General features: G+C 54.9%; 209 protein-coding genes, 10 tRNA genes, 2 pseudogenes and 1 riboswitch (1 of these 222 cut by a window edge). Of the genes and pseudogenes, 121 read left to right on the forward strand and 100 right to left on the reverse strand.

The genetic code is table 11. The annotated features are described in order from the left end of the window. From CU041_RS04265 to CU041_RS04300, 8 genes are all read left to right on the forward strand, one after another. The coding region (locus CU041_RS04265) for an energy transducer TonB (protein ID WP_101245929.1) at positions 1–637 on the forward strand (637 nt) is incomplete at its 5' end. Positions 638–677: 40 nt separating this feature from the next. Beyond that, positions 678–2,048 carry a Tol-Pal system beta propeller repeat protein TolB gene (gene tolB / locus CU041_RS04270; protein ID WP_068518112.1) on the forward strand — a complete coding sequence of 457 codons (1,371 nt, stop codon included), beginning with the start codon at positions 678–680 and terminating at the stop codon, positions 2,046–2,048. Between the two features lie 129 nt (positions 2,049–2,177). Next, a complete protein-coding gene (gene pal / locus CU041_RS04275; protein ID WP_068518111.1) occupies positions 2,178–2,672 on the forward strand; it encodes a peptidoglycan-associated lipoprotein Pal in 495 nt (164 codons plus the stop codon). A gap of 294 nt (positions 2,673–2,966) precedes the next feature. Then, entirely contained in the window at positions 2,967–3,968 is a 1,002-nt protein-coding gene (ybgF, locus tag CU041_RS04280; RefSeq protein ID WP_233433002.1) for a tol-pal system protein YbgF, read from the forward strand. A 21-nt stretch (positions 3,969–3,989) separates the two neighbouring features. Further along, complete coding sequence (gene tilS / locus CU041_RS04285) at positions 3,990–5,456, forward strand: tRNA lysidine(34) synthetase TilS (protein ID WP_101245931.1); 1,467 nt, start codon at positions 3,990–3,992, stop codon at positions 5,454–5,456. Positions 5,457–5,540: 84 nt separating this feature from the next. Beyond that, the gene (gene ftsH, locus CU041_RS04290) at positions 5,541–7,484 is read left to right on the forward strand and encodes an ATP-dependent zinc metalloprotease FtsH (protein WP_068518109.1); all 1,944 of its coding nucleotides are present in this window, start codon (positions 5,541–5,543) and stop codon (positions 7,482–7,484) included. A gap of 12 nt (positions 7,485–7,496) precedes the next feature. Further along, positions 7,497–8,612 (forward strand): dihydropteroate synthase, encoded by a 1,116-nt coding sequence (gene folP / locus CU041_RS04295; protein ID WP_101245932.1) that lies wholly within the window; start codon positions 7,497–7,499, stop codon positions 8,610–8,612. Positions 8,613–8,943: 331 nt separating this feature from the next. Beyond that, on the forward strand, positions 8,944–9,669 hold the full coding sequence (locus CU041_RS04300) for a response regulator transcription factor (protein WP_228195907.1): 726 nt from the start codon (positions 8,944–8,946) through the stop codon (positions 9,667–9,669). A gap of 137 nt (positions 9,670–9,806) precedes the next feature. Here the strand turns inward: CU041_RS04300 and CU041_RS04305 are convergent, their stop codons facing one another. Both CU041_RS04305 and CU041_RS04310 read right to left on the reverse strand, forming a co-directional pair. Further along, positions 9,807–11,837: a sensor histidine kinase gene (locus CU041_RS04305; protein ID WP_101245933.1), complete on the reverse strand. Its 2,031-nt coding sequence runs from the start codon at positions 11,835–11,837 to the stop codon at positions 9,807–9,809. A 1-nt stretch (position 11,838) separates the two neighbouring features. Continuing rightward, positions 11,839–13,878: a sensor histidine kinase gene (locus CU041_RS04310; RefSeq protein ID WP_101245934.1), complete on the reverse strand. Its 2,040-nt coding sequence runs from the start codon at positions 13,876–13,878 to the stop codon at positions 11,839–11,841. Positions 13,879–14,123: 245 nt separating this feature from the next. On the opposite strand from CU041_RS04310, the gene glmM reads away from it, so the two are divergent. The 4 genes from glmM to CU041_RS04330 all read left to right on the forward strand — a co-directional run bounded on the left by glmM (position 14,124) and on the right by CU041_RS04330 (position 17,304). Beyond that, positions 14,124–15,473, forward strand: a complete 1,350-nt coding sequence (gene glmM, locus CU041_RS04315) for a phosphoglucosamine mutase (RefSeq protein ID WP_068518104.1) — start codon at positions 14,124–14,126, stop codon at positions 15,471–15,473. A 66-nt stretch (positions 15,474–15,539) separates the two neighbouring features. Further along, on the forward strand, positions 15,540–16,337 hold the full coding sequence (gene thiD, locus CU041_RS04320) for a bifunctional hydroxymethylpyrimidine kinase/phosphomethylpyrimidine kinase (RefSeq protein ID WP_101245935.1): 798 nt from the start codon (positions 15,540–15,542) through the stop codon (positions 16,335–16,337). 49 nt (positions 16,338–16,386) lie between these two features. Next, positions 16,387–16,935: a DinB family protein gene (locus tag CU041_RS04325; protein ID WP_101245936.1), complete on the forward strand. Its 549-nt coding sequence runs from the start codon at positions 16,387–16,389 to the stop codon at positions 16,933–16,935. Positions 16,936–16,956: 21 nt separating this feature from the next. Beyond that, positions 16,957–17,304, forward strand: a complete 348-nt coding sequence (locus tag CU041_RS04330) for a hypothetical protein (protein WP_170310128.1) — start codon at positions 16,957–16,959, stop codon at positions 17,302–17,304. Positions 17,305–17,352: 48 nt separating this feature from the next. On the opposite strand, the gene CU041_RS04335 is transcribed toward CU041_RS04330, so the two are convergent. Continuing rightward, on the reverse strand, positions 17,353–18,228 hold the full coding sequence (locus CU041_RS04335; protein WP_068518100.1) for an AEC family transporter: 876 nt from the start codon (positions 18,226–18,228) through the stop codon (positions 17,353–17,355). 250 nt (positions 18,229–18,478) lie between these two features. Here CU041_RS04335 and CU041_RS04340 point away from each other — a divergent pair, with 250 nt between their 5' ends. Further along, positions 18,479–19,120, forward strand: coding sequence for a D-glycero-alpha-D-manno-heptose-1,7-bisphosphate 7-phosphatase (locus CU041_RS04340; protein WP_101245938.1), 642 nt, complete (start codon positions 18,479–18,481; stop codon positions 19,118–19,120). A gap of 61 nt (positions 19,121–19,181) precedes the next feature. On the opposite strand, the gene CU041_RS04345 is transcribed toward CU041_RS04340, so the two are convergent. Then, positions 19,182–21,251 (reverse strand): tetratricopeptide repeat protein, encoded by a 2,070-nt coding sequence (locus CU041_RS04345; protein ID WP_101245939.1) that lies wholly within the window; start codon positions 21,249–21,251, stop codon positions 19,182–19,184. A gap of 531 nt (positions 21,252–21,782) precedes the next feature. On the opposite strand from CU041_RS04345, the gene ilvD reads away from it, so the two are divergent. Then, on the forward strand, positions 21,783–23,636 hold the full coding sequence (gene ilvD, locus CU041_RS04350; protein WP_068518097.1) for a dihydroxy-acid dehydratase: 1,854 nt from the start codon (positions 21,783–21,785) through the stop codon (positions 23,634–23,636). A 70-nt stretch (positions 23,637–23,706) separates the two neighbouring features. On the opposite strand, the gene ald is transcribed toward ilvD, so the two are convergent. Beyond that, positions 23,707–24,822, reverse strand: a complete 1,116-nt coding sequence (gene ald, locus CU041_RS04355) for an alanine dehydrogenase (RefSeq protein WP_101245940.1) — start codon at positions 24,820–24,822, stop codon at positions 23,707–23,709. Between the two features lie 204 nt (positions 24,823–25,026). Here ald and CU041_RS04360 point away from each other — a divergent pair, with 204 nt between their 5' ends. Then, on the forward strand, positions 25,027–25,485 hold the full coding sequence (locus tag CU041_RS04360) for an Lrp/AsnC family transcriptional regulator (protein WP_068518095.1): 459 nt from the start codon (positions 25,027–25,029) through the stop codon (positions 25,483–25,485). Between the two features lie 9 nt (positions 25,486–25,494). Here the strand turns inward: CU041_RS04360 and CU041_RS04365 are convergent, their stop codons facing one another. Next, the gene (locus tag CU041_RS04365; RefSeq protein ID WP_170310129.1) at positions 25,495–26,418 is read right to left on the reverse strand and encodes a M48 family metallopeptidase; all 924 of its coding nucleotides are present in this window, start codon (positions 26,416–26,418) and stop codon (positions 25,495–25,497) included. A gap of 172 nt (positions 26,419–26,590) precedes the next feature. Next, positions 26,591–27,832, reverse strand: coding sequence for a YjgN family protein (locus tag CU041_RS04370; RefSeq protein WP_101245942.1), 1,242 nt, complete (start codon positions 27,830–27,832; stop codon positions 26,591–26,593). 390 nt (positions 27,833–28,222) lie between these two features. Between CU041_RS04370 and CU041_RS04375 the strand changes: the two genes are divergently transcribed. Next, entirely contained in the window at positions 28,223–28,933 is a 711-nt protein-coding gene (locus tag CU041_RS04375) for a TetR family transcriptional regulator (RefSeq protein WP_068518094.1), read from the forward strand. Between the two features lie 116 nt (positions 28,934–29,049). Here CU041_RS04375 and CU041_RS04380 read toward each other — a convergent pair whose 3' ends face one another. The 5 genes from CU041_RS04380 to CU041_RS04400 form a co-directional block, all read right to left on the reverse strand. Next, positions 29,050–29,889 (reverse strand): ABC transporter permease subunit, encoded by an 840-nt coding sequence (locus CU041_RS04380; RefSeq protein WP_101245943.1) that lies wholly within the window; start codon positions 29,887–29,889, stop codon positions 29,050–29,052. After that, positions 29,886–30,815 (reverse strand): ABC transporter permease subunit, encoded by a 930-nt coding sequence (locus tag CU041_RS04385; protein ID WP_068518092.1) that lies wholly within the window; start codon positions 30,813–30,815, stop codon positions 29,886–29,888. The genes CU041_RS04380 and CU041_RS04385 overlap by 4 nt, the downstream gene beginning before the upstream one ends. Next, positions 30,812–31,978 carry an ABC transporter ATP-binding protein gene (locus CU041_RS04390; protein ID WP_101245944.1) on the reverse strand — a complete coding sequence of 389 codons (1,167 nt, stop codon included), beginning with the start codon at positions 31,976–31,978 and terminating at the stop codon, positions 30,812–30,814. Before CU041_RS04390 ends, CU041_RS04385 begins: the two co-directional genes overlap by 4 nt. 448 nt (positions 31,979–32,426) lie before the next feature. Then, positions 32,427–33,527 carry a polyamine ABC transporter substrate-binding protein gene (locus CU041_RS04395; protein ID WP_101245945.1) on the reverse strand — a complete coding sequence of 367 codons (1,101 nt, stop codon included), beginning with the start codon at positions 33,525–33,527 and terminating at the stop codon, positions 32,427–32,429. A 225-nt stretch (positions 33,528–33,752) separates the two neighbouring features. Then, entirely contained in the window at positions 33,753–35,102 is a 1,350-nt protein-coding gene (locus CU041_RS04400; protein WP_068518283.1) for a glutamine synthetase family protein, read from the reverse strand. Between the two features lie 270 nt (positions 35,103–35,372). Here CU041_RS04400 and dgcN point away from each other — a divergent pair, with 270 nt between their 5' ends. The 3 genes from dgcN to CU041_RS04415 all read left to right on the forward strand — a co-directional run bounded on the left by dgcN (position 35,373) and on the right by CU041_RS04415 (position 38,931). Beyond that, entirely contained in the window at positions 35,373–36,377 is a 1,005-nt protein-coding gene (dgcN, locus tag CU041_RS04405) for an N-acetyltransferase DgcN (protein WP_068518089.1), read from the forward strand. 1 nt (position 36,378) lies between these two features. Continuing rightward, positions 36,379–37,359, forward strand: a complete 981-nt coding sequence (dgcA, locus tag CU041_RS04410; protein ID WP_101245946.1) for an N-acetyl-D-Glu racemase DgcA — start codon at positions 36,379–36,381, stop codon at positions 37,357–37,359. Between the two features lie 534 nt (positions 37,360–37,893). Further along, a complete protein-coding gene (locus tag CU041_RS04415) occupies positions 37,894–38,931 on the forward strand; it encodes a GGDEF domain-containing protein (RefSeq protein ID WP_233433003.1) in 1,038 nt (345 codons plus the stop codon). A gap of 1,149 nt (positions 38,932–40,080) precedes the next feature. Here the strand turns inward: CU041_RS04415 and CU041_RS04420 are convergent. The 3 genes from CU041_RS04420 to CU041_RS04430 all read right to left on the reverse strand — a co-directional run bounded on the left by CU041_RS04420 (position 40,081) and on the right by CU041_RS04430 (position 42,530). Then, on the reverse strand, positions 40,081–40,923 hold the full coding sequence (locus CU041_RS04420; RefSeq protein WP_101245947.1) for a hypothetical protein: 843 nt from the start codon (positions 40,921–40,923) through the stop codon (positions 40,081–40,083). A gap of 165 nt (positions 40,924–41,088) precedes the next feature. Further along, the gene (locus tag CU041_RS04425; RefSeq protein WP_101245948.1) at positions 41,089–41,664 is read right to left on the reverse strand and encodes a GNAT family N-acetyltransferase; all 576 of its coding nucleotides are present in this window, start codon (positions 41,662–41,664) and stop codon (positions 41,089–41,091) included. After that, positions 41,664–42,530 carry an N-formylglutamate amidohydrolase gene (locus CU041_RS04430; RefSeq protein ID WP_101245949.1) on the reverse strand — a complete coding sequence of 289 codons (867 nt, stop codon included), beginning with the start codon at positions 42,528–42,530 and terminating at the stop codon, positions 41,664–41,666. The genes CU041_RS04425 and CU041_RS04430 overlap by 1 nt, the downstream gene beginning before the upstream one ends. Before the next feature lie 260 nt (positions 42,531–42,790). On the opposite strand from CU041_RS04430, the gene CU041_RS04435 reads away from it, so the two are divergent. Together CU041_RS04435 and CU041_RS04440 are read left to right on the forward strand one after the other, a co-directional pair. Continuing rightward, positions 42,791–42,867 (forward strand) — tRNA-Val (locus CU041_RS04435). Positions 42,868–42,883: 16 nt separating this feature from the next. Further along, positions 42,884–42,960, forward strand: a tRNA-Val gene (locus CU041_RS04440). Between the two features lie 52 nt (positions 42,961–43,012). On the opposite strand, the gene CU041_RS04445 is transcribed toward CU041_RS04440, so the two are convergent. The 5 genes from CU041_RS04445 to CU041_RS04465 all read right to left on the reverse strand — a co-directional run bounded on the left by CU041_RS04445 (position 43,013) and on the right by CU041_RS04465 (position 49,845). Then, entirely contained in the window at positions 43,013–44,155 is a 1,143-nt protein-coding gene (locus tag CU041_RS04445; protein ID WP_101245950.1) for an ABC transporter permease, read from the reverse strand. Positions 44,156–44,158: 3 nt separating this feature from the next. Then, positions 44,159–46,966: a ribosome-associated ATPase/putative transporter RbbA gene (gene rbbA, locus CU041_RS04450; RefSeq protein WP_101245951.1), complete on the reverse strand. Its 2,808-nt coding sequence runs from the start codon at positions 46,964–46,966 to the stop codon at positions 44,159–44,161. Further along, the gene (locus CU041_RS04455; protein WP_101245952.1) at positions 46,966–47,976 is read right to left on the reverse strand and encodes an HlyD family secretion protein; all 1,011 of its coding nucleotides are present in this window, start codon (positions 47,974–47,976) and stop codon (positions 46,966–46,968) included. Before CU041_RS04455 ends, rbbA begins: the two co-directional genes overlap by 1 nt. Before the next feature lie 178 nt (positions 47,977–48,154). Continuing rightward, the gene (locus CU041_RS04460; protein WP_233433004.1) at positions 48,155–48,502 is read right to left on the reverse strand and encodes a Dabb family protein; all 348 of its coding nucleotides are present in this window, start codon (positions 48,500–48,502) and stop codon (positions 48,155–48,157) included. Between the two features lie 38 nt (positions 48,503–48,540). Further along, positions 48,541–49,845, reverse strand: coding sequence for an aspartate aminotransferase family protein (locus tag CU041_RS04465; protein WP_101245954.1), 1,305 nt, complete (start codon positions 49,843–49,845; stop codon positions 48,541–48,543). Positions 49,846–49,966: 121 nt separating this feature from the next. On the opposite strand from CU041_RS04465, the gene CU041_RS04470 reads away from it, so the two are divergent. Continuing rightward, a complete protein-coding gene (locus tag CU041_RS04470; protein ID WP_101245955.1) occupies positions 49,967–50,878 on the forward strand; it encodes a LysR family transcriptional regulator in 912 nt (303 codons plus the stop codon). Positions 50,879–50,947: 69 nt separating this feature from the next. Beyond that, positions 50,948–51,274: an amidohydrolase family protein gene (locus tag CU041_RS04475; RefSeq protein ID WP_267893500.1), complete on the forward strand. Its 327-nt coding sequence runs from the start codon at positions 50,948–50,950 to the stop codon at positions 51,272–51,274. 104 nt (positions 51,275–51,378) lie between these two features. Here CU041_RS04475 and CU041_RS20555 read toward each other — a convergent pair whose 3' ends face one another. Continuing rightward, positions 51,379–51,741: a hypothetical protein gene (locus tag CU041_RS20555; protein WP_170310130.1), complete on the reverse strand. Its 363-nt coding sequence runs from the start codon at positions 51,739–51,741 to the stop codon at positions 51,379–51,381. 21 nt (positions 51,742–51,762) lie between these two features. Beyond that, a complete protein-coding gene (locus CU041_RS04480; protein WP_101245956.1) occupies positions 51,763–53,781 on the reverse strand; it encodes an AAA family ATPase in 2,019 nt (672 codons plus the stop codon). 563 nt (positions 53,782–54,344) lie between these two features. On the opposite strand from CU041_RS04480, the gene CU041_RS04485 reads away from it, so the two are divergent. After that, entirely contained in the window at positions 54,345–54,758 is a 414-nt protein-coding gene (locus CU041_RS04485) for a hypothetical protein (protein WP_101245957.1), read from the forward strand. Between the two features lie 69 nt (positions 54,759–54,827). On the opposite strand, the gene CU041_RS04490 is transcribed toward CU041_RS04485, so the two are convergent. Next, the gene (locus CU041_RS04490; RefSeq protein ID WP_101246408.1) at positions 54,828–57,890 is read right to left on the reverse strand and encodes an FAD-binding and (Fe-S)-binding domain-containing protein; all 3,063 of its coding nucleotides are present in this window, start codon (positions 57,888–57,890) and stop codon (positions 54,828–54,830) included. A 1,108-nt stretch (positions 57,891–58,998) separates the two neighbouring features. On the opposite strand from CU041_RS04490, the gene CU041_RS04495 reads away from it, so the two are divergent. The 3 genes from CU041_RS04495 (at position 58,999) to CU041_RS04505 (ending at position 63,009) form a co-directional block, all read left to right on the forward strand. Beyond that, a complete protein-coding gene (locus CU041_RS04495; protein WP_101245958.1) occupies positions 58,999–60,156 on the forward strand; it encodes a LysR family transcriptional regulator in 1,158 nt (385 codons plus the stop codon). 237 nt (positions 60,157–60,393) lie between these two features. Continuing rightward, the gene (locus CU041_RS04500) at positions 60,394–62,382 is read left to right on the forward strand and encodes an acyltransferase family protein (protein ID WP_101245959.1); all 1,989 of its coding nucleotides are present in this window, start codon (positions 60,394–60,396) and stop codon (positions 62,380–62,382) included. Positions 62,383–62,556: 174 nt separating this feature from the next. Further along, positions 62,557–63,009: an Sbal_3080 family lipoprotein gene (locus tag CU041_RS04505; protein WP_170310131.1), complete on the forward strand. Its 453-nt coding sequence runs from the start codon at positions 62,557–62,559 to the stop codon at positions 63,007–63,009. A gap of 135 nt (positions 63,010–63,144) precedes the next feature. Here CU041_RS04505 and CU041_RS04510 read toward each other — a convergent pair whose 3' ends face one another. Then, positions 63,145–63,732, reverse strand: coding sequence for a TetR/AcrR family transcriptional regulator (locus CU041_RS04510; protein ID WP_068518073.1), 588 nt, complete (start codon positions 63,730–63,732; stop codon positions 63,145–63,147). Between the two features lie 227 nt (positions 63,733–63,959). Between CU041_RS04510 and CU041_RS04515 the strand changes: the two genes are divergently transcribed. From CU041_RS04515 to CU041_RS04555, 9 genes are all read left to right on the forward strand, one after another. Continuing rightward, positions 63,960–64,958, forward strand: coding sequence for an alpha/beta hydrolase family protein (locus CU041_RS04515; RefSeq protein ID WP_101245961.1), 999 nt, complete (start codon positions 63,960–63,962; stop codon positions 64,956–64,958). A gap of 379 nt (positions 64,959–65,337) precedes the next feature. Next, positions 65,338–66,366: a LacI family DNA-binding transcriptional regulator gene (locus CU041_RS04520; protein WP_101245962.1), complete on the forward strand. Its 1,029-nt coding sequence runs from the start codon at positions 65,338–65,340 to the stop codon at positions 66,364–66,366. A gap of 11 nt (positions 66,367–66,377) precedes the next feature. Further along, positions 66,378–67,382, forward strand: a complete 1,005-nt coding sequence (locus CU041_RS04525) for an ABC transporter substrate-binding protein (protein WP_101245963.1) — start codon at positions 66,378–66,380, stop codon at positions 67,380–67,382. A 61-nt stretch (positions 67,383–67,443) separates the two neighbouring features. Continuing rightward, positions 67,444–68,286 (forward strand): ABC transporter permease, encoded by an 843-nt coding sequence (locus CU041_RS04530; protein ID WP_101245964.1) that lies wholly within the window; start codon positions 67,444–67,446, stop codon positions 68,284–68,286. Continuing rightward, positions 68,283–69,098, forward strand: coding sequence for an ABC transporter permease (locus CU041_RS04535; protein WP_101245965.1), 816 nt, complete (start codon positions 68,283–68,285; stop codon positions 69,096–69,098). The genes CU041_RS04530 and CU041_RS04535 overlap by 4 nt, the downstream gene beginning before the upstream one ends. After that, positions 69,098–70,270 (forward strand): ABC transporter ATP-binding protein, encoded by a 1,173-nt coding sequence (locus CU041_RS04540; RefSeq protein WP_233433006.1) that lies wholly within the window; start codon positions 69,098–69,100, stop codon positions 70,268–70,270. Before CU041_RS04535 ends, CU041_RS04540 begins: the two co-directional genes overlap by 1 nt. A gap of 37 nt (positions 70,271–70,307) precedes the next feature. After that, positions 70,308–71,138, forward strand: a complete 831-nt coding sequence (locus CU041_RS04545; RefSeq protein WP_170310132.1) for a phosphodiesterase — start codon at positions 70,308–70,310, stop codon at positions 71,136–71,138. A 104-nt stretch (positions 71,139–71,242) separates the two neighbouring features. Further along, positions 71,243–72,406, forward strand: coding sequence for a patatin-like phospholipase family protein (locus tag CU041_RS04550; RefSeq protein WP_101245967.1), 1,164 nt, complete (start codon positions 71,243–71,245; stop codon positions 72,404–72,406). Between the two features lie 132 nt (positions 72,407–72,538). Then, positions 72,539–73,090: a sugar O-acetyltransferase gene (locus CU041_RS04555; RefSeq protein ID WP_101246410.1), complete on the forward strand. Its 552-nt coding sequence runs from the start codon at positions 72,539–72,541 to the stop codon at positions 73,088–73,090. A gap of 108 nt (positions 73,091–73,198) precedes the next feature. Here the strand turns inward: CU041_RS04555 and CU041_RS04560 are convergent. Further along, positions 73,199–73,732: pseudogene (locus CU041_RS04560) on the reverse strand (cytochrome b/b6 domain-containing protein). 99 nt (positions 73,733–73,831) lie between these two features. After that, positions 73,832–74,143: a PepSY domain-containing protein gene (locus CU041_RS04565; protein WP_068518068.1), complete on the reverse strand. Its 312-nt coding sequence runs from the start codon at positions 74,141–74,143 to the stop codon at positions 73,832–73,834. Positions 74,144–74,388: 245 nt separating this feature from the next. Between CU041_RS04565 and CU041_RS04570 the strand changes: the two genes are divergently transcribed. Together CU041_RS04570 and CU041_RS04575 are read left to right on the forward strand one after the other, a co-directional pair. Further along, positions 74,389–75,057 (forward strand): response regulator transcription factor, encoded by a 669-nt coding sequence (locus CU041_RS04570; protein WP_456154834.1) that lies wholly within the window; start codon positions 74,389–74,391, stop codon positions 75,055–75,057. A gap of 12 nt (positions 75,058–75,069) precedes the next feature. After that, a complete protein-coding gene (locus CU041_RS04575) occupies positions 75,070–76,461 on the forward strand; it encodes an ATP-binding protein (protein ID WP_233433007.1) in 1,392 nt (463 codons plus the stop codon). A gap of 87 nt (positions 76,462–76,548) precedes the next feature. On the opposite strand, the gene CU041_RS04580 is transcribed toward CU041_RS04575, so the two are convergent. Next, positions 76,549–77,739, reverse strand: a complete 1,191-nt coding sequence (locus CU041_RS04580; RefSeq protein WP_101245968.1) for an FAD-dependent oxidoreductase — start codon at positions 77,737–77,739, stop codon at positions 76,549–76,551. A gap of 807 nt (positions 77,740–78,546) precedes the next feature. Between CU041_RS04580 and CU041_RS04590 the strand changes: the two genes are divergently transcribed. Continuing rightward, positions 78,547–78,873, forward strand: a complete 327-nt coding sequence (locus tag CU041_RS04590) for a DMT family transporter (protein ID WP_101246413.1) — start codon at positions 78,547–78,549, stop codon at positions 78,871–78,873. Here the strand turns inward: CU041_RS04590 and CU041_RS04595 are convergent. After that, entirely contained in the window at positions 78,870–79,781 is a 912-nt protein-coding gene (locus CU041_RS04595; protein ID WP_101245970.1) for an NAD-dependent epimerase/dehydratase family protein, read from the reverse strand. The genes CU041_RS04590 and CU041_RS04595 overlap by 4 nt on opposite strands. 178 nt (positions 79,782–79,959) lie before the next feature. Continuing rightward, positions 79,960–80,424: a RidA family protein gene (locus tag CU041_RS04600; protein ID WP_068518275.1), complete on the reverse strand. Its 465-nt coding sequence runs from the start codon at positions 80,422–80,424 to the stop codon at positions 79,960–79,962. Positions 80,425–80,714: 290 nt separating this feature from the next. Between CU041_RS04600 and CU041_RS04610 the strand changes: the two genes are divergently transcribed. The 3 genes from CU041_RS04610 (at position 80,715) to CU041_RS04620 (ending at position 84,216) form a co-directional block, all read left to right on the forward strand. Beyond that, positions 80,715–81,614 carry a DMT family transporter gene (locus CU041_RS04610; RefSeq protein WP_101245971.1) on the forward strand — a complete coding sequence of 300 codons (900 nt, stop codon included), beginning with the start codon at positions 80,715–80,717 and terminating at the stop codon, positions 81,612–81,614. 157 nt (positions 81,615–81,771) lie between these two features. Next, on the forward strand, positions 81,772–83,499 hold the full coding sequence (locus CU041_RS04615; RefSeq protein ID WP_101245972.1) for a phosphoethanolamine transferase: 1,728 nt from the start codon (positions 81,772–81,774) through the stop codon (positions 83,497–83,499). A 96-nt stretch (positions 83,500–83,595) separates the two neighbouring features. Next, positions 83,596–84,216: a TetR/AcrR family transcriptional regulator gene (locus tag CU041_RS04620; RefSeq protein WP_101245973.1), complete on the forward strand. Its 621-nt coding sequence runs from the start codon at positions 83,596–83,598 to the stop codon at positions 84,214–84,216. Positions 84,217–84,222: 6 nt separating this feature from the next. On the opposite strand, the gene CU041_RS04625 is transcribed toward CU041_RS04620, so the two are convergent. Further along, on the reverse strand, positions 84,223–84,645 hold the full coding sequence (locus CU041_RS04625) for a secondary thiamine-phosphate synthase enzyme YjbQ (RefSeq protein WP_101246414.1): 423 nt from the start codon (positions 84,643–84,645) through the stop codon (positions 84,223–84,225). Positions 84,646–84,814: 169 nt separating this feature from the next. Between CU041_RS04625 and CU041_RS04630 the strand changes: the two genes are divergently transcribed. The 4 genes from CU041_RS04630 to CU041_RS04645 all read left to right on the forward strand — a co-directional run bounded on the left by CU041_RS04630 (position 84,815) and on the right by CU041_RS04645 (position 88,490). Further along, on the forward strand, positions 84,815–85,177 hold the full coding sequence (locus tag CU041_RS04630) for a hypothetical protein (RefSeq protein ID WP_068518059.1): 363 nt from the start codon (positions 84,815–84,817) through the stop codon (positions 85,175–85,177). A gap of 140 nt (positions 85,178–85,317) precedes the next feature. Further along, positions 85,318–85,884: a cupredoxin domain-containing protein gene (locus tag CU041_RS04635; RefSeq protein ID WP_101246415.1), complete on the forward strand. Its 567-nt coding sequence runs from the start codon at positions 85,318–85,320 to the stop codon at positions 85,882–85,884. 83 nt (positions 85,885–85,967) lie between these two features. Further along, positions 85,968–87,758 (forward strand): copper resistance system multicopper oxidase, encoded by a 1,791-nt coding sequence (locus tag CU041_RS04640; protein WP_101245975.1) that lies wholly within the window; start codon positions 85,968–85,970, stop codon positions 87,756–87,758. A gap of 6 nt (positions 87,759–87,764) precedes the next feature. After that, on the forward strand, positions 87,765–88,490 hold the full coding sequence (locus tag CU041_RS04645) for a copper resistance protein B (protein WP_101245976.1): 726 nt from the start codon (positions 87,765–87,767) through the stop codon (positions 88,488–88,490). Positions 88,491–88,573: 83 nt separating this feature from the next. Here the strand turns inward: CU041_RS04645 and CU041_RS04650 are convergent, their stop codons facing one another. The 6 genes from CU041_RS04650 to CU041_RS04675 form a co-directional block, all read right to left on the reverse strand. Further along, on the reverse strand, positions 88,574–89,422 hold the full coding sequence (locus tag CU041_RS04650; protein ID WP_101245977.1) for a DODA-type extradiol aromatic ring-opening family dioxygenase: 849 nt from the start codon (positions 89,420–89,422) through the stop codon (positions 88,574–88,576). A 157-nt stretch (positions 89,423–89,579) separates the two neighbouring features. After that, entirely contained in the window at positions 89,580–89,789 is a 210-nt protein-coding gene (locus CU041_RS04655) for a DUF3185 family protein (RefSeq protein WP_068518054.1), read from the reverse strand. 144 nt (positions 89,790–89,933) lie between these two features. After that, a complete protein-coding gene (locus CU041_RS04660) occupies positions 89,934–90,323 on the reverse strand; it encodes a type II toxin-antitoxin system death-on-curing family toxin (RefSeq protein WP_101245978.1) in 390 nt (129 codons plus the stop codon). Then, positions 90,320–90,556, reverse strand: a complete 237-nt coding sequence (locus CU041_RS20805) for a type II toxin-antitoxin system Phd/YefM family antitoxin (protein WP_212733765.1) — start codon at positions 90,554–90,556, stop codon at positions 90,320–90,322. The genes CU041_RS04660 and CU041_RS20805 overlap by 4 nt, the downstream gene beginning before the upstream one ends. A gap of 63 nt (positions 90,557–90,619) precedes the next feature. Then, on the reverse strand, positions 90,620–91,198 hold the full coding sequence (locus CU041_RS04670; protein WP_101245979.1) for an isochorismatase family protein: 579 nt from the start codon (positions 91,196–91,198) through the stop codon (positions 90,620–90,622). 102 nt (positions 91,199–91,300) lie between these two features. Next, complete coding sequence (locus CU041_RS04675) at positions 91,301–95,014, reverse strand: vitamin B12-dependent ribonucleotide reductase (RefSeq protein WP_101245980.1); 3,714 nt, start codon at positions 95,012–95,014, stop codon at positions 91,301–91,303. A gap of 938 nt (positions 95,015–95,952) precedes the next feature. Between CU041_RS04675 and CU041_RS04680 the strand changes: the two genes are divergently transcribed. The 4 genes from CU041_RS04680 (at position 95,953) to CU041_RS04695 (ending at position 97,794) form a co-directional block, all read left to right on the forward strand. Next, complete coding sequence (locus CU041_RS04680) at positions 95,953–96,315, forward strand: NADH:ubiquinone oxidoreductase subunit NDUFA12 (protein WP_068518051.1); 363 nt, start codon at positions 95,953–95,955, stop codon at positions 96,313–96,315. Positions 96,316–96,476: 161 nt separating this feature from the next. Further along, on the forward strand, positions 96,477–96,929 hold the full coding sequence (gene mlaD, locus CU041_RS04685; RefSeq protein ID WP_068518050.1) for an outer membrane lipid asymmetry maintenance protein MlaD: 453 nt from the start codon (positions 96,477–96,479) through the stop codon (positions 96,927–96,929). A 122-nt stretch (positions 96,930–97,051) separates the two neighbouring features. Continuing rightward, positions 97,052–97,339, forward strand: coding sequence for a hypothetical protein (locus CU041_RS04690; protein WP_231856686.1), 288 nt, complete (start codon positions 97,052–97,054; stop codon positions 97,337–97,339). Positions 97,340–97,347: 8 nt separating this feature from the next. Next, the gene (locus CU041_RS04695) at positions 97,348–97,794 is read left to right on the forward strand and encodes a DUF2155 domain-containing protein (RefSeq protein WP_068518048.1); all 447 of its coding nucleotides are present in this window, start codon (positions 97,348–97,350) and stop codon (positions 97,792–97,794) included. A 108-nt stretch (positions 97,795–97,902) separates the two neighbouring features. On the opposite strand, the gene CU041_RS20560 is transcribed toward CU041_RS04695, so the two are convergent. Continuing rightward, the gene (locus CU041_RS20560) at positions 97,903–98,217 is read right to left on the reverse strand and encodes a hypothetical protein (RefSeq protein WP_170310133.1); all 315 of its coding nucleotides are present in this window, start codon (positions 98,215–98,217) and stop codon (positions 97,903–97,905) included. Between the two features lie 35 nt (positions 98,218–98,252). Here CU041_RS20560 and CU041_RS04700 point away from each other — a divergent pair, with 35 nt between their 5' ends. The 3 genes from CU041_RS04700 to CU041_RS04710 all read left to right on the forward strand — a co-directional run bounded on the left by CU041_RS04700 (position 98,253) and on the right by CU041_RS04710 (position 100,110). Beyond that, positions 98,253–98,846 (forward strand): YceI family protein, encoded by a 594-nt coding sequence (locus CU041_RS04700; protein WP_101245981.1) that lies wholly within the window; start codon positions 98,253–98,255, stop codon positions 98,844–98,846. 83 nt (positions 98,847–98,929) lie between these two features. Continuing rightward, positions 98,930–99,526 (forward strand): cytochrome b, encoded by a 597-nt coding sequence (locus CU041_RS04705; protein ID WP_101246416.1) that lies wholly within the window; start codon positions 98,930–98,932, stop codon positions 99,524–99,526. Next, complete coding sequence (locus CU041_RS04710) at positions 99,526–100,110, forward strand: YceI family protein (RefSeq protein WP_233433008.1); 585 nt, start codon at positions 99,526–99,528, stop codon at positions 100,108–100,110. The genes CU041_RS04705 and CU041_RS04710 overlap by 1 nt, the downstream gene beginning before the upstream one ends. 267 nt (positions 100,111–100,377) lie before the next feature. Here the strand turns inward: CU041_RS04710 and CU041_RS04715 are convergent, their stop codons facing one another. The 5 genes from CU041_RS04715 to CU041_RS04735 all read right to left on the reverse strand — a co-directional run bounded on the left by CU041_RS04715 (position 100,378) and on the right by CU041_RS04735 (position 107,287). After that, positions 100,378–101,100 (reverse strand): glycoside hydrolase family 25 protein, encoded by a 723-nt coding sequence (locus tag CU041_RS04715; protein WP_170310134.1) that lies wholly within the window; start codon positions 101,098–101,100, stop codon positions 100,378–100,380. Between the two features lie 603 nt (positions 101,101–101,703). Next, positions 101,704–103,404 carry a methyl-accepting chemotaxis protein gene (locus CU041_RS04720; protein ID WP_101245983.1) on the reverse strand — a complete coding sequence of 567 codons (1,701 nt, stop codon included), beginning with the start codon at positions 103,402–103,404 and terminating at the stop codon, positions 101,704–101,706. 240 nt (positions 103,405–103,644) lie between these two features. Then, a complete protein-coding gene (locus CU041_RS04725) occupies positions 103,645–105,345 on the reverse strand; it encodes a methyl-accepting chemotaxis protein (RefSeq protein WP_101245984.1) in 1,701 nt (566 codons plus the stop codon). Between the two features lie 315 nt (positions 105,346–105,660). After that, a complete protein-coding gene (locus CU041_RS04730; protein ID WP_101245985.1) occupies positions 105,661–106,359 on the reverse strand; it encodes an alpha/beta hydrolase in 699 nt (232 codons plus the stop codon). 301 nt (positions 106,360–106,660) lie between these two features. Further along, complete coding sequence (locus CU041_RS04735; RefSeq protein WP_101245986.1) at positions 106,661–107,287, reverse strand: LysE family translocator; 627 nt, start codon at positions 107,285–107,287, stop codon at positions 106,661–106,663. 634 nt (positions 107,288–107,921) lie between these two features. On the opposite strand from CU041_RS04735, the gene CU041_RS04740 reads away from it, so the two are divergent. Then, complete coding sequence (locus CU041_RS04740) at positions 107,922–109,265, forward strand: MATE family efflux transporter (RefSeq protein ID WP_101246418.1); 1,344 nt, start codon at positions 107,922–107,924, stop codon at positions 109,263–109,265. 234 nt (positions 109,266–109,499) lie between these two features. Here the strand turns inward: CU041_RS04740 and CU041_RS04745 are convergent, their stop codons facing one another. Then, positions 109,500–109,979, reverse strand: coding sequence for an Lrp/AsnC family transcriptional regulator (locus CU041_RS04745; protein WP_068518426.1), 480 nt, complete (start codon positions 109,977–109,979; stop codon positions 109,500–109,502). Between the two features lie 422 nt (positions 109,980–110,401). Between CU041_RS04745 and CU041_RS04750 the strand changes: the two genes are divergently transcribed. Continuing rightward, positions 110,402–110,899, forward strand: coding sequence for a GNAT family N-acetyltransferase (locus CU041_RS04750; protein ID WP_082817773.1), 498 nt, complete (start codon positions 110,402–110,404; stop codon positions 110,897–110,899). Between the two features lie 3 nt (positions 110,900–110,902). Then, a complete protein-coding gene (locus CU041_RS04755; protein ID WP_068518425.1) occupies positions 110,903–111,349 on the forward strand; it encodes an Rrf2 family transcriptional regulator in 447 nt (148 codons plus the stop codon). Positions 111,350–111,432: 83 nt separating this feature from the next. On the opposite strand, the gene CU041_RS04760 is transcribed toward CU041_RS04755, so the two are convergent. Continuing rightward, complete coding sequence (locus CU041_RS04760) at positions 111,433–113,331, reverse strand: DEAD/DEAH box helicase (RefSeq protein WP_101245987.1); 1,899 nt, start codon at positions 113,329–113,331, stop codon at positions 111,433–111,435. 211 nt (positions 113,332–113,542) lie between these two features. Here CU041_RS04760 and CU041_RS04765 point away from each other — a divergent pair, with 211 nt between their 5' ends. Both CU041_RS04765 and CU041_RS04770 read left to right on the forward strand, forming a co-directional pair. Then, entirely contained in the window at positions 113,543–114,103 is a 561-nt protein-coding gene (locus CU041_RS04765) for a hydrolase (protein WP_068518423.1), read from the forward strand. Beyond that, on the forward strand, positions 114,100–114,861 hold the full coding sequence (locus tag CU041_RS04770) for an alpha/beta fold hydrolase (protein WP_101245988.1): 762 nt from the start codon (positions 114,100–114,102) through the stop codon (positions 114,859–114,861). Before CU041_RS04765 ends, CU041_RS04770 begins: the two co-directional genes overlap by 4 nt. Before the next feature lie 10 nt (positions 114,862–114,871). Here CU041_RS04770 and CU041_RS04775 read toward each other — a convergent pair whose 3' ends face one another. Beyond that, positions 114,872–115,429 (reverse strand): TetR/AcrR family transcriptional regulator, encoded by a 558-nt coding sequence (locus tag CU041_RS04775; RefSeq protein ID WP_101245989.1) that lies wholly within the window; start codon positions 115,427–115,429, stop codon positions 114,872–114,874. Positions 115,430–115,477: 48 nt separating this feature from the next. Here CU041_RS04775 and CU041_RS04780 point away from each other — a divergent pair. Beyond that, positions 115,478–115,948: pseudogene (locus CU041_RS04780) on the forward strand (dihydrofolate reductase family protein); the annotation flags it as partial. A gap of 95 nt (positions 115,949–116,043) precedes the next feature. On the opposite strand, the gene CU041_RS04785 reads toward CU041_RS04780, so the two are convergent. Both CU041_RS04785 and parE read right to left on the reverse strand, forming a co-directional pair. Then, positions 116,044–116,628: a hypothetical protein gene (locus CU041_RS04785; protein WP_101245991.1), complete on the reverse strand. Its 585-nt coding sequence runs from the start codon at positions 116,626–116,628 to the stop codon at positions 116,044–116,046. 171 nt (positions 116,629–116,799) lie between these two features. Continuing rightward, the gene (parE, locus tag CU041_RS04790) at positions 116,800–118,782 is read right to left on the reverse strand and encodes a DNA topoisomerase IV subunit B (RefSeq protein WP_101245992.1); all 1,983 of its coding nucleotides are present in this window, start codon (positions 118,780–118,782) and stop codon (positions 116,800–116,802) included. A 293-nt stretch (positions 118,783–119,075) separates the two neighbouring features. Between parE and CU041_RS04795 the strand changes: the two genes are divergently transcribed. After that, positions 119,076–119,501, forward strand: coding sequence for an acyl-CoA thioesterase (locus tag CU041_RS04795; RefSeq protein ID WP_068518417.1), 426 nt, complete (start codon positions 119,076–119,078; stop codon positions 119,499–119,501). Positions 119,502–119,594: 93 nt separating this feature from the next. Here the strand turns inward: CU041_RS04795 and CU041_RS04800 are convergent, their stop codons facing one another. The 8 genes from CU041_RS04800 to CU041_RS04835 all read right to left on the reverse strand — a co-directional run bounded on the left by CU041_RS04800 (position 119,595) and on the right by CU041_RS04835 (position 126,671). Beyond that, a complete protein-coding gene (locus CU041_RS04800) occupies positions 119,595–120,602 on the reverse strand; it encodes a dipeptidase (protein ID WP_101245993.1) in 1,008 nt (335 codons plus the stop codon). A 50-nt stretch (positions 120,603–120,652) separates the two neighbouring features. Beyond that, a complete protein-coding gene (locus tag CU041_RS04805; protein WP_068518415.1) occupies positions 120,653–121,417 on the reverse strand; it encodes an ABC transporter ATP-binding protein in 765 nt (254 codons plus the stop codon). An 8-nt stretch (positions 121,418–121,425) separates the two neighbouring features. Continuing rightward, positions 121,426–122,268, reverse strand: coding sequence for an ABC transporter ATP-binding protein (locus CU041_RS04810; RefSeq protein WP_101245994.1), 843 nt, complete (start codon positions 122,266–122,268; stop codon positions 121,426–121,428). A gap of 2 nt (positions 122,269–122,270) precedes the next feature. Beyond that, the gene (gene nikC / locus CU041_RS04815; RefSeq protein ID WP_068518413.1) at positions 122,271–123,194 is read right to left on the reverse strand and encodes a nickel transporter permease; all 924 of its coding nucleotides are present in this window, start codon (positions 123,192–123,194) and stop codon (positions 122,271–122,273) included. A 2-nt stretch (positions 123,195–123,196) separates the two neighbouring features. After that, positions 123,197–124,264, reverse strand: a complete 1,068-nt coding sequence (locus CU041_RS04820) for an ABC transporter permease (protein ID WP_101245995.1) — start codon at positions 124,262–124,264, stop codon at positions 123,197–123,199. Positions 124,265–124,280: 16 nt separating this feature from the next. Beyond that, positions 124,281–125,870, reverse strand: coding sequence for an ABC transporter substrate-binding protein (locus CU041_RS04825; RefSeq protein ID WP_101245996.1), 1,590 nt, complete (start codon positions 125,868–125,870; stop codon positions 124,281–124,283). Between the two features lie 464 nt (positions 125,871–126,334). Further along, positions 126,335–126,411: transfer RNA gene (locus CU041_RS04830), tRNA-Asp, on the reverse strand. Between the two features lie 183 nt (positions 126,412–126,594). After that, positions 126,595–126,671: transfer RNA gene (locus CU041_RS04835), tRNA-Asp, on the reverse strand. Positions 126,672–126,832: 161 nt separating this feature from the next. On the opposite strand from CU041_RS04835, the gene CU041_RS20565 reads away from it, so the two are divergent. After that, entirely contained in the window at positions 126,833–127,108 is a 276-nt protein-coding gene (locus CU041_RS20565) for a hypothetical protein (RefSeq protein ID WP_170310135.1), read from the forward strand. On the opposite strand, the gene CU041_RS04845 is transcribed toward CU041_RS20565, so the two are convergent. From CU041_RS04845 to CU041_RS04860, 4 genes are all read right to left on the reverse strand, one after another. Beyond that, positions 127,097–127,173 (reverse strand) — tRNA-Asp (locus CU041_RS04845). The two genes, CU041_RS20565 and CU041_RS04845, sit on opposite strands and share 12 nt — an antisense overlap. Positions 127,174–127,440: 267 nt before the next feature. Further along, positions 127,441–127,944 (reverse strand): transcriptional regulator, encoded by a 504-nt coding sequence (locus CU041_RS04850; RefSeq protein ID WP_228195980.1) that lies wholly within the window; start codon positions 127,942–127,944, stop codon positions 127,441–127,443. Positions 127,945–127,991: 47 nt separating this feature from the next. Further along, positions 127,992–128,486: a response regulator gene (locus CU041_RS04855; RefSeq protein WP_068519226.1), complete on the reverse strand. Its 495-nt coding sequence runs from the start codon at positions 128,484–128,486 to the stop codon at positions 127,992–127,994. 282 nt (positions 128,487–128,768) lie between these two features. Then, positions 128,769–129,242: a deoxycytidylate deaminase gene (locus CU041_RS04860; RefSeq protein WP_068519227.1), complete on the reverse strand. Its 474-nt coding sequence runs from the start codon at positions 129,240–129,242 to the stop codon at positions 128,769–128,771. A 287-nt stretch (positions 129,243–129,529) separates the two neighbouring features. On the opposite strand from CU041_RS04860, the gene pyk reads away from it, so the two are divergent. The 3 genes from pyk to CU041_RS04875 all read left to right on the forward strand — a co-directional run bounded on the left by pyk (position 129,530) and on the right by CU041_RS04875 (position 133,902). After that, complete coding sequence (pyk, locus tag CU041_RS04865; RefSeq protein WP_068519228.1) at positions 129,530–130,948, forward strand: pyruvate kinase; 1,419 nt, start codon at positions 129,530–129,532, stop codon at positions 130,946–130,948. 477 nt (positions 130,949–131,425) lie between these two features. Beyond that, entirely contained in the window at positions 131,426–132,943 is a 1,518-nt protein-coding gene (locus CU041_RS04870) for a hypothetical protein (RefSeq protein ID WP_068519229.1), read from the forward strand. A 5-nt stretch (positions 132,944–132,948) separates the two neighbouring features. Further along, entirely contained in the window at positions 132,949–133,902 is a 954-nt protein-coding gene (locus CU041_RS04875) for a hypothetical protein (protein ID WP_068519230.1), read from the forward strand. 125 nt (positions 133,903–134,027) lie between these two features. On the opposite strand, the gene CU041_RS04880 is transcribed toward CU041_RS04875, so the two are convergent. The 3 genes from CU041_RS04880 to CU041_RS04890 form a co-directional block, all read right to left on the reverse strand. After that, on the reverse strand, positions 134,028–134,342 hold the full coding sequence (locus tag CU041_RS04880) for a ribbon-helix-helix domain-containing protein (protein WP_068519399.1): 315 nt from the start codon (positions 134,340–134,342) through the stop codon (positions 134,028–134,030). A gap of 157 nt (positions 134,343–134,499) precedes the next feature. Continuing rightward, positions 134,500–135,081 carry a DJ-1/PfpI family protein gene (locus CU041_RS04885; protein ID WP_068519231.1) on the reverse strand — a complete coding sequence of 194 codons (582 nt, stop codon included), beginning with the start codon at positions 135,079–135,081 and terminating at the stop codon, positions 134,500–134,502. Positions 135,082–135,498: 417 nt separating this feature from the next. Then, entirely contained in the window at positions 135,499–136,485 is a 987-nt protein-coding gene (locus CU041_RS04890; RefSeq protein ID WP_068519232.1) for a mechanosensitive ion channel family protein, read from the reverse strand. Between the two features lie 225 nt (positions 136,486–136,710). Here CU041_RS04890 and CU041_RS04895 point away from each other — a divergent pair, with 225 nt between their 5' ends. Both CU041_RS04895 and CU041_RS04900 read left to right on the forward strand, forming a co-directional pair. Then, positions 136,711–137,613: an OmpA family protein gene (locus CU041_RS04895; RefSeq protein WP_101245998.1), complete on the forward strand. Its 903-nt coding sequence runs from the start codon at positions 136,711–136,713 to the stop codon at positions 137,611–137,613. 173 nt (positions 137,614–137,786) lie between these two features. Further along, positions 137,787–138,431, forward strand: coding sequence for a hypothetical protein (locus CU041_RS04900; protein ID WP_068519234.1), 645 nt, complete (start codon positions 137,787–137,789; stop codon positions 138,429–138,431). A gap of 95 nt (positions 138,432–138,526) precedes the next feature. On the opposite strand, the gene CU041_RS04905 is transcribed toward CU041_RS04900, so the two are convergent. Further along, a complete protein-coding gene (locus CU041_RS04905) occupies positions 138,527–138,949 on the reverse strand; it encodes a CoA-binding protein (RefSeq protein ID WP_101245999.1) in 423 nt (140 codons plus the stop codon). 237 nt (positions 138,950–139,186) lie between these two features. Here CU041_RS04905 and CU041_RS04910 point away from each other — a divergent pair, with 237 nt between their 5' ends. Then, positions 139,187–140,065 carry a protein-methionine-sulfoxide reductase heme-binding subunit MsrQ gene (locus tag CU041_RS04910; RefSeq protein ID WP_101246000.1) on the forward strand — a complete coding sequence of 293 codons (879 nt, stop codon included), beginning with the start codon at positions 139,187–139,189 and terminating at the stop codon, positions 140,063–140,065. On the opposite strand, the gene CU041_RS04915 is transcribed toward CU041_RS04910, so the two are convergent. Both CU041_RS04915 and CU041_RS04920 read right to left on the reverse strand, forming a co-directional pair. Next, positions 140,037–140,672, reverse strand: coding sequence for a LysE family translocator (locus tag CU041_RS04915; protein ID WP_101246001.1), 636 nt, complete (start codon positions 140,670–140,672; stop codon positions 140,037–140,039). The two genes, CU041_RS04910 and CU041_RS04915, sit on opposite strands and share 29 nt — an antisense overlap. Positions 140,673–140,830: 158 nt before the next feature. Then, on the reverse strand, positions 140,831–141,625 hold the full coding sequence (locus tag CU041_RS04920; protein ID WP_101246002.1) for an enoyl-CoA hydratase: 795 nt from the start codon (positions 141,623–141,625) through the stop codon (positions 140,831–140,833). A gap of 163 nt (positions 141,626–141,788) precedes the next feature. On the opposite strand from CU041_RS04920, the gene CU041_RS04925 reads away from it, so the two are divergent. From CU041_RS04925 to rpsI, 5 genes are all read left to right on the forward strand, one after another. After that, entirely contained in the window at positions 141,789–142,700 is a 912-nt protein-coding gene (locus CU041_RS04925) for a hypothetical protein (RefSeq protein WP_101246003.1), read from the forward strand. Positions 142,701–143,067: 367 nt separating this feature from the next. Beyond that, a complete protein-coding gene (locus CU041_RS04930; RefSeq protein WP_068519240.1) occupies positions 143,068–143,355 on the forward strand; it encodes a hypothetical protein in 288 nt (95 codons plus the stop codon). Between the two features lie 269 nt (positions 143,356–143,624). After that, positions 143,625–144,065 carry a PaaI family thioesterase gene (locus CU041_RS04935; protein WP_068519241.1) on the forward strand — a complete coding sequence of 147 codons (441 nt, stop codon included), beginning with the start codon at positions 143,625–143,627 and terminating at the stop codon, positions 144,063–144,065. Positions 144,066–144,220: 155 nt separating this feature from the next. After that, positions 144,221–144,688, forward strand: coding sequence for a 50S ribosomal protein L13 (gene rplM / locus CU041_RS04940; RefSeq protein WP_008890948.1), 468 nt, complete (start codon positions 144,221–144,223; stop codon positions 144,686–144,688). After that, the gene (rpsI, locus tag CU041_RS04945; RefSeq protein WP_101246004.1) at positions 144,685–145,176 is read left to right on the forward strand and encodes a 30S ribosomal protein S9; all 492 of its coding nucleotides are present in this window, start codon (positions 144,685–144,687) and stop codon (positions 145,174–145,176) included. The genes rplM and rpsI overlap by 4 nt, the downstream gene beginning before the upstream one ends. A gap of 206 nt (positions 145,177–145,382) precedes the next feature. On the opposite strand, the gene CU041_RS04950 is transcribed toward rpsI, so the two are convergent. Beyond that, positions 145,383–146,546, reverse strand: a complete 1,164-nt coding sequence (locus tag CU041_RS04950) for an alpha-hydroxy acid oxidase (RefSeq protein WP_101246005.1) — start codon at positions 146,544–146,546, stop codon at positions 145,383–145,385. 382 nt (positions 146,547–146,928) lie between these two features. Here CU041_RS04950 and CU041_RS04955 point away from each other — a divergent pair, with 382 nt between their 5' ends. From CU041_RS04955 to argC, 4 genes are all read left to right on the forward strand, one after another. Further along, positions 146,929–147,822: a GNAT family N-acetyltransferase gene (locus CU041_RS04955; RefSeq protein ID WP_101246006.1), complete on the forward strand. Its 894-nt coding sequence runs from the start codon at positions 146,929–146,931 to the stop codon at positions 147,820–147,822. A gap of 221 nt (positions 147,823–148,043) precedes the next feature. After that, positions 148,044–148,817: a hypothetical protein gene (locus tag CU041_RS04960; RefSeq protein WP_101246007.1), complete on the forward strand. Its 774-nt coding sequence runs from the start codon at positions 148,044–148,046 to the stop codon at positions 148,815–148,817. Positions 148,818–149,088: 271 nt separating this feature from the next. Further along, positions 149,089–150,264, forward strand: coding sequence for a hypothetical protein (locus CU041_RS04965; RefSeq protein WP_233433009.1), 1,176 nt, complete (start codon positions 149,089–149,091; stop codon positions 150,262–150,264). Between the two features lie 188 nt (positions 150,265–150,452). Beyond that, the gene (argC, locus tag CU041_RS04970; RefSeq protein WP_101246008.1) at positions 150,453–151,511 is read left to right on the forward strand and encodes an N-acetyl-gamma-glutamyl-phosphate reductase; all 1,059 of its coding nucleotides are present in this window, start codon (positions 150,453–150,455) and stop codon (positions 151,509–151,511) included. Positions 151,512–151,585: 74 nt separating this feature from the next. On the opposite strand, the gene CU041_RS04975 is transcribed toward argC, so the two are convergent. Further along, entirely contained in the window at positions 151,586–153,001 is a 1,416-nt protein-coding gene (locus CU041_RS04975; RefSeq protein ID WP_443082679.1) for an aminotransferase class I/II-fold pyridoxal phosphate-dependent enzyme, read from the reverse strand. Between the two features lie 109 nt (positions 153,002–153,110). Between CU041_RS04975 and CU041_RS04980 the strand changes: the two genes are divergently transcribed. Beyond that, the gene (locus CU041_RS04980) at positions 153,111–153,995 is read left to right on the forward strand and encodes a DMT family transporter (protein WP_267893499.1); all 885 of its coding nucleotides are present in this window, start codon (positions 153,111–153,113) and stop codon (positions 153,993–153,995) included. A gap of 56 nt (positions 153,996–154,051) precedes the next feature. Here CU041_RS04980 and CU041_RS04985 read toward each other — a convergent pair whose 3' ends face one another. After that, positions 154,052–154,885, reverse strand: a complete 834-nt coding sequence (locus tag CU041_RS04985) for a substrate-binding periplasmic protein (protein ID WP_170310136.1) — start codon at positions 154,883–154,885, stop codon at positions 154,052–154,054. 203 nt (positions 154,886–155,088) lie between these two features. On the opposite strand from CU041_RS04985, the gene CU041_RS04990 reads away from it, so the two are divergent. The 6 genes from CU041_RS04990 (at position 155,089) to CU041_RS05015 (ending at position 160,832) form a co-directional block, all read left to right on the forward strand. Continuing rightward, complete coding sequence (locus CU041_RS04990; RefSeq protein ID WP_068519250.1) at positions 155,089–155,616, forward strand: gamma carbonic anhydrase family protein; 528 nt, start codon at positions 155,089–155,091, stop codon at positions 155,614–155,616. A gap of 191 nt (positions 155,617–155,807) precedes the next feature. Beyond that, the gene (locus CU041_RS04995; RefSeq protein ID WP_101246012.1) at positions 155,808–156,644 is read left to right on the forward strand and encodes a substrate-binding periplasmic protein; all 837 of its coding nucleotides are present in this window, start codon (positions 155,808–155,810) and stop codon (positions 156,642–156,644) included. A 159-nt stretch (positions 156,645–156,803) separates the two neighbouring features. Continuing rightward, on the forward strand, positions 156,804–157,703 hold the full coding sequence (locus CU041_RS05000) for a DMT family transporter (protein ID WP_101246013.1): 900 nt from the start codon (positions 156,804–156,806) through the stop codon (positions 157,701–157,703). 178 nt (positions 157,704–157,881) lie between these two features. Further along, on the forward strand, positions 157,882–159,165 hold the full coding sequence (locus CU041_RS05005; protein WP_233433010.1) for a cytochrome-c peroxidase: 1,284 nt from the start codon (positions 157,882–157,884) through the stop codon (positions 159,163–159,165). A gap of 106 nt (positions 159,166–159,271) precedes the next feature. Next, entirely contained in the window at positions 159,272–160,024 is a 753-nt protein-coding gene (locus tag CU041_RS05010) for a hypothetical protein (protein ID WP_170310137.1), read from the forward strand. Between the two features lie 127 nt (positions 160,025–160,151). Next, positions 160,152–160,832: a hypothetical protein gene (locus CU041_RS05015; RefSeq protein ID WP_170310138.1), complete on the forward strand. Its 681-nt coding sequence runs from the start codon at positions 160,152–160,154 to the stop codon at positions 160,830–160,832. A gap of 58 nt (positions 160,833–160,890) precedes the next feature. Here CU041_RS05015 and CU041_RS05020 read toward each other — a convergent pair whose 3' ends face one another. Both CU041_RS05020 and CU041_RS05025 read right to left on the reverse strand, forming a co-directional pair. Then, positions 160,891–161,766, reverse strand: coding sequence for an NAD(P)-dependent oxidoreductase (locus CU041_RS05020; protein WP_101246016.1), 876 nt, complete (start codon positions 161,764–161,766; stop codon positions 160,891–160,893). A 101-nt stretch (positions 161,767–161,867) separates the two neighbouring features. Beyond that, on the reverse strand, positions 161,868–163,670 hold the full coding sequence (locus tag CU041_RS05025; RefSeq protein ID WP_101246017.1) for a PHA/PHB synthase family protein: 1,803 nt from the start codon (positions 163,668–163,670) through the stop codon (positions 161,868–161,870). 327 nt (positions 163,671–163,997) lie between these two features. Between CU041_RS05025 and CU041_RS05030 the strand changes: the two genes are divergently transcribed. The 5 genes from CU041_RS05030 (at position 163,998) to CU041_RS05050 (ending at position 170,900) form a co-directional block, all read left to right on the forward strand. Next, positions 163,998–165,335, forward strand: coding sequence for an OmpA family protein (locus CU041_RS05030; RefSeq protein WP_233433011.1), 1,338 nt, complete (start codon positions 163,998–164,000; stop codon positions 165,333–165,335). A 351-nt stretch (positions 165,336–165,686) separates the two neighbouring features. After that, positions 165,687–166,928 (forward strand): LL-diaminopimelate aminotransferase, encoded by a 1,242-nt coding sequence (locus CU041_RS05035; protein WP_068519256.1) that lies wholly within the window; start codon positions 165,687–165,689, stop codon positions 166,926–166,928. A gap of 122 nt (positions 166,929–167,050) precedes the next feature. Continuing rightward, positions 167,051–168,355: a homoserine dehydrogenase gene (locus tag CU041_RS05040; protein ID WP_101246019.1), complete on the forward strand. Its 1,305-nt coding sequence runs from the start codon at positions 167,051–167,053 to the stop codon at positions 168,353–168,355. A gap of 147 nt (positions 168,356–168,502) precedes the next feature. Next, complete coding sequence (gene glpX, locus CU041_RS05045; RefSeq protein ID WP_068519258.1) at positions 168,503–169,462, forward strand: class II fructose-bisphosphatase; 960 nt, start codon at positions 168,503–168,505, stop codon at positions 169,460–169,462. 145 nt (positions 169,463–169,607) lie between these two features. Beyond that, complete coding sequence (locus CU041_RS05050; RefSeq protein ID WP_101246020.1) at positions 169,608–170,900, forward strand: Hsp70 family protein; 1,293 nt, start codon at positions 169,608–169,610, stop codon at positions 170,898–170,900. Here the strand turns inward: CU041_RS05050 and CU041_RS05055 are convergent, their stop codons facing one another. Beyond that, positions 170,901–171,218: a hypothetical protein gene (locus tag CU041_RS05055; RefSeq protein ID WP_228195999.1), complete on the reverse strand. Its 318-nt coding sequence runs from the start codon at positions 171,216–171,218 to the stop codon at positions 170,901–170,903. A 281-nt stretch (positions 171,219–171,499) separates the two neighbouring features. On the opposite strand from CU041_RS05055, the gene CU041_RS05060 reads away from it, so the two are divergent. The 4 genes from CU041_RS05060 (at position 171,500) to recJ (ending at position 176,481) form a co-directional block, all read left to right on the forward strand. Beyond that, positions 171,500–173,026 carry an MBOAT family O-acyltransferase gene (locus tag CU041_RS05060; protein ID WP_170310139.1) on the forward strand — a complete coding sequence of 509 codons (1,527 nt, stop codon included), beginning with the start codon at positions 171,500–171,502 and terminating at the stop codon, positions 173,024–173,026. Further along, positions 173,001–173,918 (forward strand): hypothetical protein, encoded by a 918-nt coding sequence (locus CU041_RS05065; RefSeq protein ID WP_170310140.1) that lies wholly within the window; start codon positions 173,001–173,003, stop codon positions 173,916–173,918. The genes CU041_RS05060 and CU041_RS05065 overlap by 26 nt, the downstream gene beginning before the upstream one ends. A 153-nt stretch (positions 173,919–174,071) precedes the next feature. Beyond that, entirely contained in the window at positions 174,072–174,605 is a 534-nt protein-coding gene (locus CU041_RS05070; protein ID WP_101246023.1) for a peroxiredoxin, read from the forward strand. 85 nt (positions 174,606–174,690) lie between these two features. After that, the gene (recJ, locus tag CU041_RS05075; RefSeq protein ID WP_233433012.1) at positions 174,691–176,481 is read left to right on the forward strand and encodes a single-stranded-DNA-specific exonuclease RecJ; all 1,791 of its coding nucleotides are present in this window, start codon (positions 174,691–174,693) and stop codon (positions 176,479–176,481) included. A gap of 78 nt (positions 176,482–176,559) precedes the next feature. On the opposite strand, the gene CU041_RS05080 is transcribed toward recJ, so the two are convergent. Next, entirely contained in the window at positions 176,560–177,039 is a 480-nt protein-coding gene (locus CU041_RS05080) for a hypothetical protein (protein ID WP_101246024.1), read from the reverse strand. Positions 177,040–177,446: 407 nt separating this feature from the next. On the opposite strand from CU041_RS05080, the gene CU041_RS20570 reads away from it, so the two are divergent. From CU041_RS20570 to CU041_RS05105, 6 genes are all read left to right on the forward strand, one after another. Continuing rightward, positions 177,447–177,653, forward strand: coding sequence for a hypothetical protein (locus CU041_RS20570; RefSeq protein ID WP_170310141.1), 207 nt, complete (start codon positions 177,447–177,449; stop codon positions 177,651–177,653). Next, on the forward strand, positions 177,650–178,426 hold the full coding sequence (locus CU041_RS05085) for a substrate-binding periplasmic protein (RefSeq protein ID WP_170310142.1): 777 nt from the start codon (positions 177,650–177,652) through the stop codon (positions 178,424–178,426). The genes CU041_RS20570 and CU041_RS05085 overlap by 4 nt, the downstream gene beginning before the upstream one ends. 139 nt (positions 178,427–178,565) lie before the next feature. Further along, on the forward strand, positions 178,566–179,816 hold the full coding sequence (locus CU041_RS05090) for an MFS transporter (RefSeq protein ID WP_101246423.1): 1,251 nt from the start codon (positions 178,566–178,568) through the stop codon (positions 179,814–179,816). A gap of 236 nt (positions 179,817–180,052) precedes the next feature. Next, positions 180,053–180,128: transfer RNA gene (locus tag CU041_RS05095), tRNA-Glu, on the forward strand. A gap of 35 nt (positions 180,129–180,163) precedes the next feature. Next, positions 180,164–180,239: transfer RNA gene (locus CU041_RS05100), tRNA-Glu, on the forward strand. Positions 180,240–180,278: 39 nt separating this feature from the next. Beyond that, positions 180,279–180,354, forward strand: a tRNA-Glu gene (locus CU041_RS05105). Between the two features lie 11 nt (positions 180,355–180,365). Here the strand turns inward: CU041_RS05105 and CU041_RS05110 are convergent. From CU041_RS05110 to CU041_RS05120, 3 genes are all read right to left on the reverse strand, one after another. Then, on the reverse strand, positions 180,366–181,781 hold the full coding sequence (locus tag CU041_RS05110) for a sensor histidine kinase (protein WP_170310143.1): 1,416 nt from the start codon (positions 181,779–181,781) through the stop codon (positions 180,366–180,368). A gap of 180 nt (positions 181,782–181,961) precedes the next feature. Further along, positions 181,962–183,329: a DNA polymerase IV gene (locus tag CU041_RS05115; protein WP_101246027.1), complete on the reverse strand. Its 1,368-nt coding sequence runs from the start codon at positions 183,327–183,329 to the stop codon at positions 181,962–181,964. Between the two features lie 152 nt (positions 183,330–183,481). After that, positions 183,482–184,744 (reverse strand): EAL domain-containing protein, encoded by a 1,263-nt coding sequence (locus tag CU041_RS05120; RefSeq protein WP_101246028.1) that lies wholly within the window; start codon positions 184,742–184,744, stop codon positions 183,482–183,484. Positions 184,745–185,110: 366 nt separating this feature from the next. Between CU041_RS05120 and CU041_RS05125 the strand changes: the two genes are divergently transcribed. The 3 genes from CU041_RS05125 to CU041_RS05135 all read left to right on the forward strand — a co-directional run bounded on the left by CU041_RS05125 (position 185,111) and on the right by CU041_RS05135 (position 188,281). Then, entirely contained in the window at positions 185,111–186,502 is a 1,392-nt protein-coding gene (locus CU041_RS05125) for an SPOR domain-containing protein (RefSeq protein ID WP_101246029.1), read from the forward strand. Positions 186,503–186,622: 120 nt separating this feature from the next. Beyond that, a complete protein-coding gene (locus CU041_RS05130; protein WP_101246030.1) occupies positions 186,623–187,369 on the forward strand; it encodes an SAM hydrolase/SAM-dependent halogenase family protein in 747 nt (248 codons plus the stop codon). Positions 187,370–187,456: 87 nt separating this feature from the next. After that, positions 187,457–188,281, forward strand: a complete 825-nt coding sequence (locus tag CU041_RS05135) for an MBL fold metallo-hydrolase (RefSeq protein ID WP_101246031.1) — start codon at positions 187,457–187,459, stop codon at positions 188,279–188,281. A gap of 84 nt (positions 188,282–188,365) precedes the next feature. Here CU041_RS05135 and CU041_RS05140 read toward each other — a convergent pair whose 3' ends face one another. From CU041_RS05140 to CU041_RS05155, 4 genes are all read right to left on the reverse strand, one after another. After that, complete coding sequence (locus tag CU041_RS05140) at positions 188,366–189,058, reverse strand: OmpA/MotB family protein (protein WP_101246032.1); 693 nt, start codon at positions 189,056–189,058, stop codon at positions 188,366–188,368. Positions 189,059–189,069: 11 nt separating this feature from the next. Next, complete coding sequence (locus tag CU041_RS05145; protein ID WP_068519272.1) at positions 189,070–189,864, reverse strand: motility protein A; 795 nt, start codon at positions 189,862–189,864, stop codon at positions 189,070–189,072. A gap of 292 nt (positions 189,865–190,156) precedes the next feature. Next, a complete protein-coding gene (locus CU041_RS05150; RefSeq protein ID WP_170310144.1) occupies positions 190,157–190,927 on the reverse strand; it encodes a substrate-binding periplasmic protein in 771 nt (256 codons plus the stop codon). Between the two features lie 184 nt (positions 190,928–191,111). Next, positions 191,112–192,824 (reverse strand): methyl-accepting chemotaxis protein, encoded by a 1,713-nt coding sequence (locus CU041_RS05155; protein WP_101246424.1) that lies wholly within the window; start codon positions 192,822–192,824, stop codon positions 191,112–191,114. 277 nt (positions 192,825–193,101) lie between these two features. Here CU041_RS05155 and CU041_RS05160 point away from each other — a divergent pair, with 277 nt between their 5' ends. The 5 genes from CU041_RS05160 (at position 193,102) to CU041_RS05180 (ending at position 195,795) form a co-directional block, all read left to right on the forward strand. Further along, positions 193,102–193,365, forward strand: a complete 264-nt coding sequence (locus CU041_RS05160) for a hypothetical protein (protein WP_101246034.1) — start codon at positions 193,102–193,104, stop codon at positions 193,363–193,365. A 245-nt stretch (positions 193,366–193,610) separates the two neighbouring features. After that, positions 193,611–193,868, forward strand: coding sequence for a hypothetical protein (locus tag CU041_RS05165; RefSeq protein WP_101246035.1), 258 nt, complete (start codon positions 193,611–193,613; stop codon positions 193,866–193,868). 161 nt (positions 193,869–194,029) lie between these two features. Continuing rightward, positions 194,030–194,557, forward strand: coding sequence for an adenine phosphoribosyltransferase (locus tag CU041_RS05170; protein ID WP_101246036.1), 528 nt, complete (start codon positions 194,030–194,032; stop codon positions 194,555–194,557). Between the two features lie 106 nt (positions 194,558–194,663). Further along, complete coding sequence (locus CU041_RS05175; protein ID WP_101246037.1) at positions 194,664–195,110, forward strand: hypothetical protein; 447 nt, start codon at positions 194,664–194,666, stop codon at positions 195,108–195,110. A 142-nt stretch (positions 195,111–195,252) separates the two neighbouring features. Further along, the gene (locus CU041_RS05180; protein ID WP_068519279.1) at positions 195,253–195,795 is read left to right on the forward strand and encodes a Panacea domain-containing protein; all 543 of its coding nucleotides are present in this window, start codon (positions 195,253–195,255) and stop codon (positions 195,793–195,795) included. A 58-nt stretch (positions 195,796–195,853) separates the two neighbouring features. Here CU041_RS05180 and CU041_RS05185 read toward each other — a convergent pair whose 3' ends face one another. Together CU041_RS05185 and CU041_RS05190 are read right to left on the reverse strand one after the other, a co-directional pair. Then, complete coding sequence (locus tag CU041_RS05185) at positions 195,854–196,915, reverse strand: ChaN family lipoprotein (RefSeq protein ID WP_101246038.1); 1,062 nt, start codon at positions 196,913–196,915, stop codon at positions 195,854–195,856. Between the two features lie 35 nt (positions 196,916–196,950). Further along, entirely contained in the window at positions 196,951–198,105 is a 1,155-nt protein-coding gene (locus tag CU041_RS05190) for a trans-sulfuration enzyme family protein (RefSeq protein ID WP_101246425.1), read from the reverse strand. 93 nt (positions 198,106–198,198) lie between these two features. Here CU041_RS05190 and CU041_RS05195 point away from each other — a divergent pair, with 93 nt between their 5' ends. After that, the gene (locus CU041_RS05195) at positions 198,199–199,512 is read left to right on the forward strand and encodes an NAD(P)/FAD-dependent oxidoreductase (protein WP_101246039.1); all 1,314 of its coding nucleotides are present in this window, start codon (positions 198,199–198,201) and stop codon (positions 199,510–199,512) included. Between the two features lie 227 nt (positions 199,513–199,739). On the opposite strand, the gene CU041_RS05200 is transcribed toward CU041_RS05195, so the two are convergent. From CU041_RS05200 to CU041_RS05215, 4 genes are all read right to left on the reverse strand, one after another. Beyond that, on the reverse strand, positions 199,740–200,786 hold the full coding sequence (locus CU041_RS05200) for an MBL fold metallo-hydrolase (protein WP_101246040.1): 1,047 nt from the start codon (positions 200,784–200,786) through the stop codon (positions 199,740–199,742). Between the two features lie 201 nt (positions 200,787–200,987). Continuing rightward, the gene (locus tag CU041_RS05205) at positions 200,988–201,941 is read right to left on the reverse strand and encodes an ABC transporter substrate-binding protein (RefSeq protein ID WP_101246041.1); all 954 of its coding nucleotides are present in this window, start codon (positions 201,939–201,941) and stop codon (positions 200,988–200,990) included. A gap of 78 nt (positions 201,942–202,019) precedes the next feature. Beyond that, positions 202,020–202,832, reverse strand: coding sequence for an ABC transporter permease (locus tag CU041_RS05210; RefSeq protein ID WP_101246042.1), 813 nt, complete (start codon positions 202,830–202,832; stop codon positions 202,020–202,022). Then, complete coding sequence (locus tag CU041_RS05215; RefSeq protein ID WP_101246043.1) at positions 202,829–203,626, reverse strand: ABC transporter ATP-binding protein; 798 nt, start codon at positions 203,624–203,626, stop codon at positions 202,829–202,831. Before CU041_RS05215 ends, CU041_RS05210 begins: the two co-directional genes overlap by 4 nt. Further along, positions 203,617–203,728: riboswitch (TPP riboswitch) on the reverse strand. (Overlaps the previous gene by 10 nt.) A gap of 175 nt (positions 203,729–203,903) precedes the next feature. Here CU041_RS05215 and CU041_RS05220 point away from each other — a divergent pair. From CU041_RS05220 to CU041_RS05240, 5 genes are all read left to right on the forward strand, one after another. Beyond that, complete coding sequence (locus tag CU041_RS05220; RefSeq protein WP_233433013.1) at positions 203,904–205,055, forward strand: acetoin utilization protein AcuC; 1,152 nt, start codon at positions 203,904–203,906, stop codon at positions 205,053–205,055. Next, positions 205,052–205,498, forward strand: a complete 447-nt coding sequence (locus tag CU041_RS05225) for a DUF192 domain-containing protein (RefSeq protein ID WP_068519285.1) — start codon at positions 205,052–205,054, stop codon at positions 205,496–205,498. Before CU041_RS05220 ends, CU041_RS05225 begins: the two co-directional genes overlap by 4 nt. Before the next feature lie 158 nt (positions 205,499–205,656). Next, positions 205,657–205,733 (forward strand) — tRNA-Pro (locus CU041_RS05230). Between the two features lie 144 nt (positions 205,734–205,877). Then, positions 205,878–206,171 carry an ETC complex I subunit gene (locus tag CU041_RS05235; protein ID WP_068519286.1) on the forward strand — a complete coding sequence of 98 codons (294 nt, stop codon included), beginning with the start codon at positions 205,878–205,880 and terminating at the stop codon, positions 206,169–206,171. 147 nt (positions 206,172–206,318) lie between these two features. Beyond that, positions 206,319–206,395: transfer RNA gene (locus tag CU041_RS05240), tRNA-Arg, on the forward strand. A gap of 89 nt (positions 206,396–206,484) precedes the next feature. Here CU041_RS05240 and CU041_RS05245 read toward each other — a convergent pair. The 5 genes from CU041_RS05245 to CU041_RS05265 all read right to left on the reverse strand — a co-directional run bounded on the left by CU041_RS05245 (position 206,485) and on the right by CU041_RS05265 (position 211,460). Beyond that, positions 206,485–207,363 (reverse strand): MurR/RpiR family transcriptional regulator, encoded by an 879-nt coding sequence (locus CU041_RS05245; RefSeq protein ID WP_212733766.1) that lies wholly within the window; start codon positions 207,361–207,363, stop codon positions 206,485–206,487. Between the two features lie 66 nt (positions 207,364–207,429). Then, entirely contained in the window at positions 207,430–208,368 is a 939-nt protein-coding gene (locus CU041_RS05250) for an ABC transporter substrate-binding protein (protein ID WP_101246044.1), read from the reverse strand. Between the two features lie 151 nt (positions 208,369–208,519). After that, positions 208,520–209,584: a FecCD family ABC transporter permease gene (locus CU041_RS05255; protein ID WP_101246045.1), complete on the reverse strand. Its 1,065-nt coding sequence runs from the start codon at positions 209,582–209,584 to the stop codon at positions 208,520–208,522. Continuing rightward, positions 209,581–210,594, reverse strand: coding sequence for a FecCD family ABC transporter permease (locus CU041_RS05260; RefSeq protein WP_212733767.1), 1,014 nt, complete (start codon positions 210,592–210,594; stop codon positions 209,581–209,583). The genes CU041_RS05255 and CU041_RS05260 overlap by 4 nt, the downstream gene beginning before the upstream one ends. Then, the gene (locus CU041_RS05265) at positions 210,591–211,460 is read right to left on the reverse strand and encodes an ABC transporter ATP-binding protein (protein ID WP_101246047.1); all 870 of its coding nucleotides are present in this window, start codon (positions 211,458–211,460) and stop codon (positions 210,591–210,593) included. The genes CU041_RS05260 and CU041_RS05265 overlap by 4 nt, the downstream gene beginning before the upstream one ends. 279 nt (positions 211,461–211,739) lie before the next feature. On the opposite strand from CU041_RS05265, the gene CU041_RS05270 reads away from it, so the two are divergent. Next, positions 211,740–213,965, forward strand: a complete 2,226-nt coding sequence (locus CU041_RS05270) for a TonB-dependent siderophore receptor (protein WP_212733768.1) — start codon at positions 211,740–211,742, stop codon at positions 213,963–213,965. A 185-nt stretch (positions 213,966–214,150) separates the two neighbouring features. Continuing rightward, on the forward strand, positions 214,151–215,554 hold the full coding sequence (locus CU041_RS05275) for a hypothetical protein (RefSeq protein ID WP_170310145.1): 1,404 nt from the start codon (positions 214,151–214,153) through the stop codon (positions 215,552–215,554). Positions 215,555–215,619: 65 nt separating this feature from the next. Here the strand turns inward: CU041_RS05275 and CU041_RS05280 are convergent, their stop codons facing one another. The 4 genes from CU041_RS05280 to hisI all read right to left on the reverse strand — a co-directional run bounded on the left by CU041_RS05280 (position 215,620) and on the right by hisI (position 219,245). Beyond that, positions 215,620–216,288: a YitT family protein gene (locus tag CU041_RS05280; protein WP_324788715.1), complete on the reverse strand. Its 669-nt coding sequence runs from the start codon at positions 216,286–216,288 to the stop codon at positions 215,620–215,622. 205 nt (positions 216,289–216,493) lie between these two features. Beyond that, positions 216,494–217,324: an aldo/keto reductase gene (locus CU041_RS05285; RefSeq protein WP_068519293.1), complete on the reverse strand. Its 831-nt coding sequence runs from the start codon at positions 217,322–217,324 to the stop codon at positions 216,494–216,496. Between the two features lie 337 nt (positions 217,325–217,661). Beyond that, the gene (locus CU041_RS05290; protein ID WP_101246049.1) at positions 217,662–218,822 is read right to left on the reverse strand and encodes a CobW family GTP-binding protein; all 1,161 of its coding nucleotides are present in this window, start codon (positions 218,820–218,822) and stop codon (positions 217,662–217,664) included. Positions 218,823–218,846: 24 nt separating this feature from the next. Beyond that, positions 218,847–219,245, reverse strand: coding sequence for a phosphoribosyl-AMP cyclohydrolase (gene hisI / locus CU041_RS05295; RefSeq protein WP_068519295.1), 399 nt, complete (start codon positions 219,243–219,245; stop codon positions 218,847–218,849). Between the two features lie 153 nt (positions 219,246–219,398). Between hisI and CU041_RS05300 the strand changes: the two genes are divergently transcribed. Genes CU041_RS05300 through CU041_RS05310 form a run of 3 tightly spaced genes read left to right on the forward strand, consistent with a single transcriptional unit; the run spans position 219,399 to position 221,498 of the window. Then, a complete protein-coding gene (locus CU041_RS05300; protein ID WP_068519296.1) occupies positions 219,399–219,875 on the forward strand; it encodes a Fur family transcriptional regulator in 477 nt (158 codons plus the stop codon). Next, positions 219,856–220,704, forward strand: a complete 849-nt coding sequence (gene znuC / locus CU041_RS05305) for a zinc ABC transporter ATP-binding protein ZnuC (protein WP_101246050.1) — start codon at positions 219,856–219,858, stop codon at positions 220,702–220,704. Before CU041_RS05300 ends, znuC begins: the two co-directional genes overlap by 20 nt. Beyond that, entirely contained in the window at positions 220,701–221,498 is a 798-nt protein-coding gene (locus CU041_RS05310) for a metal ABC transporter permease (protein WP_170310146.1), read from the forward strand. Before znuC ends, CU041_RS05310 begins: the two co-directional genes overlap by 4 nt. Positions 221,499–221,579: 81 nt before the next feature. Here CU041_RS05310 and metC read toward each other — a convergent pair whose 3' ends face one another. Beyond that, positions 221,580–222,764 carry a cystathionine beta-lyase gene (metC, locus tag CU041_RS05315; protein WP_101246051.1) on the reverse strand — a complete coding sequence of 395 codons (1,185 nt, stop codon included), beginning with the start codon at positions 222,762–222,764 and terminating at the stop codon, positions 221,580–221,582. A 210-nt stretch (positions 222,765–222,974) separates the two neighbouring features. Here metC and CU041_RS05320 point away from each other — a divergent pair, with 210 nt between their 5' ends. Then, positions 222,975–223,931, forward strand: a complete 957-nt coding sequence (locus tag CU041_RS05320) for a threonine ammonia-lyase (protein WP_101246430.1) — start codon at positions 222,975–222,977, stop codon at positions 223,929–223,931. Positions 223,932–224,127: 196 nt separating this feature from the next. Here the strand turns inward: CU041_RS05320 and rpmF are convergent, their stop codons facing one another. The 5 genes from rpmF to CU041_RS05345 form a co-directional block, all read right to left on the reverse strand. Further along, complete coding sequence (rpmF, locus tag CU041_RS05325) at positions 224,128–224,307, reverse strand: 50S ribosomal protein L32 (protein WP_007090029.1); 180 nt, start codon at positions 224,305–224,307, stop codon at positions 224,128–224,130. 41 nt (positions 224,308–224,348) lie between these two features. Next, positions 224,349–225,035 carry a GNAT family N-acetyltransferase gene (locus tag CU041_RS05330; protein WP_101246052.1) on the reverse strand — a complete coding sequence of 229 codons (687 nt, stop codon included), beginning with the start codon at positions 225,033–225,035 and terminating at the stop codon, positions 224,349–224,351. Then, positions 225,032–225,562, reverse strand: a complete 531-nt coding sequence (locus CU041_RS05335) for a GNAT family N-acetyltransferase (protein ID WP_101246053.1) — start codon at positions 225,560–225,562, stop codon at positions 225,032–225,034. Before CU041_RS05335 ends, CU041_RS05330 begins: the two co-directional genes overlap by 4 nt. Before the next feature lie 78 nt (positions 225,563–225,640). After that, positions 225,641–226,510, reverse strand: a complete 870-nt coding sequence (locus CU041_RS05340) for a sulfurtransferase (protein WP_101246054.1) — start codon at positions 226,508–226,510, stop codon at positions 225,641–225,643. A 226-nt stretch (positions 226,511–226,736) separates the two neighbouring features. After that, the gene (locus CU041_RS05345) at positions 226,737–227,447 is read right to left on the reverse strand and encodes an alanyl-tRNA editing protein (RefSeq protein WP_101246055.1); all 711 of its coding nucleotides are present in this window, start codon (positions 227,445–227,447) and stop codon (positions 226,737–226,739) included. A gap of 271 nt (positions 227,448–227,718) precedes the next feature. Between CU041_RS05345 and CU041_RS05355 the strand changes: the two genes are divergently transcribed. From CU041_RS05355 to tyrS, 3 genes are all read left to right on the forward strand, one after another. Next, the gene (locus CU041_RS05355; RefSeq protein ID WP_170310147.1) at positions 227,719–228,573 is read left to right on the forward strand and encodes a DUF4194 domain-containing protein; all 855 of its coding nucleotides are present in this window, start codon (positions 227,719–227,721) and stop codon (positions 228,571–228,573) included. 87 nt (positions 228,574–228,660) lie between these two features. Continuing rightward, the gene (locus CU041_RS05360) at positions 228,661–229,197 is read left to right on the forward strand and encodes a hypothetical protein (RefSeq protein WP_068519303.1); all 537 of its coding nucleotides are present in this window, start codon (positions 228,661–228,663) and stop codon (positions 229,195–229,197) included. Positions 229,198–229,513: 316 nt separating this feature from the next. Next, on the forward strand, positions 229,514–230,686 hold the 5' portion of the coding sequence (tyrS, locus tag CU041_RS05365; protein ID WP_101246058.1) for a tyrosine--tRNA ligase. Its footprint extends 147 nt past the window's final position; 1,173 of the gene's 1,320 nt are visible here — the first part of the coding sequence; its start codon is at positions 229,514–229,516; its stop codon lies beyond the right edge, outside the window.

Raw genomic sequence — 230,686 nt, forward strand, 5'->3', positions numbered from 1 at the left:
AAAACCGGCGCCAAAGCCGGAACCGGTGCCCACGCCCGAGGTTAAAAAGCAGCCTGAACCCAAACCGGAACCACAGCCGACCGAACTGGCTGCGGTAAAGCCCGACAGCAAGCCACAGCCGCCCAAACCCGAGCCGGTCAAAAAGCCGGAACCGAAAAAGGAAGAACCCAAGAAGGAAGAGCCGAAAAAGCGCGACCTGATGAGTGTTCTCAAGGATGTGAGCAAGCTGAAGGAAACGGCACAGGCAACCCCGGAACCGCAACCTGATCAGGTGCCCGAAGAAAACGCCAGCGAGGTCGTGGCAACCAGACTGGATGCGAATCTGACCATGAGCGAGCTTGATGCTGTAAAGCGCCAGATTGAAAAATGCTGGAGCCCGCCGGCCGGTGCCAAGGAAGCCGGGAGCTTTGCCGTTGAAATTCACGTCAGCGCAAACCCTGACGGAACCGTTCGACAGGCACGTATCAGTAATCTGAATGACATACAGGGCGATTCTTCTCGCCGTACGATTGCAGAAAGTGCTTTGCGAGCAGTGCTAAATCCGCAATGCAGTCCTCTAAAACTGCCGCTGGATAAATATGAAATGTGGCGCACATTCACGTTTAATTTCGACATGCGTGAAATGCTGGGCCTTTAATGATAAGTTCTTGAACACGCGTGGAAAATAGCGAGGCAGGATGACGATCAAGACCAACGCAGGAAAACGATTTTGGGTAAGAAGCAGTGTCGCGACACTGTGTGCCCTTGCCGTTGTCGCTGGCCTGAATGTCGGTTTCATGTCGCCGGCAAAGGCGGAACTCCGGATTGACATCACCCGGGGTGAACTCAAGCCAATGCCAATTGCCGTCACCCGCTTCCCGGGTGAAGGCGTTGCCGAAACCGAGATCGGCCAGAACCTGACACAGGTGATTGCTGCCGACCTCGAACGTTCGGGGCTGTTTGCACCGATCAATGAAAAGGCATTCATCCAGAGTGCCGCATCATTGGCGGTCAATCCGAACTTCGCCGAATGGCGCGCCATCAGTGCCCAGGCACTGGTCAATGGTCGTGTTGTTACGGAACCAAACGGATTGCTTCGTGTCGAATTCCGTCTTTGGGATGTGCTGGCAGAAACCCAGATGTCTGGTGTTGCCTACCGTACACAGCCCAATAACTGGCGCCGTATTGCGCACAAGATCGCTGACGAGATCTATAAGCGCATTACCGGCGAAACCGGATATTTCGACACCAGAATTGTGTATGTGTCTGAATCAGGCCCGGCCGACAAACGTGTAAAACGTTTGGCGATCATGGATCAGGATGGTGCAAACCACCGGTTCCTGTCGGACGGTCGGTTCCTTGTGCTGAACCCGCGTTTCTCGCCGACAGCACAGGAAGTGGTCTATATGTCGTATTTCAACGACAAGCCACGCGTCTATGTTTTGGATATCGATACCGGCGAGTTGGAATTGCTGGGCGATTTTCCGGGGATGACTTTTGCGCCCCGATTCGCGCCAGACGGGAACTCGGTTGTCATGTCGCAAGCGCTTGACGGGAACAGTGAAATTTATGAACTGGACCTGCGCACGCGCGAAAAGCATCAGCTGACGCGTCATGCCGCCGTGGATACCTCGCCTTCCTATTCGCCTGACGGTTCGCGCATTGCGTTCAACTCTGATCGCAGTGGGTCACAACAAATTTACGTGATGAATGCAGATGGTGGTGGCGTTCAGCGTATCAGTTTTGGTGGGGGTCTTTACGCCACACCAGTCTGGTCGCCACGCGGAGACCTGATTGCATTCACCAAATCACAAGGAGGTAGGTTCTATATCGGTGTCATGCGGCCAGACGGCAGTGGTGAAAGGCTGCTGGCCGAAGGGTTCCTCGTAGAGGGACCAACATGGGCTCCGAACGGAAGAGTGTTGATGTATCACCGCCAGCACCCGTCCAGGGACGGGACCAAGGATCGCTATCGTCTGTATTCGATAGATCTCACAGGTTATAACGAGCGAGAGATCGTTACACCTGCGGATGGGTCGGATCCAGCATGGTCACCCTTGATTCCCTGATATCTCAAGAGTATAGTCATCGCGAAGCACTGAATGCGATTCGCTTTTATCGCGGGCATTTTCGGTGTCGCGAGACATGGAAAACACCAACCTCGGGCGAATGCGTCCGGTGTTAAGGGGAAAACTTAAATGAAACTTCGTATTCTCAGCGTTTTTGCTGCTGCCGCTCTTCTGGCTGCATGTGAAACTGCACCTGATAGCTCTGCGACCACTGGTGGCGAGGGTGTATCGACTGTAAACCAGCCGTCCACCAGCACGTCGCTGTCGGAAAGCAGCCCAGAGTGGTTCGCTGTTAACGTTGGTGACCGCGTCTTCTTCGGCTTCGATAAATACGATCTGGCTGGCGAAGCACGTCGCACCCTCGAACTGCAGGCCGCTTGGCTGAAAAAATACCCGCAGTACAAAGTTGTTGTTGAAGGTCATGCCGACGAGCGCGGCACCCGTGAATACAACCTTGCACTCGGCGAACGTCGCGCGAACTCGGTTAAAGATTACCTGATCGCTCTGGGTATCGACCCGTCGCGCGTTGAAACCATTTCTTATGGTAAAGAACGTCCGGTCGCTCTTGGCCATGACGAAGAAAGCTGGGCGAAAAACCGCCGCGCTGTATCGGTTATCCGCTAAGCGCGTGCAGGTGAAAGCCTGACTTGAATACCAAGGCGCCTGTCCCGTCCGGGGCAGGCGCCTTATTTTTGCCGCCTGAAAATGTTGAAAATGTCATCGTGTCCTGTTCATAGTGACGCAACAAAGACAGCATTGACGACAAAGGACCTGATAATGATCCGAGTTCGACCCACCACTGAATCGCACCTTGCTGCCTGTGCCGCGATCCGATCCGATCGGGCCAGTGCCACGGGTTCACGCGCAACAGGGGCCGCAACTTCGCGTAAAGGCCGCCGGATTCTTGTGGCTTTGGCCATGGGTACCGTGTTTGCCATGACGTCACTTGGATCAGGAACGGTCCACGCCCAGGACGCCAACATGTCCCGCCAGGTCGAACAACTGCGCAAGGATCTCGATCTCTTGCAGCGTTATGTCTACCGCGAAGGGACCGGTGGCGCAGGTGCGGCTGCCGGTGCTGCCGCATCTGGTGCCGACAGCGCCTCAACCCCGGCAGCAGCCCGCCAGCAGGTTCAGATCAATGAACTTCAGCGCAATGCGTCGCAACTGACCGGGCAACTCGAACAGTTCGATTTCCGTATTCGCAAGATGGAAGAACGTCTGGAACGTCTGGTTGCCGATATCGATTTCCGTCTTGGCCAGCTTGAAAATGGCGGTGCCATGTCCGGTGCGGCCCCGTCCGGTGCTGCGCCGCTGGCTGCGGGGGCTGCTGATGGTCCGGCGCCGACCGGTGATGCGGTCGCATCAAGCGAATTGGGCGGATCGGCAAGTGGCGAACGTCTTAATGAACGTGGCACCAAGCTGTTTGGCGTGATCGAAAGCGAAGGTCAGCCGCCAAAAATTCCGTCCGGTCCGTCGGGCAATGTGTCTGCGGCATCGACCCAGTCCGCATCGGTATCGGCGTCAACCGGCACCCCCGAAGAACAATATCGCGAAGCCTTTGGCCTGCTGCGCAAACAGGATTTCCCGGCTGCCGAAAAGGCGCTTAGCAGCTTTGTCGCCCAGCACCCCAATGACCCGCTGGCGGGCAATGCGCAATACTGGCTGGGCGAAACCTATTATGTGCGCGGACAGTATGAAAATGCCGCCATCGCCTTTACCGAAGGTTTCCAGACCTATCCCGACAGCACCAAGGCACCGGATAATCTTCTGAAACTTGGCATGTCGCTGGCCAATCTTGGCAAAAACGAAGATGCCTGCACCGCATTTGGTCATCTGATTGATAACTTCCCGAATGCATCGAATGTTGTCCTTGATCGCGCCCGTCAGGAACGCAAAAGCCGCGGTTGCGCGCAATAGGCCATTGGCAACAGGCATGTCATGACCGACAGCGTCCCGAACAGATCCGAACATGCTGCGGCGTCCAGTGGAACTCCACTGGACGCCGTTGTCTTTGAAAAGCTGATGGCCGAATTTGCCCCGTTCGAAGCAGCCCCGGTTGTGGGTGTCGCGGTTTCGGGGGGCGCAGACAGCATGGCACTGGCGTTGCTGGCCGATGAATGGTGTCGGGCGCGGGGCGGGGCAATCCTGGCAATTACTGTCGATCACGGATTGCGCGCCGATTCCGCCCAGGAAGCGCAATGGGTCGGAAACCAGCTTTACGAACACGGGATTGAACATGTCATTTTGCGATGGCAGGGCACCAAACCGTCGCGCGCGGTGCAGGAACAGGCCAGACGGGCGCGCTATGATCTGATGGATCAGTTGTTGGCCGATCGCGGTATTTTCCATTTGCTGGTGGCCCACCATGCCGGTGATCAGGCCGAAACAATTGCCATGCGCGAAATGCGTGGCCCAACCCCGCTGGGGCAGGCGGGCATGTCGGCACGGCGCTTTATGAAACATGCCCGTGTGCTGCGCCCTTTTTTGGCCGTGGAAAAGGCCGATCTGGTCGCAACTCTTCAGAGCCGCCATCAAGCCTGGGTCGAAGACCCGTCAAATCGCAATGAAAAATTCGAACGCGTCCGGGTGCGCAACCGGCTTGCCGATAACTGCGGGCCATCATCATGCCGCGCGGATATTGCCGAGGAACGACGGACGCTTGAACAGTCGATCGGGCGCCTTCTGGCCGGGTGCGTAACCCTTCATGGCAATGGGGTTGCGCTTTGCGACCGGTCCCTGTTTATGACCGGGCATCACGACGATACCGCACGCATTTATGCCGTGGGGCAGGTGGTTCGAACGGCTGGCGGGGCGGGCTATATGCCGGCTTTTGATAGTCTCGCGGGTGCCTTGGCGCGGATTTCTGAAAATCCGTCCGCGCGCCTTAGTCTGGGCGGATGCGTTTTGCATGCGCGCCGCGATCAGGTTTGCGTGTATCGCGAACGGGGGCGGCTTGATGGTGCGGCAGTGCATCAGGTGGTGACGATGGATGTGCCTGCGGATGTCAAAACCGGATCGGTTTGTTGGGATAACCGGTTCGAATTGCTGCTAAATCGCGCCGATTTCGGGGGCTTGACCGATCCGTGGATCGGGCCGCTTGATCTTTGTGATGTGTTTCACACAAAGGCATTTCGGGCTGCATTGCGCGAAATCGTACCATTTATTGGCAATTTGCCGCGCGCGGCCCTTGCATCCATGCCTGCACTCTACGATAAAGAAGGCTTGCGATCCGTTGGCGGGCTTGAGGTTTCGGAGCTTTCCGACGTATTATCCGCCGCCGACTGTGAACCGCCTTCGGGCAGGGGAAAATTTGCATTTGGCGGGCGATGGCGGTTTGCACCACCAGTACCTTTGTGGGAAAGTGGTTTCAAATCGTCGCCGAAACCCGACAACCTACTTGCGTAAGCAGGGCTTGTGACTATCTGATGATCAAGCCTTGCGCAGGAAGTTTTGCGTCACGGCACACATAATTGCGACCAGTAGCTTGGAATGAATATGGGAAAAAATCTCGCACTGTGGGTTATCATTGCCATCCTTTTGGTGGCCTTGTTTAACCTGTTTCAGTCGCCCTCCGGACGGTCCGGCCAGTCGTCGCTGGCATTTTCGGACTTCCTTGCCGAAGTTGATACCGGCCAGATTTCGGAAGTCACCATCCAGGGCAATAATCTGACAGCAGAAACGCGCGACGGTCGCTCTGTTAATGTTTACACCCCCGATTATCCGAACCTTGTCGAAAAACTGAACGACAAGGGTGTTCGCATCATCGCACAGCCGGAAGAAAGCCTTTCGCCGCTGATGAGCGCACTGATCAGCTGGTTCCCGATGCTGCTGATCATCGGTGTCTGGATCTTCTTCATGCGCCAGATGCAGGGCGGCGGCGGCAAGGCCATGGGCTTTGGCAAGTCAAAGGCCAAGATGCTGACCGAAAAGTCCGGTCGCGTGACCTTTGAAGACGTTGCGGGCATCGAAGAAGCCAAGGGCGAACTTGAAGAAGTCGTCGACTTCCTGCGTGATCCCCAGAAATTCCAGCGTCTTGGCGGTAAAATCCCCAAAGGCATGCTGCTGGTTGGTCCTCCGGGTACCGGTAAAACGCTTCTGGCACGTGCAATCGCCGGCGAAGCAAACGTTCCGTTCTTCACCATTTCGGGTTCGGACTTCGTTGAAATGTTTGTTGGTGTTGGTGCATCGCGTGTCCGTGACATGTTCGAACAGGGCAAGAAAAACGCACCTTGCATCATCTTCATCGATGAAATCGACGCGGTTGGTCGCCATCGTGGCGCCGGTCTTGGCGGCGGTAACGATGAACGCGAACAGACCCTTAACCAGCTTCTGGTCGAGATGGATGGTTTCGAAGCCAACGAAGGCGTGATCCTGGTTGCGGCAACCAACCGTCCGGACGTTCTGGACCCGGCATTGCTGCGTCCGGGTCGTTTTGACCGTCAGATCGTTGTCCCGAACCCCGATCTTGAAGGCCGCGAACACATTCTTGGTGTTCATGCCCGCAAGGTTCCGCTGGGTCCGGATGTTGATCTGCGCACGGTTGCACGTGGTACACCGGGCTTCTCGGGTGCTGATCTGGCCAACCTTGTCAACGAAGCGGCCCTTCTTGCGGCCCGTCTTGGCAAGCGCGTCGTCACCATGGCCGATTTCGAAAACGCCAAGGACAAAGTCATGATGGGGGCGGAACGCCGTTCGATGATCATGACCGATGACGAGAAAAAGCTGACCGCCTATCACGAAGGTGGCCACGCACTGGTTGCCCTTCATACCCCGGCATCCGATCCGATCCACAAGGCAACCATCATCCCGCGCGGTCGCGCACTGGGGATGGTCATGCGCCTGCCGGAACGTGATCAGGTTTCCAAATCCTATGAACAGCTGATCTCGGATCTGGCTGTTGCCATGGGTGGCCGTGTTGCCGAAGAAATCATCTTTGGCAAGGACAAGGTCACCACGGGCGCATCTTCTGACATCAATATGGTGACTCAGTATGCCCGCAAGATGGTGACCGAATGGGGCTTCTCGGACAAACTGGGTAACGTCAAATACGTTGATAACCAGGAAGAAGTGTTTCTTGGTCACAGCGTCGCACAGCACAAAAACGTGTCCGAGAAAACGGCACAGCTGATCGATGACGAAGTCCGTCGTTATTCCGACGAGGCCTATGAATTCGCCAAGCGTGTTCTGACCGAACATCTTGATGACCTGCATGTTCTGGCCAAAGGTCTTCTGGAGTATGAAACCCTGTCGGGTGATGAAATCAATGCGCTGCTGCGCGGCGAGGAAATCAACCGTCCGGGCCATTCGACCGGCGGCGGCAAGGATGCAGGTGGTGGACGCCGTTCCACCGTGCCGAGCACCGGTGGTGCCCGCAAAGACAACCCTGGCGAAGGTGGCGGGGATCTGTCGCCGGAACCGCAACCGGGAAGCTAACGAAAGAGACTGATGGACGAGATCAAAAGATCGGTCCTGCGAAGCCCCGCCGATGTGCGGGGCTTTGCTGATTTTGATGGACCGCTTTACTACGCACCTACGGGTTTCATTGACCACGCCGATGACCCCAACACGCTTCCGCTGGCCGGATCGCGCCGCGGCTTTTCTGCGCTTGAGATCATCCGCCGCCGCGATGGTGGCGGGGCCGAAAGCATGATTCTGCCGCTGCTTGCCCTTGAAGGCTGGGTTCAGAACAGCGGACGTGTTGACGAAATCAACAATGTTCTGGATCGCCTGATGGCCAAACGGCCGGAATATGCCGGGCTTGATATGGCGACCTGCCATGTCATGGGCATCATCAATGTGACGCCCGACAGCTTTTCGGACGGTGGGGATTACAACACCACGTCCGATGCGGTTGCACGCGGTCGTGCCATGGCAAAGGCCGGGGCATCGATCCTTGATATCGGTGGCGAATCAACCCGCCCCGGTGCGGCTAATGTGTCCGAAGACGAGGAAATTAACCGTGTGGTTCCGGTCATTCGGGAACTCGCAGCCGACGGTCATGTGATTTCGATCGATACCCGTCATGCCTCGGTGATGGAGGCCGCACTCGACGCCGGGGCCGCAATCATCAATGACGTTACCGGGCTGGAAGGCGACGAACGGTCAATGGAAGTCGCCGCCGCATCGGGCAAACCCGTCATGCTGATGCATATGCAGGGCGAACCGGGCACCATGCAAGCCGATCCGCAATATGATTGCGCGGTTCTTGATGTCTATGACTATCTGCTGGATCGTATTGAAAGCTGCGAACGGGCAGGGATTGCGCGCGAACGCATCTGTGTTGATCCGGGTATCGGTTTTGGCAAAACGCTGTCGCACAATCTTGAACTGCTGTCGCGTCTGGCGATCTTCCATGGTTTGGGCTGCCCGATCCTGTTGGGGACGTCGCGCAAATCCTTCATTGGCAAGATCGACCCTGATGCAGATCCCAAGCAGCGCCTTGGCGGGTCTATTGCATCGGCGGTCAATGGCTGGCGCCACGGGGTTCAGATGATCCGCGTCCATGATGTTCAGGAAACGGTGCAGGCACTTTCAGTGTCCAGCTCTACCTCTATGGTATAGCCGATAAGACCTTTACACTCACTGGCTGTATAGCTTGTGATTTTTAACGTTTCGATTAAAAGGCAAGATCATTCAAAAGGTTGGGGACTTCTTACCCAACCTGATGTGGTCTTGCCTTTTTCTGTTTGGATTCTGGCATTTTCTGACCTTTGACGGTTGGGGCTTGCAGAATAGGGCACATCGTCACATACCAGATATTGAATGAATACAAGTGGCACAAAGCCACAACTCTTGGTTGGCACAAAAAAGCAAACGCGAAGGTCTTTGTATGAACGGAATTGGCGGCCTGACGCAGCCTGATTTCAGCAGCGTCACATCCGGCCGGGATGCTATGACACAGTGTGTATTTGTCGTTGAAGACAACACAGACCTGAACAAGGATCTGTGCGAGTATCTGGAAATGTGCGGGTTTGACGTCGTGGGATGTGAAACCGGCGCAGCCTTCTATCGTGCATTGGAAACCAAGCAACCCGACGCTGTTATTCTTGATATCATGCTGCCGGATGCGGATGGCTATGAACTGGCAAAACATGTCCGCAAGACGATTGATTGCGGGATCATGATGCTGACATCGCTTTCGGGCATGGATAATCATCTGACCGGTTACAAATCCGGCGCGGATGTCTACCTGACCAAAGACAGCCCGCTTTCCGTGATCGAGGCCGCCCTTAAACCGTTGATGCGCCGGACAACCCGCAGCGATGTCGACTCCGGTCCCGAACAGGCCGGACTTGAAGGCGGTTGGGTTCTCGACATGCTGAACTGGACTTTGCGCAATCCCAACGGGGATGAAGCAACCCTGACCGCGACCGAACGCACGATCATCAAATTGCTGATCGAAGCAAACGGTGCCTGGTTGACCCGCCCGGAAATCGTCATTGAACTTGGCAAGGCAGACACGGCGGAAAATTGCCGTAACCTTGATACCGCCATCCGTCGTGTCCGTCAGAAAATCCTCAAGGAAATCGGCGAAGAACTGCCGGTCAGAACGGCCTATGGTCGGGGTTATGCCTTTACCTCGACCGCAATTGTTCAGGGTGCGGCTGACGCGTCCTGACTTTTCGGGCATATCGCCCCGTTCCGGCGTCCGATACCTTGCACTGGATAGCTTGCGCCCGATGCCTGCATTTTGCTGTGCCGGACCTTTGGGCGTTGTTGGCGGCAGTGAGGGCGGGGGATTGTAAATGGCCCGTCTTACGGTTCGCCCGCGCCGGTTTCTTCACAGGGCAGCAACAGACAAAGCTCGATCCCCAAACGTCCCTGGTCACGCAATTTGATCGATCCGCCATGGGCATCGACGATGCGTTGGGAAATATGAAGGCCAAGGGCACTGCGCATGGATTTGGCTTCCATGTTCTGACGAAACAGCGCATCGCCGATCAATCTGATTTCGTCATCATTTAATTCCGGCCCGCTGCACGGAATGGCGATTTCAACCATCGCGCTGCTATGACGCACCACCTGGATGTGCAGTGGGCGACCATGGGCGAACCGGCGCGAAGTTTCGATCAGATTGGTAATCGCAAGCCCGATCAGGGTTTCATCAATAAAGGCCTCGAACCCGTCCGTATCGTGGCAGGTCACAAAGATTTCCGCCCCTTCGCGGGTGGTGTTGGCAACGAAATCTTCCATGAACCGGTTAATCGCGACCAGTTCGCGCGCCAGCGACAATTCCTGATTATCAATGCCATCCTTGCTCAGGAAAATGTCAACCAGACGGGCAAGCTTGCGGGCCTGTAACTGGATCCGTTCCAGACGATCCATCACGTCACGCGTCCCGCCCTTAAGGCGCAGCATCAGCATTTCGGCCGACCGCTGAATAACGGCAAGCGGGGTGCGGAATTCATGGGACAGCATGGAAATCAGTTTGCGCTGTTCTTCGACAAGCGTCGTGGTTTCCGATGCCTGCCGCGAAATTGACAGGCGTTCGCTGTTCATATGAAACAGCCGCACCGCCATCAAAATGCCCATGCCGACAAGATGCAGCACAAGGGTATATTGATGCAGCCCGATGCGCAGCGGTGTTGCATCAATCCAGCCGCTATGAACAAGCTGAAGCGTGATCCCCGCTGCGGTCGGAATGGCCAGAACAGCCAGATAGGCCCAGTTGAGCCAGGAATGGATATCCTCGATCAACCGTTTGACCAGAAACAGGCACATCATCGCCATGAACAGCGCATGACTGGGAACGACATAAGTCCCGAACCACGTGTAATAGCGCCCGCCACCGGTCAGGGTAAAGGCCAGGACAAACAGGGCATAACAGCATGACAGCTTGAAAATCAGTGGATGGCGTTTTCGAATGTCGGTGATGTAAAGCCATAAAAACGCAATTGCCGCATGCGACAATATGTTGGTTTCACTCAACAGGAAATCATTCAGCCACGGAATTTCCGGGCTGATTTCGCTTAGGACCAGCCCGTTGACAATCGCAACCACGGCCCCGACCGTGACAATCCAGCAGCCATAAAGCGACACCACATAGTCGCGCGCAATCAGACCGAACGTGAAATAGGCAATGCCAAGTGTCACCACCAGCCCGAAAAACACATTGGTCGTCAAATTCCGATAGGTCAGGGACGTGATCAGGGCGTTGCTGGGCCAAAGCTTCAACTGCATCATATTGGTGCTGTTGCTTTGCACCCGGATATACATCTCATACTGGCCCGATATCAGCGGCGGCAGGGCCGCAATATGGGTGCCGCCCTTGTACGGGCGGGCACTTGCCGGAATATTGTCACCAAGATTTACCGTCCAGACAGGCTGATCGTCGCCCTTGGCGAACAAAAACACATCAATGAAATCCAGGTAGGTTGGCGCAAATTCAAAAAGCGCCTGATTGCTAACCGGCGCATCGATGGAAAGCGCCATCCGGTACCAGATGATATCCTGCGTATAGCCAAATGACGGAATATGTTCGGATGGCGCGAAACTCTGATCGGGCAGGGCAAGGATCTCGCGCAATGAACGATGGCGCGATTTGTCGACATAGGACCGGATAAACGGTGTCAGGTCGATTGCTGTTTCAAGACGCCCCGAAAGAACCACCGCACCATTTTGGGATGCGGACCCGGTTTGCGCAAATGCGGATCCGGAACCGCCGATAAATCCGCCTCCGATCCCGAAGGGCAGGGCGCAAACAATCGCAAATATCACCGCACCAACCATCATCGCGATCTTGTGCAAACGGTCCGACAGGTGACCTGGCATCATGGTTTTGCGCATGTTACCGGTCCTCTCCGCGGGATTTGGGGCGAAACTTGCCGGGAACGCCAAGATATATTTCGTTGGTGCGCGCAATCGTTGCTTCGTGGTTATAGGGGATCTTTAGCAAAATGGTCGTGCCGCCGCGTTCACCGACACTGACCGATAATGTGCCCTCATGGGCTTCGACAATCTGGTTGGTGATATGAAGTCCCAGACCAACCCCCTGGGTGACCGAAGATTCCCGGCCACGATAAAACGCATTAAGAACATTGCTGAGATCTTCCGGGGGAATGCCCGGTCCTTCATCCAGAACCCGGATATAGACAAACCCGTTTGCCGCCCGGTTACACGCAATCCATACCGGTGATCCCGGTGCATATTTGCGGGCATTTTCAATCAGATTGACGATCGCCCGTTCCAGAAGAATGCGATCAACCTCGACAATTGCGAATTCCGAATTGATCAGATTGACGTTCTGTTCGGGGACTTCCCGGGTGCGCCGCGCGATCAGTTCGCTCAGGAAAAGGTCAATGGCGACCGGTTGGCGCGATGTCGTAAAGGTCGCGCTATCAAGTGTTTCCTTTGTCAGGAACGCATCGACCAGTCCCGATAACTGTCCGGCATTGCTGCGGATGGTGGCCAGTCGGGTGTGGACCGCTTCCTGTTCGTCACGAAGATGCAGGCCGAGAATTTCCGCCGACCGCTGAATGATGGCAAGCGGGGTGCGGAATTCATGCGACAGCATGGTAATAAAGGTGCGCTGTTCCCCGGCAAGCTGATTGGCGCGCTGGCTGTTCTGAAATGCATCCAGACGCCGGTTGGCAAGCGCATAGGTGCGATACCCCATGGCAAGGGCCACCATGACAAGATGCACCGTCGAACTTGCCGAATAGATATTGCCGGTAAAGGCATTGATCGGCACAAGCCCCATCAACATCAACAGATGCACAATCACCGCAAGTGTCGGCACGCCAAGCGCCACCAGAAGGAAACTCAACCGTGCCAGGCGCTTCTCGCGATAGCCGATCATCACAAAATAGACCAGCAACACAATCAGCAAAAAGATGTCGGGAACGAAGAACAGTTTGGCAAAATAGATATAAAGATCGGATGTCGACGTCAGGAACCCGCACATTGCCACACCGGCAAAACACATCATCACCCGGTACAGAAACCGGTTGTGACGGTTAAGCTCGACAATCGATGCCCACATCGCAAGACTGGTTCCAAGCGCAAGTGCCGTCCCCGTACCGGTAACGAAATCACTGGCAAGCGGCCAAAGATCTTTGAAAATCAGTTGCGCATAACCCGACGTGCCAAGATTGATCAAAAACAGCGAAAGAATATAGCCCGCATACCAGTTGATCGCGCGGTCACGTGTCAGAACCCCGAAGGTCAGATAAACCCCGAACGCCACCAGCAAAATGCCAAGATAACTGCCCTTGAGATAACTTTCAGAACCGGCATCGGCGATGACAACGGATTCCGGTGATAGCGTCACTTCAAAAACATGCGAACTGTTGGTTCTGACCGCCATCACCAGCCAGTAATGGCCCGGGCCCAATATGGGCCATTGCGCAATATGCTTTAACCCGGCAATCGCATCGGGCCCATTGGGGATGCGATCGCCAACGCGTCCCTCCCAGATGGTGCGACCGCTTTCTTCCGACAATACATACATCTGGATTTCATTCAGATAGGTCGCGCCAACTTCAAGATAGGATAACGCCTTGCTGTCGCTGTCATCGGCTTCGACAAGGAATGATGCCCGATACCAGATTGTCCTGTCGGTATAGCCGGGCCCCGGTGTGCCAAACACCTTTTCGAATTCGGAATCGGGAAGATTGACGACATCGGATGGAATGATGATCGACCGGTCGGTAACCATCCGTTCAAGAAACCGGTTCAGATTGACGGTGTTTTTCGGGCCATTGCCATCAAGAACAAAATGCTGGCGCAGTTCATGGGCATGGGATGGCGCTGTCCGGGAAACAAGCACACCGCAACCGATTGCCACGATCATCGCAAGCAATGCCAGATTTGTGCGGAAAACCCCCAAAATTCCCCCGGTTTCAAGCCTTTAAAACATGTCGCTTTGTGATAGCCGGTTTTTGCCGTCAGGTCATTGCTTTTATCGGCCGACAAAGTACCGGGCGCGTTAACGGATTGGTGGGTGAGTTGGGCTAAAATGCGCGCTTGCCGAACACATTGAACAGTAGCATTGAAACGTCACTTTGATATAACCGGCAATCAGAATTCATAGGACGGGCATGACCGCCCGTTGAAGAAACAGAGAAAAGAAGCATGAGCCGCAAATATTTTGGTACCGATGGAATTCGTGGAACGGCCAATACGGCCCCGATGACTGCCGAAGTGGCACTTAAGGTCGGGATGGCAGCAGGCCATTATTTCACGCGCGGCAACCATCGCCACAAGGTCGTCATTGGTAAGGATACCCGCCTGTCGGGCTATATGCTTGAACCTGCACTTGTAGCCGGTTTTACATCGATGGGGATGGATGTGATGCTGGTCGGGCCGATGCCGACGCCTGCGGTCGCCATGCTGACCAAATCCATGCGTGCCGATATCGGCGTCATGATCTCTGCTTCGCACAACCCGTTCCAGGATAACGGCATCAAGCTGTTCGGGCCGGATGGTTTCAAGCTGTCCGACGAGGTCGAACTCGAACTCGAACAACTGATGGAAAGCGACCTTTCAAGCAAACTGGTACCGGCCAATGCCCTTGGTCGTGCCAAGCGTATTGATGATGCGCCGGGCCGCTATATCGAGGCGGTCAAATCTTCCTTGCCCGGTTCGGTGACGCTCGAAGGTTTGCGTATCGTCCTTGATTGCGCCCATGGTGCGGGTTATTCCGTCGCCCCCAAGGTTCTGCGCGAACTCGGCGCTGATGTGATTGAAATCGGCACCAGCCCGAATGGCCTGAACATCAATGACAAATGCGGTTCGACCTATACCAAAACCATGTGCGACCGGGTTCTGGCGGAAAAGGCGGATGTCGGAATTGCGCTGGATGGTGATGCCGACCGTGTTCAGATGTGTGACGAAAAAGGCCAGCTGATTGACGGGGACCAGTTGATGGGCCTTGTCACCACCCATTGGAAACGCACCGGACAGTTGCGCGGCAATGCGCTGGTGGCGACCGTGATGTCCAACCTTGGTCTTGAACGCTATCTGGAACGCAATGACGTGCGTTTGATCCGCACCAAGGTCGGCGACCGCTATGTGGTTGAACAGATGCGCGCGCTTGATTGCAATGTCGGCGGCGAACAGTCCGGCCATATCGTGCTGTCTGATTTTGCATCGACCGGTGATGGCCTGCTTGCCGCCCTTCAGGTGCTTGCCGTTCTTGCCAGCCGCGAAGGCCGCGTTTCGGAAATGAGCCGCGTGTTCGAACCGCTGCCCCAGATCCTTAAAAATGTGCGCTATTCGGCCGGTTCCGATCCGCTGTCTGACAGCAGCGTGATCGAAGCCATTTCTTCGGCCGAAAAGGCCTTCAATGGCGATGGCCGTGTTCTTATCCGCAAATCGGGGACCGAACCGCTGATCCGTGTCATGGCCGAAGGCGACGACGCCGCCAAGGTCGAAAAAATCGTCGACGGGATTGTGGCCCAGATCACCGCCGTTGCCGGTTAAGCCGTGACCGGTTGCCGGTTTGGCGTTAAACAGAACATCGTTTTGCACGGATAAAGGAAGTCGATCATGAAAGGTCGCGTCTTGATTATTGCCGGGTCCGATTGCTCGGGCGGGGCTGGTATTCAGGCTGATATCAAGTCGGTCACAGCACTTGGCGGCTATGCTGCGACGGCCATTACCGCGCTTACGGTGCAAAATACGACCGGAGTCTTCGACGTTCTGGGCATCGCACCGGAAATGATCGTCCATCAGGCAACGGTAACGATTGATGATATCGGTGCCGATGCAATCAAGACCGGGATGCTGCATTCTGTGCCGGTGATCAATGCGGTGGCGGAATTCATCAAGGAAAAAGCAGACGGGATTCCTGTGGTTGTTGATCCGGTGATGGTTTCACAAAGCGGTTCAAAACTGCTCGAAGATGACGCGGTTTCGGCATTGATCGAACAAATGATCCCGCTTGCAACGGTTCTGACACCAAATATTCCCGAAGCAGAAGTACTGTCAGGCATGAAAATCGCCGACGAAGGTGATATGATTGCTGCGGCGCACAAAATTGGCGATCTGGGCGCGCAGGCTGTCCTGATCAAAGGTGGTCACGCCGAAGGGGATAAAATCGTCGATATCTTGTGGCGCCGGGACGGTGATGTCGAAGGCTTCGAAGGTTCTCGCATTCCGTCTGAAAATAATCATGGTACGGGCTGCTCGCTTGCAAGTTCGATTGCAACCGGGCTGGCACAGGGCATGGGATTGAGTGATTCTGTTGCTCGCGCACGGGCTTATGTCCGTGAAGCCATCCGAACCGCACCAAATTACGGCAAAGGAAACGGTCCGCTAAACCATGCGCACCCTGTGACCGGATAGACATTTCTGTCAAACGTCGCCGGGTGCCAAAAATTGGGACACTTGCGGTATGCCGGGAACTTCGTTTTTTCATCAGGCGCGAAACAATGCCTGGTCCAATCATCGTCTGTTTGGTGTGTGTCAAAAGCTCACATCGCGTGAACTCAACGCCAAACGGACACGTTTCACCCCTTCGATCCTCGAAGCCCTGAACCAGACCCTTACGGTCGACAGCTATTATCTTGATGCCTTGCTGGATGGCGGGCACGGGCAGGGGGACCTATATTCGGGCCGTATGACACCCTTTTCCGACATCGCCGGTCTGGCGGCGGCCCAACGCGATGCCGACCATAAACTGATGGCATTTTGTGATCAGCTCGGGGAAAAGGATGCGATGCGTGATGTTGAACTTGAACGTCGCAACAATGTGGTCACACATGAAACTGTTGCCGATATCCTGTCACATCTGTTTGTCTATCAAACCCATCAACGCGGGCAGGTTCACATCCTGCTTGCAACCACCACACAGTCGCCACCACCGATGGATGACTACCATCTTGAATATGATGCCCCGTTTCCGGCAATCGATTTCACATTGCTTCGCGGCAAAGGGGCCTGAAGGAAGAAGATGAATAAACGAATGCTACGTCGTGCGGTTCTTGCACTGGCGATTGCCGGTCTTGCTGTCGCAAGTTTTGGCAATCCCGAACGCCATATCGCCGACCTGTTCTGGTCTGATGATGCCGCACCTTGGGAAAATGTCACCGCGGTCTATACCCCCGATCGGGCCGAACCGCGTAAAATCCAGATTACCGAGGCCGTCTTTGCCGATGTTGCCGCCTGCCGGGATCACGTGATGGAACTGGCCGCCGAAAAAGGCGACCCTGATCTTCAGAAAGGAAGCTTTGAATGCGCTGTCGGATTTTATCCCGATAAAAGTGCCGCGGACGGCACTGTTTCGGGGGACTATCGCCTGATCATCCGCTAGTGCAAGTTCCGTTTGGATTGAAATGGAACCTGCTCAAGGGCGCGCGCCTTACAGCACATACCAAAGAAGGGCCGGCAGGGCGATGGCGGCAAGGAAGCTTGAACTGATGACCACGCCCGCGACTTCTTCGGGTTCGCGGTTGTAAAGCTGCGCAAACAGATAACAGAAAACAGCAACCGGCATCGAGCATTGCAAAATCACCACACCGCGCTCGATCCCGGTCAAACCCATAACTTCCGAAAGACCGACACCAACCCCGAACCCCATGCCAAGGCGCAACAGGCTAAGCGCTGTGCTGCGTGCAAGGCTGACCGGGCGCAGCTTGGCAAGCGATACGCCAAGGGTAAACAGCATCAATGGGATGGTCAGCTGCCCGATCAGGTTGGTGGTATTGTAAAGCCAGGCCGGAACGTCGGTATCGGTAGCAAGAAAGATGGTGGCGATCAGGGTTGCCGGAATGATCGGCATCTTTGCCAGCGATTTCAGTGAAAAGCTGCCGGAAACAAAGGCGACCCCGATGGTCAGCTGAAGCACCACATAGGTGGCAAAAAACGCCACCGAAAGCGCCAGTCCCTCCTTGCCATAGGCCAGCATGCAAAGCGGCAAGCCGACATTGCCGACATTCGGCCAGGTCAGCGACTGCAAATATGTCCGCGGCGACAGCTTGAAAACCTTCAGGATCGGCCACCCGATCAGGGCAAAAAGAATATTGGCCGCAAGTGCTGCCGTCCCCATCAGGATCAGCGTATCCCCACCCAGTTCGACCGTTGCGAGGGCGGCAAATGTCAAACACGGTGTCGCAAAATAGGTGACGATGGATGTCACAAGATTGGTGTCAAAATGCTTGCCTGCACGGGCCCAGAAATAGCCAAGTCCAGCGGTGATAAAGACGGGCGCCAGAATGGCTAGGATATCGGCAAACATTGGATACGCATTCCTGATCAGGTTCTTTTAACCAGAACCTGTCATGGCAGACGGCCTTCCTGCAAGTGAATAATGGTAATACCACTTTGTTTTTCGCGCTGCGGAATGCGGGGTGGCTTTTCCCGGCGATCTTGCCATATTGGCTTGGGGCTGAACCTGATTGACTGTTTAAAATGGGCTCAGGCCCCAAGCTTGCAGTATTGTTACTTGCGGTATTGTTGCCCCAGATTGATTGCGTAAAAGGTTCCTGATGCAAAACCCTTCCGATGATCCTGTCAAACGTCACCTGATTGATCCGGCGCCGCGGTTTCGTGACCGCCGCAATCTGCTGCCGGCGGTGTTTCTGGATCGGGACGGCGTGATCAATGAAGAAGTCCACTATCTGTCACGCATCGAAGATTTGTGCCTGATTGATGGTGTGGCTGACGCCATTCGCAAACTGAACAATGCCGGCATTCCGGTGATCGTTGTGACCAACCAGTCCGCCGTTGCGCGCGGCTATATTACCGAAGACCAGCTTTTTGATATTCACAAGGCGATGGTTGCGATGCTTGCCGAACAACATGCATCCCTTCAGGGGATTTTCTATTCCCCCTATCACGAAAAGGGCGAAGGCGATTACCGTCGCGAAACGACCTGTCGCAAACCCGAACCGGGCATGTTGCTGGCCGCGGCCGATGAATTTGCGATTTCACTGCCTCACAGCGTGCTGGTGGGCGATCGCATCAATGATATCCGCGCCGGTCATGCCGCGGGGGCACGTGCCATCATGGTGCGAACCGGGCACGGGGCCAAGGAAACCAAACAACCGGAATCATCAGAAGCCGACTTCATCGCCGATGATCTGGCGGCTGCTGTTGATGAAATTCTGCGCTCGATGATCGTCCGTTAGGCCGCGTGCGCCGTCTGAGTATCGGCAGGCGTGCGCATTGTGCGATTGCCGATCCGGCCTGCTATTTGGCCAGACACCAGTTTTGCCACATCTCGCGACAGGCTTCCTCGAACTCGCGGGCGACTGCCGGGCCGTGGAATGCCTTGCTGTTACGGATGCGCTCGCGCATGTTTTCCCGGATGCTGGCCAGTGCCTTAAGGTCGGAACTCAGCATGATGCATTTATCGACATAGCCCTTTTCGGTTTGGGCACATAATGCTTCAAGCCCGATATCACCCAGCAATGCCAGTCCCATGCGAGATCCCGGCAATTCGCTTGCAAGCGATACAAACGGCACCCCGGACCACAACATGTCGAAATAATTCTCGATCGAAATCGCCGGGAACGGCGCCAGTCCGATATCAATCTGGGCAAACAGGGCAGGGCGGTCTTCTTTGGCGACAACCCCGGCAAGATCAAGCCGATCGCGCTTGATCCCGGCCTGACGGGTACGGTCAAGAAACGTCTTGGCGGCATAACTGTCTTCAAGAACATCGTCCTGGATGACAATGCGGCTGTTTTTGACCTTGTTCAGGATACGCGCAAAGCAATTGAGTGTTTCATCACTGATATTGGCAACCCGGTCGATGCAGCCAAACCGGATAATATCATCGCCCACCGCGGCAGGAAGCGGACTGACAGGAAGCGCGTCATCATATTCATCAGGAAGATACGGCCCAAGTTCAAGCTTCTGCGGACGTTCGGAGAACAGCTTGTTGGCGGCAAGCTTGCCACTGAACATTTCCTTATGCCCGATCAGATAATCGATCTGGGCGATACCTGTCGTGATCGGCGACAGGCTGGCTTGAACCGGGGCGGCATAAAGCGCGAAAACCTCGATCGGTTGGGTCGGATGAATGCCGCAAACATCAATCAGGATATCGACCTTGTCCTTGCGGATGCGGTCGGCAATTTGCATCGGGTCCTGGCCGAAAACCTCGCGCCAGCCATCTGCCATGACCTGCCAGGACCGGGTGACATCATCGGGGCGCGGCGTTGCGCAATACAGGAACAGTTCGATCTCGTGGCGGTTCAGATGACGTGCGAGCGGCCGCAAAAGCCCATGGGTCGCGTGATCGCAAAAGAATGGCGACAGCCACCCGATGCGCAACCGCTTGTCGGCTTGTCTGATATTGGCAAAGCTGGGCTTGGCCGCAATCGGCATATGATGCTTTGCCCAGTTCTTGGCCGCCTTGGCGTGGTCTGTGCCGTCTGTTGATCCAAGTTTGGCTTTTGTTCGGACCAAAAGCGCATCTGCGGTCGCATGGTCCGGGTCCTTTGCCAGGATCCCTTCAAGAAGGGCGATGGTCTCAGTCAGATCACCGCATTTCAGGGTAATATCGGCCAGAACCAGATCAATATCCGATGTCCGGGTGGCAAGCTGGCGCGCCGTTTTCAAAAGGGCGATTGCCTTGGCATATTGGCCCTGATGGGCAAGTGCCTGTCCAAGTCCGCGCAAACCGGGAACAAATTTGGCATTGATGCTCAGGGCACGTTGATAAAGTTCCTGTGCCGGTTTCGGATAGCCCAGCCGCAAATAGGCCCCGCCAACCCGGCAAATCAGGTCCGGTGAAATTCCGGCGGCCTGCGCGGCATGTTCAAGGGACGTCAGAGCGGCTTCTTCCTGGCCGAGCGCATGCAATGCATCCCCGAACAGAAGCAACCCTTCATAATGGTCGGGTTTAAGACCCAGCAACCGCCCCAGAAGGTCGACCGCCTGTCCAAGATGGCCGCGCGGTATCTCAAGACGTGCCAGATGATAAAGGGCGGTGGGGAAATCCCCGTGATAGCTGATGGCCTGCTTGAATTGGTCGATGGCCTTTTCGATCTGTCCCGAACTTTCAAGCGCGATGGCATAATTGCACCGGGCGGCCGGATTGGCGCCAAAGCTCGACAAACAACTTTCAAACAGGTCAATCGCTTCGCCATGGCGGCCCTGTCCGGTCAGAAGGGTCGCCAGAAGATGCTCTGCTTCTGCATTGTTGGGCGCGATATCAAGAACCTGGCGATAGATCTTCTCGGCCTCGTCTGGCCGGTTCCCCTCATGCGCGCTAAGTCCGCGTCGCAACAATGTCTTGAGTTGGTCCGACATCTGGGTGCGCTTCTCCGCCTGATCTTCTCATTCCGAATGGATGACTGACCCCCGACATTAAAGGGTTACGGGACACCTTTAAAGTAGACAGTTCTGACACGCCATCAGTCGTTTGCCCAAAAGGCAAAAAAAGAACCCCGAACCGCTACAGGTCCGGGGTGAGAATGGGAGTGGGAGAATCGCCTGGCGGCGATAATCATCCACTAAGATATGGATTGTTCAGGTAAAGATCGCCTATCCAAGGGGATAGTATTCTTGGTATTTGGGATAGGTACTTCATAATAAGGTAATGTAAATTGTGAACTGGGTCACAAAATTGGCCCTGATGGACGCTCAAGGGGCCTCGGGCAGGTTCGGGGCATTCCCGATCGGACGTTTCGGCGGGTCTTTGCATTGTCCGATGTATCAATCGTACCAAATGTTCGGGTCTGGTGAAATTTTCAGGCAAAAAACTGTCAAAAAGCGCGAATACTGTGCTAGAACGCGAGTATATTAAAGAAACGTACCCCGCGAAAAAGAGAGGTTCCTTCCATGCCGGAATATCGGTCCCGTACAACAACCCATGGCCGCAACATGGCCGGTGCGCGCGGCCTTTGGCGCGCCACTGGTATGAAAGATGAAGACTTCGACAAGCCGATCATCGCGGTCGTCAACAGCTTCACCCAGTTCGTGCCCGGTCACGTCCATCTCAAGGATCTTGGCCAGATGGTCGCCCGCGAGATCGAGGCTGCCGGCGGTGTCGCCAAGGAATTCAACACCATTGCGGTCGATGATGGCATCGCGATGGGCCATGACGGCATGCTTTACAGCTTGCCGTCGCGCGAAATCATTGCCGATTCCGTTGAATATATGGTCAATGCCCATTGCGCCGATGCGATGGTGTGCATTTCCAACTGTGACAAGATCACGCCCGGGATGCTGATGGCTGCAATGCGCCTGAATATTCCGGCGGTCTTTGTTTCCGGTGGCCCGATGGAGGCCGGCAAGGTCGTCCTGAATGGCGAAGAACATCACCTTGATCTGGTTGATGCGATGGTTCAGGCCGCCGACCCGAAAATTTCCGATGAACAGGTCAAAACCGTTGAACGTTCTGCCTGCCCGACCTGCGGGTCGTGCTCGGGCATGTTCACGGCCAACTCGATGAACTGCCTGGCCGAGGCCCTTGGTCTTGCGCTTCCGGGTAACGGTTCGGTTCTGGCAACCCATGCCGCCCGTAAGGAGCTTTTCCTCGAAGCGGCCCGTACCTCGGTCAAGCTGGCACGTCGGTATTACGAAGAAGAAGACGTCACTGCGACCCCGCGCGGTATCGCCACGTTCGAGGCGTTTGAAAACGCCATGGCGCTTGATATTGCAATGGGTGGGTCGACCAACACGGTTCTCCACCTTCTGGCGATTGCCAAGGAAGCCGAAGTCAATTTCACCATGGCCGATATGGATCGCCTGTCGCGTAAGATCCCCTATCTGTCCAAGGTCGCACCGAACCATCCGAAATTCCACATGGAAGACGTCCATCGTGCGGGTGGCATCATGCGCATTCTTGGTGAACTTGATCGTGCCGGGTTGCTGCATACCGATGTTTCAACCGTCCATACCAAAACCATGGCCGATGCCCTTGCAAAGTGGGACATCAAACGCACCACAAACGAGGCGGTCCACAAATTCTATCGCGCCATGCCCGGCGGTATCCCGACCCAGACCGCGTTCAGTCAGGAACGCTACTGGGATGACCTTGATCTTGATGAAAAGGAAGGCTGCGTTCGTGACGTTGCCCATGCCTATAGTCAGGATGGCGGTCTTGCGGTTCTGTTTGGCAACCTTGCGGTCAATGGCTGCATCGTCAAGACCGGTGGCGTGGATGAAAGCATCCTGAAATTCACCGGCCCGGCCGTGATTTGCGAAAGTCAGGACGAAGCCGTCGCCAAGGTTCTCGGTGGCGAGGTCAAGGAAGGCGATGTTGTCGTCATCCGTTACGAAGGCCCCAAAGGCGGTCCGGGCATGCAGGAAATGCTCTATCCGACCAGCTACCTGAAATCGATGGGGCTGGGCAAGGCCTGTGCGCTGATTACCGATGGTCGTTTCTCGGGCGGGACCTCCGGTCTTTCGATTGGTCACGTCTCCCCCGAAGCTGCGGCTGGTGGCGATATCGCGCTGGTCGAACCGGGTGATATGATCGAAATCGACATCCCGAACCGCACGATCAAGATCGCTGTTGATGACGCAACCCTTGCCGCCCGCCGTCAGGCAATGGAAGCCAAGGGGCCAGAAGCATGGCGCCCGGCCAAACCGCGCAAACGCAAAGTCACAACCGCCCTTCGCGCCTATGCCGCCATGGCAACCAGTGCCGATCAGGGGGCTGTGCGCGACGTAACCCAGGTCGAATTCTGATTTTCGACCGGCATGAACCAAAACAAAAGGGCCCCAATTCGGGGCCCTTTTTTCATGGGATTGTGCGGGTTTACGACAATGCCTTATCAAGTGGCAAATTGTCATATCCCAGCGCATCGGCGACCGCCTGATAGGTGATCTTGCCGTTATGAACATTAAGGCCCGCGGCCAGATGCGGATCTTCCTTGCAGGCCTGTTTCCATCCCTTGTTGGCCAGTGCCAGGGCAAAGGGCAGGGTGGCGTTGTTCAGCGCAAAGGTTGATGTGCGCGCAACTGCACCGGGCATATTGGCAACGCAGTAATGCACCACGTCATCAACGATATAGGTCGGATCGGCATGGGTGGTGGCTTTGGATGTTTCAAAACATCCGCCCTGATCGATCGCGACGTCAACAATCACCGAACCCGGCTTCATTCTGGCAAGCTGTTCGCGGCGGATCAGTTTCGGGGCTGCCGCACCGGGAATAAGAACCGCACCGACCACCATATCGGCATCAAAGACAAGCGCCTCTGTGTCGTCGATGGTGGCATATTGGGTTTTGATACGCGGACCAAATACATCATCGATATAGGTCAGGCGTTTGACGTTTTTATCAAGAATGGTGACATCCGCCCCCATGCCCGCGGCAATGCGTGCAGCATTGGTGCCAACAACACCGCCGCCAATCACCACAACCTTGGCCGGGGCAACACCGGGTACACCGCCGAGCAGCATGCCCCGTCCGCCATTGGCCTTTTGCAGGGCGGCCGCGCCCACCTGCGGGGCCATGCGTCCTGCGACTTCCGACATCGGTGCCAAAAGCGGCAACCCGCCATTTCGATCGGTCACGGTTTCATAGGCAATCGCCGTGACACCCGATTTGATCAGGCCTGCGGTCTGATCCGGATCTGGCGCCAGATGCAAATAGGTGAACAGCAACTGTCCTTCGCGCAGCTGTTCATATTCGACTTTTTGTGGTTCCTTGACCTTGATGACCATTTCGGCGGTGGTAAATATCTCGGCGGCGGTACCGACAATTTCCGCACCGGCGGCGACATAATCCTCGTCGCTGCAACCGATACCGGCACCGGCCATGGTTTCGATCTTGACCGTATGGCCATGGGCGGTCAGTTCGCGGACTGAACTTGGCGTCAGTCCGACACGGTATTCGTGGTTTTTGATTTCCTTTGGAACACCAATCAGCATTTCGTTTTCTCCCGACGAAATAGGTGGCAATCGGGGTGTCTCACGGGATCGACCGGGGACGCCCGGGCGTTTTGCGCCCATTTTGTTATTGTTTGTGAATGATACCCTAAAAATAGGGCAATTAATCTTCATTTCTAGGGGGTGTTGGTGGTATCATTGCTAGATAATTTAAAAGAATGACCGAAATCTCGGAGGATTATTCAAATGCAGATGGATGAACGTGATCGCATGATCCTGCGTCTGTTGCAAAAAGACGGACGTATCAGCAATGCGGATCTGGCCGAAAAGGTAAACCTGTCCGCATCGGCCTGCCTGCGGCGCGTGCGCCTGCTTGAAGAAGCCGGTTTCATCGACCATTACACCATGCTTCTCAATCCGGCCCGTATTGGCAAACCGGGCAATGCGTTCGTCAATATCGCCATCACCCGCCAGACCCGCGAAGCCCTGGAAACCTTTGAAAAGGAAGTCCAGAAGGTGCCCGAGGTCGTCGAATGCTATCTTCTGGCCGGGCAAAGCGATTATCTGGTGCATGTCGTTTATAGCGACACCGCTGATTATGAACGCATCCACAGCGAAGTCCTGACCCAGCTTCCCGGTGTCGAACGTGTCCAGACGGTCATTACCCTTCGCGAAGTCAAACGCACAACCGAATTGCCGGTGTGATCGAATAGGCTAGAAACGGCAGATATTCTCGATGGCAAGCCAGTCGGCATAGGGAATGTCGACCTTGCCCGTCAACCGGGCTTCTTTGAACAGGGCAGATCGCCCGTCGGTATCGGGGTGGCTGCTTAAAAACTCCGGAATGGTGTTTTGCAAGCCATTTCTGGTGCGTTGACGGGACATCTTTTCCAGAAGCGCTGCCAGATCGTGGCTGGTGACCTTGGCCTTCCCCAAAAGATCAAGCGCATATAGATCGGCGTCATGTTCCATCTGGCGCGAATAACTGTGCTGAAACAGCAAATCAATCGGCGCGTCCAGCCCGCCACCAAACAGCCAGATCAGCTGACCTAGCCCGATCCCGTAGAACATTTTCCTAAGCCCGTGATGCATCTCGGTATGGCCGATCTCGTGGGCAAGGACGCCTGCCAATCCTTCGGGTGATGTCGCCATCTGCAGCAGGTCGGAAAAAAGGACAATCTGGCCACCGGGCAATGCGATTGCATTGGCCATATCGCTGCGTATCACTGTTATCTCGTAGGTATAGTCAAGATCGCCGGACTTGATCAGCTGATGCATGATCTGATCAAGACCGCGCATTGCATCGGCGTTTGGCACGCAAACAACTTCTTCGTCGTTCTCTTCGTTTTCAAGTGCGAAGGCTGAGATGATTTGATCGCGGGCGATCTCGCCAAGGCGGATTTCACTGTCGCGCGGATAAACGTTCGAAAGCAGTTCTGCCGTAATTGGCACCCCAAACCATACCAATAGTCCGATACAGGCAACCAGTGCAGAAATGCCTCCAATCAGAAGAGCCCGAAATTTTGATGACCCCTCGGCAACCGTTAATTTCGGGAACTGCCTGATCAGCGTGTCAGTGAACGGACCTTTATCAATAACGATCCGCGCACCATCATCCGTGTGCGGGCGAAGGCGCACGGGTTGCATTCCGGTCGGCTTTTCACAAAGGACCAGATTGTCGATTTGGTATGATCGTCGGCGATCATCATCAAGTTCAACGATCAGGTGACGGTCAGCAATTGTGACCGCCACATGATGCGACGTTATTGACAGACCGTCGAAGAAACGTGCCTGTCCTTGCATGGGGTCGTCAGATTCCGCCAAGATCAAATGCCTCGGCAAGTCCTTCACCGGTCTTTGGTTCGCTACGTGCGACCTGCTGAACCGTGAAGCGGTCAATTTCACCCGTCATTGTAATGGATGAAACCTTCGCGGCAATAAGCGGTTGCACAAACATCGGCAACAGGACGATTTGCTGAACCGGGCCAAGCAGGACCAGAAACAGGAACGTCATCGCAAAGACAAACGGCATGTTGGGGCCGGCATTGCCACTTGCAGCGATAGAAGCACCGATAACCATAGAAAAGATCATGACGATCAGTGCAAACAGGACCACCAAGGATATCAGCAAGACCGCATAGATCTTAAACAGCTTCTTTGGGGTAAGCTCCGACGAAAAGGCAAGGTTACCCAGTGATGTTTCACCGGTCGTATAGCGGAAGAACCAGGCCTGATACCGCGCGAATTGATAGGCTCCGAAACCAGCGCCGACAAGCCCGATCACAATGGCAAGTGGCAATAACACCTTCACCAGTGCCACAAATAACCCAAACGTGACCAGATAGGTCAGAAGTAAAATAAACCAGATAACAAGCCACTTCTTGAATGCGGGCGTGAACATGCCGCCAAAGGCCATCTTGGCATCGCCAAGCATCGTATGGTTGCGCTCATACTTCATTAGTTCGATGTCATAGTATGGTTTGCAGATACCGAGGGTAAGGCCGGTAAAGAAAAGGGAAACAAGCGCATTCCCTGCATACTTTAGCGATGATCCGCCAAGATGGCCGCGAATACCCCGCCACGATGTGCGCGACAGCCGGTATCTCTGTGCGCGGTACATGGCTATATGCATCAGGAAGATCAAAGGTATCCAGATTGCAAGATCAATCGCGAAATTGATCCCGACATTTCCAACCGGAACCTGCATGCGCGCATAAACGAAAAGGGCAATGAATGGGCCCGCACAGAGTGCGACAATCACAAAGCCCAGAAACAGTTCAAGCCCGCGTCCGGTATATTCAAGCCCATCACCGTCAATTCTGGTATGCGACCAGACATAACGACGTACCCGGGTCTTGGCCCAGAACCGAAAAATGCCCAGCGTCAAAATGGTCCAAAGGGCATTCCACATGGCAAGAGCCATGATCTTGTTCCATGTGCCGGTATATTCAAGTTTGTGATGTGTTTGATCCAAGGGTGTTTCAGAAAACACAACTTCGTTGTGATCTTCTGCTTCCGGAACATCACTTTGGTCATTGTCTCGATTCGTCATGAGCCCCTCGTGCCCTGTTTGCTTTTGCAAACGTGGTGAAGTGAAAAAGGCACCTGCTTGTGTCTCAGGTTGCTGGTCTCCCCCGCACTAAGCTTTAGCGTGTAGTGAGCTCATGATCACTCACTCAAAAGGTTAGGTGAGATCGGAAATTGGACAATACGACTCGCCCGAAAACTGTACAGATTCGCGGAAAATGTTCAGAATTGCCAAGGTCGGTTGATTTATATGACTGCAATTCATCTAGTGGAAGAAGCTTTGCACAAGCAAAATCCCTGCTATTTCAAGGCGTCATCAAAATTGTCAATTTATTCTGGTTCCACGGTTTGACTTTTAGGTGAATTACAATGCAATAATATGCGCGGGGAAAAACGCTGGGGGAAGTTAACCAACATGGAACAAGAGAATCTTGTTCGTGCGCGTAGCCACGAACAGAAACTGAAGCGCCGTGCAGATATTCTGGATGCTGCACGCGAGCTGTATCTGGAAGGCGATGGAACGTTGCCATCGGCTGCCGAGGTCGCCCGCAAGGCCAATCTGGCAAAAGGGACCCTCTATCTTTATTTCTCAAGCAAAGAAGCACTCTTCCTTGAAGTGCTGCGCCATTTCCAGAAAGGCTGGTTTGAGAACAATCTTGATGTCATCGATCAGGAAGCACTGCGACGGCCTGAGGAACGGGATTCAACCCGTGTGGCGCGCGAATTTGTGCAGTATCTCGTGAAAAACGAAAAGTTCCTGTATCTGGCGTCCTTGTCACAAGGTGTGCTGGAATCGGGGTCGGACGATGAAATGGTCGTTGGCCACCGCCGTTTTCTGGCATCAATGGTCAAACGTACGGCCGATGCCCTGGCTGAGCTTTACGAAATCACCCCGGACGATGCCAGCAAGCTGATGCGCTCATCCTATGCGCTGGTGATTGGCCTTTGGCAGATGTCGCAGTTGCCTGATCGCGTCAAAAAGCTGATGGAACAGAATGCGCTGACCAATCTGATCATTGATTTCGAAGAAGCTGCCGAAGAAGCCGTCGTGTCTTATTGGCAGGTGGCGGCACCTGGCATGAAATGCCGTGAAATGATGCGCCGTGCCGCATCTGGCGAGTGCTAGCACCGCGCACAGTGCGACACTGACCGGACAGATCAGATAAATTGGATCATAATGCAAAACAGCGCCGGAAGTGCTTCCGGCGCTGTTTTTGTTTGTAGCTTTGCAGGACCTGATGATCAGGTGGCCTCGGCACCGCCATTGGCGGCCCGGTTGCGCAGGCGTTCTGATCGCAGGATCAGGATGCTGGCAATCACAATCAGGATTGATACCGCCAGGATAATCAGCGTCGCAAGTGCGTTGATTTCCGGCGATACACCCAGGCGCACCGATGAAAATACCTTCATCGGAAGGGTGGTCGAACCCGGCCCTGCGACAAAGCTTGCAATCACAAGATCATCAAGCGACAGCGTAAAGGACAGAAGCCACCCGGCCATCAATGCCGGAAGGATCATCGGAAGGGTAATCACGAAAAAGATCTTGCCCGGTTTGGCGCCAAGATCCATCGCGGCTTCCTCAACCGAAATGTCCATGCCTGACAGGCGCGATTGCACGACCACCGCGACATAGGCCGCGCAGAATGTCGTATGCGCGATTGTGATGGTCGAAAGCCCGCGTCCGGCCGGCCAGCCAATCAACTGTTCAAGGGTCACAAACAACAGCAAAAGCGACAGACCGGTAATGACTTCGGGCATGACAAGCGGGGCGGCAATCATGCCTGAAAACAGTGTCCGGCCCTTGAACCGGCCAAAGCGCGACATGACAAGCCCGGCCGGTGTGCCAAGTGCCAGCGCAAGCGTTGCCGACATCACCCCGATCCGCAGGCTGTTCCAGGCGGCATCGATCATGCCGTCATTGTTAAACAGCGACACATACCATTTGGTCGAAAACCCGGCCCAGACGGTAACCAGTTTGCCTTCGTTAAACGAATAGACAATGACCAGCAGGATCGGCACATACAAAAACGCAAAGCCGAAAACCAAAGCCGAAATCAGGAAGGTTGAACGTTTCCCACTCATTGTTCACGTTCCTCCTGCTTGGTCTGGATATGCTGGAACCACATGATCGGCACCACAAGGAAGATCAGCATGGCAATCGCCACCGCCGATGCAATCGGCCAGTCACGGTTGGCAAAGAATTCATTCCAAAGCGTTCGCCCGATCATAAGCGTATTCGGACCGCCCAGAAGTTCCGGGATAACGAATTCGCCAACAGCTGGAATAAACACCAGAAGCGACCCTGCCAGAATGCCGGGCAGGGACAGCGGCAAGGTCACCTTCACAAAGGCCTGCCAGGGTTTGCAGCCAAGATCCATCGCCGCTTCGATCAGGCTGATATCCATTTTCTCAAGCGTCGAATAAAGCGGCAGGATCATGAATGGCAGATAGGTATAAACAATGCCGACATAAACCGCGAACTCGGTCTGACGCATGATCAGCGGTTCGGTAATGATCCCGGTCCACATCAGGAATGCATTGATCAGACCTTCGCGGTCCAGAATGCCGATCCAGGCATAAACACGGATCAGAAAGCTGGTCCAGAATGGCAGGATCACCAGCATCAAAAGAACGCTGCGCATCGATCCGCGGGCGCGTGCAATCCCGTAGGCCATCGGATAACCGATCAAAAGGGTAATGATCGTGGAAATGGCGGCAATCCGGATCGAATTAAGATAGGCCGTGGCATACAGGCTGTCAGATAACAGGAACAGATAGTTCCCGAAATTAAGCGTGATCGTGACGCCTTCATCAATCCATGCAAACAGGGCGCTATAAGGCGGCTGTGCATATTCCGCCATTGAAAAACTGATCTTCAGAACGATCAGAAACGGCACAAGGAAGAACAGGAAAAGCCAGAAATAAGGGATCCCGATCACCAATACCCGGCCATGCTTGATCATCCAGCGGTCAAATTTTTGCTTGATGGTTAGCTTGTCACTGCTCATTTGTTCAGAACCGAAGCAGCCCCGGCCTCCCACGATACCCACACGCTGTCTTCCCACGTATAGCGCGGTTCGATCTGGCGGGTGGAATTGGGCTCGGTGACCTTGATGCGTTTGCCGGTTTCAAGGCGCACGTGATAGGTCGAAATACCCCCAAGATAACCGATCTCTTCGACCTTGCCCGACAGGCAGTTATATTTGGTGTCTTCCGGCGCATCCTTGGTCAGACGCAGGCGTTCCGGGCGCAGTGCCACCCAGAAAGTCATGCCTTCATGGCCCTGAACGGCGTGATCGATATAGATATCGCAATTGGCCTCGTCCGATTTGATGACCGCGTATTTTTCATCATCATCAACCAGAACACCTTCGATCAGATTGACCTGGCCCAGGAAGTTCGCGGTATAGCGGCTGTTGGGATATTCATACAGTTCGAACGGGGTGCCGATCTGATTGATCACGCCTTCATTCATCACCGCAATGCGCGATGCCATGGTCATGGCCTCTTCCTGGTCATGGGTCACCATGACAAAGGTCGTGCCGACTTTTTCCTGAATATTGACCAGTTCGAACTGGGTCTGTTCGCGCAGCTTCTTGTCAAGCGCACCCAACGGTTCATCAAGCAAAAGCACCTTCGGGCGCTTGACCAGTGACCGTGCAAGGGCGACACGCTGGCGCTGACCACCCGAAAGCTGATGGGGTTTGCGTTTGGCAAATTTGGTCATTTGCACAAGGGCAAGCATATCAGCAACCTGTTCCTTGATCTCGGCGCGCGAAACGCCGTCCTGAACAAGGCCGAACGCCACATTCTGTTCAACACTCATATGCGGAAACAGGGCATAGGACTGGAACATCATATTGGTCGGGCGTTCATAGGCCGGGACGCCGGCCATATCGACACCATCAATGAAAATCTTGCCCGATGTGGGTTCTTCAAATCCGGCAAGCATGCGCAGAAGCGTCGTTTTCCCGCAGCCCGAACCGCCCAGAAGGGCGAAAAGCTCGTGGCGATAAATATCAAGGGAAACGTCATCGACAGCGTAAAAGTCGCCGAATTTTTTGGTCACATTCTCGAAGCGGATATAGGGAACCGCATCTGGATTGTTCCAAGGTTGCGTCTTATGCACGTCCTCATGCGCGCGATCCAAAACCGCCTCAGGCACCAGCATTCTCCCCTTTTTCAGTGTCATGATGAACCGATTTGACCAGACGACAGTCCCTGATGATCTGCTGCGCAAGTTTTTGATTATTGCGTCGGCGCCGGGTGTCGGTTCGCTCTGATAACAGGATGAAGCAATTCTACAATCTGTAAAGAGGGGTGTGCGATATTTTGAACAACAAATATGATTTGCCGCCCAAAACGGCAGAAAATGGCCTTTGGGTGTTCAGAAAATGTGCATTCTTCGACCGCTGAGGACGGCGCGCGGACGGGCGGGGATTGTGTGACTGTCTTCACAGCTTTGCGAGTCACAGCGATGCCGGGGGCGGGAGGTGGCCGGCACTGGGCGTCTGGCACTTGATGTCGCCGATAAGAAAAGGGCGCGATGAAAATCGCGCCCTTTGATGGTTCGAACTGTTTTGTTGTCCGATCATCAGGGGATGATCGCAAATACAGTCTTACTGACCGGTTTTAAGCTTGGTCCAAAGACGGGTACGGGTACGCAGTTCGCGCGAACCAGGTTCGACTTTCGAACGCAGACGTTCTTTGACTTCCTGCGGCGGGTAGATACCCGGATCGTTCAGGAGTTCCTCGTCAACCAGTTCCATTGCCGCCAGGTTCGGGGTGGCATAGGCAACATAGTTGGCAATGTCGGCTTCAACGTCGGCACGCAGCACATAATCGATGAATTTGTGTGCCAGTTCCGCATTCGGCGCATCGGCCGGAATCATCATGGCATCAAACCAGATCAGGGTGCCTTCCTTGGGGATGACATACTTGATCTCGTTGCCGTTGCCGGCTTCTTCGGCGCGAAGGGCAGCCATGCCAACGTCACCCGACCAGCCAACAGAAACACAGGTGTTCCCGTTTGCAAGATCGTTGATGTATTGCGAACTGTGGAAATAGGTCACGTAAGGACGGATTTTTTCCAGCTCGGCAATCGCGGTTTCAATCGATTCTGCGGTCGGTGCGCCGTCTTCCATATTGCCAAGATAGAAGTTGACCAGCGGCACAACCTCGCCCGGATCATCGAGAAGGCTCAGACCGCATTTCGACAGCGGCTCGGCATATTTCGGATCGAAAATCAGTGACCAGCTATCGACCGGTGCGTCGTCGCCAAGGACTTCCTTGACCTTCTCGACGTTATAGCCATAGCCGTTCGTACCCCAGAAATACGGAACGGCAAATTTGTTGTCCGGGTCGTATTTGGCCTGCTGTTTCAGGATGACCGGATCAAGATTGCCATAGTTGGACAATTTCGATTTGTCGATTTCCTGGAAGATACCGGCCTTGATCAGGCGTTCGGCATCGGCAAGGGTCGGGACAACAATGTCATACCCGGAATTGCCTGCCAGCAGCTTTGCTTCGACAACCTGGTTGCTGTCATAGACGTCGTAGTTAACCTTGATGCCGGTTTCTTTTTCGAAATTGGCAATGGTTTCTTCGCCGATATAATCCGACCAGTTATAGATGTTCAGAACATCTTCGGCCTGCGCCGCGCCGGCAAGGCCAACGGATGCAAGCACAACAAGGCTTGAAGATTTAAGAAGAGATTTCATTTCGCTGAGCCTCCCATGTGGCAGCGTTTGAAAAGTTTGGGCGTCCTGTTGTTTCATTCCCCCAGGACAAGAGGACACGTCCAATATCCTTCGAATGCATCAGGATATTGTCAAACACAAGATGGAAAATTGTGCATTTTTCGCATCAAGTGAAAATTTGGGCATTCGAGATGCAATAATCTTGCGCCGGGTTCAGGATCCCGGCGCAAAATTCGATCTGTGATTTTAAACGTTGAGCAACAGGTGCTCGCGTTCCCAGGCGCTGATCACGGTCTGATAGGCATCCCATTCCGCTTCCTTGACCGCCAGAACCGCAGCCGAGAATTCCTCGCCCAGAAGTTCTTTCAGCGGCTTGCAACGCTGGAATTTCGCCAGTGCCTCGTGGATATGACGGGGCAGGGAATGCGCCCGGTCATAGCCCGACCCTTCGATCGGCGACGTCGGTTCGACTTCTTCAAGAATACCCAGAAGACCACAGGCAAGGGACGCTGCCACCGCAAGATACGGGTTGGCATCGGCACCCGGAATGCGGTTTTCGATCCGGCGTGCGGCTGCCGGGCCATTGGGCTGACGCAGACCGACCGTTCGGTTATCAAGCGACCAGTGCATGTTGATCGGGGCATCCGACCAGGGCTGCAAACGGCGATAACTGTTCAGATTCGGTGCCAGAAGCGGCATGGCCGCAGGCAGATACCGCTGCAAGCCGCCAATATAGTTCAGGAACATCTTGGAGTTTTCGCCGTCATCATCGGCAAACAGGTTCTTGCCGGTATTGATATCGACAAGACTCTGATGAATATGCATCGCACTGCCCGGATGGTTGCCCATCGGTTTGGCCATGAAGGTACCATAGACTCCATGCTTGAGTGCGGTTTCGCGCAGCGTGCGCTTGAACAGGAACGACTGGTCCGCCAGTTCAAGCGGCTCACCATGGTTGAAGTTCATTTCAAGCTGGGCGGGACCGGATTCGTGGCTCATGGTATCGGCATCGATATCCATGGCTTCGCAATAGTCATAAAGATCTTCGATCAGCGGGTCGAACTCGTTGATCGCATCAATGCCAAACGCGTTCGATGCACGTTCCGGGCGGCCGGAACGGCCAATCGGCGGTTCAAGCGGGTTGTCCGGATCGGTGTTTTTCGCCACCAGATAAAATTCAAGTTCCGGGGCAATGACGGGTTTCATGCCGCGTTCTTCAAATGCCTTGAGAACACGTTTGAGAACCCCGCGCGGCGAGGTCGAAACTTCCTCGCCAGAGAAGTGATAGCAATCGCAGATGATCTGGGCAGTCGGCTCCTCGTACCACGGCACGACGCGGATGGTTTCCGGATCGGGAACCATGACGACGTCTTTTTCCGCCGGGTCAAGGAATGCATCGGTTTCTTCCGGATAGCCGCCGGTTACAGTCAGGCAGAAAATCGCCTCCGGGATGGCAAGGCTTTTGGCTTCCAGACCGCGCAGAAACTTCTGCGTCGGCAGAACCTTGCCCCGGGCCACCCCCGACATGTCCGGTACAATGCATTCGACTTCTTCGATTTTTCGCTCAGATAGCCACTTCTTGAGATCGGTGCTCATATGTAGTCGGGCGCTTTCACGCCAGTCCTTCAAAATTGCATTTTCTTGCGTTTTTCGGGCCATTCCCGACAAATTTCACAAGAAAGAATGTTGGTCTTCGAAGAGTTTTGTATTTTATTTTGTTATTGTTTTTGTTTTTCGAATTATAGTCGAAATATCGGTGTGATCGTCGAAGATATCAATTCATATCTCTGGAACGACCCCACCATATTGCGGTATAACTGCTCCAGATTATAAGGGCAGCGCTTGGACGCTGGTCAAGGAGGTATTATGAAAATCGAACATCCCTATCTTATGTTTCTTGGTGACGCGCCGGACGAACTGGCTGCAAAAACCGCAATCGGCATCAAGCAGTGGCGCCCGGAATGGTGCGTCGGTCAGCTCAGCCTGCCGGGCTGTCAGGCTGATCTCGGTCTGCAGGAAATGACGATCGCCGAAGCAAAGGCCGCTGGCGTCAAAACCCTGGTTCTTGGTGTTGCCAACCGTGGCGGCATTATCGGCCCGGCATGGATGGAAACCCTGCTTGCCGCAATTGATGCCGGCATGGATATCGCCAACGGTCTTCATACCCGTCTTTCGACGATTCCCGAGCTGGTCGAAGCTGCTGCCGCCAAAGGTGTAAAGCTGTTTGACGTTCGCCACTTCGATGGCAAGGTCCCGGTCGGCAACGGCGAAAAACGTTCCGGCAAGCGCGTGCTGGCAGTTGGTACCGACTGCTCGGTTGGTAAAATGTACACCACTCTTGCCATTGATGCCGAAATGAAAAAACGCGGCATGAAGTCCGACTTCCGCGCAACTGGCCAGACCGGCATCTTTATCGCCGGCGAAGGCATCTCGGTTGATGCGGTGATTTCCGACTTCATCTCCGGTGCAGTTGAAACCATTGCGCCGGCCAATGATGCAGATCACTGGGACGTTATCGAAGGGCAGGGCAGCCTGTTCCACGCTTCGTTCTCGGGTGTGACCATGGGCCTGATCCACGGCTCCCAGCCCGATGCGCTGGTTGTCTGCCATGAACCGACCCGTGCGCACATGCGTGGTCTTCCGGGCTACAAGCTTCCGGATCTCAAGACCTGCATGGATGTCAATCTGATGCATGCCAAACTGACCAACCCGAACTGTGTGGTTGTCGGTTTTGCCATCAACACCAAGGCGCTTGACGATGCCGCCGCGACCAAGCTTCTGGCCGATATCGAAGCCGAATTCGGTCTTCCGGCTGTTGACCCGGTCCGCACCGGCGTTGCGTCGATCGTCGACAAGCTTCAGGAGATTTAAGTTGCCTCAACTCACTGTGATTTCCGAAGTCTTCCCCCTTGCACAGGTTTTCAAAATCTCGCGCGGGGCCCGGACCGAGGCACATGTGGTCAAGGTGACCCTGACGGACGGCACCCATACGGGCTATGGGGAATGCGTTCCCTATGCCCGTTACGGGGAAACGGTCGATGGTGTCATTGCTGATATCAATGCCCAGGCCGATGCCCTGTCGCGCGGCATGACCCGCAAGGAGCTTCAGGACGCCATGAAGGCCGGCGCGGCACGCAATGCCGTTGATTGCGCCTATTGGGATCTCGAAGCCAAGCGGTTCGGCCGTCGTGTCTGGGAAATGATCGGGCACAAGGCACCGGAAGGTCTGGTAACGGCCGAAACGCTCAGCATCGATACCCCTGACAACATGCGCGAAGCAGCACGCAAAATCGCCCATGCGCCGTTGTTGAAGGTCAAGCTGAACGGGGAAAATGTTCTCGAATCCGTGCGTGCGGTTCGCGAAGGTGCCCCGACGGCCCGCATCATTGTCGATGCCAACGAAGCCTGGTCACTTGATCTGCTCGAAGATATCGGGGCCGAACTTGACGGGTTGGGAGTCGAAATGATCGAACAGCCGCTTCCTGCCGGTCAGGATGATGGTCTGATCGATATCGATTGCCCGGTTCTGCTATGTGCTGATGAGTCGGTTCATACGGTGGCAGATATTCCGCGTCTGGCCAATCTCTATGACATGATCAATATCAAGCTCGACAAGACCGGCGGCCTTACCGGTGCGCTCGAACTTGCCGAAGCAGCCTCCAAGGCAGGCATGCAAATTATGACCGGCTGCATGGTCGGGACATCGCTTGCAATGGCACCGGCCATGATCATCGGCGCAATGTCGCGCATTGTTGATCTTGATGGTCCGATCTGGATGGCTAAGGATCGCGACCACGCCCTGACCTTCAAAAACGGGGTGATGGGGCTTCCCGATCGTGCCCTTTGGGGGTGATGCCGATGCACGCAGGTCGGTGATCTGTGTGCATCCTGTCATTTGACTGATATGTTTCAAAAGGCCGCCCCGGCATTCGGGTGCGGCCTTTTTCTTTTGCGCAATATGACCGCAGGTCGAATTGCCTTTGCTGCCATTTTGAAAAAGTTTCAGTTTTTTTAAAGCGATTCCAAAATTGAAACTTGAATAATTATCTTTTTTATCAATATGTTGCGCCACGGTTCTCGACGGTGTTGCAAAGATCGCTATGTCGTTTGGATACGACCACCTCCAATGGATAGTTGTATCTTTGGTTAAATAAGGGAACCATGATGGTCACATTCGGGGACAGGTAGGTCCCTGAAATTATTGAAGGTGGAGCTGTTCTGCGTGCTATCTGATCTCTTCAGAGATAGTAGGCGCACTGCCGGGTCTTTGCGGTGTTGCTATCGTGACTTCCTCTATACGCCAAGACATGCGGAATTATTGCATCTGCGGCGTAAGGAAACGATTCTGCTATCGGCGCGTTTCGCCGCCTTCTTTGTGTTGGTGCTGATGCTGGCTGTCCCGTTCTGGGATGGTTCTCTTTCGATTGATATGTGGTCCTCACAGGTCTTTGTGATGCGGCTGCTGGTGTCCGGGGTGGCCTTGGCCGTCATCACCAACCGGGCGGTCAGTGCGCGCTTGCGTCGGCATTTTCCCTATTTGCCGATGTTGATGCTGATTGTTGCGGTCTGTCTGCTGACGGTATTTTGCGGCAATGATCTTCAGGCGACCGAACGCATGCATACCGCGCACAGTTTCCTGATGCTGGGGCTGGTGGTGATGATTGCGATCATGCCCGTGACCCTGGTCGAAGCAGTCATGTTGTGTGTGCCGATTCTCGGGCTTCTGGTGGTCGGGGGCTATATCGACCTTGCCACCGGCATGATCCCGCTTGAATTGCTGTTGATGGTGCTGCTGCCACTTGCGGTCTTTTCGGCACTGGTACAGCTCTATCGTACGATTGTCGCGGCCCAGGAAATCGCCATTGATCCTTTGACCGGCTGTTATACCCGTGCCTTTGGCATGGAAATGATCAAGGTCAGCTTTGATGGCGCCCTGCGCAAAAAGGTGCCCTATACGGTGGCCTTTATCGATCTTGATGATTTCAAACAGATCAATGACCGCTACGGGCACGACTATGGCGATCGCATTCTGGGAGAGGTCGGTGAAAATCTGGTTGCCCGGTTCCGGCGTTCCGATCTTGTCGTGCGCTGGGGCGGGGAGGAATTCCTGGTCCTGCTGCCCGAACTCGATCGCGCCCGCGCCGCCGAGGTCCTTGATCGTGTCATGGCACCGGGGTTGGCCGCCCTTGAAAATGGTCAGGTCCAGAAAGCCAGTGTCGGTCTGTCTGAACGGATCGAAGATGCAATCGCCTTGCCGCAAAACCTGATCGAACTGGCCGACCGCCGCATGTATGAAGCCAAAAAACGCCGCGATCATGATGACATGATTGCAAACGGGCTGTCCGGACGTCGTCACCCGACCCGCAAGCCTGCTGGCGCACCCTGCAGCGCCAATGTCCAGTCGGTTGACCGTACCCTGAATTGATCGGTCTGATCCTGTATGCCCTTTGCCAGCATCGGGTAAAGGACGGCGGCGGTACGTGCTCCTGTTCTTCAACTGACAATTTGCATCGGAAGCACCGCAGCTCCTTAAGTCCATGTCCGGGACTGTCTCTCTCTCTCTCTCTCTCTCTCTCTCTCTCTCTCTGCGCTTCACACCACGGGCCATGCTTCTGGCGCTTAACGTCAGATGCCTGTTTGTCGGCGGTCTCTCGGACGCTTGGCGCTTGGGCTTGGCGCCGAAGCATCTGAGCACCAGCATCGGCCATTCTGTTCCGCAGGGGGCATCCAGCACGCTACACCCACCTAAAGCACCCGATATCCGAAGCTCTCATAACCACTTCCGATTTACGACGGCCTTTGCGCGGTGGTTCAAGCGGGCTGTGCAGGTTCGCAAGCTTTGGCGGTGTTGGCGCCTCGTTGGTTGCCCATGACGGTGTTTTGCGGGCATGCCATCAAATCGCGGGTTTTTATTTTCTTTTGTGATCGACTTTAATCCCCGGCATTGGGGGAAAAAGTTCTGATACAATCAATGCTTGCGTGCATCTCTCGGGCTTTCGGTCTGTGTTTGACGGGCGAAACGCCGTTTGATGTGCTTGTCCCGGGTGGTTTTCTTGCTTTCAGGGGTGATTTTCCCGAATCACCCGAACCGGGCAGGGGGATTTCGGGCGATTGATGCGATGGATTCGCATCGATTCTTTTTCCAGATTCGAAAATCCGCTTTTCTTTGATGATCAAAAAATAGCCTCCCACATCGGAAATTCAGACCGATTGGCGGGCATTGTCATAAAATTGTGATCAAAAAATATGCATCGGTATTTTTGACGAAAAAATAGTCAAAAAGCTATTGCGTCCTCCCCGTCAAATGGGTAATCTCCATTTGTGCGCTGCGGTAGGACGCAGTGCATTCCGGCGAGCGACTTGTCGCTCGTTTCTTGGACGTTTCCTCCCTAGACTTGGGCCGCTGTCACAGGCGGCCTTCTTTTTTACCTGAATTCAGCCATTTAGGTTGATTTCGGCTGTCTCAATAATCCTGTTGATATGCGTTTTGAATTTTTGCGCGGATTTTTGTGCGTTGCAAATCAACCACGCCGCGCCAGTATGCGCGGGGCTGATATTTCGGGGCACGATTGCCCTAATGGCTGCAATCGGTTCGGCTGACCCGGAATGTATTGAGATGTTTTTGACTGGTGACGTAGTTCTCGACAAATACGGCGCCGGCATTGACCAACAGTGCAATTTTCGGATCGCTGCATAAATAGGCCGCGATCTGATCATGGGAGTCTGCGGTAAAGGCAAAGGCGGGATCATAAACGATATAGGTCCGCTGAAGCTCGTTCCGGGCAGCTTTGACCATGACCAGGTCAACCGTTTCCCCCGTTGTGATTGGCAGCATCGGCTGAAGGTCGTTTGCGATCTTGCCAAGCTTCGCACTGAGCTGTTGCTGATCATCGATCGTAAAGGCGGATGTCTTGAAATTGAATGACGTATAGGCACCCAGCATAATGATCGCCAGTCCGATCATGACGCCTTTGCCGCCAGACAGCAGGGATGCCGAGCCGGATCTTATGATACCCGGTCTTGTCCGACCGCTTTTCAAAAGCAGATAAAGATTGAGAACCGGGATAAATCCCAGAATGGCCAGTTGCTTCTGCCCGCCGATATCAAGCGCCCGGGCAACCGAAAGGCGGCCAAGAACAAAGCCCGCCACCATGGCGACAAGCAGCGGATATACCGTGATCACCCAGTAAAGATTATGCTCGATCGCGGGCATGGTGAAAACATAGGCGACCCCGGAAAGTGCAATGGCAAATCCCAGAAGCGAAAGCCTGACAAAATACTGTGTTCGCGTGATCGATACGTTGTTTCTGCGCGACATCGCGCCAAGCAATCCGGCAGCGGCAAACATGCAGAAATTCACCGCACGGGCGGCCTGATCGGGCAGGCCGGCATAGCTGGTCGCAAGATCGTTCAGCATCTTATCGCTCTTTCTCCCGATTGCGGATCACGCGTCGGAGAATAAGAGCGTTTCAGGCCCCACGGAACTAGCTGCAAGAGTAGGTTTTGCAGTTTATTTTAGAAAAATCGAATAATAAGTGTGTCGGGCTTGATATGTTCCCGGATCAGGGGCTTGATTCCGGAATTATTTCTCGCGCGAGGGGTTGTTTTCCGGGGTTGTGCCGTCGCCATCGCCAAGGCCGCGCTGCATGATCACGCTATCGACCCAGCGGCCCAGCTTGAACCCGGCCGACTGAAGGGTTCCGGCAACCCGGAAGCCAAGCCGCGCATGAAGCCCGATCGATGCCACATTGGCACTATCGCCAATCACGGCCACCATCTGGCGGTAACCAAGCGCGGTACACCGTTTGATCAGTTCCGAAAGCAGGGCGCGCCCCGCACCCTTGCCGACAACATCGGGCGCGATATAGATCGTGTCTTCGACGGTAAAGCGATAGGCCGGGCGCGTTCGGTATGATCCGGCATAGGCAAAGCCTTCGACCCGGCCATCAAGTTCGGCGACAAGATAGGGCAGGCCGCGTTCGCGCACATGCTGCCAGCGTGATGTCAGTTCGGCAATTTCGGGTGCACGTTCTTCAAATGATGCCAGCCCGTGCAGGACGTGATGGCCATAGATTTCGGTAATGCGTTCGAAATCTTCGGGTTCGGCATCGCGGATCACCAGATCGTGCAAAACAACGCTGGTCGCAGTATCGGTCATTAAAACGGGTTCCCGTCGAGATCATGGAAGGCCGCAATCAGATTGGTCATCTGATCACGCAGAATGTCAAAGCCGCGATGCGGGGTGATTGTGGCTTCGTCCATGTAAAGCGCGCGTGACAGCTCGATCTGAAGACTGTGCACATGCTCTTCGGGGCGGCCGTAATGGCGCGTGCAATATCCCCCGGCATAGGGGTCATTATGCGCCGGGCCAAAGCCCATATTGCGAAGACAATCATCCACAAACCGCGTCAATGACGGGTGGCATGAACTTCCATAGCAATCGCCAAGCACCAGATCAACGCGGTTTTTCATGCTGTCGGTGGAATCACCGGGCATTGAATGGCAATCAATCAGAATGCAATAGCCGAAACTGTCGCGTGTCTGATCAATCAGTTTCTGCAACGCGCTGTGATAGGGCCGGTAATAGGTATCAATTCGTTCGAATGCTTCTTCGACGGGCAGGCGGCTTTTGTAAATCTCGACCCCGCCGCTGACCACGCGCGGGATCGATCCAAGCCCCGAAAGTGCGCGCATCGAATTGATTTCGGCATCATCGGGCAGATCGCCTTCGAACATGCGCGGATCAAGCTCCATCGCGGCCCGGTTCACATCGACATAGGCACGCGGAAATGTCGCGCATAAAAGCGGCGCGCCAAGTTTCGGAGCGGCTGTAAACAGCTGATCGACAAAGGCATCTTCCGATGCGCGCAGTTCGAGCGATCCGATCCGCGCGCTTTCAATAAGGTCCTGGGGGTACTGGCGTCCTGAATGTGGGGATGCAAACACCACTGGCAATGTTTGCCGTGGTGGCAGGATAACAGTAGCTGGGCCGGTTGAGGTAATTTCCGAAGGCAACTGGTTCATTGTCGTGCGTAACGTCCATCCCTGGTAACAGTGTTCTTCAATATCCCGCGGTCCCCAAAACCATCCTGCACCCGATCAGGTGCAGCAGGCTTCCCTAGCATATGGTAATTGGAGCAGAATTGATGAAGATTTTTTGTCAAAAAACCATTTCTGGGGTTGCACCTTTGTCTGCCTTGGGCTAAATACCGCCTCGCCGACGCAAACGGCACGGACCAATCCTTTCACCCTGATCGGGGCGGTCTTTCAAAAGATGGATTTGCGGGCCTATAGCTCAGTTGGTTAGAGCGTTCGCTTGACATGCGAGAGGTCACAAGTTCGAGTCTTGTTAGGCCCACCATCTTTTGCACCCATAGGGGCCTATAGCTCAGTTGGTTAGAGCGTTCGCTTGACATGCGAGAGGTCACAAGTTCGAGTCTTGTTAGGCCCACCATTCCCACCCCGCCGGGTTGCCGCGCGGGGTTTTGTGTTTCTGGCCTGTTTGATCAGCGCATTTGCGCGATGCTTTTTCTGAACCGCATGGCGCTAAAGGCAAAGAACGCGCTGCCGATAACAAAGACCAAAAGAAATTCCGGCCACACCACATCAATGCCCGCTCCGCGAAACAGAATGGCTTGCGCATATTTCACGAAATGGGTCGATGGGGCGATCTGCATGATACTCTGAAGGGTTTCGGGCATGCTTTCAAGCGGGGTGGTGCCCCCCGAAAGCATGCGCAACGGCAGGACCACCAGGATAAACAGCAACCCGAATTGCGGCATGGATCGCGTCATGGTTGCCAGGAAAATGCCAAGGGCTGTGGCAAAGAATAGATAAAGCACCGTACCGGCCATGAATAACAGCTTTGATCCGATCACCGGCACGCCAAGGATAAGCTCGACCACAAAGGTCAGCGACAGCGTGCTGGCAATCAGAATGACAAGCCCGTTGGCCCAGACCTTTGCCATCATGATTTCAAACGGATCAAGAGGCATGACCAGAAGGTGTTCGATCGTGCCATGTTCGCGTTCGCGAATAAGGGCCGCCCCCGAAAGAATGATCGACAGCATGGTAATGGCATTGATGATTTCCATGGTCGCGGTAAACCACGAACTGGTCGCATTCTGGTTATAGGCATAGCGCGTGACGATCTGGGCCGTGCTGTCGCCATTGGATCCGGCATAGGCCGATTTGCCGCCAAGCCAGGTTGATACTTCGCGCGATATGATATTGCTGACATATCCCTGGCCGATCCCGGCCTGCATCATCGCTGTGGCATCGATATTAAGCTGCACTTCCGGATTGCGCCCGCCAATCAGGTCGCGTTCGAATTGCGGCGGGATCACCAGTACAAAGGTGAATTCACCGCTATCCATTGCCGCATCAAGGTCGCGTTCCTCGATCTGGACCGGGTTCTGGAAAAATGGCGGCAGGAATGAATCACGAATGCGCAGTGAAAGCGCCGATCCGTCCTGATCGGAAATCGCGATCGACGCATGGTTGAGGTCATGGGAAAACCCGGTCGCCGCGTTATAGATCGCAAATGAAAACGCCCAGACAATCAGGATCATCAGAACGATGTCGCGTTTAAGGCTGTAAAGCTCCTTGATGCCAAGCCGATAGATATTGCTGATCCGTCTTGCCAACATCACTTAGGCCTCCTGCTTTTTCAAAAGCAGCATTGAAATCATGCTGAGTGCCGGGAAGAAGATCGCAAGCTTGATCAGTTCGGGATACAGCTCGGCAAAGCCAAGCGCCTTGGTAAAGGTGCCGACACTGATTGACATGAAATGCGATGTCGGGATGATGGTCGAAAGAACCGCCGGTGCGCCTTCCAGTGATGAAATCGGCTGCATCATTCCTGAAAACATCACCGATGGCACCATGGTAATGATCGCCGTGCCAAACAGGGCGGCAATCTGGGTGCTGGTAAAGGACGAAATCAAAAGACCAAGCCCCGTGGTCGAAATCACAAACAATGTTGCCCCAAGCAAAAGCGTCAATCCATTGCCGCGCAACGGCACCTCAAACCAGAACAGCGCCATGGCACTCATCAGAAAAAAGTTGATCAAACCAAGTGCGATATAGGGCAACTGTTTGCCCAACAGAAACTCAAGCTTTGAAACCGGGGTGACATAAAGATTGGTGATCGATCCCAGTTCCTTTTCGCGCACCACGCCCACTGCCATCAGAACGGCCGGAATAAACATCAAAAGCAGGGCAATCACCGATGGCACCATGGCATAGATGCTTTTGAAATCCTGATTGTAGCGATACCGGGTTTCAATCTGGATCGGCAGGGATGATGTCGTGCTGCCATCCTCACGGCGGGCAGATTCGCTCAGATACCGTTGATGGATGCCTTCGACATAGCCATGAATGGTCTCGGCCCGGAACGGCATGGTGCCGTCAATAAAGGCCCCGATTTCCGGGCTGGCACCCCGGCCGACATCGCGCCCGAAACCGGGCGGAATTTCAATCGCCAGTGAAATGCTGCCCGACAGCAACCGTGCCTCAAGATCGGCATTGCTGATCAGTGGTTCCTGTTCCCGAAAATAGCGCGATCCCGAAAGATTTTCGATATAGGTCCGGCTTTCCGGTGTCTGATCGCGGTCCAGCACCGCATAGGTCAGGTTTTCAACATCAAACGTAATGCCATAGCCAAAGACCGGCATCAGGATCGCCGTCCCGATCAGGGCAAACATCAGCCGGATCGGATCACGGATCAGCTCCATGGTTTCGCGCAATGAATAGGCCCAAAGTCGACGCGGGCTGAATATCGATGCCTTTGCCGGTTTCCAGTGATCGGGTTGAATGTCATCGCCCGAAATCTGATCTGGTTCCGGTTCGGGGGCGTTTTCCTGTTCACCACTAGCCTCGACCAGATAACTGATAAAGGCTTCTTCAAGGGTTTCTGATCCGCGTCCCTTGGTGATTGCGTCGGGCGTGTCGCTGATCAAGACCTTGCCGGCATGCATTAGCGAAATGCGATCACACCGTTCCGCCTCATTCATGAAATGGGTGGAAATAAAGATCGTCACACCGTGCTTGCGCGAAAGTTCGACCAGCAATTCCCAAAACCCGTCACGCGCCACCGGATCGACACCCGATGTCGGTTCATCAAGGATCAGGATTTCTGGGTCATGAATGATCGCAACCGCCAACGACAAGCGTTGCCGCACACCAAGCGGAAGGCGCTCTGCCAGGTCATCGTGATATTCACCAAGCCCGAACCGTTCGGAAAGCGCGTCAATACGCGGCTTGATCTGATCCTCGGACAGGTGAAACAGCCGCGCATGCAGCTCAAGGTTCTGCATCACGGTCAGTTCGGAATAAAGCGAAAAGGCCTGGCTCATATAGCCAACCTTGCGGCGAAGCTCGATATCCTGGCCATCAACCGGCATGCCAAAAAGTTCTGCCGTGCCTTCGGTGGCTGCCAAAAGCCCGGTCAGCATCTTCATGGTCGTGGTTTTGCCGCAACCGTTCGAGCCCAGAAACCCGAAAATCTCGCCTTTTTCGATGCGGAAACTGACATTGTCCACGGCGGTAAAATCGCCAAATCGCTGGGTCAGGTTTTCGGCAACAATGGCCGGTCTGTCGCCATGGCTGGTGCGCGGCGGAATGATCAGTTCATGATGTCCGCGGCGTTCTTCTTCGGGCAAAAGGGCGATAAAGGCCGCTTCAAGGTTATCTGTTCCGGTCCGGCTCAGGATGTCATCGGCACTGCCGGTCGCAAGGATCTTGCCGTCATTCATCGCAATCAGATGATCAAACCGGGCGGCCTCATCCATATAGGCGGTGGCGACAAGGACCGTCATCTCGCGCCGGGTTTCTCTGATTGCATCAATCAGTTGCCAGAATTGCCGTCGCGACAGGGGATCAACCCCGGTGGTCGGTTCATCCAAAATCAGGATATCGGGATCATGAATAAGCGCGCAACACAGGCCAAGCTTCTGTTTCATCCCGCCCGAAAGCTTTCCGGCGGGCCGTTCGGTAAAGGGTGCCAGTCCGGTCGCCTTGGTAAGGGACGCGATCCGCTCGTTGCGTTCTCGCTTGCCCTGGCCAAACAATCGGCCAAAGAAATCAAGGTTTTCGCGGATCGTCAGATCCATATAAAGGTTCTTGCCAAGCCCTTGGGGCATATAGGCAATCCGGGGCAGGATATCGTTGCGGTGGCCGCGATCGGCCATTGATCCGTCCAATGTTTCAACCAACCCGTCCTGAACCTTGCGCGCCCCCGATATCAGGGCAAGGGCAGTGGATTTCCCCACACCATCCGGCCCGATAAAGCCCACGGTCTGTCCGGTCGGGATTTCCAGATCAATGTGATCAAGCGCCGTGACCTTGCCATAGCGGTGGCACACATCTTTAAGCCGCACGGCATGTTCGATGGCATGATCGACACCCTGAACGACGCCCTGACCGACAGCGTGAACGGGCTTTGAGCCGGTATCACTCATTACTTCATGCTCTGGCGAAGGGTGGCGTCATCGGGCACATTTGGCGTGAATGCATCGGGCCAGTCCTGATGATCGGCCAGCATGATATAGGCCTCACCCGGAAGGCCGGTCTTGACCCGCTTGATATGTTCGGCAAGCAATTCCCGATCAATCCGGACCTTGACCCGGAACATCAGCTTGTCACGTTCGGACCGTGTTTCGACCTCGCGCGGGGTGAATTGCGCGTCATCGGCAACAAACGATACCTTGGCCGGGATCACAAAGCCCGGTGCGGCATCGAGCATGATACGCGCCTCATTGCCAACAAAGGCCAGACCGGCCTGTCGCGTGGGAAGGAACACATTCATGTAAACATCGCTTAGATCAATCATCGTGATGACCGGCCCGCCACCCGACAAAACCTCGCCCGGTTCGGCAAGGCGATATTGTACGCGCCCATCGCGCGGTGCTTTCAGGACTGAATCATCAATCTGGACCTGAATGCGTCTTAGTTCCGCTTCGGTCGCCTCGACATTGCGTTGTGCACTCACAAGCTTGGCCTGTGCGGCACTAAGGGCCGCCTGCGCAACATCCCGGTCGGCCCGGCGCTGATCGACCTGTTCGCGGGAAATGTTGTTGTTTTTCACCAGCTCATTGGCGCGCGCCAATTGCTGCTGGGCAAAGGAAAGCTCGCTTTGGCGCTGGATGATCAGGGCCTCGGCCTCGGCTATCCCCTGTTCGGCACCGGCAACTTCGGCCCGGGCGCGGGCCTGACTGGCCATCAGTTCGGCGGTGTCCATGCGTGCCAGAACCTGACCGGCACTGACCGTGTCGCCCTCATCAACCAGAACCTCGTCGACCCGCCCGGCATATTTGGTTGCCACCCGGATTTCTTCGGCTTCAATGCGGCCATTACCCGATGCGATAAAGTCGGGAAGCTCGGATTGCTGGGATTTCCAATAGGCAAAGCCGCCACCGGCAACTGCCACAATCACCACAAGAACAATCAGCACAGAACGCAGGTTCTTCATTCCATTCTCCGAGAAACGGGGCCAGGACAGTGGGCAAGGGATCTACAATCTCTGATCGTAATATCTGACCAGAGTTCGCTTACGCTTGCAATGTCCGATTTTCTGGAATGATCCTAAAGGGTTGTCACGTGCCGTTCTTTGATGTCGCGCAAATTAGAAAGTACCAGTTTACGAAAGCTCACATCTCAAGATCAAACACCACCAATCCCGCCAAACCACCGTCAAGCATCCCGACCAGTTGCCCGCCAAGTTTCTGATGCTCGGGATGTTCAAGATAGGCATCGCGCGCGGCGGCATCATCAAAATCGATGCAGAACCCGTGACGGAAACCCTGTTCAAGGTTTTCCGGGCTGACCGATATGCCGCCGTCAAAGCCCCGCATGCCGGGGATGAGCGTGCCGAGATTGGCAAGGGCATCAAACAGGGATGTGATGTCATCCTGTTTGATGCCCGATTGGAATTTGACCAGAACGATATGGCGGATCATGACAAGACCTTTGTGAAGGTTAGCTTTGTCTGATTTCACCTTTGTTTCGTTTGGTCTGTCAACTGATGTGAACGTGATCAGCGACCATTAAGGCTTGCCGCAATGCTGTCCCCGATGATCGCAATGCCAAGATCAAGTTCTTCTTCGGTAATGGTCAGCGGCGGGGCAATGCGGAACACACCGCCCATGCCCGGAAGCTTGACGATATTCATGCTAAGCCCGCGCTTGAATGCCTCACTCGCAATCGCGGCCCCCAGATCATGATCGGGCGCACCGCCATCCTTGACGATCTCCATACCAAGCATAAGCCCGCGTCCGCGCACATCCCCCACGCATGAATACTGGTTTTTCAACGCAGCCAACCCGTCAAACAGCCGTTTGCCCAAGTGACCTGCGCGGGCCACAAGGTTTTCTTCGGCCACAACATCCAGCACCGTCACGCCAACTGCGGCGGGCAGGGGGTCGGAAACGTGGGTGGTATAGAACAAATAGCCCTTTTCATGGGCGGCATCTTCGATTTCCGGCGTGGTCATCACGGCCGAAAGCGGCAATCCGGCCCCGATGGTTTTTGAAAGGGTGAGGATATCGGGCATCACGCCATCACGTTCAAAGGCAAACATGGTGCCGGTGCGGCCAATGCCGGTCTGGGCCTCGTCCAGGATCAACAGCATCCCGCGCTCAACGCATTTCTGCTTGAGTGCGGCAAGGTAACCTTTGGGAAGTTCCAGCATCCCGCCGCTTGACAGGATCGGCTCGGCAACAAACGCCGCAAGATTGCCGGTCGATTGCGCATCAATCAGGTTAAAGGCGTCATCAAGCTCGGTCTGCCAGTCAAGCGATCCGTCGGCATTTTTAAACCGCGGGCGAAACGCATTGGGGGCCGGAATGGCCAGCGATCCGACCGCCGCCGGGCCATAACCCTTGCGTCCCGCACTATAGGTCGCCGATGCCGCAACCCCGGTCATCCCGTGCCAGCTTTTGGAAAAAGCGACGATCTCGTGCTTGCCGGTAACAAGCTTTGCCATGCGAATGGCGGCTTCGTTGCTTTCGGCACCCGTGGACAGCAAAAGCACGCGATCAAGCCCCGGCGCAAGCGCGGCCAAACGTTCGGCCAAGGTGACGACCGGGCGGGTCAACATGCCGCTAAACAGGTGGGCCACGGTTTCGACCTGGCGCTGCACGGTTTCGACGATTTTCGGGTGCCCGTGCCCCAAAACCGCACTCATTTGCCCGGATGTGAAATCAAGGATCGCACGATTATCGGCATCATACACAAACGATCCCTTGGCACGTTCGATGATCGCCGGTTCAAACGTTCCGCCATAGCGGATCAGGTGTTTTTTGGCGGCATCCCAGAATTTCGGATCGGAATTGTTTGACATGGTTGGCTCCCTGCAAGCGTGTGTCTTTGATGGATACAGGGTATCGGCTGTTGATATCTTCGTAAAATTGATAATGATAGCATTCCGGTATTGGAAAAATTGATATACATTGGACGACGCCATGCAAACCCTGCTTGATCTCAAACTGCTGACGACCTTTGTGCGCGCCGCTCATTCCGGGACGCTAAGTGCCACCGCCCTTCAGGTCGGGCGCACGCAATCAACCGTCACCATGCAGATACAGCGTCTTGAAGATGCACTGGGCCAGACGCTTTTTCATCGCAGCGGCAGTGGCGTTACCCTGACCGGAAGTGGTGAACGGTTTCTTGGCTATGCCGAACGGATTTTGAAATTGCATGACGAGGCGGTCTTTGCCTTTTCTGATCGGGGCTTGCGCGGTTCCATGGTGTTTGGCTGTCCCGAGGATTACCTGATCGCCTTTTTCCCGGCCCTGCTTAAAAGCTTCGGGACGATCTATCCGGATGTCGAGATCAGGGTGGTTTCGGCCCCGACGCCGGAACTCCATAAGATGCTGCGCGCGCGCCAGATTGACCTGGCACTGGTCTCGGTCGCCAACCCGGACGGAGAACCCGATATCGCACGGACAGAACAACTGGCCTGGGTTGGTGCCAAGCCGACCCTTGATCTGCATGATTTCGGTACCGGGATTGGAAACAGTATCGGAGAAGAGGCAGGCGACAGTCCGACAGCCGCTCGGACCATCCCGCTGGCCTTGCCCGCATCAAACGCCCTTGATCACAAGGCCGCCTGCGATGCCATGAACGCCGCCCAAATTCCCTACAAGATTTCCTATGCCAGCAGCAGCCTGACCGGCCTGATCGCCGTGGCCCGTTCGGGGCTCGCCATCAGTGTGATGATGCAAAAGGCGGTGCCAAATGATCTGTATATCCTCAAGGCCCCGTTGCCAACCTTGCCCAAACTGGGCCTGAAAGTCATCGCAGGCGAGGGCACGCAAAACCCCGCCACGACCGCCTTCGCCGATCACGTCAAAAACATGCTGCCGTTTTTGTGATTTTTTGGAAGTGCGGTCACCGAAGTTCGGCTGCCGCCCCTGTCCCCTAACGACTTGTGAAAAGGCCGCATCGACCCCAACCGCTTTGTGGCGCTGACATCCGCCAACCACGCCAAGCTGTATGGCATGTACCCGCAAAAGGGCACGATTGCGATTGGCTCAGACGCCGATCTTGCTCTTTGGGACCCCAACAGAAACGTCACCATCACCAACGACATCCTGCAACAGGGCTGCGACTACAGTCCCCATGAAGGCCTTGAAGTCAAAGGCTGGCCGGTCCACACCATCGTGCGCGGCAAAACCGTGGTGAAGGGCGGGGAAGTCACCGGACAGAAGGGCGATGGCAAATATTTGCCACAGCAGAAATCAAATCTGGTGACGTCAACGCCGATCTGAGCAGACCGGCGATCGCTTGCGGATAACGCCATTTGAGAAAAAGCCTCACTGTAACAAAGTGCAAGGTTAGACTCTCGAAAACGCTTCGAGAAAGCAAAAGAGTTCTAGATATCGTAACCTAGGTGTCTTGCAAGAGGTCCGTAATCAAGTGTGGAATACATGGTCTGATAGGAGGCGCTACTGCCAGGCTGAGTCGCTATTTTTTTGCTCTGGTAAGCTGATAGAATCTTTTGCAGGTCATTTTTATTGCTAACTTTTATCATAAAGATTTTGCCTGCTTTAGTTGTGGCCCACTCACCGCTGATTTGAGTTTTAAGCCATTCGCAGAAAAGTCCATATGGCGTTGGTAGCCTTTTTCCTGAGTTGTCGAACTTTATCCGTGTTGGTAGTGCTGGTGGACAAACGCAAGAAATTTGGTATGCGTTTGGATGGTCAATCGTGAAATTGTTCCAGCTTTTCTTGGTCATCTCTCTGTTCCTTCTTGATGATTATTTAATGCAGTTATTGATTGTGGAAATTATACTTTTCCATTGATCGCGCTCATCAGTGGTCAATTCGCTGGAAGTATGGTCTCTAGACCATTGGAGGAAGGCTTTCGCCAGCCGATATTTTGAGAAATCTGTGATCTCTTTTTCAAATATGCTGACAACTGATCGTGCTGGTTGTTCTGTTGCCGTTTTTTCAATGTCCCATCCTAGTTGGGACTTCGCAATTCTGACAAGAGTCTCGCGGAGCATGTCTTCGATTTCGGAAGACTTGATAGGGTTTCTTAAAAAATCTTTTGTGCGAAGAATGTTCTTCTTGCCCAGGGTGTGAATGAGCGTTTCTTGTTTGGCTGCTTGTTCACCTGCGCTATCAGAGTCGAGCAATGCCGCTACTTTGAAACCTTGCGCGTGCAAAATCGTAGCAAAATAAATTACTTTTCCAGCAGTATTGGCTGGTACCAACGCGATTTTATCGTTGAGTTTTGCTTCCCCTGAATCCCGCAATAGAGCAGCGACAGCATCTACATACCAATAATCCGTTAGGCCCTCTAATATCAGGTTCTGTTTTTGAGTGAAAAGGCTCTGGGCAAGGTCATATCCGAGAGCTTCTTGTAGCGGCAGAAGGGCTGCAGGGTCATTGGCCGTCACTGATGTGTGAACTTTGGTACCCGTTTCGCGACTTTCCATTTCGACAACCCGAACTGAGTCGAGTTCGTCCGGGCCGACTAGGAATGGAGAATGTGTCGTATAGATCGTTTGATTGTTGGCTGCCAAGCGAGATATTGTCTTTCGAAATTCTCTCTGCTTCAGTGCATGTAAACTCTGCCCTGGTTCGTCAAGAAGCAGGATAGCGTTTTTGTGATCTCCCTCAGCCTCCGCAAAAAATACTACGAAAAAGGATACAAGCCATTGAAATCCTTCGGAGCGTTGATCAAGCTCAACTTCAACGCCGAGATCGTCTTCTACCGTGACTTTAAGATACTGACCGTCTGCCCTTAAACGAAGTTTGGCTGCCTCTCCTTTGTTTTCGTCCGGATTCCATACGGATCTTATTTCCCGTGTTAGGTTTACTTCCGCAGAATTTAAAAGATACTGGCGCTCATCAAGCTGGGCGCGAAATGCGTCAAGTGCTTCAGGATCAGATGCGTCTGGCTCTGGGGCTCTACCCATGTCAGAAAGTTCCTTAGCATCGAAGCCTAGTAGATTCAGTAAGCATACATTGCCGTAATCATATCTTTCGTCATCCAATGAGCCGTTTGCTATCCGGGATGCAAGTTGATTCAAATGAATCAGTGGGCGAACTCTAAAATAGTTGCTGAACAAAACGAATGTTGGAACTCTCTCACGAAGATAATGGACAGCTTTGTTCCGTAATGTGGAAATACTTATTTCGTATTTTAGTCTGTCAAAACGTTCTTCTTGTTTATGATCATCTTCGTCAACCAAGTTGAAAATGCTTTCAAGCCAGTTTAGTAGCGATTCTGATTTTTGTCCCTCAATGATCTCATTGGGCGGCCATCCGTCTGTAATCTCTGATAGCTGACTGGTTGGAGATTCTGTCTCGTTTTCTTCTGTCGGCACAAAACGGGTTTCGATATGTGACGCCAGACGCTTTAGGTCTTTTTCAATATCCGAAAACGTTGGTTTCGCTGGTGCATTAGAAAGGCGGTTCCCGGTCGAGTTATCCAGATTGCGCCAAAGTACATAGTTGGCATCTTTCATTCCTTCGGGGAGGAATTCTCGATCATGGTCGTCAAGTTCGAATTCTGCTTCCACAACGCGGACCTTTGATGGGTCTACGTGCCCTAGTTTGATTTTGCTGTATTGGGCTCGGGGAAAGTCACGAAGCGGGTTTAGTTTTTTGATATTCTCAGGAGGGTTTAAATGTTGGATGGCTTGGAGTAAGGCGGTCTTACCTGCTTCATTGGGGCCAACCATGATTGTTTTGTCTGAATCAAGATCAAATTCACCGCTGTCGATTATGGAGCGATAATTTTGTACACGGACTTTTCTGATTCTCATTTTGGTCCCCTCCCTAGAGCCGGTCAAAGGTGAGCGAGATTCACCTGCGGCTTGAAGCGAATTTGGGAGCTGCGGATGTCTAGTTGGTTGTCGTTGAAAGCAGATTTACACAAAAAGCCCCGCCGCAATTACGTATTTCTCGTATTGTTAATGTTGATCTTAAAATATTCAACTATAAATAATGTTAAGCGAGGGCGGATGTTTCAATCGATACAACTGAAACGATGTGGTCGTCAGACCACTTTAATGTTTGAGCGTTTGATCATTTTCATCAAATCGGTTTTCGGATGCTGGGGCTTGGCCCTTCATAACGATCCACCTAGCAGCGGCATGAGTAGCCAGTCACTGCATGTTTTGGAGGCCGGTCGCATCCACCTTCTTTTTCCAGCTAAGGTCAAACAGCTATCAGGATAATCTTGGAGATACAATTTCGATTATAGTTATTCAATTAAAGATTGTCATTCGTTGATGTTTGTTTATGTTGTGGCTTGTCGGCGTCGAGGGCAAATGACATAGGCACAATTTTCCGCAGCTAAGTTTTGTTTCGCAAAGTGGAGGGTGTAATGGGAAATGATAGAGAAGATATGATTCAATTTGATAAATCAGAATTGAATGAACTGGTTGACGCTCAAAATGAAATCTTGTGGAAGTTCTCGCGTCAGGTCGATGAGTGGGCCAACAATTATGCCAACATGCCTGTTGCGCGGCGGCCATCTTGGATTGGCATCATCCTCATAGCATTGGCAATTTTGCTCGATCTAAATATTGTTCAGTTCATTTCACTAAAGTCAGAAGGCTTCACTCAATTGATTTTTGTGACTGGTATGATCGCATTGGGTTTAGGTGCGTTTTTGGAGGCTGCGTTGACCCTCGTGCAACATCGAGTGGACAAAAAAAGAAGAGAAGATATCGAGGAGTTGCTGAAGGAAGCGAGAAAGAATGAAGATAAATGGTTCTCTCGGATCGTTGGAAGATGATTAATGCTCAAATATCTCCTTGGAATTTGAGCTAGTCTCTTTGCGGATATTAAAATGAAATATGTTTGGCTAAGGTGAGGTTGATTGATTCATCATCTGAGCTAAATACTCCACCGGATGCTGTGGCTTCACACCTTCATAACGTTTGACCTGACAGCGACACGAATAGCCGGTCACCAGCATGTTTTCCGCCCCCGTCGCATCGACCTTCTTTTTCCAGCTCAGCTCATACAACTCGCGCGAGGTTTCCTGATGGCGGGTTTCGTGGCCGTAAACGCCGGCCATGCCACAACATCCGGTTTTCTCGGTTGTCAGTTTAAGACCGAACGCCTCAAAGATTTTCTGCCATTTTACGCCGACATCCGGGATCGATGTTTTTTCCGTGCAATGGGGGAACAGGCTTGCCGGAATGTCCATGTTAACGGCGTTATCAATTTTCGGTGCCGTAAGGCGACCGTCACTGATTTCAGACGCCAGCCATTCATGGAACAGGTGCACGCGATAATCCGGCCGATCTGAAAGGCGCTGGGCGTATTCCTGGCGATAGGTCAGGGTGACGCTGGCCTCGATCCCGACCATGGCGACACCGGATTTGGCAAGGCGGCCGTAAACAATATCGTTCTGCTTGGCCTGATAATCGAATTTCTTGAGGAACCCTTTGACATGCATGGCCTTACCATTGGGGCGATAGGGCGGCACAAATACCCGGTATCCAAGGCGTTGCAAAAGGTCCACATGGGCAAGGAACACGTCGGTGTCATAATGCGTGGTAAAGCAATCCTGCAGGATAATCACCGACCTGGCCTTTTCATCGGCACTCAGGCCATCAAGATCAGCCTGCCGGAATTTGCCAATGCCACGCGCACGTAAGCCCGATTTAAGGCCCCGGGTGTCAAGCTTTGGCAAATCGGTCAGGCCGATGAAGCGTTTGAAAATCCATGGCATCGGCGGGATCGATTGCAGGGCATTGAACAGGCCCGGCGCGCTTGCCAGAAGCGGCGCCATATATTCAAGTTTCGCAATGACGTAATCCTTCACCGGGCGCTTGTAGCGGGTGTGATAGGTCTCAAGGAACCGGGATTTCATTTCCGGGATATCGACCTTGACCGGGCATTGCCCCGCGCACGCCTTGCATGACAGGCAACCGGCCATCGATTCATACACATCGTGCGAAAAATCGCGCCCGTTGATCACCGCCAAATCCTGGTTCATCGGGTCGGTGCCGACCGAAAGCTGTCGGATCCATTCGCGCAGCATTCCCGCGCGGCCCTTGGGCGAATGCACGCGCGACCGCGTGACCTTATAGGACGGGCACATGGCATCCATCAGATCCCAGTTAAAGCAGGCCCCGTTGCCGTTGCACCGCGTCGCATTAAGGTACTCATCACGAAGCGCATCTTCGATCTGGCGATCAAGTTGCCCGCGCATCGGGGCTTCGTCGATTGCCGTGATCGGGATGTCTTTGGAATAGGGGGATGCGATCTTGCCGGGGTTTAATTGTCCTTCCGGGTCAAAGGCTTCCTTGATGCGGCGAAGAACGTCATAAAGCTCCGGCCCGAAATAGATCGGGCTGTATTCACCGCGGAAACCCTTGCCATGTTCGCCCCAGATCAGGCCGTTATAGCGTTTGGTCAATTCCGCGACCGCGTCCGAAACCCGGCGCAGGCGCGCTTCGTCTTCTTCGTCGCACATATCAAGCAGCGGCCGCACATGCAGGCACCCGACATCGACATGGCCAAACATGCCGTAATCAAGGCCCTCGGCATCAAGGAGTGCGCGGAATTCGGCGATAAAATCGGCAAGGTTTTCGGGCGGTACGGCGGTATCTTCGACGAATGGTGTCGCGCGGCGTTTGCCTTCTAGATTGCCCAGCAACCCCACCGATTTAGCCCGGATTGACCAGATTGCGGCGATCTGGCCAGGGTCGGTTGCCTGCACAAAGCCGATCGGGGCGTAAGCCGTGTCGGGATTGCCATCAAGATAAGCGCGCAATTCGTCCTGTTTGGCAGCAACTTCTTCGGGCGTTTCGCCAACAAATTCAACGACGTTAAAGCCGCGCGTGGCAACGGTACTGTTTTCCGTACCCAAAAGCTTGCCCAGCATGTGCCAGCTTTCATCCTGCTCGGCCAATTTCATGACCTTGTCATCAATACTTTCAATCGCCACAGGATCAAATTTTACAAGGGCTTGCACGTGACGAAGGGCCGAATCAAAGCTGTCATACCGGACAACGGTGATCGCCTTGTGTTTGGGCAGCGGAATGACGCGGAAGGTGATTTCCTTGACCATGCCAAGGCTGCCCTCGGCCCCGGCAATCAGGAAGGAAAGGTTCATATCCCCTTGATCGGAAACGGCTTCCTTAAGGTTATAGCCGGTCAATCCCCGGTTCATTTCCGGGAAAGTGGCATTGATCTGATCGCGACGCGGGGCGATTTCGTCATGGACCTTGCGATAAAGCGCGCCAACACGGTCGTCGCGGGACATGATTTCCTTTGCTTTATCGGCACTTAGGGCCGATGTGCGGAAATCGGTGCCGTCAATCAGAACCGTGGTCATGTCATGGATATAGTGACTTGTTTTGCCATAAATCCGCGATCCCTTGCCCGAGCTGTCCGATCCGATCATGCCGCCAACCGTGGCACGGCTCGCGGTCGAGACGGCGGGCGGGAAGAAATAGCCATGCGGTTTCAGCCAGGCATTAAGCTGATCAAGCACCACGCCCGGTTCAACATGAACCAGTCCCTTTTCCGCATCAAAACCCAGTATGTGATTGAGATACTTGGAAGTATCGAGAATGATGGTGTTATTTAGCGACTGGCCATTGGTGCCCGTACCGCCGCCGCGCGGGGTGATTTTCACCTCGCTGAATTTTTCGCGACCGGCCATTTCCATGACGATATTGATGTCATCGCGGGTGCGCGGCTGCAACACCGCACGGGGCATCACCTGATAGACGCTGTTGTCCGTCGCATGGATCAGGCGGGTCGGGAAATCTGCATGGATCTCGCCGCTAAATTTTCCTTCGGTTTCAAGGGTTTTGAGGAAACTTAGCGTCAAACTGTCCAGCGACCGGTCCGGGGTCAGGCGGGGCAATTTGGCAATAACGCTTTTGGCGGCGGTCGCGGCGGGCATGGTGATCTCTCTGTCTGCGATCCCCCGGCTGGATGCCGGTTTGGTTCCGGGTTTGATGCCAGATCTGATAGCAAGTCTGATACCGGACTTGATATCGGATTTCATGGCGGATCTGGCACCGGGGCGGGATCGATGTCATGGCAATTTTCCCTATTTGACCCGATCAGGATTAATTGGACAAATTGAAAATTCCGAATGATTATTAGTTTTTACCTAATAATCCCGACTGGAAAACCATGCTGCAAAGACCGACTTGCTGACACCTCCTGACAGAATTTTGGAATTCGGGCCCCTTTGCCGGGAAACCGGCGGCCGTTTTTAGCCAACGCAGCCTTTTATTTGTATGAGGATTTGTTTTCAGGCCGGGAAATTGGCATCGGGCATCGATCAAAGGGTGTGGATGCGCAGCCGCCAAAAAGTGCCGGTGTAAAGAAAAGTTTACAGCGCGTGGTGCTGTTTGGTTGAGCCGCGGCGGTTTGAGCTGTTCTGGCGTGAACCCGTCCTGGCAACGGGGGGCTGGTTTGATGGTGTCTGGCCTGATGGTGTTTGGTCCGGACTGGCCTGGGCAGGGCATGTTTGGTTCGGTTCAGTTCGGGCAAGTTTGGTTTGGGCTGGTTGGCTCTGAGTTGGTCCGTTTCAGTGCGACCCAGCCCAGCGCGCTATAGCGCGGTTCAGTCGGCATTTGGTCGTCCGGCTGGCATGCGGATTAGGGATTTGGGTGTTTTGGGCATGGTTTCTGTGCCGGGGCATGAGGGGAAGGGCATGGGCGGAAGGCGTGAGCCGAAGGTCTTCCGGAGCCTTGCAGAAGCGGTGCAATCGCCGGGCAGAAGTTGTGCAGAAGCGGTGCAATAGCCAGGCGGAAGTCGTACAGTGACCGTGCAATAGCCGTGCAGCAGTCGGGGCGCAACTGTGCAGTAGCCGTTTTGGCGGCGTGCGGATACAGATGTTCATATTGAAACTGCTCGGAAGCCGCTTGCAAGCTGCGCTGAAGCCGTTGGAAAGAATGCAGAAGCAGTGCTGAAACTGTACTGATGTTGTCGGTGATTTGATTGGGCTGTGATGGCCGGTATCACCGGGTCATAAATGGCCAAGAAAAGGGGGAGTTTCGATGTTTTCATCGCTGAATATGCGCCATATGCGGTCCTTTGTGGCGGTGGCCGATCACGGGTCCTTTACGGCGGCGGCGGCCGTGCTTGGCGTCACCCCGCCCAGCCTGACTACCACCATCCGCCAATTCGAGGATGTGACGGGGGCAGCCCTTTTTGATCGCACGACACGGCAAGTCACCCTGACCGATACGGGGGAACGGTTCTTGCCGGTGGCAAAGCGGTTGATTGGCGATTTTGAGGAAGCATTGGGCGATCTTGACGCGCTGTCCAAGGGGATTGGCGGGAAAATCACCATTGCGGCGGCCCCGTCGGTTTTGACCCGTATTCTGCCGGCCGTGATATCGCGCTTTGTGGTCGATCATCCCGATGCGCGCTTGCGCCTTGATGAAATGAATGCCGGGGAGGTTCATGCAGCCGTGGCGGCGAACGAGGCCGATTTCGGCATTGCCGGGGAGTGGGAAGCGCTGCCCGATATCGCGTTCCGTCCGCTGTTTTCCGACCGGTTCGGGGTGCTGTGCCGGGCTGATCATGCCTTTGCCAAACACCCGTTCGTGACCTGGGCACAGTTGGCCGATCAGCCCTTTGTCGGGCTGGGCCCGGAATCCGGGACATCGGCAATGATGGCCGGGGTCAGCGGCGAGCCCCGGGGGGAGGGCACGGCAAAGGCGCCGCAATATAGCGGATCGGATTTCACAAGTCCGGCCATCGAAGATGCCGCAAGGCTTGGCATCGCGGCGGCCAAAGGGGTGATGAAACAGGCCGAAAAACTGGCGCGCGCACAGAATAAACTGGCCGACCAGCGCGCGGAAAAAGCCGCGAAATCCCCCGCACGCGCAGGCGCGGGCGACGGTGCTTCGGTCATGCCGATCAGCCTGCCGCGCCCGACGGTCGAAACATCCAACACCCTCACGCTGGCCGCCATGGTGGCCCAGGGGGTGGGGATCACGGTTCTGCCGGAACTGGCCGCCCGGGTGTCGGACATGACGCGTGACAAGGGGCTTGTCTTCGTGCCGCTGTCCGCCCCGGTCCGTCAGCGCCATATCGGCATCATCACCCGCAAAAGCAAAAGCCTGTCGCCGATTGCCAGCCTGTTCCTGCATCAGGTCCGCGAACAGGCCGCAGGCCTTGATCTGCCAGCGGCGTTGGAGTGGTATTGATCGCATGAAGGGAACACATCCCCGGTGTAATTAAAACTTGATGATTGTCAGGGGGGAATTTGCTACTTGGCCACGCAAGCGTTGGCAGCCTTTGAGAAAGACAAACGGTGTGCAGTATTCCTTGGTCTAACCGGAATTTGCCGGGATACGTTGCTGGAGGGCTTGCGCGGTTCGTATATAAAGTACAAAACCCTGTTGCAGCAAAAACGATAATAATGCGTGGCGCGTGATTCCTGAATGAGTGCTTATTACAAGTCGATAGATGGCCTTCGGGCGATTGCCGTTGTTGGTGTGATTTTATATCATTGTGGGCTGGCGACCTTTTCCGGAGGCTATACCGGCGTCGATGTGTTCTTTGTGATTTCCGGGTATCTGATTGTATCTGGCATTGCCCGGGATATTGATGCCAATAGTTTCTCGTTGAAAAGCTATCTGGTGCGACGCGTCAGGCGGATTGTTCCGGTCCTGATCGGGATGCTTTTCGTTGTGTCTTTTGCATCCGTTTTTATTCTTCTGCCGGAAGATCTGGATTTTTATGGTCTGTCGCTTTTAGGGGCGTCGGCGTTTATTCCGAATGTTATTTTCAACAAGGCGTTTTCGTATTTTACCTCGTCCAACTCGCCGGTAATCCATCTGTGGAGCATCGGGGTAGAGGTGCAGTTCTATGTCGGGATTTCACTGTTTCTGGTTTGTCTCAGCAAGATGAAACTGCTGAACAGGACGTTGTTTCTCGTTGTGTTGCTGTCACTGATTTCGTTCGTTTCCAATATTGTCCTGATTGAAAACCACCAAAATCCCGTCTTCTATTACACGCCTTTCCGCTTTTGGGAATTCGGCTTGGGGGCAATTGTCGGGCTGGGGATGCTGCCGGCCCTCCGGCACAAAATACTGGAAAACGTGCTGAGTTTTCTTGGCGTAATTCTCGTCCTTGCGCCGATATTTATCTATGACACCACCTGGTTGTTTCCGGGCTTCGCTGCACTTGCGCCCTGTCTTGGTACTGCGATCATTTTGTACTGCATCGAGAGTGACGCCGTGCTGGTAAGGGCTTTGCGCCAGCCTGTTCTGACGCTGGTTGGCAAAGCATCCTATTCAATCTATATCTGGCATTGGCCGATTATTTTCTTTTATGAATACAGCCTGGACAGGGCGATGGCGGCGAATGATATCGCCATTCTGCTGGTTGCTATATTCGCAGTCGGTTTTGCGTCCTGGTACGTGATCGAAAACCCATTCTATCAACAGAAAAACAGACCCAATTCAAAGCCCTTGATTTTCGGGTGCCTTGGCAGCTTTGCTGTGCTTTTGCTTTTCGGGGGGGGATTAGTCCATTTCAAGGGCTTTCCTGAGCGCCTTCCCCCTGCAGCACTGGCCGTGATTGACGAGGCAGAATACGTTGAGCCAAGCGGTTGCCCGGAAAATGCGCCTGATATTCGGGAGCGTAGCCGTACTGATAGCTATTGCGTCATAGGTGATCAAAATGCCTCGCCGAGCTGGGCCTTGTGGGGGGACAGTCATGCGCGGGCCTTGAGCGGGCCGTTTTCCGAAATGTTGCTGCAAAACAAGGAATCAGCCTTGTTACTCGGGCTTCACGGGTGCCCGGCGTTGCTGGACATCAACGTTACGCATTACCTGTCGGGACTTTGTCAAACGCATAATCAGAATGCCTATCAAAGGTTGTTGGCGCAGCCCGGGATCAGGAATGTGATCATGTCCAGCCGATATTCCCTGTATCTTTATGATACAGCCACAGGTGGTCTTGCCGGGCAGCGAAAAACGATCAACCTGATGGATGGCGAGGGTTCCCGACTGACGGAGCAAGAACGGATCACACTGTTCCGTAAGGCATATCAGGAGACGATGCAAAAAGTCGTCAGTCTTGGCAAAAATATATACGTCATGACCCCGATGCCCGAAGCAGAATTCAATATTCCGGAAGTTCTGTCTCGGACGTTCTGGAGAGGGGGCCGCGATAGTGACATCAAAATCCCGGAAACCGATTACCTGCGTTTGAATGAAGTGGTCCTGGAGGCCATGGACGCAGTCGCAAAAAAATATCCAGGTAAAATTCACTGGATCAGCCCACATGATGCCTTTTGCAAAGACGGGGCCTGTGATGTCATGGCAGACGGTCATATTCTTTACAGGGATAGCAACCATCCAAGCAGCTTTGCCGCCCACATCTTGCTGGCGCCAATTGCCCGGGAACTGCAATCCCCGAATTAGGCTGAAGGCCGAAAAACATTCAGAATCTGCAAGTTTGACCTCAGTGCTTCGCCGCCCCGAAACGCAGCCCGTCAATCATCAGTTCGAGCATCATAGGTCGATTTGGCCGGTGTTGTATTGAAGCTAAAAAGGCAATGTGAAATGTTAAATCTTCGAAAAAGTGAAGGGGGAATAATGAAAAAAGCAATCATTGCCGTAAGCTTGATACCTGTTCTTGCAGGCTGTAGCGTGACTCGAAACGTAGTCCCAGTTTCTGGAGTAATACAAACGGGCACAGTAATCTGTGTCGAGGATAATCCACGCGTGACGGAGCCTGAAATACTCTCTGTCATCATAAACAGTATCAATGCGCACGATTACAAGCCGAAGATCTATCAAGAAGTGCCTGACGATTGCGCATACAAGCTGACATATGTCGCGTATCGAAAGTGGGATTTTACAACGTTTCTAAGCCAAGCTGACATTCGCCTGTTTGAACAGAACGAGTTGATTGGTCAGGTGTTCTACAAGCTGCCGAACGGCCTGTTTGGTGGCGGCGGGCTCAACGCGTCCAAATGGGCGTCAACAGAAGAAAAAATTGGCCCCTTGATGGATGAATTGCTGCGCGGGGCATCCGGGAAAGGGTGATCTTGGGCGCAGGGTATTCCTAATAGCTTTGCTTCGCTGCCAGCATTTTGCAGGTGCCGGTTGTCCGTGAACTGACATCCTCGGATTAGGGCAAAGGGTAAAGCGATAAAGCAATGTGCGCTTGGCGGCCTGGTCCTAGGGCTTCGCCGCCCCGAAACGCAACCCGTCAATCATCAGTTCGAGCATACGATGCGTGTGTTCAGCACCTTCGGTGCCGCCGACGGAGGCGAGGTTGCCGATGGCGCGGAGCAAGTCAAAGGCGTCAATATCGCCACGGATTTCGCCGGCCCTGGCTGCTGATTGCAGAAGGGATTGCAGGGTCGGTTCGAAATTGGCGCGGAAATAGGCGGGCAGGGCATCAAAGGCCGGATCGCCGGAATAGAGGGCGGCGGCCAATCCCTTTTTGGTGACGATGAACTGGCAATAGCGTTTCAGCCAGTGGGTCAGGGCATCACCCGGACCATATTGGCCGGTAAAGTCGGCCGCGGCTTTGACGCAGGCATCGACTTCGCGTTTGTAAACACCAACCACAAGGTCGCTGCGTTTGGGAAAACGACGATAAAGCGTGCCGACGCCAACACCGGCCCTGGCGGCGATTTCACGCACCGGCGCATCCACCCCCGAGGTCGCAAAAATCTCCTTGGCGGCTTCAAGAAGCGCGTCCTCATTGCGCAGGGCATCGGCACGGATGCTTTTTTTTTCGACGGCAGTATCGTCGGTCATCTCATTGTTTTCCAATAGCAAAATCAGGTTTTGACGCGCGGACGGAATCGTCGCGTCAAATTTTGCGCTTGATAAACGGAACGATGTTCCATATTTGCATTCGCATAAGCGGAACGTTGATCCATTTATAGGCCCCGCTTACGGGCCACAGCTTATCGGATCAATGTTCCGTTTCGGGATATATAGGTGAAACATCCGGTTTCGCCAATCGGAAAAGGATCTCAGCGATGAATAACCTGATTGATAAGGCCCGCCACATTCCGGTCAATGAAGCTGTTTCGACCATTTCGGTGTGTCCGGTGATCCTGGCCGCACCCGGGCGGCCCAAACCGATCGAAATGCGGGTGACGGCCCCGGCACAGGGGCGGGATTTGCCGATTATCCTGTTGTCGCACGGGCATGGTCCGTCGCTTTATATCCCGTCCAAGGATGGCTATGGGCCGCTTGCCAATTTCTATGCCGAGCACGGCTTTGTCGTGATCCAGCCGACCCATGGCAATTCCAAAGTCGCCGGGTTTGGCGCGAACGCGCCCGGCGCGCCGTTCTTTTGGCGATCGCGGGTCGAGGATTTCAAAACCATTCTCGATCATCTTGAGGATATCGAACGTGCCAGCCCTATTCTGGACGGTCGGCTTGATCATGGCCGGGTGGCGGCGGTCGGTCATTCACTGGGCGGGCAGACGGTGGGCATGTTGCTGGGCGCCCGGCTGAGCGACAGTGCCGACCCGGATGCGCAGGATGTCAATCTGATCGAACCACGGATCAAGGCCGGGGTTCTTTTGGCCGCACCGGGCCGGGGTGGCGACAGCCTGAGCGATCATGCGCGCCAGAACTATACCGCGCTTAATCCCGATTTTTCGCATATGACGACGCGGACATTGGTGGTGGCGGGCGATCAGGATATCAATCCGAACCTGACCACGCGCGGGGCGGCCTGGCACACCGATCCGTTTCATCATGCACCGGGCGGGGAGTTCTTGCTGACACTGATCGGTGGCAAACACGGGCTGGGCGGCATTGCCGGATATGATGCCAAGGAAACCGATGACGAAGACCCGGACCGCCTTGCCATCACCCAGCGCATGACATGGGCCTATCTGCGATCCGCGCTTTATGGTGATGACCCGGCATGGACGGATGCCTGTGCGGGGCTTGCGCAACATGCAGGCGAGTTGGCGTATGTTGAGGCGCGGGCGCGGAAGCAGGCGGCCGCGATGGCGACGTGAACAAAGATTGCCGATGGCAGCAGAATGGGTTGGGGTTTTACTGATGCGGGGCCGTATCAGAGGAGGCTCGATCGGTACAATGGATGTCCTGCGGAGAAGCCCGGGCCGAGCCAAGGGAATAGATTGAGCCATGTGTGTCTTTGCCAGACCGGATCGGCAGGACAGTTGGGTTCGGTAATCCGCATTCCGGGGCCCGAGGTGATTTGAATTTTTGCGCAGCGGGGCGGGCGGGTGTCGGTTTTGTTGCGGTTTAATAATAAAATAAATGGCGGAAAACTGCCATTGTAAACGTTTCAAATGTTCATAAAACTGAAACGCGGACGTTATCGAACTGTCTTTTTTGTCGGCTATGGTGTTGGCCGTCAGAGGAGAGTGAGTGATGACGTCGAAATCAACCATGCGCGACGTTGCAAGCAAGGCCGGTGTGTCGATTGCAACCGTTTCACGGGTGATCAACAGCCCCGATGAAGTGCCGACGGAGACGGTTGAACGTGTCCGTGCCGCCATGCGTTATCTGAACTATCGTCCGAACATCAATGGCCGTCGCCTGAAGATGGCGCAAACCCGATCTGTCGGGGTTCTGGTGCCGACGATGGCCAACCCGGTTTTTGCGACCTCGGTCCAGGGGATCGAGCAGGCCGCGCATGAAGACGGCCTGACGGTTTTGCTGACATCATCGAATTATGACCCGCAACGCGAGTTGGGGGCGGTGTCGACGTTGCTCAATAACCGGGTGGATGGTCTGATCCTGACCCTTGCCAATGCCGATGACAATCCGGTGATTGATCTGTTGAAGGCGGAAAATATACCGTTTGTTTTGTTGTTCAATCAGCCCGCCCGCAAGGATGTCGCATCGATCAGTGTCGATAATGCCAGATCGGCCTATGACATGACGCAGGCAATGATTGCGCAGGGTCACCGATCCCTTGCGATGGTGGCGGGCCGGTTTGAAAGTTCCGACCGTTCCAAGCAGCGTTTCGATGGATTTGGCAAGGCATTGTCCGATGCCGGACTGGGGGCAGCGCGCCTGTGTCAGGTTGGATTTGGTGAAACAGAGCTGTTTGCACCTTTGAAAAGTTTTCTGACCGGCCCGGATGCGGTGACCGGTCTGGTTTGTTCCACCGACATGCTGGCAATTGCCGCGATGAGTGCATGCCGCGAACACGGTTTGAGTGTTCCGGGCGATGTGTCTGTGGGCGGAATTGATGGAATTGCGGTGGGTGGGCTGATTTCACCGAAACTGTGTTCGGCCGTTCAACCCACCCAGGAGATGGGCCAGCAGGCGCTTGCATTCCTGCGTGGCCTGATAAGGGGGCAGACAAACCCGCAAAGTTTGATCCTGCCCCATCAACTTAGCACGGGTGAGTCAATCGGGCCCGCCCGGCATCCGTCATCACCCCGATTATAGGGAGATCAAAAGTGCGTTTCAAACAACTTGTACTGGGCGTTGGTTTGGCTGTTGCTGCGGCACAGCCGGCATTCGCGGAAGATGTAGCCATTTGTTATAACTGCCCGCCGGAATGGGCAGATTGGGGCGGGCAGCTTAAGAACTTTTCCAAAGACCTTGGCATTGACGTTCCCCAGGATAACAAAAATTCGGGTCAGACCCTGTCGCAGCTTTTGGCAGAAAAAGAAAACCCGGTTGCCGACGTTGCCTATTACGGGGTTTCGTTCGGGATCAAGGCCAAGGAAGCCGATGTTGTCGATGCATACAAGCCGGTCAATTTCGATGCCATCCCTGATGGTCTGAAAGACCCGAATGGCAGCTGGTTTGCCATTCATTCGGGCACGATTGGCCTGTTTGTCAATGCAGATGCCCTTGAAGGTGCGGCTGTTCCGCAAAGCTGGTCTGATCTGTTGAAGCCGGAATACAAGGGTATGGTCGGCTATCTTGATCCGTCGAGCGCGTTTGTCGGTTATGCCGGTGCGGTTGCGATCAACCGTGCAATGGGCGGGTCGCTTGATGATTTCACCCCGGGCATCGAGTTCTTCAAGAAGCTGAAGGAAAATGATCCGATTGTGCCCAAACAGACCGCCTATGCGCGTGTTCTGTCGGGGGAAATTCCGATCCTGATTGATTACGATTTCAATGCCTATCGTGCGAAATACAAAGACGGCGCGAATGTTGAATTCGTCATCCCGACCGAAGGAACGGTTGCGGTTCCCTATGTGATGAGCCTAGTTAAAAACAGCCCGCATGCCGAGAATGGCAAGAAGATCCTTGATTATGTGATGTCTGACAAAGGTCAGGCCCATTGGGCAAATGCCTATCTGCGCCCGGTGATTGCAAGTGCAATGTCCGAAGAGGCCGCATCCAAGTTCCTTCCGGCCACGGAATATGCCCGCTCAACGCCGGTTGATTATGCGAAAATGGCAACCGCACAGGGCGGTTTCGCCGAGCGTTACCTGTCCGAGGTACGTTAAGGTGGCTTTGCAAAACCTTGGGGAAGGGCGTTCGCGCCCTTCTTTTTCCAGATATTTCGGAATGTCGCGTTCGGCGATGGCCAGTCCGGCGACCTTTATGGCGTTGATGGCGCCCGGTGTTGCGATTGTTGCGGCGTTCTTTCTGATCCCGCTGGTTCTGGTGGCGATGGAAGTTGCCAACGGCCCGGACGGCTGGGCGACCTATTTGGTGATCCTGACCAATGCGCGGTATTTTGAAAGTTTGGTCCAGACGCTTTTGATGTCGGCAGGTGTGACGGTTGTTGCCCTGATATTGTGCGGGATTGTCGGCATGTTTCTGGTGCGTAACCGGTTTTCGGGGCGCAGTGTTCTGATCGGGTTGCTGACCCTGCCATTATCTTTTCCGGGGACAGTTGTCGGTTTCATGGTGATCATGCTGGCCGGGCGGCAGGGGGCTGTGGGCAGCATCAGCAATGCGTTGATCGGCGAGAAGATCGTTTTTGCCTATGAGATTGCCGGGCTGTTTATCGGGTATCTTTATTTTTCCATTCCGCGGGTGATCCTTGCGGTTATGGCATCGGCCGAAAAGCTTGATCCGCAGCTTGAAGAAGCGGCGCGATCGCTTGGCGCACCACGATGGCGGGTGGTGCGTGATGTGATCCTTCCGGGATTGATGCCCGGCCTTATTTCATCGGGGGCGATCTGTTTTGCGACCGCGATGGGGGCCTTTGGCACGGCCTTTACGCTGGCAACCGATATCGATGTTCTGCCGATGGTGATCTATACCGAATTTACCCGAAACGCCAATATCGCGGTTGCAGCCGCACTGAGCATCGCGCTTGGTTTGATCACCTGGCTGTGTCTGAGTGCCGTGCGGTTCCTTGTTGGTGAAAAGGCCGATCTGGCGACACGGGGGGGCGCATGAGACGCGGCGGGCCGTTTTATGCGCAGCTTGGCCTGACGGTTTTGCTGTGCCTGTTTATCGTAGTGCCGATTGTGATGTCGGCACTGGCCGGGGTGACGGTCAATGTTTTCAAGGGGCTGTCATCGGGACTGACATTGCGCTGGATATTCGAGGTCTGGGACCTTTATGCGCAAAGCATTCTGTTGTCCTTGTGGCTTGCGGTCGCGTGTCTTGTGGTGACGACCCTTGCCGGGGTGCCATTAGCCTATGTGCTGGTCCGGCGTCCGAACAGACTGACACGGATGTTTGAGGAAATCCTGACCCTGCCGGTTGCCATTCCGGGGCTGGCATTGGCGCTTGCCTTGCTGATTACCTATGGCGGGTTTGGCAGTTTCAGAAGCAGCTGGGTCTTTATCCTGATCGGGCATGTTCTGTTTACCATGCCGTTTATGGTGCGCTCGGTCGCGGCCGTCATGTCGGCGATGGATATGAAAACCCTTGAAGAAGGCGCGGCAAGCCTTGGTGCCGGGTTCTGGCACCGGTTTCTGCATGTGATTGTGCCAAATGCGACGCCTGGCATTCTTGCCGGCGCATTGATGGTGGTGACACTTTCGATCGGGGAATTCAATCTGACCTGGATGCTGCACACGCCGCTGACCAAGACATTGCCGGTCGGGCTTGCAGATTCCTATGCGTCGATGCGGCTCGAGATCGGCAGCGCCTATACCCTTATTTTCTTTGTATTGATCATGCCGTTGCTGATCGCAATGCAGATGCTTGCCAATCCGGGCAAAAAGCGTCGGGCAGCGTCGCAGCCGGCGGAGGACGAATAATGAACGCGACCGCGATGGCGCAACCGGGCAGCCAGACTGTTCAGACTGAAAAAACGGGCGGTACCCGCATCGAGCTTGCCGGGTGTACCAAGACCTTTCCCGACGGGACACGCGCACTTTTGCCGTTTGATTTGACGATCAATGGCGGTGAAACCCTTGTTCTGCTTGGCCCGTCGGGCTGTGGCAAGACAACGATCTTGCGGCTGATTGCCGGTCTGGAATTTCCGGATGCCGGTGGAAAAATCACCTTTGGCGCGGATGATGTTACCAGTCAGTCGATTGAAAAACGCCGGGTCGGCATGGTGTTTCAATCCTATGCCCTGTTTCCGAACATGACGGTGGCGGAAAATGTCGCCTATGGGCTTAAGGTGCAGAAAGTCGAACGCCGCGAACGTGATGAACGGGTGCGCGCGATGCTTGAAATGATGCATATCGATATGCTGGCCGATCGCCGGATTGACCAGCTTTCGGGCGGGCAGCGCCAGCGCGTGGCCCTTGCGCGTGCGATTGCCCTGCGTCCGCGGGTGTTGCTGTTGGATGAACCGTTGACGGCACTTGATGCCAAATTGCGGGTCACGTTGCGAACAGAGATCAACAGCCTGTTGCGCAAGCTTGGCATCACGGCGATCTATGTCACCCATGACCAGGAAGAGGCGATGGCGCTGGGCGACCGGATTGTTGTCATGCAAAAGGGTGCAATTGCCCAGATCGGCACGCCGCGCGAAATCTACCGCGCGCCGCGGTCACCGTTTGTTGCCGATTTCGTCGGGGCCAGTAACCGGCTTGACGGGCGGATCGAACAGAACAGCCTTGTTCTTGGCGATATCAAAATCGGTCTGGAGCAGATCGGTCACGCCGTGGAAGGTGGTCCGAACGGGCATCATGACGGCAATACAGGGCAGGGTGCGGCAGATGTGTATTTTCGTGCCGACGGGCTTGCGATCTGTACGCCGGATCAGGGGCAGATGCGCGGTCGGGTCGAGGCCATTTCATATCTTGGTGAAAAGTCGCGCCTGACGGTTTCGGGGATCGGGGAAAGTGCCATCACCCTTGATGTTGATCCCGATTTTCAGATCGCGATCGGGGATGACATTCATTGCCGTTTCAATCCCGAACGTCTGACAGTTTTTGGCCGACATTCGAATGCCCGAAACGCCGCACAGACGATGTGACGGCATTGGCACGAGACAAAAAGAAAGATCAAAAAGCATGATAATTGCACAATTGACCGACCTGCATATCGGTGCGGGGCGACGCCTTGCCTATCGCAAGGTTGATACGGCAGCTGCGCTTGAAAAGGCGGTCAAGCGGGTCAACACCATGGTGCCGCGTCCTGATATCGTCCTGTTTAGCGGCGATATCGGTGATCTGGGCATTGATGCGGAATATGCGCTTGTTGCGGAAATCCTGAGCGGGCTTGAGGTGCCATATTTCATGGTGCCGGGCAATCATGACCAGCGTTTGCCGTTGCGCCAGGCATTTCCGGATGCAACCCCGATTGATGCCGACCAGAGTTTTGTCAATTACGCGGTCGAGGGGTATCCGGTCCGGTTGATCGGCATTGATACGCTTGATGAAGGACGCCCGGAAGGCAAGCTTGCGCCCGAGACGCTGGACTGGCTTGAGGAAACCCTGTCAGGGGAAACGGAAAAGCCCTGTTTGCTGTTTATGCATCACCCGCCGATCCGGGTTGGCATCACGCATATGGATGTTCAGAATCTTGGCGACGGGGCAGCACGGCTTGGCCGGATCATTGCGGCGCACAAGGACCGCATCAAAGCGATTATTTGCGGGCATGTGCATCGCCCGATCCATACGCTTTGGGCTGGTGTGCCGCTTATTATCGGGCCGTCGGTTGCCCATCAGGTTGCACTTGATCTTGATCCGGCCGGGCCATCGGCATTCGTCATGGAACCCCCGGCAATGCATTTGCATGTCTGGGATCAGGAACAGGGCTGCTTGTTGACGCATCTGGCCTATATCGATGGCTATGACGGTCCGTATCCGTTTTTTGATGCGGATGGCAAATTGATTGTCTGATGCGGTTGCCGGGCCGGCAACGGGGGTGGTTTTCCAAACTGGCAATTTGTGCCGGCTGCGACATATCATGATTGCGGGTTGTGTGATGTCAGGCAGGAGGCGGTATGAGTGCGAAGGGCGCGGAAACGGGGACGGAAACCAAAACCAAAACCGAAAAGGGGACTGATGCCGGGGGTGATGCGCGCACGGATGCCGGGGCGGGTCCGGATGCTGGTCAGGGTGCCAGTGCGAGTGCCAGTGCGGGCAAAAAGCCGCGCAAGAATATCAGTCTGGCCCTTCAGGGGGGCGGGTCGCACGGGGCGTTTACATGGGGTGTTCTGGACCGGTTGCTTGAGGATGAGGAACTGAGCATCGAGGCGATTTCGGGGACCTCGGCCGGGGCGATGAATGCCGCAGTGGTGACGTCGGGGGTTGCCAGGGGCGGTTATGAAGGCGCACGGGCCGATCTTGAAACCTTCTGGCGTGCGGTGTCCGAAGCCGCGCGGTTCAGCCCGCTGCAACGCAGCCCGATTGATATTCTGTTTGGCAACTGGTCGCTTGAAAACTCGCTGGCCTATATGTGGCTTGATATGAGTGCCAAGATGTTTTCGCCCTATGACCTTAATCCGGCGGGGGATAATCCGCTGGCGGCGATCCTGACAGAAGTCGTGGATTTCAAGGCGTTGAACAGTAGCCCGGCCAAGCTTTTTATCACCGCGACCAATGTTGAAACCGGGCAGGGGCGGGTATTTCGCAATCCCGATATCACGGTTGATGTGTTGCTGGCATCGGCCTGTTTGCCAACGATCTACAAGGCGGTCGAGATTGATGGCGTGCCTTATTGGGATGGCGGTTATACCGGCAATCCGAGCCTTGGCCCGCTGGTGCTGGAATGCGGGTCCGATGACACGGTTCTGGTGCAGATCAATCCGGTCAGGCGGCCGGGGGTGCCCAAAACGTCACGTGAAATTGCCAACCGGCTTAATGAGGTTTCATTTAACAGCAGCCTGATGAAAGAGCTGCGGATGATTTCGATCCTGCGCAAGGATGCGCCCGAACATATGTGCGAAGCCGCCAAATGGGGGGCGATGCGCATGCATTGTATCGCCAGTGAAGATATGCTCGATCTTGATCATTCCTCGAAACTCAATGCGGAATGGAGCTTCATGACCATGCTGCGCGATCTCGGGCGGGAGGCGGCAAGCGCGTTTCTGCGAAAGCATCGCCGCGATATCGGTGTCAGGCCGTCGCTTGATCTTGATCTGTTTGCGCCTGATTATACGTCCTGAGATCCTCGGTTGGGCGATTGCACATTGCGCGTGCGGGGCGTAGGCTTGTCTGTCTGCATCAGATACATGACGCTTGGAGATTGGCAGTCCAAAGACAAACCGCCCGATAGAACCAACAAAGTGCGACCGGAAATGTCCAAAACCGAATTTGAGAAAATGCAGGCAGGGGAATGGTATAGCTGCCTTGATCCGGAGCTTTCGGCCCTGCGCCGCCGTGCGCTTGAAGCCTGTCACGAGCATAGCGTGCTGTCCCCGGCAGAGCGCGGCAATATCGGGCCGTCCTTGCGTGCCCTGTTTGCCGCCTGTGCCGATGATGTGCGGATCGAAGCGCGGTTTCATTGTGCCTATGGCATCAATATCCATCTGGGGCGGGATGTGTTTTTGAATGTCGGGTGCGTGATCCTTGATACCGCACCGGTCCATATCGGCGATCATTCGATGCTGGGCCCCAATGTGCAGATTTACTGTGCGGACCATCATCGTGATCCGCAATTGCGCAAGGAACATCTTGAAGTCGGAAAACCGGTGACGATCGGGGAAAATGTGTGGATCGGTGGCGGGGCGATCATTTTGCCGGGCATTACCATCGGCGATGATGCGATTGTCGGGGCCGGATCGGTGGTGACCCGTGATGTTGCGCCGGGCACCACGGTTGTCGGGAATCCGGCACGGGCCATCGGATGATGTTCGGATCGTTTTGACTTTTCCTCAAAATCCCCCCAAAAAAAGCGGCAGCCAGAAGGGGGTGAGGACCGGCCGCCGCAAGTTTGCAGTATGAGGGACAGATCGAATTCAGGCGATATCGTCAGACATCGGGCGGCGTTTGCGCCCGGTAATCATGGCGCGGATCAGGTTTTCGTGATGGCGCAGGCTTGCCAGCAGCACACCGCCAATATGCAGCAGCACAAGCGCCAAAAGGCCGTTGGCCAGAAATTCGTGAATATGTTCGAGGGCATCAGAGCCCCAGAAGGCATCGGTGGTATAAAGCTAGCCGGTAAAGGCACAACCGGCCATGGCAAGCAGCAGGGCGATGATCATGGCCGCCCCGGCCGGATTATGGCCGATATAGCGGTGTTCACGACCGCGCGCGATATCGCCAAGATAGCCAAGTGTGGTTGCCGGGCCCTTGATGAACTGGGCAAAGCGGGCATAGTGCGTACCGACCAATCCCCAGACCAGACGCAGCGCAATCAGGCACCCGGCAGCATAACCGGCCCAGTGATGAAGGGCGTGCCATTCATCGGCCGTGATCCAGGCGATCAGGAAGCTTGTTGCCAATCCCCAGTGAAACAGGCGGATGAACGGATCCCAGACCGTGATCGACATGATGGTTCCTTTCAGACAGACAGAAAGTGTTTCCGGCGACGCGGAGGACTGTTGGCGCCGCCAGAAACACCCGGATATGGCAACAACTGACTTTGGGGATCAGTCGTCTTCGCCATCCTGTTTGACGATCACGAAAGATGCCGGATCGAAATAGGCTTCAATTTTCTTGCCGTCGCTGTCGATGGCGTAAACTTCAAAGCAGCCTTCGTCTTCCTTGATCTTGCGCACGTCCCAGCCTTCGCCGGTCAGCTTGGCCTTGAGTTCGTCGGTGGTTTTCCATTCCGATTTCGGAACCTTGCAGTAGTCCTCGTCGGCAAAGGCCGCGGTCGAGGAAAGCGACGCGACCGCCCCGGCCAGAAGGGCGGTGATGGCAACGGCAAAAAGGGCGGTTGGGAAAACAGTTCTTTTCATGGGCATAATCCTTCATAACTGTGGGACGCGGATCCGGCAGAGGGAACGATGCAGGAATTCCGGCAGACGCAGGCGATGTGACGGACATTTCCGGGATGTGCCGTGTCAACGATGCGCCGAACAGGAACAAGAATGACGGTGTTTCCTGACAGCCAACTGAAGGCGCTATGCGCGTTGTTCAGGTTGCTGTCAGGACAGGGGCATAGCCAGACGGTTTGTTTCAATAACGGTCTGGTGCAGATATCGTGGATGGAAAATCGTTGCGAATTCTTCTGGTCGAAGACGAGATCATGCTGGGCGAGGCAGTGCGCGATCATTTGCTGGCCAGTGGCGAGGCGGTGGATCACAGCGAAAATGTCACCGATGCCGAGATCATGATGCGCACCACCAATTATGATGTGCTGTTGCTTGACCTTAATTTGCCAGATGGTAGCGGGCTTGATCTTTTGCGCGGGCTCAGGCGGCGCGGATCGGCCATTCCCTGTATCATTCTGACCGCGCAGGATCAGATTTCCGACCGGATTGCCGGGCTGAATGCCGGGGCGGATGATTATCTGGTCAAGCCGTTTGATCTGAATGAATTATCGGCCCGTCTGGCCGCGGTTGCGCGGCGTTATAGCGGCAATCCCAATCCGTTTGTCACCCTTGATGGCGGGGTCGAGGTTGACCTTGCCGGGCGGACCGTTCTGGTGGACGGGGCGCAGACCGATCTGACATCGCGCGAATGGGCGTTGCTTGACCAGATGGTGCGCCGCCCCGGTCAGACATTGTCAAAACGCCAGCTTGAAGAAGCGCTTTATGAATTCGGGGCGGAAATTGAAAGCAATACGGTTGAGGTCTATGTCAGCCGGGTGCGCCGCAAGCTTGGGCGTGATGTGATCAAGACCGTGCGCGGTGTGGGTTATCGGGTATAGGGCGGGGCCGGCATGATGAAAATCAAGCAGCAAAACAGCCTGCAATTCATCCTGACCAAGCGGCTGACGATCATTGTCGCGCTGTGCTGGATCGCAGGGTCGGTTCTTGCGGCCTATAGCATGTATCACGAACTCGAAGAGGCCGCCGATACCGGGCTTGTTGAAACCGCCCGGCGGGGTTCGACCCTTATGAGGTTTTATTTTGATGCCCATTGGGACGGATCATCCATGGTGGTGATGCCAACCCCGGCCGATCAAGTGGCAAGCACCGATAATGACGGGGACGAGGAAAATGTCGCCGATTACCTGCTTTATCAGTTGCGGGCGGCTAACGGGGATGTGCTGTTGCGATCGCATAATGCCATGGCCGCACCATTTGCCGCCCCTGTGGCGGTCGGGTTTTATCAGGATGACGATTTCCGGATTTATACCGCCCGCAGTGGCGACGGGCAGCTTTACATGCAGGTGGCAGAGCCGCTTGAGCATCGCCACGAGGCAATTCTTGAAAGTGTGGCGGCACAGTTTTTGCCGATTGCGCTTCTGATCCCGACGGTGATTATCGGGATCATCCTTGGCGTGCGTCAGGGGCTTGTGCCGGTGCAGCGGGTGCGCGACGAGATCGAGGCGCGCGGCGAAGGCAACCTGACGCCGATTGAACAGGAAGAAGCCCCCGAAGAAATCACCACCATTGTATCGGCGGTCAACAGCCTGATGGGCAAGCTTGAGGCGGCGCTGAATGTCGAGCGCAGCTTTACCGCCAACAGCGCCCATGAATTGCGCACCCCGATTGCCGCAGCCCTGGCACAGACCCAGCGGCTTGTGCTTGAACTGCCCGAAGGACATGAAAGCCGCAAGCGCGCCCTTCAGACCGAGGCATCGCTTAAACGGTTGTCGCGGCTGGCCGAAAAGCTTTTGCAGCTGGCGCGCGCCGAAGCGGGCGGCGGCTTTAGCCCGACCGGGCATGATCAGAAGCTGGGATCGACGCTTTTGCTGGTGATTGATGATGTGATGCGTGCGGGAATTGATGGCGGTGATATCGTCTATGACAGCGACGCGGTGGCAACGCTTGAGGCCAATATCGACCATGATGCCTTTGCCATCTGTTTGCGCAATCTGATTGAAAATGCGCTTAGACACGGGGCGAAGGACCAGCCGGTCGAGATTACGGTCACAGATCGCCACATCATCCGGGTGGCCAATGGCGGACCGGCGATCGCCGCGGGCAATCTTGATGATCTTAAAACCCGGTTCAAACGATCCCATAACAGCGGGGACGGGGCGGGGCTTGGACTTGCGATCGTTGATGCGATCGTGCGCAATACACGGTCCGAGCTGAAGCTTTATTCGCCGCGTCCGGGCAAGACGGACGGTTTCATGGCGGAATTGATCCTGCATCAAAGCTGAACGCAAAAAGGCCGCCCGAAGGTGGCCTTTGCGTCATTGATATCGCGATATCAGCGATAAGTGCGATAACCGCGAAGATGGTGCGGGCTATTTGCCGACCCCGACCTTGATTGCCAGTTTGCGAAGCGGGCTGATGCGGTTGATTGCCGACAGGCCAGCCAGACGCAGGTCGCGCAACGGTTTGGGTTCAAGCATCGATGCGCGGTTCAGGATATCGATACCGCCGACCCGCATCACGGTTTTGGGCAACTGGCGGCGTTCATAGGATTTCAAAAGCGGGGTTTCGCCGATATCCTTGCCGTGCAGCTTGGCCTTTGCCATCAGTTCGGCCAGGGTTTCGATGTCATGCAGGCTCATATTCAGCCCTTGTGCGCCAATCGGCGGCACGACGTGGGCGGCCTCGGCGATCAGGGCAAGGCGCGCGGCAATCAGGCGGGTGGGAATCTGTGCGATCATCGGCCAGACCGCACGCGGGGATGCGACGCTTAGCGGACCAAACAGGTTCATGGTGTCATGGGTGATTTCGGCGGACAGTGCATCGTCACTCATGGCATTAAGCTCATCGGCCCGGGCCGCAGGCGTCATCCAGACCACGGACGAGCACGGTTTGCCATCAAGATCAGGCATCGGCACCAGTGTCAGCGGCCCGCCGGTGCGGTGGATTTCGGTCGAGATATTGTCATGCGGCTTGTCATGGGTGACGACAAAGACCAGCGCGCTTTGATCATAGGCCCAGCGTTTGTGTTTGATCCCGGCCATGTCGCGCAAGCTGGAATTGCGGCCATCGGCGGCGATCACGACTTTGGCCCGGACGGTTTCACCATCGGACAGCGTGACTTCGCCAAAACGCGCCGTGCTTTTGAAGCCGGTTACCGTGGTCGAAAACCGGAAATCGACATTTTCAAGTTCGGCCAGACGGGCCATCAGCGCAACGCGGGCCGCCTTGTTTGAGACGTTCCAGCCGAAAAATCCCTGTTTGGTTTCGGCCCCGTCAAAATCGGCGGTTTCGCGCGGTTGCCATTCGGAACCGCCGGCATCGACGATCCGCATGACGCGAAGTTCGGCCCCGGTCGGTTTGATCGCGTCCCAGACACCGGCCTTTTTAAGGGTTTCGATGCCCGGCTCAAGAAAGGCGGTGGTCCGCAAATCCGTGCCTTCGCCAATATCGGCGGGGGCCGGATCGACAATCACGATCTGATGTCCGTCGGCCGCAAACCGTGCGGCTGCACTCATTCCGGCGATCCCGCCACCAGCAATCAGAATATCGGTTTCGATCATGATCGGTCTTTCCTGTCTTCACGGCAAAATGCAGCGGCCAAAGCCCTACATTTGATGTCGGGCAATGTGCCCGTTTGGCGGACTATACGCAATTGTTTTGCCAAATGTCTTGATACAGATCGTCTTGCTATACGCATTGCACCCGCCATCCGATTGATCGTACGGGCAGCAGGCAGCAGGCAGCAGGAAGGTGCAAGAGGCATCGTATCGGGGACAGGAGATGTTCGGGGCGTCGGAGCAGGGGGCGGGCTGGTGGTGCTGTGTTGCAGTGGTGCAGTGGTGCAGTGGTGTTTTGATGCCGCGAGGCGGTTAGGCGGGGAGGCTGTGATGTGGTGGTGCCGTGATGTGGTGATGAAGTGATGCATGATGCATGATGCAGCTGGGGTGACTGGCATTGTGGTGGTTCGGGGCGTGACGGGCGATGAAGGCCGTCGCTGGTGGGGGGGGGATGATGTTTGGGGCGTGGTACTGCTGCCCAAGGCATTCGTGTTGGTGTTGGTGTTGGGGGTGAACGGGGCGGTTTTTTGCGGGCGGGTACGGGCTTGTGGTGTGGGAGGGGCAGCGTTCGCGTGACGGCGTGGGCGGGTATGTGTTGGGGGGCGGGATTGTTGCGCGGGTGTTCGGGAGTTCCGGGGTGTTACGTGACTGGTGCTGGTGTGTTGCAGCGGATGTTCGGGATGGTTCAGGCGCAAGTGGCAGCGGGCATGTCACAGCAGGCATGTGGCGGGCGGGATTGCGCCGGAAGGGCGGATCGGGCATTTTGGGCGGGCGTTTGTTGCCACCACCTTTATGTGCAGGATATTTGCCATGCTCGCCTGGGTCTATTTGATGGGCGCGATCGGTCTTGAAGTGATCGGGACCGTGTCGCTTAAATTTTCCAACGGATTTACCGACCTGAAATTTTCGGTCCTGACGCTTGTGATGTACGGGCTGAGCTTCTGGGTGCTGGCGCTGACCTTGAAGGTTTTGCCGATCAGCACGGCCTATGCGGTGTGGTCGGGGCTTGGCACGGCGGCCGTCGCGATCATTGGCCTGGTGTTTTTCAAGGAGCCGATGACCGCCCTTAAGGGGGTTTTCCTGTTGATGATCATTGGCGGTGTGGTCGGATTAAAGGCGATCAGTTCGGAAAGCTAATCCCGAAATTGCATGCCGACCCGGCGCAGATCATTTTCAAGATCGCAATGGGCCGGATTCCAGCCAAGATCGCTGACGGCCTTTGTCGCGGTCATGGTTTGATGGCGGGCAAGTCCCGCCGCCCAGCGGCCCAGTCGTGTGATGGCGGTTTGCACCGTGATGGCATCAATCTGGCAATCGGGCGTGCCAACATGGCGGGCGATCAGGCCGGCCAGCGCACGGTTGGTCAGATCATTGATCGCAACCCCGAAATAGCTTGAACCGGGTGCGGCGTTGCCAAGGGCCAGGCAATAAAGATCGGCCAGATCATCGGCATGAACCATCGGCAGGGTCACATCGCCATCACCGATCAGGGTGACGCGGTCATTGGTGCGTGCGGTTTGCAGATCACGGGCAAGAAGCCCGTAATGCCCGTGTCTTCCGGTGGCATAGACACAGCCCGGATGAATGACGATGCCGTGCAATCGTTCATCGCCCAGCACGCGATCAATGCCGGAACACATCCATTGAAATTCGGGCAGCGGGTCAAAGGGGCTGCTTTCATCGATTGACTGTCCGGGTGGCGTTTGCGCAAACAACCAGCTGCCACCGGTATAGAGGAAGCGCACAGGTCCGGGCATGGCGTGCACGGCCGGGATGAGGTGATCAAGCAGGGTGCGGTCGATATCGGTCATGGCATCGGAAAAATCGCAGGCCGCATGAATGACCGCATCAACGGGTGGCAGGGCCGCACACCAGCGGGCCGGATCGGTCAGATCGCCATGGATCGGAACAGCCCCGATCGCGCGCAATCTGGTGCAGGCGGTTTCAGATCGGGCCAGGGCAAAGACCCGGTATTGACGGGAAATCAGGCTGTCAACAAGTGCCGAGCCGATCAGCCCGGTTCCGCCGGTAATGAAAACACGCATCTGAAATTCCTTCCTGTGAGAACAGATTTGGCGATGGCCACAGGCGGTGTTTTCGGACCTCAACCGCGATTGAGGTCAAGCGGTTTTATCGGGGTAATCAAAATCCGGGCAATCAAAATCCGGGCAAACAAAAAAGCCGGGCATTTGCCCGGCTTTGAAATTGTGATCGGCGATTTGATCAGGCGACTTCGAAAATGCCGTCAATTTCAACCGCAACGCCAAGCGGAAGCGATGCCACACCCACAGCGGAGCGGGCATGTTTGCCGACATCGCCAAATATTTCTACCATGGTGTCGGACGCACCATTGACGACTTTGGGCTGATCGGTGAATTCCGGGGCGGAATTGACAAAGGCATTGAGTTTGACAACGCGGGTGACCTTATCAAGGTCGCCGATCGCAGCCTTGAGCTGGGCAATCAGGTTGAGTGCGCACAGGCGGGCGGCCTTTTGGCCGTCTTCGACCTGATAATCCTTGCCGAGTTTGCCGACAAATTTCAGTTCGCCATTTTCCATGGTGATCTGACCGGAAATGTGAACCAGATTGTTCGAGACAACATAGGGCACATAATTCGCAACCGGTGCGGTGGCATTGGGCAGGGTGATGCCAAGTTCGGCAAGACGTGCGTCGATTTTACCAGCCATGATTTCCATCCTTCAGACTGTGGTGGCACAGGGTCGGAACCCTCGTTTGAGGCAAACTTACCGATCCTGACCGCCGAACAAAACAGTTTCTTTTGGTTCGTCGGTCATCGGGGATTTATGTCGATGGCAGGGATTGGGCATTGCTGCGGTGCCGCATTTCACCGATAGTTGAGAAAAATCAAATTGTGCCGGGCGGCAAAGCACCGCAAAACTGTATGCACAACACCCGGTGCCGGTGGCAGATGCCGGGCACATGTTTGGAATGAAACCAGTTCGCCAAAGGGGACTTCATGGCATTGCGCGACCAGATCGGAAATTTGCATGGCGGGTGGCTTGCCCTGATCGGGGTACTGGTGATTTGCCCGGATGCGCTGTTGATCCGGCTGATTGAAGTCGATGACATGACGGCGTCATTCTGGCGTCTGGCATTGTTGAGTGTTGCGACCCTGATGCTGGCCTTGTGGAAAGGGCAGCGGCGCGGTGAAGGTGTTTTGCAATCGGTCACACCGGGCAGGGCCGAGATCCCGGCAGCCTTGTTTTATTGCGGGACGACGATCTTTTTCATTTTGTCGGTGCGCAATACCGATGCGGCCAATACACTGGTGATCATTGCCGCAACCCCGCTGATTGCCGGGGTGATGGGGGTTTTCATCTTCAAGCGCGGACAACCGATGCGGACCTGGGTGGCATCCTTTGTCGTGCTGGCGGCGCTGGGCATGATTGTCGGGGCCGGGTTTGGCGGCAAGAATGCGCTTGGCGATCTTCTGGCGCTGGGGACGGCGACCTGCATGGCCGGGTTTTTCAACGTGATCGGGGCCAAGCCCGAAATCAATGAAATCAAGGCTATGTTGCTGGGCGCTGTTCTGGGGGCGGTGATTTTGCTGCCAACAGCGGAGCCGTTCACCGTGACCGGCATGGACTGGCTGTGGCTGGCGATGCTGGGCTTTTGGGTGTTGCCGGTATCGTTTCTGTTCATTTCGGCAGGGGCGCGCAAAATACCGGCAGCCGAGGTCGGCCTGATCATGCTGAACGAGGCGATTTTCGGATCGTTTCTGGTGTGGCTGTTTATCGGTGAAGTACCAAGCAACACGACACTGATTTGCGGGTCGGTGGTGATCGTGACACTGGTGTTTCACAGCTATCTTGGTATTCGTGAAGTGCGCCGGATGCGGGTTGGTGCATCGGCCTGACCGGGGCGGTTATTGCCAGCGCACATCTTTCAGGTTGCTGTCAGGTTGGGGCTTTAAATGTTGCGGGGTTGGTCAAGGACCAATCGCCCCGCAGGGCATCTGTTGAGGTGCGCTTTCTGCTGCGGGGTGGATGTGCCCAGATAGCAGGTAGGCCTTTATGCCCCGTTCCCGGTTCGTGCCGAAAATTCCACCGATTGATTATCGTATTGTTCTTGTTGTGCTGGCGGTCTTTTTCACGCTGGTTCTCAATGCCAGAGTGCTTGGTCATTTCTATGACATTCTGGGTGCGCTTGGCGCCTATGACCGCGGATTTGCGATCAGTGCGCCGTTTGTACTGATTTTGGCATCACTTGTGGTGTTTACGCCGTTTTCGTGGCGCTATCTGTTCAAGCCGTTTTTCGTGGTGCTGATCGCAACAAGTGCGCTTGCCCATTACGGGATGATGAAATACGGCATCGTGTTTGATCGCGGCATGATGGAAAACGTGATCGAAACCAACCAGCTTGAAGCGGCATCCTATTTCAGTGTGCCGGCCCTGTTGTGGTTTGTGGCGACCGGTATCGTGCCGGTATGTGTTCTTTTGATCGTGCCGGTGCGCTATCCGTCGACAGTGTTGCGCGGGGTCGGGCAGCGCATTGTCATGATGCTTGTGCCGCTGGTGTTGCTGGGCGGAATTGGCGGCCTTTATTTCAAGGATTACGCATCGGTCGGGCGCAATAACAAGGTGCTGGGCAAGGAGATCATCCCGTCAAATTTCATCACCGGGACGATCCAGCTGGTCAAGCGGCGCTATCTTTATGCCGATATGCCGTTTCGCAAGATCGGCGAGGATGCGCGTCTTGTTACCGCACCGGGGAAAACCAAGCCGACATTGATGTTTCTGGTGATCGGGGAAACCGCGCGGGCGCAAAGTGTGGCGGCCAACGGGTATGATCGCCCGACATCGCCCTTTACCAGTCAGATTGACGGGCTTCTGGCGTTTCAGAATGTGCAATCCTGTGGCACGGCGACCGCGGTTTCGGTTCCCTGCATGTTTTCGCCGATGGATCATGCCAATTATGATGGCGAAATCGCGCGCCATAGCGAAAGCCTGATGGATGTGTTGCAGCGTGCCGGGGTCAAGGTCCTGTGGAAGGATAATGACGAAGGCTGCAAGGGGGTCTGTGACCGCATTCCGAGCATCGAGATTTCAGCCGATGCGTTTCCCGAAGAATGCGTTCTGGGCACCTGTTATGACGAGGTGATGTTGCGCAACCTTGATCAGCAGGTGGCAGATAAGCTGGTCGATCAGCTTATTGCCTTTCACCTGATGGGCAGCCACGGGCCGACCTATTACAAACGTTATCCCGAGGCCCATCGTGCCTTTGCGCCGGACTGCCCGCGCAGCGATATTGAAAATTGCAGCGCCAAGGAGCTGATCAATACCTATGACAATACGATCCGCTATACCGATTATGTGGTGGCGGAACTGGTGGCGAAGCTTAAATCCTATGAGGATCGCTATAACACCGTGTTGCTTTATGTGTCCGATCACGGGGAATCGCTTGGCGAGGGCGGGCTTTATCTGCATGGCGCGCCCTATATGCTGGCCCCGGATGAACAGACCCATGTGCCGATGATGATGTGGATGTCCGATGGATATCAGACCGCGCGCGCGGTCGGGCAGGAGTGCCTTGGTGATCAGGCGCAAAATGGCGCGTTTTCCCATGACAATCTGTTTTCAACCGTGCTTGGCGTCATGGGGGTCGAAACCGGGCTTTATCAGCCGACCAAGGATATCCTGGCGCGCTGTACTGCGAACGATGCCGACATGGCAGGGCGGCGCGACGGGGCCGTTGAAGCGGCCCTTGCAACAGTGTCCGCGGCCGGTCCGCAACGGCAGTAAGGTGCAGGGACAAGGCCCGCAAGGAATTGACAGACGGGGCACTTCGTATTAGTTGAGTGAACTCAGTGAGTTTGCTTGATGAGTTGGAGGGCCCCGATGAGCATTCGGGCAACCAGACGTGAAGAAACCCGTCAGAAGATACTTGAGGCGGCGCGGGGCATTCTTGAAAGCGGTGATTTCGAGGAGGCATCGACGCGCGAAATCGCCAAGCGGGCCGGGGTCGCCGAAGGGACGATTTTTCATCACTTTTCGACCAAGGAAGAACTGATCATCAGCTGTGTAACCACACAGCTGGCCGAAGCCATTGAAAAGGGTCTTTATACGATGGACCCGGAATGGTGCTTTGTCGACAAGTTGATGCATGTGGCGTCATACCGCTTTACCCAGATCGGCCTTCATCCGACACTTTGGAACGTGATCATGCGCCAGCTGACCTTTGCGCCGCGCAAGGGGGCGGTGCATGACATGATGCAGCGCAGCGGCCTGATCAAGGCGATTACCGACCTGATCGAAGAAGCGCAGCTTTCGGGGGAGTTGAACCCGGATCTGTCACCGACCCTGATCCGTAAAAGCCTGATGGCGCTGTTTCTGTTTACGATCCACGAACATATGAGCACGCAGAATTTCGACTGCGAAGACATGTGTGCGACGCTGCGCGAATTGATCGAGGTGCAGACAATCGGACTTTGGGCACGTAAACCCGAATGTGCGGCGTAACCGGACCTATTCCCCGATCAGATGCAGGATGACGTTGCGCCGATGCGGGGCGTGGCGATGTTCGAACAGATAGATGCCCTGCCAGGTGCCAAGCAGGGCAAAGCCATCGGCAACCGGGATGGTAAGGGACACGTCGGTCAGGGCTGATTTGATGTGGGCGGGCATGTCGTCGGGGCCTTCGCAGGTATGGCGATAAAGGCTTGGATTTTCCTGAACGAGCCGGCCAAAGAATGTTTCCAGATCAAGACGCACATCGGGATCGGCATTTTCCTGAATGGTCAGGCTGGCCGATGTGTGGCGGACAAAGACCGTCAACTGCCCGCGCGCAATGCCGGTCGAGGCGACCCATGATTGCACCTGATCGGTGATTTCAGTCAGTCCCTGGGTACCGGTTTTGATTTCAAGGGTGCATTGATCCTGACGCAGCATCATTTCATCTTGCCTGTCATTGACGGGAAATTGGTCTGGCGGTGATGGTAGAAGTGCGATCTGTTGCTGACAAGGGGGCTGTCATGTTTGTTGGCGGGTGCAGTAAAACCATCGCGTTTTCAGCATGTTATCCGTGCCACAATATTGCCACTTGACGCAAACGGCCGGTGTGAATAACGATCTGGGCGTTAACTTTCGACTGGAAAATCCGTTGCGTTTCATTTCCTGCATGCTTGTGATCCTGATCAGCCTGACAGTTCTGCTGTCGGGGCATGGCACCGTGCAGGCAGGTTCCGGTTCGTCCGGTGACGGGCACCATGTTGTGACGATCGATGTCACCAAACCGGTGTCCCATGATCCGCATTCATCCCATGCCGATATTTGTGGCATGACAGTGTGCGGTCCCTATGCAGAGGAACATGTCAGCACGGCATTGTTCATGCCGGTGGTGACGTCTGTGACCTATTGGGTGCAGGACCGTACCCTTGTTTCCGCCGAGGCGGATGGCAGCTACAAGCCGCCGCGCGCCTGAAAATAATCCCGTTTTAAAGAAAACGCCGTCGTTTGTTTGGCCCGTGTCTGTTTGACCCGTGTCGGGCAAAACAGCAAGGTTTGCGCATGTCTTCATGCGGCGATGGCAATCATTCTGACGATTATTTTCAGGAGCATGATATGCCCAGTTTCAAGAAATCCCTTATCCGTCACATCGCGACATCGACCGTTCTTTTGAGCACGCTTGCCGGTATGCAGGCCCCGGCCTTTGCCGGTGCAGGCCATAGCGGTGGTCATGGCGGGGCATCGACCGATATCGGCATGCCCGGCCAGTTGTCCGATGTTCGCCGGACCATCCGGATCGTGATGGAAGACAATTTCTTTGATCAGGAAAAGATCATTGTGCGTGCGGGCGAAACCGTACGCTTCATGATCGAGAACAAGGGCGAATTCGTTCACGAATTCAATATCGGCACCGCGGCAATGCATGCAGACCATCAGAAGGAAATGTTCATGATGATGGAGCATGGCGCGCTTGAAGCCGACAAAATCAACATGGCGATGATGGAAATGGACATGGGTAACGGCATGACGATGAAGCATGACGATCCCAACAGTGTCCTGCTTGAGCCGGGCCAAAGTGCCGAAGTGATCTGGACATTCCCCAAGGACACCGAACTTGAATTCGCGTGCAATGTGCCAGGCCACTATGAAAGCGGCATGATGGGCAAAATCCGTCTTCAGTAATCATCATTGATATGACCGGGGGCGTTCGGGATCGGCTTGTCTGCCATCCCGGGCGTCTGTCCGGCCTTTTCAGGTAATTTGAAATGAAAAAACGCATTGTCTTACGCGCCCTGTTGGGTGCGCTGGGGACGGTCATGCTGTCTGCGCCCAGTTTTGCCGCGACCTATGATCTGACGGTCGATTATGTCGAGATCGATACCGGAACCATGAAAACGCGCGGCATCGGATATAACGGGTCATCGCCCGGGCCGACCTTGCGGTTCAAGGAAGGCGAGGAGGTGGTGATCAATGTCACCAACAATCTCGAAGAAGCAACGTCGATCCACTGGCACGGCTTGATCCTGCCCTATCAGATGGACGGGGTGCCGGGCATCAGTTTCCCCGGCATTGAGCCGGGCGAGACTTTTACCTATCGCATTCCGGTTTCACAAAGCGGCACCTACTGGTTTCACAGCCATTCGGGTTTTCAGGAACCCGACGGGGCCTATGGGTCGATCATTATCGAGCCGCAAAAGCGCGAACCGTTCAAATTTGACCGTGAATATGTGGTGGTTCTGAAAGACAAGCACCCGCATTCGGGCGAACGCATCCTGCGCAATCTGAAAATGATGCCTGATTATTACAACCGCAATCAGCGCAGCCTTGGCGATTTCATCATGGATGTGCGCAAGAACGGCCTGGGCGCGACACTTTCGGAGCGTGCCGACTGGGGCGCGATGCGCATGATGCCGACCGATATCGAGGATGTGCAGGGCTTTGTCGGCCTGATCAACGGCATGTCGCCCGACCAGAACTGGACGGGGCTGTTTCATCCCGAAGAACGGGTGCGGTTGCGGTTCATCAATGCATCGGCCATGACCTATTTCGATGTGCGGATCCCCGGACTTGAAATGACGGTGGTGCAGGCCGATGGCAATAATGTGCAGCCGGTAAAGGTTGATGAATTCCGCATTGCGGTTGCCGAAACCTATGACGTGATTGTCCAGCCCAAGGACGACAAGGCCTATGCGATCATGGCGGAATCGATGGGGCGTTCGGGATACGGATTTGGCACATTGGCCCCGCATGAAGGCATGCGTGCCGAAATGCCCGAATTGCGCAAGGAAGCACCGCTTCTGACCATGGCCGATATGGGCATGAACCATCGTGACATGGGGCACGGTGATATGGGCTCAGGTGAGACGGGCAAAGGCGATATGGCCGGTATGGATCATGGCGCTGCACCATCGGGCAATTCGGCGATGGGCAATGCGGCAATGGATCATGGATCGGCCGGGTCGATGCCGGGCATGGATCATTCCGGCATGGCCGGTATGGACCATTCAAATATGGCGGGGATGGATCATTCGGCGATGGCGATGGGCAATCGCGCCGATCCGTTTTATGCGGCGGGTAGCGGATTGACGCCCAAGGCGGCAAATGGCGGCAAGTTCCTGTCTTATGCCGATCTCAAGGCGCAAAAGCCGCTTTATGCCGACCGTCCGGCCACGCGCGAGATCGAGCTGCGCCTGACCGGGAATATGGAACGTTATAGCTGGTCGATCAATGGCGTGAAATACGAGGATGCCGAGCCGATCCGCCTGAAATACGGCGAACGGGTGCGGTTCAAGTTTGTCAATGAAACCATGATGTCGCACCCGATGCATCTGCATGGCATGTGGTCGATCCTTGATACCGGGCAGGGCAAATGGAACCCGGTCAAGCACACCATCAATATCAATCCCGGCACCACGGTCTATTCCGAGACCGAGGTCGATGAGCCCGGCCAATGGGCGTTTCATTGCCATCTGAGCTATCACATGGCGACGGGCATGTTCCGCAAGGTCGTGGTTGAAGGCGGTCCGGCGGTTGCGACACTGAAGAACGGGAATTGATCCATCATGAAACGACATGATCTGATGATGAAGGGCGGCTTTGTCGCCATGGTGATGGCCGTCGTTCCGGGTACCGGACAGGCGGCAGAAGGACGGACCTATTACGGGTTCCAGGCCGAACAGTTTGAATATCGTCTTGGTGACGAGAATGAAAAACGGCTGGTCTGGGATGCGGATGCCTTTTGGGGAACGGACGAGCTCAAACTGCGCTGGCAGGGCGAGGGTGAACGCGACCTTGATGCCGATATCAATGAAGGGCTTGAAAACCGGTTGGTGCTGCAAACCCCGATCAGTGACTTTTTCGATGCCAAGGCGGGGGTCAGGCTTGATACCCCGACGGGTACGGATCGCTGGTACGGGACGGTCGGGATCATGGGGCTTGCGCCGCAATGGATCGAAGTTGATGCCGATCTTTTTGTCAGCGAAACCGGGGATGGCAGCGCGCGGCTTGATCTTGAATATGAGGGGCTGATTACCAATCGCGTCATCCTGACCCCGTCGATTGAGCTGAATGCCGCCTTTTCCGAGGATCGGGAAATCGAAGTCGGCACAGGGATATCAAGTGCAGAGATCGGATTGCGGTTAAGCTACGATCTGATTGATCGCAGTGTCGCGCCCTATATCGGGGTGTCCTATGAACGCAAATTTGGTGATACCGCTGATTTTGCCAAGGAAGACGGCGAGGATTTCGAGGCGACCTATATCGTCACGGGGCTTCGGTTGATGTTCTAGAAACAAGGGCCGGGAGGATTTCCTTCCGGCCCTTTTTATATGTGATGATCAGCAAGGAACTACAGATCAGGCGGGTAGCTTGATCAGGATGCAATGCGGTCCTCATTCGGTCCATAGAAACGAAGGGCCGTCATGGCAAGATTGCCAAATTCGTAGCTGTCATGGATGACATCGGGGGCGAAATCATCGGATGCGGCGCCAAGGGCGACATAGAACGGCATCAGATGGTCGTCTTCGGGATGGGCCATGGCGGCATGGGGCGCAAGGCGGCGATAATCGAGCAATGCGTCAATATCATGGGCCCTGACCCGGTCGATCATCCAGGTGGTGAATTCGATCGCCCAGGGATCAATCGGGCCTTCGTGACGATCAAGCGCACGCAGATTGTGGGTCATCGCCCCGCTTGCCACCACCAAAACGCCAAGATCGCGCAAACCGCGCAATTTTTTGCCCAGTTCAAAATGATCGGACGGACCGCCATGGGCCAGCATGGAAAGCTGGAAGACCGGGATGTCGGCATTGGGCCGGGCAAGGATCAAAGGCATCCAGGCCCCGTGATCAAGACCGCGCGCATCGTCGGTGGCACAGCCGATCTGTTCGGCAATCTGTCGGGCGAGTGCCGGATCGCCAGAAACGTCATAGTGCAACTGATAAAGGGGCTGCGGGAAACCATAGAAATCGTGAATGGTTTCCTGATGCGCAGCGGTCGATATGGTCGGTTCAGCTGTTTGCCAGTGGGCGGAAACCATCAGGATGGCGCGCACGCCATCGGTATGACGGCCAAGATTGCCGACAAAGAAATCAAATGCCGGCGTGCTTTGGCGCGCCACCAGCATCGGCGAGCCGTGCGAAATAAAGATCGGGGCCAGATTATGCCGGTCTTGCGATACGGATTGATCCGGCCGGGACGGTGAGATCGCGGTGTCAGTCATGGCGGACTACCTTGGTCAAAATTGCATCATTTGCCATGACTATGCGCCGCTGCGGGCGGCAAGACCAGACCCGGTTTGGCAACAGTCTGTTGCCAAGGCCCGCGTTACAGTGGGGGGAGGGCCGAGGGCGATGGCAACAGGCTGTCGGGGGGGAGAATTAGCGACGGCGACCAAACAGCATCAGCAAGACACCGCCGACGATGCCGGCAATCCCGGCGATCAGATACCAGATGGTTTCATCGGTATAGCGACCAACCAGTGTTTCGGAAATCTGATCCACAGCACTTTCCGATGCGTTATAGCCCGTCACCAGAAGGCCAACGCCAATCACAAGGATAACAACGCCAAGAATGCGGCCAATCGACATGATGTTTGCTCCTGTTTTTTTTCGGTTCCGTTTGCCAGAACTTTTGAACAGGGTTGATAACGCGCAATCGGGAAGCTTGTTCCATGGATTGTTGTATCGGAATGATCAAGGTTGTTCAGTGTGCTGTGTCATTGATGCGCAAAATCATGCAGGTTGTGCATTTGAGCGCAAACATTGTGCTGCTTCTTCGCGGGAAATAAGGCCTTGGCCAAGCTTTTCCATCATTTCCACATATTCGTGATCTGATGCGCGGTTCAAATGCACGCCATTGTCGGCAAGAAACAAATCGGCGGTAAGCAGGGCCGTACGTTTGTTGCCGTCAACGAATGGGTGATTGCGGGCTATTCCCTCTGCGAAGCATGCAGCAAGGATGAAAATATCCGTCTCGCCATAGGCAAAAAGGTTTTTGGGGCGACCAAGTGCGGATTCAAGCAATGCTGCATCCCGCAGACCATAAGACCCGCCACCGATATCAATCATGAATTTGTGTACGGTTTCGACATCAAGTCGATTTGGCCATTTTGGCGGGATCACCGTCGCGCCAGTTCAATGATTGTTTCGCGGTGATAGTTAGCCCGTTCTTCGATCTGGCGACGGCGTTGCTCTGCCGGATCGGTTAGTGTTTCGGTCAGGCGACGATATTCTTCTGCGGATAACAGAACAAGGCGGTCGCGTTGATGGCTGGTGATAATCACCGGCTCATGCATGGCCGCATCACTGAATGTACCAATATTGTTTTTGAATTCTGTTGCCGAAACACGGGTCATTTTTATCTCCTGCAAGTCATCGCCATTATAGTCAAAATGTCCATTTTGTCCATTATTGTGACATCAGGAGATGTCTGGCAGGGTATCAACGACGTCACTGCTGGTGGTCAGTTGACAATATTCCGAGGCCAGAACGGCGGCATAAAGGTCAAACACATCCTGTGCCGGGAAGGTTTTGCCGTTGGCATCGGTCACATCGATTGCCGTGGTCGCATCGAGCGGCAACCAGTTTTCAAAGCCCAGACAATGGGCCATGCGGATGGTGACATCCATCGAGTTATGAATAACCACACCGGTAAAGATCAGGCGTTTGATCCCTTGATCGTGCAGGTGTTTTTCAAGCGTGGTGCCGACGAATGCGCAGTTTTGCTGCTTGGCGAAGACGGTTTCACCGGCAATGGGCGCGACTTCGTCCTTGAACGGCTGTCCGGGGCCGTTGACATAGAAGCTTGAAGCCGGATTGGCTTCTTCGTGGCGGATATGGATCACGGGCAGGTCGGCGGCGCGAAAGGTCGCGAGCAGTTTGGCAATCACATCGGCATAGCCGGGATTGTTTTTGGCATTCCATCGCGGATGATCCATTGCCTTTTGCACATCAAGAATGATCAGGGCGGTATCTTGGCCAAGCGTTGGAACGGGCATGGTGGTGTTTCCTTGTCTGACGGGCCGGGGCAAACCAAAAACGGCCGGGAAAATCCCGGCCGTTTTGCTGATCAGATCAGAAAGTCGTTCGGGCCGTAACCCTTAGGAGCAACCAGTGGTCGCGCCGCAAGAGTCGCATTTCAGGCAGGTGCCGTTACGCACCAGGGTGAAGTTGCCGCAATCGGGGCAACCGTCGCCTTCGTAGCCCTTCATGCGGGCTTCGCGAATTTTGTCCATCTTGTCATCGGTTTTGGCGATGACTTCTTCGCTTGCCGTCAGGATCGCAGAGGTCTGCGGTGCGGACGGGGTCGCGGTGGTTGCGGCACTTGCGGTGGTTTCATGGCTGTGATTGTGGCCATGACCGTCCGTGCCGGTGGACTTGACTTCGACAACGCGTTCTTCGGTCTGGGCGCCGCCATCGACAACATAGAGGTTGCGACGTACGAAGCCGCTTGATGCGACCTTGCGGATGGTTTCGATCGCCTGATCGCCGGCTTTCTGGGCGGTTTCGCCAAGATCACCTTCGGCGACACCTTCGCCAACGGCATCGGGAAGGATGTCGGACGGCTGAACGTGGGCAAGGTCGTTACGGCCAAGGTAAGAGATGGCGAGTTCGCGGAACATGTAATCAAGGATGGAGGTTGCCATCTTGATCGCATCGTTGCCCGAAACCATACCCGACGGTTCAAAACGGGTGAAGGTGAAGGCTTCGACATATTCTTCGAGCGGTACGCCATACTGAAGGCCGATGGAAACCGCGATTGCGAAGTTGTTCATCAACGAGCGGAAAGCAGCGCCTTCCTTGTGCATGTCGATGAAGATTTCGCCAAGCTTGCCGTCTTCATATTCACCGGTGCGCAGGTAAACCTTGTGACCGCCAACGGTGGCCTTCTGGGTGTAACCCTTGCGGCGACCCGGAAGCGAGCGACGCTCGCCGCGGATGACGCGTTCAATGATTTTTTCAACGATCTGTTCAGACACGGCCGTTGCCTTGGCAGCGGTCGGCTGATCGGCGTAATCGTCTTCTTCAACCAGGGCAGCGTTGAGCGGCTGGCTGAGTTTCGAGCCATCACGATACAGAGCGTTGGCTTTCAGACCCAGGCGCCAGGACAGCATATAGGCGTCCTTGCAATCCTGAATGTTAGCACTGCTCGGCATGTTGATGGTTTTGGAAATCGCACCCGAGATGAACGGCTGGGCTGCTGCCATCATGCGGATGTGGCTTTCAGCCGACAGGTAACGCTTGCCGATACGGCCGCACGGGTTTGCACAATCAAAGACCGGAAGGTCTTCGTCACGCAGATGCGGGGCACCTTCAAGGGTCATCGAACCGCAAACATAGGTGTTGGCTGCTTCGATCTGTTTCTTGTCGAAACCAAGAGCGGCAAGCATGTCAAAGTCCATAGAGTTGATGGCTTTGGCATCGAGGCCCTGGGTGTTGACGCAGAAATCATCGCCAAAGGTGTATTTGTTAAAGACGAACTTGATGTCGAATGCGTTTTTAAGCGCACCTTCAACCTTGGCAATGGCGTCGTCATCAAAGCCCTTGGCGCGCAGATCGTCATGGGAGACGGCTGGCGAACCAACGAGGGTTCCGTGACCAACCGCGTATTTTTCAATGTCGCGGATCTGGTTTTCGGTATAGCCAAGGGTCGCAAGCGCAACCGGAACGGTGCGGTTGATGATCTTGAAGTAACCGCCGCCAGCAAGCTTTTTGAACTTCACAAGGGCGAAGTCCGGCTCGATCCCGGTGGTGTCGCAATCCATGACCAGACCGATGGTGCCGGTCGGCGCAATAACGGTGGTCTGGGCGTTGCGGTAACCGTGCTTTTCACCCAGTTCCAGTGCCTTGTCCCATGCAGCACGCGCTGCAACCGGAAGATCGGCATAGGGGCTGTCAGCAGCAACCAGCGGAACCGGATTGATCGACAGGCCTTCGTAGCCTTCCTGTTCGCCATAAGCCGCACGGCGATGGTTGCGCATGACGCGCAGCATTTCATCGGCATTGTCGGCATAGCCCGGGAACGGACCCTGTTCGCCAGCCATTTCGGCCGAGGTCGCATAGGAAATACCACACATGATCGCGGTCAGGGACGCACCGATCGCACGGCCTTCGTCGCTGTCATAAGGGATGCCCATGCTCATCAGCAGGCCGCCAATGTTGGCATAGCCAAGGCCAAGGGTACGGTAACGATAGGACAGTTCGGCAATACGGTCGGACGGGAACTGTGCCATCAGAACCGAGATTTCCAGAACCACAGTCCACAGACGAACGGCATGTTCGTAGGCCTCGATATCAACGCCGCCATCATCGGAACGGAAGTTCATCAGGTTGAGCGATGCGAGGTTACATGCGGTGTCATCAAGGAACATGTATTCCGAGCACGGGTTGGACGCATTGATGCGACCCGAATTCGGGCAGGTGTGCCATTCGTTAATGGTGGTGTCGTACTGGATGCCCGGATCGGCACAGGCCCAGGCGGCTTCGCCAACCTTGTCCCACAATTCGCGGGCAGAGATGGTTTTTGCGACCTTGCCGTCGATACGACGGATCAGGTTCCAGTCACCGTTATCAAGAACAGCCTGAAGGAAGTCGTTCGATACACGAACAGAGTTGTTCGAGTTCTGACCCGAAACGGTCAGATATGCTTCGGAATCCCAGTCAGTGTCATAGGTCTTGAAGCTGATTTCGGTGAAGCCCTGACGTGCGAATTCGATGATCTTGTTGATATAGGAATCCGGGATCATCACAGCGCGGGCAGCAAGCACAGCTTCTTTGAGCTGCGGGTTGGCGCGCGGAATGAAACGGTCTTCCGAATCAGCGGCACCGTCCCAGTTGGTGCAGGCCGCAAGAACTGCGGTCAGGTGCTTTTCAGCAAGTTTGGAGCCGGCAACAAGGGCCGCAACTTTCTGTTCTTCGACGACTTTCCAATCAATATATTCTTCGATATCCGGATGGTCGATATCAACCACGACCATTTTGGCCGCACGGCGGGTGGTGCCGCCCGACTTGATCGCGCCAGCAGCACGGTCACCGATTTTCAGGAAGCTCATCAGGCCCGAAGAACGACCGCCACCCGACAGGGTTTCGCCCGCACCGCGAACGTTCGAGAAGTTCGAACCGGTACCCGAACCGAATTTGAACAGACGGGCTTCACGGGTCCAGAGATCCATGATGCCGCCTTCATTGACCAGGTCATCGGCAACCGACTGGATGAAGCAGGCATGGGGCTGCGGATGTTCATAGGCACTGGCCGATTTGGTCAGTTCGCCGGTTTTGAAATCAACATAGGAGTGACCCTGTGCCGGGCCGTCAATGCCATAGGCCCAATGCAGGCCGGTGTTGAACCACTGTGGAGAGTTCGGCGCACCCATCTGGTGGGAGAGCTGATAACGCATTTCATCAAAGAAGGCCTGCGCATCAGATTCGGCGTCAAAATAGCCGCCTTTCCAACCCCAATAGGTCCAGGTGCCGGCAAGGCGATCAAAGACCTGGGTCGCGCTGGTTTCGCTGGTATAGCGTTTTTCAGCCGGCATTTTGTCAAGCTTGGCGGTGTCGGCAGTCTTGCGCCACAGCCAGGACGGGACGTCCTTTTCCTTGACCGGTTTGAGGGCAACCGGAACACCGGCCTTGCGGAAATATTTCTGAGCCAGAACGTCACTCGCCACCTGTGACCAGGAAGCGGGCATGTCGATGTCATTCATCGCAAAAACAACGGAACCATCCGGGTTTTTGATGACAGAAGATGACTTACGAAACTCGATGTCGGCGTAAGGGCTGACACCGTCCTGAGTGAACTTTCTGGTAATCCGCATGGTCTGCTCCGGTTTTGATCAGACGTGAGGGGGCGCTATCTGGTAATGCGCCAACATCGCCTGACTTTATATAGTTTGCTCATCGCTCTTGCGCTGCCCCAATACCCGATATTTTCCGGTGTTTTTGGCGCCTCGCATCTATCTGAATTCGGTGGTGTGGTCCCCCCTTGGAACCATCCGGTCCGTGGGGAAGACTATAATGGCAAAATTTCGCCACAGTCCACTAATCTTTGTGGTTGACAGCAATTTTTACCACAACATGTAGTGGGTCGGTTGCTGTCTTGCTGATTCGATGCTGGTGGGATTCGTGTTAACAATCTCTGAATCAGGGCTAAGGGCCTGTAAAACTGCGGTTTCTGTTACCGCGAGATTGTGTGCCTGTCCTAAGACTCGGACTAGATGTTGTGTGGGAAGGATCGGTTTTCCCGAACACGAACCCAAGCTAACGCTGTTTGCGTTTCATTTCCAGTGCGAAGCTGAAAATGTGCCGTAACAATGATGTTCTTAGCATATGCGGCAATGATAACAGTTTGATATTTATATTAAAGTATTGATTTTATCGCAGGCGCAAATCCGCGGATATCAGCCAACAGCCCATACCATATATATGTGTGTGATTGTGGATAACCGGGTGGACAGACGCCCCAGATATATGCGGATCAATGAGTCGTCGCACTACAAGCAGTTGTGGGTTGTTTTGAACCGATAAATGGCACTGTCGCGGCGTGCTGGTTCAGGTCGGGGTTGAGGCGGCTTGTGGTGACGGGGCAGGCTGCGGGCAAATGTTGTGATTTGGGGCGGGTCGATGTCCTTGAAACATTGACTTTCAAACCGCATCACGACATATAAGTCACTTGTTCGACAGGGTTCACACCGCATGATCCCTGTTCCGCCGGTTTCAGTCTGGCGGACAAACCAAATCTGGAGAGAGACCCAACATGGCCACCGTCGGCACCCGTATTTATACTGCGCTGTTTGGCAAGCGCGTTGGCGAAGACCGTTTCGGCAATGTCTATTACACCGAAAAGACTCCGGCCAAGGGCCGCCGCACCAAGCGCTGGGTGATCTACAAGGGCGTTGACGAAGGATCGAAAGTTCCGGCCGAATGGCATGCATGGCTGCATTATACCCTTGATGCGCCGCTGTCGGAAAAGGCCGAGGACCGTTATGACTGGCAGAAAGAGCATCTGCCGAACCTGACCGGGACCAAACACGCATATCGCCCGCAGGGCCACGAATATAGCGGTGGCAAGCGCGCGAAAGCGACCGGCGATTATCAGGCCTGGTCGCCGGAAGGCTGATCAGCCGGAAATTTGAAAATTCAGGCGGGCGCGGGGCAACTCGCGCCCGTTTTTGTTTCGGGGCCTGCTTTTTTGTTTAAGTGGTTCTGTTTTGGGCGGTTGTGTTTTGGCGCTGTGCAATACAATATGCCAATCAAAGAGATACAGATCGGATAAGGTCCATGAGCAACAGACTGATTGAAACCCTTGCAGGTGCTGCGGTGATCGCAGTCGCGATCGGGTTTGCAGCATATTCATACAGCCGTGCGGGGATCGACACGGTAGAAGGGTATGAAATCAAAGCCAGCTTTAACCGTATTGATGGTCTGGTCGTGGGCAACGACGTGCGGATTTCCGGCGTGAAGGTTGGCAGCGTTACCGGACAGGAACTTGATCCCGATACCTATATGGCAGTTGTCAAGATGTCGGTGCGCGCGGACCTGTCGCTGCCGATGGACAGTTCGGCCAAGGTGGCATCGGATGGTCTTTTGGGCGGCAAGTTCGTATCGATCGAGCCGGGCGGGGATATCGACATGATCCAGGCCGGTGGTGAAATCGAATACACGCAAGGGTCGGTCAATCTTGAAGATCTGATTGGTCAGGTTATTTATTCCTCGACCAGTAGCAGCGAATAGGCACAAGCACACCATATTGTGACCCGATATCGTGACCAGTTCAGAATGGTGGCCTTGCAATTGGCGGGGCAAGATCAAGCCGGTCATGATTTTGCCGGTTTTGCCGGGCAGGGTGCCGGGCAATGGCAGTGAAATGGTCTGCTGTGCAAGAAATGTCGGAGCGTTCGATGAAGAAAACCGAACAGATGGAACATTTTCCAACCTGGCAGGCGACAGACGGGTCGCCTTTGTCCTGCGTGGAAAAGATCAAGGTTTTGAACGACAATTTCGGCGAATTGCGCGAGATGATGCAGGATGCGCTTGAAGATGCGCTTCTGATGGGCTGCGACGAGGAGCAATTCCGCAAAGTGATGCGCGATCTCGTGGCCGAACTGCACAATCCCTATGATACCAGCGACACACAGGACTGAATAACAAGATGAAACGATCTTTTGCGATTGCCGCGATCTGTTCGACATGTGCAATGATCGGAACGGCCTATGCCGCGCTTGATTATCGTCCGGCCCCGGTTGCCCAGCTTCAGGGGCTTGATAAAATTACCGCCCGCATTTCGACCTTTGAAGTGCCGGTCGGGCAGGTCGCCAGTTTCGGCACCCTGTCGATCCGGGTCGATGCCTGTTACCGGACCCCGCCCGAAGAGCGCCCGGAAAGCGCGACCTTCCTTGAGATCGCCGATGTGCGCGATGATGGCAATGCGACGCGCCAACAGCTGTTTTCGGGATGGATGTTTGCATCAAGCCCCGGTCTTTCGGCACTTGAACATCCGGTTTACGATGTGTGGCTGAAAGAATGTCTTGATCCGGCGGATGCGGACGACTCCAAACCCGAAGCCGCACAGGGCAAACCGGCCCCCGAGCAACCATAAGATTGCAGCCATAATTTCGCAGATATAAAAGCGCGGACGCAAGGCCGCCATCAGCCTTGTGCTCTCGGGCACTCGGGCAGAGGGCCTCTGATCCTGGGTTTTTTTCCGTCATCTGTTTGGTGTCTGGCGGTGAATGTTTGATCGTTCACGGAACGGACCCAGTCGTGCCATTTTGCCGGAATGCGGGGGCAGGCCGTGACGATATGTGGTTTGCAGGCAGGATTGCGGTTTTTGGCGGTTTTGCACCGTTTCAGGGTCGAGAAGGTCGGGCGAACCAATATTTGATTGTTTGGATGTTGTCCCAAATATGGCAAAAACGCCGGATATTGTTTCCTGAATAGAAAATATATGTTGCCGCAGCACCGGCTTGAGAGCCGGTGGTTTGACTGTCATCCTCATGCCACAAGTTTTGCGACGCAGCATTGCGGATCGCGATCCGAAAATGAGGGAAATAGACAATGTTCAAAGTGATGAAAAAAGCCGGTCTTGCACTGGCACTTGCAACCGGTCTTTCGGCAACTGCTTTTTCGGCACAGGCGGCAGAAAGCTATAAGCTTGATCCGACCCATACCAGCGTGATCTTTATTGTTAACCATCTTGGTTTTTCAAATTTCCAGGGCCGTTTTGCCGGTGTTTCGGGCGAACTGACCCTTGATCGTGAAAACCCGGCAGCATCGGCTGCGATCATCACGATCGACCTTAACCAGGTTGATAGCGGTGTCGAGGCGCTCGACAATCATATGAAAACCGCCGATTTCCTGAATGTTGAAAAATTCCCGACCGCGACGTTCAAAAGCACCTCGGTCGAGCTGGTTGGCGACAATGCAGCCAAAATCACCGGTGACCTGACCCTGCTTGGCGAAACCAAGCCGCTGGTTCTTGATGTTACCCTGACCGGTGAAGGCGATCATCCGATGACGGGCGATCATGTTGTCGGCTTTGGTGCGACCGGTACCGTGACCCGTTCGGAATATGGCATGAACTTCCTGGTTCCGGGCGTTGGCGATGACGTCAAATTGCAGATTTCTTCGGAATTCCTGAAGCAGAAATAAGCCGACTTTTTTTAAAGGAGAATGGCGGGTTTGGCATCATGGCCGGCCTGCCATTTTCGTCTTCTGCGTGGAAGGGGATGGGTATGGCATTGCGTAGTCACCACAACGGTTTTGGCAGCGTGACCAAAAGCCTGCACTGGATTGTTGCCGCACTGTTTATCGGTGTGTTTGCCATTGGCTGGTATATGGATTTCCTGCCGCTTGGCATGGCCAAACTTGAATGGATGTCACGGCACAAATCGCTTGGTGTGACGATCCTGATGCTTGCGGTGTTGCGGATCATCTGGCGTTTGTCCGAACCGACACCCGCGGCACTGGGCAAACATGCGATTGAACGGCTGGCGGCAAAGATCGGGCATCTTGGCCTGTATGGGGTGATGATTGCCATGCCGCTGACTGGCTGGATGATGTCGTCCGCGGCCAATTTCCCGGTCAGTGTTTTCGGACTGTTTACATTGCCAAACCTTGTCGCGCCGGATCAGGGGCTTTTCGAAAGTCTCAGGACAGCGCATTTCGTGTTGTCCTGGGTGATTGTTGCCCTGGTTTGCGGACATGTTTGTGCGGCCCTGAAACATCACTTTATTGATCGCGATGCCACATTGCGCCGGATGCTGCCGGCGTTTGGCGGCAATGACAATGCCGATATCGGCGCCAATACGACTGCCAAGGAGAATTCCTGATGGGTTTGACTTTCAAATCGACACTGATGCGCCCGCTTGCCGCCGCGTTTGTGACATCGCTTATGGTATTTGCCGCCCCGGCAAAGGCCGCCGACCAGTGGACTGTTGACGCCAGCCAAAGCACGATTGCCTTTACCGGAACACAGCTTGGTGCGGGGTTTGACGGGGTGTTTGAAGATTTCACCGCAACCATCGCCTTTTCGCCAGACGATCTTGCCGGATCCTCGGTCGAGGTGCTGATTGATATTGCATCGGTCGATACCCAGAATGGTGACCGCGACAGCCAGATCGTGTCGCCCGACTGGTTTGATGCGGCACAATGGCCAACCGCCAAATTTGAAACCAAGTCGTTTTCCGAGATCGAACCGGGCCGCTATCAGGCGGTCGCCGATCTGACGATCCGCGATGTGACGCGTGAAGTGACCTTGCCATTTGATCTGATGATCACTGGCGATCAGGCCGAAGCAAAAGGCAGCGTCACCATCGCACGTACCGATTTTGGCGTCGGGCAGGGCCAGTGGGCCGATACCAGCCAGGTTGGCGATGATGTGACGATCAATATCACGATTGCGGCGTCGAAATAACGCCGCAGACGCCAGCCCCCTGTCATGACCGCCGATGCGGCCGGGGATGCCGGGGCAAAGCGTGAAGTTTCGGGCATCGGGCATCTGGCATCGGGGCTGGCCCGGAACTGCCAATAAAAATTGCTGATGATGAAGGACGGAAAGGATGCTTTCCGTCCTTTGTTGTTTGTGGCGTTCGGGGGGCTGATGCCAGTGTGAATGTGCCAGTGTGCCTGATGCTATGTGCCTGAAGCTGTGTGACGGGGCTGGCACGGGGGTGGCGCGGGGCTATTTGGCCGGGATCAGCATGGCGCGCAGATGGGCGTGGTCACCGTTGAAATAGGTGCCGTCAACCTTGGTCGGGACGCCCGGCACGCTGAGTTCTTCGGTATATTGCCAGAAACTCCAACTGGCCCATTCCACCGGGATGGTTGGTTGATCAACGCCATATTCGGCAATCCACAGCTGATTGCCGGGAAAATGATCCTTCATGGCATGTTCCCAGAATGTCGGGCCGGTATAGATGATCGGACGGCGGCCATAATGGGTTTCCAGTCTGGTCAGGAAGGTTTCGAACTGTTGATGCAGATCGCCCTTTACCGGCGGTTTGATCCGTTCGATATCAACAACCGGCGGCAAGTCCCCCGGTTCAAGGGTGACATTTTTGATAAACCAGTCGGCCTGACCGGCACCGTCATCATTGGTTTCATAGAAATGATAGGCCCCGCGCAACAGCCCGGCCTTGCGGGCGGCGGCGAAATGGTCGGTGAAGGTCGGATCAAGATAATCCAGCCCGTCGGTGGCCTTTACAAAGGTGAAGGCAATGCCGTTATTTTGCACCTTCTGCCAGTCTATATCGCCATTGTGATGGGATGTATCAATGCCATGCAGGGACGGGTTCCGGTCTTCGGCGCGAACATCAAGCGGATTGAAAGTCACAAGGAGTGCCGCAATCGCGATGCCCGATAAAACATGGCGAAAAACCGTGTTCAGACTGGTTGAAGGCGTCATGATATTCCGTCCTTCCGATGGCCAAGACCGCATGGCGGCCGGTCGATCAATGAACTGAAGTCGCACTCAGTGTAAATCCAAGACCACAATCAGGCCAGAGCCATATGGCGCATGGGTCGACACACTTCTTGCCCCAAAGGATGTGATCCGTGTTTTGAGACGCGCCCGGAACGTCGGGGGCTTGTCAGGATGACGGGCGGCGATGTTCGGGGCGTGGTTGCGGGCGGGGCAGGTTTGGAACGCAGTTTGGGAAGCGGTCAGGAGGGCGGTAGACGGGAGCGGCCGGGCACGTTCCAGAGACGTGGCAAGAGACGGGGCCTGGGACGTGACAAGAGAAGCCGACCAGGGAAGGGGCGATTGAAATGGCCAGAGACACGGCCTGCTAAACGGCCAGGGCAACAGGTCCGGGTGCAGTCCGAAGCGTGATCCGAATTGTCGTCAGAGATGCTTTTGGAGATGCTGTCGGAAATGCGGTCAGACAAGCGGGCCGATACGCACCAAACGGGCGGACAGGAAGACATGCCGGGGAGACAAAAATCCCCCGGTGGCGGGCACCGGGGGATGAAAGTCGGGGCGGAAATATCCGCAGGGATCAAAGCGCGGTTATTTGGTCGCGCTTTGACGCAGGTCGGCCAGGAAGTTTTCGACCGCCTGATCAAGCGAGCGGGCTTCATCAACCAGTTTTTCGGCCGAATGGGCCAGCTGGCTGGTGCCGGAAGATACGCGCCCGGCATTTTCATTGACGGTTTCAATGCGCTGGGAGACTTCGGCGGTGCCATCGGCAGCCTGCTGAACGTTGCGCGAAATTTCCCCGATTGCGGCATGCTGTTCTTCAACAGCGGCGGCAATTGCGGTCGAACTGTCGGCAACGCGTGCGATGGTTTCGGAAATCAGCCGGATGGCATCAACGGCCTCGCCGGTTTCATTCTGAACCGAGAGGATTTGCTGGTTGATTTCCTCGGTCGCCTTGGCGGTCTGGTTGGCAAGGTTTTTGACCTCGCTTGCGACCACGGCAAAGCCTTTGCCGGCATCACCGGCACGGGCCGCTTCGATCGTGGCGTTGAGAGCCAGCAGGTTGGTCTGTTCGGCAATATCGCCGATCAGTTTGGCCACATCCCCGATTTTCTGGGCCGCATCGGCAAGGCCGGTAACGGTTTCGTTTGTGCGTGCCGCCTGTTCATTGGCCTGATTGGCAATGTCGGCCGACTGGGCGATCTGATGGGCGATTTCATCGCTTGATGCGGTCAGTTCCTCGGTCGCGGCCGAGACGGTTTGCACATTCGAGGAGGTCTGTGTGGTGGCCGAGGCCACAGCCGCAGACAGTTGGCTGTTGGTGTTGCTGGCTTCTTCCATCGAGGAGGTGGCCTGCTTCATCTCGGTGATCGAGGTCGAGATCGAGCGGATCAGGTTTTTGACGCGCTGTTCAAGGCTATCAGCCATATCGGTGATGTCCTTGCGGCGCTGTTTGTCCGCCTGGATTTCCAACTGTTTCTGGCGATCCTGCAATTCGCGGTTTTCAAGCGCCTGCTGACGGAAGGAGACAACAGTGCGTGCCATGTCGCCGACTTCGTCAGCGCGGTCCTGGCCTTCGATTTCGCCTTCGAGGTCGCCAGACGAGATAACCCGCATTCTTGTCGCAAGGTTATGCAAACCCGATGTGATGTTGCGACCGATCACAAGGCCGCTTGCTGCCATGACCAACAGGATGATGCCGCCAATCAGAACGACATAAAGGGCCTGTTTCTGGAAGACAGCGTCAACATCATCAATATAGATGCCGGTTCCGATGATCGGACCCCAGGGCAGGGGATGGGCATAGGATAGTTTTTTGAAGGTCGTTTCCTTGTCCTCGCCGGGTTTTGGCCACCAGTAGGTCGAGAAACCGCCACCGGGCGCGCTGCCCGCAGCGATCAGGTCACGGATGAAATAGTTCCCTGCCGAATCCTGCAATTCGCCAAGGTTTTTGCCGACCAGTGCCGGGTTGGCCCCGTGCATTTCGGTCATGCCATCTTTGGAGAAGACAAAGAAGTATCCGATATCGCCATCATATCTGCCCGATGCGGCATCGGCATAAAACTGGGCGATTGCGTCTTCCTGGGACAGGGTGCCCGAGGTGACCTTGTCCTGATAGCGCTGGGCAATCGAGACAACATATTCGGTCGTGGCGCGGATCTTTTCTTTTCTGTCTTCGATCAGCGAACTTCTGAGTTCAAGCAACTGGACGACGGCAATGACGACAACGGCCAGCAATGCAAGGACACAAAGTGCTGTGATTTTAAAACTGATCTTCAGGTTCCCGAGCATGTTTCCTCCGGCTCGTTAGTATCTCGATAGGTTTATAATTAATATTATTATGAATTAATATATAAATAGAGACTGCGACCTACGGCAAGTAAAACTCCCCACTAAAGTATAGTTTCTGATCTTTCTTGAGATGGGAGTTGCCAGGCGCGAGTTCAACTCTGTGGTGTGATGTCGATTTATTGCCAAAAAAAGAGCCGCATCCATGCGAATGCGGCCCTGTCACGGTGATGTGTGTCGCGATTATTTGATCGCGCTCTGACGCAGGTCAGCGAGGAAGCTTTCGACCGCCTGATCAAGCGAGCGGGCTTCATCGACCAGTTTTTCGGCCGAATGGGCCAGCTGGCTGGTGCCGGAAGATACGCGCCCGGCATTCTCATTGACGGTTTCAATGCGCTGGGAGACTTCGGCGGTGCCATCGGCAGCCTGCTGAACGTTGCGCGAAATTTCACCGATTGCGGCATGCTGTTCTTCAACAGCGGCGGCAATTGCGGTCGAACTGTCGGCAACGCGTGCGATGGTTTCGGAAATCAGACGGATGGCATCAACGGCCTCGCCGGTTTCATTCTGAACCGAGAGGATTTGCTGGTTGATTTCCTCGGTCGCCTTGGCGGTCTGATTGGCAAGGTTTTTGACCTCGCTTGCGACGACGGCGAAACCTTTGCCGGCGTCACCGGCACGGGCTGCCTCGATCGTAGCGTTAAGAGCCAGCAGGTTGGTCTGTTCGGCAATATCGCCGATCAGTTTGGCCACATCCCCGATTTTCTGGGCCGCATCGGCAAGGCCGGTGACGGTTTCGTTGGTACGTGCGGCCTGTTCATTGGCCTGATTGGCAATGTCTGCCGACTGGGCGATCTGATGGGCGATTTCATCGCTTGATGCGGTCAGTTCCTCGGTCGCGGCCGAAACGGTCTGAACGTTGGTTGACGTCTGGGTCGTGGCAGATGCCACAGCGGCAGACAGCTGGCTGTTGGTGTTGCTGGCTTCCTGCATCGAGGAGGTGGCCTGCTTCATCTCGGCGATCGAGGTCGAGATCGAGCGGATCAGGTTTTTGACGCGTTGTTCAAGGCTATCAGCCATATCGGTGATGTCCTTGCGGCGCTGTTTGTCCGCCTGGATTTCCAGCTGTTTCTGGCGATCCTGCAATTCGCGGTTTTCAAGCGCCTGCTGACGGAAGGAGACAACAGTGCGTGCCATGTCGCCGACTTCGTCGCCACGATCCTGACCTTCGATTTCGCCTTCGAGTTTGCCATTGGCGATTTCAGTCATACGGGTTGAGAGTTTATTCAGGCCAACTGTGATGTTGCGTCCGATCGCAAGAGACAAGGCAATCATCAGGGCAACAACGATCGCAATGAATACCATCACAAAAACGGCCTGTTCCCAGAAGGCGGCATCCACATCGTCAATATAGATCCCGGTGCCGATTGCATCACCCCATGGGAGCATAGCGGAATAGGAAAGCTTTTCGAAAAGTTTCTCCTCTGGCTCGCCGGGTTTTGGCCAGTAATAAGAGAAGAAACCGCCTTCCGGGTTTTGCGCCGCAGCCAAGAGGTCCTGAACGATGAAGTTGCCCGTAGGGTCTTTAACCTGGCTCATATCCGTGCCGTTAAGAGACGGTTTGGCGCCATGTAGCTTGTTGATGCCGTTTTTGTCATAGGCAAAGAAATAGCCCGTGCCGTCATCAAACCTTGCCGCGGTGCTCCAGCGATAGAACTCGGTTGTAGCTGCTTCCTGAGTGAGTTCACCACTGTTTACGCGATCCTGATAGGACTGGGCCGCTGTTACCAGCATTGAAACAGTTGTCTGAATTTTGTCTTTGCGGTCTTCGAGCATCCCGCTGCGCAACGTTTGAAGTTCAAGTGCGGCAATCAAAAGCAAAGCGACAAGCGACAGTAGCGACAAGCTTGCGACCTTTTTACCGATCCTGATGTTTTGAAGCATGGTCTGTGTACCCGTTTTCTTGATTGTTTCCGTTTGAGCCACGGCAGGAAGCGATGCCGTTTAGAATTTTATTAATGTTATGGATAGGTTCTTATCTCGAAAGTATAGGGTGTGGCGCGAAAATGTGCATCAGTTATTTGCGTGCCACGCGGGCTGTATGGTGTTGATCACAGGGGCTTTGTGCGGTCCGGTTGTTTAAATCACCGGCAAGACCCGTGCGATGACCGGGGATATGTTGGGGCTGTTTTGAATAAAAAAAGCACCTGACTGTCTAACAGCAGGTGCTTTTGCATTTTTTTGTGTTTTGAAGCGGTCTTAGCCGAGATGTTTGCGCAAAAATTCAAGCGCGAGACCCAGACCTTCTTCGTCGATACCATGTTGCAGGTTCGGACGTTCATGCAGGGAAACGTCGATGCCGTTGGCGGCCAAGGTATCGCGGGCGATGCGCGATGCCTCGATCGGGACCACCGGATCGGCGGTGCCATGCACCAGCAGGACCGGCGGGCGCGATTTCAGATCGGTGGCAAAGGCGCCATCACCCAGAAGTGCCCCGGAAAAGCCGACCACACCGGCAAGCTGCTTGGCGCGGCGCGGGGCGGTTTGCAGCGACATCATGGTGCCTTGTGAAAAACCGACCAGCGCGATCCGGTCTTCGTCAATGCCATGGGTTTCCATAACATGATCAATGAAGTCATTGACGTAGGATGCGCTTTTATTGGCCCCTTCGGCCATGGCGGCAAGGGCACCGGACATGGTTTCGGGCGCACGGCGCAGGAATTCCGGATCATATTCGGCCAGGCTGAACCATTGACGACCGAATGGCGACATTTCGCAGGGGAACGGCGCATTGGGTGAATAGAAGCTGGTGTCGGGCAGGGCGCGCGCCAGATGCGGGGCCAACCCGATCAGGTCGTTGCCATCCGCGCCATATCCATGCAGCAGGATCACAACGCTTTTGGAGGTTCCCGATGCCGCCGGCAGTGTCGGGCCAGACAATAGATGATCAGTGCTCATAATGACTTTCCTGAAAAATCCTTTTCCCCTGATTAGCAATGCAGACAGCTGACCACCAGTTATTTTTGCGATCCGGGGTGCTGTCGGTCATGTGCAGGGCAAATATCGGGAAATCTTGCGGAATTCTTGGGCATGGAGGGGCCATGGACGGGCAACGGGTGTTCGCGGGATAACCGACATATGGCCGGGTGAGGGTATGGCGGAGGAGCCGGAATGGCGCGAACAGGATGATCCGCGCGGGCCGTCCCGCTTAAAGGTTCGGCAAGTTCGGCAAATTCAGCAAGTCAGCGGGGAAAGATGATCACTGTTTTACAAAGGCAGAGCGGATCAAACCGATTCCGGCCGCTGCGAACAGCCCGGCAACCGCGCCATCGATCCAGCGCCGGGTTTTGCGATAAAGCGCCATCGCCCCCGATGTCGAAAAGACCAGCGCATAGAGCATATAGATCGCAAGCCCCAGCACCATGCAGGTGCCGGTTGCCAGCATCACCTGGGCAGCAGACCCGCCATCATCAAGGCCAAGTGCCAGAACCGCCATCCAGGCAATCACGGCCTTGGGATTGGACAGGTTGAGAACCAGCCCGTGGCGGAAGCCGGGGTGACGCGTTGATTTGGGGGGCACAGACATATCGGCTTTTACCATGGCAGAACGGGCCGACATCCATGCCAGCCACAGAAGATAAGCCCCGCCGACCAGCTTCAGAACCGAGAGCGCGTAGCTTGACGCCTGAAGGATCGCGCCAAGACCGGTTGCCGCCACCAATCCCCAAAAGGCCAGTCCGAGCGCAAGTCCGGCCCCGAAAAGTAGGCCCGATTTTCGCCCGGAATGCATCGAGATCGTCGCAACCGCAAGGGTCGCCGGCCCCGGCGATGCCGCGGCGATGAAGAAGGCAATGGCAATGGTCAGAAGACTGGTGAGATCAAACATGCCGGTTTCCTTTGTGCGGGCAATAAAGTTGCACGGATCGGAAATTTTGCAAAGGCCGCAAAGGGCGCAAAGGCGTGATCACAACGACCGGATGGTTGGAGCCAGACCGAACTGGTCATGGCAACAGGATGGATGATGACTGGTGATAAGGAACAGGGACTGGTTCGGGAAGATCGGGTTTCGCGTGCGCGAACCGGTCGGGATCATCAGCCTGTGGATAAGTGTGTGGATGGAAAGGCCGGTATAGGCGAATTTTTATAATTCCACCGCTATTTTTACGATCATCTGAAGAATGATCTATCCGTTGGTATCGGTTTTCGCAAAGTGACCTTTTTTCCAGTGTGGATATTGTGAAACTTTAGTTATCATTTAAAATCAAATGGTTGCGTCGATATTTTTACGCATTGGCGAATTTGGTATTCCGAAAATCGCGACGGATGTCACAAAAATGAAATACGATTATTGCAAAATGATAGGTGCAAGGTCGGACAAAATTCAACGATGTGGATTTTTTGCCTGTGGTTGTCATGACAACCCGTCTTTTGTCTTGCCTTAATCTGTGCGACAAGAAATCTTCCGGTTGCCGGCACTGTTCGGCAAAACGCCCCAAATCAAGTCCAATTCCGAGGCCCAGATGAACCGCACGCGCCGCTGGTTCGGCAAGGGGGATCGACGTGTTCTGTCACTGACCCTGCCGATCATTTTGTCCAATGCCACAGTTCCGTTGCTTGGCGCGGTTGATACGGCAGTGGTCGGTCATCTTGACAGCCCGCATTATATTGGTGCGGTTGCGGTCGGGGCGCTGATTTTTTCCTATGTGTTCTGGAGTTTCGGTTTCCTGCGCATGGCGACCACCGGGCTTGCGGCACAGGCCTATGGCCGGCGTGACCCCAACGGGGTGCGGGCGGTGTTTGCGCGCGCGGCCCTGATCGCCATGACTGCCGGGCTTGCGGTGATGATATTGCAATGGCCGATCATCGAGCTTGCGATGTCATTGATTGCGCCAACACCGGCGGTCGAGGCCGCCGCCCGTGACTATTTCCATGTGCGGATCTGGGCGTCACCGGCGACATTGATGCAATATTGCATGCTGGGTTGGTTGCTTGCGATGCGCGACAGCCGGGCGGTGTTCATTTTCCAGGTGGTGCTGAACTCGCTTAACATCGTTCTTGATATCCTGTTTGTGCAAGGGTTCGGCTGGGACGTCAAAGGGGTGGCTGGCGCGACGGTGATTGCCGATTATTCCGGCGTGGTTCTGGGCTGGTTTTTGATGCAGCCGCACCTGAAACGTCTGGGCGGCACATGGCGCGGGATCGGGGTTCTTGATCGGGTGCAGCTTGCCAAGCTGATGAAGATCAATGGTGATATCTTTGTGCGCACCATGGCGCTGACATCGGCCTTTGCGCTGTTTACCAGTTTCTCGGCCCGGTTTGGCGAGGTTACCCTTGCCGCCAATGCGGTGTTGCAGAACTTTTTGATGTTCGGGTCATTTGCCCTTGATGGGTTTGCCCATGCCGCCGAAACCCTTGTCGGGCAGGCCTATGGGGCGGAGCGACGCAAACAGTTCCTGTGGGCGGTGCGCAAGACCACGATCTGGGGGATTGTATCAGCGGTGTGTATGGCGGCGATCTTTGCCGTGACCGGTCCGTGGATCATTGATGCCCTGACCAGCATCCCCGAGGTGCGCGAGGCGTCCTATACCTATTTGCTGTGGGCGGTCATTTTGCCGGTTACCGGGGTTCTGGGCTTTCAGTTTGACGGGGTGTTTCTGGGCGCGATGCAAACCAAGCACTGGCGCAACATGATGCTGGTATCGGTGGGGATTTATGCGCTGATGGCGTGGGGGGCTGTTGCGATGGACAGCAACCATTTGCTGTGGGCGGCGTTTAACGCCTTTTTCCTGTTGCGCGGTCTGACACTGGCCGTTCTGTTCCCGACCATTATCCCGGACCGGCGTGTGGCGACGATGCGCGCGTAGCTGCGGGCATGATGCGCGTACACGGCTGGCGTTTCGACCTTGTGTCTTAAGGCCGGGTGCCCAAGTGCGCATTGTGTCCGCAGGGCAAAGCCAAAGCAGGGATGTTTTGCACCCGGGGGCGATGTGCCAGCCTGTACGGGGATGACGGTGCCGGTTGGAACGGTCCGCCGTTTTGCGTCATTGCTTTGACAGCAGGCAGCCGTAAATCAGCGCTCGCAGGGCAGCAACCGCAGATCAGTCGATGTCGGAAACCGGAAGGGTGGTGCTGTTTTTGACTTCATGCAGGGTGAAGCTTGATTTCATGTTGGCAACACCGGGAAGCTTCATCATCACTTCGGACAGGAAGCGCTGATAGGATGCAGGGTCGGGCACGACGATGCGCATCATGTAATCCTGATTGCCGACCATGGCATAGCAATCGACGATTTCCGGATGTTCCTGGACCGCGGTTTCAAAGCGACGGAGCGACGGTTCGTCATGCTGGGTCAGGGAGACGGTGACAAAGACATTCACGCCAAGATGAAGATGTGCCGGATCAAGCAGGGCAACATATTTGCGGATCACGCCGCTTTCTTCGAGTTTGCGCAAACGCCGCAGACAGGGAGAAACAGACAGGCCGACCTTGTCAGCCAATTCGACCATCGAAATGCGACCGTCTTCCTGAATTTCACGAAGAATTTTGCGATCAATTGCGTCGAATCCGTTGCGCGCCATAGCGTGCCACACTCCTTTGGGTCATAAACAGCGGGCTACAATTTGCCAAATTTCAGGCCCGATGTAAGTATTTTCTGCTGCGCGATAAGCCATGACTTCGGGTTTCTGTCAATGATTGCGTGATCGCGCATCGCATTTTTTACGGGCTGTCTGTGTATATGACAGAGGTGAAAGAGCCAAAGCAGCCATCTGCTTGATGCTTGCAAGATCAGATGAATGCAAGTATGTCCTTCAGTTCCTTGAAATGCTTGGCATAGACGGGCCGGACTGCTCGCAGTTGCAGCGGAACTTATCATTGCCGTGCCCGGTCTGAACAGTATAGTATAATCGTACCAATTTACTTATTTTGATTGTGGTTATTCTCCTGATCCGACGCCGGGAGAGGTTGGCACGGCCAACCACGTTACTGAAAGGCATACAAGGTGGACGCTGCGCAAAATGCACCGGGATATAACCTGGTTACGATTGGCGAGCATAAAATCAATATCCGTCCGGCAGTCCTTGAAGATCTGCCAAATGTTGTCGATCTGGATGACCGGACAACAGGTTTGCGCAAGCCTGATTATTGGGACGATCTGTTTACCCGGTATGGCAACCGCAAGGATTCCCGGTTTTTCCTGATTGCAGAAGAAGGCAGCACGCTGCTGGGCTGTATTTTCGGTGAAGTGCGGTCGTGGGAATTCAATTCCGTGCCGTGTGGCTGGGTCGGTACCGTCAGTGTCGAACCGGATCTGCGCATGGGCGGGATCGGCACCATTCTTTATAAGGAAATCTGCCGGTGTTTCCGCAAGGCGGGTGTGACCAAGGTCCGCACCATGATCCCGCGCGATGCCACCGACCTGATGTCATTCTTCCGATCCCAGGGCATGATGGCCGGACCGTTCATCCAGCTTGAGACCGATATGGAAGAGGGGGCCTAAGCCATGATGTCCTTGCAAAAGGCAACCCTGTTTGCCCTCTATGCCGTGCTTGAACTGGCAGAAGATACCGACCGTCAGCTTTCGGCGTCCGAAATTGCCGAACGGTACAATATTTCCACCAACCATCTGGCAAAGGTTCTGCGTGATCTTGGCCGGGCGGGGCTTGTTGAATCGGTGCGTGGTGCCGGGGGCGGATATCGTTTTTGTGGCAATGCCAAGCGCACGACGCTTCTTGACGTAGTGCAGCTGTTTGAGGAGGTCGGTACCGGCCCGTCCAACAGCATTGTGCAAAATACCAATGCCGGGGCGGCACTGTCGCTGGTGATGGACGAGATCGAGGAAATCACCCACGCGACGCTGTTGTCGATCACGATCGAAACCATGCTCAAACTGATGCGCAAGCGTCGCCCGGAAAAGCCGACATCAACCGGATTGTTCCGCGCGGTCTGATTGCAGAAGCCGGGCACCGTTTCCAGATAGAAAAAAGGCCGTCAGAATGTTCTGACGGCCTTTTGTTTGGGGATGTCGCAAGCCTAGCTTTCGCTGGTGGCCGGGGCAGCGGGTTCTGCTGCTGGCGCGGTGCTTTCGGCGGTGTCGCTGCTGACGGCCTTGGGGGCTGCTTTTTTGCGCGGGCGACGCGGGCTGCGTTTCTTTCCTGCGGTCTTGGCCGGGGCCGGTGCGGCGTCTGCTTCGACCGGTGCCGGCGCAGCGTCTGCTTTGGCCTCTACCGGGGCGTCGATCGGTGCATCAACCGCAGTTGGTGCAGCTTCTTCTGCCGGCTTGTCATCGGTTTTCTTTTTCGCGCTACGACGCGGCGATTTGGCACGCGTGGTCTTTTCCGACTTGGCGTCAGACTTGGCGGCCGATTTCGTCGCGGTTTTGCGTTTGGTGGTCTTTTTCGGTGCTTCTTCTTCTGCCTCAGGCTTTTTGCCAAGGCTTGAAGCCGGAACCGCCGTCAACAGGAAGGACGGAACATGATCGCCAAAACCGATGACCGGCTTGTCATCGCGGTCATCGCGATCGCGCCGGTGGTTGCGGTTATTGTTGCGATCATTGCGGTCACTGCGATCGTTTCGGTCATTGCGATCAAAGCGCTCATTGCTGCCCCTTGTGTCGCGGGCAGGGGCTTTGTTCTGATCGGCATCCTTTGTGGCGGCGGGCTGGGCCGGGGTTTCCGGCTGTGCCTTGGCGGTGTCGCCATTGCCACGGTCATTTGATTTTGCCGAACGGGCCGGTTTGTCATCACGCGTATTGGACTTGCGGCTTTTCTTGTTACGCCGTTTTTTGCCGGTAAAGTCCAGCTCAAGCGTTTCAATGCCGTCAAGTTCGGTCAGCGGAATGTCTTTGTTGATCGTCTTGTGGATGGCTGCGACCAGTTTGCCGTCTTCGGGCACGGCAAGGGTGAAGGCCTTGCCATCGCGACCCGCACGACCGGTACGGCCGGTACGGTGGACGTAATCTTCGGCGTTGAACGGAACGTCGAAGTTAAAGACGTGCGAAACATCGGCGATATCGATCCCGCGCGCAGCAACGTCAGAGCAGACCAGCAGGGTGATCTCGCCCGATTTGAACTTTGCCAGCGTTTCGGTACGTTCGCTTTGTGCCATGTCGCCATGCATGCGCCCGGCATTGAAGCCGTGCTTGGTCAGCGACTTGTAAAGGATATCAACGTCTTTTTTGCGGTTACAGAACACAAAGGCGTTTTTGACATTTTCCTGGCGGATCAACTGACGAAGTGCTTCGCGCTTGTCAAAGTCATCAAGGACCAGAAGTTTGTGTTCAACCGTTGCGGCCATGCTGGATGGCGGGGCGACGGTGATTTCCTTGGGATTGGACAGGAACTTGTCGGCAAGGCGACGGATTTCCTTGGGCATGGTCGCCGAGAAGAAAAGCGTCTGGCGCTGCTTGGGCAGCATATTGACGATCTTTTCGATGTCGGGGATGAAGCCCATGTCGAGCATACGGTCGGCTTCGTCAATCACCAGCAATTTGCAATCAGACAGAAGCAGCTTGCCACGTTCAAAGGTATCGATCAGGCGGCCCGGCGTCGCGATGATGACATCTGCGCCCTTTTCCAGGATTTTGCCCTGTTCGGCGGCGGACTCGCCCCCGATGATCAATGCCTTCGACAGGGACATGTATTTGCCATAGGTGTCGAAGTTTGCCGCAACCTGGGTCGCAAGTTCGCGGGTCGGTTCCAGAATGATGGAACGCGGCATACGCATACGCGCGCGGCCGTGATGCAGGATATCAAGCATCGGCAGGGTGAAGCTGGCCGTTTTACCCGTGCCCGTCTGTGCACAGCCCAGAATGTCGCGTGCCATCAGCACCGACGGGATAGCTTGAGCCTGGATCGGGGTTGGGGTGTCGTAGCCGGCGTCTGCAACGGCTTTGAGGATATCTTCGCTCAGACCGAGATCGGCGAAATTCATATGGTTCGTTTTCCCGCAATAGAATGCGTTAAGTGAAGCGGATATGCAAAAATCAGTTTGGGTCGTAAAGCTAACCCTGAATTAAGTCAAGAAAAACGCCGCAAAATTCGCTTCGAAAACCGATAAACACCCTGTTGAGAGGCTTGTTTGCAACAATTTGGCAGCGTAACCTGTCAAAATAACAATCACACATGGGAGAAAAGCCGTGCTGATGGATGCGACACGCGCAAGTTTGCTGGTTATCGATGTTCAGGAAAAGCTTTATCCGGCATGTCAGGAGCCCGAACAGATCATTGCCAATTGCTGTTTCCTGATCAAATGTGCCAACCGGCTTGGCGTGCCCGTGATTGTCACCGAACAATATCCCAAGGGGCTTGGCCATACGGCAAAGCCCATTCTGGATCTGGTGGAAAAACCCGGTGATGTTGCCGATGGCGGCAATGTGGTTGCCAAGGTGGCGTTTTCGGCAATCCCGGCAGATGGCTTTATCGAAAAAATGGAAGAAAATCCGGGCCGTGACCAGGTGGTGGTGATCGGCATGGAAACCCATGTTTGTGTGCTTCAGACGGTGCTGGAGCTTCTTGAACGCGGACGCGAGGTCTATGTGGTTGCCGATGCGGTGACATCGCGCAGCACCCAGGACAAGATTTTCGGGCTTGAACGCATGCGCGATGCCGGGGCAAAGATCGTCACCCGCGAAAGCGTGATGTTTGAATGGCTGCGCGTTGCCGGCACCCCGGAATTCAAGGAATTGAGTGCGCTGATCAAATGACATCCGGACCGGATCAGGATTTCGGGCACGCCGGCATGGATGGCGTGCCCGTTGTGTTTTTATCAGGAATGCTGGCCGATCAGCGGATGTGGGAGCCGGCAATTGCGGCCTATGGCCGGGTTGAAATGAACGGCAAACCTGCGATCCGTCCACTTCATTTTGATCTGCTTGATCAGGACAGTGTGGCAGCGATGGCGCGTGCGGTTCTTGATGTTGCGCCAGACCGGTTTGCGCTGGTGGGGATGTCGATGGGCGGCTATGTCGCCTTTGAAATCCTGCGTCAGGCGAAAGCGCGCGTCAGTCATCTGATGCTGGTTAATACCCGGGCAACAGCCGATACAGAGGCAGTCAAACGCCGTCGTGTCCTTCTTGCCCGGATTGCCGGGCGCGCGCAGCGTTTTGTCGGGATCAATGACACGTTGCTTGACGAGATGATCCATCCCGATAATCGCAGCAATGACGCCTTGATCCGGCTTCTGGGCGATATGGCCGAGCAGGCCGGAGCGGAGGTCTTTCTGCGTCAAAGCATTGCGGTTGCCCATCGCCCCGACAGTCAGGGGACGCTTGCCAGGATTGATATCCCGAGCTGTGTGATGTCGGGCGAAGCCGATCAGGTGATCAGCCCGGAAAGCCACCGGGATATGGCCAACCGGATTGCCGGCGCAGATTATCACGAGGTCGCCGGGGCAGGGCATTATGTGCCGCTTGAACAGCCCGCGATTTTTGCCCGTGCTTTGGTTGACCTTCTTCTACGGTAGGGCGGCATTTTTATATGTTACGAGCAACCCATTCTTCGAGCGTTGCCCGGATCGACTGATCGGCTGGCTGTTCACGGGTGAAAGCCCACCATATATGTGCTCCTTGCCATGTGCTGGCCATTTGCCAGCCAAGCTTTTTTCCCTCTTCGGGGTGGTCTGACAGGCGGCGGCCAAGGATTGCGGCAAGGTGATGTCCCCAAGCCGCGCCGCGTGCGCGAAGTTGCGGGTTGCAAATGTCTTCATGCAGAACCAGCAAGCCGTTGGTGCTGTCCCGGTCTGCCGTTTCCGGGGGCATCAGGCGCAGTAGAATTTCGATTGCGCCATTGGGATCAAGTGCTTCTTCCTGATCCGCAGCATGCGTTTCAGCATCTAGGCGGTCCCAAGCCCGGAGCAATGTTGCAACGAGCAGAGCATCACGCGTGCCATAGCGTTGCACAAGTGTCGCTGGTGAGAGATTGCAGGCTTTTGATGCCCGGGCAAATGTCAGGTTTGACGGTCCGGTTTCAAGCACGGTTTCAAAGATGGTGTCGAGCACCTGATCGTCGGGAATTGTCTTGTTTCTTGCCATGATTATTTATAAACGTATATTTATTTATAAATCAATGGAGATTTGGTCATGGCAAGAATTCTTGGGTATATCGCAACCAGTCTTGACGGGATGATCGCGGACAGAAATGACAATCTCGATTGGTTGTTTGCATATGACGGGATGGATCTTGGTGAATACGATTACAACAAGTTCATCAAGCGCATTCAAACCCTGGTGATGGGGCGGGGAACCTACGACTTTGTTGCACGCCAACCATCGGAATGGCCTTATCACGGAAAGCGGGTAATTGTGGTTACATCCCGTCCGATTGATAATCCTGTCGCGGATATTGACGTGCGAAGTGACGTTGACGCATTGATTGCCGAACTTCGTGCTTTTGATGATGGGGATGTCTGGATGCTGGGCGGTGGAAAGCTGCAAATGGCGTTCATTGAACGAGGTGCGCTTGACGAAATTGAAATTTACGTCATGCCCGAAATTCTGGGTGGGGGAAAACCGCTTTTCCCCCAGACAGGTTTTCGCAGCAGTCCGACATTGATCAGTACGCAAATGCTTGATCGCGGATGCGTGCGTTTGCATTACCGGTTCTCGCCAACATGTTGATCGCTGACTGATCGTTTAGGTAGCCCGGATCAGCAAACCGTCTGGAACGGGCTGCAGAAACGGTCATCGTCATTGTTGCGGATATGGCGCGGGAACAGTTGGTAGCTTAGCGTGTCGGCATTGGCAAACAGCTGGCTTTCAAAGTTTTCAGGCACAAAACGCGCCCGGGTTTCAGAGATGACATTATCGCCGGAGCAAAAGCCGAACCGAACAATCAGGCGATCAGAAATGTGTTCCATGCCGCCGGTTTGCGGGTTGGTGCAGATCGCATCGCCAAAGGTGTTTTGTGACGGGTTGACCACAGCCACCAACCGGTTTTCCGGTTTGATTGTTTCATTTGCCGCAATGTCGGCGGGATCGGTAACAAAGCGCAGGCGCGGGGCAAAGCCGTGATTGGAAAGCGCATCGGTCCATGTTTTGGCCGGAAGGCTGTTGGCCGGATCAACGATTTCAAGCAGCATGACCTGACTTGGCGCGCCGGTGGTCTTGAAGCTTTGGACTTCGGTGACCTTGTAATTGGGGGCTTCGATCAGGGCGGCACTGCACCCGCCAAGCAAAAGCAACGCCGTGCCGGTTACAGTCGGCAAAAAACGGGAAAATGCGCGCATGTTCATTGGACAAGTCCTTTGACAGCTTATCGGACAAGATAGCCTATCACATTGCAGGTGTGATCACCCGGTCTGAAAGATATGACGGTCATTAAGGCGCGCTTTTGCGGCGATGCTGTGGCGGGACCAATAAAAAACCCGGCACACTGGCCGGGTTTTTCGCAATCGTTTTGCCGATCAGACGTCGATATCTTCGACGAAGCGGGCATGTTCCTGAATGAACTGGAAACGCAGTTCCGGTTTCTTGCCCATCAGGCGGGTGACCAGGTCCTTGGTCTGGCCGCGTTCATCGGGTTCGGCCGCATCGGGCAGGGTGACACGCAGCAATGTCCGCTTTTTATGCGCCATAGTGGTCTCACGCAGCTGTTGCGGGGGCATTTCACCCAGACCCTTAAATCGGGAAATCTCGACCTTGTTCGGGTTCTTGAACTCGGTGCTCAGGATGACTTCCTTTTCGGCGTCATCCATCGCATAGATCGATTTGCCGCCCTGGGTCAGACGATAAAGCGGCGGCATCGCCAGATAGAGATGGCCGCTTTCGATCAGACCGGGCATTTCCTGATAGAAGAAGGTCATCAAAAGCGATGCGATATGCGCACCGTCAACGTCAGCATCGGTCATGATGATGATGCGTTCGTAGCGCAGGTCATTCAGGCGGAAATCGGACCCGGAACCGCAGCCAAAGGCTTCGATCATGTCCTTGATTTCCTGGTTGGCCATCATCTTTTCACGGGTGGCCGAGGCAACGTTCAGGATTTTACCGCGCAGTGGCAGGACGGCCTGGGTTTCACGGTCACGGGCCTGCTTGGCAGAACCACCTGCCGAGTCACCCTCGACCAGGAAGATTTCAGTGCCAGCGGCAATTGATCGCGAACAGTCGGCAAGTTTACCCGGAAGACGCAGGCGGCGGGTCGCCGACTGACGCTTGGTTTCCTTTTTCTCCTTGCGGCGCTGGCGTTCCTCGGCGCGCAGGATGATGCGTTCGAGCAGACGCTTGGCGTTTTCGGTATCACCGGTCAGCCAGTGGTCGAAATGGTCGCGGACTGCGGTTTCAACCAGTTTGGTGGCATTCTGGGTGCCGAGCTTTTCCTTGGTCTGGCCCTGGAACTGCGGATCGGGAATAAAGACCGACAGCATGATGCAGCCGCCGCCAAACACGTCTTCGGCGGTGATGGCCGCTGCCTTTTTCTGACCGACCATGTCGCCATAAGCCTTGATCGCCTTGGTCAGGGCATAGCGGAACCCGGCCTCGTGCGTGCCGCCAAGCGGGGTCGGGACGGTGTTACAGTATGAATGGAAATAGCCTTCGCCGCTTTCGGGCCAGCCGATTGCCCATTCAACACGTCCGGGACTGTCGGAAAATTTGGCTTCGCCGGCGAACGGGCGTTCGGTGACGAGTTCGCGGCCCTCAAGCGTCATTTCCAGATAGTCGAGAATACCGTTCGGGAATTTCAGGACTTCCTGCTGCGGGGTCGGGTCATCACTTGTCAAAAGCGACGGATCAACCGACCAGCGGATTTCAACACCCTTGTAGAGATACGCCTTGGACCGCGCCATGCGGAAGATGGTGCCCGGTTTGAGTTTGGCGCGGGCGCCGAAAATCTCGGGATCGGGTTTGAAGATGACCGTGGTGCCGCGGCGGTTATTGATCGCACCGCCATCCTGAAGCGGCATCTGCGGCACACCGCGGGAATATTCCTGGAATACCATTTTGCGATCGCGGCAGACCTCGACCCGGAATTTCTCGGTCAGGGCGTTCACGACAGACATACCCACGCCGTGCAAACCGCCCGATGTCTCATAGGCCTTGCCCGAAAACTTACCACCCGAATGCAGGGTGGTCAGAATGACTTCAAGGGCGGATTTGTCAGGGAACTTCGGGTGCGGATCGGTCGGAATACCGCGGCCGTTATCGCGGACAAGTACGGTATTGTCCGGTTTCAGTTCCAGTTCGATCCAGTCCGCGTGGCCAGCGACCGCTTCGTCCATGGAGTTATCCAGGATCTCTGCGACCAGATGGTGCAGGGCCGCATCATCGGTGCCGCCGATATACATACCGGGGCGGCGACGCACAGGCTCCAGGCCCTCGAGAACCTCGATGTCCTTGGCGGAATAGGCTTTGTCTGTGGATTGGTTTGAATCTTCAAAAAGGTCGGTCATGCCCCGGAACGCAACTTCTTTTATTGTGTTAAAACAAGGTCCAACAACGCATATCTGTTGATCGATATTGAGCGTTGGATGCCTCGGCGCTAAACGAGTACCATATGTTCGATGGTTCGTGCCACATGTCGGTTAGCACGGACCATAAAAATGTGTTTTCAAGTCCAATGCAAGTGGTGGTCTTTGCCAAAGATCACATTTTTAAAGCTGCGGCGCAGAAAACCGAGACCGGGAGGTCCAATAAAAAAATATGCACGTCTTTTTTCAACGTGCCCGAAACAGGAGTGAGCCCGATGGCGACAGAGAATGAGCAAACACACGTCAGCGACAATACGATGCCGCGTGGCGATCTTTGTACCCGGACATTGGCAATGCCCGCCGATACAAACCCGAGCGGGGATATCTTTGGCGGCTGGCTGATGTCGCAGATGGATATTGCCGGGGGTGTTCTGGCAAGCCAGATCGCCGAAGGCCGAATTGCAACCGTCGCGGTTGACGGCATGACCTTCCTGCGTCCGGTTTATGTCGGTGATACGGTTTGCGTGTATGGCGATATCGAACGGATCGGCAATACATCAATCGTTCTGCATCTCGAAGCCTGGGTACTGCGCCGCAACCAGCCGCCACGCATCAAGGTCACCGAGGCCACCTTTACCTTTGTTGCCATCGACGCCGAAGGCCGCCCGCGTCCGGTACGCTCCGACGAAGCCAAGGTCTGAGCCAAAGCGCGCATTTCAGAAAACAAAGGCCCCGCCTGAGACACTCGGGCGGGGCTTTGTCATTTATGGCGACTGGCAGGGTCGCGAAGGCTGCTACCAGCTTGCCTTGGCAACACGGATGAAGTTTTCACCCATGATTTTATCGACATCATCGGTCGAATAGCCGGTTGCAATCAGGGCATCGGCAAGGGCAGGGAGTTTTTTCGGGTCAAATACCGCAGCACCGCCTGCGCCCGGGCCATAGCCGCTTGCGACCGGCCAGTAATAGGAACGGTCAACGCCATCGGGGAAGTCGTTGCAGCCGGCAACTTCGGGCATGGTATCAAGCCCGATGCCGACATGATCAACACCGACCAGATCGACCGCATATTTGATGTGGCGGATCATATCGGGGACTTCGGGGGCGTTGGGCGATTTGATGAAACGCTGGAAACCGCAAATGCCGATAACCCCGCCGGTATCGGCACAGGCCTTGATCTGTTCATCATCAACGCAGCGTTCATGACCGCCGAGAACCTTGGGATTGGCGTGGCTGAAGACCACCGGTTTGGATGATACCCGCATGATATCAAGCGAGCTTTGCCGTCCGGTATGGGAACAATCCATGATCATGCCATTGGCATTGACCGATTTGACCATTTCCACCCCAAGGTCGGTCAGGGGCATATCAACATCGTGACAGCCGCCCGCGACCGAGTTGTTGCGGTTATAGGCAAAGTGGATCTGCTTGACCCCCAGTCTGGCAAAGACAGGGATCATTGCGGGCATGTCTTGCAGCATGACCGAGCCTTCCAGATCGAAGCCGACGCCGAGCAGGCCTTTTTGCTTGGCGATGGCAAGATCGTCAAAGCTGTCGATCTGCATGTATTTGTCGGGATGGGCGGCGATCTTGGCGCGGAAGGCGGCAATGACGCGCAGAATGTGGGGGATGGTGTTCATGTCCATGCCGACATTGACACAGACATAATCCACGTTGCCCTTCACATATTCGTCCAGAAGGCTTTCGGGTGTTTTTTCATCCAAAGGCAGGCAGGCATGTGCATCCCAGGTAAAGCTGGGGCGATAGGTTGCCGGGCGCGATGGGTTGGTGGCAATCGTCATTCAAACAGGTTCCCGTTTCTTCGTTTGGTGTGGCGACGTGAAAGGGCGGATCAATCCCAATCGACAAAACTGTCAACCACAGCACGATCATAGCCGCCAGCAGCTTTGTAAAGCTGTTGGGAGTAGGGGTGTTCAAGCGACCCTTCGGCAAGTTGACCGGCGGTGGCGCGTTCGACAATGCGACCATGGTTCATGATGGCAATATCGTCACACATATGGGCCACAACCGCGAGATCGTGACTGACCATGATATAGGTCAGGCCCAGATCCCGGCGCAAACGGCTGAGAAGGTTAAGCACTTCGGCCTGAATGGACACATCAAGGGCCGATGTCGGTTCATCAAGCAACAGCACTTTGGGTTCAAGGATCAGCGCGCGGGCAATTGCCACGCGCTGACGTTGACCGCCGGAAAGCTGATGCGGGTAACGGAACCGGAAGGAGTTATCCAGACCGACCTGTTTAAGCGCCTCAACCACGCGGCTATCGGAATTGCCAAGACCGTGAATGTTGACCGGTTCGGTCAGGATGCGGTCAATGGTATGACGCGGATGGAGCGATCCGAACGGGTCCTGAAACACCATCTGGACAAGACGATAAAAGGCTTTGTCGCGGGTGGTGCCCAGTTCCTTGTTATTGACCAGAATATTGCCTTCCCAGTCGTCAACAAGGCCGGTAATGGTACGCAGGACCGTTGATTTTCCCGATCCGGATTCCCCGACCAGCCCGAATGATCCGTTTGCAGGCACAGAGATATCGACGTCCTTGAGAACGTGATGATCATCGAACCATGCGTTGAGTTTGCTGATTTCAATCATTGTGGTTCTTATCCTTCTGCCCAGCTTGCTTCGCGTTCAAGGATCGGCAGATCGGATTGATCGCCATCCATTTTCGGCAAGCAGTTCAAAAGGCCCTTGGTGTAGGGATGTTTGGCTTCGTGCAGGGCAGAAGCGGCCAGTTCTTCGACCACGTGGCCCTGATACATGACCAGAACCCGGTCGCAGAAGCTTGAGACCAGATGCAGGTCATGGCTGATGAAAATAAGGGCCATGCCGCGATCGCGCACCAGATCGTCAAGAATTGCCATTACCTGAAGCTGAACCGTGACATCAAGGGCCGATGTCGGTTCATCGGCAATGATCAGTTCGGGTTCGGGGATCAGCATCATGGCGATCATCACGCGCTGTCCCATGCCGCCCGAAACTTCGTGCGGATAGGAATTGAAGACGCGTTCGGGATCGCGGATTTTGACTGCTTCAAGCATATCAATGGCGCGATGACGGGCTTCTCTGGCGTTGACCTTGTGGTGTTCGCGATAGGCCTCGATGATCTGATCGCCAATGGTCATGACCGGGTTGAGCGAGTATTTCGGATCCTGCATGATCATGGAAATACGCGCGCCCCGCACCTTGCGCCATTGTTTGGGCGTCAGGTTGGCCAGGTCGACATCGTGGAATTTAAGCTCGTCTGCGGTGATGCGACCATTTGCCGCCGTCAGGCCAAGAATGGCCCGCCCGGTCTGGGACTTGCCCGAACCGGATTCCCCGACAATCCCGAGGCGTTCCCGCCCGAGGCTGAAGGACACACCGCGCACGGCATTGACCTCACCCTTGGGGGTGTTGAAGGTGACCTTGAGGTTTTTGACGTTCAAAAGGGGGTCGTTTGACATGATCAATCCCCTCCACGCGGATCAAGAACATCACGCAGGCCATCACCCAGAAGGTTGAAGCCAAGGCTGACGACGAAAATGGCAATACCGGGAACCGTGGCAACCCACCATTGTTCGAGCAGGAACTGACGACCGTCCGAGACCATCGCACCCCATTCGGGCATTGGCGGCTGTGCCCCAAGACCAAGGAAGCCAAGACCGGCGGCAATCAGGATCATGCCCGCCATATCAAGGGTAACGCGGACGACCAGCGAGCTCATGCACATCGGCATGATATGGCCGATGATCAGACCCATATTCGAGGTGCCCTGAAGGCGGGCGGCTTCGATGAAGTCGGATTTGCGCACCGTGATGGTTTCAGCACGTGCGATACGGGCATAGGGCGGCCAGGCGGTAATCGCAATTGCCAGAATGGCATTTTCAAGCCCCGGGCCAAGGGCCGAGACAAAGGCCAGTGCCAGGATCAGTTTTGGGAAGGCCAGAAAGATATCGGTGATGCGCATCAATGTCGCATCAACCCAGCCGCCAAAGAAACCGGCCGCGGTGCCGACCAGAAGGCCAAGCGGGGCGGCGGTAATGGCAACAAGGCCGACAATCAGCAGGGTATATTGCGCGCCGTAAATCAGACGCGACAGAATATCACGGCCCAGCTGATCGGTGCCGAACCAGTGATCGGCCCCGGGGGGCTGAATGCGGTTGGCAAGGTCGGCAGCAAGCGGATCATAGGGGGCCAGAAGGGGCGCAAAAATGGTGACAAGGATCAGGCCGATGACAATCGAAAGCCCGATCATGGCCAGCTTGTTTTCGGTGAATTTGATCCAGCCCAGCCACGCGCGGCCGCATTTTGCCTGAAGTCGCGAGCGGGGAGTATCGGAAGTCAGCCACTGTTTCAGGCCCGGTTTGGAGATGGTTGTTTGTGTATTCATGATTATCTCCGCGCTCTGGGATCGAGCAGGCGGTAAAGCACGTCAGACAGCATGTTCACGCCGATAAAGACCGCGCCAACGACAACCGTGCCGCCAAGAACCGCGTTCATATCGGCATTGAGCAGCGAGTTGGTGATGTAAAGACCAAGTCCCGGCCAGGCAAAGATGATTTCGGTCAGAACCGAACCTTCGAGCAGGTTGGCATAAGACAGCGCAATCACGGTCACCAGAGGCACCATGACATTGCCAAGCGCGTGACGCCAGATGATGCGATGTTCGGAAATGCCTTTGACCCGGGCGGTCAGGATATATTCCTGACTAAGCTGTTCGAGCATGAAGGACCGGGTCATGCGGGCAATATAGGCCAACGAGAAATAGGCAAGGATCGACGCGGGCAGAATGATATGGGACACGGCATTCCAGAACAGGTCCATGTCGCCTTCGATCAGGGTATCAATCAGCATCAGGCCGGTAGTTGGCTCGATAAAGTCGATATAAAAGGCGTCCAGACGTCCGGGGCCTGCGACCCAGTCGAGCTTCATGTAAAAGACCAGAAGCCCCATCAGACCGAGCCAGAAGATCGGCATGGAATACCCGGCAAGACCGATCACGCGTACGACATGGTCGGGCCATTTACCCTTGTTGATCGCGGCGAAAACGCCCGCGGGAATGCCAAGAACCACACCGATGAATGTCGCAAGTGTTGCGAGTTCCAAGGTCGCGGGGAAAACACGTTTGATGTCTTCGATGACCGGGTTTGCGGTCAGGACCGATTGGCCGAAGTCACCCTGTACGACATTGGAAATATAGATAAAGAATTGCTGCCAAAGCGGCAGATTGAGGCCCATTTCTTCGCGGACGCGGTCATAGACATCCTGGGGGGCGCGATCGCCGACTGCGGCCAGAACCGGATCGATGGGCAAAACGCGACCGATCAGGAAGGTGACAAGCAGCAGGCCGAAAAAGGTGATGGCGAGCGAGAAGACAATCCGCAGGAGGCTTCCTGCCTTGCCTGAAATGAGACGGGCGCGTTTGCGCCCGTCCCGGTTTTTGCGTGTAACAGCGGACATTACGACCGTTGTCTCCTTAGTCCTTGGTTACAAAGCGATAATAGTTGTTATCGAATGACGGGCCGAGGACGAAATTGTTCACATTGCCACGCATGGATGCAATTTCGGTTTCCTGGAACATGATCACGAACGGGCCGTCAGCCAGAACTTTCTTCTGAAGGTCCACATACATTGCTGCACGTTTCGCATCGTCACGTTCAAGGGTTGCTGCATCGGTTTGTGCAGTCAGGTCACCGGCATCCCAGGCGTTACGCCATGCCAGCGGCTTGGCGGTCGCGTCGTCGGAATTGTCCGGGTTCCAGGCAAAGGTGGATGCGTTGGTGTGCGGATCCTGATAATCCGGGCCCCAGCGACCGATATAGATATCGTGCTGACGTGCGCGGTATTTGGTCAGGGTCTGCTTGCCATCACCCGGAATGATTTCCAGATTGATGCCTGCCTGTGCCCAGGTAGCCTGGATCGACTGGGCCATCGCCATGATCGAGGTGGTGTTACGGGTATCCATGGTTATCGAAAAACCGTCAGCAAGGCCTGCTTCGGCAAGAAGCGATTTGGCTTTTTCGATATCAAGGCTGTAGGGGTTTTCGTTATAGGCGCCAAGGAAACCTTCGGGCAGGAAGCCCTGATGGATCTGGGAGCGGCCAGCAAGAATGGTTTCGGAAATACCTTTGTAATCAACCAGATATTTCAGAGCTTCGCGAACTTTCGGGTTCGAGAGGTATTCGTTTTTCTGGGACAGGCCAAGATACCAAAGTGCGCCTTTGCCTTTGGACAGAAGCTTGATGTTGGTATCGTCCTTGACCGCGGCAAGCTGGTCAGCTTCGAGGTTACGGGCGATATCGATGTCGCCTTTCTGAAGCAGAAGCTGCTGAGCGGCGGCTTCTTTGACGTTACGGATGATGACGCGCTTCATTTCCGGCGCACCGTCCCAGTAATCGTCATTTGCGGTCAGGCTGAGGCTTTCGCCAGCCGTCCATTTGTTCAGTTTGAACGGACCGGAACCGGCATAGTTGGTTTTGAGCCATTCATGGCCGAGATCGCCATCGACTTCGTGCGCAAGAACTTCTTCTTTATCAACAACGGCACCAACACCCGCGGTCAGGCAGTACAGAACGAAGCTGGGCGCGTAGGGTTTGTCGACTTCCATAACCAGCGTGGAATCGTCAACCGCACGGATTTTGTCTTTTACGTTTTCCGGGGTAAAGCCGAACTGACCAAGAATGAATGCCGGTGACTGATCCAGCAGGATCACGCGCTGAAGCGAGAAGGCTGCATCTTCTGCAGTCAGGTCGTTACCCGATGCGAATTTGATGCCGTCACGGATTTTGAACGTGAAGGTTTTGCCGTCTTCAGAGACGTCCCAGCTTTCGGCGATTACGCCGTGAATTTTTGAAACATCGTCGTTATCAAAGCCGATCAGACGGTCATAGGTGTTACCGGCATATTCTGCGCCGGAAAACTCAAAGATCTGAGCCGGATCGAGGGTGATGATGTCATCGATGGCGAATGCCATCACAAGTGCGTTTTTCGGCGTTTCAGCCTGTGCCGCCAACGGCATGGTAGCGAGCGCGGTCCCCATGACCAGCCCTGCGATTAGTTTGCGCATGATGCGCCTCCCGTTTTGTTGTTGTGGGACTGCAGGCCAAGGCGAAGACCGATAGACAATCAAACAACAATCCGCTGGCGAGACGTCAATGGGTCAGCGCGACGGATCGCGGTCAATGCCTACAAGCCCAAAGTGGGGCGGCCTGCAAGTTTTTCGCTAAATGCCTGCGAAGCTGAGCATAATTTATACGATTAATCAATGACCAGACGGTCAGGATTGCCCCAAAACTGATCAATTCCGAAATTTGTTGCGGGATTTTCGTATAAAGGTTGAATTATCGCGCAGTTGTTACACGCAAATGTGGTTGTAAGCGTCAGGATGGCGTCGGGGAGGTGGTTTTGCCCGCGATGCGGTGTGACCGAACGGCGAAAGCAAGGACGGAGAAAGCAAAGAGGAAGAAAACAAAAAAGCACCAGCGGATAAACCGTGGTGCTTTTTTGAATGTCATTCCCATTAGGAGGGAATGGCGCGAGTGACGGGACTTGAACCCGCGGCCTCCGGCGTGACAGGCCGGCGCTCTAACCAACTGAGCTACACCCGCATGGTGTGTGGCGCGGTTTATATAAGGGGTGGTCCGGTCTGGCAAGGGCTTTTTGTCAGATTTTTCAAAGAAAAATAATACCACCGGAAAGTGCTGTTTTGGCGCGGCTTTGAGCCGAAAACAAAAAAGCACCAGCGGATAAACCGTGGTGCTTTTTTGAATGTCATTCCCATTGGGAGGGAATGGCGCGAGTGACGGGACTTGAACCCGCGGCCTCCGGCGTGACAGGCCGGCGCTCTAACCAACTGAGCTACACCCGCATGGTGTGTGGCGCGGTTTATATAAGGGGCGGTTCAGTCTGGCAAGGGCTTTTTTGCAAAAAAAGGACAGTCGTATAAGACCGGCGATCCCGATCGGGAAAAAATGCCAGATATCAAAAGCTTGTGCGCGGTTTTATCAGCCCCGTCAGATGCCCGTCCATATGATCGATGGTGGCCGTCTGGACACGGGCCAGACCCGATCAACGCGCAGTGCCAGGACCAAGCCCGAAAAGTTGGTCAAAACAAACCCGGGGGCAGAAAAATCAAGATTGATGATCGTGATGGCGGCGGGAAATTGCCACTGGTCTGACCGCCAGATGGTAAGGGGAGGTGGGAGCAGTGCGTTTGTATCGGGGATAAAAACAAAAAAGCACCAGCGGATGAACCGTGGTGCTTTTTTGAATGTCATTCCCATTGGGAGGGAATGGCGCGAGTGACGGGACTTGAACCCGCGGCCTCCGGCGTGACAGGCCGGCGCTCTAACCAACTGAGCTACACCCGCATGGTGTGTGGCGCGGTTTTTAGCAGCCACCCCATGGGGGCGCAAGCGGTTTTTGGCCGGAATTTCAAATTTCTTTGTCGTTTCTTCTGTGGGTAGAAACCCGCCGTGACTGAGAAGCGTCAGGGTTCCGTTGTATCGGGCATTCCGGCATGCAGGCAGACGTCATGGTGCTGCGATATGGGGCGCAACGGACGGGATCAGGAAGGGATATTCGGATCGGGATCAGAAAGGTGGAAACGCAAACATGGTGATTGCGTTTCCAGAAGCCTATTCGCGGGGCTGTTCGTAGCGTTCGGCGAGTTTGGTCAGAGCCGCAACAGTTGCCTGTTCAACGGTCGAGCCAAAGCCGGTCACGCGCCCCGCAAGAATGACATAGAGTGAGTCGATATGCAGCTGGATGACCAGCAGCTGTTTTTCATTGGCGGTGGTGCGGTCCGCCACGAAGTTTTCCATCGATTTGGCGATCTGCGTCATCAGCGGATACTGGAAGGTGCCACCAAGGGCCTTGACCGAATAGGCAAGGTCGGAGCTGGTCGCAACCGCATCCTGGCGTTTGGTTTTGTCGCCAAGCGCCTGAATGATCATGCGGCGGCAATCCATCAGATCCTTGCCGATGTCACGCACAAAGGTTTCCGAGCTGCGCTGCACGACTTTTTCCAGCTCTTCGAGCTGTTCAGGCGACAGATTGATGTCAAAGCCCTTGACGAAGTTGACAGCCCGCCGCTTCAGGTCAGTCTGTGCGGGGATGATCTGAACATTCTTCTTTTTCATAGGCTCTTCCGGTTTCACGATTGCTCCGCTTCCCCAGTCATAATGGGTCATTCGTCAAGGCTCCTTCGGTCAGGGCCGTCGAACTGGACCTGTCTGCGGCGACGGTCGGGGCCGAAATACGTTCCGGTATTGATGAAACGTCTGGGCCGCGCGATGACCGACACCAGTCGGCTATAAAGTGCCTTGGCATTGAAAGGCTTGGCAAGAAATTCCGTAATGCCAAGGTCACGTGCAGTGGTCACGTAACGGTGTTCCGAATGTGCAGTCAGCATAATCACAGGAATGAACCTGTTGGGTGAATTGGTCGAATTGCGCATGACGTCAAGGAATTCAAGGCCATCCATGCCCCGGAGTCGCCATTCGCACACAACGATATCAATCTTTTCACTGCGCAGAACATCAAACGCGTCATTCGGTGTCTTTACGCGCTGAATGTGACTGGCGCCGAGATAGGCCAGCGTGTCGTACACTACTTGAGCTGAAATCTTGTCCCCGTCAACGATCAGAAAACTGATTTTACTAAAGTCGATTTTCGCGTTCATCCGGCCTCGTTTCCTGAGCATCATCACGAAATGCGTCGCTGTTCAGGGACCAACAGCAGCAAATCATTTCGGTTGCTGTTGTATAAACCCTTATACCTTTGTCTGGTTTCCAGCAAGGTCAAACCGCCCGTGAGAAGCCCCGAGAATCTGACAAATACTGACGCCGGACCAGCCGCTGGTTGTGAACAGAAAGCGCGATAGTCTTTTTTTTATTGGTGCTCGTACCCGAGTTGCACGCCCACCATATTGGGGGCTTTGGGCAATAGTAAAGGGGCTGATAGATTATTTCATCGGTTCGGTTGTGCCATCATCATCAATGACTTGCACGGCAACGCCGGATTCCTCGAACATCTCGGTCGAGATTTTCATATCCTGTTCCCAGCGTTCCAGAAAATCGGCGGTCAGTTTGGTTTTATCGACGAAAACCTCGGCGATGCCGGCCTGGATAATGGCGCGCGCACAGTCGCAGCATGGAAAATGGGTCACATACAGCGAACAGCCATCAAGGGATGTGCCGGTATAACTTGCATTATAAATGGCATTGCGTTCGGCATGTTCGGTATAGGCGTATTTTTCAGGACGCTGATGGCGGCTTTCGACTTCGTCATCGACGCCGCGCGGGAATCCGTTATAGCCGACTGCGCGGATTTCCTTTTTCGGGCCGATGACAACGGCACCGACCTGGGTGCTGCGGTCTTTTGACCAGTCTGCGATGTGGGCGGCGAGGCCCAGAAAACGGTGGTGCCATTTGCTCATCGAAAGAAGCCCTGTTTGCGTCACTGAAAAGCGGCAATCGACAGGTGATTGCCCATTGCCCGGATGCGTGTCCGGTTACCTTTTAAGAGGGGGCTTCTTGTAATTGTCCAGTGAAAAATCACATTTTTGTAAAGGCATTTAATGAAAAGCCCCTGTTCAAATAGGGGCTGATTGACTATTAAGGGGTTACCCCCAGAAAAAGATCAGGACGCCTTGACGCCTCGCCGCAGATGCAGGCCGAAGCGGCAGGGCTCACGTGTAAACCAAATAACAAGAGGTAGTAGCCGATGCGCCGTCAACGTAAGGCGAAAATCATCGCGACCCTGGGGCCGGCGAGTTCCAAGCCAGAAATCCTTGAGAAAATCGTAAAGTCGGGCGTCGATGTGTTTCGCCTGAACTTTTCGCACGGGGAACACGCTGAACATCTGGCCCGGTTCGAAGCCATCCGCGCGGTCGAAGAAAAGCTCGGCCGTCCGATCGGAATTCTGATGGACCTTCAGGGGCCGAAGATCCGTGTTGGCACCTTTGCCGATGAAAAGGTCGAACTCGAAGCCGGCGATACCTTCACCTTTGATATGGACAAGACCCCGGGCACCAATAAGCGCGTCTCCTTGCCGCATCCCGAGGTCTATGCCGCATTGAAGCCGGGTGCGAACCTGTTGCTTGATGATGGCAAGCTGCGCATGCGCGTTGAAAAATGCGATGACAAGTCAGCCGAATGTACCGTGATCACCGGTGGTCCGCTGTCGAACCGCAAGGGTGTCAATCTTCCCGATGTGATGCTGCCATTGTCGCCGCTGACCGAAAAGGACCGTGCCGATCTGGTGTATGGTCTTGAGATGGGCGTTGATTTTGTCGCCCTGTCATTCGTGCAGCGCCCGGAAGATGTCGCCGAAGCCCGCAAGATCATTCAGGGTCGTGCCGCCATCGTTTCCAAGCTCGAAAAGCCGCAGGCGATCGAGCATCTCGACGAGATCGTCGATCTGTCTGACATGGTGATGGTCGCCCGTGGTGACCTGGGCGTTGAATGCCCGCCCGAAGATGTGCCGATTCTGCAGAAACGCATCATCAAGGCCTGCCGCGAGGCCGGCAAGCCGGTGATTGTTGCGACCCAGATGCTTGATTCGATGGTATCCAACCCGGCACCGACCCGCGCCGAAGCATCCGACGTTGCAACCGCGATCTATGACGGTGCCGATGCCGTGATGCTGTCAGCAGAAAGTGCGGTTGGTAAATACCCGCTTGAAACCGTTTCGATCATGGACCGTATTCTGGTGCGTGTGGAACAGGATGAGCTGTATTTCCGCATGCGTGACGCCAACCGCCCGGATCCGGAACATAACGCACCGGATGCGATCAGTGCGGCGGCCCGTCAGGTGGCAAAAACCATCGGGTCCAAGGCAGTTGTCAACTATACCACGTCGGGTTCAACCGCATTCCGTGCCGCGCGTGAGCGTCCGGAAGTGCAGATCCTTGGCCTGACGCCGCGGATTCAGACCGCACGTCGTCTGGCGCTGTGCTGGGGCGTGCATCCGGTCTTTACCCGTGATGCGACCAACTTTGCCGAAATGGTCGGCATTGCCTGTGAAGTTGCCCAGCGCGAAGAATTCGCCGGACCGGGTGATTCGCTGGTGATTACCGCCGGTGTTCCGTTTGGTACTCCGGGGGCGACCAACATCCTGCGTATCGCATGGGTCAGCAACTGATCTGATATGATTTGATCCGGTAACGGATATCAAAACGGGCGGCCACAACGGTCGCCCGTTTTTTTATGCCCGAAATTTCCAAACGTGTCGTATCCGGGGTCTCGCCCGGAATTGGAAAAACCGTGAAGCCGGGACGGTCAGCAAATGGGGGAGAAGCGGACCGGGGAGGTGACCAAACCGGATAACTTCAGAGTAACTTCCGGGCGATGATCGGGGGCGAATATCAGCGGTTTGTTTAGGGCGCTGTATTGTTAATGTTTTTTTGAGTCTTTCCGCCGATAGTCTAGAGGTAATCAAGGCTGTGTCTGATGGCATCGGTCCTTGATGTTGGGGATTTAAATTTAGACGTCTTGTCTGGTTGTTTATCACGGTCAGTTCTGGTTAAACTGTTCTGACAAAACATAAAAACGACGGGTATCTGCACTAATTGATACCCGATCCGCCGCCAGGCAAGGGACCAGGGGAATTGCTGCGATAATGCTGAGTTGGATGTTCAATCGGCAGAAAAACACCGGCGACGGGGGGCTTGACGATAAAGCCACGGCGAAGCTGCGTGATCTTGCTGACACTGTCCGTACAGTCGCACCCGATGCTTTTTCGGCTGATGCAGGAAACGCACGTGGGCGGTCGATCCCGCGCAAGAATTCCAGCGAAGAAATTTCAGAACAGACTGCTCTTGAGCATGCGGCCCGTTTGTCGAACGAAATGGCCTATGCCGAAGAAGACGAAGACGCACCGGATTTTGACAGCGATGTCCGTATGGATGTTGCCCGCCGTTTGCGCCGTCATCTCAATGATGTCAGCCCGTCCGAACGCCTTGAAATGGTCGAGGAGTTTGTCGCAGCCATTGCCAATATGGGTGATTGCTATCGTCCGCAGGTCATCAATCTGATCGAGCAGGAACTGGGACATACGCCCTATATGACCCGTCAGGCGGCAAGCCGTCTGCGTCAGGATATCCAGGCGATTGGTCGGGTGTCGATTGGCGAGTATATCGAACTTCTGAGTGATTCCGACTTCCTTGATATCATGCGCGGGCGCGGTGAATTTGTTCAGACCGCCGCAGAACGCGCACGCGAAGAACAGGAAGCCGCAGCCAAGGCGCGCCTGATCGAACAGCAGGCCGAAAAAGAAAAAAGCAGTCTTTTGAACCGGTTGCTGTCATCTGATGATGCGCCGCGCAACGTTGTTGCGATGACGCCGCATTTCACAGAACGCAAGGTTGCCAAGCCCAAGTCGCCGGAAGGGGATCTTTTGGGCGGGCAGAGCCGCATTTCGCGTCAGGCCCAGCGCCGTATCGCCCATTTCATCATGGCATCGCTGTTTGATACCTTGGTTGAACAGGGGCGTATGCGCACCGAGGTTGCCCGCGCCTTGCGCCAGTCGGTTCGCCAGCGGATTGAAAAGGCACGGTTTGAAAACCGCATGCCGCTGCATCCGGCAGATGCCGGGATGCCGGTCGAGATTGCCGATGACGTGATGCTTGATCACGATCATGAAACGGCATCCAACCAGAAGATGACGATCGACCAGTATATTCTGGACGCGGTTTCGCGGAATGAAGATGCGCTGGTTGTGCAGTCGCTGGCCCATTATGCGCAAATCCCGATCAGTGCGGTTTCCAAAATCCTTGATTCCGGAAGCGCGCGTGCGATCACGGCACTGGCATGGCGTGCGGGCATGACCGCCCCGTCATCGGTCGTGCTTCAGATCAGCAACGGTATCCCCGAAGCCAATATCGAAAGCCCGGCCGCCGGGGGACGTTATGCCATGGCATCGACGGATATGGATTGGTATATCGACTTCTTTAACGATACCAAGCCCGCCGCATCGGCATCGCGCCCGCGGGCCGAAAAGGAGAGTGCGCAAGCACCGGCTGCGTCGAACAAACGCAATCCGAACCCGAATATTCGCCCACGGGCAGGCCGCAACAATGGCGGCCTTGAAGGGCTGGTCTCTGACAGGCGGCTCAGCAAGGGGCCCAAAGGGGACTGAGTGCCATGAGCAGCAATCACGGCATCTCATATGACGCGTTGAAATACGCGCTGACCATCAAGGAAAGCTATCAGAGTGGCGAGCCGCTGACAGTGACCGGGGCGGCGAAGCAACAACGTCTTTTGATGCCGGAACATTTGCTGAGCAATGATCTGGCCTTGATGCAATATGATGATCCGCTGGCGCTTGCTGTTATTGCGACCCGCGATCCGGAAAGCCCGATGGCGCTGGCCGCGGCGATCCGCATGGGACCGCATGCAAAATGCAAGGAGCTGATTACCGGCGTGTTTGAAGTGGTCTCGGATGCCACCAAACATGAACTGGTGGCCGATTGCGCCAAGCTTCTGACCAAGAACGCGTTCAGCCCCGAAGCATTCCATCTGGTGCGGACCCGCGCATCCAACCATGTTGTCGAAATTCGCGAAGCATATCGCCGGGCGATGGCCGACAATCTGCGGGCGCTTCTGGATGGCAAGATGGCGGCACGCGAATTTGTCGAAGAATTCATCGAACTGGCATCGAACGGAAACCTGCGTATTGATATCTATCGCCGCCTGGTGATGAAGCTTATGCGGTCAGATGCGGTGCGTCCGAGCGTGAAGTTCATGTTGCTGGAACGCCTTGACCGGTTCCCGCAGATGGTGAAGTTGCAGATTGTTAACGAGGTTAACTCTGCGCCTGATACGCCGGAATATCAGACCCTGAAACAGGAACTGCGCTGGATCTACGAGACCAAGCAGAAACAGCAAACCCCGCAACCGATCAATGCCAGCAAGCCACAGCCCAGTGCGGCTGATCTTGTGGCGCGATCCCAGATCGATTTCGGTGCTGCGGCGGGCATGCATCAGCGCAACAGCATCATAAAGCCGGCTGAGCCGACCCTGCGACGCAATGCCAACCCGTCAATCATGCGCAGTGGCGGGTTCAGCACGCGCGAACTTTCGTCCTGGCTGAACTAGCCAAGACCAAGCTTACCCCCACATCCACGCAAAATCCCATCCCGATAGATGGCCGAAGTCACGCGATGTGACGTTCAGGCGGGCGGGGAGCACTTACTTTATATTAGAGCCCCTGGTCTTTTGGTCTAGCTGACCAGGCGCGAGCGTGTCTGGGCTTCGTTAAGTGTGGTGTGCAGTCCGATCTGCTTTTCCAGATAGACCGTGCAAATGACCCGTAGCAGGGAAGCAAAATTCGGGATGTCGCCACGCTGCGCGACGACCTCGTCATAAATCTTGCCCAGAAATTGCGGGGTGCTGAAGCCTTCGCCCGCCGAAATTTCATCGAGAATCTGCCAGAAGCGCAATTCAAGACGCAGACTGGTGACAACGCCATTGATCCGCACGGACCGGCTGACGCATTGATAGAGTTCGGGTTCGGTACCGGAATAGATTTGACACATGAGGACGGCCTTTCCTGCAATGCTGCCCGTTTTGCGTCCCGCGAAAAAGGTGCCGGGCAGCTTATGGTCCGGGCCTGTTGCCAAGTCTGCGCAGACCCGTCAGTGCATGGTCAGGGAAAAATCGCCCAAGCGCAATCGGCGAATGGGCGATTGATCATCACAATTTTATGTCGGTTCCGAGGACGGCAAGGAAAGCTGCCAGCCATTTGGGATGGGCAGGCCAGGCCGGTGCGGTGACAAGGTTGCCATCCGTGCAGGCATCATCAATCGCGATATCGGCATAAATCCCGCCGCCAAGTTTGACTTCGGGGGCGCAGGCCGGATAGGCGGAAACCTTGCGGCCCTTGATGATATCAGCAGCCGCCAGAAGCTGTGCGCCATGACAAACAGCAGCAATCGGTTTGCCGGCATCGTTGAAATCGCGCACCAGCCGGATGACGTCTTCGTTCAGGCGAAGATATTCCGGCGCACGGCCACCGGGGATCAGAAGGGCGTCATAGTTTTCAGCACGCGCTGAAGCGAAATCGGCATTCAGTGCAAAGTTATGACCGCGCTTTTCGCTATAGGTCTGATCGCCTTCGAAATCGTGAATGGCGGTTGCCACGGTATCGCCAGCCTTCTTGTCGGGGCAGACGGCATCGACTTTGTGCCCGACCGCAAGCAGGGTCTGGAACGGCACCATGGTTTCATAATCTTCGGCGAAATCACCGGTGATCATCAAAATCTTTTTGGCAGACATCGTTTATATCCTCCCGGGCGTGTTGTGATTGTCGTTGAGGGATGGAAATCATACGCCTGCAAGTAGCCGGGCGGGTAACAGCGGGCTACTACATGCCCGGTGCAAAGGCCGTGGGGATATATGGCGGGGATATATAGCGGGCCGTGGGGTTGCCACAGGAGTGCCGAGAGAAAGAGCAGGGGCGCAGGGAAGGGCCAGGTATGCGCCTTTGCGGTCGGGCTGGCAGGGGGATGGCATTTGACAGGCATGGTGCGTGGTGTTCCTTCCTGTGTCCTGTGTCCTGTGTCCTGTGTCCTGTGTCCCGTAACCATTGTTCTAGGCAACGGGCCGGTGCATTGGCCCTGGCCTTGAAAATTGCCATAAAAAAAGAGGCCCGTTATCGGGGCCTCTTTCATGTGGTCAAGGATCAGGAACCGGTCAGCTTTTGCTTTCGGGTGCCTTTTTCGCAGCGGTGGTTTTGGCCGCCGTGGTTTTGGTGGTCGATTTTGCAGCGGTTGAACGCGAACGGGTGGCCGGTTTCTTGGCCGGTGCCTTTGCAGCCGGTTTGGCTGCTGTTTTGGTCGCGGTGCTTGCGGTTTCAGAAGATTCGATGATGTGCAGGTCACGCTGCGGGAACGGAATCGAGAAGCCGGCAGCTTCAAGTTCGGTTTTCGATTTGCGTGTCAGGTCAAAGAAGGTCGGCCAGAATTCGGACGTTGCCACCCAGCCGCGTGCGGTCAGATCGACCGAGCTTTCGCCAAGGGTCGCGACGAAGCTCATCGGTTCCGGGTCCTTGAGAACACGCGGATCGGATGCCACCAGGTTTTTCAGGAAATCAAGTGCCGCATCAACATCGTCGTCATAGGCGATACCGACCTTGATATCGAGACGACGGGTCGGGTTGCGCGAATAGTTTTTGATCGCGCTGTTCCAGATCTGCGAGTTCGGGGCAGAAATGAACACACCGTCCGGCGTCTTGAGCAGGGTGGTGAACAGGGTGATTTCAACGACGGTACCGGAAATCGAACCGGCTTCGACGAATTCGTCAATCTTGAGCGGACGCAGGATCAGGATCATGACACCGGCGGCGATGTTTGACAGCGTGCCTTGCAGTGCCAGACCGATTGCCAGACCGGCAGCACCGAGGACGGCGATGATGCTGGTTGTTTCCACACCAAAGTTCGAAAGAACCGCGACGAGGACGAATACCAGGATTGCGTAACGCACAATGCTTGCTGCCAGCGGCTTGAGAGTCGCATCGACAAATTTTGCATTTTTAAGCGAGTGGCGTACCAGTGCCGAGGCGCGTCCGGCAAGCCACCAGCCAACGGCTAGAATGACAATTGCGCCTAAAAGATCCATGCCAAAGCCGAGTGCGAACTGCTTTAGCATCAGTGTGATCTTGGATACATCGGTTTCAATCATTTCATCCTCGTGCGCTCAGTGTCATGGTTGTATTATTTGCTACTCATACATCAGTATGACACAATAAGAATTACAGGTTTATGTGTTCTTGAAAAGTGTGTAGCAAAACACAATTCTTTTTACACGTATGGAACAAATCGCGTTTTCGGTCGTTTTGAGACATAATCTCACCATCTTTGGTGATAAAGTATTTGCTGAATAACAACCTTAAGACAGGGGTAAGACATGCAGATTCGTCCGACTATTCTTTGTGCTCTTGGTGGCGTTGCGCTTCTGAGTGCGTGTAGCAGCGTAGATAATTCCGGGACTGCGGTTATGTATGGCGGTAACCCGCTGACATACAGCAATTCTGTATCATCTGCGATCTCTGGCACCGAGCCGACGACCGCATTCGGCAAGGCGCTGAAAGCCGAGTATATCGCTTATGCACAGCGCGAAGCTGACGAGTGGTACGACTTCTTTGATGCCGATTTCTTTGCGAAAAAGGCCGGCAAAGTAGCAAGCAACGAAACCATTCTTCCGGAAGATCCGGCAAACTGGCGTTTCTCGGCTGAAGAAATTGCACAGAAACGTGCAGTTCGTGACGAGCTGATCGGTTTGCTTGATGATGGCAAGCGCGAAGAAAAGCCTGACACCGCAGCAATTGCACAGGCCCGTTTCGATTGCTGGATCGAGGAAAGTGAAGAAGGCTGGCAGACCGAGCTGATCAGCCAGTGCTGGAAAGACTTCGAAGCTGCGATGGCAGAACTTCGTGCGGTAGAGCCGGCACCGGCTGCTGCGGCACCGGTTGCTGCGAAAGAAGCACGTCTGTTCACGATCTTCTTCGATTTCGACAGCGTTGCAATTACCCCGGTTTCGGAGCGCGTTCTTGATGCAGCGGCCGAACAGTGGGCAACTTCGATGGGTAATGTTGCGATCGTCGGTCACGCCGATGCATCGGGTTCGGCAGCCTATAACCTGAAACTGTCCGAACGTCGTGCACAGGCTGCTCTGTCGCAGCTGACCGGTCGTGGTATCAAAGCTGACATGATCGAGAGCGATGCGGTTGGTGAAGGTGAACTTCTCATCCCGACTCCGGATGGTGTTCGTGAGCCGCGTAACCGTCGTGTGACGATTTCTGTCGACTAAGCTTCGACATTTACCAAATCTTTGGCAACGAGGTGGCATTATGCCACCTCGTTGTTTTTATATGTGCTTTTACCTGTGCCGAAGAATTTCGCAGGAATTACAGTTGAAATTCGGATTAATCTGCATAATCTCAGCGAAGTATTCCGACACGTATCAGTGAGAGGCGGGGACATATGCTAAAGGCCATTGCGGCGGTCTTTTCGCGACGCTCGGGGGGCGTGACACTTGCACTGGCGATTGCGTCAGCGGCAATTACACCGGCTGCGATGGCAGCGGATAAAACCCCAATCGTACCTTTTGAAAAGTTTTATGCTGATCAGCGAGGTGACGGAAAGTTGCTGCGCTTTAATGCGTTTTCCGGGGAAATTCCGGGGAAACGAATCAAGGCGCTGTTGCGATCGGGTCAGGTTGTTGGTGACCGCATCCTTCTTTCCGAAGATGTCGCGGTCTATTTCCCGGATGGCTATATCGTCCAGTCACAAGCCCGGTTCAGCAAATATATCCCCAAACCCAATGTCGTTCCCGGTACTGTTGCCAGCCGGGATCATCTGTCGGAAAATCCGCGTTACGCGCTGGTGGAACGTTTTGACACGATCCTTGGCCGTGAATGCGCCCGCACAGAATATGCCAACGGCTTTGCCGCATTGCGGATCAAGTCGGACGGCGTGGTGTCGCTGGTTCTCGAAACATCGGGGCTTTATGACCAGATTGTTGACGAACAGACCACGACCTATAGCGTGACCAGTGCCGTACAGCCGGTCTTTATCGGCAATCAGGGCCTGATGCCCGAACTGATGGCAAAATGCGGTCGCGGCTGATCGCGCATTTGTCTGACTGAATTGCAAAAGGCACCGGGGTCCGGTGCCTTTTTATTTTGGCGACTCGCCATCGCAAATTTTGAAAAATCACCCGATCAGAACAGCCGGGGAATTTCGATGGCCGGGCAACGGTTCATCACGGCGACCATGCCATGATCGATTGCCCGGGACGCCGCATCGGGGTTCAGCACGCCAAGTTGCATCCAGACCGACTTGGCCTTGATTGCGATGGCTTCATCCACGACACCGGCGGCATCGTCACTATTGCGGAAGATATCGACCATATCGACCGGTTCGGAAATGTCGGCAAGGGTGGCGACCACCGTCTGACCGTGAATTTCCCCGCCTGCCTGACCGGGATTGACCGGGATCACGTGATATCCGCGATCAAGCAGGAATTTCATCACGCGGTTCGACGGGCGATCAGGCTTGGGACTGGCGCCGACAAGGGCGATTGTTCTGGTCGTTTCCAGAAGCGATTTAAGGGCGGCATCATCCGGGTTTTCGAACTGGGGCATTTTGTTCAATCCATCAATTGTTCTTGGTTGATAGTTATATGATCGGCGATCCTGTGCAACTGTTTGGCGCGGGTCACGGGTTGAAAGGCGGGCTCGCGGAAAGTTGATGGCGAGTTTAAATGACGCGGCACATCAAATGCGCTTTGAGTAGGTCATGGCAGTTTCCGGCTATGCCGGGATTCCGTGTTTGAATTTGGCGCGCGCGTGCGTGTTGCACAACACCATAGGCTTGACTGCATGTATCCATGGCGTGATCCGTCCGGACGGTTTTCCTTTTTCAAACTGGTGGTCTTTGTCGCGCTGCTTGTGCCCGGTGTGGTTTTGCTGTGGCCGGTGATTGCACAGGGCGGGGCGACGATCCCGGTCAAGGAAGCTATCCTGCAAAGTGGTGACTGGACGATCAGGGTCCTTTTGATATCGCTTTTGATCACGCCATTGCGCCGGATTACCCGATTTTCAAAGCTGGTGCAGGTGCGCCGCCAGATCGGTGTTGCCGCCTTTTGTTACGGGATGGTTCATCTTGGGCTTTATGCCATCAGTCAGAACCTTGATCTTGGGCGGATCGCAAGCGAGATCGTCCTTCGGATTTATCTGACGATCGGGTTTGTCGCCCTGATCGGGCTTGCGATTCTTGCCGCGACCTCGACCAAGGCGGCAATGCGCAGGCTTGGTGCGAAATGGGCCCGCCTGCACAAACTGGTTTATCCGATTGCGGTTCTGGGGGCGCTGCATTTCTTTATGCAGTCCAAGGTCGATGTCAGCGAAGCCACCCTGATGGCCGGGTTGTTTGTCGCCCTGATGCTGTATCGGTTTGCACATTGGCGGGGCTGGTCATTGCGGTCGGCTGTGACGCTTGTTGTGATTGCGGTGATCGCAGGCCTTGCGACAGCGGGCATTGAATATGGCTGGTACGCGCTGGCCACCGGTATTCCGGCCGGGCGCGTGGTGGCGGCCAATCTTGAATGGATGTGGCCATTGCGCCCGGCATGGAATGTGTTGCTGGCCGGTCTTGTGATGGTGGTGATTTACCCGTTTGGCCGCGATGGTGCCGGACGGGCGATGTTATCGGCGCTGATCGGTGCCGGGTCTAGACCGCAGCACTCGCGCGGCGGGTAAGGGCAGTCAGCAAGCCCGCACCAATCATCACCCCGCCACCAACCCGGGTCAGACGACGCATGGCATCAGGATGGCGGAACCGTTCACGCAGGGCGGCGGCCATCACCGCCCAGATCGCGACATTGATCGCAGCCAGAATGACAAAGGTTGCGGTCATAACGACAAACTGCGGCAAAACCGGGTTTCCGGCTGTGATGAATTGCGGCACAAAGGCAATGAAGAACACGATGCCCTTGGGATTAAGGGCGGTGACCACATAGGCCTGAAGGAACATGCGCGACGGGCGGTTGCGTTTGGCATCCGGGTTGTCCTGCAACGCGCCGGGATTATCGCGCCACATCTTGATGCCCAGATAGACCAGATAGGCCGCGCCGCAGAATTTCAGGATGGTAAAGGCCTCGGCCGAGGTGGCAAGAAGCGCACCGGCCCCGGCCAGCGAAATGGTCATTGCAGTCAGATCGCCCAGGGCAACGCCGGGAACAGTCGCCCAGGCGGTTTGCCGTCCCTTGCTCAGGGCGTAGCTGACCACCAGCATGATGGTCGGGCCGGGAATGATCAGAATGACGGTGCAGGCAACGACAAAGGCAAGCCACATTTCAAACGGCATCGGAGTTACTCCATCAGGGCGTGACAGGTCGCCACCATCGCAGGACCAATGCCGGGCAAACCCGACCGGGCACCCGGGCAAAACCGCGATGGCAGCAGATATATGAGCAAACGCAGAGTTCAGATGCGAATGCAACCCTTCAATCCGTAATCAGGCGGTCATTCATGGCGCCATGTCGGGTGGCGCTTTTCAACGAAGGCGCCGATGCCTTCGCGGGCGTCGTGTTTTTGCATGTTGGTGGTCATGACATCGGATGCATAGGCATATGCATCGGGCAGGGGCATTTCGATCTGTTTGTAAAACGCCTGTTTGCCAAGGCGCACGGTCATGCCGGATCTTGCGGCAATGCCCGCGGCAAGGTCATCTGTTGCCGTTTCAAGATCATCATCATCAACCACGTCCGATACCAACCCCATCGCAAAGGCGGTGTCGGCCGGCACCGGATCGCCGGTTAGCAGCATGCGCATGGCGTGCTTGCGCGCGATATTGCGGCTCAGTGCGACCATCGGGGTCGAACAGAACAAACCGATATTGACCCCGGGGGTGGCAAATTTGGCCGAACGGGCTGCAACGGCAAGATCGCAGCTTGCCACCAGCTGACAGCCAGCCGCTGTCGCCATGCCACGGACACGGGCAATGACCGGCTGGGGCAGGGTGACGATCCGCATCATCAGGCGACTGCACTGGGCAAACAGGCTGGCATGCTGATCACAGTCGGTGATGCCGCCCATTTCCTTAAGATCGTGACCGGCACAAAAAACCGGCCCATCGGCGGCAAGAATAACGCACCGGATATCGGGGTTTTGGGCAATGTCGTCAAAGGCATCCTGAAGGGCGGACATCATCGCCGCGGACAGGGCGTTGCGCCGGGCGGGGTTGGACAGGACAAGGGTGACATAACCGTCGTGATCATGGCGGGTCACCAGCGGGGATGACGGGGTGGCGGTGGTCATGGTGTTCCTCCTTGATGTGTGTGCGTGGCATCGTTTTTGATTTTCTTCTACTTGTGATCGTAGTAGAATTGCACGCATCGGGTCATCAATAAAACCGTTTACAAGCATCGGGATATTCGGTGTTTGAAGAATAAACCGAACGGTGAAAAACGCATGGTTGTGGATGAGTGACAGTCAAACGCGGCGTCCTGGTCGGGCGCCGAACCGGTTTGTTTCAGCGCGTAAATGGCAGGAAACGATAAAGTCGCAAAAGCCTGTCCGTGAAACGCCGATCAAACGGTTTGATCGCAAGGACGTAATGGAGCGCGATCTTGAACGGTATCGCGCCGAAGCGCGTGCGCGGTTGCTTCGTAACGGTTTTGACATCCCGCCCTTTTTGATGCCCAAGCCCAAAATCATCGATGATGACAACGAAACCCCCGATCCCGAAACGGTCGAGGTCACGGAAACCCGTCCGCCGGCGATGCTGGGGCCAAAGCCGTCCCCGATGGTCAGCGACAAACAAATCGCCGCAGCCAGTGCCGCCAGTGCCGAGCGCGCACAAAATGCGACACGGCCCAAGCCCAGCCGCCATGTTCATGTGCAGAACGCCGCATCTGGTGCCGCAGCACTGCATGGAAACCCGGCCGCCCAGGCCAGCCACGAAGCCGCCCAGGCAGCTGCATTCGCCGAAGAAAAGACCGCGTATGACGAATATGTCGAAAGCCTGAATGGCGGGGCGACATTGCTTGATCGGGGGCGACAGACAGACGATGGTGACGCATCATCGGGCAATGACATTCAGGGACGTGTTGATGACTTCAAGGAAAAGGAAGTCCGGCAGTCACGCATTGATTTGCCCGATAACACGGCCAACTGGGCCGCGCGCGGTGAAATGGACCGCAAGCGTCTGGAAATCCTTGAAAAACAGGAAAAGGCCAAGGCAAAAGCCGCGCGGTCAAAACGCAAGGCACGCGACCCTATCACCTGGGACAAGTTTCTGCCACGTGCCGCGGCCTATATGATTGCGGCGGTTGCCATTGGCTATGTGCTTGTTCTGACAGTCAGCGAGTTTTCGGCAATTTTGGGGAAATAGTCGGCTATTGTCGAACTGTTGCCGTAATCCCCATATAAGTATCAGGATAATCAGACGGTTCCGGCCCACTGGTTTTGCCCATCGGTTTGCCCCACAGGTTGTGTGCAGGCAGGCCGGTTGCGGATAACAAATCCATACACCTGAAAATCGGGGATCGGCCGGTGATATGCTGTTTGGGGCATGCTGTTTGGGGACAGTATCCGGATCACCGTCAGCCTTTGAAAAGGCAAAGCATCGGGACAGACGCGACAGACCATCAATGAGGGGGCCGTCATTTTCGTGATGCACAGCATCGCAGCATGAAAATGACCGGAATTTTCGACATACCCTTGTTGCAGGAGGCAGCGAGTGACGCTGTGAAATCGCCATGATGCGTGACGAAACCGGTCAGGAAGACCGCCGCCCTGTCTATCTTCCGGAGAACCGCCATCATTGGGCATCCAATGATGAGGTCGACAAACCTGTTGTGGATTTGTCGCGCGGGCCCGTCCGGGCAAGGTTCAAACATAAAGCAGCCTCGCAACCGCCGATGTCATCGGGTGAATGGATGCGACGCAAATTGCCGCATATCGGTGCGACGGCGATTGTCGCCATTGTTATCGGGGGTGTGGTGCTGGCCACATTTACCGATCTGGCATCGATCGTTTTGCGCTAATCGTGATCCCGTACCTGTACCGTGATATGGTCGGGTGTGAACCGGCTTTGCTGCGGGCGCGCCATTGTCGCCTGATCCAGGGACGTCAATAAAGAGATGGCGACAAACACACGGTGACAAAACGGATCGCGGCAAACAGTCCGCATCCAATGGTGGGGAAGGGATGCAGAAACCGTAAAATATTGACGTTAACGTAAACGTTATGTCAGGCTGTCGATCTGGATCAATAATGCCAAAGCAAAACTGGCAATCTGGGGAGGTCTGCTGTCATGAACAATTCGCACGCCCGCACCGGGATCACCCCGGCCGATTTTGATGCCATCATGCGCGAAAAGGTGCCGTTTGTCGGCGATATGGGCGTTATCACGGAAAGTCTTGAAAATGACACGGCGGTCCTGCGGTTGCCGTTCAGGGAACGCTATTTGCGGCCCGGCAATGTGGTAACGGGCCCGGCGATTTTTGCCCTGGCCGATATTGCGCTTTATGCGGTGGCCTGGCTTGTGGTGCCCAAGGCGGATCTGGCGGTAACGACCGAGGCGACGGTACATTTCCTGTCGGGGGCGAAGCCGGGCGACCTGATTGCCGAGGCCAGAATCCTTAAGGCGGGCAGGCGGCTTTTGATTGCGGAATGCCATATTCGATCAGCCGTTGATAACAGTCTTTGTGCGCATGTGATCGGGACATATGCCATGCCGCCGGCGGAAAAATAGCGCGAAATCGTGTGGTAAAATAATACCTCTTTACGTAACACATTGATTTATAATGAAATATTCCTGTTGTTTTCCTGTTGAATGCTGGCATAATGCGCCGACTTTCAACGAGGGAAGATTCCCTCCGTGAAACCCAGTTTTCGAGTATTGAAATAATGAAAACCTTCACTGCGACACCGAGCGACATCGAGCGCAAATGGTTCGTGGTCGACGCTGAAGACGTCGTCCTTGGCCGCCTTGCTGCTGTTGTTGCCAACCGTCTTCGTGGTAAACACAAAGCTATGTTTACCCCGCACATGGACTGTGGCGATCACATCGTCATCGTCAATGCCGAAAAAGTCAAATTGACCGGCCGTAAACTTCAGAACAAGAAGTTCTACTGGCACACCGGTTACCCGGGCGGCATCAAAGAACGCACCATGGACAAGCTCCTGAATGGTGAGCACCCGGAACGTGTGATCATCAAAGCTGTTGAGCGTATGATGTCCCGTGGTCCGCTGCGCAGCCAGGTTCTTTCCAAACTGCACGTCTATGCTGGTACCGAGCACCCGCATGAAGCTCAGAAGCCGGAAGTCCTCGACGTTGCGGCTATGAACGAAAAGAACAAGCGGAGTGGCAAATAATGGCCGACACCAAAACTCTTGAAGATCTCAAGGATCTGGCACAGGGCGGCGAAACCGCAGCTGCTGCTGAAGGCACCCTGCCGGAACCGAAGATCGACGCACAGGGCCGTTCCTATGCAACCGGTCGTCGTAAAAACGCAATTGCACGTGTCTGGATCAAGCCGGGCTCGGGTAAAGTCACCGTCAATGGCCGCGAGTTCGAAGACTACTTCGCACGTCCGGTTCTGCGCATGGTCATCAACCAGCCGTTCGGCGTAACCGATCGTAAAGATCAGTTCGACGTCGTTTGCACCGTATCTGGTGGCGGTCTGTCTGGTCAGGCAGGTGCGGTTCGTCACGGTATTTCCCGTGCGCTGACCCTGTTCGAGCCGGCACTGCGTGGTTCGCTCAAAGCTGGCGGGTTCCTTACCCGTGACTCGCGTGCAGTCGAACGTAAAAAATACGGTCGTGCAAAAGCTCGTCGTAGCTTCCAGTTCTCGAAACGTTAATACGTTTCCAGACATCTGGTACGATACAGTATTGGAAAAGCGTCACTTTCGAGTGGCGCTTTTTCTTTTGCGGGGCAGGGTGCCGATACCATTGGTTCTTCAAACCTGCACAAAAAAGAAAACGGCGCTCTTTCCAAGGAAAGGCGCCGTTTTTTTATCGGTGGATGATGGGGGGTGCTTGGCGCGTGCCCCCGTAATCTTGTGCGTTACTGCCAGCGGTCCGAGAAATCACGCGGGACCATCAGGATGTCACGATCAACCGTGTTGATGTCGGTGTGACCACAGAATGCCATCGAAACTTCAAGTTCCTTATGGATCAGCTCAAGCGCCTTGGTGACACCTGCTTCGCCCATCGCACCCAGGCCATAAACATAGGCGCGCCCGATATAGGTGCCTTTTGCGCCAAGGGCCAATGCCTTAAGCACGTCCTGACCGGAACGGATGCCACTATCAAGGTGAACCTCGATCTTGTCGCCGACCGCATCCATGATTTGCGGCAAGGCGCGGATCGAAGACAGCGCCCCGTCAAGCTGACGTCCGCCATGGTTTGAAACGATAATGGCATCGGCACCGACATTCAGGGCTTCGACCGCGTCACGCGGGTCAATGATCCCCTTGATGATCAGCGGGCCATCCCACATTTTGCGGAATTCGCGAATACGATCCCAATCAAGGGAATCATCAAATGCCTGGGCCGTCCAGTCCCCCAGAGACGACGGATCAGCAACGCCCTTGGCATGACCGACAATGTTGCCAAAGAAACGGCGTTTGGTGCCAAGCATGCCAAGACCCCATTGGACCTTGGTCATCATGTCGGCGACCGATTTGATGGTCAGCTTGGGCGGAGCAGACAGGCCGTTTTTCAAATCCTTGTGACGCTGACCCAACATCTGAAGATCGACCGTGATGACGGCGGCCGAACATTTTGCGGCCTTGGCCCGGTCAAACAGGCGCTGCATGAAGTCATCATCTTTGAGCGTATAAACCTGCAACCAGAACGGCTTGGATGTGTTTTCGGCCACATCCTCGATCGAACAGATTGACATGGTCGACAAGGTATAGGGTACACCGAATTTTTCGGCCGCACGGGCAGCCTTGATTTCGCCATCAGCACACTGCATTCCGGTCAGTCCGACAGGGGCAAGGGCGACCGGCATGGAGACGTCCTGACCGATCATCTGGCTTTTGGTGGTGCGGCCCGACATGTCGATTGCGACGCGCTGACGCAGGTGGATATCCTGAAAATCGGTGGTGTTTTCGCGGAATGTCTGCTCGGTCCAGCTTCCGGATTCTGCGTAATCGTAAAACATGCGCGGGGTGCGCCGTTTATAGATACGTTTAAGGTCGTCGACGCAGGTAATCACTGGCATGAGTTCAACTCCGAATAAGGTGCGCGTGGTAATGGTAATACCACTTTCCCAAGTTATCGCAAACCGAATTGAAAAACAGCCCCTTACTGACCATTTCCGCATGCCGGAAACAGCGCGATGCGATCACGGGAAAAGAATTTTAAAAAGAAGGCTCGGAAATTGCGAAGTTTGTGATAAGAACAAGTTCAGGAACGATAATTTCCGATTTGCAAAGGATCACAAAATGGTTGGGAACATGCGACGAATTTTCAAAACATAGCTTTTTGAAACTCTGTTGGACATCCTTGCTGTTTGTGAAGGGCCGCTAATAGAGCGGTCTTTTTTTATGCCAATTCGAAATCCTGAAAATCCCAGTTAACCCCCAAAGAAAGGGACCACCGATATGCAGTACAGAAAGCTGCACGACGCCGATCTTGATGCCGCAAACGCATTTCTTGCCGACCATGCTGCGACCAGCATGATCCTGCGCGGAAATCTGCGAACTGCCGGTATCGAGCGACGCCGTCATCCGCTTTCTGGAAGCTGGTTCGGTGCTGTGGCAAATGATGGCGCGATCCAGGCCATCATTGCGCAGTTCGGCAATGGCAATGTCTTTGTCCAGGCAGCGGATAACCAAACGGTCCCGACCCAACTGACCGAAGCCTTTCTTGCCGATCCGTTGCGGCCCGTAGCCGGGGTGTTCGGCGAGGCCGATCAGGCGGCGGATATGCTGGGCCAGCTTGGCCTCGCGGGCAGTGAATTTGCGATCAATGCATCGGATATTCTGTATGGGCTGGATCTTGCCAATCTGGTGGTGCCGGTCAATGCGCGGGCGGATGACTTTCAGATGGTTGATGCCGAAAAGGTTGAACGCAGCACGTTGCTAAGCTGGCTGCGGGCCTACGAGATCGAGGCATTAGGGGCCGAAGACACCCCGGTTCTTGACAGCAAGGTCGCATCGCGACTGGTGCAGTCCCTTGATGCGCGTAATCTGTGGGCACTGATTGTTGAAGGAAAGGCGGTAAGCCTTTCGGGCTTTAACGCCCAGCTGCCTGACATGGTTCAGGTCGGCCCGGTCTGGACACCGCCGGAATACCGGTCAAACGGCTATGCCCGGATACTGGTTGCCAAAACACTTCTGGCCGCACGGGCACGCGGGGTAACCCGCGCGATCCTGTCCACAGACAGCGAAGCCGCGGCAAAGGCCTATGAGGCACTTGGTTTTGAGAAAATCGGGCGCTACCGCTTGGCGCTTCTGAAAAGCCCGATGCAGCTTGGTAAAATGTCCGCTGCATAGCTCAAAGAAGCCTGCATGTCGCAATGACAATGCCCGATTTGACCATCGAATATGTGCCTGCCGTCCGGTATGATCGGGGGCAGGCATTTTTCCATCCGGTGCTGGATGGGCATGTCGCACAATGGTTAAGCTTGCATAAAGGGTGCGCGGCGATAATGGCCGGCAAAGGGTACTTGTGAAAAGCGGCTGTGTTGCTGCTGATTGTTGTTAGAGGAAGGTTCATGACGAATTACTTCGTGATCACCGCCGGTCGAACAGGCTCGGCCTGGTTGGCTGATTTTCTGTCGGCGAACCTCAAGATCGAGGCGATACACGAACCGCTTGGTATCGAGGATTTCGGCACCCGGATGCCCGACATCCGAACCATGCGGACCTATAACAACCATGGAAATACCCGCTTTGTGCAGGAATTCTGGGAGCGGAAATTTCAAACCATTCCCGATGGAACCTATGCCGAAACCAACCATACCCTTTGCAAGTGCGGTTTGGTCGAAAACGTGATTTCGAATGGTCGGGCGGATTTCACGACGCTGATCATTTTAAAAAGAAACATCGTCAAACAATGCGTCAGTTATCTGGTTCGTAATGATTTCGGGAATATTACGCTTGCCTGGCAGTGGTACTTGCATCCGTCCTATTCGCGAAAAATCATCAATGCTGATGCATTTTCGCAATTCGGGCCGTTGGGCATGCCGCTTTGGTATTGCTATGAAATGGCCACGCGGCAAGAATATTACCGCCAAAAATATGCCGATCAGATCAAGATGGTCGATGTGTCACTTGACGAGGCGGTCCATGAAGAAGGGGCGAAGGCCTTTTTGACTGACCTCGGTATTGATGGCGCGTGCGTGATGCCACCCAAAAAGAATGCAAACAAGGCACAGCCGAGCCAGGAACTTGTTCAGCAGGTTACGACAATCGTTGAAAAAATCACATTTGACCCGGCCAAGGTCGCAGGGGATGCCATCAAGGCCGGGTTTGCGTTTGAGCCCTGAGTAGTGGGCGCGTCTGATTAAATCGCCTTGCAAGCGGTAGATCACGGGCGGGGTTCCGAGTATCGGGTAAATATGAACCGGATTGATGTCTGTTGTGATCCAAAAACAGTTATCGCATTTGATGTCAGGTTTTTGGCGCCAAACCGTCGCGATGGTTTTGGCTGTTGCGGTCATGTCGGCATGTTTGGTGATATCAGCACAGGCTCAGGACCTGGCGCAGGTGTTATACCGGTTTGAAAACCGTGCTTTGACACTTGGCCGGTATGGGTCGGTGGCGACGTTTCAGCAGCGGTTGTTTGCCCAGGCTGCCAATTGTGCGGGAAAGCCTGCCAGCAGTTATGGCACGGCGGACGGGATTGTCGGGGCAAAGACCCGACAGGCGATTATTGATCTGCAACCATGTCTGAATTCGGCGGTGCGTGCCGCGGTCGGGGTGGAGAGTTACGGGGCGATTACCACCGGGCTGTGGCGGCTGTTGATGCCGTCGCAAATAGCGCCGCCGGACGCGATCGAACGGGCCAATCACCTGACATTCGCACTGGAAGGCACGGATTACGACGTCATCCAGTTCAATTTCTGTCAGTCACCAAATCCGCGCAGCGGCAAGCGGTTTCTTGAAGGGGATCCGTATTGCTTTACCAATGATCCGCGCGCCTATCTGACCTGGGGACCGCGCGGGGCAACTGCCGGGGCAGGCGCGGAAATCCAGCAGATCCTGTTTGCCGCCGAACGGGCCAATCCCGGCTTGTTGCGCAATGTGTTTGGTCCCTTTACCGAGGATATGCACAGACTGGCGCTTGGCAATAATGATGCGGCGTTTGATGTGCTGTGTGCGATCTGGGTCAATGATCGTGAGCGGGCCGATTTTACCCGGCGTTTTGCCGCCTATGGGGCGCGGCCCGAAGTGCAGGCGGCCTATCATCGGGTTTATGATGCGGCCAATGCCGATGGCGGGAAAATAGCGCGATTTTTCAAGTTATATAAATCAATAAAACCGGTGATAAAGCGCGACCCGACCGAGATTGATCTGGCCTTTTTCATCGATCGGGCGACCCATGGATCGGTACCGCCCGGCGACATCAGCAAGCTTGTCGATCAGATGACCAGGTTTGTGACCCGCACGCGCAATTTGCCAAGCCCCGGAAATCTGCGCAAGCAGCTTGCAGCCTGGCTTCCGAGCCATCACAAATATAATGACCGACTGGCCCGTGATGCGATCTTTTTGGTCGATGATCCCGAGGTGGTTGTTTCGGACGCCCATCGACGGATGTGGTTGCAACGATCCGGATTGAAGGCCAGTGACTTTGGCCTTTCCGATCAGCGCTTTGTCACCGATTACCCGGTCGCAGCACCCACCGGGTACGAGAAGATCGAGAAATTCTATACCGTTTTGCCGCAGGATAAACGCGCCTGTCCGTCAACAGTGCGCCGGGCGCGCAAGAAATAGGGCAGGGCCGAGCCCCTCATGTCAAAACCTCCATCTCAAAACCCTCATGTCAAAACTGCATGGGAATATTGCGGTTTCTCAGGGATATTTGTCGCCTAATTGCTTGCATCTGATGGGCTTGTTTGCCAACATCCGCACGTTATCAATACCTGCGCATTTGCAGGCATGGCTTTAGGAGCAAGATTTAAATGAGTGACGTGTCGGTTGACCAGAAGGTCAAAGTCGGAATTCTCGGTGCCAGTGGCTATACCGGGGCAGAGCTGGTTCGCATTCTTGCGCATCACGATGCCGCGGAAATTACCCTGTTGACCGCAGACCGACGCGCCGGCCGTCCGTTCGGGGAAGTTTTCCCGCATCTTGCCCATATCAAATTGCCGACCATGATTTCGATTGCCGAAGCAGACTGGTCGAGTGTGGATATGATTTTCTGTGCATTGCCCCATGGCACGACACAGGAAGTCATTGCCGGTCTTCCGGAACATGTGAAGGTGGTCGATCTTTCGGCTGATTTCCGTCTGTTTGATCCGGCGACCTACAAGGAATGGTATGGCGCGGAACATGCCGCACAGGATTTGCAGAAAGAAGTGGTCTATGGCCTGACCGAACTGCACCGCGACAAGATCAAAAAGGCCCGTGTGGTTGCCAATCCGGGGTGCTATCCGACCCCGGTGCAACTGGCATTGACGCCGCTTCTTGAAGGCAAGATGGTGCATGCTGATGACATCATCATTGATGCCAAATCCGGTGTGACCGGTGCCGGTCGTTCGCCAAAGGAAGGCACGCTTTATGCCGAGGTGACCGAAGGCATTCATGCCTATGGCACCGGCGGACATCGCCATGCCCCGGAAATCGAGCAGGGCCTGGCATGGGCATCGGGTCAGGATGTTGTGGTCAACTTTTCACCGCATCTGATGCCGATGAGCCGCGGTATCCTTGAATCCATCTATGTCAAAATGACCGATGGCACCACGGCCGAAGACATTCAGGCAGCCCTTGAAAAGCGTTATGCCGACGAGCCGTTTGTCCGTGTTCTGCCGTTCGGTGTCACGCCGCAAACCCGCCATGTACGTGGTTCGAACTATGTCCTGATGGGTGTCGTCAAGGACCGTGTGCCAGGCCGTGTGATTATTGTCGCGGTCGAAGACAACCTGGTCAAAGGCGCATCGGGTCAGGCCGTGCAGAACATGAACGTGATGCTCGGTCTTCCGGAAACCATGGGGCTTGAGATCGAACCGCTGTTCCCGTAAGCGACGGCTGGTTAGCGAGCTTTGAAATTGCAAAAGGCGCATCCATTCGGGTGCGCCTTTTTCGCTGTGTAAGGTTACGGGCGCATGGCGCGTTCAAGCACCTTGAATATTTTGGGATGCTGACATTGCGCGACGTTAAAGCGCATCAGATTGCCAGCCGATTGCGAAATGCTGAACACGTTGCCCGGTGCCAGAACCACACCATTGGCAAGGGCATTGCGCGCGGTTTGTGCGGCGTCGATCCCGTCGGGCAAAGCACACCACAGGAATATCCCCGGATCGGGTGTAATTACCGGGCGAATGCCAAGGGATGCCAGTTGTTTTGCGGTACCGGTCATAGCGTGCGACAGCCGGGTGCGCAATCCGTCCATGTGCTTGCGATAGGTACCGTCCTTCAAGACCAGATGGATCAGTTCGGGGGCAAGGTTGCTGCCGGAAAATCCGGTTGCGACCTTAAGATCGATCAGTTGGTCAATCCAGTCACTGCGACTGGCGATATAGCCACAGCGCAGGGATGCCGACAGGGTTTTTGAAAAGCTGCCGATATGAATGACCCGGTCCATGCCGCCAAGGGCGGCCAGGCGCGGGGCGGGTGTGGTCTCGAAATCCGCGAAAATGTCATCTTCGATGATAATCAGGTCATGCTGGTCGGCAATGTTCAAAATCCGATGCGCAGTTTGGGGGGACAGGGACGCGCCGGTCGGATTATGAATGCCGGAATTGGTGATATAAAGGCGCGGTTTATGGTCGGAAACGACACGGGCAAAGGTATCAATATCAGGCCCCGTCGGGGTGAAGGGGACGCTTATGATATTGGCGCGATGGGCACGCAACAGCGCACAGAAATTGAAATAGCACGGATCATCAACCAGAACCGTGTCACCCGGTTCAATCAGAAAGCGGCACAACATGTCGATTGCCTGGGTGCCGGATTCCGTCAGTAAAATCTGATCGGGGTCGGTCACGATGCCATGCCCGGCCAACCGCCGCGACAGCAATTGCCGCAAGGGCGCAAGCCCAAGCGGCGTGCCATATTCAACCAGAACATCGTCAGAAGCGCGTGCAAGGGTGCGCAAGGCGCGCCGGATTGATGTTTCGGGCATCCAGTCCGCGGGCAACCAGCCGCAGCCGGGTTTGAGCATGTCGGGTCTGGCATCAAGCGATTGTCGCGATACCCAAAACGGATCAACCGCCCGGTCAAGTTTGGGGCCGATCCGCGCGATCGAAAGCGGGGCGGTGTGTCCCGAAACGTAAAACCCCGAACCGCGGCGCGATTGAATGGTGCCGTCGGCGACCAGACGGTCATAGGCTTCGACCACGGTTGAATTGGAAACACCCATCTGACGCGCACAGGACCGGATAGAGGGCAACTTGTCCCCGGCAAGAAGATTGCGTGCCGAAATCCGGTCGCGAATGGATGCCATTACCTGTGAAACAAGCGTGCCATCCTGCACGATTTCAGACATGTGTGGCTGGGATTGAACGGTCACTGTATTGCCCTTGTATCCAGTACAGTTTGATAGTTTTGTACTGTATTGTGTCTGGCAAGTGTGACCAAGACAAGACAAAGATGTCGCCATCATTCAGATGGAGGATCTTGTGGCACAGGTAATAGCGCAATCGGTTTCCCGGACGCGTGCGGGCTGGTTCAGTGGCCTGATGGGGGTGGTGATCTTCAGCGGGTCGTTACCGGCAACACGGTTGGCGGTCATGGATTTTGATCCGGTCTTTGTTACGGTTGCACGCGCGGCAATTGCCGGGATTATTGCGGTTTTGATCCTGATGGGTTCAAGACCGGTGCGTCCGATACGATCGCAATGGGTCTCCTTGATGGTGGTTGCCGGGGGCGTGGTTGTCGGTTTTCCGCTTTTGACGGCATTGGCGCTTGAACATATCAGTTCGGCGCGATCGATTGTCTTTATCGGGCTTTTGCCATTGGCGACTGCGATTTTCGGGTTTTTGCGCGGTGGTGAAAGACCACGCGCCGTTTTCTGGCTTTTTTCCATTCTGGGAAGCGGGCTGGTGGCCGGATTTGCCGCAACAGGTAGCGAAGCGGGCGCGGTTTCGGGCGATCTATACATGCTGGGGGCAATTATCGTTTGCGGGCTTGGCTATGCCGAAGGTGGCAAGCTGTCACGACAGCTTGGTGGCTGGCAGGTTATTTGCTGGGCGCTGGTGATTTCGGTGGTGCCAATGGCGATTTTGTGCGCGGTGACGTTACCCGAACAGATGGGCGTGATTGGAATGCCTGCCTGGCTTGGGCTTGGCTATGTGTCGCTGTTTAGCATGCTGATCGGGTTTTTCTTCTGGTATCGCGGTCTGGCTTTGGGCGGGATTGCGACGGTCGGGCAATTACAGCTTTTGCAGCCCTTTATGGGCTTGATATTGGCCGCACTGATTTTGGCCGAACCGGTCAGCCCGGCGATGATCGGGGTGACGGTTGCGGTTGTTTTGTGTGTAGCGGGTGCGCGACGGTTTGCCTGACGGAAACGGATCGCAATGTCAGGGCAGGACGCCGCATTCCGGTTGCGGACCGGGGCCTACTGATTGGGTTGGGCGCTGTCTGATTGGGCCGATTGCGGGGTGTCTTCGGGACTTTTGTCTGGCCAATAGAGTTTGTGCAAATTGGCGACAAAGCCTTCATCAAGCAGATCCTGCATGATCTCGGCGATTTGATCGGTGCGTGACATCAGCGGGGATTTGCGCGAAACCGCCAAATGGATGTCATTGTTATGGCCTGATCGAAACGGTGCCTTGATGATGGTGTCTTCGAGATGGTTGCGGCGGATTTCAAAGTCGGCGTTGGAGTCCGAACCGACGATTGCATCAAGCCGGTTGGCGGTCAGCATGCGCAGCAAGATGGTTTCGCTGCCGGCTTCGAATTTGTCGAGGGTCGTGTCACTGTCAAACGGCTCGAAATAGCGCGAATCAACAACTGCGCCGACCGTCAGATTGCGAAGGTCGTTATATTCCTCGATCAGGACCGGGTTTTCGCGATTGATGTAAAAGACCGGGGTGACCTGACTATAGGGCGGCTTGATATAGTGGGCGAATTGCGCGCGTTCTTCGGTATAGGCAAAGCTTGTCAGAACGTCGATATCCCCGTCTTCAAGATTTTTAAGGCAACGCCGCCAGGGGCAGGGATGCAGATCAAGCTGCAAGCCAAGCCGATTGGCAATCGCAGCCAGAAGGGCAACGTCAATGCCATGACGTGAACCGTCTTCATCTTCGATCACGAAGGGTTCCCAGACCGAAAATGCCGCAATCAGCAAGCCGCTGTCTGTATGCTGGGATTGCCGTTCATGGGCGCGCGCCACGCCCGATGACAATGCCCCGCCAACCAAAAGCCCAAGGCACAGCACAGCCACAGACATGCCACGCGCCAAAGGCGGTGCGGCAGGCCGGGCTATTTTTGTGCGGGCGATTGATGCGATCATGAGCAAGATTTGTTACGACGGGGTTTCCTTCTATCCATGTTAGAATTTAAACTCTCAAATCAAGTGATGCTGTACCGGAAGTATCCTGCTTGCGGTTGGTTCGAGAGATGTGAACACCAGTTACGAAAGGTCATGTGACCATGCGTTTGTCCTATCGCGGGGTAAAACCCACCATTGATGAAACAGCCTTTATTGCCCCGAATGCGACCATCATCGGTGATGTCGAAATCGGTGCAGAGACAGGCATCTGGTTTGGCTGTGTCATTCGCGGGGATGTTCACGAAATCCGTATCGGATCACGCACCAACATTCAGGATCTGACCATGGTGCATGTCGCCAAGGGCAAGTTCGGGACCTATATCGGGGATGACGTGACCATCGGGCATGCGGCGATTATTCATGCCTGCACGCTTGAGGATCGAAGCTTTGTCGGCATGGGGGCGACCGTGATGGATGGTTGCGTGATCGAGCAGGGCGGCATGCTGGGGGCCAATGCATTGCTCGCACCCGGTAAACGCATTCCGGCAGGCGAACTTTGGGCCGGTGTGCCTGCGCGCAAGGTACGTGATCTGACACAGGAAGAAATCGAATTCTTCAAGGTGTCTGCCGATCGCTATGCCGATTTGGCACAGGAATATGTCAAATCCATCCCCGAAGACCTGAAATAGGGTACGGGAATTTTCGGCAATATCTGCTCGGATATGTCTGTTTCGGTATATCTGGGTGTTTCTGCGTAGTCCGGGTGAAGACGCTTGGACTGCGCAATATTTTTTTGCATCATGGCCTTCAAGTGCGAAAAAGGGGAAGCGTTCGCAATAATCAAAAATGAAGGCATGTCCGATAACAAAACAAACGGGACATGCTGCGACGTGAAGAGGCGTGGGAAGATATGGCGGTTCGCCATTTGATGCCTGGCATCGCGATGTTGCTTGTGTCCTTGTTGGGCGGCATGCAGGTAAGTGTCGCGGAACCAATTGCGGAATGTTCGCGGCCATTGGTGATCCGGGCATCGGAAACCTATAGCCCGTTCAGCATGAAAGATGTGAACGGCATGGCAACGGGCATTGATAACCAGTTCATTACCCGAATCCTGCGTGAAACGGGATGTGATGCCCGGTTTGTCTTCATGCCCTGGAAACGGTCGCTTTATGCCATTGAACATGGCGATATCGATATTCTGCCGTCGGCATCCTTTACTGCGGAGCGGGCAGAATACGGATTATTTTCGGTACCATACCGCAATGATGTCATCGGATTTACCGTTCGCAAAGGCGATGCCAGACGTATTCAGATTGAAGGTCTTGATGATATTGTCCGCCAAAACCTTGTGATCGGGCATGTGCGCGGGGCCTATCGCGGCGAAGATTTCAAAGCTTTCAGTGCGAAGGTGGAAAATGCCCCGTTCATTATGGATGTGTCGATGGCCCCGCATGGCATGCAGCTTTTGATGGCGCGCCGGGTTGATCTGTTGCTTGGTATTCCGGCGGCCTATGTTGCGCAGGCAGACGAGCTTGGATTTACCGGTGGTGTTGAAGAACATCCGTTTATCCTGGCCAAGGAGCCGGTGCGTTTGATGTTCTCGGCCAAGACCATTGCCCCGGAACTTGCGCAAAAACTGTCAGAAGCGATCGAGCACGAAATCACCACTGATGGGTATCAACGCCTGTTTGGAAATCAAAGTGTTAGCACCAATTAGTTGATTTCGACCGACAGGTTTGTGATGCCCGCAAATGCGCGGGTGGATTGATCTGTATTGCGAAGGAGCCGGACTTGGTTTAGCAAGTCAGGACATTCGGATTTAACAGACAACCTGCCGCGCGCCACCACGCCCGGGCACAGGAAATGGACCGGGAATATGACACGTTGGCAGGCAAATGCCGTTATTGTTTTCGTTGCCCTGATCTGGGGCACGACCTTTGTTGTTCAGCACACCAGCATGGAAAATATCGGCCCGCAATATTTTACGGGCGTGCGTTTTTTGCTGGGGACACTGGCCGTTTTACCCTTTGCCCTGCGCGAGTTGCGCAAACTTGACCGTACGGGCCGTCGGCTTGACCGGGTTGATATCCTTGGCATGATTGCCACGGGGATTTCGATGTATCTTGCCAGCATCTTCCAGCAGATCGGCATCATGGGTACGACGGTTACCAATGCGGCCTTCCTGACGGCATTTTATGTGCCCGCAGTACCGGTTCTGGCCTATGTGGTGTTTCGCAATCGACCGCACTGGTCGGTCTGGCCGGGCGGGGCAATGTGTGTTTATGGCACCTACCTTTTAAGTGGCGGGGATCTTTCGGGGCTTGGCACCGGTGATTTCTGGGTGATGGGCAGTGCGCTTTTCTGGGCGGTCCAGGTGGTGATGATCGGGGTGATGGTGACGCGCACCAATGCACCGGCCCTTGTTGCCGCGACCCAGTTCTTTATCACCGGCATTCTTGGCATGGCGATGGGGGCGGTGACCGAAACCTTCAGCTTTGCCGATATCTATAATGCCGGGTTTGAAATCCTTTATGCCGGGATCATGTCAGCCGGGATTGCCTTTACCCTTCAGGCCGTGGCCCAGAATTATACCGAGGCATCGGATGCCGCGATCATCATGAGTGCCGAGGCGGTCTTTGCGGCAATTGCCGGGGCATGGTTCCTTGGTGAACGTTTGGCACCGGCGGAATATGCCGGTTGTGGTGTGATCCTGGCGGCGATTATCGGGGTTCAGCTGTTGCCAATGATGCGCCGCCGCCCGTCTGTGGCGATCTGACCGATCCGTCTCATACCGGATTGATGCCAAATATCATCAATGGCGGCTCGGTTAACGGGCCGCCATTGACTTTTATCAAGGCAGGGTTCAAGTCTGTAGGCGTAAATGCGTTGCGTTCGCGATCATGCGGGCGGCCGTCATATGCATTCTTTTCCGTGATCAGATCAAAGTGCCTGCCATGCGTCACCACAACCGCCATTCGTTTCGTTTTGCATTGATCGTTTCTGCGATGAGTGTCGGTATCATTGTGCCGGTGTTGCAGGTGGCCGAGGCCCGGGCCGAGACCCCTGATGCGTTTTTGCATCGTCTGGCAGCACAAGGAAATATGCAGTCCGCATCCGATGTCGGGGCGACAGAAGTTGCGAATGCACCAAATTCCCCATTTGCTGACAAGGCGGAACTTGGCGAGGCGCTTTATTTCGACCCCAATCTTTCGGCCAATCGCACGCAGGCCTGTGCGACCTGTCATGAGCCGTCCGCCGGGTTCAAGGATCCGCGCATTGACGTGGCAAATGGTGCCTTTTCACTGGGCGATGATGGCAAAAGCCTTGGCGATCGCAACGCGCCGATGGCGGCCTATGCGAAATTTTCCCCGACATTCCATGTACGTGATGACGGCGTTGCAGTGGGTGGTCAATTCTGGGACGGGCGTGCCGCCGACCTTGCCGAACAGGCGGGTGGGCCGCCGCTTAATCCCATTGAAATGGGCATGCCCGACAAGGCCAGTGTCGTTGCGCGCCTGATGGAGGATGAGGATTATGTCGCGGGCTTCAAGGCATTGTTTGGCGATGATGTCTGGTCAGACAGCGAGACGGCCTATGGCGCGATGACACAGGCGATTGCCGCCTTTGAACAGGGCGACGAATTCGCCCCGTTCGATTCCAAATATGACCGGTTCCTGCGCGGCGAATATAAAATGACCCCGCAAGAAGAGCTCGGCAGGGTTTTGTTCTTTTCGCAGCAATTTACCAATTGCAATACCTGCCACATGCTGAAAACCAGCCCGACGGCAGAAGGCGAAACCTTCACCAATTACGAGTTCCACAATATCGGTGTGCCGCGCAATGTCGCGACCCGCAAGGCCAATGCCAAGGATGTCAGTTTTACCGATAACGGGCTTTTGGATAATCCGGCGATTGATGACCCGGCCTATCGCGGCAAATACAAAACCCCGTCGCTGCGCAATGTCGCGGTGACGGGGCCTTATATGCATAACGGCGTGTTTGCCGATCTGGAAACCGTGGTGCGGTTCTATAACAAATATAACAGCAAGGCCAAAGCCAACCAGACCAACCCGGAGACCGGTCAGCCCTGGGGCGATGCCGAAGTACCGGAAACCATTTCGCTTAAGGAATTGGAGCAGGGCGATGCCCTTGACAGCAAGCGGATCAAGGCCATCGTTGCCTTCCTTAAAACCCTGACCGATGCGCGGTATGAGCCACTATTGGTTCGGGCAAAATAATCCGAAACGGGTATTGGTCGCGTGCGATGTACGCTTTTAAGTTGCCCTGCTTTGGGAGATTCCTGTAAACGTACCTGAATGAAAATACATAGCTTCAGGGGGATTTGTGGCGTATTTCAATAGCTTAAGGTTTTGCGCGGTTTGTGCGGTGTTGGTGTCAGCAGTTGTGCTTGCCGGGTGCCAGACTGTTGAGGCTGATGCTGGTCGTTCGGCAACAGTTGTTACAAGAGCAGATACCTCAGAAATACTGGATTCAGGTAAAATCAAGGATGTACCCGAGAAGCCCTTAGAGGTTACTGCCGTCGTTAATGTTTACGACAACCTCGTGACTTATCCGATGCCTTTGTGGGTTAATCCCGACAGCCCGACTGACATCATTAAGGAAAGTAAGCATTTTCGTGATCAGAAGGGTCCCAGTTTTGTTCTTGAGCAAATTCCCGCAGATCAGGATTTCGAGAACTGGAAGCAGATATACGTCGTTTCGGGACTGTACATTGGCCGGGACATACCAATCAGTAAGGTCATAAATACGTATCTTTCAGGCTTCAGGCAGGCCTGCATGAAACGGGATGTAAAATTTTATCAGGTAAAGTCACCCGAAAACACGATCGTCGCATTCTGTGAAAAATTTTATAGTGCGACGGGGCTTCAGGGGACAATGAAAGACCACGGTGAAGTTATGGTTCGTCGCCATTTCATGAGTGGTGGCGCCATTATATCTGTGACCTATGAGTGGCGGGGGCCTGCATTCAATTATGCAGATGATTCCACTTGGCCCGTTTCCGAAGCGGAAATCAAAAAGGTATTGAAGCGGTTTGAGACGATTTCGGTTTCACACGTTGGAAAAGTCTCGGGATAAAGAGTCGTTTCAGTATTCATGCTGAGTTAATTTTTGTCGATCAGTGTCGTTCAACCGCTGCATTAATGGCCTAATGTTCAAGTTAGGAGCTAATTTGTACTGTCGATTTCTGGGATTAGCTCTTTTGATGGTTGTCGGACTGCAGGGGTGTAGCCAACCTGCGCCACATAAGCGCTTTGGGGCAAACCTGAGTGCTTTGACAAAGTCGGGATCGGATTATAACCCGATTGGTATGAGTGCGAATAGAACAGTGGTACTGCTTGAGCGGCAAATTACGTATCCACCGGCCAACTGGTATCGTCAAAATGATCTGAGAAACATGTACGGCCAGTCGGAGCACGTGCAACGCGGTGTTGGACATCGGGAAATACTTGTCGAAGTTCCCAAAGGCGATGATCTTAAGAAACCGAGTCAGATTTTTGTTGTCGACGTGTTGCTTCATCCCGCTCAATTTGAGGAAAGCGAGAGGGTTGAAGAATTCCTGACGGGAATAAAGAACGCATGCCGGATACCTCCTGTCATTGAAGAATCGTTTAGCTACGAAAACGTTTATGTCGTGAAATGTCCGCAATATTCCCGACCAGACAGCAAGCAGGCGCAGGAACCTGAAGCGCGTATATCCGTGTTTCGTCTTGTTCCTGCGGATGGTGTTCTGGTAATGGTATCGCATAGTTGGTTTGGACCCGCATTCGATTTTGATGGCGAGGATGATTGGATCGTTTCCCCGTCTGAAATTCAAGCCGTGGCAAGCGCGCTTCAGGGCATTCAGGTGGTAGACCCGCAAACCGGAAAAAGGTACCGGGGCTGAATTGTTATCGTTGTCAGTGCACGCAGATTACCTGTGGGTGGCTCGGGACGTTCAGTTTCTAATCGGGTTTAAGTGTTTCGATCACCGCACTTTGGGCAAGGTCGCCAAGGCCATCCTTTGTGGCGGTCTCAAAAACATCAGATGCGGCTTGTCCAACCGGAACGGACAAGCCGTATTCTTTTGTCATGGCAATGGCATAGGCCGCGTCCTTTGCCCGCAAGGCAGTGGTGAAGTGGATGCCTTCGTTGTGATTGCCACTGATCATGCCGGGCATCGTCATCAGCCCGGATGCACTGGCATTGGCACCGATTGAAAATGTTTCGGCAACGGTTGCGCCATCAAGCCCGGCTTTGCGGGCAACAGCCACAAGCTCGGCCGCGGCAGCGATATGAACAGCACCCAAAAGATTGTGCATCAGCTTATAAACCGTGCCCGATCCGACCGGGCCAAAATGCACGGTGCGTTTTCCGGTATCGTCAAGGATCGGTTTGATACGGTTAAGGTCAGATGCCTCTGCCCCGATCAGAAAGATCGTGTTGCCGGCTTCGATATCAGAAGGAACGCCGGTAACCGGCGCATCGATATAGGTATGCCCGGCAGCCGAAATGGCCTTGGCCAGATCAAGCACAAAGGCATGTGAAAGGGTGGAACATTCAATGGCGACCGTCCCGGCATTCATGGCCGCAAGCGCACCATTTTCACCAAGCCAGACGGCCCGCGCAGCATCGTCATCAGCCATGAACGAGATGACGGTATCCACACCATATGCCGCCTTGGCCGGTGTGGCACAGGCAACCGCGCCAAGCGCAACAAGCGGGTCAAGCTTGTCCGGGCTGCGGTTCCAGACCTGTATCCGGTAGCCTTTTGAAAGCAGGCGTTTGATCATCGCCGATGCCATGCGCCCGGCCCCCAGAAAGCCGATTGTCTTGGTCATGGTGTTTCCCCGTCAAATGATTGATGTTTATCGTTATGGAATAAAAAAAACGCGGTCTGTGCCATGTCAGACCGCGTTTTCAACAAAGTGCGATCTGCCTGTCAGGACAGGGTGACTTTCACATATTCACCGGGTGCCGGACCAAGCACCTTGAGCTTGCCATCACCTTCCTTGCGGGCGGGAACCTTGCCGCCTGAACGGCGGCTGATCCAGTTTTGCCAGTCGGTCCACCAGGAACCTTCATGCTGGGTGGCCTTTGCCATCCAGTCATCGGGATTGGCCGGGGTGCGGTTATAGGTCCAGTAGCAATATTTCTTGGCCGCCGGCGGGTTGACCACCCCGGCAATATGGCCCGATGCCGACAAGACGAATTTGACCTGACCTGACATAAGCTGTGTCCCGGCATAGGTTGCCTGCCAGGGCGCGATATGGTCTTCGCGGGTCGACAGGAAATAGACCGGGATTTTGATATCGCGCAGGTCAATCGGTTCGCCAAGGATCGAAATGCCGCCCGGTTCGCGCAACAGGTTCTTGTTATACATGTTGCGCAGATAGAAGCTGTGCATTGCCTTGGGCATGCGGGTGGAATCGGAATTCCAGTACAGAAGATCGAACGGGAAGGGATCCTTGCCCAGCATGTAGTTTGACACCACAAATGACCAGATCAGGTCATTGGCGCGCAGCATGTTGAACGACATCGACATGTCCCGGCCATCCAGATAGCCCTCCTTGGACATGTTGCGTTCAAGGCTTTCGATCTGTTCATCATCGACAAAGACCGAAAGTTCACCGGGTTTTTCGAAATCGGTCAGGGTGGTAAAGAAGGTCGCCGATTTGATCCGTTCATCTCCGACCTTGGCCATATAGGCAAGGGTGGAGCTTAAAAGCGTGCCACCAAGGCAATAGCCGATCGCGTTGATTTCGTTCTCGCCGGTGGCCTGCTCGATCATATCAAGGGCGGCAAGGATGCCTTCCTTGGCGTAATCTTCGAACGATTTTTCGGCCAGTTTGCTGTCGGGATTGACCCAGGACAGGACAAAGACCGTGTGCCCCTGATCGATAGCCCATTTGATAAAGGAATTTTCAGGGCGCAGATCAAGAATATAGTATTTGTTGATCCATGGCGGCACGATCATCAGGGGTCGCTTGGCGACCTGATCGGTGCTGGGTTTATATTGCAGCAACTCCATCAAGGGGGTTCTGCCGATGACCGATCCTTCGGTGGTGGCGACATTTTCCCCGATCTTGAAGGCATCCAGATCGGTCATGCGGATCTGCAATTTGCCCTTGCCGCGTTCGAGGTCGCTTAAAAGGTTCTGCAATCCCTTAAGCAGGTTTTCCCCGCCGGTTTCAATCGTGGTGCGCAGGACTTCGGGATTGGTCATCAGGAAGTTGGTCGGCGAAATCGCATCGACGAACTGCCGTGTATAGAATTCGACTTTCTGGGCGGTTTTTTCATCAAGCCCGTCCACTTCATGGACAAGGTTCTGCATCCATTGCGATGACAGCAAATAGGACTGCTTGATGAAATCAAACAGTTCATTGTTTTCCCATGCCTCGTCGCGGAAGCGCCGGTCGCCCTTTTGCGGGGTGACGACGGGCTCGGAGTCTTCGCCAAGCATGCGCAAGGTGGTGTTGTGCCAAAGGGTATAATATTGCTGCCAGAGTTCCATCTGGGCTTCGACCAGCTTGGCCGGGTTTTGCATCATCTGGGTGGTCAGTTCGGCGAATGCAGAACCGATATTCAGCGGGTCGGGGTCGGAAATTTCCGGGTCTTCTGCCTGTTTTGCAAGGAAGTCAGACACAAGTCGTTGACTTCTTTCGGCAATTTCTGCCATTGCTGCAGACAGTTTTTCGGGATCCGGGTGCGTGATTTCGGTTTCGATGGCCTGTTGATCGCTCATGGGGCATTCCCTTATGATACCGCCGCAGTTACCTTGTGACTTCAAAACGTTTTTGGGTTCTTTGCAATATCGCAAGACTTTTGACGTTTTATGTGTTCGGTATCTGAATGGCGCTCCGGGTTGAAACTCTGCTTGATCCCAAGCTTATCATGGTCTTAGCCTAGCGCGTCGCCAAGGGGTAGTACAAGAATTATAAGGTGACGTTTCTGCGGATATTTTCACGCAAAGGTCATCCAACTGAATTTGGAGCAGCGAAAACAAATGGGCGTTCTGAAATCGACGACAGGGCAGTGGTCGTGGCAGGAAACTGCAAGGGGGAAGCTGCGGATGGTTCTGCAGACCGGCTCTGCGCTGGCGGTTGTGCTGGCATTGGGCGCCTGTTCTTCTGTTCCTGACGCAATCAACCCGATCGAATGGGGAAAATCGGTCGGTGACATGTTTGACGGCGACGACGAAACCGCCGGTGCCAAATCCGCAGAACCGATTCCGGGCGAGGACGGGGAATACCCGAATCTTTCCGATACGCCGAGCAAGCCGATCGTTACCGGTGATGCCGAACGCGATGCGCTGATCGCGGGGCTCGCAGCTGATCGTGCCAATGCCCAATACACCCAGTCCGGCCGTCGTCAAAGCAGCCCGCCGGTCAATGCGCTTCAGTCCGCACCGCAGGTGCCGGTGGCACAGCCGGTCATTGAACCGGCACCGACCACCCCGGTTGCTGCAAGCGAAATGGCCGCACCAAGCGCGCCTGCGACAACGCGGGCTGTGACGTCGGCGCCAACGGGCTCGTCGATTGCCGATCAATGGAATGCCAAATCCCCGGTTTCCGGTCCGGTACCAACCCCGGAAGCCGCACCTGAACGTCCGGCGGTGGTTGCCGGTGCCGCGGCGGGCGGTGCTGCGGGCATGACCGCCGAAGAAGCCCGCGCGCAGCAACTTGCCGCCTTTGAAGCCGCTCAGGCCAATCAGGGCGGTGGTGCTGAAACATCCTCATCAGCCGCATCGGCATCCGCGTCCGCACCAGCATCACAGGCGTCATCTGGCGATCCGGTGATGGATCAGTATCAGCGTCGTCTGGCCGAAGGGCAGGGCGTGTTCGCCAACGAACCGGCTGCTGTGGTCGATTCAGGGCAGGGCTTTGACTATTCGCTTTATGCCGATGACGGATCGGTTGTGGTTGATGAAAGCCAGTTTGGTGGCAGCCAGGCGGGATATGGCGAATCCGGTTCGGTTGATATGACCGTGACCAACGGGGCGCTTGCGGCCCGGCTTGGTGTCGGTTCTGTCGATCAGTTGCCGCCGGCCATCAATGGCATGCAGATCGCCCAGATCCAGTTTGGCCACGGTTCGACCAATCTGGGCGGATCGGACTATTCGGTTCTGCAACAGGTTGCCAATACCTGGCAGCAGACCGGTGGTGTGCTGCGCGTGATCGGCCATGCGTCGATGCGGACCGGCAATATGTCGCTTGAACATCATCTGGAAGTTAACCGCCGCGTTTCCGAAGGTCGCGCCGCAGCCGTGGTTTCGCGTCTGCTGTCGCTTGGCGTATCGCGTGAGGCAATCTTTGTCGGGGCGGACGGATCGGCTGATCCGCGTTACTACGAAGGTGTTCCGGCGGGCGAAGCCGGCAACCGCCGTGTTGAAATCTATCTCGATTACTGATCACGTGTCCCGGAACAACCGGGTGATCGTTTAATCAGACAGCGCGAAGGGAGCAATCCTTTCGCGCTGTTGTCGTTTCAAGACGGTTTCGCGCCCGGTTGCCATCCATCCGCAAATAATCCTGATTTCCACGAAAATCACCGAATTTGCGCCGCGGGCCTGCCGCAAATGCGAATTAACCATGGATCGTGCGCAATAATTCGTTGAGTCTGATTTCCATAAAAGGTACATCCTTCGAATTGTACGCCGCTCAGGGCCATTTTTTATGGCCTAAACGCAATTTTCGTGAATTCGAGGATGTGCTTTTCGCATAAAATTCGAAATTCGGCAATTTGATGAGGATATAGGATAATGTCCCAAGACTTCCACCGCATAAAACGTCTCCCGCCATATGTATTCGCAGAAGTAAATGCGATGAAAGCGGCGGCGCGGCGAGCGGGCGAGGACATTATCGATTTCGGCATGGGCAATCCTGACCCGGCCACCCCGCAGCATATTGTCGATAAACTGGTCGAAACGGTTCAGAACCCGCGCACCCATGGCTATTCGATGTCGCGCGGCATTCCGGGCCTGCGCAAGGCGCTGGCAGCCTATTACGACCGCCGTTTTGGTGTGGATATCGATCCGGAAACCGAAACGGTTGTGACCCTCGGTTCCAAGGAAGGTCTGGCCAACCTGGCCGCAGCGATCACCAGTCCGGGTGACATTTTCCTGGTGCCCAACCCGTCCTATCCGATCCATGCGTTCGGTTTCATCATTGCCGGTGCGGCCCTGCGTCATATTCCGATCGGCCATGATGATCAGGGCACGTTCAGCACCGAAAGTTTCATGGAACAGCTGCATCGCGCGGTTAAACACTCGGTCCCGAAACCAAGTGCGGTGGTCCTGAACTTCCCGGCCAACCCGACCGCACTTGTGGTTGATCTGGCATTTTATCAGGAAGTGGTCGATTTCTGCCGCAAGCATGAAATCTATGTGCTGTCTGATATTGCCTATTCCGAGATTTATTTTGACGGCAACCCGCCGCCCTCGATCCTTCAGTGCAAGGGGGCAAAGGACATTGCTGTCGAATTCTATTCGCTGTCGAAAACCTATTCGATGGCGGGCTGGCGTATCGGGTTTGCCACCGGCAACAAAAAGCTGATCAACGCGCTGACCCGGATCAAGTCATACCTTGATTACGGCGCCTTTACCCCGGTTCAGGTCGCGGCAACCGCGGCCCTTAACGGTCCGCAGGATTGTGTCGAGGAATTCCGCAACCTGTATCGCGAACGCCGCGACATCTTTATCGAAGGGGCGGCAAGTGCGGGCTGGAATATTCCGTCTCCGGCGGCAACCATGTTTGCCTGGGCCCCGATCCCCGATGCATTTGCCGAACTGGGATCGCTTGATTTTTCCAAGCTTCTTTTGCAGGAAGCAGGGGTGGCTGTGGCGCCTGGTCTTGGCTTTGGCGAATATGGTGATCGCCATGTTCGAATTGCGCTGGTGGAAAACAAACACCGCATCCGGCAGGCCAACCGGAACATCAAACAGTTCTTTGCCAAATGTCCGGATGCAAAATCTGCACGTGAACTGTTGAAGAAATCTTTCTGATATCCGATAAAGCATTCTGTGTTTCGCCCGGGACATGTCCCGGGCGTTGCTTTATCAGGACGCGTTGACCGAATGCGGTCATCTGCGCGCTTGCGCAAACAACCACGTGCTAAGGAGTTATCGTGAAAGACGTCGTCAAAATCGGTGTGGCAGGCCTGGGTACGGTCGGTGCCGGAACCGTTAAACTGCTGAGTGAACATCGCGACATTCTGGCTGACCGTTCGGGCACCCAGATCGTCGTCACAGCGGTATCGGCGCGTGATCGAACTCGTGATCGTGGTTTTTCGACCGAAGGTCTGACCTGGTACGACGACGCCCGTGACCTTGCTGCTGACAATGAAATCGATATTCTGGTCGAACTGATCGGCGGATCGGACGGCATTGCCTATGATGTCTGCAAGGCAGCCCTTGAAAATGGCAAGCATGTGGTAACTGCCAACAAGGCACTGATCGCGCTTAAGGGTGTTGAACTGGCCCAGATTGCTGACGCCAATAATGTCACCATCGCCTATGAGGCCGCCGTTGCCGGTGGTATCCCGGTGATCAAGGCATTGCGCGAAGGTCTGGCCGGCAATGCGATTTCGCGTGTGACCGGTATTTTGAACGGCACGTGCAACTATATCCTGACCACCATGCGTGAACAGGGCCGCGACTTTGCCGACGTTCTGGCCGAGGCGCAGAAACTTGGCTATGCCGAAGCAGATCCGACCTTTGACGTTGACGGCATTGATGCCGCGCACAAGCTGGCAATCCTTGCCAGCCTGGCATTCGGGGTCGAGGTCGATTTTGATGCGGTTGCTGTTGAAGGTATCCGCAGCGTTTCCGCCCTTGATATCCAGTTGGCCGAAGAACTTGGCTATCGCATCAAGCTGCTGGGCATTGCCAAACAGACGCCCGAAGGCATCGAACAGCGCGTTTCCCCGGTCATGGTGGATCGCGCAACCCAGATTTCCAAGGTTGAAGGCGTGTTTAACGCGGTTGCCCTTGAAGGGGACTATGTCGGTCCGGTGGTTCTTCAGGGCCGTGGTGCCGGTGAACGCCCGACCGCGTCGGCCGTGGTTGCCGATATCGTCGATATTGCTGCCGGGCGCAGCGCGCCGGTATTTGGCGTGCCGGCCGAACGACTTAAGAAAAACGTTCGTGCGTCGCTCGAAAAGCATACCGGTGCCTATTACCTGCGTCTGATGGTGTGGGATCGCCCGGGTGTCATGGCCGAAGTAACCGCAACCCTTGCCAAGCATGGAGTGTCGATGGCCTCGATGATCCAGCATGGCCGGGCCGAGACCGAAGGCGGTGTTGTGCCTGTGGTGATTGTTGCCCATGAAACCACCGAAGCTGCAATGTCGGGGGCGGTGAATGATATCGCCGCATTCGAAAGCAACTCGCAGCCGCCGGTATTGATGCGGATCGAAAGCTTCGCATCTTAACGGGAATATCACGATATACGCGCCTCGCACCTGTCATGATGCGGGGCGCTGTTGTAAAGTTTCGACGCAAAATCAACAAAATCAAAAAATAGAAGACAACAACGAGACAGGGCCCCCAGACCCTGCACACTAGACAAGGAAGACAAAATGGATCGAAATCTCGCGCTTGAAACGGTTCGCGTGACCGAGGCGGCTGCACTTGCGTGCTCCGGCCTTATGGGGCGTGGCGATGAAAAGGCAGCCGACCAGGCGGCTGTCGACGCGATGCGCAATGCGCTGAACAGCATGGATATCAAGGGCACGGTCGTGATCGGCGAAGGCGAACGCGACGAAGCACCGATGTTGTTCATCGGTGAAGAAGTCGGGTCGGGCAATGGTCCGGAAATCGACATTGCGCTTGATCCGCTTGAAGGCACCACCATCTGTGCGACCGGTGGTCCGAACTCTTTGGCGGTTGTTGCCATGGCCGAAAAGGGCGGCTTCCTGAATGCGCCCGATACCTATATGGACAAGATCGCAGTTGGCGGCGGACTTCCTGATGATGTGGTTGATCTTGATGCAACCCCGCTTGAGAACCTGAAAAGCCTTGCTGCTGCCAAGGGCTGTGATGTTGCCGATCTGGTTGTCTGCATTCTGGATCGTCCGCGCCACCAGGAAATCATTGCCAAAACCCGCGAAGCAGGTGCACGCATCATGCTGATCGGTGATGGGGATGTTGCCGGTGTGATTGCGACCTCGCAGAAAACCTCGGGCATTGATCTTTACATGGGGACGGGCGGCGCACCGGAAGGTGTTCTTGCCGCAGCAGCCCTTCGTTGCATTGGTGGCCAGTTCCAGGGCCGTCTTGTTTTCCGTAATGATGACGAAGTTGCCCGCGCCAAGAAATGGGGCATCGAAGATCTTAGCCGTAAATACAAACTGACCGAACTTGCCAAGGGCAATGTCATGTTTGCGGCAACCGGTGTCACCGATGGCGCGATGCTGCGCGGTGTGCGTCGCTTCGCCAATGGTGCGGAAACCGAAAGCATCGTGATGCGTTCGCAGTCGGGTACCGTACGTTACGTTCGCGCGGTTCACGATTTCAGCCGGAAAATCTGGTACAAGTAAGAAACCCGCAAAACGGATTTCGAAAAGGGAGTGCCGCGTTCTCAATCCGGGCACTCCCTTTTTTCGTTTAAGGACTTGCAGGGCAGGGCGGTCTGGGTTACATCCTCCGCCCCCTTCAAAATAGCCTGTTATCGGAGCCTGCCTGATGTCTGAAATTATCGCCCTTGATTTCGGTACGACCAATTCTGTTCTTGCGGTCGCAGACAGCGCAGGCAATGTGCAATCGGCAAAATTCGAAGTCGGCGCCAACAGCTTTGATACATACCGCACCATCCTTTATTTCTGGGAAGAGCAGGAACTTACTGCACCGGGTGCGCCGACCCATACCAAAAGCTGTTCCGGCCCGTTTGCGATTGCCGAATATCTTAAGGAAAGCCATGATTGCCGACTGATCCAGTCGATGAAATCCTATCTGGCGACCAAGGATTTTGAAGGTACAGACATTTTCGGGACGACCTATTCGATCGAAGATCTGATCGGAACGTTTCTTACGCAAATTCATCATTTCGCGCAGCACAGCCTTGGCTGGCTGGGACATCGGGTGATTTCCGGACGTCCGGTTGCCTTTGCGGGCAATAATCCCGACAACGACTTTGCCGAAATGCGCCTGCGCGGTGCCTATGAGCAGGCCGGCTTTGATGTTGAGGCGATGGTGTATGAACCGCTTGCCGCATCCTATTATTACGGGCGCGAGCTTGATAAACCCGAAACCGTTCTGGTGGCCGACTTTGGTGGTGGTACCAGTGACTTTTCGCTGATCCGCTTTACGCCGGGTCTTGGTATTCGCGGTGTGCAGCCGCTTGCCCATACCGGTCTTGGCATTGCGGGTGACCGGTTTGACTATCGCATCATTCAAAAGGCCGTCTGGCCGCGCCTGGGCTTTGGGTCGGAATATAAATCGATGGGGGCGACCCTGCCGGTCCCGCGGCAATATTACACGGCCTTTTCGCGCTGGCATGAACTTGCCATGATGAACCAGCCCAAAACGATCAATGAAATCAAAAGCCTGATCCGCTCGGCAACCCGGCCTGACGATATCGAAGATCTGGTCGCCATCATCGAAGATGAAATGGGCTTCCATCTTTATCAGACGGTGTCAAAGGCCAAGGCGGAACTCTCGGACAGTGACAGCACGATCCTGCAATTCTCCCACGGCGGGGTCGAGATCGAAGAAAAGCTGACCCGTGCCGATTTCGAAACCGCCATCGCACCCGACCTTGCCGAGATCGAACAGGCGGCCAAAGCCTGCCTTGAACAGTCCGGTATTGATGCAAAAGACGTCTCAAAAGTCTTTATGACCGGCGGTACATCCTATGTCCCCGCTGTTCGCAAAATCTTTGAAGACGGTTTTGGCAAGGACCGCATCGAAATCGGCCAGCCGTTCCTGTCGGTTGCGCACGGTCTTGCGCTGATTGCGGCGGATGAGGGGATTGTCTGATCAGCAGGCAAAATCCCCGCCACACATGACGTCAAGCAGCACGATCGCACTGACCAGAAGCCCGATGGCAAGGCCGCTTAGGGCATAAAGCCAGATGCCAAGTGGGTGGCGTCGGAAAATCCATGGCAAAATGCCTCCGGCAAGGCACAGCACCGGAAAGGCCAGAACGCTGTAAAACAGCAGTTCGGTAAGAAGATTGTCCTCAGACCCGGGAGCGTCAAACATCATTGGTGAAAACATCACCAATGGCATCGACATGACGGCACCAAGCACGGACAGGATGGTTAATCCGATCCGCAGACCTTTTTTGTGGGGCATTGCTCGTATCCTTTATGGTTGTCGAGCCAAGGTCTCATAGTGGACTCTGACAGGTTAATGGCTTTCTAAGGGGAGATAGGATTGGAAGGGTAGTTTCTTCCTTCGAACTGCGCGTGGTCAGATGCGTGTCGCGATGAACGAACGCAGCATCTGGTGGTGTTGTTTCTAGTTATGGACGTCGACAGATTTCTGCGTTAATTCATCTTCATTCTCGGCTAAAAAAGAAAAATCGGAATTAGCTGAGCGCAGACATACTATATGCAGCGACAGGGGGACTAGGTTTGCTGTTTCATGAGTTGGCGTTCTTGTACGTCTTCATGCCTTTGACGATTTCGATTGCGATTTGGCTCGGTCGAAAAGAAAGTAAAAAACTTTTCATATACTTTCTGTGTCTCGTATCCCTCGTGTTTTACGGCTGGTGGAATCCATCTTTCGTCCCGCTACTTTTTTCATCTATCTTGTTTAACTATTTTCTCGGAAACTACCTACAGGGTTGCCAGTATCCAGCTCGTAGAAGAATTCTCTTGGGGGTCGGCGTTTCAGCAAATCTTCTCGTGCTGGTTTGTTTCAAGTACCTCGATTTCCTGGGCGAGATTATCGGCGGCGCATTTTCGATTGATGTGAACCTGCCGGCACTCGAGTTACCCTTGGGGGTTTCATTTTTTACCTTCCTTCAGATTGCCTATATCGTTGATGCGGCAAAGGGTGATGCCGACAAAGATCAGTTCGCACCATATTTTCTGTTCGTAACGTTTTTCCCGCACCTCATTGCGGGGCCACTCGTCCATCATCGAAGCCTGATTAGTCAGTTTTCACAAAGGATGACGAATGTTTACGAGAATGTTGCCGTAGGCTTTACGATTTTTGTCATTGGGCTTTTCAAGAAGCTGGTTCTCGCTGATACGGTTGTATATTGGTCGGACTCCGTCTTTAACGGCGCAGCAAGCGGGATTCCTCCCAGTATTATTGACAGTTGGGTTGGTGCAATATCATTTACCTTGCTGATTTATTTTGATTTTTCTTCATACTCGGATATGGCAATTGGCCTTTCCAAGATGTTGGGTATTCGCCTGCCAGAGAATTTCAATTCGCCTTACAAAGCGACATCAATTATCGAATTTTGGCGCCGTTGGCATATCACGCTGTCCAGCTTCCTAAGAGATTATCTTTACGTTCCCTTAGGTGGGAACCGTAAGGGACCTATCCGCCGGTATCTCAATCTTGTGATTGTAATGTTGCTTGCGGGATTGTGGCATGGTGCCAGCTGGCAGTTCGTTCTGTGGGGGGGGCTGCACGGAGCATATCTGCTGGTAAACCACTTGTGGCGAGGCCAGCGATTGCTGGTCCTCCCTTCACCAGTGGGGCTAATTTTGACATTTCTTGCGGTTGTTTTTGCCTGGGTTCCATTCCGGGCGGAAACTTGGCAGGCCTCAATTCTGGTTTTCAAAGGGATGGCAGGGTTTAACGGTCTGATCCTTCCCGTGCATTATGGAGAAATGATGCCGCAGGATCTTGTCAGGTTTCTGGGGAATTTGGGTGTCGAATTTGCAACTTTGTCTGTCTATGGCGGATTTAATCAGCTGTTTTTATTGGGGTTGTTGCTGATGTTTGTTTGGTTCGCACCCAATACCCAGCAACTCATGGGCAGGTATGACGTGGTGCTTGATAAACGCGCAGCCACCATTCCTATGTGGATGTGCTGGAAACCCGGCATAATAAGTGGCTGTGTTGTGGCGTTTGTTGCCGCCTATCTTTGGATGCTTGGATTACAGGGGAAGGCGGGTGAATTCATCTATTTCCAATTCTAGGCGGTTTACGTTCATTGCGTTTGGTGGTGGCATTGTGCTGCTGGTTATTATGCTGGTTGTTCTGGAGCTGTTTCTGCGTAGTCAAGTTTCCAGTGATGCGAACAGTCAAGAATATCGCGTGCGGTTTCTTCATGGCGAGGCGCCTTGGACAGCTTTCGGAGATTCTCACGTAGAGGGAGCTCTTTTATCTGGCGACTGGCTTGATAATCTGGGGCAAGCGTCTGACAATTTAAATACGATCATTGCCAAGGTTTCACTTCGCGTCGAGAGAGGAGGGGTGCAAGGTGTTATCATTCCTGCCGATCCACAACTATTTTCATTTTATCGTGTATCTGCAGAACAAGAAGACCGGATTAAAGTTCTTAACAAAGACTATTCTGAAAGTCTGATGTTGTTTGATCCCAGATACAGGCCCTATCTTGGTCGAACGTTATGGTCTGTCCTGAGCAACCCGTCTTTATTGTGGTCAAGCAACAGCGAACCGGAAAATACACAGGTTCAATCCGCCGAACCCACACGACCAAGAGACTGGTTGAAATCAGTGACAATTCGTGTGCAATTGCATACGCCTGTTGCCAATTTCTCCAAAACAGATGACGCCAAAGCTTATCGTCAGTTGATCACTGGTTTGAGGGCGCAGGGAATAGATGTATGTATGGTTCGATATCCGGTTTCTAAGGATTATCTGACGGTATCGAGATCTATTGCTGCCTTTTCCGAAGTGGAAAAGTTTTTTGCCGATGTTGCCGCAAGCAACGAAGTTTTGCTTGTCGATGTTTCCAGCCTTTTGCCGGGAGAAATTTTTATAGATCCCGACCATATTCCAGCCTCACAGAGGGAATATGTTACAAATGTTGTAAAAGAACGTTGTGCCGTGAACCAATTGAACTGAATTCCATCGTTGTTCAGATATTTGCCCTGCAACTTTTCCACGATGTGCAAACGCGCCTTCTTTTCGGTTTGGGAAATCGCACCTATCTTGAATCCATAAATGCCCGAACCGCAATGGAACAACGGGCGTGATGGTGCTCAGGGAGGAACGCACATGAATACCGAAAGTGATGCACATGTGATTGAACGGCTGACGGGGCAGATCCTGCCGGCTTTGCCGATGTCTGCGACCAATGACCAGATGGTCGATCTTTCAAGTCTTTCCGGGCGGACTGTTGTTTATGCCTATCCCAGAACGGCCGAACCGGGCGTGCCGTCACCGGATGGCTGGGATGAAATTCCCGGTGCCAAGGGCTGCACGCCGCAATCCTGTTCGTTCCGCGATCATGCGGTCGAGTTGCGCGCGGTCGGTGTTGAAAATCTTTACGGGCTTTCGAGCCAGACAACGGACTATCAAAAAGAGGCTGCCGAACGGCTTCACCTGCCATTTGCACTGTTGTCCGATGCCGATCACCGGTTCAAGGAAGCGATGGCCATGCCCGATTTCGAAGCAGGCGAGATGCGGCTTTTCAAGCGCCTGACCATGGTGATTGATGATGGCAAGATCACCAGGGTTTTCTATCCGGTCGATGATCCGGCCGCCGATGCCGAAAACGTCCTGAAATGGTGCGGTGAAAACCCGCGCTGATGAAATCCGGTGCCCGGGAACGAAGTTTTCAGATCGGCAAATTATCCGGTTTAAGCGGGCCCGAGATTGCGCTATTTCATAGGGCATGACAGAGCACGCAAAAGAAACGACATTCATGGGCATCGAGCGATCCGTCACCGGAAAATGGTGGCGTGAGCGCGCAACGGATGAACGCCTGGCAACCACGATTTCGCAGCGCTTCGGGGTGCCGGAAATCGTGGGCCGGGTCATGGCAAATCGTGGCATCGGACTTGATGATGCCGAAAGTTTTCTGTCCCCGACATTGCGCGACCTGATGCCAGATCCATCGTCATTGCAAGACATGGATATGGCAGCATCACGCATCGCCGATGCCATCGAAAAGCGCGAGCAGATGGCAGTGTTTGGCGATTATGACGTTGATGGTGCAACCAGTACCGCGCTTTTGAAACGTTTCTTCCGGGCGCTTGGCGCAGATGTACCGGTGCATATTCCCGACCGCATGACCGAAGGATACGGTCCCAACGCCCCGGCATTGCTGGAACTGCAACGCAAGGGTGCGAACCTTATCCTGACGGTCGATTGCGGGGTGACGGCCTATGGCCCGTTACAAGAGGCAAGGGACGCCGGGATAGAGGTCATTGTGGTTGACCATCACGCGGCCGAACCGGAATTGCCGCCCGCCGTCGCGGTGGTCAATCCGAACCGGCTTGATGATGAAAGCGGGCTTGGTCATTTGTGTGCAGCCGGTGTGGCGTTCCTGTTATGTGTGGCGATCCTGCGTGAATTGCGCAGTCGCGGCTGGCTTGAAAAGGCAGGGGTTCGGGCACCCGATTTGCGCAACTGGCTTGATCTGGTTGCGCTGGGAACCGTCTGTGATGTCGTGCCGTTGCGCGGGTTGAACCGGGCCTTTGTGACCCAGGGGCTCAAGGTCATGAAACATCGGTCCAATATCGGCATGACGTCACTTGCCGATATTGCCGGGGTCAATGAAACGCCAAGTGCCTATCATCTTGGATATGTGCTGGGGCCGCGTGTGAATGCGGGCGGGCGTGTTGGCGAAAGTTTCCTTGGTACGACCTTGTTGTCGGGGGACAACCCGGCACAGGCGCAGGATATCGCGCGCAAGCTTGATGAATATAACCGCGAACGCAAGGCGATCGAGGATATTGTCCTTGATCAGGCGATCAGCGCGGTGGAAGGCCGGTCAAAAATCGGGTCCATGGTGCTGGTGGGCGGCGAGGACTGGCATCCCGGCGTGATCGGGATTGTGGCCAGCCGTCTCAAGGATCGTTATCACGTGCCGTCGCTGGTCATGGGGCTGGTGGATGGTGTGTATAAGGGGTCGGGCCGATCTGTGCGCGGTATTGATCTTGGTGCGGCAATTATTGCTGCACGTCAGGCCGGGCTTCTGATCAACGGGGGCGGTCACGGCATGGCGGCGGGCTTTACGCTTGATCCGGAAAAGCAGGACGCGTTTGAAGCCTTCCTTGAAGAACGGTTCGCGAAAATCATCGAAGAAAATGATATTCGTCCCACCATCACGGTGGACGGGGCCCTGCATGCCCATGGGGCGACGATTGAACTGATTGATGCGCTTGAAAAGCTTGGTCCATTTGGTGCGGGCAATGCCGAGCCCCGATTTGCCTTTGTCGATTGTCGTGCGGTAAAAGCCGATGTAGTCGGGGCCGATCATGTGCGCTGTATTCTGACCGGGGCCAATGGCAAGGGACGGCTCAAGGCGATTGCGTTCAGATGCCTTGATAATGACATGGGTCAGACATTGATCAAGCATGGCGGACGGCCGTTGCATGTTCTGGGACATCTGCGCCGCGATACATGGCAGGGCCGTGACGGCGTTCAGCTGATCATTGATGACGTGTCTTTGCCGGTCTGAAATCTTTCCGAGTTCGGGCGGAGAACATCCGCAACGCGAAATCACCGGCGCGATGCCGGTGAATGCGTTCGCCTGTGATTATGGGCAACTGTCGGAATTTGTTGCCGAATCCCGGCTGCGGTGGCGGGCGATGATGGTCGAAATTGCTTCTGCAAGGATGTAACCGGAATCAATCGGGTGTCGATTTTTTTCGATCTTTTCGACGATCTCGTCATGGGCCTTGAGGATATCGAGCGCGATCTGCGCACCATTGTCGATGCCCTCGGCTGCCAGAAAACCGCTGATCATTGCCATCAGCATGTCCCGGTGAATGGTGTCAGGCGCAACAGATGATCCGGTGGGGTGGATATCGTCGGAAAGATCGGTTTTACCCTTTCCGGTTGCAATCCAGTTCAGATTGATGCCTTTTATCAGGGCCATTCGCGAAACGCCGACAAAGCGTGGCTCTGATTGTGCCTGGCACCAACGGTTCAATTGTTCGGGAATGACGCCTGCAATTTCGGCAGCATCCTTTTTGCGGTCAAACAGGTTTACAACTTGACGGATACGTTCCCCCATTTCCGCATCCAGGACCGGAAGAGGCGTGGGGTGATTATGCTTCGTCATGCCGGGCACTGCAAATTTTGTTAGAATGAACTGGCAGCCCCGCAACCCAGGGATATTTGGTATATCGAATTTTTTTAGTTGAATGACGAAATTTTTCGTTGTAAATCTTGCTCATGTTCAACTTTAACTGTTCCTGCGCCAACTGCCTTTGGATATACGATTCGACTTTTCGGGCGTGATCATGTGACTGGGTCATCCCGTGAATACTGGAATATGGTTATATCAGTATAACCTTAGGCTTCCGGTGCGTTTATGGTTTTGAACGGGTTTGTGAAGCCCCGATCTGACTGATGTTTTCGGTCTGATGTCGCGGTTTCCTTTCCGGGTCAGTTTCCTGTCCATATTGAGTCTAGATATGAATGCGTCCACTGACAATCCAGATGTATGGTGTTTCTGGCGCGCAAATTGTTTGCCTGCTGGTTTTGTTGTGGGCAAATTTATCAAACAAAAACAATATTTTCTGCGAAACTGTCCGCAACGCAACCTTTGGCGGAACATTATATCTTTGCGGTATAGTCTCTGTGTTCGTCGATGGTCGCTTGTCCGGCGATTTTTTTGTTTTTTGACTGTTCTGGTTTGGTTGGGAACACCGGCACAGGCATCGCCGCAAGAGCCGCTTCAATTTGCCGCGGCACGCAATGTCAAAGTTTATACCGAAGATTTCGCGCCGTTTAATTATGTCACGCCAAAAGGATTGGCCGGGGCAGGGGCGGAAATCGTGCGTGCCATGGCGGTTCTGGTCGGATATCAGTCCGGGTTTGAAGTTCTTCCGTGGAAGCGGGCATTGCAAATCGTCAAGACCGAACCGGACACGGCGCTGTTTTCCATTGTCCGGACCCCGGAACGCGAAGACGAGTTCAAATGGGTCGGGCCGATCTTTATCACCCGTGGCTGGCTTTATCGCATGGCCGATAACAAAATCGATGTAAGTGACCTTTCCGATGCCAGAAAAGTCAGATCAATCGGTGTCCAGGCCGGCGGTGCGGCCGAACGCAGCCTGCGCGAAATGGGGTTTGAAAACCTTGAATCACTTTATACGCCCGGGAATGCATTGCGCATGCTGTCCGAAGGGCGCATTGATCTGTGGGAAGCATCCGACATTGCCATGAATTTCCAGCGCGAGATGCTTGGTCTTGAGAAAGGGTCAGTGGTCCCGACGGTCGAGCTGGGGCAATATGATATGTATCTTGCCTTTTCCAAAAGCACACCCGATGCGACGCTCGAACCATGGCGCAGGGCGCTTGAGATCGTGCAGGGCAGCGGTATGGCTGATGTCATTGCCCGGCAATACGGGCTTGGCGATCAGTCGGTCAATCTGACCGCACGCACCGCCCAATAATTTCCATCAAATGATCCAATTGGCTGGCCGACAAGCTGTTGGCAAAACAGCCCGGCGAAATGCGCAAAACGTGTTTATCCGGGCGCTGTGATGCAAAGGCTTGCTGTTCTGCGGTGATGGGATTATCCCAGATAACATCATGACAGAACACACAAAACAATCGCTCCACACTGCGCGTACCAGTCATTTCATTCTGGTGCTTGCGCCCATTCTTCTGGCTTTTTCATTAAGCCAGTTTTTCCGTTCGGCCCAGGCGCTTCTGGCCGAGCCATTGCGTGTTGAACTTGCCATCACGCCCGAGCAGCTTGGTCTGGTGTCGGGCAGTTTCCATTTTGCCTTTGCCCTGATGCAAATTCCGGTCGGCGTGATGCTGGACCGGTATGGTCCGCGTGTGACCAACGGGTTTCTGATGATGGCGACCGTGGTCGGGGTCATCATCTTTGCCAGTGCGCATAGTGTGCTTGGTCTGATGATCGGGCAGGCGATCATCGGCCTTGGCTGTTCGGCGGCATTTATGGCGGCACTGGTGCTGGCTGCGCGCTGGACCTCGCCGGAAAAATTTGCTGCGGCATCGGGACTTATTGTTTCCTTCAGCCTGTTGGGGGTTCTGGCATCGGCAACGCCGCTTGCCGCCCTGGTCGAGACCCATGGATGGCGGACGGTCTATTACGGTCTGGCGGGGCTTAGCACGCTGGCCGTGATGCTTGATCTGTTATTTGTGCGCGATACACCGCCCGGCTATCAGGCCGATGATCAAAAAGGCGAAACCGTGTTTGAGGCCCTTAAGGGCATGGTGTCGGTCTGGAAGAATCGTCAGGTCTGGTTGTTGTCCGGGGTGGCGTTTTTCAGTTATCCGGCCATTCTGACCGTGCGCGGACTTTGGGGCGGACCATATTTGCATGATGTGTTCGGATTAAGTGCGGTGGAAGTCGGCAATATCCTGTTGCTGATGACGATTGGCATGATCCTGGGGCCGCCGACCTATGGCCAGCTGTCACGCAAGCTTCCGACAAAGACCCATGGTCTGATCGTGTTTGCCGTGTTGCTGGGGGCTGCGACGTGCCTGTTACAGGCCTTTATCGGGCCGTGGGGCACGGGTATTGCCGCGGCACTGATGCTGCTGCACGGGTTCCTTGGGTCAAGTGCGACGCTTAGTTATGCCGCATCCCGTCAGGCCGTGCCCGAACGGCAGATCGGGCGGGCACTGACCACCGTCAATCTTGCGACCTTTGCCGGGTTGTTCGTGCTTCAGGGGCTTGCCGGTCTGATTATCGGGCAGTTCGAAGACGGCGCGCCGGACGGTTATCGATGGATGTTTGTCTTCCTTGGAATCGGCCTTGGCGCGGCGGGGATCAGTTTCTGGTTCGGGGCAAAACGCAAAAAGAGCTGATTTGAAATTATTTTTTCCATCCGTGCCGGTCTTGCAGGTGGGGACATATATCCTCATCTGCGAGAAGGATGGTTGAAATGAACCGTCAGGTTAAACAGTGAGGCCGGGTTTTTCCGGGATAGGGCGGTATATGGCCCTATTTTCGGTGGGGGATTAAAAAAAACGTCACAGGGGCGAAAAAGCCGCTTGACCTGACCCGACCCAATCGCTAAAAACCGGCCTCGTTAACGCGCTGCGTCCCCTTCGTCTAGAGGCCTAGGACACCGCCCTTTCACGGCGGCAACAGGGGTTCGAATCCCCTAGGGGACGCCACTCGTTAACAGACTGACTTCGATTGGTGCGTATGTGTCCCCTTCGTCTAGAGGCCTAGGACACCGCCCTTTCACGGCGGCAACAGGGGTTCGAATCCCCTAGGGGACGCCACCAACGAAACAGTCACGACATAAGCACTTTGTGCCTTGTGTCCCCTTCGTCTAGAGGCCTAGGACACCGCCCTTTCACGGCGGCAACAGGGGTTCGAATCCCCTAGGGGACGCCATTTTATAAAGATCAGTTCTTTATAAGCAGATGCTCGTCCGATATATCGGCGGGCATTTTTTGTTGCGTTACCGGATTTTCGACCCGCTTTGCCGCAATGGTGAAAACGGCGATAACACCGCCATCCGGGTTATGTTCCAGCCAGATATGTTCATCATCTTCCCAGCACAAATCACGACACAGGGTCAATCCGACCCCCGATCCCAGTTCGCCTGATGTGCCTTCGGCCGAGTTGAAGGGGGCATTGTTGTTGGCAAAATCGGCAATCATCTGATCACTGACGCCAGCCCCGCGGTCGACAACCCGGATATGGATCTTGTTTCCGATGGCAGATGACGACACCGAGATCGTGCTGCGCGGATTGGAATATTTGATCGCATTGACAAGAAGATTGCGGCAGATCATCTGTGCGTGCGGCGCGATGCCAAACCCGACAAGTTTTTGCGGGCTGTAGGCTACATTGATCGATTTGGTTTCCAGAAGCGGACGGGACACCTTGATCGTGGTTTCGATCAGATCGTCGATATCGATCTCGGTCTTTTCCGCCTTGCCGGCATCAAACAGGGTTCGCCCCCAGATCAGCAGATCATCAAGAAAACGAAGCGTTTCCGACGTTGATGAATGCAACTGGCGAATATTGCCAAGTGCCTGTGCCTGATTGCCGGCAACCAGATCTTGCTGGGCCAAAAGCGACAAGCCTGCCAATCCCTGAAACGGGGTGCGAAGATCGTGGGCCAGAACCGTAAACAGGCGGTCCTTTGCCTTGGCTTCGGCACGCAGGGATGTGTTGAGCGCAATAATGATCATGGCGGTAAAGCCGACTGCGGTCAGCAAAAGGAACAGGATGACGTCAAGGAATGCAAACATATGAACGGTTGATGCGTTCATGAAATTGGCGATTTCCTGTTCGACCAGCCATGTATAGATCGCCCGAAAACAGTGAAAAATCCCGTGTGCCGCAAAGGTGATGGCAACAACCGATTCCGGAGCCGAACGTTGTCCTTTGCGTTGAAACCACAGAGCCCGGAACGATCCGAATGACATGATCGCCAAAGCAACGGAAATGACGATGACGCGTGCGGCAATGTCGGGGGCCACTTCGCAATAATAGGTAAAAAGCAGTGCGACCGTACTGATGATGGCCGCAGCGGCCAGAATGTTTGGTTTGCGTTTGGTGTAGAATTCAATGCCAAGCCAGTAAAGGGCATAGGATGCGCCGATAAAGGTATTGGCAATGATGATGGACATCACATCGGGAATGGCCCCCCTGAATCCCAGAAGAACAAACCCGATGGCCGCACAGACACCACCAGCCGCCCAGAATACGGTGCCGGCACCTTGCCGCGACACCATCCACAGCGATGTCAACGTGATGGCCTGAACAATTGCCGCCAGTGTGGCAATGAAGGCAAGGGTACGTATATCCAACTCAACGCCAAACAATTCAGACTCCCATCCGAACGAATGCGGGCCGCCTGCTGTGATCGGGTCTGGGGGGCCGCGATTAAATAATTCTAAGTCAAAGTTTCTTCTGTTTTGCATTTTGGGTGGTAATGGCCGCATTACAACAACCAGAGAAATCAATTACAGCTTAAATGATGCAATTGTTCAGAACGGGAACCGTTTTTGGACCGGTTTGCGTTTATGCAGCCGAAACCGCCGGGTCAGGCTTTCGCGCAATTGTTCGGCAGTGGGCCGGGGCAATTCGATGGCCTTGCGTGGGCGGGGCGTATCGGACGGGCTGTCTTGCGGGGCAGCGGGATTGTCCGGTGATGCCGGTTCGGCAAACAGGTCAACCGGGTCGGCCTGGTCCGCGGCAAACAGGTCAGCAACCCCGACACCCAGAAGCCGGTATTTCGTGCCGTCGACTTCCTTTTTCAGTAAAGTCAGCGCCGCATCAAGAATGACATCCTCGCGGATGGTCGGATATGTCAGGCGCATGTTGCGGGTACGGGTTTTGAAATCGGCCGATTTCAGTTTCAACACCACCGTATGGCCGGCAATTTCCTTACGCGCAAGGTCGCTTGCCACGCGCGCGGTCAGGCGGGTGGCAATATCGCTAAGCTGTGCAAGATCGGCGATATCGTCATTGAATGTCGTTTCCGATGACAGGCTTTTGCGTTCGGTGCTTTGTTCAACCCGGCGATTGTCCTGCCCGCGCGAGAAATAATAGAACCGTTTGCCAATACTGCCATAACGCCCCTGAAGGGCATGGATATCAAGTTCCTGAAACTGCCCGATCCGGGTGATGCCATCAAGATGGAGCTTCCGTTCCATGGCCGGGCCGACCCCCCACATCATGCGCACGGGCTTGTCGGCAAGAAAATTCACAGCTTCCTGCGCCCCGATCATGGAAAAACCGAATGGCTTGTTCAGGTCCGACGCGATCTTTGCCAGAAACTTGTTATAGGACAGCCCGATCGAGACCGTGATGCCGACCTCGTTGCGGATGGTGGATTGCAGTTCAATCAGGCATTCGGCCGCGGACTTGCCATGTGTTTCCTGTGCCGTGGTCAGATCCATGAAGGCTTCGTCAATCGAAAGCGGTTCGATATCGGGGGTAAGTGCGCGCATCATGTCGCGAATGCGATATCCTTCGCGTTGATATTTCTTCATATCAGGTGGCAGGAATATCCCGTCAGGGCACAATTCGCGCGCCTTGAAGGCGGGCATAGCCGAACGTACCCCGTATTTGCGCGCCACATAGCAACAGGTCGAAACAACCCCCCGATGTCCGCCGCCAATAATCACCGGCTGATCGGCCAGTTCGGGGCGGTCGCGCTTTTCGATCGAGGCATAAAACGCATCGCAATCAAGATGCCCGATCGACAGGTCTGGCAGTTCGCCATGGGCAATCGCGCGTTTGCACCCGCAAACCGGGCAGGGCACATAGGAGCCCGCACCGCTTTTGGGCAGTGGCCGGTCAATATGCAGTCGCCATTTGTGATGGCAGTCAGGGCAAAGCGCGTACAACATGCCTATTTGTACTTCTTTTGTTCCAGAAATGCCAAGGGCCGAAATGCGCAAAGCCACCTCAAGCCCCAAGGTTCCTGTCAGTAACTGTCAGGAGGCCAAACAAAAAGCCGGGAAATTCCCGGCTTGTTTGCGGTGCCTTGGAAAAGGCAGGATTACTTTTGCTTTTGCGCGGCCTTCTGGGCGCGTTTTGCGCGGCGCTGGCGGGCGATCATATTGTCGATATAGCGCCCCTGGAACAGGGTGATGCCCAGTGACTGACCGAACTTGATCGCAGTCGGCGTGTCACAACGGCACAAGATAACGCGTTCGCGGCCCGAGTTTTTAACAAGGGTATCCATTTCGCCGTATTTCTTGCGGATGACATTGTCGGTCATTTCTTCGCGCCAAGCGACTTTGATGAAGTCGGCCTTCAGGCTTTTGCGATCGACAAAGGACAGGGATTCCACCGTCAGGTTATCGATCAGAATGCGATAACCGCGCTTGTGGAAGTCATCACGCACACTGAGATAGGTCTCAAGGTTTGAAAACAGATCGACCTGATTAAGCTCGATAATCACGTTGCCGGGCCACTTGCGCCGGACCGTCTCGTCAAACTTGTCAAAATCCTTGGAGGTCAGGGTGCCAAGATTGAGATTGATCGAGAACGAGCTGGCATGTGTCTTGAACGTCCGTTTGCACAAATAATTGAGCATCCGTTTATCGAGCACTTCTGTCATGTGCTGAAACAGCCAGCGGTTCGATGCCAGATCGATATTGGGCATCAAGGCATTGCGCAAATCGGAGATCGATACAAAGAATTCGTCAAAGACCGGGTGCAGTTCCTTTGACCCGCCATGGGCAAAAACGCAAACCGGCTGTTGGCGGATATGTTCGGACAGATCGGCCGAATGGATTGTTTCTTCAAGCTGTGCAAGGTTTTCCGCGTTGATCGGCTTAAGGGTTTCGTCCTTTTCGCGCTGCATCGCGGTGCGCATGTTGCTGCTTTGCTGCAACTTCTTTGCGCGCTCGTCGAGATGCTGGCACAGCAACAGGAATTCCTGGAATTCGGTATTGAGGTTGTACCAGGTGCAGAAACCGGTTTCTTCGCTTTCGTCCTGGGACAGGGGGTCGTCACGGAAAAGATAACGCAATGTATCGACTGCCGGTTCGACATCGGCAATCGATTTGTCTTTCCAGACGAAAATCAGATCATTGTTGGTCAGGACAAAAATGCGCCCGACATACAGTTTGACGTAACTTTCAAAGGTATTGGTCGCGACGCGAATATGATAGTCGCGGCGATGGAACGGTTTCATGCGTGACAGGTGAATATGCACGGCACGGTGCCCGTATTTACGGGTTTCAAGCCGTTGGACATAATCCAGCAACAGGTATTCCTGAAGGGCCTGTTGGCCAAATTGCTGCGGTTCGATCACGCGCGACCCCTGAAAGAGAAACTGTTTTTATCGTTACGGGTTGGTTGCATACACCCAAGAACGAAGTTTGATCAAATCATAATGTTCTGAAGCACAGGTTAATGGGGCGAACCATCATTATTTATATGAATTATAGATATAAAAGAGCAAGGGCATGATGCACTGCCAAACGGATTTAATCGGCAAACGGGATCGATGCTTTTGCAAGGCCGGACAACAGTGATTGCCGCTTTAACGAATTCTTGGCAAGCAGGATGCAAAATCAATGTGATATGGGGAAATCATTGCCGGTTTTTCGCTGGTATTGGGCCAGATGTTGCCGCATGATTTCCAGGGACATGGTTTAGACAATAGGGGATTGGCGCCATGCAGGTATCCGCAAAGCGGACCGGGAACTGGCTGAAGATCGGCAAGGGGATTGCCGTGATCGGCATGGTTTCATGGGTGTCGGCCTGTGCGCCGCTGCTGGATCAGGACTTTTGGGACGAAGCGACGTCCTTTGCGGATGACAATTATACTGCCCTTGGCCTGCAGCAACTGGCGACGGGGGATTATGCATCTGCCGAGAAGCTGTTTGACGAAGCCTTGCGCAAAAATCCGCAAGACGGTCATGCGATGCTGTGGCGTTCGGTGCTTTATCAAAATACCAACCGCCCGGATCGTGCGCGTGATGGCTATGACACGCTGATTGCCATGAACCCGCCGGGTACGGTTTTGATGTCAACCGCATCAGGAACACAGCCGCGCCCGTTGCGCGATGCCGCCGAATTCAACCTTAAACGGTTGCAACGCGGTCTTCCCGGATCGCTCAGCATCAATGATCAGATCGTTACCGGTCCGTCAGGGCTTGGCACAGGGGGCGGATCGGCGATGCCGATGGCCGCCAATACCCAGCCGGTCATGACAAGTTCACCGACCCGCGCAATGGACATTCCGGCCGGTGCGGCACTGTCAGGTGGGGACGAGGCGATTGCAAAACGCTTTTCGATTTTGCGCAATCTGCAATCGACCGGCCTGATCACGCCCGAAGAATATTCTGCGCGCCGTTCGGCCAATCTTGGTGCGTTGCTGCCAATGAGCCAGCCCGCGCCATCGGCATTCCTGAACAATCCACCGCCCGATGGATCACAGGTCGAGCAACGCCTTAATCAGTTGAACCGTGCGCTTCAGATCGGGGCGATCACGGTGCAGGAACATGTGGCGGAACGCACCGCCATCCTTGATGCATTGTTGCCAGCCCAGCCGCGCCAGCGTGCTGTTCCGCCACCCGCCCCGCAGGGCCTGATGGATGCGGCCCGCCAGATCGCGCGGATCGAGGATCTGCAAGATATGAAACTGGTTACGCCGGACGAATTCAAACGTGAACGTGATGCGATCGAAGCGGCAATCGTCGAACCGGCCAAGGGCAATGTCGTGACCCTTAATTCCGGCGAACCGGTGCGCCGTGTGGCGACAGGCGAAAGCCGCCCGGTTCAGGCTGGCGAGGAAATGGCAAAGGCCGCCGCACCGGTTGCTGCGAGTGGCAGCAAGTCGGTGCATCTGGCATCTTATCGTAATGAAGGGCAGGCCGAACGCGGTTGGCAAATCCTGGCAGGCCGTTATGCACAGCTTGCACCGCTTCAGCATGGGGTGACCAGGGCCAGTATTCCGGGCAAGGGTACATTTTACCGCCTGATGGCAACGGGGCTCAGTGACAGTGCCGCCAGCTCGCTTTGTGCGGAACTCAAACGTCGCGGGCAGTTCTGCGAAGTGAAGTAGTGCACATGGCATCACGGGCAAAATGCCCTATATACTGATCGAAATGACGCCGGTGGGGATGAACGTAACCACCGGCGTTGTTGTTTTTGGTCGACCTGTCGACGGGAGGGCACGGGCAAGATGATCTTTATCTTCAGTGATTTTGGTGTGAACGGTCCCTATAGCGGGACAATGCGTTCGGTCGTGATGCGCAATGCGCCTGAATGTGCTGTTTGTGATCTGATGGTTGATGCGCCGGATCGTAACCCCAAGGCGTCAAGTTATCTACTGGCGGCCCTTCGTCGTGAATTCCGTCGCGGTGATGTGGTGCTGGGTGTTGTTGATCCGGGGGTGGGCAGTGCACGCAAGGGGATCGTTGTCACAGCAGACGGTGTGACATATGTCGGGCCCGATAACGGTCTGTTTGAAATGGTGATCCGCAAATCCGATGATGTTCAGCTGCGTTGTATCGACTGGCAGCCGGAAAACCTTTCGGCCAGTTTTCATGGTCGGGATATTTTCGCACCGGTCGCGGCCTGTGTTGCCACCGGCCAGGAATTTGCCTGCCATGATCTGACCTTGGATCAGCGGTATGGTGATGCCATGGCATGGCCCCATGAACTTGATGAAGTCATTTACATTGATACATACGGTAATCTCATGACCGGACTTCGCGCATGCGGACCGGATGATGCGGTTGCCGTGAATGGACAGGCTGTTCCAATGGCGCGTACATTTTCGGACGTGCCGGTGGGCAAGCCTTTCCACTATGGCAATTCGATCAGTTTATGTGAAATTGCCGTCAATTGCGGGCGGGCAGACCGGCTGTTTGATGCGGAGATCGGAACAAAGGTTTGCATCACACCGGCAAATTTGCGCAATCCCTGATTGGTTTGTGAAAATAAAATGCTATCTTTCAAGGATGTTACAGCTTGATCCGTATCGCACTGTCAACGGATGGACGGGGTCTTTTGAATGTCGATTGAGGTTAAATTCTGGGGAGTTCGCGGAAGCATTGCCTGTCCGTCGCCCGACCATGTGGTGTATGGCGGGAATACGAGCTGTCTGGAAATGCGGGTCGCGGGCAAGGTGCTGATCTTTGATGCCGGGACCGGCATTCGCAACCTTGGCAAGGACCTGATCCGGCGCAAGGTGACCGAAGCCACCATCTTTCTGACCCACACCCATTGGGATCATATCAACGGATTTCCGTTTTTCGTTCCGGCCTATAACCCGAAGGCGGCCTTTCATGTCATGGCCGGGCATTTGACCGACCAGGGCGGGGTTGAACGTGTGTTTTCCGCGCAAATGGCCAATCCGACATTTCCGGTGCCGCTTTCGGCGATGCAGTCAAAACTGACATTCGAGGATTTTACTGTCGGTGATGATCTTAATCCGGGCGAGGGGATTGTTATTCGCACCGCACCGCTGCGCCATCCCAATGGTGCAACCGCATTTCGGGTCGAATATGGGGGACAGGCGGTTTGCTATGTCACCGATACCGAACATGAACCGGGAAAGCCTGATGAAATTATTCTCGATTTCATCCGGGATGCGGATCTGGTGATTTATGACAGCACCTACACCGACGAAGAATTCCCGCAAAAAATCGGGTGGGGGCATTCCACCTGGCAGGAAGGCATTCGTCTTTGTCGTGCGGCCAACGCAAAACGGCTTGCACTGTTCCATCATGATCCGGACCACAATGACGCCGCGATGACCGCCATTGAACAACAGGCGAAATCAACCTGGTCCGGCGCCTTTGCTGCCCGTGACGAGATGGTGGTGGTGATCGAATAGGCTTGCTGGATGCTGCCCGCCTGGGACATCAGATGTTTCCTTGAACTATCAAGTCAACCATGGAGCAAGCTGATGCCAGGCAGATCAGAAAACCCGTGAATATTTCGGGAATACGCGGATTTCAATGCGCCGGTTTGCCTGACGGTTTTCTTCGATCGGATTGCCGGCATCGTCATTGTTTGGCAGTTTGGGTTTGGTATCGCCATATGATATTGCCCGCATGCGTTTCTGGTCCGGGTCAACACCCAATGCCCCGAAAAAACGGACAACGGCGATGGCACGGCCCGCCGCCAATTCCCAGTTCGATGGAAAGCGCGGGGAGCTTATCGGGCTGTCATCGGTATGGCCGGTGACTTCGATCTGAAAGCCGAGATAACGGGGTTCCTTTAAAAGGTCCGCGACGTCTTTGAGAAACAGGACAGCATCCTTGGTCAGATTGGCCGATCCCGGCTGAAAGAAGGCGCCGCTTCCCATTTCCATCAGAATGCCTTCGTCGTCGGTCGATACATTGACCGCACTGTCCATGGCCATATTGAACACAACGTCCTTGAGATCGGTTTCAAGAACCTGGGTCGGACGCACCACATCGCGTTTGCCGATCTGTTCGGCGATACCGGCCTGGACTTTTTCAAACACCGGCAATTCAACTTTGGAAAAGCTGACAAGCATGACAAAGAACGCCATCAAAAGAGTGATGGCATCGGCATAGGTAGCAAGCCAGTCTTCGTTGACTTCTTCTTCGACGGTGCGGGGGATACCCTTTCTGCGGCGGGCCATGGCAGATTTTCCTATTTCGCAGATTTGTCGATATTGAAGTGAATGGCCGGATCAAGGAACGAGTTCATGCGATCCTGAATGGCGCGCGGGCCTTTGCGATCGGCCAGCATGATCAGGCCTTCGGCAATCAGATAATTGCGAAACCGCATGATTTCTTCGCGCTGCTGAATTTTGCTGGCCGCGGGTAAAAAGAAAAATCGCGCAGCCACAATCCCGTAAAGCGTGGTGATCAACGCAATGGCAAGTCCGGCGCCAAGCGATGTCGGGTCATCGGCCATTTTATCAAGCATGATCACAAGCCCGACCAATGTGCCGATCATGCCAAATGCCGGGGCGGCGGCGGCCATGCTTTTCAGGATCGAGACCGGCACAAGATTGCGGCCAAAGGCATTATCAATGGCGTTGTGAAGCATTTCGGCGGTTTCATCACCGTTGTAGCCGGTAATCACGACTTCCATCGCCCAGCCCAGAAACGGTTCGTCCTTGGCGACCCGTTCGGCTTCCTGTTCAAGGGCGTTGATGCCCTTTTTCTGAAGAAGGTATCCCCATTTGACAACCCGGCCGACTTCACCGGTCAGTTGCCCGCGGCCCATTTGCGGAGCACGGAAAATCTTGAAGATCAGTTTAAGCGCCAAGAGCACATAGCGCGCCTCATAGGCAATAAAGGTCGCGGCCAGGGTGCCGCCAACCACCATCAGCGCGCTCGAAAGGCTGACAAATACAAGGTAGTTGTCGGTCGAAATAAAGATCGATCCGACAAAAAGTCCAAGGCCAACCATTATGCCCAAAATCGTCGTAAACGACATTGTTCCCACAATCCCCCAAGCGTCGATCAGTCGACCTTTCGATCCGTCGAGCTGTCGTTTCCCCGACGACCAACCGTATCGGGGTAATGTCGCGATCCTGCCCGTAATTATAATTATTCTATAAGTTTTTACGTAAGAATAGGTCCATAAAAGCTTGAGGTCTGGTTAATTTCGAATTTAACAAAAGTCTAATGCGGTGCGTTATGCCTTGGTTTCAATGGCTTGGCAGATCGAAAAAGGATCTAAAACAACGCAAAGACGGACCCGCGCGGTCCGGAACAGCCATGAACATTCATGAACCGTTGCGGTGGACATAGTTTGAAATCAGCCGAGCGATCGTTTTGTCTTTTTCAAAATCGGTGATCGCGGCATTGACCTTGTCGATCAGATTGCGACAGGGAGACAATCTGGAAAAGGCCATATACATCTTTTCGGATTTTATCGGCGTGTTTGAAATGGTGATGTCGGTGCCAAGGGACGCGCGCCGTTCGGATCGTTGAAGGGTATAAAGCCCCTGGACACCATAATTTGCCCGTTTCCGGGCAATCATGTCGATCATCTGGTCTGTTGTATTGACCCGCATCATCGTCAGATGTTGTTCGATGAACTGATCAAAATCAGCCCCCCAACTGTCGCCGCGTGTGGTAACGCCGACCTTGCCGACAAGATCATACCAATCGCGGAAATCAAATGCCGCATCGGCCATGGTAAACATGACAATCGGGTCTTCGGCATAGGGCAGGGTATAAAGATAACGGGCTTCGCGTTCCGGCGTCTTATAGATCGCCACCAGAAGATCAATATCCCCGTCCGTCAGGTTCTTTACCGCCCGTATCCACGGGCCGACATTTCGGATTTCAACGCGAACCCCGATTTTGCGGGCAATCAGACGGATCAGATCAATCGACGCCCCGCGAAAGGTTTCATGTTCGGTATAGTTGAAGGGCGGATAATCAATGTGGCCGGAAACAATCAGCTGATGGCAGCTTTTGCGCAGCCGGTTATCCGACGCATACAGATCTGGCACCCAAAGCAGCATGGTTGCCCATATCGCAATCAGCATGAACGAAAATCTGCGGGGCCGTCCCCGGTATGGTGTGCCAGATGCCGGAATGTTTTGCATAAATCTTCATTTTTGCCTGCAAGGGGCAAAATACAAGACTGGCGACAAAACAACCTGTGCGGGATGTTCTGTCGCCAGATGCGTCAGTATCGGAATGTGTGCGTTTTGAAAGCGGACGTCTGGGTCAGGTGGCCCGAATGTCGGCAAGGAAACGGTCAACTTCGGAGCGCAAATCATCAGACAGGGACCCAAGTTCACGCGCGACATCAAGAACCTGATGAGCAGCATGATCGGTATCGGCAACGGTGTTGCTGACCTGTTCGATATTGCTGCTGACTTCCTGGGTGCCGATAGCGGCCTGTTCGACATTTCGCGCGATTTCGTCCGTGGCGTCGGCCTGTTCACCGACCGCGGTTGAAATGGTATGGGCCATTTCGGTGATGCGCGAAATCACATCCGATATATCGGCCATGGAACTGACTGTTTTGCCGGTTTCTTCCTGAATGGCGGTGATTTGATCGGCAATTTCGTTGGTGGCGCGGGCTGTCTGGTTGGCAAGGTTTTTGACCTCGGCTGCGACCACGGCAAAGCCTTTGCCGGCTTCACCAGCCCGGGCAGCCTCGATCGTCGCATTCAGTGCCAGAAGGTTTGTCTGCCCGGCGATGTCGCTGATCAGGGCGACGATTTCGCCAATACGACCAGCAACTTCCGAGAGGCCCTGAACCGTTTCCGATGATTGTTCGGCTTCGCGTGATGCCTCGGCGGCAACCCGGGTGGAGGCATCTGCCTGTTCGCCAATTTTGGAAATGGAAGAAGACAGATGGTCGGCCGCATCGGCGACGGTGCGCACATTTACCGTGGCCTGTTCGGAGGCGGCGGCAACCGTGGTTGCACTTTTGCTGGCGCGGTCGGCGGTTTCAACCAGACCATTGGCCGTGGTTTGCATTTTACCGGCCGAACTTGATACCGCACCGACAATCTTGGCAATGACGCCTTCGAAATTGCCGATATGCTGTTCAAGCTTTTTCATCCGTTCTTCACGCCGCTGGGAGGCGGCCTGTTGTTCGGTTTCCATCTGTTTTTTGGCAATGGCGTTGGTGCGGAATACCTCGACCGATTTGGCCATGCGTCCGATCTCGTCCCGGCGCGACAGGGCGTTGATGTCAAAATCGGTATTGCCCTGGGCAAGTTCGGTCATGTCCCGGCCAAGATCGGAAAGCGGTGCGGTTACGATCCGGGTCAGCAATATGCGCATGCCAATAATGGTGGCGATGGCAATGGCCAGACCGCCAAGAACGATGCCGATCAGAATTTTGTTGGTTTTTTCCTGTTCGGCGGCAACCGAAAGACTTGAAGACAGAACGGCAATCACGTCGCCTTTCTGGGCATCCATCGCGCCATGGCAACTAAAACAGACTTCGCGGTCGGCCCCCTTGGTTTCACCAAGGACAATCGGCATCGACATGCGATAGGTGCCGTTTTCGGTATAGCGCCCGATCAGTTTACCTGTTTCGATGGCTTCGATATCAATGTCGTCGCGCGGGGTTTTGATCGGCTTGTCGCCGTATTCTTCCATATATGCCTGTGTCGTTGGTCCCCAGGCCGACCAAAGTTCACCGGGATAATCCGCATTGCGACTGTCAAACCAGTTATTAAAGACATGAATGCCGATGTCATCGACATCATCGGGGCGGGCCGCCATGACATTGACGATCAGCGCATGCAATGAGGTCAGTTCATTTTCACTGAGCTGACGCAACTTGCTGTCCATCGCGTTTTCTTCAACCACGGTCATCATCAAAAGCGCAATGACAACGGTTGACGTCACGCCAAATGCCGATGCCCACATAAAGCGTTTGCGTATGCCCATTGCATTGAAGGCAGACAGAATTTTCATGTTCATTCCCCGGTGCGATGACGGAAACAGACACCTTGTTCGGCCGGTTTCGCATTGTCCTGAATGGTTGGAACAATGCATGATCGTCAAAGTCCCGCCTTGATATGACTCAAGTCATCAATGATATCGGGACGGTCCGGGGAGCCAACTCGATGCGTAATGGGTGCGCGATTGATCTCCGAACAGACTGCACAGGGCTTGTTTTGATGTGATGGAAAAGGCATAAGCAGGCCAATAAGTATCGCACCCAACCTACTGGAATGAACAGGACCGGCTGATGACGCTTTCCTATAGCGACACCCGCAAAAAGCTTGATCAGATCACCGCGGAAATGCTGGGTCTGATCCGTAAATACGATCTGGATGCCGCAAGCCCGTTTGACGTGATCGAAGTCGCACGCGCCAAGATTACCGACCAGAACGACTATATCCGGTTTCTTGAGCTGTCCCTCGAAGGGCGGATTTATGGCGAGTATGGCGATGCGCTGCAAAAGCAGATCGACGAAGAAGCCAAGGTACAGGCGGCAAAAGCCGTAAACTGATACCCGTCGCGTTTGGTTGCGATCGAAAAAAATCATCCGGAACGGCCTGCTTTTCATCGCGAAAAGCGGGCCGTTTTTCAATTGGGGCAGTTTGTCACAAAATCTTCCTGATCTTGTCACCGTCATGCAGTTGAGTGGCCACGAACACCGGACTATATCGCTGCTGTAAAACGCGCATCGGCAAACGGTGCATTTCCTTCGCCGCAATGATGTGCGAATGCCTAACGAGCAACAGGATGGCTGACATGAAAAAGAGTTACGTCCAAACTCTGATGGAAGTCGAAAAAGTATTCGGTCAGATCAATGACCATGATTACCGCCTTTATCGTGCAGTCTGGGGCAATCGCCAGGCCGCCCAAACCGGACTGCCGCGCGGAACACGCGCGGAAATCAGCAAAAAGCTGGCAAATGATTTCGTTGCAATGCGAACGCAAAACCACCGTGCCCATGTACGTGCCCAGGGAGTTGCCCAAGGGCGTACAATGACACCGCACGCCGCCTGAACGCAATTTGGCGTTCCGGCCGTTGGTGCAGCTTTTTGATGAAGCTTGCCATTCCGGCAGCTTTCAGGCATCAAGTGTCGCCGTATGCGCAGCAAGCCCGGAGATGACCGGGTTCTGTGTGCGCGATATGCGAACCACCTGAAAGCTGGCCGGAGTATCCCATGTCGATTAAGTCGTTGATCCGTACCATTCCTGATTACCCGAAAAAGGGGATCATGTTCCGCGACATCACGACCCTGTTTGAAGATGCTGACGGCCTGCGCGAAGTCATCGACAGCTTTGCCGCAGAATTTCAGGACAAGAAAATCGACATGATCGCCGGGATCGAAGCGCGCGGCTTCGTCATTGGTCCGGCGGTGGCACTTGCACTGGGCGTGGGGTTTGTCACCATCCGTAAACAGGGCAAATTGCCGGCCGAAACCATCGGTGTGGAATATGAACTGGAATACGGAACCGACGTGATTGAAATCCACAAGGATGCGATAAAGCCGGGCAGCCGTGTTCTTGTCATGGATGATCTGATTGCAACCGGCGGAACTGCGCTGGCGGCAATTGATCTCGTTGAAAAGGTTGGCGCAGAAGTTGTCGCCTGTGCCTTTATCATTGATCTGCCCGATCTGGGCGGGGCGCAAAAGATCCGTGATCGCGGTATCGAGGAATTCCATCTGGTCGAGTTCGAAGGCGACTGAACAGGCCCAATACCGCCGGATCTTTGAAATTTCTGCCATTCCCCATTATATTCATGTATAATGCTTGGGTTGAATTGGTTCGCCGCCCTGCGGCAGGAAAGAGGAAATGATCACACCGGTCCAAACAGCACAGACAACCTCACAGGTCAGCCAGTATGGCCGACTTGCGGCTGCTGGTGCGCGCGGTGTGTCGACAGTTGATCGCAGTACGCAGATCGAAGAATCATCTCAGCATTATTCCTATAACCCGGATGATGACGGCATTTTGTTCAATGCCTATATCGACGGCAAGAACAAGCGCCAGCCGGGGCAGGGCAACCCGGGCGATCAAAAAGATCAGCGAACCGAACAGCGCGCATTGTCTGCCGCCCGGCGGGCAAGTGACCGCGAAGGTGCGATGGACGTGCAGTCTGATCAGGACTTTGCATCCATGCTTGATCCATCCATTCCCTTTGACCTGTCAGCCAATAGCGGCACGTCCTTTTACGCGCTGGTAAATGCGGTGGCGCATGGTGTTGGTGTGCGTGGTCGTCAGCTTGATGCGTCGGTTTGACCCGGATTTGACCGGGGTGTTGGCGATCATCGCGGGATCATATCTGTTTGCAAAATTTCCCTGATCAAAGTCGCCGGTGCTTGTTGCCATATGACATAGGCCTTATGATGGGGCATCTTCCCATCAGACCATCGGGCCAGGAATGCAGAACAAGCCGGTTCTCAACACAGTTTTCGAAGCAGCGTTCAGATTCATTGATCTTGCCCTGAACGATAACGAATATCTGCAACCGCAAAAATTGCACCGTTTGCTGTATCTGGCCCAGGCCTATTACGGGGCGAATTATCACGGCAATATGCTGATGCCTGCGATCTTCGTCGCTGAGGAGTTCGGCCCGGTCGAACCCAACCTTTATGCGGTGATGGAAGAAAGCCGTCCTGATGTGCGGCTCAAACCGATTGACCCGAAAACGGCCCATTTCCTTGAAAGCATCTGGTCGCAATTTGGTCATCACACGGTCGAACATCTGAGCATGACGGTGCGCAACCATCCGCCCTTTACCAAGGCCTATAAGGAAGGGATCGGAACCATCATTCCATATACGGAGCTGGTGGAGTTTTATGCATCGGTCCGCAAAAGTGCCACCACGCCCGAGGCAAAGGAAGTCGTGCGCCCGCGTGTCATGCGATCGCACAAGGGTAAACCCGTGGCGACAACCGACTGGCTGCCACGGCGCATCAAGTAATTCCGATCGGGATACGGCATATCCGGATATCTGGCGGTAAACAGGCCGTTATCGGGATCTATTGCCCGACTGTAAGATCAATGCACGGGTCCTTGCGGACCATGTCATTGGTAAACCACATGAAATCGACATCATCCCGATTGCCGAACCGTTCGGCATAGTCCTGTGGTTTGGGGGGATTGTCGCTTGGATCGTCGGCTTCGATCAGGCTGACGACGGCAATGTCATTGGCATCAAGACCGGGTTCGAACCGGCTGATATGCCAGGGAACAGCAATGGTGTGGCGCACATGCATGGCGCCCGCGATCAAAAATGCCCCGTCATGATCGGCGGTATTGGCGATATCGGTCATGGCGCGGGCAAGGGACGCATCACGGGCGAACTGAACCGTTGAAAAGCCACCCAGCATGCTTTTGGGCAGGGCGTTGCAATGGCTTTCGGCCATTTCAACACGGAACCGTTCCATAATCTCGTCGGGCATGTCGGGCAGCGAAAGCTTTGTCGCCAGTGTCGCAGGCAGTGCCGCCGTGCCCTCGGCAATGATTGGCCGTAAAAGATCATCTGGCAGATTGCCCGCCACCATCGTCAGGTCATGTGTCTTGGCGATTTCTGCGATCGGGGCATAGTCATGCCATGACGGCCAGCCGCGTTCTTCCCATTCCAGTGTCTGCCCAAGGTCGGAGATCGGAACTTCCTGCCAGCTTTGATCAAGAAGACCTTGCTGATCGCGGGTAAACATTTCCCAGACCACGGCCCGATGGCGTTGATCGGATTTTGTCAGCGCATCAATCAGTTGGGACTGGTGATGGTGATGGATCGGGTTGTCGTGTTTTTCACCGATCAGGATATATTTCCGGTTCGACAAACGACGCACAAGTTCATCAAACATGATGTATTCGCCAGCACGCCGATCAAAAATAAGACCGGGTGCAGGCGGCAGGGCATTGATATCGGCGACATGATGGCTGCCGGTGCCGGCTGGTATTTGTGCCGGTGCTGGTTCTTGCGTCTGTGCGATGCTGTGCCCGGAAAAGACAAAGCTCCCTGCAATTGCGGCGATCACACCGGCACTGCGAAACAATGCATTTGCGTGAAGCCAGCGAAGAGGGAGCTTTGACATCGATCGTGAAATTCCAGATTGATAGATGGTTCGGTTTATTTGCTTAACCGCAATGCTGTTTCCAGGTCGTTAACAAGATCATCTGCATCCTCGATCCCGACCGAAAGGCGGAGCAAATCGCCCGGAACCGGGCTTGTCGGGCCTTCGACCGAAGAACGATGTTCGATCAGGCTTTCGACACCGCCAAGTGACGTTGCCCGTTTAAAAAGTTTGCACCGGTTATGGAAATCAACCGCGCGCTTTTCGCCGCCCTTGACCCGGATCGACAGCATGCCGCCAAATCCACCCGTCATCTGTTTTACCGCGATATCATGCCCGGCGTGGCTCACAAGGCCCGGATACTGGACCTGTTCGACTTCGGGGTGGTTTTCGAAATGTTTGGCAATGGCCATCGCATTGGCCGATGCCCGTTCAACACGGATCGAAAGCGTGCGCATCCCGCGCAGCAAAAGCCAGGTTTCAAACACACCAAGAACCGCACCGCCAGATGCATGCTGTTTGCACACACGTTGCCAGTATTCGCCGTCTGATGCAGTGGTCAGCGATCCGGCCAGAACGTCACTGTGACCATTGAGGTATTTGGTTGCCGAATGCATGACGATATCGGCACCAAATTCAATCGGGCGGGTCAAAAGCGGGGTGGCAACGGTATTGTCGACAACGACCTGTGCACCGGCCTTGTGCGCCAGTTCGGTAACAGCTGCAATATCGGTGATCTGCCAGTCCGGGTTGGCCGGGGTTTCAAGCCAGACCAGTTTGGTCTTGCCCGCAACAATATGCTTGTCCCAGTCCGCAATGTCGGCGTTATCGACAAAGTCAAAGGACAGACCGGCACGCACGCCACTATCAAGCATGAAGCTGCGCAGCGCCCAATACATCACCTTGGGGGCGACAATATGATCGCCGGGGCTAAGGGCATGAAGACAGGCAACAGCCGCTGCCATGCCCGATGCAAACAGGCGGGTTTCGCTGCCACCTTCCAGGGTGCTTAATACTTGGCAGGCCTGATCATAGGTCGGGTTATCGGCGCGCGTATAGCAGCGCCCGTCATGATAGCTGAGATCGGTATTACGCTCGAACGTGGTCGACGGATAAAGCGGCGGTGTGACCGACTTGGTTGCGTCATCAACCCAGCCCAGTGCCTGGGCGGTGATGGTGGCCGGTTTTTGGTTTTTTGCGTGATCAGACATGGTGGCTACCTGATTTTGTTGAGATTTATTGCCGCGCAACATAACGTGGTTCGCGCCACACACCAAACTGTAATCCAATCCAGAGGCCCCGACATGACCAATTACCCCGAAATCACCCTGCCAAAGGAATGCGACGTTGTCGTTATCGGTGGCGGAATCCATGGATCTTCCAGTGCCTATTACCTGACCAAGGCGGGGATGAAGGTGGTTCTTCTGGAAAAGGATACGATTGCATCACATCAGTCAGGCCGGGCGTGGGGATTTGTCCGTCAGCAGGGGCGCGATCCGGTTGAATTGCCGCTGATGATCGAATGCAACCGCATCTGGCAGGGACTGGAAAAGGAACTGAATGCCGATCTTGAATGGCGTCAGGGCGGGGTTCTGTTTGTGGCGCGCGATGACGCGGAAATGGCCGATTACGAACAATGGATCGAAGACGCCAAGGGTTTTGATATTGAAACCCGGGTGCTGTCACCAAAAGGTGTCGAGAACATCACACCGGGCATCACAACACCCGGTGTCGGGGGTATTTACACGCCATCGGACGGGCAGGCAGAACCGAAAAAAGCCGCACCGGCCATCGCCAGACGTGCCAGCGAAATGGGCGCGGTGATTGCTGAGGGATGCGGCGCGCTTTCGATTGAAACAACCGCGGGTGCCATCAGTTCGGTGGTGTCGGAAAAGGGCGAGATCAAATGCAAATATGTGATCTGTGCCGCGGGTGCCGCCACCCATAAATTCGTTGCCAAATTCGGCCGCCGACTGCCGCAGCAAACCACGCGTGGCACCGTTATCCGTACAACGCCCGTGCCCGATATCTCGGCTGCCGGGACGCTGGCCGCCGGTCTGGCCTTTCGTCAGCGCACTGACGGGTCGATGAATATTGCCGATGAATTCATGACCGATATTGATCTGACCCTTGGCCGTTTCAAATATGCCAAGGCCTTTGCGCCGGGGCTTTTTGATAACTGGGCGACCTTCAAGTTCCACTTTAACAAGCGGTTCTTTGATGATCTGGTCGATCGTCTGCCGGGATCAGAAGCATCGAAACAACCAATGATCGGAAGGCGCACCAATCAGGCGGAACCCTATAAGGTGCGTGTCAGCAACGCCATGTCCAATCTGCAAAAGGTTTTCCCGCAGATCAAGCAGGTCGGCATCGTCGACAAATGGGCCGGTGATATTGATGTCACCCCGGATGCGGTGCCGGTCATTGATCAGTTCGACAATCCCAAGCACTTCTTTGTTGCCACCGGTTTTTCGGGGCACGGATTTGCCATGGGGCCGGTTGTCGGCAAGGTGTTGGCAGACTGGATCACCACCGGACAGCCATCGATTACCCTTGCCGGGATGGAACTTTCGCGGTTTGAAGACGGATCAGTCCGCCGTCCGCGCACGCGGGTCTAAATCCCGCATTATCAAAGTTTGGACGGGATGGTGTAAGCAACGTCACATCATCCCGTTATCCCTTCAGAATTTCCTTGCAGAAAAAATGTAATGTTATAACGTATCTTTAATGATGTGCGGGACGGCGTTTCCTTGCAGATCAGAAACGATGCGGATCGCCCGTCTCCCAATGGGTGGTCGTGGATCGGACGAAACCGGCAGCGTTTGCGCGCTGCCGGTTTTGTTTGTTATTCGGCGCTGATCGAAATGGCATGCGGTTCGGGGGCCACCGTGGCCTGCTTGCCTGCAAAGAACCGGGTTGCGCCAATCGGCGGGGCAATAAAGTCATCATCGCCAAGACCCGCTTCCTTGCGGGCCGATGCCAGTCGCTTGGGCGGTTCATCAACCGGTTCGGCGGTCAGAACGAATGTCCCCCAATGGATGGCAAGTGCCTGTTTGACGCCCATTGCCTGCATGATCTGAACGGCTTCTTCGGGATTGCAATGGGAATTGCGCATGAAATCGCGCGGATCATAGGCACCGATCGGGATCAGGCCGAAATCAATCCCGCCATGTTGCTGGCCCAGTTCGCTAAACAGGGCCTCGTTCCAGCCGGTATCGCCGACAAAATAGAACCGGTAGCCATCGGCGAATTCCAAGATATAGCCACCCCACAGCATTTCCTTGCGGTCCTTGGTGGTGCGGCTTGACCAATGGTTGGACGGCACATGGGTGATTTTGACATCCCCGTGATGGTGGCTTTCATCCCAATCAAGTTCAACATAGCGATCAGGAGTGATGCCTGCCTTTTCCAGCAACGGTCCGTTTTTCAGCGGCAACACATAACGCGGCACATCGCCAAGAACGGTCAGGCTGGCAAGATCGAAATGGTCGTAATGATTGTGTGACAGCAACACCAGATCAAGCTTGGGTAACTGATCGATGCTTAAGCCCGGCTGGCTGTATCGTTTCGGGCCCAGTCGCTTGAACGGTGATGCGCGATCAGAAAAGACCGGATCGGTCAGGATGTTAAGGCCGCCATATTGCACCAGAACCGTGGCATGACCGACCCAGGTGACCTGCAAACGGGTCGGGTCGGGATTTTGGATGGCCGCAAAATCAGGTGTTTCGGTCGCGATTTTGCCGATTTGCTCGGTTGCTTTTGGCCATTTGTAATCGCCCGACAAACGCAGTTTCAAAAAACGCCAGAACGACCGCTTGACCGGATCGGGCAGGGGATGACGGTTTTCAAAACCGGTTTCGGTATGGTGATCGGGTCGGGATTGGATTTGCACGCGTCTGTTCCTGCCATCAAAACAATCATGTGATTATGTCTGTCACAAGGTCTGGTGACCAGAAGGTAAACGCAAGTGCCAATGACACGCTTCGTGAGTGGTGTCGCATGAAAAAGGCCGGAACGCGGGGGACACGTTCCGGCCTTCCTGAAACTTCCGCATCCACCGGGAAAGCGCTGCGGAAGCAGGGGGGACTGAATTTTATTCAATCACCGTGGCATAGGTTTCAAGTGCCGGGCTTTCTGCAATCAGGCCCTGCTGCACCATGTAATCGGCAAAACGCGCATAGCGGTTTTTATCAAGGGCGGCCGGACGCAGGGCAAAGCGCGGCAATGTATCGGCCCATGCCTTGATATTGAGTTCGTCATCAAGGTTCGGATAGGCCGCAATAAATGCCTTCCAGCTGTCATCGGGATGGTTGATCAGGTACTGCACGCCTTCTTCGAGGGCGGCGAGCATACGGGCAAAGCGCGGATCATTGACCTTGTCATTGCGTACGGTCAGGATCAGCTCGTCATAGGGCGGAACGCCTTCTTCCTCGACATAGAATGCCTTGCCCGGTTTGCCTTCGATTTCCATCTGATTGAGCTCAAAGTTGCGATAGCCGCCAATGATCGCGTCAACCTGTCCGGAATAAAGCGACGGCGACAGCGAGAAGTTCACATTGATCAACTCGACCTCATCCATCGACACACCGTGATTGCCCAGCATGGTGCCAAGCAGCGCATCTTCAAACCCGGCCAGCGAATAGCCGATTTTCTTGCCCTTAAGGTCCGCGATTTCCTTGATCGGGCCATCTTCAAGAACAATCAGGCTGTTAAGCGGGGTCGCAACCAGCGTACCAATACGCGTCAGCGGCAATCCTTCGGCGGCCTGCACATGAAGCTGGGGCTGATAATTGACCGCCACATCCCCCTGACCGGCAGCAACAAGGCGCGGCGGGGCGGACGGGTCGCTTGGTTCAATCAGTTCAACATCAAGATCATGCTTGGCAAAGAAACCCTTTTCCTTGGCAACGATCAGCGGTGCGTGATCCGGGTTTACAAACCAGTCCAGAAGAATGACCAGCTTGTCGGCGGCAAAGGCCGTTGAGGACGTGCCAAGAACCATTGCGCCCAATGCGGTCGCGGTGATCATGGATTTAAGGCGTGACATGGATGAACCTCCGTAAGATGCGCCAAATTATTTGTATGAGGATTTAAACCGCGGCCAATCGGGCAGCGGGGAATTGTATTACCGAACCGGTTTCAGGCTGTCGGGCTGCCAAGGCAGGGCGGCGCGCAAGATGCGATCGACAATGAAATATTGCGTGATCGAAAAGGCGCACAGGATCAGAAGACAGGCAAAAACCATATCAATCTGAACCCGGGCATTGGCATGCAACATCAAATAGCCAAGCCCGTGACTGGACCCCACCCATTCACCAATCACAGCCCCAATCGGAGCAACGGCGGTGGCAACCCGGAAACCCGATGCAAAGGCCGGAAGGGCAGCGGGCAGGCGGATATGGGTCAAAAGTCGCCAGCGACTGGCCCCCATGGTCCGTGCCAGATCAAGCCACCCGGTTTCGGTGCGGGCCAATCCGTCAAAGAAGGCCACAGTCACCGGGAAGAAAATGATCAGGGCGGCCATGGCAATCTTGGATGCCAGACCAAAGCCCAGCCAAAGAACCAGAAGCGGGGCCAGGGCAAAGAACGGAATGGCCTGCGACACCAGAAGGATCGGCATCAGCCAGAACCGAACCGGCGAAAATAGCGCCATCGGAATGGCGGCCAGCGTACCAAGTGCCGCACCGGCAAACAGGCCAATCACCGTTTCGGCGATGGTATATTGCGCGTGATCAAGCAAAACATCATGCCGGGCAATCAGGGTGGCCCAGACATCTGTGGGCGTTGGCAGCATGTATTTCGGCGCACCGGTAATCAGAACCAGCGCCTGCCATGTTGCAATCAGCGCAACCACAATGATCAGTGGCCGCACAAGCATAAGCCAGCGGCGTTCTGTCAGTGGCTTTTTATGGGGATGAGGATTGTTTTGAAGGCTCATGACACAGCCTCCGCACCATAATCCGTGCTGATATCTGCACCAAGTTGGCGCAATAATTCGGCCTGCTGGGCCAAAATGGCGGGGTCGGTGATGTTGCGCGGGCTTTGACCATCTGGTGTGATCGCATCGGCAAGGGTGGCCGGGGCACCCGACAGGACATGAACATGATCGCCAAGACGCAATGCTTCAAGCGGGTCGTGGGTTACCAGCAATACCGTCTTGCCGCGCAAAACCCGTGCGGCCAGTTCCTGCAACCGTAACCGATTGACCGGATCAAGGGCTGAAAACGGTTCATCCATCAGGACAACCGGGCGATCTTCCATCAGGGTGCGGGCAAGGGCGGCACGCTGTTTCATGCCCCCCGAAAGTTTGGCCGGGCGCAGATGGGCGGCATCGGTCAAACCGACTTCGGCGATCAGGTGTTCGGCGCGCGCATGATCGGGACGTTCGCCGCGAAGGACCGCACCAAGTTCGACATTTTCGCGCACCGTGCGCCAGGGCAAAAGCAAATCCTGCTGCGCCATATAGGCGATGCGGTTCCTAAGGATTCCGCCGTTAGAACAGGTGATGTTACCGCTAACATCGCCTTCGACCAGACCGGTAAGGAAGCGCAAAAGTGTGCTTTTGCCAACGCCGCTGGGACCGAGCAAACAGGTAAAGCTTCCGGCCCGAAGGGTCAGATCAAGATCATCAAAAATATCAACGCCGCCAAATGCCACACGGGCACCCGACAGATGGATATCGAAATTGGTTGGATTTTGCGCCTGCTGGGGCGCTTGTTCTGTGTCGCGCATTCGATCCTTCCTACGCCGGTCTTAACCGGTTCAGGTTCAAAGGGTCGTTCGGCAACACCGAACCTCTCAGCCGATTTACGATCGGCCCCCCCGGAGATGACGGGACTATGCGCAGTCAAAACGCGTCCGTCAAGTTTTGTGACAATTTGTGTCAGGCGCTGCGCGCGATAAAGAACGATGATCGATGTGTCAGATCGCTGTAATCAGCCCTTGCAGAATGGCGTGAATGCACGCAATGCTGTGGGGATCCTGCCGCTGAAATTGACTGACATCTGTTGTGACCATCTTGCCCGAAACCCTTCCTGATTATCGTCGGGGTGACATAACCCCGCGCATGATTGCCGCCGAAATTTACCGCGGGTCCAGTTACGGGCCGAAACATCCATTGGCGATCCCGCGGGTGTCGCTGGTGGTCGATATGGTGCATGCGCTGGGCTGGGTGGATGAAAGCACCTATTTGACGGGGCCGGTGGCAACCCCCGATCAACTGGCGCGGTTTCATGACCCGGACTATGTCGATGCCGTCATACAGGCCGAACGTGACCAGTCCCTTCCCGAGGAGGCCATGGTCCGGTATGGTCTGGGTAAAAATGGCAATCCGATCTATCCGGAAATTTTCCGGCGTCCGGCGACTGCGGCCGGATCATCGATCCTGGCAGCGCAATTGATTGCCGATGGCGGCATCATCCATCATCCGGCCGGGGGAACGCACCACGGGTTGCGGGATCGGGCATCGGGGTTTTGTTACTTCAACGACCCGGTTCTGGGGATTTATGCGCTTCTCGATTCGGGGCTTGAACGGGTGTTGTATGTTGATATTGACGCCCATCACGGGGATGGCGTGCAATATGCCTTTGCCGAAGACGACCGGGTTCTGACCGTTTCCATGCATCAGGAAGATTTATGGCCGAAGACCGGCACGATTGATGACGTGGCCGGGGGCATGGCCCGCAACCTGCCGATGCCGGGCGGGATGAATGACGACGAGATGCGGTTCGTTCTTTTTGAATATTTGATTCCTCTTGCATTAAGTTTTGCACCACAAGCTATTGTTTTACAATGTGGATGTGATACTCTTGCCGAGGATCCGCTTTCAAAACAGCTTTTGGGCAATCAATCGATCTGGGAAGTCGTGGGGGCGATGACCAGATTGGCGCCAAGAAGTCTTGTTCTTGGCGGCGGAGGATATAGTCCATATGGGGTTGCACGCTGTTGGTCCGGGGTGTGGGCGACCATTAACGGGATCGAAATACCACCTGTGTTACCCATCACAGCGGAAAATATCCTGCGTGTCATAAAATGGTCGCATAGTCGTGGCAGACAGCCGGCCAACGAGTTGTTTACAACTTTGGCGGATCCATGGCGGGGCGGCGCAATCCGGGACGAGGTCCGGGAACGCGTCAGAAGACTAAGAGGGTATGGGGTATGAAGTCGTTTATTCAGATGGCTTTGGTGGTGTGCTTTATCAGCGCAGCAGTGGTTGCGGGGCTTAATGCAAAGGCAACCGGATTTGAACGATCGCGCATTCTCGTCGATGGTGAGGTCTATAATGTCGAAATGGCCGTCACCCCGGAAGAACGATCGCGCGGCCTGATGTTCCGCACCGAAATGGCCAGTGATGCCGGGATGCTGTTTGATTTCGGCGGCGCACGTGACATTTCAATGTGGATGAAGAACACCTTCATTTCGCTTGATATGCTGTTCATTGATGCCAGTGGCACGATTGTCGGCATTGAGAAGCGCACGGTACCGCAATCGGAAACCATCATCCCGTCGCCAAAGCCGGTGCGTTTCGTGCTTGAGCTGAATGGTGGCTCGGCCGACAAGATGGGCTTTGAGGTTGGCGAAAAGGTCGAAGGTCTGCCGCGCTAGGGCGTTGTGGCCAACCCGCCCACAGTCAAAAGATCAATCAGCAATAGCAAGGCCGCAGACCATATCTGCGGCCTTTGGTTTTTGTGCATGTTTTTCGGAAAAAACGCATAATGCGGTCTTGCCCACCCGGCATTATGGTGCTAAATCCACATCCGCGTCGGGGAGTAGCGCAGTCTGGTAGCGTACCTGCTTTGGGAGCAGGGGGTCGCGAGTTCGAATCTCGCCTTCCCGACCATTTCCCTTTTTGTTGTCTGACGGTGATCCAACAGGATTTCCAATTCGCGACAAAAGGTGTAAAAGATGAAGTATTGGCAGGGGTTAGAGAGGCCCGTTAAACTGCCATAACCATCTTATCCCGACGGTCAAGACGAGGGTCCCGATGAAGGTCCGTGTTTATAAACCTGCCAAAAACGCCATGCAGTCCGGTCAGGCTGCGACCAAGCACTGGGTTATGGAATTTGAACCGGGTGCGAAAAAAGTCGCCGATCAGCTGATGGGATGGATCGGATCAACCGATACCCGTGGCCAGGTCCGCATGTATTTCGATACCCTTGAAGAAGCCCAGGCCTTTGCCGCCAAGCACAAGCTGATCGCCGATATCGAACAGCCCAAGCCGCGCAAGGTCCAGATCAAGTCCTATGCCGACAATTTCGCGTTCAAACGCGTTGTCTGATTGCGGACTGGCTGTTACCGGCTGACCATACCATCGGGGCGGGCATCCGCCCCGTTTCGTCTGACAGGGGACGTTAAACCCTGCAAACATGCCGGGCAGGCGACCAATGCCATGCCCCGGGGGATAAGCAAACCCCCCCCACCCAGCGGTCCCTTAGCTCAACTGGATAGAGCAACAGACTTCTAATCTGTAGGTTGCAGGTTCGAGTCCTGCAGGGATCGCCATTTTTCTTTTTTATCAATCTGTTATCCGAATATTTCGACCTTTCCGTGCCAGCCGCGCGCGTTCGTCGTCATGACAGCAGCGTTCGGTTTTACTTTTTCGGGCGGATGCGGTTGCGGATTTCAACGATGCGTTCAAGTGTGGCAAGCGGCTTGGCCGGATTGGCCGCAGCAAGGCCGATCATCATGGTTTCCAGGCAGCACATCATGGGGGCGTGCAGGGCGACCTGATCGCTTTTGGAACGCGGCAGGACGATTGCGGCTTCGGCGATTTTGATCAGCGGGCTTTTGTCGGATGTGACAATCCCGATCAGGGGAACCGACAGGCGTTCGGCCTCGGCAACGGTGGCGCTGGCTTCGCGATGCAGGCGGCCATGACCCAGCATGACAATCACGTCGCCTGGTCCGACCTCGATCAATTGTTCGGCCAATGATATGCCGGTGCGGTTCAATTCATAGGCGGGATAGCCGCTGCGAGAAAAAAGACGGGCGGCATAGGATGCGATGATGCCCGATGCCCCAATCCCCGATACACCGATCCGGTTGGCACCAGACAGCAGTTCGACCGCCTTGCGCATTCCGGCACGGTTGTGGGGCTGGCCCAGTTCGAGCATGGCGTTAAGCTGATCTTCGACCATGAAATCGATGGCGGTATCGGCATCATTGGCAACATCCGATGTTGTCGACGCCATTTTTGCGGTTGGTGAATTGGTGGCGATAAAGAAACCTTCGATGGTTTCCTTAAGATCGCGAAGGCCGGTAAAGCCGACCGCCTGAACCGTTCTGATCACCGTGGCATCGGATGTATCGGTGATGTGGGCGATCTCAAGGGCCGATTGTGACAGGGTCGCGCTCAGATTATCGCGGATATATTCGGCAACCAGTTGCATGCTGGGAGACAGGCGGTCTGCGCGGGCATTGATGCGTTCGGCAAAACGATCAACGGGATTTTCAGTGAAATTCTTGGACACGGGCTACTCCCGGTTTGATGAAGGATGCAACAGGCGGTGATGCCGGTGTAAGGCGGCGCACCGCATTCAGGATTTCGGTGCGTTTTCCGGTGATTTGGTCGTGGGGCCGTATGGCGGCCGGAAGCGGTCGGCAACAATGTGCGAGGTGATCAGGGCGGTCATCATCGACAGCGCGCCATAGGAATTCGAAATCGCGATTTCACGCGACACCAGGATATAGCGGCCGTCGCGGCAGGCCCGGAGGAAACGGCAGAAGTCGGGAAAGATATCGTTCATTGCCCCGATCTCGGCCTTGGCGCCATTGTTGCGGTCATCGCGGAACGGATCAAATATGTAATCGGCATCAAGATCGGGAAGATATTCCGGGCTTACCTGAAGGCGGCCGGAAGGGGCGATATTGTCAATCAGTGCGGGGAACTTGAACCCTGCATCGCGCAGCACCCGTCCCAGTGATCGATAGGTATGATAGATATTGATCTTGCCATTAAGGGGCTGAAGCACACTGACGGAGATGTCCGACGGGTTCAGATTGCGTTTCAGGGCGGCGATATTGGCCTGATAGCGGGCTTCTAGATATTTCAGGGCATCTTGCCGTCCGGTCAGTTCGGCGAGCTTTTGATACACATGGGGGCCACCCAGCCGCGCGGCATCAAGTGAAACCGTGGGTGCAATCGCCTGAAGCGGCTCGATTGCACTGGCCCGGCCCGGGGCGGTGATGATCAGATCGGGCGCCAGGGCGGTGATGGTTTCAAGATCAATCTCGGTCGATCCGATATAGCGGATGTCGGAATTGTCAAAATCCACCCCGGTCAAAAGCCGGGAAGACCGCAAATACGGCGTCCCGTCAAGGCCGATACGTCCGTGACTGGCGATTGGAAAAACGCCAAGTTCAATCAGCGGAATGGTGACATCCACATCATATAGCGAAATGATCCGCGTCGGATGGTCCGGCACCTCGACATCCCGGCCAAGGTCATCGGTGAATGTTTTTGCCTGTACGTTCATGCCCCACAGAAGGACTGCGACGAAGACGGCAATAGCAGCTCTGACCCGTCGGAATATGAAGTGAGGAGACAGGGGGAGCGGGGAAATGCGATCGCGCGCAACCGGGTGCTGATTGCATGAAAACACAACGGGTATTGCCATCAAGATCGTCCTAAAGTTCATCGCGGCGTTTCCAAAGCAGGATCAGAAGAACCGGCACGCCAATCATGGCAAGAACAATGCCGGCTGGCAGTTGCAGGGGTAAAAACGCAACCCGGCCAATGGTATCGGATGCCAGCAACAACAGCCCGCCCACCAGGGCGCTGGCCGCAAGAACCGATGCCTGGCTGTGGTTGCCAATGACAAGTTTGGTCAGGTGCGGGGCGATCAGGCCGATAAAGCCGATCCCGCCAATGGTCGAGACACATGTTGCCGAAAGCATGGTTGCCGCCAGAAGCTGGATCGCCGATGTCCGGCCAAGCCGTACACCAAGTCCGGTTGCGGTCTGTGCGCCAAGGGACATGACATCAGATGCCCGTGCGCAGCCCAGAAGCAGCACAAAGTTGACAAGCAGAAGTCCCGCTGCGACCGGGACAATATCCCAGGTGGCGGATGCCAGACTGCCGGTAACCCAAAGAAGCAATGGCTGGGCGTCGCTGGCGTCAAGGGACACAAGGATCATGGCCACCAGTGCTGATAAAAACCACGACAGCCCGATACCAATCAGCACAAAGCGCAGGTTCGAGGTCGATCGCGCGATGGCAACCGTCATTGCAGCCACCAGCAAACCACCAATCGTGCCCAGTACCGGATATGAAATGGCGGGCAGGGACGGGCCAAACAGGGTCAGGCACAAAATGACCAGAATGGATCCTTCGCGCACGCCAAGAAGCCCCGGATCCGCAAGGCCATTGCGGGTCAGTGACTGCATCGATGCACCCGAAAGCCCCAGCATCGCCCCGCACAAAACAGCAAGAACAACCCGTGGCAGGCGCAATTCGGTCAATATCGCCTGTGCTGTGGGGGATAATGTCACATCACCCGACATGACGGCGATCAGACCGGCTGGCAGGATATCCTGACTGCCCAGTGTGATTGCCCAGAATACCCCGGCAATCAGCCCCGATGCCGCAAGGACAAGGATGACGCTGCGCAAAATATGCAGACGCATTTCAAGGCGGCCGATCGTGATCTGGTGATAGCCGGTGGCACGGGGCTGTTTGAATGGCATGGTCATCGCAGCACCCTTGCCACCAGAATGCTAAAGACCGGTGCGCCAACAAAGGCGGTGGCAAGTCCGGTGGGAATTTCGTGGGGCAGCATCACAAGCCGGGCTGCCAGATCGGCAAGGGCCAGCAAGCCCGCACCACCCAATGCGACAAGCGGTACGGATAATCGATAATCGCTGACAAAGCGGCGCACCAGATTGGGTACAATCAACCCGACAAAGCCGATCGGACCTGCGATTGCGACCGCGATCCCGCAAAACAGGGCGGCGGCAATGATACCGATCAGGCGTACCCGCCGAACCGATATGCCAAGTCCGGTTGCCACATCATCGCCAAGTGCCAGCGCATTCAGGCAACTTGAAACATAAAGCGCGGCGATCACGGCTGGCACCAGTAACCAGGAAGAAGCCCAAAGGGTATCCATCCGGGCCCCGGCCAGATCCCCGACCATCCAAAGACGCACCTGATCAAGGGTGTCATCATCAAGAATAAGAATGGCCGATGTCACAGCAGACGCCAGCGCGGAAAAGGCAATGCCGCAAAAGGTGACCTTAAGCAACGTCATGCCCGATTTCCCGGCAGAGGCAAAAACAATCGTCGCCAGAAACAGCAAACCGCCACCGGTCGCGGCAATCAGCGGGCGGGCAATGCCGTCGGTGGCAAGGCCCATTGGGGCCGCTGTTGCCACAACAACCGCAAGTGTCGCCCCGGCATTCAGTCCCAGAATATGGGGTTCACCCAGCGGGTTGCGCAAAAGCCCCTGTAACAACAGACCCGAAAGGCCAAGACACGCACCGGTGATCAGGGCCGCGACAAGCCGTGGCATGCGAATGGTTTGAAGAACGCGGTGATCAAAACTGCCGGCATCAAAACCGTTTGCAAGGTCAAGCAGGCTGTCAAACCCGATCAGACGCGGCCCGACTATAAGATAAAGCGTTGAAATCAGGACCAGCATCGCAACAAGGCCAAGGATCGGACGCGATGCCATATGTACCCCCGACAGCCGTTCCGTTCTCACGGTGCACATCCGGTCGGGGCGGCATTTGATGGTGATGCGGATGGCAAGGCGTGATTGCCAGCGTTATGGCGCGGAATGAATACCGGGATGCCGGAATCCGGATCCACCAGCCGGATGACGTCGGTGGAAAAAACATCTGAAATCAGGTTGGCTGAACAGGATTTCGGATCATCGATTGTGCAATGTATTTTGCCGTCTTTAAGGAAAATCAGGTGATCGGCATATTGCATGGCAAAGTTCAGGTCATGCAGAACGGTGACGATTGTCCGACCGTGGCTGCGACACAATTCGGCAATCAGTTTCATGACATCGACCTGATAACGCAGATCAAGATAGGTTGTCGGTTCATCAAGCAGGATGATGTCGGTTTCCTGTGCCAGAGCCATGGCGATAAAGCACCGCTGACGCTGACCACCGGACAAGGCATTGACCGGTGTTTGAGCAAAGCTTGCGGTGTCGGTGATTTCCATCGCGTGATGAACGGCCTTCTCGTCGGCATTGCTCCATTGCCGGAAAAGTCCCTGATGGGGGTAGCGACCGCGCGACACCAGATCATAGACATTCAGGCTTTCGGGCAGGACCGGGCTTTGCGGCAGAATGCCCAGTTTGCGGGCGACATCACGTGTGGGCAGGGTATGGATATCCTTGCCGGCAAGGTAAACCGTACCCTTTGCCGGGGACATCAGACGCGACAGGGTCGAAAGCAATGTCGATTTGCCAGAACCGTTCGGCCCGACCAGAACCGTGAGCCGGTTTTGCGGAATAGACAATGATATATCGTGCAAAACCGTTGTTTCGCGGAATGCAGCATGCAGTTTTTCTGCTGCCAATGGGGCAGCATCGCGTGATGGAGCGTCTTTGATCATCGGGTGAGTCTTTGCGATTCCGCAGATTCCAAAAGCAAATGAGAAACATTTGCGACTGTAGTAGTCAAGAAACCAACGGTTATATTTTTTCACTTTTTATCGAAAACAGGGGTTATTTAGCGGTTTTCGACCGGTGTTTGATGGCATAAAAAGGTCGGAAACAGGCCGGTTTTGTGGCAATCGGTGAAACTAGGGTTTGACTACTACATAAATGACAATGATAACCACTCTCAAAGTAATTAAGAATAATTATTAACTGGAATTGTGAGTGTGGTTAGAATGAAGGTGCAACATTGTAAATTCGGGGCCTTGTTGCTGGCGTCGGTATCGATAAGCGGGGTGATGGTCAATCATGCCCGTGCCGCGGGCGAACAAGAAGCCGGCAGCCAGATCCAGCAGGTCGCTCAAGCCCAGCCAACCCAAAAGCAGTCAACCGACGAGACTGCAACAGCGGTAACGACCCAGCCGGTCACCGTGACAGCAAGCCAGCGAAGCGGGGATGGCGGCGATGCGGTTGACGGTTATCAGCCGGTCAGCACATCGGTGGCGACCCGAACCAAAACCCCGTTGATTGATGTGCCGCGGGTGGTCAATGTCGTCGGATCGCAGGTTATCGAAGATCAGGATGCGCGCAGCCTTGACGATGTTCTGGCCAATGTCAGCGGGGTGACGCAGACGAACACACTTGGCGCGACGCAGGATGCGATCATTCGTCGCGGATTTGGATCGAACCGTGATGATTCCATTCTGGTGAACGGGCTTAAGGTTGCCACACCGCGCAGCTTCAACATCACGGTCGATCATGTCGAAGTGGTCAAGGGGCCGGCATCGACATTATATGGCATTCTTGATCCCGGCGGGATGATCAATATCGTCACCAAGAAACCGCAATCCGAATTCGGTGGCGAGGTGAATACAAGCCTGACCAGTTTTGGCGGCGGCAATGCCGGGTTTGATGTGACCGGACCGCTGGTGGAAGACGGATCCCTGTCATTCCGGTTACTTGGCGATTACGAGAAAACCGATTACTGGCGCAATTTCGGGGAAACCGAACGCCAGCAAATCGCACCGTCCCTTCGTTGGGAAGGCGATGAAACCGACATTACGCTAAGTTACTTCCACGAAAAATACAGTGTGCCGTTCGACCGCGGGACCATCTTTGATCTCAATACCGGCAAGGCGGTCAATGTTGATCCGGAAATCCGCTTTGACGAGCCCTATAACGTGACCAAGGGCAAGACCGATATGGTCCAGTTCGAAGTCAATCAGGATCTTGGCGATGCGTGGGAACTTGGCTTTGATTACAGCTTCAGCCGTAACAAATATGCCGACAACCAGGCGCGTGTGCGGTCCTATAATGCCAGCACCGGCGATGTGACCCGGCGCGCCGATGCGACACAGGATTCAACCCTGATCAAGCATTCCGTGCGTGCTGACCTGACTGGCGAAGTCGAATTGGCGGGGCTGAAGAACGAGCTGCTGTTTGGCACGTCCTATGATTACAGTGATACGCTGCGTACGGATATGATCCGGTGTAGCAACGTCACCAATTTCAATATCTATAATCCGGTCTATGGCAATCTGGATGAATGTACGAACGTGTCGGCCAGCGACAGTGACCAGACCGAAACATTGTCGACTGTTTCGGCCTATGCGCGCGATGCCCTGCATCTGAATGACCAGTGGATACTGGTCGGTGGGTTGCGTGTGCAATATTACGACATTCTGGCGGGCAAGGGACGGCCGTTTGTGACCAACACCGAACGTTATGGTCAGGAACTGATCCCCAATGGCGGTCTGGTATATAAGGCAACGCCGCAACTGTCGCTTTATACCAATGTTGCCAAGACCTTCCGTCCGCAATCCTCGATCGGCAGCTATGTCGGCAATATTGCCCCGGAAGAAGGTATTTCCTATGAAGTCGGCACGAAATACCAGGTCGCCAATGGTCTGACGACCAACATCGCGCTTTATACCAGCGAGAAAAACAACGTCGCCTATTCCGAAGATGTCGGTGGCGAAACCGTGGTCAAGGCGGCGGGAACCGTGCGTTCGCGCGGGCTTGAAATTGATGTGGCCGGGGCGCTTACCGAAAATCTCGACATTATCGCAAGCTATGGCTTTACCGATGCACGGGTGACAAAGGACCCCGAACTCAAGGGCAAGCGTCTTGCCAATGTGGCCCGCCATACCGGGTCGCTGTTCCTGGCCTATGATTTCGGGACTGCGGTGCCCGGTGCAAGCAACTTCCGCGCGGGCGGTGGTGTCCGTGCGGTCGGTGAACGTCCGGGGACCAACACCAATACCTATGATCTTCCGGCTTATGCGGTTGCGGACATGTTTGCGTCCTACACGATTGATGCCAGCAACCCGATCACCTTCCAGCTCAATCTGAAAAACATCTTTGACGAGGTGTATTACACTTCCTCGATCGGCACCAACAATCTGGGTAACCAGATCGGGGAGCCGTTCCAGGCAATCCTGAGTGCCAAAGTCGAATTCTGACATTCGCACGCAAAAATCAGATTTCCAAAACGGGGCGTTCGCGCCCCGTTTCTTTGTTGGGCATCGGTTAAGCCTTATCCCCGGGGCAGCTTGACGTTGCAAAAGCGTAAACAATCATGGGTTGATTTATGCGTTTGTTATATTCATTATTTTTTGTGGCGATAATGCATCCGGGGGGACTTGAAATGCGCGGGGTTGGATTACTGACTTTACTGCTGCTTGCAGGATGTGCGGGCTTACCGGCTGGCAACCAGTCCCCGGTGCAGGGCGCAGGCGCGCCAGGTGCTGAGACGCAACAGGTTGCAGGTGGTGGCCAGGGTAACGGTCAAGGTGACGGCCAGGGTAACGGCCAAGGTGGCGGCCAAGGTAACGGGGGGCAACAGCAACCGGCAGCAGGCGGGAACGGGGATGCCGGTTCGCGTGCCGCGACCAGTAACGTTTTGAACGTAACACCCCACATTCTTGTCGAACGCCAGAGTTCCGGTGCGACGATCGGTTTTTGGGACGATACTTATACCCGGGTGCGAGTGACAGCCGTTGCATTGGGAAGCGGTGGTGGAACCGGTTCCGCGGCATCGGTTGTGAATCGCGACTATGACGAGGAGCGTCGAAATGCGATTGCGCGTTTCTTTGTTGGCAAGACCCTGTCGGCAAATCTGACCTTCCGTGTTGATATTGCCGGAGAACGACCAGCCTATTCGGCGGTTATTCCGGTGGTCGCAATGTCACATACCAGCAACAGTGAGGTTGGCGAGGCATGGTCAACCGATATTTATGGCCAGTCGGTCAATAAGCTTGTGCGTATCCGGGCCGGGTCACGCGTCAGCATTGCGGTCGAACTGGCACGATCCAGAAGTGCCGACAGCCAGATTGTGCAAAGTGCTTTGAATGTTGCGCGCGAGGCAACAAAGGTCATTTCACCTGAATCCGATCTTTTGACCACCTTCACCAAGAATTCGGTCGACAAGGAAGCGCAGATTTGGGACAGCGCCCTTGGAAAACTGTTTTCGCTTAGTCTGAGTGAAAAAGTCCTGTCTGACAGTTTGCTTCAGGAGTTCTCGCCAGACATGCCGATTGTCTCGGTCAAGTTGAGGTTGCCCAAAGACCTTGATAGCAATGGCCTCAGAGACGCACTGGATGTCGGGGAATGGCATGTGTCGCTTGATTGTCCGACCCGTTCGCTTTTCATTGCGGCAAAAAGAGTGACCACGGGCAATAACAAGGTTTCCTGTCAGGAGCAGGTCGAAAGCCTGCCGACGGATTTCAAATTGGCGCCGGAGCGAGTTTTGAATTATCCGTTATCTGAAAACAGCACGATTTACAGCTATTTGCTGGCGTCAACAGAGTTCAGCACAAGATTGCAGGATGTTGCCGCCGCCAGTGGGGCTGAACTTCCGACCCAGGCGAAAAAATTGTGCTCGGTGGTTCTCGATGCCGGGGAGGCGCTTGGGCTGACGCGGATCGACAGCAATCTTTTGCTTTGGGCTGTTGCCCAACGGTTGCCGATTGCGTCCAAGGCAACAGACGTTCAAACAGCCTGTGCCGACAGTCGTCAAACAATTCGTGAATTGATCACGCCGTCGTCTTAGGCCCAACGGTCAACCCAACAGTAAGCCGGTCTTGGAAGCGCTTGGAGACGCTTGGAGGCAGCAGATTACCTTGCCGCCAAATACCGCCCCGGGCGATGGTTGAGCGCGATAATCAGGTTAAGGACCACTGCACCCAGGATGGAAAGCAGTACCTTGTCAAAGGGCAGGGTCAGAAAGGCGATAATCAGGATCACCATATCGACGGCAAGCTGGAAGTAACCGGCGCGGATGCCGAAATGTTCCTGCAGATACAGGGCAAGGATATTGATCCCGCCAAGCCCCGCACGGTGGCGAAACAGCATGAGAAGGCCAATCCCCATCAGCGCACCGCCAGAGATTGCCGCATAGACCGGGTTGAGCATCTGAAAATCAACCAGCATCGGGGTCAGTTTTGAAAAGCCCGATACAAGGCCGACGGCGATAAAGGTTTTGAGCGTGAAGGCAATGCCCATGCGCTTGAACGCCAGCCAATAGAAGGGCAGGTTGATCACAAAGAAAATCAGGCCAAAGGACAGCCCCGTCGCATGTTCGATCAAAAGCGCCGCCCCGGCTGTACTGCCGGTAACCAGAACGCTTTCGCTATAAAGCGTCACGCCAAGCGATACCACCATTGTGCCAAGCAGCAAAGCCAGCACATCTTCGTAAAGGCGATGGGAAATATCGTCCTTTTTCGACGGTGCCTGTGTGGCGGTGGATACGTTGGTATCGGTCATCGTTGCGTTGGTTTGGGCCATGTCGGACAACAGTCTTTTGTCTGATGAATAGGATCAATTTACGCTTTTCGCATGTGCGAAACAAGCTGGCGTTGCAATGCAATGTCAATTCGCCCGTTTTTGATATTGCCGTGCAGGCCAACGCAAAAGACCGGCCCGAAAGGAGCCGGTCTTGGCAAAATCATGCGCGTTATTGTGCGGAATGGTCCGCGCAACAGCGTTCCGATCAGGCGGCTTCGTCCCATTTCGGAGCAAAGGACGGGTCAATCATGCGGCCATCGGGTTTTGACAGGTTGTTGATTGCCGCCATGTCTTCATCGGACAATTCAAAATCAAAGATATTGAAATTGGCGGCGGCATTTTTCGGAGAGCCCGATTTCGGGATCGCCATGACGCTGTCTTGCTGCATCAACCAGCGCAAGGTGACCTGAATGCCGGATTTGCCGTATTTCGCACCGATATCCTTAAGCACCGGGTCATGCAACACCGTCCCGCGTGCAATCGGGCAATAGGCGGTCAGCAGCATGTCATGCGAACGCAGGTTTTCAAGCACCCGGGACTGATCAAGATAGGGGTGATATTCGACCTGGTTGACCGTCAGCGGAATGTTGCTGAGCGACACGGCCTTGTCGATCAGAGCAGTCGGGAAGTTCGAAATCCCGATCAGGCGCGTCATGCCAAGGTTTTTGACTTCGTTAAGGGCGGCCAGCGTTTCGGAAAGCGGGACTTCGTCGGTCGGCCAGTGCAAAAGCAGAAGATCGACATGGTCAAGATCAAGCTTGCGCAGGCTTTCAACGACCGACGTTTGCAAATCGCCGCTTTGGAACTTGTCGTACCAGACCTTGGTGGTCAGGAAATAGTCATCGCGCGCAAGACCCGATGCCTTAAGACCGCGACCAACGCCTTCTTCATTGTGATACATCTGGGCGGTATCAAAATGGCGATAGCCGATTTTGGCGGCCTCTGCGACCATTGTTGCCGCGTCATCATTATTGAGTTCGTATGTCCCAAATCCGAGGGCCGGAATTTCGATACCCTGCCAGTTCCGGTAAATCATGATGTGTTACCCCCTCTGTGTTTGATTGTTGTAATTGTGGCTGCTGTCATCGTCCTGTTCAAATGACGATCAGGTGTCAATTATGCGCTAACATGCGCCAGATTTAGTGCAATGCAACCAAACCGCAACCTGTACGGTTGGATGAAGTGCGCTGTTCAATGGGGAAGGACGTGCGACAGATGTCTTTGTGTCAAAAGACATTTTTGAAAAGAAAAAGGGCGACCGGGTATGTCGGGTCGCCCGAAGTTCAGGACTTAGAGTGAGGCTGTATCAAGCCAAGATCCAATCTGCACCTGAAACGGTTCGATATCCTTGATATGGCTCAAACCGGATCAACTTATGATGTTGGTGCTGTGTTCCCGGTTTCGCTGACCGCCGCATTGAGGTGATAAAGGGACTCCCGAATGACCTGGGGACCGAGATCCTTGGTGATGAAAACGATTTTTGATCGATGGTCATCACTGGGCCAGGCCGGAAGCGATGCGGGCGGATGGAAAACATGCTGGACGGCGTGAATGGCGACCGGGGCGTCTTCACCGACAAGGTTCAGGATGCCCTTGACGCGCAAAAGGCTTTCGCCGCGCATCTGGGTAAAAATCTCGGCCCAGGTGACAAAAGCATCCCAATGCAGCGGTTCGTCAAAGGTGATGCAGAATGACTGAATGTGATCGTCATGGCGGTTCACATCGTGGTCGTGACTATGATCATGACTGTGGCCGTGATGATCGTGACCGTGGTCATGTGCATCATCACGGGAATGGTCGTGATCGTGGCTGTGTTCATGGTCATGGGGCTCATCCCCGTGATGGTCATAGGCCTCGTCACGCAGCCATTTTTGCACATCCATGCTTTTGGTTTCGGGATCATAAAGGCCGGCGTTGAACAGTTTGGATACCGCGATATCGCCATTGATCACCTGATAGATCGGGGCGGCGGGGTTCAGGGCACGCAGGCGGGCTTCAAGGGCGGTGCGCGTCGTATCATCGGCCAAATCGGATTTGGTCATCAGGATACGGTCGGCGACGGCGGCCTGTTTGACGCTTTCGGGGTGCTGGTCAAGCTGCCCGGACCCATGGATGGCATCCACCGTGGTCACAACGCTATCAAGACGGAACTTGGTGGTCAGCAGCGGATCGGTCATCAGCGTATGAAGGATCGGTGCCGGGTCGGCAAGCCCCGTGGTTTCAATGATCACCCGGTCAAAGGCCGGGATTTCGCCACGCGTGCGTTTGACAAACAGATCGCGCAGACCCGAAATCAGATCACCGCGCACCGAACAGCAAATGCAGCCGGAATTCAGCAACACCACATCTTCGGAGACTTCGCGCACCAAAAGGTGATCCAGCCCGATTTCGCCAAATTCATTGATCAGGACGGCTGTATTGTCCATGCCGTCCTGGGTCAGAAGGGCATTCAGAAGGGTGGTCTTGCCGCTGCCCAGAAAGCCGGTAATGACGGTGGTGGCAATGCGTTCAAACTGTTCGTCGGAAATGGCCATGTCGTATATGTCTTGTTTTCTGTCTTATTTCTTGCCGTACAATTCATCGACCGAGACTTCCGGTTCGGAAATCACGACTTCCTGTCCATCGCGGGCGGCGAAATAAAAACAGTTGCGACGCCCCGTGTGGCAGGCAACGCCAAGCTGGTCGACCTGTACCAAGACGGTGTCCTGATCGCAGTCATAGCGGAAATCGACAAGTTTCTGCACCTGGCCGGAGCTTTCACCCTTGCGCCAGAGCTTGCCGCGCGACCGCGAGAAATAGCACACCCGACCGGTTTCAAGGGTTTCAAGCACCGCATCACGGTTCATCCACGCCATCATAAGGACTTCACCCGTGTCATGCTGCTGGGCGATTGCCGGGATCAGGCCGTTTTCGTTGAATTTGAGTTTATCGGCAATTTGCGGGTTGGCAGCCGTCATGGGGATGCTCCGGTCGATGAAGGTTGACTTTTTATGTTCGGCACGTCAGAAAATGATATATTATAACATTTCATCAGATGCCATGGCTTTTTGGCGCTTTTGGGAAATCAATTGGATCAAAAGCGTTCAGCCAGCGAGACGAGATATCCAGATATGAGCGATCTTTTCCCGAAAAAGGGCCACGATCACGACAGATGTGTGCATAGCGCACTTGCGCAGGCCGAAAAAGTCTGTGATGCGGAAAATGCACGCTTTACCGATATGCGCCGCAAGGTCTTTACCCTGATCTGGCAATCGCACAAGGCCGTGACGGCTTATGAGCTGCTTGATGCGCTGACTGCCGAAGGGCAGCGCGTGCAGCCGCCAACGGTCTATCGGGCGCTGGAATTCCTGACCGAACTTGGTCTGGTGCATCGGATTGAATCGCTTAATGCCTATTTCGGCTGTGACCGGCCCGATTGTGAACATCTGGGGCAGTATTTCATCTGTACCGATTGTGGCCGTGTGGCCGAGGCCGTGAATGAAGACATGAGCAATGCCGTGCGCAAGGCCGCACGTGGTGTCGGTTTCACTATCGAAGCAACCACGGTCGAGATCAAGGGGCTTTGCCATGACTGCGCCACTCATTGAGGGGCGGGGGCTTACCCTGTCATTCGGGGGCGAGCGGGTTCTCGATCAGGTATCAATCTCCATCCGTGCAGGCGAAATCATTACCCTGATCGGGCCAAATGGTGCAGGCAAATCGACACTGGTCAAGACATTGCTGGGCTTGCAAAAGCCCGATAGCGGTGATGTCATCCGCAAACCGGGCCTTCGGGTGGGCTATGTTCCCCAAAAGCTTGCAATTGATCAGGTTTTGCCGCTGACAGTGAAGCGTTTCCTGACCCTGACACGGTCGGCAAGCCGTTCAGATTGTGAACAGGTCCTGGCACAGGTTGGTGCAACCCATGTGATTGATGCCCAAATGAGCAGCCTTTCCGGTGGCGAGGCCCAGCGTGTGATGCTGGCGCGCACCCTTTTGCTGCGTCCTGAATTGCTGGTACTTGATGAACCGACGCAGGGGGTCGATGTCAGCGGGCAGGCCGATTTGTATCGCCTGATTGATGAAATCCGCCGTGAACTTGATTGCGCGGTTCTGATGATTTCCCATGATTTGCATCTGGTGATGGCCAAGACCGATCAGGTGGTCTGTTTTAACCGTCATGTCTGTTGTTCGGGGCAACCCGAAACCGTGCGCCAGCATCCGGAATACCGGTCGCTGTTTGGTGTGCGTGAAGCCGATGCAATCGGTATCTATACCCACGAGCATGATCATGAACATGATCTTTCCGGGCATGTTGTTGGGGGATGTGGGCATGATCATTCGCATGATCATTCCCATCACCATCACGACGACCATCGACACCACCACCATCATGGCGATGCACATGCGCACAAAGAGGCAGACACAGCAAAATGATCGATGATTTCCTTTTGCGGGCCATTGTTGGCGGGGTTCTTCTGGCTTGTGTTTGCGGTCCGTTCGGGGCGTTTATCGTCTGGCGGCGGATGGCGTTCTTTGGCGATATGTTGGCTCATTCGGCGTTGCTCGGGGTTGCGCTTGGCCTTCTGATCGGGGTGGATGTGCGGCTTGGCATGATTGCCACCTGTCTTGCCAGTGCACTGCTTCTGGCCTATGGGCAGCGGCAATCAAAGATCGGCAGTGACACGGTTCTGGGCATGCTGGCCCATTCGACTTTGGCGTTGGGCATGGTGGCGCTGGCCTTTGTCCAGGGTGTTGCCGTCGATATCATGGCCTATCTGTTTGGCGATATCCTTGCCATTACCATGGGCGATATCTGGCTTATGGCCGGTGGCGGGGCATTTGCCATTGCCGGTCTGATCTGGATGTGGCGGCCGTTGCTGGCATTGACAGTCAGTCCCGAAATTGCCGCGGCCGAAAGCATTCCGGTCGAACGTTTGCGCCTTATTTTCATGTTGCTGATGGCGCTTGTCATCGGCTTGGCGATCAAGATTGTCGGGGTGTTGCTGATCACGGCCCTTCTGATTGTGCCAGCCGCCAGTGCGCGGTTCTTTGCCAGAACCCCCGAACAGATGGCGATTGGTGCGGCATTGTTTGGTACGGGTGCGGTTCTGGCGGGGATTGCCATGTCATGGCATGTGGATACGCCTGCGGGGCCCAGCATCGTTATTTCAGCGGCAGGTTTGTTTGTGATCAGTTCAATCGTGATGATGGGGTTGCGGCGTTCCTGAAATGCCATACCCGACAGAATTGGCTTTAAAGAAAACGGCGCGGAAGTTACCGCGCCGTTTGTTGTTTGGGGCAAACTCGATTCAGGCGGATTTCAACCGTTCGAAACCGGCTTCAAGATCGGCGATCAGATCATCAGGATCTTCCAGACCGATATGAAGGCGGATCAGTTGGCCTTCTTCGTCCCATTTGGTGGCGGTGCGGATTTTGGTCGGGTCCGATGGCAGGATCAGGCTTTCAAATCCGCCCCAGCTAAAGCCCATGCCAAACAGTTCCATATGATCGACCATATTGGCCAGTTGCGGCTTGGAAACCGGTTTCATCACAAAGGAAAACAGGCCGCAGGCGCCTGAAAAGTCGCGTTTCCAGATGGCATGGCCCGGATCATCGGGCAGGGCCGGGTGCAGAACGCGTTTGACTTCGGGGCGCGATTGCAACCAGTTGGCGACTTTAAGGCCGCTTTGATGATGCTGTTTCATGCGCACGCCAAGGGTGCGAAGACCGCGCTGTGCGAGATAGCAGTCATCAGGGCCAATCGCGTCACCGGAAATGATGATCTGTTTTTTGATGGTCAGAAGGTCTTCTTCGGTGGCGGTCGTAATGGTGCCCATCATGACATCCGAATGACCGACGATATATTTGGTGCCGGCCTGAACCGAAACATCGACCCCCAGTTCAAACGGACGGCACAAGATCGGAGACGCCCAGGTGTTATCAAGCAGCACCTTGACACCACGCGTATGGGCAGCATCGGCAATCGCCGGAATGTCCTGCATCTCGAAAGTCAGGGAGCCGGGGCTTTCACACCAGACAAGCGCGGTATTGTCGCGGATCAGACCGGCAATATCCGCCCCGATGGTCGGGTCATAATATTCGGTTTCAACCCCGAACTTCTTAAGGAAGGTGTTGCACAGATTGCGAGTCGGATAATAGGTGCTGTCAGTGACCAGAATATGATCGCCCGGTTTGACAAAGGCCAAAATCGAATTGGTGATGGCAGCCACCCCCGATGACACACAAAGCGTGCCAAAGCCGCCTTCAAGTTCGGCAACCGCCTCTTCGAGCAGGAACCGGGTCGGGGTGCCGTGACGGCCATAGGTGACTTTGCCCGGTGCAGACGCACCTGCCTTTTCCAGTTCGGCAAGGCTGTCAAACAGGATGGTCGATGCGTGCAATACAGGCGGGTTGACCACGCCGTGATACTGACTGGACCGGCGTCCGGCGTGAACCAGTTGGGTTGCCGTTTTTTTGGGGCTTTTGGCGGACATTGGTGGTGCATCTCCTTGATCGTCTGGCTGGCACATGGTCGTTTCATGCCGCTTTATTAGGGTTAAGACAAACCATCTTGGCGGGCGTCCTTCAAGGATTTTTGCGCAAAAGTCATTGTGAAATCAGTGATCCGGGTTATTTCTGTCAAATGCCTTGTTCGGGAAATCCTTCTGCCGGGGCATCAAATAACGATTTCAAATGGGGGCCCCGTGATCGATCTTCAGGATTTCCGTGCTGCGCGCCGCGCAATTTCAGACCATATGCGCTTGACGCCGGTTTTCGCGGCCGGAAGCTTTGCCGACAATACGGCTTTTGGCGGTGTTAAACATATGCCGGAGCTGTTCCTGAAGCTTGAAAACATGCAGGTCACCGGTTCTTTCAAGGCGCGTGGCGCCATGAATGCGGCACTCGCCCTTGATGCCGAAAAAAGATCGGTCGGGCTTTGCACGGCATCGGGTGGCAATCACGGCATGGGGGTGATCCATGCAGCGCGGACCCTTGGTGTGCCGGTCAAAATCTTTTTGCCAACCAATACCCCGAAGCCGAAAGTCGAAAAGCTGCGTGCGCAGGGCGTGGATGTTGCCCTGATCGGGGCGGTCTGGGATGACGCCAACCGGGCTGCAATGGACCATGCGCGTGAAAGTGGCATGGCCTATATCCATCCCTTTGCCGATCCCAAGGTAATTGCAGGGCAGGGCACCATCGCGCTGGAGCTTCTTGAGCAGCAACCTGATCTTGATACGCTAGTTGTCGCAATTGGCGGCGGCGGGCTGATTTCCGGTGTGGCAACGGCGGCGCGCCTGTTGCGGCCATCGATCCGGGTGATCGGGGTGGAACCCACCGGGGCTGCCACCCTGTTTGAAAGCATCAAGGCCAACGAAGTCGTAACCTTGCCAAGCGTGAACACAGCGGCCACCAGTCTGGCGCCGCGTCAGTCATCGGCCCTGAATATCGACCTGATTGGCAAGAATGTCGATCGCATCGCCCTTGTCAGTGACGAGGAAATGCAAAAGGCGGCCAGCTGGCTTTGGAAGGATTTGGGGATCGCAGTCGAACTTTCGGCTGCTGCCGGGATTGCCGCGATCATGACGGACCGTCTGGGGGTGGATGATCCGGGCCGGGTTGGTGTGATCATCTGTGGCACCGGAACCGACGGCATCAAGTAGGGCGAAATCGCCATATGCTGATCATGCGACGGGCAGGGTGTATCCTTGCCCGTTTTTGTTTGTGTGTTGGGCAAATAAAAAGGGATGAAACCGTTGGGCTTCATCCCTTTTTAAACCAGACGCCATCTGAAATCAGGTGGCGCGGAATTTTGTAGCGTCGCAAACCGCCAAAGAGCAAGAGCTCTCCGGGACGGAATTACATCTTCGGCTCGACCACCTGACGACCACGGTACATACCGGTGTTCGGGTCAATGTGGTGCGGGCGATGCAGTTCGCCGGTCTCTTTGTCTTCGCGGTACGAGCCCTTGGCGAGCTTGTCATGCGAGCGACGCATGCCCTGACGGGACTTGGTCACTTTTTTCTTTGGCACTGCCATGGGTCATCATCCTCTGGCTTGGGTAAACTCAGGCGCGCTTGTTACCTTGCGCGGTCGGGAAAGTCAACGACCAAAGTTCCAGAATCTGCATTATTTGCATTTTCCGGCCCACTTCCGGTATCAGGCGCGTCACCACCAGATTGGCCATCACGATCAACATGATGATCAATATGCGGGATCAGCCCGACATCGCGCGGATCGTCAACAATATCCGTTCGCTGGTCGTATACAACAAAGCCTGCCTTTTGGTAAGCCCCCAATGCACTTGGATGATCAAGTGTGCAGGTATTTACTGTAATCCGCGATGGTTTGAGGCTCCAGGCCGTGTCAATCGCCCAGTCCAGCAAGTATTTGCCAAAGCCTTTGCCAATGAATTGCGGGATCAGACCCATATAATGCAAGTCAATGACCCCGTCATTTTCAAGGCCGGTCAGATCAAGCTCGCAATAGCCTGCCGGCACACCGGCGACATACAGCACATACACATGGGTATGCGGGCTTGCCAGGATCGGGGCCAGTTCATCATCGCTCATCAGGCGGCGTTGCCACCACAACCACGGTTCACCGACCGTATTATAAAGGTAGCGGTAAAATGACAATGTGGGGTCTTCGGCCCGGATGACCGCGACCTTGCCCGGTGGGATGATTGCCGGCGGGCGGTCAGGCGGGCTTTGCATTTCAAGGAAGCTTACAACAACTTCCAGCTTGCGCGGATTGGATGGGGTCATTGGTCTAAACTCTTGCGCATGATCATGTTTTGACTGTTGTCCGTTGTTTCCGGACGGGTGGCGTTGTCATGCCAGTCATAGCCGAGTTTGGCGTAAAAATCACCCGCTGTGGCATTTTCGATAGTGACACGGACTTCTGACAGGCCGCTGGCGCGCAGGATATCTTCGGCCAGGGTGACAAGTTCGCGCCCGATGCCAAGATTCTGCGCATCCGCTGCAATGGCCAGATAATGGATCCAGCCATGAAATTCATCATGACCAGTCATCATGGTGGCGATGATCTGGCGGGTTGACGGGTGGCGGGCGATGATCAGGCTGCCATGATCGGCATTGATGCAGTTCTCGATATCCTGCCTGGCGTCGCGAATGGCGGGGATCAGGCCGGTTGCAATCCACAATGTGGTGATTGCTGCGATATCGTCGCGGGTTGGGGATTTAAGCTGCTCAAGAATGATGCCTGCTTCGTCACCGGGTGTTTTCCGACCGGGGTCAGGAAAACCGGAACCAAATTGTGACGCAGCAGGCATATCAAACTTTCGATGCTTTAAATCACGATACTTTAAATATGTGATCAACCCGACTGGTCGGGGATGACCGGGCCACAATCAAGCAGGGCCGGTGGCAACCGGGCTGTCTTCGGTGGTGGCCCATTGCGCCCAGGAGCCGTCAAATACCGCGACCTGTTTGTTGGCAGCAATATAGGCACCCATGGCAAGAACGCAGGCGGTGACACCCGATCCGCAGGTGGTAACGATCGGCTTTTCCAGATCAACACCGGCATCTTCGAAGGCAGCGCGGATTTCGGCGGCCTCCTTAAAGGTGCCATCCGCATTCAACAGCACATTGAAGGGCAGGTTGAAGGAGCCCGGAACATGGCCCGACTTGCCCCACGGGTCGGCAACTTCGCCGCGGAACCGTTCGCTTGCACGGGCATCGACAAGCTGTTCACGCTTTGTCGTGACGTTTGACATCACCTGATCAATTTCACGCAACAGGAAGCTGTTGGCGCGTGCGGTAAAATGACGTTCGCGCGGCGGGGTTGGTGCATCGGTAACAGGATGGCCTTCTGCCAGCCATTTCGGCAGGCCGCCATCCAGAACAACCACGTCATTATGGCCAAAGTGACGCAGCATCCACCAGGCCCGACAAGCAGCAAGGGCAGAACCGGTTTGACCGTAAACAACGATCCGCACCCCGTCGCCAAGGCCAAGTTTGCGGACCTTGGCCGAAAATTTGATGGCATCAGGCATCATGTGCGGCAGTGGTGCACTGTCGTCAGCGGCAATTTCATCAATATCAAAAAAGACGGCGCCTGGAATGTGCTGGGCGTCATAAATTTCGCGGGCATTTTTATTGTCGGCTGGCATGTACCAGCTTGCATCCACGACGCGCACATCTGGTGCGTCGAGGTGATCCGCCAGCCACTGGGTGGAAACCAGGGCGTCAGCCACATGGGCGGAAAGTGGGTTATTCATGGACAAGCTCCGGTTGGCAATGTGGTGGGTATTGCACGATCCCGGTTGGTCCCGGGATCATTATGTTATGGGGTCCTGATGGTCTTTTGTGACTTCTTGTCGTTAAAATTCTAATGGCAAATTTGTAATGGCAGGAATGGCAACTGGCAACCGGCAGTCCTGCGCCTTGGCGTGATTTTCGCCAAACTGTTGCCCTGATGCGCGCAATGACCCGATATTGTTGATATCAGCTGGCGAAAACGATGTTGATCCGCCGGTTCTGACGGCCTTTCTTTTCGATCTTTGCCACAGAAACCGGGCCGATTTCGCCGGTTTTGCGCACATGGGTGCCGCCACAGGGCTGAAAATCGATGCCTTCGATCGTAACAGTACGGATCGAATTGCCATCCATGGGTGGTTGAACCGACATGGTGCGGACAAGTTCCGGGTTGGCTTTAAGTTCGGCCACGCTGATTTCACCGTCATAGACATCGGCGTTGCGGGCAATCAGTTCGTTCAGTTTTTCGGTGATTTCATCCTTGTCGAGTGCGCTGTCAGGCAGATTGAAATCAAGGCGTGCCTTATGTGCGGCGATATTGCCACCCGTAACGTCGCCTTCGATCACGGCACATAAAAGATGCAGGCAGGTGTGAAAGCGCATCAGTTTATGGCGGTGATCCCAATCAAGTTCGGCTGTGACGGCGTCACCAACGCCCGGAAGCGGATGGTTTTCATCGATAATGTGCAGGATGCGACCGGTTTCGCGGTCCTTGACGGTGGTAACGACCGGAAGAACATCCCCCGATGCGGTTTTCAAGGTGCCGATATCGCCAGTCTGACCGCCTGCGGTGGCATAGAAAACGGTCTGATCAAGTTCGATGCCGCGATCCGAAATGCTTTGGATGGTGGCCTCACAACTTCTGGCATAGGCATCTTCGCGAAACAAAAGGCGTGTCATGGTCTCGATCCCCTGGTGGTGGCGTTTCTGTGCCGATCTGCTTACGGGCCGGGGCAATTTCATGCACGAGATTGCGCATGGGAAATCGCACCAGGCGGTGCCGGTCGACAATCTTGGCATGGTGGGCAATCGGCGGGGGTGTTGTCGAGATCAAATTTGCCAGACCGGATTTTCTGAGATGTAGTGATTGTTACGTAAAATAATGATCAAAGGTTGCAATTTATACATGTTGTATGATATCTGGTTGGGTAAATCAGGAGTGGCAGCAACCTTGGCAGCAATAATTCACGTCAAACTTACGGGCGAGGGCGATTTCGGACCGGTGGATCTTGAATGTGCGATCCCGCCGGCACGGTTGCCTGTGGTCATGGCGGCCCTGTTCGGGCAGCCGGCACCGGCAATGGCGTCGACCGTACCCGGGATGCCCGCGGCGGCGCAGGGGATGACTGCGCCGGGTTCAATGGCAACCTCAATGGCAACCCCACCGGCAGCCCGGGCGGGGTCGGCTTCGGGGGCTGCTCCTGTTCCGGGATCCGCGTCGGGGGCCGTTGCGGCATCCGCGCCGGTATCCACCCCGGGGGCGGCTTTGGCTCATTCCGGCAATGCACGGTACGACGGTATTCCTGCCGGTTCTGATGGCGCATCTGTTGCTGATGGTACATTCCCGGCCGGAACGAACGGGGCATCTGGTTCCCTTGCAACTAATCCCCAAGCTGCTGATCCGGCATCGGTTGGGGTGGACGAGTATGGCGATCACCAGCAGTCTGACCGGTTTGATGCCGGTTACAGGCTTGTGGCGTCGATGGATATTGATCCCGGTGCATTCATTACCAGTTTCATGGGGGCGCTGGGGGATCTGGTCGGGCGTCTGCAACCGCGCGGTTTTGCCGAAACCATTCTGATTGCGGCGATCTGGCTGCATTATCGCGAAGGACGGGCCATTGTGACGCGCGATGATATTCGCCGTGTCTTGCGGCGTCAGGAGCATCTTCGCATGCCGCGAAATTTCAGCCGCGATTTTCATGTTGCAGTGACGCGTGGTTACCTTGATCCGGTGGAAGGTGACGACGGTTTTGCTGTCTCGAAGGCTGGATATCAGTGGTTTCAAACGGAATGTCGAAAATGATACAAAATGTCGATAAATGTATTGACTATATGTATGGGTGATGTATCGTTTTTGCATTGGGACAGATAAAAACGGGTGGGACCAACAATGCGTGAATGGGAAGTCAGAACAAGCTGTCGTGTCTGGCGCGGGCGATATGTTATCCGCGGGGATGTTGACCGGATTGCCAACGACATTGTCGAACTTCAGCAAAACCGTTTCCCGGGTCTGGAAACCAGCAAGGTGTCGCTTCGGGTTGTGACCATGGCGGTCATGTCGGTTCTGGCCGAAGAATGCTGTGAAGACGGGGTGACGGCGGCCGAACTTTCATTTCTTTTGACCACCTGCCTTGGGATGCCGATTTCACCGGCCCGGATTGAAAAGGAAATGGAAGGCCTTTCTGGCCTTGTCTGGACCGGGGAGTGGGGTGGTGAGACCCTTTATGTCATGGAAAAGCGCGGTCTGCGCTTCTTTGAAAGCGCACGTGATCTGGCGCTTACGGAAAATGGAAATCTCAGCCAGGATGATCTGAGCGCAGTTCAGGCCGCCGAAAAGTCGGACGACGTCGCACGCAAACCGATGATCAGCGCAACCATGATGAACAACAATCCGGCCCTGCATGCGCGCTATCGCGTTGTCAGCTAAGACTGGTTGTCAGCTGAGGCTGGTGGCACAGGACAGTCCGTCGGTTTCATCAGGTAATCACGCACCCGCCATTCTTTGGCGGGTGTTTTGTTTCGGGGCGTGTCGCAAAACACGCTTGACCGATCCGGATTTGCGCCATATGCATTTGGGCATGGAAAACGTATTTGCACAGTTCAACTCATATTATCCGCTGCACACATAGTGCGGCGCCTGTTGACGTGTTTTTATAAAACCAAGACCGGCTGCCCCAGGGCGGCCTTTGTTTTTTCCATAAACCGGTTTGCCCGAGGTGGCCCCACCATCAAGGAAAACCGAAATGACAATATCCCAACCTGTTGACCAACCAGCTTCGCCGCAAAATGCCAGCGAGGTAACCCAGAACGGTTTTGCGTCCGAGGCGTTATTGGCCCTGCATGCGCGTGGTTTCATCCATCAATGCACGTCCTTTGCCGGGCTTGACCGTGTTCTTGCCGGGGAAGAAGCCGTTCCGGTCTATATCGGATTTGATGCCACGGCGGATAGCCTGCATGTCGGGCACCTGTTGCCGATCATGACATTGCGCTGGTTGCAGCGCCACGGTCACAAACCGATTGTGCTGGTGGGTGGTGGTACGACCCGCATCGGCGATCCCAGTTTCCGGTCCGAAGCACGCCCGATCCTGACCGACGAACAGATCGCGGCAAACATCAATGGCATTCGCAAGGTGTTTGGACGGTTCCTGCGTTTCGGGGACGGTCCGAGCGATGCGGTTCTGGTCAATAATGCCGACTGGCTTGATCAGCTTGGCTATGTTGACCTTTTGCGTGATATCGGGCGGCATTTTTCAGTCAACCGGATGCTGTCCTTTGACTCGGTGAAATCAAGGCTCGAACGGCAGGAAAGCCTCAGCTTCCTTGAATTCAACTACATGATTTTGCAGGCGTTCGATTTCCTTGAACTGTCGCGTCGTTTCGGATGCCGGGCCCAGATGGGCGGGGGCGATCAATGGGCCAATATCATCAATGGTGTCGATCTGGTGCGCCGGGTTGATGGCAATGAGGTGTTTGGCATGACCGCACCGCTTCTGACCACCTCATCAGGTGTAAAGATGGGCAAAACTGCCGCCGGGGCCGTGTGGCTGAATGCCGATCGGTTGAGTGCCTTTGACTACTGGCAGTTCTGGCGCAATTGCGAGGATGGGGATGTCGGGCGGTTCCTGCGTCTGTTCACCGATTTGCCATTGCTTGATATCGAGCAGCTTGAACAGCTTTCAGGCGCAGCAATCAACGAAGCCAAGATTGTTCTGGCCGATGAGGCGACCCGTCTGGCCCATGGCGAATTTGAACTCGAAGCCGTGAAATCCGCCGCCAACGGGGTGTTTGGTGCGAATGGCGATCTTAACGGCCTGCCGACGCTGGAATTCACCGCCCATGCGCTTAAGGACGGCATCGGGATCTTGGCCCTGATTGTCATGGCCGGATTTGCCAAAACCAACAGCGAAGCCCGCCGT

This window comes from Thalassospira povalilytica, assembly GCF_002844235.1.
Lineage (GTDB): Bacteria > Pseudomonadota > Alphaproteobacteria > Rhodospirillales > Thalassospiraceae > Thalassospira > Thalassospira povalilytica.

What these genes read in the sequence shown, in the direction of transcription:
- ybgF (WP_233433002.1), top strand. Translation starts at nt 2,967, where the DNA reads ATGGGTACCGTGTTTGCCATGACGTCACTTGGATCAGGAACGGTCCAC.
- CU041_RS05055 (WP_228195999.1), bottom strand. Translation starts at nt 171,218, where the DNA reads ATGCCCCACAAAAAAGGTCTGCGGATCGGATTAACCATCCTGTCCGTG.
- rpmF (WP_007090029.1), bottom strand. Translation starts at nt 224,307, where the DNA reads ATGGCAGTGCCAAAGAAAAAAGTGACCAAGTCCCGTCAGGGCATGCGT.
- CU041_RS04575 (WP_233433007.1), top strand. Translation starts at nt 75,070, where the DNA reads ATGATGAAAATCAAGCAGCAAAACAGCCTGCAATTCATCCTGACCAAG.
- thiD (WP_101245935.1), top strand. Translation starts at nt 15,540, where the DNA reads ATGAAAGGTCGCGTCTTGATTATTGCCGGGTCCGATTGCTCGGGCGGG.
- ilvD (WP_068518097.1), top strand. Translation starts at nt 21,783, where the DNA reads ATGCCGGAATATCGGTCCCGTACAACAACCCATGGCCGCAACATGGCC.
- CU041_RS05330 (WP_101246052.1), bottom strand. Translation starts at nt 225,035, where the DNA reads ATGACCCCATCCAATCCGCGCAAGCTGGAAGTTGTTGTAAGCTTCCTT.
- CU041_RS04650 (WP_101245977.1), bottom strand. Translation starts at nt 89,422, where the DNA reads ATGACTGACACCGCGATCTCACCGTCCCGGCCGGATCAATCCGTATCG.
- parE (WP_101245992.1), bottom strand. Translation starts at nt 118,782, where the DNA reads ATGACCGACCTTTTTGAAGATTCAAACCAATCCACAGACAAAGCCTAT.
- CU041_RS04930 (WP_068519240.1), top strand. Translation starts at nt 143,068, where the DNA reads ATGATGCGTGACGAAACCGGTCAGGAAGACCGCCGCCCTGTCTATCTT.
- CU041_RS05025 (WP_101246017.1), bottom strand. Translation starts at nt 163,670, where the DNA reads ATGAGCGATCAACAGGCCATCGAAACCGAAATCACGCACCCGGATCCC.
- CU041_RS04655 (WP_068518054.1), bottom strand. Translation starts at nt 89,789, where the DNA reads ATGTCGATTGGCCGCATTCTTGGCGTTGTTATCCTTGTGATTGGCGTT.
- CU041_RS05235 (WP_068519286.1), top strand. Translation starts at nt 205,878, where the DNA reads ATGAAGGTCCGTGTTTATAAACCTGCCAAAAACGCCATGCAGTCCGGT.
- CU041_RS05210 (WP_101246042.1), bottom strand. Translation starts at nt 202,832, where the DNA reads ATGAGCCTTCAAAACAATCCTCATCCCCATAAAAAGCCACTGACAGAA.
- CU041_RS04905 (WP_101245999.1), bottom strand. Translation starts at nt 138,949, where the DNA reads ATGCCCCAGTTCGAAAACCCGGATGATGCCGCCCTTAAATCGCTTCTG.
- CU041_RS04680 (WP_068518051.1), top strand. Translation starts at nt 95,953, where the DNA reads ATGGCCACCGTCGGCACCCGTATTTATACTGCGCTGTTTGGCAAGCGC.
- CU041_RS04635 (WP_101246415.1), top strand. Translation starts at nt 85,318, where the DNA reads ATGCCCAGTTTCAAGAAATCCCTTATCCGTCACATCGCGACATCGACC.
- CU041_RS04390 (WP_101245944.1), bottom strand. Translation starts at nt 31,978, where the DNA reads ATGCTGGTGCCTGAGGCGGTTTTGGATCGCGCGCATGAGGACGTGCAT.
- CU041_RS04540 (WP_233433006.1), top strand. Translation starts at nt 69,098, where the DNA reads ATGAACGCGACCGCGATGGCGCAACCGGGCAGCCAGACTGTTCAGACT.
- CU041_RS04960 (WP_101246007.1), top strand. Translation starts at nt 148,044, where the DNA reads ATGACGAATTACTTCGTGATCACCGCCGGTCGAACAGGCTCGGCCTGG.
- CU041_RS04340 (WP_101245938.1), top strand. Translation starts at nt 18,479, where the DNA reads ATGCAAAACCCTTCCGATGATCCTGTCAAACGTCACCTGATTGATCCG.
- CU041_RS04555 (WP_101246410.1), top strand. Translation starts at nt 72,539, where the DNA reads ATGTCCAAAACCGAATTTGAGAAAATGCAGGCAGGGGAATGGTATAGC.
- CU041_RS04805 (WP_068518415.1), bottom strand. Translation starts at nt 121,417, where the DNA reads ATGATTGAAATCAGCAAACTCAACGCATGGTTCGATGATCATCACGTT.
- CU041_RS05335 (WP_101246053.1), bottom strand. Translation starts at nt 225,562, where the DNA reads ATGCCTGCTGCGTCACAATTTGGTTCCGGTTTTCCTGACCCCGGTCGG.
- CU041_RS04950 (WP_101246005.1), bottom strand. Translation starts at nt 146,546, where the DNA reads ATGCCAGTGATTACCTGCGTCGACGACCTTAAACGTATCTATAAACGG.
- CU041_RS05340 (WP_101246054.1), bottom strand. Translation starts at nt 226,510, where the DNA reads ATGAATAACCCACTTTCCGCCCATGTGGCTGACGCCCTGGTTTCCACC.
- CU041_RS04765 (WP_068518423.1), top strand. Translation starts at nt 113,543, where the DNA reads ATGGATGCGACACGCGCAAGTTTGCTGGTTATCGATGTTCAGGAAAAG.
- CU041_RS05030 (WP_233433011.1), top strand. Translation starts at nt 163,998, where the DNA reads ATGGTTCTGCAGACCGGCTCTGCGCTGGCGGTTGTGCTGGCATTGGGC.
- mlaD (WP_068518050.1), top strand. Translation starts at nt 96,477, where the DNA reads ATGAGCAACAGACTGATTGAAACCCTTGCAGGTGCTGCGGTGATCGCA.
- CU041_RS05050 (WP_101246020.1), top strand. Translation starts at nt 169,608, where the DNA reads ATGTCTGAAATTATCGCCCTTGATTTCGGTACGACCAATTCTGTTCTT.
- CU041_RS04730 (WP_101245985.1), bottom strand. Translation starts at nt 106,359, where the DNA reads ATGAGCACTGATCATCTATTGTCTGGCCCGACACTGCCGGCGGCATCG.
- CU041_RS04395 (WP_101245945.1), bottom strand. Translation starts at nt 33,527, where the DNA reads ATGAAATCTCTTCTTAAATCTTCAAGCCTTGTTGTGCTTGCATCCGTT.
- CU041_RS05180 (WP_068519279.1), top strand. Translation starts at nt 195,253, where the DNA reads ATGCAGAACAAGCCGGTTCTCAACACAGTTTTCGAAGCAGCGTTCAGA.
- CU041_RS05255 (WP_101246045.1), bottom strand. Translation starts at nt 209,584, where the DNA reads ATGACCATGCCATTCAAACAGCCCCGTGCCACCGGCTATCACCAGATC.
- CU041_RS04985 (WP_170310136.1), bottom strand. Translation starts at nt 154,885, where the DNA reads ATGTCTGTGGCTGTGCTGTGCCTTGGGCTTTTGGTTGGCGGGGCATTG.
- CU041_RS04480 (WP_101245956.1), bottom strand. Translation starts at nt 53,781, where the DNA reads ATGAGAATCAGAAAAGTCCGTGTACAAAATTATCGCTCCATAATCGAC.
- CU041_RS04700 (WP_101245981.1), top strand. Translation starts at nt 98,253, where the DNA reads ATGTTCAAAGTGATGAAAAAAGCCGGTCTTGCACTGGCACTTGCAACC.
- CU041_RS04925 (WP_101246003.1), top strand. Translation starts at nt 141,789, where the DNA reads ATGAGTGACAGTCAAACGCGGCGTCCTGGTCGGGCGCCGAACCGGTTT.
- CU041_RS04690 (WP_231856686.1), top strand. Translation starts at nt 97,052, where the DNA reads ATGGCAGTGAAATGGTCTGCTGTGCAAGAAATGTCGGAGCGTTCGATG.
- CU041_RS04795 (WP_068518417.1), top strand. Translation starts at nt 119,076, where the DNA reads ATGGCGACAGAGAATGAGCAAACACACGTCAGCGACAATACGATGCCG.
- CU041_RS04465 (WP_101245954.1), bottom strand. Translation starts at nt 49,845, where the DNA reads ATGTCAAACAATTCCGATCCGAAATTCTGGGATGCCGCCAAAAAACAC.
- tilS (WP_101245931.1), top strand. Translation starts at nt 3,990, where the DNA reads ATGACCGACAGCGTCCCGAACAGATCCGAACATGCTGCGGCGTCCAGT.
- CU041_RS04675 (WP_101245980.1), bottom strand. Translation starts at nt 95,014, where the DNA reads ATGCGGATTACCAGAAAGTTCACTCAGGACGGTGTCAGCCCTTACGCC.
- CU041_RS20555 (WP_170310130.1), bottom strand. Translation starts at nt 51,741, where the DNA reads ATGACCAAGAAAAGCTGGAACAATTTCACGATTGACCATCCAAACGCA.
- CU041_RS05195 (WP_101246039.1), top strand. Translation starts at nt 198,199, where the DNA reads ATGACCAATTACCCCGAAATCACCCTGCCAAAGGAATGCGACGTTGTC.
- ald (WP_101245940.1), bottom strand. Translation starts at nt 24,822, where the DNA reads ATGCTGATTGGTGTTCCAAAGGAAATCAAAAACCACGAATACCGTGTC.
- CU041_RS04770 (WP_101245988.1), top strand. Translation starts at nt 114,100, where the DNA reads ATGACATCCGGACCGGATCAGGATTTCGGGCACGCCGGCATGGATGGC.
- CU041_RS04785 (WP_101245991.1), bottom strand. Translation starts at nt 116,628, where the DNA reads ATGAACATGCGCGCATTTTCCCGTTTTTTGCCGACTGTAACCGGCACG.
- CU041_RS04850 (WP_228195980.1), bottom strand. Translation starts at nt 127,944, where the DNA reads ATGAAAAAGAAGAATGTTCAGATCATCCCCGCACAGACTGACCTGAAG.
- CU041_RS05360 (WP_068519303.1), top strand. Translation starts at nt 228,661, where the DNA reads ATGCGTGAATGGGAAGTCAGAACAAGCTGTCGTGTCTGGCGCGGGCGA.
- CU041_RS04535 (WP_101245965.1), top strand. Translation starts at nt 68,283, where the DNA reads ATGAGACGCGGCGGGCCGTTTTATGCGCAGCTTGGCCTGACGGTTTTG.
- CU041_RS05185 (WP_101246038.1), bottom strand. Translation starts at nt 196,915, where the DNA reads ATGTCAAAGCTCCCTCTTCGCTGGCTTCACGCAAATGCATTGTTTCGC.
- CU041_RS04300 (WP_228195907.1), top strand. Translation starts at nt 8,944, where the DNA reads ATGACACAGTGTGTATTTGTCGTTGAAGACAACACAGACCTGAACAAG.
- nikC (WP_068518413.1), bottom strand. Translation starts at nt 123,194, where the DNA reads ATGAATACACAAACAACCATCTCCAAACCGGGCCTGAAACAGTGGCTG.
- CU041_RS04470 (WP_101245955.1), top strand. Translation starts at nt 49,967, where the DNA reads ATGCAAACCCTGCTTGATCTCAAACTGCTGACGACCTTTGTGCGCGCC.
- CU041_RS04330 (WP_170310128.1), top strand. Translation starts at nt 16,957, where the DNA reads ATGCTACGTCGTGCGGTTCTTGCACTGGCGATTGCCGGTCTTGCTGTC.
- CU041_RS04590 (WP_101246413.1), top strand. Translation starts at nt 78,547, where the DNA reads ATGCTCGCCTGGGTCTATTTGATGGGCGCGATCGGTCTTGAAGTGATC.
- CU041_RS04595 (WP_101245970.1), bottom strand. Translation starts at nt 79,781, where the DNA reads ATGCGTGTTTTCATTACCGGCGGAACCGGGCTGATCGGCTCGGCACTT.
- CU041_RS04335 (WP_068518100.1), bottom strand. Translation starts at nt 18,228, where the DNA reads ATGTTTGCCGATATCCTAGCCATTCTGGCGCCCGTCTTTATCACCGCT.
- CU041_RS04880 (WP_068519399.1), bottom strand. Translation starts at nt 134,342, where the DNA reads ATGTGTCAAATCTATTCCGGTACCGAACCCGAACTCTATCAATGCGTC.
- CU041_RS04610 (WP_101245971.1), top strand. Translation starts at nt 80,715, where the DNA reads ATGGCATTGCGCGACCAGATCGGAAATTTGCATGGCGGGTGGCTTGCC.
- CU041_RS04995 (WP_101246012.1), top strand. Translation starts at nt 155,808, where the DNA reads ATGCTGCGACGTGAAGAGGCGTGGGAAGATATGGCGGTTCGCCATTTG.
- CU041_RS05275 (WP_170310145.1), top strand. Translation starts at nt 214,151, where the DNA reads ATGCGCGGGGTTGGATTACTGACTTTACTGCTGCTTGCAGGATGTGCG.
- CU041_RS04420 (WP_101245947.1), bottom strand. Translation starts at nt 40,923, where the DNA reads ATGCTGAACGATCTTGCGACCAGCTATGCCGGCCTGCCCGATCAGGCC.
- CU041_RS05145 (WP_068519272.1), bottom strand. Translation starts at nt 189,864, where the DNA reads ATGTCGTTTACGACGATTTTGGGCATAATGGTTGGCCTTGGACTTTTT.
- CU041_RS05035 (WP_068519256.1), top strand. Translation starts at nt 165,687, where the DNA reads ATGTCCCAAGACTTCCACCGCATAAAACGTCTCCCGCCATATGTATTC.
- CU041_RS20570 (WP_170310141.1), top strand. Translation starts at nt 177,447, where the DNA reads ATGCGTCCACTGACAATCCAGATGTATGGTGTTTCTGGCGCGCAAATT.
- CU041_RS04735 (WP_101245986.1), bottom strand. Translation starts at nt 107,287, where the DNA reads ATGTTTGATCTCACCAGTCTTCTGACCATTGCCATTGCCTTCTTCATC.
- CU041_RS05270 (WP_212733768.1), top strand. Translation starts at nt 211,740, where the DNA reads ATGAAGGTGCAACATTGTAAATTCGGGGCCTTGTTGCTGGCGTCGGTA.
- CU041_RS04910 (WP_101246000.1), top strand. Translation starts at nt 139,187, where the DNA reads ATGTATCCATGGCGTGATCCGTCCGGACGGTTTTCCTTTTTCAAACTG.
- CU041_RS04495 (WP_101245958.1), top strand. Translation starts at nt 58,999, where the DNA reads ATGTTTTCATCGCTGAATATGCGCCATATGCGGTCCTTTGTGGCGGTG.
- CU041_RS04370 (WP_101245942.1), bottom strand. Translation starts at nt 27,832, where the DNA reads ATGACGAATCGAGACAATGACCAAAGTGATGTTCCGGAAGCAGAAGAT.
- CU041_RS04550 (WP_101245967.1), top strand. Translation starts at nt 71,243, where the DNA reads ATGAGTGCGAAGGGCGCGGAAACGGGGACGGAAACCAAAACCAAAACC.
- CU041_RS04620 (WP_101245973.1), top strand. Translation starts at nt 83,596, where the DNA reads ATGAGCATTCGGGCAACCAGACGTGAAGAAACCCGTCAGAAGATACTT.
- CU041_RS04380 (WP_101245943.1), bottom strand. Translation starts at nt 29,889, where the DNA reads ATGAGTGGGAAACGTTCAACCTTCCTGATTTCGGCTTTGGTTTTCGGC.
- rplM (WP_008890948.1), top strand. Translation starts at nt 144,221, where the DNA reads ATGAAAACCTTCACTGCGACACCGAGCGACATCGAGCGCAAATGGTTC.
- CU041_RS04430 (WP_101245949.1), bottom strand. Translation starts at nt 42,530, where the DNA reads ATGAACCAGTTGCCTTCGGAAATTACCTCAACCGGCCCAGCTACTGTT.
- CU041_RS05290 (WP_101246049.1), bottom strand. Translation starts at nt 218,822, where the DNA reads ATGGCCATTTCCGACGAACAGTTTGAACGCATTGCCACCACCGTCATT.
- CU041_RS04800 (WP_101245993.1), bottom strand. Translation starts at nt 120,602, where the DNA reads ATGACGATTGCCACCAACCCATCGCGCCCGGCAACCTATCGCCCCAGC.
- CU041_RS04895 (WP_101245998.1), top strand. Translation starts at nt 136,711, where the DNA reads ATGCAGATTCGTCCGACTATTCTTTGTGCTCTTGGTGGCGTTGCGCTT.
- CU041_RS05265 (WP_101246047.1), bottom strand. Translation starts at nt 211,460, where the DNA reads ATGATCAAAGACGCTCCATCACGCGATGCTGCCCCATTGGCAGCAGAA.
- CU041_RS04775 (WP_101245989.1), bottom strand. Translation starts at nt 115,429, where the DNA reads ATGGCAAGAAACAAGACAATTCCCGACGATCAGGTGCTCGACACCATC.
- CU041_RS04565 (WP_068518068.1), bottom strand. Translation starts at nt 74,143, where the DNA reads ATGAAAAGAACTGTTTTCCCAACCGCCCTTTTTGCCGTTGCCATCACC.
- CU041_RS04625 (WP_101246414.1), bottom strand. Translation starts at nt 84,645, where the DNA reads ATGCTGCGTCAGGATCAATGCACCCTTGAAATCAAAACCGGTACCCAG.
- CU041_RS04760 (WP_101245987.1), bottom strand. Translation starts at nt 113,331, where the DNA reads ATGAATTTCGCCGATCTCGGTCTGAGCGAAGATATCCTCAAAGCCGTT.
- CU041_RS04360 (WP_068518095.1), top strand. Translation starts at nt 25,027, where the DNA reads ATGCAGATGGATGAACGTGATCGCATGATCCTGCGTCTGTTGCAAAAA.
- CU041_RS05175 (WP_101246037.1), top strand. Translation starts at nt 194,664, where the DNA reads ATGATCACACCGGTCCAAACAGCACAGACAACCTCACAGGTCAGCCAG.
- CU041_RS05130 (WP_101246030.1), top strand. Translation starts at nt 186,623, where the DNA reads ATGATCTTTATCTTCAGTGATTTTGGTGTGAACGGTCCCTATAGCGGG.
- CU041_RS04600 (WP_068518275.1), bottom strand. Translation starts at nt 80,424, where the DNA reads ATGGCTGGTAAAATCGACGCACGTCTTGCCGAACTTGGCATCACCCTG.
- CU041_RS05015 (WP_170310138.1), top strand. Translation starts at nt 160,152, where the DNA reads ATGGTTGTCGGACTGCAGGGGTGTAGCCAACCTGCGCCACATAAGCGC.
- CU041_RS04640 (WP_101245975.1), top strand. Translation starts at nt 85,968, where the DNA reads ATGAAAAAACGCATTGTCTTACGCGCCCTGTTGGGTGCGCTGGGGACG.
- CU041_RS05280 (WP_324788715.1), bottom strand. Translation starts at nt 216,288, where the DNA reads ATGGCCCAAACCAACGCAACGATGACCGATACCAACGTATCCACCGCC.
- CU041_RS04305 (WP_101245933.1), bottom strand. Translation starts at nt 11,837, where the DNA reads ATGCGCAAAACCATGATGCCAGGTCACCTGTCGGACCGTTTGCACAAG.
- CU041_RS05080 (WP_101246024.1), bottom strand. Translation starts at nt 177,039, where the DNA reads ATGGGGGAACGTATCCGTCAAGTTGTAAACCTGTTTGACCGCAAAAAG.
- CU041_RS05115 (WP_101246027.1), bottom strand. Translation starts at nt 183,329, where the DNA reads ATGTTGTACGCGCTTTGCCCTGACTGCCATCACAAATGGCGACTGCAT.
- CU041_RS04580 (WP_101245968.1), bottom strand. Translation starts at nt 77,739, where the DNA reads ATGATCGAAACCGATATTCTGATTGCTGGTGGCGGGATCGCCGGAATG.
- CU041_RS05150 (WP_170310144.1), bottom strand. Translation starts at nt 190,927, where the DNA reads ATGCTGATTGCGATATGGGCAACCATGCTGCTTTGGGTGCCAGATCTG.
- argC (WP_101246008.1), top strand. Translation starts at nt 150,453, where the DNA reads ATGAGTGACGTGTCGGTTGACCAGAAGGTCAAAGTCGGAATTCTCGGT.
- CU041_RS20560 (WP_170310133.1), bottom strand. Translation starts at nt 98,217, where the DNA reads ATGCTGCGTCGCAAAACTTGTGGCATGAGGATGACAGTCAAACCACCG.
- CU041_RS04745 (WP_068518426.1), bottom strand. Translation starts at nt 109,979, where the DNA reads ATGGCGCGCAACGGATTCGACGCAATTGATCGCAAAATTCTTCGTGAA.
- CU041_RS04425 (WP_101245948.1), bottom strand. Translation starts at nt 41,664, where the DNA reads ATGACCGATACTGCGACCAGCGTTGTTTTGCACGATCTGGTGATCCGC.
- CU041_RS04935 (WP_068519241.1), top strand. Translation starts at nt 143,625, where the DNA reads ATGAACAATTCGCACGCCCGCACCGGGATCACCCCGGCCGATTTTGAT.
- CU041_RS04505 (WP_170310131.1), top strand. Translation starts at nt 62,557, where the DNA reads ATGAAAAAAGCAATCATTGCCGTAAGCTTGATACCTGTTCTTGCAGGC.
- CU041_RS04325 (WP_101245936.1), top strand. Translation starts at nt 16,387, where the DNA reads ATGCCGGGAACTTCGTTTTTTCATCAGGCGCGAAACAATGCCTGGTCC.
- CU041_RS04855 (WP_068519226.1), bottom strand. Translation starts at nt 128,486, where the DNA reads ATGAACGCGAAAATCGACTTTAGTAAAATCAGTTTTCTGATCGTTGAC.
- CU041_RS04715 (WP_170310134.1), bottom strand. Translation starts at nt 101,100, where the DNA reads ATGACGCCTTCAACCAGTCTGAACACGGTTTTTCGCCATGTTTTATCG.
- CU041_RS05300 (WP_068519296.1), top strand. Translation starts at nt 219,399, where the DNA reads ATGAGCGATCTTTTCCCGAAAAAGGGCCACGATCACGACAGATGTGTG.
- CU041_RS05285 (WP_068519293.1), bottom strand. Translation starts at nt 217,324, where the DNA reads ATGATTTACCGGAACTGGCAGGGTATCGAAATTCCGGCCCTCGGATTT.
- pal (WP_068518111.1), top strand. Translation starts at nt 2,178, where the DNA reads ATGAAACTTCGTATTCTCAGCGTTTTTGCTGCTGCCGCTCTTCTGGCT.
- glpX (WP_068519258.1), top strand. Translation starts at nt 168,503, where the DNA reads ATGGATCGAAATCTCGCGCTTGAAACGGTTCGCGTGACCGAGGCGGCT.
- CU041_RS04345 (WP_101245939.1), bottom strand. Translation starts at nt 21,251, where the DNA reads ATGTCGGACCAACTCAAGACATTGTTGCGACGCGGACTTAGCGCGCAT.
- znuC (WP_101246050.1), top strand. Translation starts at nt 219,856, where the DNA reads ATGACTGCGCCACTCATTGAGGGGCGGGGGCTTACCCTGTCATTCGGG.
- CU041_RS05005 (WP_233433010.1), top strand. Translation starts at nt 157,882, where the DNA reads ATGCGTCACCACAACCGCCATTCGTTTCGTTTTGCATTGATCGTTTCT.
- CU041_RS05215 (WP_101246043.1), bottom strand. Translation starts at nt 203,626, where the DNA reads ATGCGCGACACAGAACAAGCGCCCCAGCAGGCGCAAAATCCAACCAAT.
- CU041_RS05345 (WP_101246055.1), bottom strand. Translation starts at nt 227,447, where the DNA reads ATGACACGCCTTTTGTTTCGCGAAGATGCCTATGCCAGAAGTTGTGAG.
- CU041_RS04915 (WP_101246001.1), bottom strand. Translation starts at nt 140,672, where the DNA reads ATGCCGTTTGAAATGTGGCTTGCCTTTGTCGTTGCCTGCACCGTCATT.
- CU041_RS04810 (WP_101245994.1), bottom strand. Translation starts at nt 122,268, where the DNA reads ATGTCAAACGACCCCCTTTTGAACGTCAAAAACCTCAAGGTCACCTTC.
- CU041_RS04725 (WP_101245984.1), bottom strand. Translation starts at nt 105,345, where the DNA reads ATGCTTCAAAACATCAGGATCGGTAAAAAGGTCGCAAGCTTGTCGCTA.
- CU041_RS05160 (WP_101246034.1), top strand. Translation starts at nt 193,102, where the DNA reads ATGACGCTTTCCTATAGCGACACCCGCAAAAAGCTTGATCAGATCACC.
- CU041_RS05165 (WP_101246035.1), top strand. Translation starts at nt 193,611, where the DNA reads ATGAAAAAGAGTTACGTCCAAACTCTGATGGAAGTCGAAAAAGTATTC.
- CU041_RS04545 (WP_170310132.1), top strand. Translation starts at nt 70,308, where the DNA reads ATGATAATTGCACAATTGACCGACCTGCATATCGGTGCGGGGCGACGC.
- CU041_RS04385 (WP_068518092.1), bottom strand. Translation starts at nt 30,815, where the DNA reads ATGAGCAGTGACAAGCTAACCATCAAGCAAAAATTTGACCGCTGGATG.
- CU041_RS05000 (WP_101246013.1), top strand. Translation starts at nt 156,804, where the DNA reads ATGACACGTTGGCAGGCAAATGCCGTTATTGTTTTCGTTGCCCTGATC.
- CU041_RS04375 (WP_068518094.1), top strand. Translation starts at nt 28,223, where the DNA reads ATGGAACAAGAGAATCTTGTTCGTGCGCGTAGCCACGAACAGAAACTG.
- CU041_RS04740 (WP_101246418.1), top strand. Translation starts at nt 107,922, where the DNA reads ATGAACCGCACGCGCCGCTGGTTCGGCAAGGGGGATCGACGTGTTCTG.
- CU041_RS04485 (WP_101245957.1), top strand. Translation starts at nt 54,345, where the DNA reads ATGGGAAATGATAGAGAAGATATGATTCAATTTGATAAATCAGAATTG.
- CU041_RS04720 (WP_101245983.1), bottom strand. Translation starts at nt 103,404, where the DNA reads ATGCTCGGGAACCTGAAGATCAGTTTTAAAATCACAGCACTTTGTGTC.
- CU041_RS04820 (WP_101245995.1), bottom strand. Translation starts at nt 124,264, where the DNA reads ATGTCCGCTGTTACACGCAAAAACCGGGACGGGCGCAAACGCGCCCGT.
- metC (WP_101246051.1), bottom strand. Translation starts at nt 222,764, where the DNA reads ATGTCCGCCAAAAGCCCCAAAAAAACGGCAACCCAACTGGTTCACGCC.
- CU041_RS05020 (WP_101246016.1), bottom strand. Translation starts at nt 161,766, where the DNA reads ATGACCAAGACAATCGGCTTTCTGGGGGCCGGGCGCATGGCATCGGCG.
- CU041_RS05205 (WP_101246041.1), bottom strand. Translation starts at nt 201,941, where the DNA reads ATGTCACGCCTTAAATCCATGATCACCGCGACCGCATTGGGCGCAATG.
- CU041_RS04920 (WP_101246002.1), bottom strand. Translation starts at nt 141,625, where the DNA reads ATGACCACCGCCACCCCGTCATCCCCGCTGGTGACCCGCCATGATCAC.
- CU041_RS04530 (WP_101245964.1), top strand. Translation starts at nt 67,444, where the DNA reads ATGTCGCGTTCGGCGATGGCCAGTCCGGCGACCTTTATGGCGTTGATG.
- CU041_RS04670 (WP_101245979.1), bottom strand. Translation starts at nt 91,198, where the DNA reads ATGCCCGTTCCAACGCTTGGCCAAGATACCGCCCTGATCATTCTTGAT.
- CU041_RS05135 (WP_101246031.1), top strand. Translation starts at nt 187,457, where the DNA reads ATGTCGATTGAGGTTAAATTCTGGGGAGTTCGCGGAAGCATTGCCTGT.
- CU041_RS04825 (WP_101245996.1), bottom strand. Translation starts at nt 125,870, where the DNA reads ATGCGCAAACTAATCGCAGGGCTGGTCATGGGGACCGCGCTCGCTACC.
- CU041_RS04710 (WP_233433008.1), top strand. Translation starts at nt 99,526, where the DNA reads ATGGGTTTGACTTTCAAATCGACACTGATGCGCCCGCTTGCCGCCGCG.
- tolB (WP_068518112.1), top strand. Translation starts at nt 678, where the DNA reads ATGACGATCAAGACCAACGCAGGAAAACGATTTTGGGTAAGAAGCAGT.
- CU041_RS04615 (WP_101245972.1), top strand. Translation starts at nt 81,772, where the DNA reads ATGCCCCGTTCCCGGTTCGTGCCGAAAATTCCACCGATTGATTATCGT.
- CU041_RS04955 (WP_101246006.1), top strand. Translation starts at nt 146,929, where the DNA reads ATGCAGTACAGAAAGCTGCACGACGCCGATCTTGATGCCGCAAACGCA.
- recJ (WP_233433012.1), top strand. Translation starts at nt 174,691, where the DNA reads ATGACAGAGCACGCAAAAGAAACGACATTCATGGGCATCGAGCGATCC.
- CU041_RS04885 (WP_068519231.1), bottom strand. Translation starts at nt 135,081, where the DNA reads ATGTCTGCCAAAAAGATTTTGATGATCACCGGTGATTTCGCCGAAGAT.
- CU041_RS04860 (WP_068519227.1), bottom strand. Translation starts at nt 129,242, where the DNA reads ATGAGCAAATGGCACCACCGTTTTCTGGGCCTCGCCGCCCACATCGCA.
- CU041_RS04490 (WP_101246408.1), bottom strand. Translation starts at nt 57,890, where the DNA reads ATGCCCGCCGCGACCGCCGCCAAAAGCGTTATTGCCAAATTGCCCCGC.
- hisI (WP_068519295.1), bottom strand. Translation starts at nt 219,245, where the DNA reads ATGACGGCTGCCAACCCGCAAATTGCCGATAAACTCAAATTCAACGAA.
- CU041_RS20565 (WP_170310135.1), top strand. Translation starts at nt 126,833, where the DNA reads ATGATCGATGGTGGCCGTCTGGACACGGGCCAGACCCGATCAACGCGC.
- CU041_RS04400 (WP_068518283.1), bottom strand. Translation starts at nt 35,102, where the DNA reads ATGAGCACCGATCTCAAGAAGTGGCTATCTGAGCGAAAAATCGAAGAA.
- CU041_RS05250 (WP_101246044.1), bottom strand. Translation starts at nt 208,368, where the DNA reads ATGAACGTACAGGCAAAAACATTCACCGATGACCTTGGCCGGGATGTC.
- CU041_RS04990 (WP_068519250.1), top strand. Translation starts at nt 155,089, where the DNA reads ATGCGTTTGTCCTATCGCGGGGTAAAACCCACCATTGATGAAACAGCC.
- ftsH (WP_068518109.1), top strand. Translation starts at nt 5,541, where the DNA reads ATGAATATGGGAAAAAATCTCGCACTGTGGGTTATCATTGCCATCCTT.
- CU041_RS04755 (WP_068518425.1), top strand. Translation starts at nt 110,903, where the DNA reads ATGATGTCCTTGCAAAAGGCAACCCTGTTTGCCCTCTATGCCGTGCTT.
- CU041_RS04455 (WP_101245952.1), bottom strand. Translation starts at nt 47,976, where the DNA reads ATGAAGAACCTGCGTTCTGTGCTGATTGTTCTTGTGGTGATTGTGGCA.
- CU041_RS05125 (WP_101246029.1), top strand. Translation starts at nt 185,111, where the DNA reads ATGCAGGTATCCGCAAAGCGGACCGGGAACTGGCTGAAGATCGGCAAG.
- CU041_RS20805 (WP_212733765.1), bottom strand. Translation starts at nt 90,556, where the DNA reads ATGACCCGTGTTTCGGCAACAGAATTCAAAAACAATATTGGTACATTC.
- rbbA (WP_101245951.1), bottom strand. Translation starts at nt 46,966, where the DNA reads ATGAGTGATACCGGCTCAAAGCCCGTTCACGCTGTCGGTCAGGGCGTC.
- CU041_RS04875 (WP_068519230.1), top strand. Translation starts at nt 132,949, where the DNA reads ATGAGCAGCAATCACGGCATCTCATATGACGCGTTGAAATACGCGCTG.
- CU041_RS04515 (WP_101245961.1), top strand. Translation starts at nt 63,960, where the DNA reads ATGAATAACCTGATTGATAAGGCCCGCCACATTCCGGTCAATGAAGCT.
- CU041_RS04510 (WP_068518073.1), bottom strand. Translation starts at nt 63,732, where the DNA reads ATGACCGACGATACTGCCGTCGAAAAAAAAAGCATCCGTGCCGATGCC.
- CU041_RS04645 (WP_101245976.1), top strand. Translation starts at nt 87,765, where the DNA reads ATGAAACGACATGATCTGATGATGAAGGGCGGCTTTGTCGCCATGGTG.
- pyk (WP_068519228.1), top strand. Translation starts at nt 129,530, where the DNA reads ATGCGCCGTCAACGTAAGGCGAAAATCATCGCGACCCTGGGGCCGGCG.
- CU041_RS04870 (WP_068519229.1), top strand. Translation starts at nt 131,426, where the DNA reads ATGCTGAGTTGGATGTTCAATCGGCAGAAAAACACCGGCGACGGGGGG.
- CU041_RS05225 (WP_068519285.1), top strand. Translation starts at nt 205,052, where the DNA reads ATGAAGTCGTTTATTCAGATGGCTTTGGTGGTGTGCTTTATCAGCGCA.
- CU041_RS04695 (WP_068518048.1), top strand. Translation starts at nt 97,348, where the DNA reads ATGAAACGATCTTTTGCGATTGCCGCGATCTGTTCGACATGTGCAATG.
- CU041_RS04500 (WP_101245959.1), top strand. Translation starts at nt 60,394, where the DNA reads ATGAGTGCTTATTACAAGTCGATAGATGGCCTTCGGGCGATTGCCGTT.
- CU041_RS05090 (WP_101246423.1), top strand. Translation starts at nt 178,566, where the DNA reads ATGACAGAACACACAAAACAATCGCTCCACACTGCGCGTACCAGTCAT.
- CU041_RS04900 (WP_068519234.1), top strand. Translation starts at nt 137,787, where the DNA reads ATGCTAAAGGCCATTGCGGCGGTCTTTTCGCGACGCTCGGGGGGCGTG.
- CU041_RS05170 (WP_101246036.1), top strand. Translation starts at nt 194,030, where the DNA reads ATGTCGATTAAGTCGTTGATCCGTACCATTCCTGATTACCCGAAAAAG.
- CU041_RS05310 (WP_170310146.1), top strand. Translation starts at nt 220,701, where the DNA reads ATGATCGATGATTTCCTTTTGCGGGCCATTGTTGGCGGGGTTCTTCTG.
- CU041_RS04890 (WP_068519232.1), bottom strand. Translation starts at nt 136,485, where the DNA reads ATGATTGAAACCGATGTATCCAAGATCACACTGATGCTAAAGCAGTTC.
- CU041_RS05140 (WP_101246032.1), bottom strand. Translation starts at nt 189,058, where the DNA reads ATGGCCCGCCGCAGAAAGGGTATCCCCCGCACCGTCGAAGAAGAAGTC.
- CU041_RS05070 (WP_101246023.1), top strand. Translation starts at nt 174,072, where the DNA reads ATGAATACCGAAAGTGATGCACATGTGATTGAACGGCTGACGGGGCAG.
- CU041_RS05190 (WP_101246425.1), bottom strand. Translation starts at nt 198,105, where the DNA reads ATGTCTGATCACGCAAAAAACCAAAAACCGGCCACCATCACCGCCCAG.
- CU041_RS04705 (WP_101246416.1), top strand. Translation starts at nt 98,930, where the DNA reads ATGGCATTGCGTAGTCACCACAACGGTTTTGGCAGCGTGACCAAAAGC.
- dgcN (WP_068518089.1), top strand. Translation starts at nt 35,373, where the DNA reads ATGAAAATCGAACATCCCTATCTTATGTTTCTTGGTGACGCGCCGGAC.
- glmM (WP_068518104.1), top strand. Translation starts at nt 14,124, where the DNA reads ATGAGCCGCAAATATTTTGGTACCGATGGAATTCGTGGAACGGCCAAT.
- CU041_RS04520 (WP_101245962.1), top strand. Translation starts at nt 65,338, where the DNA reads ATGACGTCGAAATCAACCATGCGCGACGTTGCAAGCAAGGCCGGTGTG.
- CU041_RS05155 (WP_101246424.1), bottom strand. Translation starts at nt 192,824, where the DNA reads ATGAAAATTCTGTCTGCCTTCAATGCAATGGGCATACGCAAACGCTTT.
- CU041_RS04415 (WP_233433003.1), top strand. Translation starts at nt 37,894, where the DNA reads ATGCTGGCTGTCCCGTTCTGGGATGGTTCTCTTTCGATTGATATGTGG.
- folP (WP_101245932.1), top strand. Translation starts at nt 7,497, where the DNA reads ATGGACGAGATCAAAAGATCGGTCCTGCGAAGCCCCGCCGATGTGCGG.
- CU041_RS04445 (WP_101245950.1), bottom strand. Translation starts at nt 44,155, where the DNA reads ATGTTGGCAAGACGGATCAGCAATATCTATCGGCTTGGCATCAAGGAG.